At 48.9% G+C, this 182381-nt stretch carries 118 protein-coding genes and 1 pseudogene; 43 read left to right on the top strand and 76 right to left on the bottom strand.

The genetic code is table 11. The features are described from left to right. Positions 1-189 (top strand): annotated as a pseudogene (locus D568_RS19440) (galactose-1-phosphate uridylyltransferase); the annotation flags it as partial. Between the two features lies 1 nt (position 190). Next, positions 191-1339, top strand: coding sequence for a galactokinase (gene galK, locus D568_RS0105995; protein WP_020208679.1), 1149 nt, complete (start codon positions 191-193; stop codon positions 1337-1339). A 96-nt stretch (positions 1340-1435) separates the two neighbouring features. On the opposite strand, the gene D568_RS0106000 is transcribed toward galK, so the two are convergent. Both D568_RS0106000 and D568_RS0106005 read right to left on the bottom strand, forming a co-directional pair. Then, entirely contained in the window at positions 1436-2539 is a 1104-nt protein-coding gene (locus D568_RS0106000) for a glycoside hydrolase family 117 protein (RefSeq protein ID WP_020208680.1), read from the bottom strand. 15 nt (positions 2540-2554) lie between these two features. Continuing rightward, positions 2555-3475 (bottom strand): sugar kinase, encoded by a 921-nt coding sequence (locus D568_RS0106005; RefSeq protein ID WP_020208681.1) that lies wholly within the window; start codon positions 3473-3475, stop codon positions 2555-2557. A 333-nt stretch (positions 3476-3808) separates the two neighbouring features. Here D568_RS0106005 and D568_RS0106010 point away from each other — a divergent pair, with 333 nt between their 5' ends. Then, positions 3809-4852 carry an aldose epimerase family protein gene (locus D568_RS0106010; RefSeq protein WP_020208682.1) on the top strand — a complete coding sequence of 348 codons (1044 nt, stop codon included), beginning with the start codon at positions 3809-3811 and terminating at the stop codon, positions 4850-4852. 143 nt (positions 4853-4995) lie between these two features. Here the strand turns inward: D568_RS0106010 and D568_RS0106015 are convergent, their stop codons facing one another. From D568_RS0106015 to D568_RS0106065, 11 genes are all read right to left on the bottom strand, one after another. After that, a complete protein-coding gene (locus tag D568_RS0106015; protein ID WP_020208683.1) occupies positions 4996-6009 on the bottom strand; it encodes an SMP-30/gluconolactonase/LRE family protein in 1014 nt (337 codons plus the stop codon). Then, positions 6006-6722, bottom strand: coding sequence for a SapC family protein (locus tag D568_RS0106020; protein WP_020208684.1), 717 nt, complete (start codon positions 6720-6722; stop codon positions 6006-6008). Before D568_RS0106020 ends, D568_RS0106015 begins: the two co-directional genes overlap by 4 nt. 20 nt (positions 6723-6742) lie before the next feature. Then, positions 6743-8296, bottom strand: a complete 1554-nt coding sequence (locus D568_RS0106025; RefSeq protein ID WP_020208685.1) for a tryptophan halogenase family protein — start codon at positions 8294-8296, stop codon at positions 6743-6745. A 92-nt stretch (positions 8297-8388) separates the two neighbouring features. Next, positions 8389-11160, bottom strand: coding sequence for a TonB-dependent receptor (locus tag D568_RS0106030; RefSeq protein ID WP_026286887.1), 2772 nt, complete (start codon positions 11158-11160; stop codon positions 8389-8391). Between the two features lie 247 nt (positions 11161-11407). Continuing rightward, on the bottom strand, positions 11408-14209 hold the full coding sequence (locus tag D568_RS0106035; RefSeq protein WP_020208687.1) for a TonB-dependent receptor: 2802 nt from the start codon (positions 14207-14209) through the stop codon (positions 11408-11410). A gap of 155 nt (positions 14210-14364) precedes the next feature. Then, positions 14365-16650, bottom strand: coding sequence for a beta-galactosidase (locus D568_RS0106040; protein ID WP_020208688.1), 2286 nt, complete (start codon positions 16648-16650; stop codon positions 14365-14367). Next, entirely contained in the window at positions 16647-17303 is a 657-nt protein-coding gene (locus D568_RS0106045) for a bifunctional 4-hydroxy-2-oxoglutarate aldolase/2-dehydro-3-deoxy-phosphogluconate aldolase (protein WP_020208689.1), read from the bottom strand. Before D568_RS0106045 ends, D568_RS0106040 begins: the two co-directional genes overlap by 4 nt. 4 nt (positions 17304-17307) lie before the next feature. Further along, entirely contained in the window at positions 17308-18312 is a 1005-nt protein-coding gene (locus D568_RS0106050) for a sugar kinase (RefSeq protein WP_020208690.1), read from the bottom strand. Continuing rightward, positions 18309-19580 carry an MFS transporter gene (locus D568_RS0106055; RefSeq protein WP_020208691.1) on the bottom strand — a complete coding sequence of 424 codons (1272 nt, stop codon included), beginning with the start codon at positions 19578-19580 and terminating at the stop codon, positions 18309-18311. The genes D568_RS0106050 and D568_RS0106055 overlap by 4 nt, the downstream gene beginning before the upstream one ends. Before the next feature lie 13 nt (positions 19581-19593). After that, entirely contained in the window at positions 19594-20748 is a 1155-nt protein-coding gene (locus D568_RS0106060) for a mandelate racemase/muconate lactonizing enzyme family protein (RefSeq protein WP_020208692.1), read from the bottom strand. Position 20749: 1 nt separating this feature from the next. Next, the gene (locus tag D568_RS0106065) at positions 20750-21412 is read right to left on the bottom strand and encodes a GntR family transcriptional regulator (RefSeq protein WP_020208693.1); all 663 of its coding nucleotides are present in this window, start codon (positions 21410-21412) and stop codon (positions 20750-20752) included. Between the two features lie 414 nt (positions 21413-21826). Here D568_RS0106065 and D568_RS0106075 point away from each other — a divergent pair, with 414 nt between their 5' ends. Beyond that, complete coding sequence (locus D568_RS0106075) at positions 21827-22159, top strand: hypothetical protein (RefSeq protein ID WP_020208694.1); 333 nt, start codon at positions 21827-21829, stop codon at positions 22157-22159. Positions 22160-22304: 145 nt separating this feature from the next. On the opposite strand, the gene D568_RS22230 is transcribed toward D568_RS0106075, so the two are convergent. From D568_RS22230 to tpiA, 5 genes are all read right to left on the bottom strand, one after another. After that, on the bottom strand, positions 22305-22481 hold the full coding sequence (locus D568_RS22230; RefSeq protein WP_211211648.1) for a nucleotidyl transferase AbiEii/AbiGii toxin family protein: 177 nt from the start codon (positions 22479-22481) through the stop codon (positions 22305-22307). A gap of 585 nt (positions 22482-23066) precedes the next feature. After that, positions 23067-24671, bottom strand: coding sequence for a glycoside hydrolase family 43 protein (locus D568_RS0106085; protein ID WP_020208696.1), 1605 nt, complete (start codon positions 24669-24671; stop codon positions 23067-23069). Positions 24672-25154: 483 nt separating this feature from the next. Further along, on the bottom strand, positions 25155-26189 hold the full coding sequence (locus D568_RS0106090) for a class 1 fructose-bisphosphatase (RefSeq protein ID WP_020208697.1): 1035 nt from the start codon (positions 26187-26189) through the stop codon (positions 25155-25157). Next, on the bottom strand, positions 26182-27264 hold the full coding sequence (gene fbaA / locus D568_RS0106095; protein ID WP_020208698.1) for a class II fructose-bisphosphate aldolase: 1083 nt from the start codon (positions 27262-27264) through the stop codon (positions 26182-26184). Before fbaA ends, D568_RS0106090 begins: the two co-directional genes overlap by 8 nt. A 13-nt stretch (positions 27265-27277) precedes the next feature. After that, the gene (gene tpiA, locus D568_RS0106100) at positions 27278-28054 is read right to left on the bottom strand and encodes a triose-phosphate isomerase (protein ID WP_020208699.1); all 777 of its coding nucleotides are present in this window, start codon (positions 28052-28054) and stop codon (positions 27278-27280) included. 307 nt (positions 28055-28361) lie between these two features. Here tpiA and uxaC point away from each other — a divergent pair, with 307 nt between their 5' ends. Beyond that, the gene (uxaC, locus tag D568_RS0106105) at positions 28362-29780 is read left to right on the top strand and encodes a glucuronate isomerase (RefSeq protein WP_020208700.1); all 1419 of its coding nucleotides are present in this window, start codon (positions 28362-28364) and stop codon (positions 29778-29780) included. Then, positions 29777-31252 (top strand): mannitol dehydrogenase family protein, encoded by a 1476-nt coding sequence (locus D568_RS19445; RefSeq protein ID WP_020208701.1) that lies wholly within the window; start codon positions 29777-29779, stop codon positions 31250-31252. The genes uxaC and D568_RS19445 overlap by 4 nt, the downstream gene beginning before the upstream one ends. 22 nt (positions 31253-31274) lie before the next feature. On the opposite strand, the gene D568_RS0106115 is transcribed toward D568_RS19445, so the two are convergent. Continuing rightward, positions 31275-31970 (bottom strand): FadR/GntR family transcriptional regulator, encoded by a 696-nt coding sequence (locus tag D568_RS0106115; RefSeq protein ID WP_020208702.1) that lies wholly within the window; start codon positions 31968-31970, stop codon positions 31275-31277. Between the two features lie 236 nt (positions 31971-32206). Between D568_RS0106115 and D568_RS0106120 the strand changes: the two genes are divergently transcribed. The 4 genes from D568_RS0106120 to D568_RS0106135 all read left to right on the top strand — a co-directional run bounded on the left by D568_RS0106120 (position 32207) and on the right by D568_RS0106135 (position 35876). Beyond that, on the top strand, positions 32207-33103 hold the full coding sequence (locus D568_RS0106120) for a sugar kinase (protein WP_083915315.1): 897 nt from the start codon (positions 32207-32209) through the stop codon (positions 33101-33103). Continuing rightward, positions 33060-34091, top strand: coding sequence for a TRAP transporter substrate-binding protein (locus tag D568_RS0106125; RefSeq protein ID WP_245551609.1), 1032 nt, complete (start codon positions 33060-33062; stop codon positions 34089-34091). Before D568_RS0106120 ends, D568_RS0106125 begins: the two co-directional genes overlap by 44 nt. 62 nt (positions 34092-34153) lie before the next feature. Continuing rightward, a complete protein-coding gene (locus D568_RS19450) occupies positions 34154-34570 on the top strand; it encodes a TRAP transporter small permease (RefSeq protein WP_245551618.1) in 417 nt (138 codons plus the stop codon). Between the two features lie 10 nt (positions 34571-34580). Next, positions 34581-35876, top strand: coding sequence for a TRAP transporter large permease (locus tag D568_RS0106135; protein ID WP_020208706.1), 1296 nt, complete (start codon positions 34581-34583; stop codon positions 35874-35876). A gap of 260 nt (positions 35877-36136) precedes the next feature. Here D568_RS0106135 and D568_RS0106140 read toward each other — a convergent pair whose 3' ends face one another. The 4 genes from D568_RS0106140 to D568_RS0106155 form a co-directional block, all read right to left on the bottom strand. Beyond that, on the bottom strand, positions 36137-36946 hold the full coding sequence (locus D568_RS0106140) for a polysaccharide lyase (protein WP_020208707.1): 810 nt from the start codon (positions 36944-36946) through the stop codon (positions 36137-36139). Between the two features lie 296 nt (positions 36947-37242). Continuing rightward, a complete protein-coding gene (locus D568_RS0106145) occupies positions 37243-40239 on the bottom strand; it encodes a TonB-dependent receptor (RefSeq protein ID WP_020208708.1) in 2997 nt (998 codons plus the stop codon). Between the two features lie 208 nt (positions 40240-40447). Continuing rightward, on the bottom strand, positions 40448-41278 hold the full coding sequence (gene kduI, locus D568_RS0106150; RefSeq protein ID WP_020208709.1) for a 5-dehydro-4-deoxy-D-glucuronate isomerase: 831 nt from the start codon (positions 41276-41278) through the stop codon (positions 40448-40450). 11 nt (positions 41279-41289) lie between these two features. After that, entirely contained in the window at positions 41290-42498 is a 1209-nt protein-coding gene (locus tag D568_RS0106155; protein WP_020208710.1) for a DUF4861 family protein, read from the bottom strand. Positions 42499-42661: 163 nt separating this feature from the next. Here D568_RS0106155 and D568_RS0106160 point away from each other — a divergent pair, with 163 nt between their 5' ends. From D568_RS0106160 to uxuA, 4 genes are all read left to right on the top strand, one after another. Next, the gene (locus tag D568_RS0106160; protein WP_020208711.1) at positions 42662-43912 is read left to right on the top strand and encodes a glycoside hydrolase family 88/105 protein; all 1251 of its coding nucleotides are present in this window, start codon (positions 42662-42664) and stop codon (positions 43910-43912) included. A gap of 9 nt (positions 43913-43921) precedes the next feature. Then, on the top strand, positions 43922-44698 hold the full coding sequence (gene kduD / locus D568_RS0106165) for a 2-dehydro-3-deoxy-D-gluconate 5-dehydrogenase KduD (protein ID WP_020208712.1): 777 nt from the start codon (positions 43922-43924) through the stop codon (positions 44696-44698). Between the two features lie 45 nt (positions 44699-44743). Then, entirely contained in the window at positions 44744-47158 is a 2415-nt protein-coding gene (locus tag D568_RS0106170) for a glycoside hydrolase family 2 protein (protein ID WP_040516406.1), read from the top strand. A gap of 146 nt (positions 47159-47304) precedes the next feature. Further along, positions 47305-48486 carry a mannonate dehydratase gene (gene uxuA / locus D568_RS0106175; RefSeq protein ID WP_020208714.1) on the top strand — a complete coding sequence of 394 codons (1182 nt, stop codon included), beginning with the start codon at positions 47305-47307 and terminating at the stop codon, positions 48484-48486. Positions 48487-48546: 60 nt separating this feature from the next. On the opposite strand, the gene D568_RS0106180 is transcribed toward uxuA, so the two are convergent. Next, positions 48547-49812: a lactonase family protein gene (locus D568_RS0106180; RefSeq protein ID WP_157497714.1), complete on the bottom strand. Its 1266-nt coding sequence runs from the start codon at positions 49810-49812 to the stop codon at positions 48547-48549. Between the two features lie 589 nt (positions 49813-50401). Here D568_RS0106180 and D568_RS0106195 point away from each other — a divergent pair. Then, positions 50402-53314, top strand: a complete 2913-nt coding sequence (locus D568_RS0106195; protein WP_157497716.1) for a TonB-dependent receptor — start codon at positions 50402-50404, stop codon at positions 53312-53314. A gap of 498 nt (positions 53315-53812) precedes the next feature. Here D568_RS0106195 and D568_RS19455 read toward each other — a convergent pair whose 3' ends face one another. After that, positions 53813-55219: a hypothetical protein gene (locus D568_RS19455; RefSeq protein ID WP_157497718.1), complete on the bottom strand. Its 1407-nt coding sequence runs from the start codon at positions 55217-55219 to the stop codon at positions 53813-53815. Positions 55220-55430: 211 nt separating this feature from the next. Here D568_RS19455 and D568_RS0106210 point away from each other — a divergent pair, with 211 nt between their 5' ends. Beyond that, on the top strand, positions 55431-56258 hold the full coding sequence (locus D568_RS0106210; protein ID WP_157497720.1) for a polysaccharide deacetylase family protein: 828 nt from the start codon (positions 55431-55433) through the stop codon (positions 56256-56258). A gap of 71 nt (positions 56259-56329) precedes the next feature. Here D568_RS0106210 and D568_RS0106215 read toward each other — a convergent pair whose 3' ends face one another. Continuing rightward, positions 56330-57499, bottom strand: coding sequence for a helix-turn-helix domain-containing protein (locus D568_RS0106215; RefSeq protein WP_245551610.1), 1170 nt, complete (start codon positions 57497-57499; stop codon positions 56330-56332). Between the two features lie 489 nt (positions 57500-57988). Between D568_RS0106215 and D568_RS0106220 the strand changes: the two genes are divergently transcribed. The 3 genes from D568_RS0106220 to D568_RS0106230 all read left to right on the top strand — a co-directional run bounded on the left by D568_RS0106220 (position 57989) and on the right by D568_RS0106230 (position 65785). After that, positions 57989-60394, top strand: coding sequence for a TonB-dependent receptor (locus D568_RS0106220; protein WP_020208723.1), 2406 nt, complete (start codon positions 57989-57991; stop codon positions 60392-60394). An 84-nt stretch (positions 60395-60478) separates the two neighbouring features. Next, positions 60479-63052: a carbohydrate-binding protein gene (locus tag D568_RS0106225; RefSeq protein ID WP_020208724.1), complete on the top strand. Its 2574-nt coding sequence runs from the start codon at positions 60479-60481 to the stop codon at positions 63050-63052. A 180-nt stretch (positions 63053-63232) separates the two neighbouring features. Next, complete coding sequence (locus D568_RS0106230; protein WP_051084020.1) at positions 63233-65785, top strand: carbohydrate-binding protein; 2553 nt, start codon at positions 63233-63235, stop codon at positions 65783-65785. A 558-nt stretch (positions 65786-66343) separates the two neighbouring features. Here D568_RS0106230 and bglX read toward each other — a convergent pair. Then, positions 66344-68599, bottom strand: coding sequence for a beta-glucosidase BglX (bglX, locus tag D568_RS0106235; RefSeq protein WP_020208726.1), 2256 nt, complete (start codon positions 68597-68599; stop codon positions 66344-66346). A 303-nt stretch (positions 68600-68902) separates the two neighbouring features. Between bglX and D568_RS19460 the strand changes: the two genes are divergently transcribed. Then, positions 68903-70612: a CRTAC1 family protein gene (locus tag D568_RS19460; protein ID WP_083915316.1), complete on the top strand. Its 1710-nt coding sequence runs from the start codon at positions 68903-68905 to the stop codon at positions 70610-70612. 54 nt (positions 70613-70666) lie between these two features. After that, positions 70667-72604, top strand: a complete 1938-nt coding sequence (locus D568_RS19465) for a vanadium-dependent haloperoxidase (RefSeq protein WP_020208728.1) — start codon at positions 70667-70669, stop codon at positions 72602-72604. A gap of 112 nt (positions 72605-72716) precedes the next feature. Here the strand turns inward: D568_RS19465 and D568_RS0106250 are convergent, their stop codons facing one another. Both D568_RS0106250 and D568_RS0106255 read right to left on the bottom strand, forming a co-directional pair. Next, positions 72717-74204, bottom strand: coding sequence for a right-handed parallel beta-helix repeat-containing protein (locus tag D568_RS0106250; protein ID WP_020208729.1), 1488 nt, complete (start codon positions 74202-74204; stop codon positions 72717-72719). A 949-nt stretch (positions 74205-75153) separates the two neighbouring features. Further along, positions 75154-76074, bottom strand: a complete 921-nt coding sequence (locus tag D568_RS0106255) for a DNA replication terminus site-binding protein (protein ID WP_020208730.1) — start codon at positions 76072-76074, stop codon at positions 75154-75156. 381 nt (positions 76075-76455) lie between these two features. Here D568_RS0106255 and D568_RS0106260 point away from each other — a divergent pair, with 381 nt between their 5' ends. Together D568_RS0106260 and D568_RS19470 are read left to right on the top strand one after the other, a co-directional pair. Next, complete coding sequence (locus tag D568_RS0106260; protein ID WP_169334788.1) at positions 76456-77712, top strand: type II toxin-antitoxin system HipA family toxin; 1257 nt, start codon at positions 76456-76458, stop codon at positions 77710-77712. Continuing rightward, the gene (locus D568_RS19470; protein ID WP_157497724.1) at positions 77699-78046 is read left to right on the top strand and encodes a helix-turn-helix transcriptional regulator; all 348 of its coding nucleotides are present in this window, start codon (positions 77699-77701) and stop codon (positions 78044-78046) included. The genes D568_RS0106260 and D568_RS19470 overlap by 14 nt, the downstream gene beginning before the upstream one ends. 67 nt (positions 78047-78113) lie before the next feature. On the opposite strand, the gene D568_RS0106270 is transcribed toward D568_RS19470, so the two are convergent. Next, positions 78114-78449, bottom strand: coding sequence for a hypothetical protein (locus D568_RS0106270; protein WP_020208733.1), 336 nt, complete (start codon positions 78447-78449; stop codon positions 78114-78116). A 324-nt stretch (positions 78450-78773) separates the two neighbouring features. On the opposite strand from D568_RS0106270, the gene D568_RS22145 reads away from it, so the two are divergent. Beyond that, the gene (locus D568_RS22145; RefSeq protein WP_020208735.1) at positions 78774-79955 is read left to right on the top strand and encodes a helix-turn-helix domain-containing protein; all 1182 of its coding nucleotides are present in this window, start codon (positions 78774-78776) and stop codon (positions 79953-79955) included. Between the two features lie 407 nt (positions 79956-80362). Here the strand turns inward: D568_RS22145 and D568_RS21380 are convergent, their stop codons facing one another. Then, the gene (locus D568_RS21380) at positions 80363-80668 is read right to left on the bottom strand and encodes a transposase (RefSeq protein WP_083915317.1); all 306 of its coding nucleotides are present in this window, start codon (positions 80666-80668) and stop codon (positions 80363-80365) included. 197 nt (positions 80669-80865) lie between these two features. On the opposite strand from D568_RS21380, the gene D568_RS19475 reads away from it, so the two are divergent. Beyond that, a complete protein-coding gene (locus tag D568_RS19475; RefSeq protein ID WP_020208738.1) occupies positions 80866-81222 on the top strand; it encodes a type II secretion system protein GspG in 357 nt (118 codons plus the stop codon). 248 nt (positions 81223-81470) lie between these two features. Here the strand turns inward: D568_RS19475 and D568_RS0106300 are convergent, their stop codons facing one another. Then, a complete protein-coding gene (locus D568_RS0106300) occupies positions 81471-82643 on the bottom strand; it encodes a tyrosine-type recombinase/integrase (protein WP_020208739.1) in 1173 nt (390 codons plus the stop codon). Positions 82644-82899: 256 nt separating this feature from the next. Between D568_RS0106300 and D568_RS0106305 the strand changes: the two genes are divergently transcribed. Then, positions 82900-84663 (top strand): carbohydrate-binding protein, encoded by a 1764-nt coding sequence (locus D568_RS0106305; protein WP_020208740.1) that lies wholly within the window; start codon positions 82900-82902, stop codon positions 84661-84663. A 92-nt stretch (positions 84664-84755) separates the two neighbouring features. Here D568_RS0106305 and D568_RS0106310 read toward each other — a convergent pair whose 3' ends face one another. Next, positions 84756-86948, bottom strand: a complete 2193-nt coding sequence (locus tag D568_RS0106310) for an FdhF/YdeP family oxidoreductase (protein ID WP_020208741.1) — start codon at positions 86946-86948, stop codon at positions 84756-84758. Positions 86949-87117: 169 nt separating this feature from the next. On the opposite strand from D568_RS0106310, the gene D568_RS0106315 reads away from it, so the two are divergent. Beyond that, complete coding sequence (locus tag D568_RS0106315; RefSeq protein WP_020208742.1) at positions 87118-89436, top strand: beta-galactosidase; 2319 nt, start codon at positions 87118-87120, stop codon at positions 89434-89436. Between the two features lie 82 nt (positions 89437-89518). Here D568_RS0106315 and D568_RS0106320 read toward each other — a convergent pair whose 3' ends face one another. Genes D568_RS0106320 through D568_RS0106335 form a run of 4 tightly spaced genes read right to left on the bottom strand, consistent with a single transcriptional unit; the run spans position 89519 to position 96733 of the window. Further along, positions 89519-91897: a PVC-type heme-binding CxxCH protein gene (locus D568_RS0106320; protein ID WP_020208743.1), complete on the bottom strand. Its 2379-nt coding sequence runs from the start codon at positions 91895-91897 to the stop codon at positions 89519-89521. 1 nt (position 91898) lies between these two features. Continuing rightward, positions 91899-92597: a 3-keto-disaccharide hydrolase gene (locus D568_RS0106325; protein WP_020208744.1), complete on the bottom strand. Its 699-nt coding sequence runs from the start codon at positions 92595-92597 to the stop codon at positions 91899-91901. A gap of 20 nt (positions 92598-92617) precedes the next feature. Next, entirely contained in the window at positions 92618-93274 is a 657-nt protein-coding gene (locus D568_RS21010) for a putative glycoside hydrolase (protein ID WP_020208745.1), read from the bottom strand. Between the two features lie 18 nt (positions 93275-93292). Then, on the bottom strand, positions 93293-96733 hold the full coding sequence (locus D568_RS0106335) for a HEAT repeat domain-containing protein (RefSeq protein ID WP_020208746.1): 3441 nt from the start codon (positions 96731-96733) through the stop codon (positions 93293-93295). Between the two features lie 346 nt (positions 96734-97079). Between D568_RS0106335 and D568_RS0106340 the strand changes: the two genes are divergently transcribed. The 6 genes from D568_RS0106340 to D568_RS0106365 all read left to right on the top strand — a co-directional run bounded on the left by D568_RS0106340 (position 97080) and on the right by D568_RS0106365 (position 109120). Then, positions 97080-100763 (top strand): TonB-dependent receptor domain-containing protein, encoded by a 3684-nt coding sequence (locus D568_RS0106340; RefSeq protein WP_020208747.1) that lies wholly within the window; start codon positions 97080-97082, stop codon positions 100761-100763. Between the two features lie 72 nt (positions 100764-100835). Beyond that, positions 100836-102824 (top strand): hypothetical protein, encoded by a 1989-nt coding sequence (locus D568_RS0106345; RefSeq protein ID WP_020208748.1) that lies wholly within the window; start codon positions 100836-100838, stop codon positions 102822-102824. 127 nt (positions 102825-102951) lie between these two features. Then, on the top strand, positions 102952-104484 hold the full coding sequence (locus D568_RS0106350; RefSeq protein ID WP_020208749.1) for a tryptophan halogenase family protein: 1533 nt from the start codon (positions 102952-102954) through the stop codon (positions 104482-104484). 32 nt (positions 104485-104516) lie between these two features. After that, positions 104517-105902, top strand: coding sequence for a sulfatase (locus D568_RS0106355; protein WP_020208750.1), 1386 nt, complete (start codon positions 104517-104519; stop codon positions 105900-105902). A 263-nt stretch (positions 105903-106165) separates the two neighbouring features. Beyond that, positions 106166-107605 (top strand): carbohydrate-binding protein, encoded by a 1440-nt coding sequence (locus D568_RS21015; protein WP_020208751.1) that lies wholly within the window; start codon positions 106166-106168, stop codon positions 107603-107605. A 189-nt stretch (positions 107606-107794) separates the two neighbouring features. Then, positions 107795-109120: an RICIN domain-containing protein gene (locus D568_RS0106365; RefSeq protein WP_020208752.1), complete on the top strand. Its 1326-nt coding sequence runs from the start codon at positions 107795-107797 to the stop codon at positions 109118-109120. Between the two features lie 189 nt (positions 109121-109309). On the opposite strand, the gene D568_RS0106370 is transcribed toward D568_RS0106365, so the two are convergent. Next, positions 109310-110293, bottom strand: a complete 984-nt coding sequence (locus tag D568_RS0106370) for a YeiH family protein (protein ID WP_020208753.1) — start codon at positions 110291-110293, stop codon at positions 109310-109312. 86 nt (positions 110294-110379) lie between these two features. Between D568_RS0106370 and D568_RS0106375 the strand changes: the two genes are divergently transcribed. Then, positions 110380-111273, top strand: a complete 894-nt coding sequence (locus tag D568_RS0106375; protein ID WP_020208754.1) for a LysR family transcriptional regulator — start codon at positions 110380-110382, stop codon at positions 111271-111273. Here the strand turns inward: D568_RS0106375 and D568_RS0106380 are convergent. From D568_RS0106380 to D568_RS0106450, 15 genes are all read right to left on the bottom strand, one after another. Continuing rightward, positions 111270-113558 (bottom strand): agarase, encoded by a 2289-nt coding sequence (locus D568_RS0106380; protein WP_040516421.1) that lies wholly within the window; start codon positions 113556-113558, stop codon positions 111270-111272. The genes D568_RS0106375 and D568_RS0106380 overlap by 4 nt on opposite strands. A 42-nt stretch (positions 113559-113600) precedes the next feature. Next, the gene (locus D568_RS0106385) at positions 113601-115169 is read right to left on the bottom strand and encodes a LamG-like jellyroll fold domain-containing protein (protein WP_051084022.1); all 1569 of its coding nucleotides are present in this window, start codon (positions 115167-115169) and stop codon (positions 113601-113603) included. Continuing rightward, positions 115144-115713 (bottom strand): RNA polymerase sigma factor, encoded by a 570-nt coding sequence (locus D568_RS21020; protein WP_020208757.1) that lies wholly within the window; start codon positions 115711-115713, stop codon positions 115144-115146. Before D568_RS21020 ends, D568_RS0106385 begins: the two co-directional genes overlap by 26 nt. Beyond that, a complete protein-coding gene (locus D568_RS0106395) occupies positions 115713-118022 on the bottom strand; it encodes an FAD-dependent oxidoreductase (RefSeq protein WP_020208758.1) in 2310 nt (769 codons plus the stop codon). Before D568_RS0106395 ends, D568_RS21020 begins: the two co-directional genes overlap by 1 nt. Beyond that, positions 118019-119251 carry a glycoside hydrolase family 117 protein gene (locus D568_RS0106400; protein WP_020208759.1) on the bottom strand — a complete coding sequence of 411 codons (1233 nt, stop codon included), beginning with the start codon at positions 119249-119251 and terminating at the stop codon, positions 118019-118021. Before D568_RS0106400 ends, D568_RS0106395 begins: the two co-directional genes overlap by 4 nt. Continuing rightward, positions 119251-120930 carry a sodium:solute symporter family protein gene (locus tag D568_RS0106405; protein WP_020208760.1) on the bottom strand — a complete coding sequence of 560 codons (1680 nt, stop codon included), beginning with the start codon at positions 120928-120930 and terminating at the stop codon, positions 119251-119253. The genes D568_RS0106400 and D568_RS0106405 overlap by 1 nt, the downstream gene beginning before the upstream one ends. 62 nt (positions 120931-120992) lie before the next feature. Further along, on the bottom strand, positions 120993-122201 hold the full coding sequence (locus D568_RS0106410; protein WP_020208761.1) for a glycoside hydrolase family 16 protein: 1209 nt from the start codon (positions 122199-122201) through the stop codon (positions 120993-120995). Between the two features lie 266 nt (positions 122202-122467). Next, on the bottom strand, positions 122468-123955 hold the full coding sequence (locus D568_RS0106415; protein ID WP_020208762.1) for a sulfatase family protein: 1488 nt from the start codon (positions 123953-123955) through the stop codon (positions 122468-122470). 174 nt (positions 123956-124129) lie between these two features. Further along, a complete protein-coding gene (locus D568_RS0106420; RefSeq protein ID WP_020208763.1) occupies positions 124130-124501 on the bottom strand; it encodes a cupin domain-containing protein in 372 nt (123 codons plus the stop codon). Positions 124502-124560: 59 nt separating this feature from the next. After that, entirely contained in the window at positions 124561-126927 is a 2367-nt protein-coding gene (locus tag D568_RS0106425; RefSeq protein ID WP_020208764.1) for a glycoside hydrolase family 2 protein, read from the bottom strand. Between the two features lie 11 nt (positions 126928-126938). Then, complete coding sequence (locus D568_RS0106430; protein ID WP_020208765.1) at positions 126939-128390, bottom strand: aldehyde dehydrogenase family protein; 1452 nt, start codon at positions 128388-128390, stop codon at positions 126939-126941. Positions 128391-128420: 30 nt separating this feature from the next. After that, positions 128421-129191, bottom strand: coding sequence for an enoyl-CoA hydratase/isomerase family protein (locus D568_RS0106435; protein WP_020208766.1), 771 nt, complete (start codon positions 129189-129191; stop codon positions 128421-128423). A 10-nt stretch (positions 129192-129201) separates the two neighbouring features. Further along, on the bottom strand, positions 129202-130338 hold the full coding sequence (locus tag D568_RS0106440; RefSeq protein WP_020208767.1) for a CaiB/BaiF CoA transferase family protein: 1137 nt from the start codon (positions 130336-130338) through the stop codon (positions 129202-129204). Then, entirely contained in the window at positions 130335-131477 is a 1143-nt protein-coding gene (locus tag D568_RS0106445; protein ID WP_020208768.1) for a CaiB/BaiF CoA transferase family protein, read from the bottom strand. Before D568_RS0106445 ends, D568_RS0106440 begins: the two co-directional genes overlap by 4 nt. Next, positions 131474-132634 (bottom strand): ABC transporter substrate-binding protein, encoded by a 1161-nt coding sequence (locus D568_RS0106450; RefSeq protein WP_020208769.1) that lies wholly within the window; start codon positions 132632-132634, stop codon positions 131474-131476. The genes D568_RS0106445 and D568_RS0106450 overlap by 4 nt, the downstream gene beginning before the upstream one ends. A 179-nt stretch (positions 132635-132813) precedes the next feature. Between D568_RS0106450 and D568_RS0106455 the strand changes: the two genes are divergently transcribed. The 4 genes from D568_RS0106455 (at position 132814) to D568_RS0106470 (ending at position 137884) form a co-directional block, all read left to right on the top strand. Next, entirely contained in the window at positions 132814-133593 is a 780-nt protein-coding gene (locus D568_RS0106455) for an IclR family transcriptional regulator (RefSeq protein WP_020208770.1), read from the top strand. A 47-nt stretch (positions 133594-133640) separates the two neighbouring features. Continuing rightward, the gene (locus D568_RS0106460; protein WP_020208771.1) at positions 133641-134795 is read left to right on the top strand and encodes a DUF6786 family protein; all 1155 of its coding nucleotides are present in this window, start codon (positions 133641-133643) and stop codon (positions 134793-134795) included. Further along, the gene (locus D568_RS0106465) at positions 134792-135478 is read left to right on the top strand and encodes an SDR family oxidoreductase (RefSeq protein ID WP_020208772.1); all 687 of its coding nucleotides are present in this window, start codon (positions 134792-134794) and stop codon (positions 135476-135478) included. The genes D568_RS0106460 and D568_RS0106465 overlap by 4 nt, the downstream gene beginning before the upstream one ends. Before the next feature lie 198 nt (positions 135479-135676). Then, the gene (locus D568_RS0106470) at positions 135677-137884 is read left to right on the top strand and encodes a beta-galactosidase (RefSeq protein WP_020208773.1); all 2208 of its coding nucleotides are present in this window, start codon (positions 135677-135679) and stop codon (positions 137882-137884) included. 200 nt (positions 137885-138084) lie between these two features. Here the strand turns inward: D568_RS0106470 and D568_RS21025 are convergent, their stop codons facing one another. Further along, complete coding sequence (locus tag D568_RS21025; protein WP_083915318.1) at positions 138085-139833, bottom strand: sensor histidine kinase; 1749 nt, start codon at positions 139831-139833, stop codon at positions 138085-138087. Continuing rightward, entirely contained in the window at positions 139781-140425 is a 645-nt protein-coding gene (locus tag D568_RS0106480; RefSeq protein WP_020208775.1) for a response regulator, read from the bottom strand. The genes D568_RS21025 and D568_RS0106480 overlap by 53 nt, the downstream gene beginning before the upstream one ends. A 501-nt stretch (positions 140426-140926) precedes the next feature. Between D568_RS0106480 and D568_RS19500 the strand changes: the two genes are divergently transcribed. Next, positions 140927-142516, top strand: a complete 1590-nt coding sequence (locus D568_RS19500) for a sulfatase family protein (protein ID WP_020208776.1) — start codon at positions 140927-140929, stop codon at positions 142514-142516. Positions 142517-142693: 177 nt separating this feature from the next. After that, entirely contained in the window at positions 142694-144343 is a 1650-nt protein-coding gene (locus D568_RS0106490) for a sulfatase family protein (protein ID WP_157497726.1), read from the top strand. Between the two features lie 77 nt (positions 144344-144420). Here D568_RS0106490 and D568_RS0106495 read toward each other — a convergent pair whose 3' ends face one another. The 13 genes from D568_RS0106495 to D568_RS0106555 form a co-directional block, all read right to left on the bottom strand. Then, positions 144421-145920, bottom strand: coding sequence for a tryptophan halogenase family protein (locus D568_RS0106495; RefSeq protein WP_020208778.1), 1500 nt, complete (start codon positions 145918-145920; stop codon positions 144421-144423). A 126-nt stretch (positions 145921-146046) separates the two neighbouring features. Beyond that, entirely contained in the window at positions 146047-148887 is a 2841-nt protein-coding gene (locus D568_RS0106500; RefSeq protein WP_020208779.1) for a TonB-dependent receptor, read from the bottom strand. A gap of 342 nt (positions 148888-149229) precedes the next feature. Then, entirely contained in the window at positions 149230-150639 is a 1410-nt protein-coding gene (locus tag D568_RS0106505) for a sulfatase-like hydrolase/transferase (protein WP_020208780.1), read from the bottom strand. A 79-nt stretch (positions 150640-150718) separates the two neighbouring features. Then, positions 150719-152701 (bottom strand): glycoside hydrolase family 127 protein, encoded by a 1983-nt coding sequence (locus D568_RS0106510; RefSeq protein WP_020208781.1) that lies wholly within the window; start codon positions 152699-152701, stop codon positions 150719-150721. Between the two features lie 20 nt (positions 152702-152721). Continuing rightward, entirely contained in the window at positions 152722-154275 is a 1554-nt protein-coding gene (locus D568_RS0106515; protein ID WP_020208782.1) for a sugar porter family MFS transporter, read from the bottom strand. A 135-nt stretch (positions 154276-154410) separates the two neighbouring features. Next, positions 154411-155151 carry a FadR/GntR family transcriptional regulator gene (locus tag D568_RS0106520; protein ID WP_020208783.1) on the bottom strand — a complete coding sequence of 247 codons (741 nt, stop codon included), beginning with the start codon at positions 155149-155151 and terminating at the stop codon, positions 154411-154413. A 139-nt stretch (positions 155152-155290) separates the two neighbouring features. Then, positions 155291-157543: a xanthine dehydrogenase family protein molybdopterin-binding subunit gene (locus tag D568_RS0106525; RefSeq protein WP_020208784.1), complete on the bottom strand. Its 2253-nt coding sequence runs from the start codon at positions 157541-157543 to the stop codon at positions 155291-155293. Positions 157544-157554: 11 nt separating this feature from the next. Further along, entirely contained in the window at positions 157555-158019 is a 465-nt protein-coding gene (locus D568_RS0106530) for a (2Fe-2S)-binding protein (protein WP_020208785.1), read from the bottom strand. Beyond that, complete coding sequence (locus D568_RS0106535) at positions 158016-158249, bottom strand: hypothetical protein (protein ID WP_020208786.1); 234 nt, start codon at positions 158247-158249, stop codon at positions 158016-158018. The genes D568_RS0106530 and D568_RS0106535 overlap by 4 nt, the downstream gene beginning before the upstream one ends. Positions 158250-158672: 423 nt before the next feature. Further along, positions 158673-159272 (bottom strand): nucleotidyltransferase family protein, encoded by a 600-nt coding sequence (locus D568_RS0106540; RefSeq protein ID WP_020208787.1) that lies wholly within the window; start codon positions 159270-159272, stop codon positions 158673-158675. Continuing rightward, positions 159262-160290, bottom strand: a complete 1029-nt coding sequence (locus tag D568_RS0106545) for an XdhC family protein (protein WP_020208788.1) — start codon at positions 160288-160290, stop codon at positions 159262-159264. Before D568_RS0106545 ends, D568_RS0106540 begins: the two co-directional genes overlap by 11 nt. Continuing rightward, the gene (locus D568_RS0106550; protein WP_020208789.1) at positions 160266-162719 is read right to left on the bottom strand and encodes an alpha-amylase family protein; all 2454 of its coding nucleotides are present in this window, start codon (positions 162717-162719) and stop codon (positions 160266-160268) included. Before D568_RS0106550 ends, D568_RS0106545 begins: the two co-directional genes overlap by 25 nt. A 129-nt stretch (positions 162720-162848) precedes the next feature. After that, positions 162849-163706 (bottom strand): helix-turn-helix transcriptional regulator, encoded by an 858-nt coding sequence (locus D568_RS0106555; protein ID WP_020208790.1) that lies wholly within the window; start codon positions 163704-163706, stop codon positions 162849-162851. Between the two features lie 139 nt (positions 163707-163845). Between D568_RS0106555 and D568_RS0106560 the strand changes: the two genes are divergently transcribed. The 3 genes from D568_RS0106560 (at position 163846) to D568_RS0106570 (ending at position 166611) form a co-directional block, all read left to right on the top strand. Further along, positions 163846-164961, top strand: coding sequence for a Zn-dependent alcohol dehydrogenase (locus D568_RS0106560; RefSeq protein ID WP_020208791.1), 1116 nt, complete (start codon positions 163846-163848; stop codon positions 164959-164961). Between the two features lie 10 nt (positions 164962-164971). Next, positions 164972-165778: an alpha/beta hydrolase gene (locus tag D568_RS0106565; protein ID WP_020208792.1), complete on the top strand. Its 807-nt coding sequence runs from the start codon at positions 164972-164974 to the stop codon at positions 165776-165778. 227 nt (positions 165779-166005) lie between these two features. Continuing rightward, positions 166006-166611: a GntR family transcriptional regulator gene (locus D568_RS0106570; protein ID WP_020208793.1), complete on the top strand. Its 606-nt coding sequence runs from the start codon at positions 166006-166008 to the stop codon at positions 166609-166611. 116 nt (positions 166612-166727) lie between these two features. Here D568_RS0106570 and D568_RS0106575 read toward each other — a convergent pair whose 3' ends face one another. From D568_RS0106575 to D568_RS0106610, 8 genes are all read right to left on the bottom strand, one after another. Further along, positions 166728-170783 carry a carbohydrate-binding protein gene (locus D568_RS0106575; RefSeq protein WP_245551611.1) on the bottom strand — a complete coding sequence of 1352 codons (4056 nt, stop codon included), beginning with the start codon at positions 170781-170783 and terminating at the stop codon, positions 166728-166730. Positions 170784-171162: 379 nt separating this feature from the next. Next, positions 171163-173502 carry an alkaline phosphatase D family protein gene (locus D568_RS0106580; protein ID WP_020208795.1) on the bottom strand — a complete coding sequence of 780 codons (2340 nt, stop codon included), beginning with the start codon at positions 173500-173502 and terminating at the stop codon, positions 171163-171165. Further along, complete coding sequence (locus tag D568_RS0106585; protein WP_020208796.1) at positions 173503-175851, bottom strand: beta-galactosidase; 2349 nt, start codon at positions 175849-175851, stop codon at positions 173503-173505. Positions 175852-175950: 99 nt separating this feature from the next. Continuing rightward, positions 175951-177393: an aldehyde dehydrogenase gene (gene aldA / locus D568_RS0106590; protein WP_020208797.1), complete on the bottom strand. Its 1443-nt coding sequence runs from the start codon at positions 177391-177393 to the stop codon at positions 175951-175953. Between the two features lie 5 nt (positions 177394-177398). Then, entirely contained in the window at positions 177399-178163 is a 765-nt protein-coding gene (kduD, locus tag D568_RS0106595; protein ID WP_020208798.1) for a 2-dehydro-3-deoxy-D-gluconate 5-dehydrogenase KduD, read from the bottom strand. Then, positions 178163-179185, bottom strand: coding sequence for a zinc-dependent alcohol dehydrogenase (locus tag D568_RS0106600; protein ID WP_020208799.1), 1023 nt, complete (start codon positions 179183-179185; stop codon positions 178163-178165). Before D568_RS0106600 ends, kduD (D568_RS0106595) begins: the two co-directional genes overlap by 1 nt. 8 nt (positions 179186-179193) lie before the next feature. After that, positions 179194-180342, bottom strand: coding sequence for a mandelate racemase/muconate lactonizing enzyme family protein (locus tag D568_RS0106605; protein WP_157497728.1), 1149 nt, complete (start codon positions 180340-180342; stop codon positions 179194-179196). 42 nt (positions 180343-180384) lie between these two features. Further along, entirely contained in the window at positions 180385-181977 is a 1593-nt protein-coding gene (locus D568_RS0106610; protein ID WP_020208801.1) for a sugar porter family MFS transporter, read from the bottom strand. Positions 181978-182381 lie beyond the last annotated feature (404 nt).

Consider the following 182381-nt stretch of genomic DNA (forward strand, 5'->3'; position numbering starts at 1 on the left):
AATGGCGAGCCAAATGACCACTGGCAACTGCACGCGAGCTTCTTTCCGCCCTTGCTGCGCAGTGCCAGCGTCAAGAAATTTATGGTGGGGTACGAAATGCTGGCCGAAGCCCAGCGCGATATCACCCCAGAGCAGGCCGCCGAACGTTTGCGCGCCTGCAGCACTAAGCACTATTTAGAGAACGACTGACATGCAACAGCAGATCACTGACCGTTTTGTATCGGTTTTCAGCAAAAATGCCACCGGCTTGTACTTCGCCCCAGGGCGGGTCAATGTGATTGGCGAACACACCGACTACAACGACGGCTTTGTGTTTCCCTGTGCGCTGGAGTTTGGCACCTACGTGGCCACCTCGGTGCGCGATGACAATGTCATACGGGTTTGCGCGGGCAACTTTGGCGACGAGTACAACCAGTGGACGCTCAACGCTGATGTAACCACTGACGAAGCCTGCCTGTGGTCCAACTATCTGCGCGGTGTGTGCGCCATATTGCTGGCTCAGGGCCACACATTAAAAGGCCTGGATGTCTACATCGAAGGCAATGTGCCCCGCGGTGCGGGCCTTAGCTCGTCGGCGTCTTTATCGGTTGCCTTTGCCAAGGCCTTAAGCGACATCAACGACCTGGGTTTGACCGTCAGCGACCTTGCCCGCATTGCGCAATCGGCTGAAAACGATTTTGCCGGTTGTAGCTGCGGCATTATGGATCAACTGGCCTCAGCCGGCGGGAAAGAAGGACACGCGCTGCTGCTCGATTGTCGCGATCTGTCGTTTGATTTGGTGTCTATCCCCGACGAGCTGGATATTTTGATTATCGACTCGCGGGTTGAGCGCAATTTGGTGGGCAGTGAGTACAACGACCGCCGAGCCGATTGCGAGCGTGCCGCACAGGCGTTGGGTGTGAGTATCCTGCGTGATGCCACGCTGGATATGTTAGAGCAAAAGCGCGAGCAGCTGGACGAGCTGGCCTACCGTCGTGCCCGTCACGTATTGACCGAAAACGATCGTACCCAGCGCTGCGCCATTGCTCTAAGAACCGGCGATCTATCCGCGGTGTATCAAACCATGCGTGATTCGCATATCTCTATGCGCGACGACTTTGAGATTACCGTCCCCGAGATCGATTTTATCGTAGAGACGGTTGATGCTCAGTTGGATAACGATGGCGGTGTACGTATGACCGGTGGCGGCTTTGGTGGCTGTGTGGTGGCCTTGGTGCCCAACGATAAAGCACAGGCGATTGAGGCAGACGTTAAAGCAAAATACGCCCAGAAGTTTGCCAAAGAGCCCAACGTGTATCACTGCAAAGCAAAAGACGGTGCGCGGGTACTCTACTCGTAATTAATCCTGCGCCGCCAAGGCGGTGCAGCTGGTTGCGTCATAAGCCAAGCAAAAAAGCCAGCAAAAATGCTGGCTTTTTTGTGTGATTAGCCCGGCTTATACGCCCGAGCCACCGGTTTGCTGGAAGGTGCCAGACTCCAGAACTTGGCGGCGGGCTTTGTACTGACAAATGTAATTCCAGTTCCAGCTGGCATCGTACTTGTGGCACAGGCCCCACTCGATACCAGCCATAGCGTCGTCGGATTTTTCATAGCCGGGCTTACGATACATGCCCATGGCCTCAGGGGCACCTTTAATATGAGACATAATGTCAAAGTTGACGCCGTCGTCGGCCCACTGGCAGGTATTTTTTTCGGGGCCGTCGGTGGTAAGGATGCAAGCCATGCCGTCGTTGTAGTGCCATACCGCCACCTCGTGACCGCTGTTGGTCACTGGGTTTAACGGCGACTTGGTGTAGGGTCCTAGAATGTTGTCGGCAATGGCAACCCCGTGTTTAATTTCGCGGCCGCCAAAGTTCATGCCTTCGCCCATGATCTCGCCTTTGTAGTACAGGTAGAACTGGCCTTTAAAAAACATCAGGCAAGGGTCGTGTACTTTGTGGCTGTCAAAATCGCCGCGCTCTTTCACGTGAAAGCGGTTGTCTTCGTCGCCATCCCACACGCCGTTGTCGGCAGGGCTTAAAATGGGGGCGTCAGACTTGCTCCAAGGGCCGTAAGGTGAGTCGCTGTGAGCGATGGCAATGTGTTCTTTGCTACGGTTTAGGTAAGGGGCTTGCACAACCTGATAGACGAGATAAAAACGGCCTTCGTGTTCGAGAACCTCCGGCGTGAAACAGGCGCGATCATCGTAGCGACCCTTTTCTCCGGGGACAACAGCAGGTCCTTCTTCCTTCCAGTCGTAGCCGTCTTTAGATGTGGCGTGCCAGACCTCTGTTTTGTCCCATGGGAAGACTTTATCTTCTGGGTTGTCACTGCCAAAGCCCACGGTTTCGCCTTCGCCTTTGGTGTAATAGACGTGAAACGTGCCATCAACTTGGATTACTGCGCTGGGATCGCGGCGAATAACGCCTTCTTGATAGGCAAAATCACCGCCTAGTGGTGAAATATCGAATTCAAAGACCCAATTGGCATCGGTATTATCATACCCGCGTTCGATAGCGCGTAAGCTAGCTTTACTTAACGTAGTTTGAGAATCACTCATAGAAAATCCTGCTGATTAACCATAGATGGCTTTGGGAATACGAAATTTGTTTTTAGGGATTATAGCGCCTTGATGCAAAAGCACTTGAGAAGATACCTCACAAGCGTATGCGATCGCTTGTTCAGCGCTATCGCCCTGTAATCGACGCGCGAGAAACCCTGCAGCGAATGAGTCGCCAGCGGCCGTTGCGTCAATCACCTGTTTTACGGGGACAACCTTAAACTGACCCTGTCCCTCTTTGCTGGCATAATGAATATTTCGGCTGCCGTCTTTTACGACAATATCTGTGCAGCCTAAGCCCTTAAGCCAGGTGATAGCTTGCTCTGGTTGTGAGTAACCGTATAGCGTGTGTAAATCATCCATTCCGGGCAATGCGATGTCACTGAGAGCGAAGATTTTCCGATAACATTTTTTAGCGACTTCGGGGCAGTTCCATAATTTGGGGCGGTGGTTGGGATCAAAGACAACCACAGTACCATATTGTTTCCAAGTAGAAATTTGTGTAATCAACAACTCACGATCCGTTTCATCTAAAATCGCAAGACTGATACCGCTTAGATAAAATACGTCGGGCCTGGGTAGTTGTTTGGGTGGACTGAGCTTTAAGCAATGCTTAGCGGCTGAGTCATCACGCCAATACAGAAATTCGCGCTCGCCGGATTCATCATTGCGAATGACATAGAGCCCTAGCATTTTGTCTGGATGGCGAGCTATCAACTGTGTGTTGACGTTCTCATTATGGAGTGCTTTGGTAAGTTGAGTGCTGAAAGGATCTCTGCCAACAGCGGTGTACATGTTGATGGTCAACTTTGAAGCTAAGCGAGACAGGTAAGTGGCCACACTGTAAACATCCCCCGCATAACTTTGTTGAAACTGGGAGGCTGAGGAGCTCGACAGCTCCAACATGCATTCGCCAAACACGGTGATTTCCATCATATCTGTACCATTTAAAACCAATCGTCTTATTGTATACAATTAACTGTTGACATGCGAGTTGAAGTTTTGCAAACTGAAGCTGTAGTTACTTGTCGGCGTGAAGAAACATTATGGGCACCTGGTTTCTTTGCGTTCTAAACTACCGATTAGTCGTGGAGTTATGGGCTCTCCTCACTGAAGCGACTAATTGAAGCAGATGCTTGTTTACGTGAGCACATTTCGTTGAGGCCACAGTTTGCTCAGAAGCTGTGGCCTTTTTTTATTCCTATGGAATAAGGCTGGAACTCCTCAGTAAGACAATGTTAAATAAGCACCGATAACAAGAGGTGCAAAATGGAAAAAAGTTTTTACGGTAAATTACCTTGCGGTGCTAAGGTGCATGAGTACACGTTGAGTAATGCCAACGGCATGAAAGTTAGCATTATTGATTACGGAGCTATCATCACTGGAATTTATGCGCCCAAGGACAATGCAAAGACTGTTAATTTGGTGCTTGGCTACGATAGCCTGGAAGGTTATCTCAAAGGCAGTTCCTACCTGGGGGCTGTGGTGGGCCGAGTGGCCAATCGGATTGCTTCAGGGGGTTTTTCAATTCAGGGTAACCGCTACCAATTAGAGGTGAATAACGGCCCCAATCATTTGCACGGTGGTTTGTGTGGCTTTGATAAAAAACTCTGGCAAGCACAATATTCCAGCTCGCAATCTCAACAACTACGTTTAGCTTTGGTCAGCGAAGAAGGGGATCAAGGGTATCCGGGTCATTTGGCGGTCGAGGTGGTTTATACTTTTAATGATAATAATGAGCTTCGGATAGACTACCGTGGCGAATGCACTAAAGCGGCGACGCCGGTCAATTTAACTCAGCACAGTTATTTTAACCTGGGCGGCGCAGGTACTATTGGTCGCCACGAGTTACAAGTATTTGCACAGCGCTATACGCCCATTAACGGCAATGGCATTCCGTTGGGGTATCTGGCGGATGTAGCGGGGCGGCCCCTGGATTTTCGCCAAGCGCGAAAGCTGAATGAAGTGCTTAACCTCGGCGACTCGGAAGTTCAAGAGGCTGGAGGCGTCGATCACAATTTTGTCATCGACCAAGATACGTCCAATAAACTGGCCCCGGTAGCGATATTGACGGACCCCGACACTGGTCGACGGATGAGGGTATTCTCCACTCAGCCGGGGGTTCAGGTTTATACGGGAAATTTTTTACACCAGGACGCGGCCGCGTCGTTACAAGCTTTTCCCCGTTATGGAGCGGTTTGTCTGGAGTGCCAGGGTTTTCCCGATGCGGTCAATCACCCGGACTTTCCATCGGTGGTGGTACAACCCGGGCAGACCTATCGTGAGACAACCCTGTATCGCTTTGAGGTATAAGCTGGGTGTCGTCGATAACTAACCTCGGCGGTAAATAAGAACCAGTGCAGTGTCTTGTGGGCGCTACTTGCAAGTGTGCATTTTAACTCGACAATTAAATTTGCCAGTTTGATCGCCACCTGAAAGCAGCACTCGAAATCAAGCTAAGGTTTTAACTTCAAACGTAAAAGCGCATCGTGGGCGGTGATGTACAGATGCTGCTCGCGGCCATCAAGAGCGCAGTTGGCGGTCAGCCTTCCGGTGTGAATTATCGCTAGAAGTTCAGCCTGCTCGGTGAACACCCAAACGCCCCCTGGACCTGTGGCAAAAATGGTGCCGTCACGAGCGACGGCCATGCCATCGGGAACACCTGGGCCGAGATTACGCACTTGACGTGCATCAAAAAATACTCGCTTATTATCCAGCCCGCCACTGCTGTTAATGTCGTAGGCTAGCCATACGGGTTCGTCTTTGTCTGACACTGCGACGATCAAAGTCTGCTCGTCGTTAACTAGGGCGATGCCATTGGGCGCTGCTACCGCATTGTCCAGCAATGTCAGTGTGCCATCACTTTCCAAGGCAAAAATACCGTTAAACTCCAGTTCGCGTCGCGGATCACTATTACCTTCGGCCAGCCCATAAGGAGGGTCAGTGAAGTACAATCGGCCTTTGCTGTCCAGTACCGCATCATTAGGGCTGTTTAGGCGCTTGCCCTGATAGCGCTGCGCCAGTGGTTTAAAATGCGCGGCGGGTGCTTGCAAAGGCGCTTGCATGACGGCCACGCGGCGGTCACCCTGTTGCAAGGCAATAAGTTCTCCTGAGTGTGAGAGCAGCAGGCCGTTAGAGCCTCCTTTGTCGTCTGAAGGGGTGAGACCGGTAGCCCCTGAAGGTTGAAGGTATAACTCAGTACCCTTACCCGGTGTATACTTTTCAATCAAGTTGTTCGGTATGTCGGAGAACAGCAAATAGCCATCGTCTATCCAAAGTGGCCCCTCTGTCCAAGCATAGCCCGTGGCGAGCACTTCGATTTTGGCGTTCGGATTAATTCGCTTCAGGGCGCTCGGGTCGTAGATAGTGATATCGGCGTATTTTTCAATTGTGGCGGGAGCCACATGCTCAGGCGTGCTGGTGCATGCGGTGAACAGGCATGCGAATGCGACATAAAACAAAATCTTCATTGCGAGGGCTCCTGCGCGTTTTTCCAATCCACTAATTTGCGAATATGCCCCAGCGATGCCAGTAGATAGTGGCAGGCGTTTAAATAGCCTCGCTCGTGCACTGTTTGCAGGTTTTTTCCCTGTAGTGCGCTGAGTTTTTCTGCACTGACACTATACAGGCCCTGATAAGTTTGCTTTTGACCGCTGGCGAAGGCGATATCGAGCTTTATTGGTTCCAGCAGCGCAAGCTCGGTTAGTGTTTGAACAAAAGCCTGGGAGGCTTGTATACCGCCCATAAGTGCTCCCAGTAGCTGCTGAGTATTTTGCAAATATTGGCTGTTCGTGCCATCAGTGTTAAACAGCGGTTCGCCTTGTTCTTTGTTTACTCGTGCGCTGTCCAAATCTATGAGCAGGTTGCCGCGGCCTTGCTGGTTTTGTGCAGTAACCGAAACAAATGGTTGTCGGCGAATGTGCAGTGGTATGTAAGACGCGCGCCACTGATCTTGTTGTAGATATAGGTTTTCGTTATTTTCAAAGCCAAGCAGGGCGTAGAGGCCAAAGTGACCGGTTTGTTCATCCTTCATTAAAGCGCAGGGGTAGTCTAGCACCAGAGACTGAAGCTCGGTTGCGACTATCGGAGTCAGGTGAACATTTTCTCCGTACTCTTTGCCGTGGTGGGTGATTATACGCAGTTCGCTGTGTTGATCTTTGTCTAAAGGAACTAGATTCGTCACGAAAGTCTCCTGATGTGTTGTTATACCGTTGCCAGACCATGGCGGTAAATTTTATTAATTAGCTCGCGATTGCCCGGGAGAACAGATGCGAGTTTTTGTGTCATCTCAATATTTTTGGCAAAGGCTTGTTTGGCCAGTTGTTTTTGTTGCGCCGACAGGCCAGCGGGGTGGGCTTGGGTGTGAAACCCCATGCCGTAGAGTACGTACTGATAGCTGGCCGCCGGGAAGACCTCTGTGGCATGGTCAAAATCGTTATCCCAGGGTGGGTGATAGCGCCATAGCTCAATCAGTTCGTGTAGGCTATCGGGAATGCTAACAGGGTCACGATTATCAATCCAGAAGTCATTGTCGTCGCGCACTGTGAGCATATAGTGCAGCTTGAGAAAGTCGATAATGCGCTCCCAGCGATAGTGAAATGTCCGGTTAAATCGCCTCGCGACGGTATCCATAACGGCTCGATTAGCCGGTAGTTGGCTGGCAATAAAGTCCGCAGAAATTTCCACGAGTACTAACGCCGACGCCTCGAGTGGTTCGAGAAATCCGGCAGACAAACCCACAGCGACACAGTTCTTGTGCCAGAATTTTTCGCGGTGGCCGGGCGTAATCGGTATTTCCCGTACGCTTAAATTATCCAGCTTGTGGCCTGTCTGTGCGGCGTACTCGGCGAGCTCACGATAAGCGCTGTCGCGGTCGGTATAACGGCTGGCAAAAACATGCCCAACACCACGTCTCGACGCTAAACCAATGTCCCAAATCCAGCCAGCGCTCTGTGCGGTGGAAATGGTGTGCGAGGCAATTTCGGTATCGGGCTGCTGATAAGGGAGATGAACTGCCAAAGCTGTATCGGCAAATAAAATGTCGCTGCAGGATTTAAATGGTATTTGATAGTGCTCCCCCAACAATTTTGACTTGAAGCCTGTGCAGTCAATGAATAAATCCGCCGCTAGTTCAGCGCCAGACTCTGTTAGCAAAGCACTTATGTCGCCATTGTTAGCAGTTTTAATGCCCACGACTTCATCGAGTATGTGCTGCACACCGAGAGTCTCGGTACAGTGTCGTGTTAAAAAGTTGGAGAAAGCTCCGGCATCCAGGTGGTAGGCGTAATTGGCTAGCCCTTGATACTCGGGGGTAGTAATCATTTTAGGGGCCAGAGAGCGTTCGCATAGTGCATCTTGCGGGCACACGGCCTGTGAAAAACTGGTACCTCTGGGTTGTACTTGCCAATGAGGTGCGAGATTAATATGGTTAAACCCCTGCGGCAAAATCAGTGGATGATAGTAAGCATCTTCTGTTTTGCCTGTATGCCAGCGCGCGAATTTGGCACCTTGTTTAAAGGATACGTGGCATTCGCGGATAAAATCGGTTTCGCGCACGCCCATTTTCTTTAGTGTATTGCGCATAGTTGGCCAGGTTCCCTCACCGACGCCGACGATGGGGATATTGGGTGATTCAATTAAGGTGACTTTCACCGGCTTTTCTTGGGTAGCGTTCAGGCGCGCGGCGATGACTCCGGCGCTAAGCCAACCGGCTGTCCCACCACCGACAATGACAATAGATTGAATAGGCTGCTGCATAATTACGGATGTTGTTATTGTGATTTAATCATAAAGCAAAAGGCCGGTACTGGGTACCGGCCTTTTGTTCTTCCAGGGTAACCCAGCTTTCCTTAGAACTTGGCGCGCACGCCCAGCGTATAGCGTGAACCATACTGCTCTGCGCTTAACAGCTGTTCTGCGTATCGACCGTGTTGGCGAATAGTTTCATCCGTGATATTCAAACCTTCAACAAATACTGACACATAATCATTAATGTCATAACTTGCGTTTAGATCCCACTGGCCGTATGCCTCGGTAAAGGTCGGTTCATTGAAGTTTTGTGGCTGTCCAGTGCTTAACAAGAAATCATCACGCCAGTTGTAAGCCAAGCGAATTTGGAATCCGTCTTTTTCATAGAAGCCGATTAAGTTGGCTGAATCGCTCAAACCAGTTAGAGCTAAGGTTTGCTCGAATGAGGTGATATCGTACTCAACGTCTCCGTCCACGAAGGTTGCGTTAGCAATAGCACCAAATCCGCTTTCACCAAACATATGCTGCAGATTAAGCTCCCAGCCATCAACTTCGGTATTTTCAAGATTACCCGGTGTACCTACATCCCAAGTCACTACAGGGTCACCTGGCTGCGACAAGCAGGCGCTGTTTGGCGTGGCAGAACCATCGGGACACCCTGGACGAGCGTTCACGCTTGGATCTCGTAATGGTTCACCATTAACGTCGAGAATTTCTCGTTGTTCGACGGTCGAGCCGATAAAATTATCTACGAATTTCTTAAAGTAGCCTACCGAAGCATAGCTCCCTTCTGCGTAATACCATTCAACCGATAGGTCGAGGTTTTCAGACTCATAAGGCAGAAGACCAGGGTTGCCTTGAGTGGCATTGAATGGACCATTCGGACGTGCAACGCTGATCTGTGTCGCAGGGAACATTGCCGATATATCTGGACGAGACAAGGTTTTGCTATAGCTTCCACGAACAACCCAATCGTCGGTTAGATCAACCTTGATATCTAAATTAGGTAAGAAGCGAGTGTATTCACCTTCCAGTGTCTGGTCCGAAGGATTGTTATCATAAATCACCTGCAGTTCTTCAGTATTGCGGTAATTCAGAGAAACAATTCCGTTCTGTACTGAGGTACCTTCGGTTTCAGTATCTTCATACCTCACGCCGGCGTTAATGGTTATTGGAAGATCGTTGAACTCTGTTTCAAAGTCGAAAGCAAGATATGCCGCGAAAGTTTCTTCATTAACGCGATTGACAGTAGGAGGATTGACAAAGAATGCACCCTGTTCGTCGATGATGTCAATGAAATCAGCCGCGCTGTAATTGGCAAGATAAGGAAACAGGCCACTGGTATCTCCGAGATCACTGCCAAAATCACCGAGTTCGTCAAAGGTTAAATCCAGCCCTGAGATGTCTGCATCAACAAAGCCGAAAGTAAACGTGCGATAGGCATCTACATTATATTCGGTATTCTCAACACCAAAATGAATTGTGCGTAATGCACCATCGTTTGCGTTATCCCATTCACCAGCTACTTTGTACTGCTTTATGTTATTCTCAATTTCATTGCCACGTTTCTGAAACAGGTCTGTTACGATATTGCTTGGGTCATAAGCTCCATTACCTGTCTCTGCCACCAGATCTGAGTCATCATAGATAATAGTAGGCAGGTCAGTTCCGTTGAGGTCTGCACCAATGTCCACCAAGCCTACGCCATCAATACGCGGATTTTTCAAGTTGGCGATGGTTTCAGATTGTTCACCATCGGGCTGAGAGTGAGAGGTAGAGTCATGGGCGTCGAAGGTTAACCGTAAAGTATCGGTAACATCCCACTCTACATTCAGGCCAACGGATTCATTCTCGGTCAGGAAATGATAATCCCATGCCCAGAAGTTCAGCTCATCGTTAGGGTTGCGAATCTGTACTGCGGTACCGTTTTCGTCGGTAACACTTTCAGGGTTATCAAACCAGTAGCTGGTACGGTTCATGTCGATATTTTCTTCATAGTTCGACATGACATAGTCAAGTGTTGCTGTGATGCTATCCGTTGGCGCGAATTGGAGAACAACCTGACCGTTTTCACGAGTGCGATAGTGGTTGGCAACATCGACATCAAAAGTGTAGGGTGCCCAGAAATTGCCGGTTGTATCCGCAGATCCTAGCCCGCGTACCCATGCTTGGGTGCCAACACGCTGGCTTTGACTATCTCGCTCAGAGTAAGAGCCTGACACCAAGAGGCCGAACATGTCATCCAGAAATGTTGTGCTCACCATGGCGGAGACTTCGGGAGTAACGTCATCGCCTTCTTCGTTGCTCAAATCCATCATACCCTTAATGCTGCCGGCAGCTGTAAAGCCATCGTAATCAAATGGGCGTGCGGTCTTGATGTTGATTGTTGCACCGATACCGCCAGAGCTGATATCTGCACGGCCAGATTTATATACTTCCACGCCAGCAACACTTTCTGCGGCAATCTCTTTGAAGTTAAAGCTGCGATTTACACCTTCAGAGTCGAGGGTGTTGGAGTTTGGCATTTGTCGGCCATTCATGGTGACCAAGTTGAACGAGGGGCCGAAGCCACGCACAGTAACCTGATTACCTTCATTGTTAGATCGGTCGATAGAAACACCGGTCACCCGTTGTAGAGATTCTGCCAGGTTAGTGTCGGGGAATTTACCAATATCTTCTGCCGAAATTGCCTCTACAACACCACTGGCCTCACGTTTGATGTCCATGGCGTCTGTTAGAGATCCGCGAATACCAGTAACAACGACTTCCTCAAGCATTTGTAAGTCGTTGTTCTGCGCAGTTGCATTGAAACTAGATACAGCCAGTATCGCAGCCGATAGGGCGCTTAGATTCGATCGTATGTGTTTAGCCATTTATAGCTCTCCCTTGTCAGGTGATTATTGTATTGGTGTTGCAATGCACGTCAGTTTTCACTGTCGTGTTTACGCTCATCCCGTGCTAAAGAGCGTTTTCGCCAGAATATGCGGATTCACAGCTTTGGTTATGATCTAGCCATATAAACAGTATGTCAACATAATATTGTATACAATCGATAGTTTTTATGTCTTTCTCGTGGAGGGGCAGGGCAGTGGTTACTGCCCTGCGGGTGGGGGGTTAATGCTAGAACTTGGTGCGCACACCAAGGGTGTAGCGTGAGCCGTACTGCTCGGCGTCGACTAGCTGCTCGCTGTAGCGGCCATGGCGCCTAACGGTCGCTTCACCGACGTTAAGTCCTTCGACAAATACCGAGATGAAGTCATTGATGTCATAACTGGCGTTGATGTCAATTTGACCGTACTCTTCGGTGAAGGTGGGCTCGGTGCCGCTTTGGTGTTGGCCTGTGCTGAGCAGAAACTCATCGCGCCAGTTGTATGCGACACGCAGCTGCAGGCCGTTTTTCTCGTAAAAGCCGATCAGGTTGGCCGAGTCACTCAGGCCGGGCAGTACGATGCTCTGACTGTATGAGTTGACGTCGTACTCTGCATCACTGTCCACCATAGTGGCATTGGCAATCACACCAAAACCGCTGTCGCCAAACATATGCTGCAGGTTTAACTCGATGCCGTTTACCGTGGTGCTATCGGCGTTGGTGGGAGTGATAGCGGCCCAACTAATCACGGGGTCTTGTGGCTGGGACAGGCAGGCCGTGTTGGTGGTGTCGGGGCAGCCAGGGCGTGGATTGATGCTGGGGTCGCGCAGCGGCTCGCCATTTACATCGTTAATCTCAGTCGGTATTTGGTAAGCGGTAAGAAAGTTATCCACTTTTTTGTCAAAGTAGCCGGCCGATACATAGCTACCCGGTGCGTAGTACCACTCCAGCGATAAGTCGATGTTCTGCGCTTCGTAGGGCGACAGCTGAGTGTTGCCCTCAGTGGCGTAGTAAGGGCCGCCGGGGCGTGCACTGGTAATATTGACTGATGGAAACAGGCCGGAGAGATCCGCTCGGGCCAGTGCTTCACTGTAGGATACCCGCGCTACCCAGTCGGAAGATAAATCGATTTTTACATCCAGGTTGGGCAGGGTGTGGGAGTAACTGTGCTCTTGGTTGTAGGTGGTGGTGACATCGCTGTATACGGGGGTTAGAGAGCCCGTATTGGTGTACTGCATAGCGTTGATGCCAGTTTGGGTGGCGCTGCCGGTTACGGTGGTGTCTTCATAGCGTAGGCCGGCATTGATGGTCACAGGCAAGCGCATTAAGAAGGTATCGATATTTAACGCGACATAAGCGGCAAAGGTATCTTCTTCTATATGGCTATGCTGGGCGGGCGATTGCACCAGTTGGTCTTGCTCAGCGATAAGTGCTAATAGCTCATTGGCACTGTAATCGACCAGCTCGGGAAAGAGGTTTTCAGGCCCGTCGAGCTGATCACCAAAATCGCCGAGAGGGTAGAAGTTTACCGCAAGGTCGCTGATATCCACTTGTAGGCCGTTGTTAACGTCGGCCGTGTGATAGGAGTTGACGTCGTAAACAGTGTTTTCCACGCCCACTTCGATACTGCGCACGCCGTTATCAGTATCGGTACTCCAAATTCCGGCTAACTGGAATTGCCCGATATTATTGTCGACTTCGTAGCCGCGCTGTTGGTAAAGACCGGCGGATACATTGCTTTTATCAAACGCTCCGGCGCCGGTTTGGCTAATCAGGGCCGAGTCATCGTAGATAAGGGTGGGCAACGCGGTACCGTTTAGGTCGGCGCCAATGTCCACCAGGCCAACGGGGGGCACGGCGTACCAATCGATGGGCGTGTTCAGGCTGGTCAGCGTTTCGGCGGGTTGGCCGTCTGGCTGCGAGTGTGACGTCGAGTCGTGCGCATCAAATATAAGCGTTAGTGAATCGCTCACGTCCCATTCGACGTTTAAGCCCAGAGACTCGTTTTCTGTACGAAAGTGGTAATCCCAGGCCCAGAAGTTCAGTTGGTCGTCAGGGTTGCGAATGACGGTGGCAGTGCCGTCGCTGTCGGTAACGCTTTGTGGGCTATCAAACCAAAAGCTGGTGCGATTCATATCGATGTCTTCTTCATAGTTAGACATCACATAATCCAACGACGCTGTGAGAGAATCGCTCGGGGCAAACTGTAAAACGACCTGACCGTTTTCTCGGGTGCGGTAATGATTGGCTACTTCTACCTCAAAGGTATTGGGTGCCCAGTAGTAGCGCGCGGGGTTTTGCTCGATGTTAATCGCACTGGTATCGGCAGAACCTAAGCCCTGAATCCAGCCCTGACTGCCTACCCTTTGACTTTGGCTGTCGCGTTCAGAGTAAGAGCCCGACACTAGCAGGCCGAACATGCCGTCAAGGAAGGTGGTGCTGATCATGCCCGAGGCTTCTGGGGTGATGTCATCGCCTTCTTCGTTGCTGGTGTCCATCATGCCCTTTACGCTGGCCGCGGCGGTAAAACCGTCGTAATCAAATGGACGAGCGGTTTGGATGTCGATGGTGGCACCGATACCGCCAGAGGGCAGTTCGGCACGGCTAGACTTGTAAACCTCGACACCCGACACACTCTCGGCGGCGATTTCTTTAAAGTTAAAGCTGCGGTTTACACCTTCTGAGTTAAGTGCCGCCGAGGTGGGCATTTGCCGGCCATTAAGGGTCACTAGGTTAAACGTGGGGCCAAAACCGCGCACGGTAATTTCATTGCCCTCGTTGTTTGAACGGTCGATGGATACGCCGGTTAAGCGCTGCATGGACTCAGCTAAGTTGGTGTCCGGAAACTTGCCAATATCTTCGGCCGAAATCGCCTCGACAACACCGTTGGCGTCGCGTTTGATGTCCATCGAGTCCGTTAGCGCGCTGCGGATACCCACAACAACGACCTCATCTAATAGGGCCATGTCATCTTGTGCCCAACCGGTGCTTGCTGTCAGTGACATAAGCGCGGCTGACAGTGCCGTTAATTTAAAGCGTACAGGTGTAGCCATCTACAGCTCTCCTCTTAAGTGCTGATAGGGGGTTCTTAGTAATAAATAGGGTTTACTAGAAGTGTATTTTTGTTATAGAGGGGGATTTAGCCACCCGGCATTATTGTATACAATTAACAGTATATTGTAATCATTCGGGGTGGCTAAAGAGCGGACTATTTAAAACGACGGTTGTAGAGGGTTTTATTAACGCGCTGGGCTGCTTTTATCAGCGGGCTATAAGGTACATCTGCCACAGACACAAACCCGACGTTATAATTTTCGCCGTCGTAAGCGCGGCCGGTAATGGGGGAGTCCAAATACTGGAACCAGTGTGTACCCACCAGATAGGGGTTTTCCACGGCGCTGGTGACATAATCGATGTACATCTGACCGCGATCGGCCTGAGATTCCGAGTGGATCAAGCCCGGATTAAACACGCCCGAATCGGTGGCGCCATTGTGAAACTCGCCGATAATCGAGGGTTTATCCAGCTCGGCTAAAAAGCCAAAGAAGGGTTCGTTAATGCCTTCTTTGTAATAGTTGTAGCTCACTACATCGGCGTACTTGGCGGCCGCGCGGCGTATCTCCGGAGTCATGCCCCAGTCGGCGAAGCGCGCGCCCATATACAGATAATCCGGCATATATTGCGTAAGAGTATCGTGCACCACTTCAAAGTACTTCTCGGCGTACAGCTGCAACAGCTCGGCAAAGTCGGCTAATTGCGCCTCTGTGTAGCCTTCGGTGGCAACACCTTGACTTAGGTTGTGCCAGCTGGCCAGATCTGTTCCCCAAGCTTGGTTTAGTGCTGTAATAGACCCGTAACGTTGCTCTAACCACCGGCTAAAGGCCGCCTTAGTGGGGCTGTCCGCGTCACGGCGGGTGAGAGTGTTGAGCACAATGCCGTATTGAGATTCTACCGAGCCCATGGCACCCCAGCTCTTTTCATTGTCGATAAACACACCGACGCACCAAGGGTTGTTGTTTACCTCTTGGGCCACGCGTTTAATGGTAGCCTCGGCCCGCTCGGCAAACAGAGGGTCAAAGGGGTCGGGCAGCGGGCTCCAATAATCATTACCGCTGGAGACGGTTTTAAAGTCACCGATAATCCAGCCGTTGGCAAAGTAGGGGATGCGGTCCATCTGGTAAAACGCCGGATCAATCCAGTTACCAAACGAGGTAAAGCCCCAATGCAGCATACGGTCAACGGTAACCTCACGCCAGGTGGCCATGTAATCGGGTGCAACGTCGGTTTTGTATTTGCGCTCTAGGTTAGCGCGGTAAAAGCTGTAGGTTTCGCCGCGCTCTACCGGGCCTGTGTGTACCGAGCGGCGATACCCGTAGTGTGCCCCCAGTGGCTCATCGTAATCGGGCAGCCAGGTAAACATATCGGCGCGTAGCGGTGAAACAATGTGCCGGGTAGGTAGCGCTTTATCGCTCACGCGGTTTAGGCCTATGGAATCTTCTGGGGTTAAGTCATTGCTGCTACGTTCATCTACCAGGTCGTGATCAAAATCGTAGCCGGTTATGGTGCTGGTGTTAGACATACGCACATTGGCAATACCGTTGGAATAAAACAGGTAGCCGTCGGGGTCAACCAGGCTCCATTTGCCCTTATATTTGGTGGTTCGAAAGTGACCTGTAGCTTCAAGTTTGGGGCCCTTTAGCCAGCCGCCAAAGCGCGAGCGATCCGCTGGCGCGCCGCGGGCTAATTGCTCGGCTTCGGTTTTGGCCTGGCGGCGCATTTGTTCGGTGGACTCTACTTTGTACGGTGTATCAACCTTGTCGTTCTGTCCGAACTCATCCAGCAAGCCTGTCAAGTAGTGTGAGTCTAGAGTGTTAGGCGCGACTAATCGGACATTGTCGATATTGATGAGCTTATTTTGTAGCAGGCCGCGTACGGTAAACGACACACTGGTAATGTTGCTTACATCCAGCACTTTATCGCTGTGTCGCCAAATCATGGGCTCGGCGCTGGTCACCCATTGTTTGGGATTAGCACGTAAACCTGTGTCGGTCGTCAAGTCTTCGCCGCGCAGTTCCATATAATAAGTATTGCGCGATTGAGCAGGGACCACAAAACTTCGATTGTGCTGTTTGCCAGATTGGTCCTTGACCTTGGCGTATAGGTGAATTGAGTCCTCGGCGGGGTTTTCAATATCCATGGCGAACGCGAACTGCGAATAGTTATTCCACTGCCACGGTTGCTCGGGGTTAAAAGTAAAACTGGCTTCATGGTGTTCTTGCGCGTTGAAGCGAACGTGCAGTTGCTTTCCGTCGGGGCCGGGAACCAGTTCAAGATCGGTGTTTTCAGATCTTAGTGTTTTAGGCAGCGTAGGCTGTTCGAAATCATAAAGCCGGTAAAGGGTTGTGAGCGATTGAGAGGGGTTGTTGGCGTGCTGACTTGAACAACCCATCAGTACCGAAATGCCTATGCCTGTGGCGAGTGCTTTTATCTTCATTGTGTCACCTCAAAAGTCGGATAATCTTTTAGATCATTGATAATAGCGGCGGCCCTTTGGGTTAACGCTTCTACTTCAGCAGGGGTGTTTACTGGCGCTGCCAGCGCGCCTCCTACACCGACGCCACAGGCGCCTGCATTCATCCACTGACGTATGTTATCGGGGGTGACTCCACCAACGGGGAAAAACGGAGTGTTTAAAAATGGGCCACGAGCCAAGGATGCTAGATACTCAGGACCCAGTTCACCTGAGGGGAAAAGTTTAATAATGTCCGCTTTGGCGTTGCTAGCAAGCACAATATCGGTGGGTGTCATAGCTCCCATAATGACAGGAACTTCTCGTTCGTGAGATATAACCGCTATTTGTGGACAGGTGTGTGGAGTTACTAAAAATTGTGCTCCCGCATTTATTGCTTCAAGAGCGAGCTTTACAGAGGTTATCGTTCCTGCGCCTACAGTTAGTTCAGGATATTTGAGTCGAATCTCTGTTATTTTTCTTGTGTAATCTGGTGTATTACTCGTTATCTCAATAGCCTTTACGCCCCCCTCTACTAATGCTTTGACGATAGCATCGGCATCGTCTACCTGTTTTAGACGAATAATAATCACTAATTTTTCATGTAAAAGTTGTTGCAAAATTACTTTACGATTCATGTTTTTATCTCACGATATAACCGCCGGTTTGACCGTTGGCAATTTTTTGGATGTCTTCTCGGCTACTCCAGTGAGAATCGCCGTAAGTGGTGTGCGCTAAGGCAAATGCGGAATTGGCAAAATGAATAATGTCCTGCAAAGGTTTTTTCTTAATCAGCCCATCCAGACAAGCACTAGCAAAAGCATCTCCTGTACCCAGTCGATCTAAGATGTCGACTTTTATGGAACGACTACGAAAGGTGTTGTTACGATCGGCAATAAAACCACTGAGCGTGTTTTGGTTGGCGCTGTGTGACTGACGGCAAGTGGTGGCTGCAATCAATCCATAAGTGTCCGACAAATCACGTGCCGCTTGCGCCGCCGCATCTTCTGGAGTAAGGGTGTTGTAAGATTGATTAAATACATCAGCCATTACTCCTGCGTTACCAAAAGCAATATCGGCGGTATTCAGCAATTCACTAAAAATACCACTTGCCTGATCACTGTCTAACCATAAACTGCGCCGAAAATTCATATCAAAGCTTACTGTTAATCCCAGCTTTTTAGCCGATTTTGCTGCGCTAATGGTGAGATCAATACAGGATTTTGAGAGAGCCGGGGTAATACCGCTAAGGTGAAGATGGCTACAATCCTGAAGCAAAAAGGGCCAGTTAAAATCGTCGCAATTCGCTTCGCTGATGGCCGAGTGAGAGCGGTCATACACCACTTTAGAAGGACGTAGCGAGTGACCCAGCTCAATAAAATAAGTTCCTAAGCGATTGCCGCCTCTGATGATCCGAGAACAGTCGATGCCGTAACTTTGCAAGCTGGCGATGGCGGCATCGCCAATAGTATTACGGGGGAATTTAGAGAGAAAGCGAACTGAGTTACCCAGTGCACTTAAGCCGGTGGCGACATTACTTTCAGCGCCGGCGAACTCCATTTTTAAGTGGTGGGTATGGCGTAGCGTTTCACCGGGCAAGTTAGGGGAAAGACGCAACATCACTTCACCAAAACACGCTACAGTCACGATTTATTATCTCCTTTGGGCACTTCGATAGTTTCAACCTTTCCGACCAGGAATAAATATGAGAACAACCCGGTAATGGCCAGCGCGCCGATAAGAACTAATGCCGGACGGAAGTCGCCTCCCTCGGTTAAGTAACCAATGGCAATAGGTACTGTGACGGCGGATAAGCCGCCAATAAAGTTAAAACAACCACCCACTAGGCCCACCATATTTTTTGGCGCGAGCAGTGAGACGAACACCCAGTTAATGGAGGCCAGGCCGTTGCCAAAAAACGTAATTGATAAACAGACCGTGACCCAAAAGGTGCTACTGACATAGTTCGCAGCGATCACTGTGCTGGATAATAATAGGCCGAGAATAATAGGGGTTTTGCGAGCTACCTCGTTGGAGACGCCACGGCGTACTAAAAAATCTGAGAAAAACCCCGATAGCAACACACCACAAAAGGCCGCTAAAAAAGGCACCGAAGCTAAAAATCCACTGTTTAAACTGGTGAGGCCACGTTCCTCCTCAAGGTAGGTGGGAAACCAGGTCAGAAAGAAAATCAAGGTTCCACCGAGGCAAAACTGACCGATGTAAACGCCCCACAACTTGCGGCTGGAAAACGCAATGCCGAGATTGCGCCAGCTCACTTGCGCCTGCTTTACTTCGGGTGTTTTTATGTCGCTTTCATCGGTTTTATTGTCATCCGGGTCGCGATACAACCAATACCAAATGCCAGCCCAGGCAATACCAATTAACCCCGAGATGATAAACAGACCGCGCCAGGTAAAATATTCCTGAATAATCGCCAGGACCGGCATTAAAAAAGCCAGCCCAATAAATTGACCTGAGGTATAAATTGCGATGGCGCTGGCGCGCTCTTCAGCGGGAAACCACTGAGTTACAATTTTGTTGTTGGCCGGGTACGAGGGCGCTTCGAACACGCCGATCGCCATGCGACAGCCCACCATGGCTGCCAGCGAGCTAACCAAGCCCTGTACTAAAGTTGCGAGTGACCACGCCACAAGAATAAAAGGGTAGAGAATGCGCACCTTTACAATATCCACCACCATGCCGCCGGGAATTTGCATGATGGAGTAGGTCCAGGCAAACGCCGAGAACAGAATGCCTATTTGCACTCGGGATAACTCCAAGTCATCACCAATGGCGCTGGCGGCTACTGAGATGTTGGTGCGATCCATATAGTTGATCACCACGCTGATAAAAATCAGCGATAAAACGGACGCCTTGGCTCGCAGACGTGTCGGAGTAACAGATTTGCTCATTATTGTTCTCGCTTTACCAGTTGGTGTAGCTGTTATCGGGTTTAATCAAGCGTGGAGGCTCCCAGTACTTAAAGGATTTACCTTGCAGAGCGGCTTCGTTGACATCGATGCCAAGCCCGGGGGCGTCAGGTATACGAAAGTGGTTGTTCACTACCTCGGGGCGGTTGACAAAATAGCGGTCATAATCGCTTAAATCACCGTCGTATGGCGCCAGCTCAAGCCACGCTAGATTGCTGATGGCGGCGCAGTAGTGAATAGAAGCCGCTGTACAAAGTGGGCTTAAGGGGTTGTGCGGCATCATGTCGATGTAGGCGGTTTCGCACTGCGCGGCAATTTTTAATGCCTCGGTAAAGCCGCCGGCGTTGCAAATATCTACCCGGCCAAAATTGGTTAAGGCATTATTAACGTAGGGAGCAAAATCCCACTTGCTGGTAAACTCCTCGCCGATGGCGAAGGGGATATCGATCATTTCTCGCAGGCTTCGGTAAGCTTGGGGGCTTTCGGCGCGGATAGGTTCTTCTAAAAAGTCCAGTGTTCCTGTTGGCATTTTCCCGCAGAATGAAACGGTTTCGGCCACACTTAAACGGTGGTGGTAATCGATACCGAATATGACTTCACTACCTAGCGCTTCACGTGCCTTGCAAAGCCAGTGAGCGCTTTTAGCAGTAGAGGCACGGGGATCAAATAATGTCGGTTTCTCTGGGGTGCCATGTTCTCCAGTGGTAGCTCGAATAACGTCCCAACCTTCATCTTTAAGGCGTAAAACGTCGTCTACAAAACCTTCATCGAAAGCGACAGTACTGGTAGCAAAAAGTGGAATACGATCGCGCTGCTTGCCGCCTAATAGCTGATAGACAGGCACGCCTAATGCTTTTCCTTTGATATCGTGCAATGCAATATCAATGGCGGCAATGGCCGCGGCGAGTACCCGACCGCCTTCAAAGTATGCCCCGCGGTACATCTGCTGCCACAGGGCGCTGATGTGTAGTGGGTTTTGTCCTATTAGAAACTGCTCAAAATGCTTTACCGCGCCCATTACCGCTTGCTCACGGCTCGAAAGACCTGCCTCGCCCCATCCGTAAACGCCTTGGTCGGTCTCTACTTTCACCAAGCAAACATTGCGAAACCCGACCCAGAAACTGTAGCTTTTTAGTTTTGTAATCTTCATATCAATGCCTAAACAAGCGCGACCAGTATTCGCCACTGGTTTGAATATGTTCTGCAAGCTGCTGCTTGATTCTCACACCATCCCCGTTTCTTAAAGAGTCCAGCATTTGCTGGTGTTCTTGTATAGTGGTGTTCAGTTTTACCTTGCTGATGGGCAACTTCGCGTGTAACGCCTGAAGCATGATCTTTTTGCGCCGCCATAGGTCGACAGCCATGGAGTTATAATGGTGGCGATACATCTCCCAGTGAAAGAGCGTATCTAATTTTCGAAATCGAGCCGGCTCATCTGGCGAGAGCTCTTGCATGTCATTTATTGTCTGTTGCAGCACCGCCAGGTTTTCGAGGTTGTGGTGCTCGATGAACCAATCCAACAGGTAGGGCTCGAGTACCGCAAGAATTTCAAACACGTTGCGCATGGTCTCGAACTCAAAACGAGCAACACGGGCACCACTGTTGCGCTGAAAGGTTACGAAGCCTTCCCCTTCTAGTTGTTTTAAAGCCTCACGCACGGGGTTCACACTAGTGCCATAGCGTGTGGCTAAAGCAGTAGTGACCAGCCGATCCCCGCTGACGAACTCCCCAAAGGCGATGTCGCTCAGAAGCTGTGCGTAAACACTGTCCTCTGGGTCTATCAAGTAGGTAAGCGCTTGTTTTGCGTTTATCATTTGCACACCTTTATTGTCGATTGTATTCAATATAGTATAGGATTGTGTGCAATATCAAGAGGTGGATATGAGTGAGCGACAGAACGCCCGAGGCCGGGCCGTCATAATCACTCCCAAAGTGCCGAGAGCAGTGTTATGTCATTTATAAAAAAACTGATAACAGCCTTAGTTTTGCCATGGAAAACCAAAACTTGGGAGGAAATAGACGATGTTTGTCTGCGCCTACAAGGAAAATTAAGCGACGAGCGCAGCGAAAATGCCGAACAGCAAGCGCTTAAGCGGGGTAGGTCTAAGGAGCGGTAACAAACCACGCACGATATAAAGGCTTTTCATCCAGTACGGAATATTTAACTGTTGCATTAATCGATATGCTATGGAATTCTACGCAATAGAATTCTATTTCGTGGAATAAGTATGAAGCCTTTTAAGTTGCGATCAAACCAAGAGCGTGTATGGGTAAAAGAGTGGTTCCGTAAACTCATCATCAACGGGGAATCTGATTATGGCTTGGATGCAGTATCCTTCGCCCAGTCGGATGAGGATATTCAGCGCCTTATTGAGACGTTGCTTCCCGAGCAGCGCAAGAAACTTCAAAAAGCGCTCTCTGCACGAAGAGCTCGTCAGACTGAACCTAACTACATGGTACATATTAAGGTAAGCCGTGAGGCTCGAGACGGATTAAAGGCACACGCTGAACGCAAAGGCATCACGATGTCTGAACTTCTTGAACAAACCTTTAGCCTATAGTGCTGACTACACTGGAGGCGCTGGTTGAAATGGAGGTATTCGCTGTTTTTCTGTGAATAGAGCAGCTGGTTTTCATTGGAATGTCCAGTTTTTTATAACAAAAAAAGGCGAGTGGCAAATTAGCTGGAAGCTGAAGACGGTGGATCTACATGTAAAACCGAAACTGTACACAGTTATTAGTACAGTCTCCACTGTTGTAGAAACAGCGAAAATCCAGGTCTTCGGAAAGTCGTTGGATTAGATTATGACCTTTTGACAGGCTGGTCCCGTCTGAAAATATTGTTGTAATACTTCCGTCGTGGTATTCACTTATGGCTCTCAGAACCCGAACCGAATACCAGTCTTTTTCTACGAAGGCGGATCAATACCCAGCTCGGCAGCCACATCTTCAATAATTGACCGGTCAAGAGACATATTGCTACTTAATAGACTTTCCGTATACGCCATTCTGCGCGATACCCGCCCCTTCACCGCCACGACCCTACCGGTGGGACTCCAGTAATGCCGGGATATCCCGTAAATTACCTAAAATTATTTCCAGTTTGCGTAATTACACGTAGTGAAGATAATCGCGGATAATTAGTAACTTCTTTGTTGAGTCAAAAGCGAAGAGCGCATAACTTTGCGTTGTCTTAGGTGACGGGATCCGAAGGATCGTCGGTTAGAGGGCATCTAAACAGCAGGAAACCTCACTCAAGTTATGTCAATTTCGGCTATAGAAAGCGCATTTTGTATCAGTTTACATGTCACTTACTAGGGGCTGGTGGGGTACGTATCCGTCATTTATGTATCAGTTCCCATATCAGTTTACTTAAAGGGTGCTATGACCACGCCCTCAACCGCCAGCTCGCTAACCGGAACAATGTTTATAGTGATCGATGTTGTAAAATTGGTATGAGTTAAAATTCTATTGGTTAGAGTTATATTCATTATAACTAAAGGATTGGAAGTCAGCGTTTATAAATTGACCCGACAAATCATGGCATGCCATACCTACAAAAGCCCCGGTAAAATGCTCTGCTCCAACCTCGTCGGCTAGACCGCTGTAATCAATGTATCCGCCAAGTGAATTCCAGTTGCCAGACTCAGTGGCCCAAAATCCTCTCCATTGATCCCATTCCACTTGTATTTTCAGGCGTATCTGGCCCTTCGGCAAAGGTATCCTTTGGCCTAGGGGGTAGAGCATTTTTCCTTCCATTGTTGCCATGACAATCTCAATGACACGTCCCAAAGACTCGTCATGAGTAAGGCATAAATAGATGAACTTCTGTGTGTTATAAAAGCTCATCAGACCAGCCATTTGCTGGAAGCTTTTAGGGTTAAAGTCAAGAGTTGTTTCTGCTGTAAAGCAGAAAGCTTGTTGGCGTCTTGCGATAAGACTTTGTTCGTAGAGACTTGTAGGAGGTTCTTGGCCTTTTAGCCTTAGATATCCTGGCCGTGCACTATACGATAGTATTGGTTCCAGTAGAGGAAACCGTGGACTCTGGTAGTGAATTGTCAGCTTATCGGTAGAAAAGTCAAAGTGTTCCTTTTGGAATTCCAATGTCGAATCAAAGCCAAGACTATTATGAGTCTCTAAGAGTGGATTTTTCTGGCCGTGAGATAACCTAGGCCATCCACTATCAGAAAAGCTAACCTTTTGGATAGCGGTCTCGCGGCCAAGTACGCTTCGGCCTCGATTAGGTAAGGGGCGCGATGCCAGATGAACGAAGTAATGGTCTCCATTGGGTAGGGTAACTAAATCTCCATGTCCTGCTCGTTGAAGTTCGTTTGTGTGATGACCTGCACTGGTTAGAAAATGCATTTGAGGGTCTATTTCGTAAGGTCCTAATAAGTTTTTACTTCGCGCGAAGAGCGATGCGTGGTGGGAAAAAGTTCCACCCTCTGCTGTGAGAAGATAATAATAGCCGTTGATTCTGTATAAGTGAGATCCCTCAACCAAGCCAAGCTCAGAACCTTCAAAAATATTATGAATCGGGCCGACCAAGCCTTCTTTTTTAGAGTCAAACTCTTGAGCTATTATGCCTGAGAAAAATTTTGCAGCTCGGTGATGGTTAATGCTAGGTTCTGGACGATGGTCCCAGAGAACATTCAAAAGCCATTTTCGACCGTCGTTATCATGAAAAAGAGATGGGTCAAAGCCGCTGCTATTTAAAAATATGGGGTCTGACCAGGGGCCCATGATGTCGCGGCTAGTGATCAAGTAGTTTTTTCTGCTTTGATAATCGGTCTGATAGTCTCGTACATCGGTGTACACTAAATAAAATACCCCGTCTGAATAAGATAGACAGGGTGCCCAAATACCACAAGAATTGGGGTGGCCTCTCATGTCCAACCAATCGGTTTGGTTTAACGGATGGGTAATCAACGTCCAGTTAGCTAGATCACGGGAATGATGTATTTGTACGCCCGGAAACCACTCAAATGTAGACGTTGCAATGTAATAGTCATTTCCAACACGGCAAATAGATGGGTCAGGATTAAATCCCTTGAGTATTGGGTTGATAATCATTTTAGTCATCCTTTTAATCAGTTCGCGTGTCTTTCGAAATTTTTAAATATGGAAATGTGATCGCAATATCACTAATTATTCATGTCGAGAATAGCATACAAGAAAGGATGTAAATATTCGCAAGGGAGGAGTGAAGAGGTATGATTATTAAAGCTCTCGTTAAGAAGGGTAAGCTAGTGTATTCCCCCCAACTGATGGGGTAAATATAAGGGTTTACGTTCTCGATAGTTTCAAATATAAAAGTGTTTCAGGGGGGGCTGGATATTGTTAAGCGCAATATTCTAATCTAAGAGAGTTGCTTAGCGCGGTTATTGCTTGAAAAACGTAGGTTAGGGATAGCAGGGTAAGAAATAAGACGGTGATGAGCAGTGTCTAAATTCGCAATTTACGAAACTAGAATTTGGGGAAAAGGAAAAGCTTACTCTAAGACACCTCTAATCGACTATGATCGCATAGAGCAAGCTTTTATTGACCTAGTTTATGTCAGTCATGACATAAACTAGCCTGTAAGAATTCAGAGAGTCGTTCGGTGCTTTCGTCCTGTATGTAGTTTAGGCAGGTATACACTTCTTTGGTAGATCCTGCTATGACAGGGGTCCTTTGATGCAGCCGGCTAGGTGTCACACTTAGAATGGAGTTTGATTCATTAAAAGCGCTTGCGCCGCAGTTATAAAGTATCAATGCTATGGGGTTAGCCTCATAAATTAACCTGAGTTTTCCTGATTGCATACCCTTTCTTTTATCCGAAGGGTAAAGAAAAATTCCACCACGAGATACTACTCGATGAATGTCGGCCACCATGGCGCCGCTCCATCGCATATTGTAGTTTTTCTGCCTCGGGCCACATTTTCCATCTAATAGGTGGTCTATATAGTTGCCAAATTCTTTGTTCCAGCTTCTAGCATTGGCCATGTTGATCGCAAATTCAGACGTTTCGTATGGAACGCGCACGTCTTCTTCGGTAAGAACAAAGACCTCTTTTTCTACATCTAGTGTAAAAATATACGTACCCTTTCCGAATGTGATGACCAGCTGAGTAGCGGGGCCGTATATCACATAGCCGGCGCATAGCTGATTGGATCCGGGCTGGAGAAAAGACTCCTCTGGACTAGATGAAGAAAGGGCAGGAAGAACTGAGAATATTGTCCCTACAGAGCCGTTAATATCAATGTTGGTCGAACCATCGAGTGGATCAAAGGCAACCGAAAACGCCCCACTTTCGTTGACGTTTATTGCATTATTCTCTTCTTCGGAAGCGAAATGCTTAACAGACTGATTATGGCGTAGCTGATCCCGAAGAACCTGGTTGCACAGAAGGTCCAGAGTTTTTTGTGTCTCGCCAGAGCTGTTAGATTTGTCTGAACTTCCTGTTAATCCCTCTATTGGCGATTGGGATAGAATTTTGGCAATATCGGTACAGGCTGACAATACGTCATTGACGACACCTCCTAATCCCGGGTCGATCGACTTCCTTAGGAGGAATTGCGAGAAGGTCTTGTTCCGGTTTGAATTATTCATAGCGGTTAACACACTTCAGATCAGAGAAAGAGGTTTTGAGCCGTTCGACCATTGATACCTCTGCTTTTCTTAGCCATACACGTGGGTCATAATGTTTCTTATTGGGCTTGTCCTGGCCGTCCGGGTTGCCGATTTGGGACTGCAGGTATTCAGATTTATCGGCGTAATAGTCCAATACACCTTTCCAGCTGGCCCATTGTGTATCAGTGTCTATGTTCATTTTCACTACGCCATAACTGATAGCATTGTGAATATCCTCGATGGATGAACCTGAACCGCCATGGAACACAAAGCGCAGGGGGTGGTCGCTGTTTCCTGAAAAATGAGCCCTTAGGTAATCTCGGGAATTCTTAAGAATGTCCGGGCGCAGCTGTACATTACCTGGCTTATACACTCCATGAACATTCCCAAACGCAGCGGCAATATTAAAGTTCGAACCAATCTTTGATAGCTCAGTGAACGCTTGCGCGACTTCTTCGGGCTGAGTGTATAGTTGGCTGCTATCGATATCGCTATTATCAACCCCATCTTCTTCACCGCCCGTGCACCCAAGCTCGATTTCAATACCCATTCCCAGGTTATTAAGCTTTTTGTAGTATTGCGCAGAAATCCCAATGTTGTCCGATAATGGTTCTTCTGATAGGTCGAGCATATGTGAACTAAAAAGTGTCCGACCGGCCTTTGATAAGTGGTTCTCATTGGCGTGCAAAAGACCGTCGATCCACGGTAGTAGTTTTTTTGCAGCGTGATCGGTATGAAGAATAACCGGTACGCCATAGGACTTAGCGGCAACGTCTATATAATGAGCGGCCGCGATAGAGCCTTGGATAGAGTTTTCTATGGGGTCATCACTTAATCCTTTACCAATGAAAAAGGCGGCTCCGCCGTTTGATAGCTGAATTACCACCGGTGAGCGAACCCGCTTGGCGCATTCCAAGACGGCGTTAACAGAATTTGTCCCTACAACATTAACGGCCGGAAGAGCGTAGCCATTTTCAAGGGCATGATTATAGATGATTTCGGCGTCGCTTCCGCTCACCACACCGGGAGATATATTATTTAATGAGGTTGTCATGTTGTCTCCACTGTTACTTAAGTTCGCATTGCGTGCATATTTGCAGAAAATGTTCTGGATCTAGGCTGGCGCCACCCACAAGCAAGCCGTCTATATCGGGCTTTTCTAGTAATTCGCACGCATTCTTACGGCTTACGCTGCCGCCATATAAAATCCGGGTTTTTTGCGAAAAGGCCGCACCGTACTTCTCTTTCAAGCAATGCCGAATAAATTGATGTACTTCTTGTGCTAGCTCGGGATCAGCAGATTTTCCACTGCCAATGGCCCAAACAGGTTCGTAGGCAATACAAACATCGCCCTCGTAGTCCTGAATCTCCTTTAAGCCTTCGTCGATCTGACGGAAAAGAATGTCTTTGGTGATGCCCGCTTCTTTTTCCTCTGCGTTTTCCCCTATACACAAGACGGGCAGTAAGCCGTGGGTAAGTGCATTTTTAACCTTGATATTGCAGCTGATATTGTTTTCGCGAAACATTTGTCTTCGTTCACTGTGGCCTATTAAGCACAGGCTGCAGCCAACTTTCTTGAGCATTTCCGCAGAGGTTTCACCGGTATAGGCACCCGATTCAAATTTACTGACATTCTGGCTACCAATCTGTACTTCAGAATGATGAAGCAGACTAAGCATGTCGCGTATGTATATATAGGGCGGACAAACCGCAATGTCCGTATCAAATTCCTTGCCTACCAGGGTGGCAATAGAAGTACACATTAGGTCAATGCCGCCATTGAGCTTCCAGTTAGCGATAATCAATGAGCGTCGGCCCGCAGACGGGTTGGTGGTTGCATTCACTTAATAAACCTATTCGTTGAATTTATGGAGGCTGTGGAGAAGCCTATTTACAGCTTGGAAAGGATGATAGTTGAACTAAATTGGTATGACAACCCTACCAATAATGTGGTTGATAAGACTATATCATCGAAGTAGGCAGAAAAAGAGCGCTTTAAATGATCGAAAATCTGGTGCGATTGTCGAGCTGCAGTGAGCGGAGATAAGTGTTCTTGAAACCTAATCTCGAAATCGATATATTGGCAAAGTGGCATTACCAAAGGCAGGCGCCCGAAGGTATCGCTTTAAGCTTATATATCTGGAGTCACCCGTGAATATACCCCTACAACTTGATGAAAACCGTTTGTTTCCCTCAGATTCCCGAGAGCGAACAATCGCCCGTGAGCTTTATGACAGCGTAAAAAACTTGCCTATCATCAGCCCTCACGGTCACACGGATCCATCCTGGTTTGCCGACAACGAGTGTTTTCCCAACCCTACCGAGTTGTTGATTAAGCCAGACCACTATGTATTTCGGATGCTCTACAGCCAGGGCGTTGAACTTTCAGATTTAGGCTTAAAAAACCGCGCAAACCCCGCAGCATCGCAGGTAGACCCCCGCGATGCGTGGCGCTTGTTTGCCGAGCACTATTATCTGTTCCGTGCCACACCCAGCCGAACCTGGCTCGACTATGTGTTTAAAAACGTCTTCTCATTGGATACCGTGCTGTCACCCGATACGGCAGATCACTACTATGACACCATCGAGAAGGCCTTAAAGCAGGATGATTTCCGCCCGCGACAATTGTTTGAGCGCTTTAATATCGAAGTCTTGGCAACCACCGAGTCACCCTTAGACGATTTGGCACACCATCGCAAGATTATGGAGTCGGATTGGCAGGGTCGGGTAATTACGGCCTTTAGACCGGATAATGTGGTGGATCCGGAGCACGACGGGTTTAACGAGAATGTCGACGCTTTGGGCAAGCTGACCTCGGAAGATGTCAGTAGTTTTACAGGGTACCTGAACGCACTGCGGCAAAGGCGCGAGTTTTTTAAACAGCATGGTGCGACCTCTTCAGATCACGGTCACCCCACGCCGGCCACGGCGGATTTATCTGAGGCGGAAGCAGCTAAGCTGTACCAAACTGTCCGCGCTGGGGGCTGCAGTCGTGACGAGGCAGAGCTTTTCCGGGCGCAAATGCTCACCGAAATGGCAAAAATGAGCATCGACGATGGCCTGGTGATGCAAATTCACCCAGGCAGTTATCGCAATCACAATCAAAGCTTGTTCGAGAATTTTGGTCGGGACAAAGGGGCCGATATTCCACTTAGGGCCGAATTTGTCGAGAACCTCCGGCCGCTTCTCAGTCGTTTGGGCAATAGTAAAAAACTGGAAATCATCTTGTTCACGTTGGATGAAACGAATTATTCACGTGAGGTTGCGCCTTTAGTCGGACATTATCCAAGCCTTAAGGCGGGGCCTGCCTGGTGGTTTCACGATAGTCCCGAGGGTATGAAGCGATTCCGTGAGCAGATGACCGAAACTGCTGGCTTTTACAACACGGTTGGCTTTAACGACGACACCCGGGCGTTTTTATCTATCCCGGCACGACACGATGTAGCGCGGCGTTGCGACTGTGCGTATCTGGCCGGTTTGGTCAATACCGGGCGTTTAAGCCTAAGCGATGCCCAAGAGGTGGCTGTTGATTTAACCTACAACCTCGCGAAAAAGGCCTACCATTTATGATTTCTCAACCGCGATTAAATAAGGCGAATCTCTCGCAGGCAAAAGCCGCTCTCGGCCAGCCAGCTTCAATGGGCAATCGCTCTGATAACAAAATTGTACATATCGGCATTGGGGCGTTTAGCCGGGCCCATCAGGCTCTTTATACGCAAATTGCTAACGATAAAACCCAAGACTACTGGTCTATCGTGGGCGTAAGTCTGCGCAGCCCGGGGGTAAGAGATACCCTCAAGCCGCAAGATTATTTGTACACCATTAAAGAGCGCTCGCTAAACGAAAATAATTTGCGCTGTATTAGTTGTCTGGAAGATATATTGGTGGGCAGTGAAAATGCCCAGGCAGTCATTGATCAGATCGCTGACGAGGCGACCAAAATAGTGACTGTCACTGTGACCGAAAAAGGCTATTGTCAGGCGAGCCAGCGTTTGGATACAGATAACAAAGCTGTGGCAGCGGATATTGAGTCAGGCTCTTGCACTAGCTTGCCGGCCTATTTGGCCCGTGCACTGCTTGCTCGCAAAAATGCCGGGTTAGCGGGTATCACTATTGTGAGCTGCGACAACCTGCCCAACAATGGTGAGATTCTGCAAAATGTTGTTAAGGATTTTGCCGATACCCTGCAAGCCGAGCTGCGCAACTGGATTGACGACAATGTACGTTTTTGTTCCACCATGGTGGATCGTATTGTTCCCGCTGCAACCGAGCAGGTAGTGCAGGAAATATCCGATGATATTGGTTTGCATGATTCGGGGGCATTGTTGTGTGAACCCTATAAACAGTGGGTAATAGAGGATAATTTTCTGTCCTCTCGGCCTGCTTGGGAAGAGGCCGGTGCGCTCTTGGTGGAAGATGTGGCCGCCTACGAAAAGCTAAAATTACGGATGCTCAACGGCTGTCACTCGGCACTGGCGTATATCGGTTCACTATTGGGGGATGAGTTTATCCACCAAACCATAACGCGCCCCGAGGTGGAAGCTTTTATTGTGCGTTTAATGGTTTCCGAGCAAAGCCAATCGCTTCAGGTGCCACCTGGAATTGATATTGATCAGTACAGCAGCGCTGTTATCGAACGGTTTAAAAATAAATACGTTCCTTATCGCAATGCCCAAGTGGCGACTGACGGATCGTTAAAATTGCCACAGCGTTTGTTATTTTCTGCGTATGACCTTCGGCAGAAGAGCATAGCACCACAGTGTATTGCCTTGGCGGTGGCGGCTTGGCTGCAGTATTTAGTGGGTTATACCGCCGGTGGTTCTTATGTGGTGAGTGACCCTAATCTGGATATGTTAGAAGGAATTATTGCGGCTAACTCAAACGATTCTGCACAGTTGGTAAGTGCGATGATGTCGCAAAGCGGTGTCTTCCCAGAGTCATTACAACAAGACGATGTGTTTGAGTCTATGGTGCTTGAGTGTTACGAGAGTTTGCAGTCTCAGGGGATAACCGATGTATTGGTTAATATCACCGCCCACTGAGGAGCGGTGATAAACGAAGAGGTTAGCTTGGGCGGCCGAAGTAAGTGGCCGCCGCTTCAGAGGCATTGTCGATGTGGAGACGCATGGCGTTGCGAGCTTTCTCCGGGTTGCGCTGCTCCAATGCTTCTATGATGCGTTTGTGATCATCAATAGAGGGGTGGACCCCTTCTTTGCGCAAACGCTCCAGGAACGCCGTGCTTAGCTCGGATTCATTGCGCAGCTTCCATAGCCAGTCAACGACGGCTGAAATAGCACTGTTTTGGCTGGCGTCTGCGATGATTTTATGAAAGGTCCAGTCGGCTTTTTCAGACGCGTCTTCATGTTTCTCTTCTTCGGCCATATCTTGCAGAGCCGCTTTAAGTTTAGCGATATCTTCGTCGGTGATACGCGCGGCGGCGAGTGCGCAAGCCTCGGCTTCGAGAATATAGCGAATCTCCAGGATTTCAAACGGGCCGACCCCTTTATCCCCGTTATCGAGTCTAGGTTTTGTGTCAGATACGTATATTCCGGATCCGGTACGAATTTCGATAATACCGGACAGTTCCATGGCAATCATGGCTTCGCGAATCGTTGGGCGACTGACGCCTAGTCTTTCTGCAAGATCACGCTCGGCAGGAAACTTATCACCGGGTTTTAAGGTGCCATCCTTAACTAAGCTAGAAAGTTGTTCCGCGACCTTAATGTATAAGCGCTCTGCTTTAATTGTTCGAAATTCCACTGTATTTAACCTGCTGATTCATTGGGCTTGTAACGGATATAAGGTGAGCCAGCTCTGCAAGATGGCTATCAAAGGGTCAAGCCGCTAGCGACCCTATATCTTAACCTAAGTTAACGAGAAGATTAACCGGTTTCGAGGCTTGTTTAACCTTGTTTTTATCGGAAGTTACGAGTATCGTAAAATGGTAAGGTGGTATTACCAATAAATCGATAACCAACCCCAGTGTGAATAATTGGATGAAGAATAAAATAGCGGCATTCGGCGAATGCATGTTGGAACTGACAAAAACTGTAAATCAGAGTTATCACTTGGGGTATGGCGGCGATACGCTTAACAGTGCTGTATACATGGCTCGTGCTGGCGCCGATGTAACCTACTACACGGCCTTGGGGGACGATGCTTACAGTGACTACTTGCTAGATGCTTGGCGCTCAGAGGGAGTTAACACAAACTTGGTGCTGCGCTGTGAAGGAAAAGTCCCCGGCCTGTACATCATTAATACGGATGATGAGGGTGAGCGTAGTTTCGAGTACTGGCGTGATAATGCTCCCGTGAGATCAATAATAAAGGATCACCCAGATACTCTGGCCAGCCTTTTTGAATTCGATTATTTATATCTAAGTGGAATTACTCTTTCTTTGTTTGACGACTCGGATCGGGCTTTACTTGCAGATTTTGTCAAACGGTTCCGCGAGCGTGGCGGCGTGGTTGCATTTGATACTAATTATAGAGCTAAGGGATGGTGCTCAAACTCTAAAGCCAAAACGGTTATCTCCTCGTTTCTTAAGTTAGTCGACATAGCGTTGCCAAGTTTGGATGACGAGAAAGAGTTGTATGGACATCAAACGCTTGAAGACTGCCTAGATCATTACCGGAAATTGGGTGTGAAAGAAGTCATTATCAAGGACGGTAAGAATGGCTGCTTTGCGCTAATAGACGGCGAACTATCGCATTACCCATTGACCAAGGTGGTTTCCCCTGTTGATACGACCTCGGCGGGAGATTCGTTTAATGGTGCATACCTTGCAGCAAAGGCTGATAACTGCACTATCGCGCAAGCGATAACCTTGGGTCAGGAATGTGCCGCTCATGTTATTCAGCACCCAGGTGCGATTGTTGCGCGAAAAATTTAATAATAATGAGATTAATATAATGATAAGACTCGTAATTCTATCTCTATTTTCATTAATCCTATCGTCCTGTGGCATAAGCCAGGATGTAAAGGTTTTGAAACTTGCGCATGGGTTGGATGCGAAGCACCCCGTGCACCTGTCTATGGTTCATTTTGCCGAACGCTTAGAAGACTATTCTGACGGGGAAATGAGAGTCAGGATATACCCATCTGGGCAGCTTGGTAGTGAACGGGAGCTAATTGAGCTGATTCAGATTGGTAGTATTGATTTGACCAAGGTTTCTGCTAGCTCGCTAGAGCCATTTATTCCAAAAATGAAGATATTCAGCACGCCTTATCTGTTTCACAGTAGCGATCATTTATGGTCCGTGTTGAATGGAAGTATCGGGGAAGAGTTACTGAAGGCCGGTGAGCCTTACCGTATTCGAGGCTTAGGTTACTATGATGCCGGTAGCCGGAGTTTTTACACCACAAAGCGCGCTGTCAGTTCTCCTGAACATCTCCAAGGCATGAAAATCCGGGTTATGAACAGCCCCTCCGCCGTCGCCATGGTAAAAGCGATGGGCGGCGCTCCTACGCCTATATCCTGGGGCGAGTTGTACACATCCTTGCAGCAAGGCGTGGTCGATGGTGCCGAGAACAACCTCCCCAGTTTCTATCTGTCCAAGCATTATGAGGTGGCTAAATACCTGATTCTAGATGAGCATACCTCGATTCCCGATGTTGTCATCACGGGAACTAAAACGTGGGATCTGTTGAATGATCAGCAGCGACAATGGGTCGATAAAGCCATGGACGACTCGGTGGCTTTTGAACGTAACTTGTGGGAAAAAGTTAGTCAGGAATCTTTAGCTGAAGTTAAGAAGTCAGGGGTCACGGTTGTCGAAGCGGATAAAAGTCAATTTCTGGAGAGTGTAAAGCCAATTCACGAACAGATAAAAAGCTCTGATCTAGGTGAGCTGTACAACAAGATTAGAGAGGTTCACTAATGACACTAACTAAAATATGTAATCGTATTGATTACGTGTTAGAGGTTTTTACGAGCATTTTAATGGTCGGCTTGGTGCTGGATGTTACTTGGCAAGTAATTACCAGGTTCTTTACTAGTAACCCGAGCTCCTTTACCGAAGAGTTAGCACGGTTCTTTCTAATATGGATTGCCTTCCTGGGGGCGGCTCACGCTTATCGCAAAGGCGCTCACTTAGGGCTCGATTACTTTGTAAATAAATTTTCGGATACCGTTAAGAAAGGAATCGTGAGTCTGGTTCTTATATTTGTAACCGTTTTTAGTATATGTATTCTTTTCGTGGGGGGTAGCTGTTTAGCGTATCTTGCCTGGGATTTAGAGCAGACTTCTGCGTCCCTGGGGCTATCCATTAGTCTTGTTTATCTTGTGATACCTATAAGCGGCTTACTGTTCGTGTTATTTACTGCCGAGTTCTATAAAAACTATTCGAATAATATTTAATGGAAGTGCTATGGATATTTCAGTTGTAATTCTTGTTGCCAGCTTTATCGCCCTTCTGCTTCTAAATGTTCCTATCGGTGTATCTATTGCATTATCCGGTTTTTTTGCTTTGCTCTTTAGTCTCGATTTTGTATCGACAACCACCACCATGGCGCAGCGCATGTCGGCGGGTGTTGATAGCTTTGCGCTCTTGGCTATCCCTTTTTTCATTCTCTCGGGTTTTTTGATGGGGCAAGGCGGAATTGCGCATCGGTTGATTGAGTTTGCCAAGATACTAGTGATGCGTTTGCCCGGCGGGTTGGCATTTGTAAACATTCTTTCTTGTACCCTGTTCGGAGCAATTTCGGGTTCAGCTGTCGCTGCAACGTCTGCGATAGGCGGCTTTGTGATTCCGGAGATGGAGAAAGATCGTTATAGCCGAGAGTTTTCCACTGCGGTGACGGTAACGGCCTCCACTACTGGCATGTTGATACCGCCCAGTAACATATTGATTGTCTATTCACTGGCCAGTGGCGGTGTATCTATAGCAGCCTTGTTTTTGGCAGGTTACCTTCCCGGAATTCTTGTAGCCCTCTGTTTGATGGTCGCGAGTGGTATTTACGCCAAAATAAAGGGTTTTGGCGTGCCTTCACAGAAGCAGCCTGGGCAAGTGATGAAAAAGACGCTGGATGCATTACCAAGCCTATTTCTGGTGTTTTTGGTTATTGGGGGGATAGTTTCTGGTTACTTTACGCCCACAGAGGCCGGGGCTATTGCGGTTCTCTACTCTTTCGTGCTTTCAACGTTTATTTATAAAGAAGTGAAGTTTGAAGAGCTGACGCAGGTATTAAATAAATCTGTATGCACTACAGCCATTGTGATGTTGCTTATTGCAGCCTCTTCCGCTATGTCGTGGGTGTTGTCTTACGAGAATATTCCGCAATCGATAAGCGATTATTTTTTAAGCTTTAGCAATAACCCGATTATCGTATTGTTAATGATTAATATACTGCTGCTTATGGTGGGTACTTTCTTGGATATGACGCCAGCCGTGCTAATATTTACACCTATTTTTCTGCCCATTGTAGAAGCGTTAGGGATATCGCCGATTCATTTTGGGATTATAATGATTCTTAACCTATCAATAGGCCTGTGCACACCGCCGGTTGGTAGTGTTCTGTTTGTGGGGTGTAGTATTGGTAAGACATCCCTAGCACGGGTAATCCCGCCACTGCTTCCCCTCTATGCCGCTATGTTTGTGGCACTGTTGATCATTATTTGCGTTCCAAGTTTATCCACCTGGTTGCCTTCTATATTGATTGATTAGCCGTAATTACATACTGATAGGAGCTTGCGGTTCGGTTAGGCTGAGGTGACCAAGCTCCTTTATGATTGATAATATTCAGAATGTATTATTGATTGGTTTTTGCAGAGAAGCATCGTTTTATTATGGTGCGCGGTACTGTTCAGGTGGTTTCGTAGGCTGCCAAATATCTACTTTGAATTAGTTAACTTAATAGATGGCTTACGATTGTAGAGTGCCAGCCAAGATAGGAGTCGATGGCCGATCATCTATGTTTATGTGTTTTAAATACGATTAGACACAGTTATGTCATCAAAAAGAATATACTCGCTGTTCATATGGTTGCCATGTGGTGAGTTACTTGTAGAAGTTATTTCTGAAGAAAAATCTATATATTTTATTCGATGGCTGCTATTGGCTACATCTCTTACGCCTGAGTTAAGCGTATCGCTACATGCTAGCACTCCATCTAGCCATCCCTGGAGTACTCCAGTTTGATGTCCGGGCGTATTTAATACTTGGCGTATTCTGATTTCATGCCGCTTCCCAGGAATAAATCTCTTTTGAAATCCATTGAAATCCCACTTTATGAAATTAGGCAACAAAGAAACCTTCTTGTTATTCCTGTAGCCTCTGATCATAAAAGAGATCTTTCCATTTTCTGACCAGCTTACGTTAGTGAAAAATGTAGTGCCTTTATTGAGAGAAGAACCGGATATTCCTGGTAGAGATCCGTGACTATTGAAATCAAAACCTTCAGGAAATTTTATCCAATATGTCAAATATATCTCATCCTTTATAGTTGACGGTAATTGGATTAGCCATTGTGGAGCGCGTGTGCTTGTAATTTTCTCAGGCCGTGATAGCAAGAACTTTAATGCATTACCTGATGGTTCCCGATCGATAATTTCTATTGTTCTGTCGGGTTTTGTTGAGTTATTTGCGGGTATCCAATTACCAATCGTTGATTTCTCAGTAAGATACCCTCTGCTAGTCTCTTCAAATCCTTCTGTGTACAGATTTTCGGAGAAGCTCTTTTCAGAAAATAAGAAGACAAGGGTGGTTGCTACTAGGAAGGTGACACGATATATCATTATTCCTCCATCATATTGTTAGCGGATAACTAGATTGATTAAAAAAAGCCGGTGCGAACACCGGCGACAAGAGAGAGCCACAGAATCAATGGCTGGAGAATGATTGGTTAGAAACTATATTTTGTAGAGATAACAAATAGTACTTTCCGTGAGTATTTATAGTCAGACTATACTAAGTGTTATCTTTACATAAGCAGTCTGTTGGGCTCTGAGCAGTCTTAACTTTAGCCTAAGCTTATGTTCAACGAGCAGCCATACAACAGACTCATATTTTTCTACATTTATAACAAGTTAAATTAGAATCGGTAACTAGCACCAAATGTAATTCTGCGATCAGGGTAGCCTGAGAAACACACGGGACCAGATTCAGATACACAAGTTTGAGTGATTTCTTCTTCAGTTAGGTTAACAGCTTCAACCCCTAAACTTAACTGCTCGGTAACGGCATAACTGATGCTAGCATTTAGCTGGCCTCTGTCATGGGTATAAACAGGAAAGCTAAAGGTGCTACTACCACTGGTGTTGGCGCCGCCGCCAAAGTCTTGCGTGCGGAAGGCTTCCCGCCAGGTGTAGCGCATTCTTGCGGAAAGACCGTACTTCTCATAGTAAGCGGTAATATTGTAAGCATTTTCTGAGAAGTCCAATAGACCACGTGGAAGGGTAACCTCACCCAGTACGGCCAGGCCGCGACCGGATGTCGTATCTTCACCTGTATCACCGCTAAACTCTTGTACAGTGTAGTTAGCTAAAATACCGAACCCAGAAGCCCAACCTAATGAATCTTCAAAATCTCCAAGATCATACTGGAACTGAAGTTCAATACCTTTCTGTTTGGTGGTTCCTTCAACGTTTTCAGGTCTTGTAAAGTCAACACATAAACCCTGAGAGTTTGGGTCGCCAAAGGTGTTGGGTATCACTTCTGGGTTCCAGATGCCGCCATCTTCACAGGGCCGTGTAGCATCGCGCTCTAGACCACCGGTGGTGGTATCACTAGGGTATAGCGCTGCCCCTTCATAGTATGAGCCAAACAGGTTGGTGCGCTCTTTATGGAAGTAACCGATGCTGAGCAACCCAGATGGGGCAAAATACCATTCGGCGGCAATATCAAACGAGTCGACTTCTTCAGGCTCGACCCCCGGATTACCTAAGCTTACAGCACTGTTCTCAGCTTGGGTAAAAGAGTAACCGATTCTGATGTCATCGAAGCTAGGGCGTCTGATATCAGAGCCGTAACCGAAGCGAATCAGCAAGTCATCAGTCAGTTGAGCTTTTAGGTTTAAGCGAGGCAACAGGAAGTCATAATTGCTGCTATTAGTGGTTAATTCGCGTTCAGAACCAGCTATTGATGGCGTATAGCCTGTTGAATCAATGTCAGTCTCTAAATACCGAAGGCCCACGTTACCCGACACAATGCCAAACTCAAAGTTCGCTTGAGCATAAAGCGCTGAAGTTTCTTCTTCGATATTGTAGTAAGGGTCTAAATCCTCTTGTAGGTTGAGAGAGGTGGCACCTGTACCCTCAGGGTAGAGTTCTCTGTTTGCTGCAAAAGCTGCTTCAAGAGCAGCAATAGTGCCGTCTGGATCAGAGAAAGAACGGTCTGGATCCACTAACAGAAAATTTTTGACAAACAAGTCGCGACCGTCTGCATCGCCGTAGTTGTCAGGACCCTCTACAAGCAAGTCTTCAAATAGTGTACCTCTTGGAGCGTCTACTAGCTTGCTGAAGTTACCTATCTTGTCCTTAATGGATACATGTTCCCCGGTAGTATTATTATAGCGGTAACCGAAATCTACAGAGGTTAAGCCAAATCTTTCTACATCATAAGTGAAATCTAGGCGGAATTGGTCGTCAGTATTGTCTTGGGTATTACGGCTTACATCTAAGGCTCGCAGTACCACATTATTTGGATCAGTGAGCTGCTCGGGAGTGGGCGCATATTCATTTTCAAAGTCAATGCCAAATGCTAGTGATCCACCGGTCAAATCATAAATATAGGGTACGCAGTTATCGGCGCCGGTATTGGCAGTAATGGCATCAGGATCCGTTCCGCCTTGTAATGGGCAGTTGGGGTTGATGAAGTTCAGGGTTGTATTGAGCTTCGGTGTAGTGGTGTCCGAGTTTGACCGAGCTAGCTCGAAACTCGCTTTTAGTCTATCACCTTGCCATTCACCGGCAAGCCTAAACAGCTCAGTATCGGTAATACGTGAATTTGTTTCGCTGGTGAAGCGCATGTTTGGATCATCATCATCGTACGCAAGGTCCGGAGAAAGGCGGCCTGTTAACGCTGCGTCAACCACGCCGTTATTGCCCACATCTCCAACGCCAAAGTCGACCGTTTCGAAGCTGTCTGGGTAACTAATGGCCCTTAGGTTGCTCACACCAGAGGCTTCAATTTTGTACGCATCGCGGCTTCTTTCTTGATTGTTGATGACGGCATCAAAAGAGAACTTCAGCGCATCGCTAGGTGCCCACTCGAACGTAGATGCGAGGTTAACAGTTTCGTAGTCATCGTTTTCCTGCTCTTGCACCATGAACTGAATGCCAAGAAATTCTGACGGGCTGTTACCTTCAAAGTTATTCAGGTTGTCGCGATCGACGCGTGGACGGAATGACAGAGCCTCTTGCTCTGTGTAGCTACCGCTGATAACGAAACCAAAGTCGCCGGCACTGGTTTCCCAGTTGTCGCCGTAAGCGCCCGCAAATCTAGGCTTAATACCTTCTGTGCTCAGGCTGCTGTCTTCTCCTTGAACTCTGACAAAGCCTAAAGTTTCGCTTAAGTTTAATGGGCGAATGGTTTTTAGGTTAACAGTACCACCTACAGAGCCTTCAATTGTTTTGGCATCTGGCGATTTGGTTACTTCAACTTCGGCAATAATCGCTGGATTAATATCTTCAAAGTTAATGCCGCTACGACCACTGCCTGAGCCCACGGTAGAGACACCATTGATCTCGACACGGTTGGCATTGGTGCCGCGAATTTGCACGCCGGTACCGACACCCGCTGTACGGGTAATTTGAACACCTGTGATGTTCTCCATTACTTCCGCCAAGTTTTGATCGGGCAACTTACCGATATCGTCAGCGATGATCACTTCAACTAACTTTGTTGATTCACGTTTCGCGTCGATGGCGCTTGCGAGTGATGCACGGATGCCAGTTACCACCACTTCTTCTAGTTTCGCGGAGTCTGATTGTTCTTGAGCCATCGCACTGGAGGCGGCGAGGGCGATCGAGGCGCCGAGCACGGATTTTTTGAATAGTCCTAAGTGAGGCTGATACGTTTGCTTTTTCATAGTGAGTCCTTCGTTTATTTATTATGTGAAGCACGTTTGCCCGCCAATCCTTCTGTTTTGTAGAGCATCTAGCCGTTCGGATGCTGTGCCCACGGCTATGGCGAGTATTAGGAAGGTAAAACAATGAAGTCATGGAGTCAAGTGGTAAGGCCGGTCTTTGGGTTGTCGCCAAAGGCGCGATCCATAACGCCGACCTTACCGGGAACGACTAAGAAATCTCGCTGATGGGAATATGATCCATGTCGTCAAAAGTTTGGTTTTCGCCGCCCATTGCCCATATAAAGGTGTAGTTGCTGGTACCAGCACCACTGTGGATGGACCAAGCTGGCGAAATTACGGCGGTACCCGCTGCCAGTACTAGGCTGCGGGTTTCACTGGGTTCGCCCATAAAGTGAAAAACGCGGTTGTCGTCGTTGTACTCAAAGTACATGTAGATTTCACTGCGCCGGCGATGGGTATGTGGCGGTTTGGTATTCCAAACACTGCCTTCTTCCAGCTCAGTAAAGCCCATGACAAGCTGACAACTATCGACAATACCTGGGCGTATGGACTGGTTGATGGTGCGCTCATTGGACTCTGCCGCGCTACCCAGCTCAATATGTTTGGCGTTGGGCTTGCTTACGTGGGTGGTTTTAGTGGTGCGATGAGCCGGGTAGCTGACCAAGTAGTATTGGGCCGGTTGCTTGGGATCATTGCTGGTAAATTGAATATCTCGGCTCTCGCGGGCAATGTACAGAGAGTCTTTGTAGGTCATGGCAAAGCGCTCGCCGTCCACCTCAATCACGCCGTCGCCGCCTATATTGATAACGCCAATTTCGCGGCGCTCACAAAAATAATCCGAGCCCAGCTCTTTGGATTGAGGTAGTTCCAGGGGTTTTTGTTGCGGCACGACGCTGCCTACGATCGCGCGATCCACGTCGGTATAAGTGAGCACGGTTTCGCCAGGGGTGAATAAATCATCCACGACAAATGCTTGCTTAAGCTCGGTATTGGTCATGCGTTTGTAGCTGTTAATGTCCGCAGTGTAGCGTAATTTCATGGTTCACCTTTTTAAGGGTTGGTGGGTTGTAGGCGAATAGGGTTGTTCAGCTTGGAGATTTCGTTCTCAAGCTGTGCTTTGAATTGTTCGACTGATTTTGGACCCTTAGGGTGTGCCGACCAGAATGCGCCGAAATAATAGTGAACACCCTCGGCGTGATTGTTAAGAACCACAAGTTGGTTGTTCTCATCTTTTTGCAGGGAGTTAAACTGGCTCATGGGGAAGAAGATGGCCATGCCCAGGTTGTCATCATTCAGGCTTTGTTTGCCGTAGCTTGCTAGATACCCCCATTCACTATCCTTGGGCGTGTAGGTAAGTACTTGCACATCATGGTCAACAATGCCGGTGGCGAGTTGTGGTAATTCGTCGACTTGGGCGTCTACGCGGGTCAGGTAGGACTTGGCGCGTATGCTGTACCGGGCCGTTAGATTCAGTGTTTTCGAATCGGGGCGCCAGCCTGTATGAGTCACCGTCGCGCTCGATTCAAGTGGGCCGTTTGTTATAGCTACCGATATGTCGGTTACCTGCTCCGGTTTAATCAAGCGGTTATCGAGCCAGGCCCCTACAGCCCCCAGCCCTAGAGAGGGGCCTACTTTTAATATGTCCATACCCCAATCGGCCATGCTGTGATAGTCGCCGCCGTCGAGACCGGTCTCAGCCAGAGAAAGCCCGTTTTGAGTCTTGCCAAAAATATCGATGGCGCCGCGGTGATCAAAGTAATAGCGATAAGCGACTTGCTCAGATTCCCAGCCAAAACCTTCGTATTTAAACAGCTTGTTGCCGATAGTGTGGGTGGGCGGGAGTTGCATGAAGGTGGCATTGTGGTAGTTGCCACCGCTGTAATTACCCTCTTTATCTGTCTCGCCACCGACTCGTACCGCCAATTCGGCATACGTTTGCGGTGGATAGTCCACTTGCAGCGAGCCATCGTTTAAATGGTGCACGGCAATCGTTTGTTCACTATTCGGCGCTAGAGTTACCTGGGTTAAAAGTTCGCTTCCCGCTGTTTGGCTGGGGGCTTCTCTGCCATTCACTGTGACTACCTGGTCTTTACCGTGAGCGAAGCCATTTAATTGGATGCTGACCACTTCTTCGCGCGGTTGCGACAAGGGGTTAGTGACCGAATAATATGAGACGGTTTCGGTGGCTGGCGTAGCGAGGCAGGGCGCGCCAGAAAGGGCTATTCCCGCCGCGATGGAGGCTATAGTGGGTCGTAGCATTCGCGTGGTCTCCGGTAATTTTTTGTTAAAACTTGGACTTTAATTGCCAGGAAATATACTATAACATCATTGGTATTACCACATTACCAGTTGGCAATCTTTAAAGCATGCGGCTGATTAGTAGCTGGTTCTGCTTACTTACAATAATGATTTGGAGATTCTTATGTTCCTAAAACCCTTGTCTGCGTTATTCGCAGGAGTTATCGCCTGCGGCTGCGCTACCGCTGAGATAGATCAAAGCCAGGGGCTGGATTGGCCTGAGTTAGTGAAATATGAAAAACCGGGCACCGCGGAAATGTCTCTTAGCGCCGAGTTCACTCGGGACTCTGTAAGTCAAGTGGCCAATCAGGTAGCCGACTGGCAATTGGATCAATACGACATCCGCTCTAACAAGATGCGCCCTGAAGGTCGGGCCAGCGGCTTGCCGCAAGGGTGGATGTACGCGCCCTTGCACTCAGGCTTGCTGGATTGGGGGCGGGTATCGGATCAGCCCGCTTATGAGCAGGCGGTGCGCAACATCGCCGCCGTGAATCTTTGGCGTTTAGGACCGCGTCGCTATCACGCCGATGATCACGCCATCGGGCAGGTGTACCTGGATTTATACGAAACCTACCAAGAGCCTGTGATGAAAGAGAATGTCCAGGCGGTATTTGACTGGGTACTGGAAAATCAAAGCGATCGCAGTCTGGAATTTGAGCACCCTGAAAAGGAGGTCATTTATGGTGCTAACCGCAAATATGTCGACCCCTGGTGCACGGTGCGCTGGTGCTGGGCCGATGCGATTTTTATGGCACCGCCGGTGTGGGCTCAGTTAGCGGAAGTTACGGGTAATAAGGATTACCTGGAGTTTATGAACCGGGAGTTTTGGGTCACAACTGATTATCTTTACAGCGATGAAGATCACCTTTTCTTGCGCGACAGTCGTTATTTCACCCGTAAGGCTGAAAACGGCAAGCCAATTTACTGGGGACGTGGCAACGGTTGGGTATTGGCAGGCATAGCTCGTACGTTACCCCATATTCCGCAGGACTTTGAAGATCGCGAAAAATACGTAGAGCTGTTTAAAGATGTGAGTGCTGCTTTGCTGCGGGCTCAAAAAGCGGACGGCAGCTGGCCAGCTTCTTTACTTGAAGAGAGTGAAACACAAAACGCCGAATCCAGCGCTACCGGACTTATCGTGTTTTCTCTGGCGTGGGGTATTAATAATGGCGTGCTCCCCGCAGACGAGTATCTCCCGGCGGTTGAAAAAGGCTGGAAATCGCTCGTTAGCACCGTCCAGCCCAACGGCAAACTTGGTTTTGTACAACAGGTGGGGTATGCGCCCGAAAGTGCCACAGCTGAAGATACTCAGCTATACGGAACAGGGGCTTTGCTTCTGGCCGCCGCCGAAGTCTACCAGTTGCTTGAGAAATAAGAGGATAGTATGACGGATTCAATCATTTCACAGCTATTTTCCGTAGAAGGAAAAGTTGCGCTTGTTAGCGGCGCAAGCCGCGGTTTGGGCCAAGCAATGGCGCTGGCGCTGGCGCAGGCCGGCGCCAAGGTTGTAGCTTTGGGCTCGCGCCCCGAAAGTTTGCAAAAAACCTGCGATCTGTTCAAAGAGCACAAATTGGAAATTCGCGCGCTGGGTTGCGACCAGCGTTCGGCGGACTCGATCCGCTCGACCGTGGCGCAGGTGCTGGAAGAGTTTGGTCGCATTGATGTTCTCATTAATAACGCGGGGACTATTCATCGTGCGCCGGCACACGAATTTTCCGATGAAGATTGGGACGACGTCATTGAAACTAACCTCAACGGTGTGTTTCGTATGTGTCGCGAAGTGGGTCGTTCCATGCTTAAAAACGGGTCGGGAAAAATCATTAATATCGCCTCATTATTGAGCTTCTCCGGCGGCATTACCGTACCTGCGTACGCGGCAAGTAAAGGAGGGGTGGCGCAGTTGACCAAAGCTCTGGCGAACGAATGGGCCAAAGATAATATTCAGGTGAATGCCATTGCTCCCGGTTATTTCGAAACCGACAATACCGAGAATCTACGCAAAGACTCGGAGCGCTCGGCCAGTATCAGTGCGCGCATTCCCACAGCGCGTTGGGGGATGCCCGATGATTTAGCAGGCACCGCCATCTACCTGAGCAGTAAGGCATCTGATTATGTGAATGGTCACGTGCTTTTGGTCGACGGCGGTTGGATGGCGCGCTAAGCGTCATTCTTGCTTTCACATATTAACTGACATTGTATGTTTACTATGAAAAAGATAAAGCTATTCTCCTTGGTGGCGATGGTTCTTAGTCTGATCCTGGCGGGCCAAATAGCACATGCTAAAATCTCTAAAGAGCTGTTTAACAGTGATTGGCAGTACTCCGAAGCCGGTATCGACAAACCGAGCGAGAGCGCCGATCACTGGCAAGCCATTACCTTGCCTCACACCTGGAACGCCAAAGATACCGTCGATCAGGTCCCCGGTTATCGTCGCGGCGTGAGCTGGTATAAAAAATCGTTTAAAGCGGATAAAGCCGATCGCCACTTTTTGCATTTTGAAGGCTCTAACATGGAAACGGATGTTTATCTCAATGGTAAACATGTAGGTTCCCATGTTGGTGGTTATATTGGTTTTGATGTTGAATTAACCGATGCAATTAAAACCCGCGGCAAGAATGAGCTTCTGGTTCGTGTTTCCAACGCTTATAACCCGCATCTTATTCCATCGCAAAAGTCGGACTTCTTTATTCACGGCGGCATTACGCGTGATGTGTGGTTAGTCAGCAAAAACGACGCGTTAATCGATCGATTTGAAGCGCGCGCCGACGATGTGAAAGACCAAGACTACAGCACTGACCTGACGGTGTTCCTTGATAGCAATAAAAAGGTTAAGGCCCGCTTAAAAGCAAGCCTTGTTGGGCCGAGTGGCGATGTGATTGCAACCACCGAACGGGATGTGGAGGTTGATAAAGGTCAGTCAGAAGAGACCCTAACGCTGAGCAACGTTGACGATGTAAAACTATGGTCTCCTAAAGAGCCTAACCTTTACACGATTAAGGTTGAGCTCGTGGAGCGCAAGCGTGACCGTTCGTTGGATGTGGCCGAGTCTTCATTTGGTTATCGATGGTTCGAGCAGGTTCCAGGAGAAGGTTTCTTTGTGAACGGCGAGCGGATTCTGCTTCGAGGGACACACAGGCACGAAGAAATTGCCGGTGTTGGCGCGGCTATGAGTAATGAGCAGCACCGCAATGATATGCAACTGATCAAGGATATGGGAGCAAACCTGGTCCGTTTGGGACACTATCCGCAAGATCCAGAAGTGTACAAGGCCGCCAATGAAATCGGGCTGATTGTCTGGGACGAGCTACCCTGGTGTCGCGGTGGTAAAGGTGGCGAACAGTGGGAGAAAAATACCGAGCAATTACTGCACGAGCAGCTGGCGCAGAACTTTAATCACGCCAGTATTGCCTTTTGGTCACTCGGCAACGAAATTTACTGGGAAGAAGATTTCCCCGGTGGTGGTCGTGATGAGATCTTGGTCCCTTATCTAAAAAAGCTAAACGATATTGTTAAAGCGAAGGATAGCTCACGCCTAACCAGTATTCGTAAATATTACCCGGGCTCAGATATCGTTGACTCTTTCTCGCCTTCTATTTGGGCAGGCTGGTATGGCGGTGCCTATGGTCAATACGAAGAAGCTTTGGTAGAGGCGCAAAAAAAGTACCCCAATATGATTCATATGGAGTACGGCGGTTCCAGCCACGTAGGCCGCCATACCGAGAATCCGATCGATTCGAAGGGGATACGAGGTGCTCAGGTATCCGTTGAGGAAGCCGTAAATCAAACAGTTGTGAAGAGCGTTGCCAAGTCTTCGGACTGGAATGAGAACTATATGGTCGATCTTTTCGACTGGCATCTGATGGTGAGCGAATCATTGCCGGGGTTAACGGGAACCGCACAATGGGCGATTCGGGACTTTGGTACCCCGCTGCGCCCAGAGAACCCAATTCCGTATGTGAATCAAAAGGGCCTGTTCGATCGCGCAGGTAAACCCAAAGACTCTTACTACGTCTATGCCAGCTATTGGGCGCCAGAGCCTCTGTGCTATATCGAGTCTCATACATGGATACATCGCTATGGTCCACAAGAAGGTCGTGAAGTAAGTGTTTTCTGTAACACCGAAACCGCCGAGTTGTTCCTAAACGGTGAATCTCTGGGTGAGAAGGTGCGCCAGCAAGGGCAATTCCCAGCCTCTGGGTTGGTTTGGCAGGTGCCTTTTAGCGAAGGTGAGAATCAATTGCGCGTGATTGGTCGCAATGGCGACGAGAAAGCTGCCAGCGACGAAACTCAGGTGACCTATTACATTGGTGAGCCAGGTAAATTTGAGCGATTGAATGTCACTCAACGTACGCTTGATAACGGCAATGTTTTAGTTGAAGTGGCTGCCGAAGATCAAGAAGGCCGTCGTCTGACGACCTATTCAGATCGAATTTATTTCTCGGCACTGGGGTTTAACGACGCATTGGTCGATGGGTTTGGTACCCCCGGACGTAGCAGTGTTATCGAAGCCGCTAACGGCTATGCCGCCATTGAGGTATCCCCGCAAGACGATCACCCAATTGTAGTGCAGGTTAAAACGCAAAACGTGAAAGGGGTCTATGTTGAGGTTGCGGCGCGCTGAGGCGCCCGCAGCCCTCGACATTAAGCTGTAAAAATAATAGGCGACTATATTTAGTTATCGCAAAACCCCCCTATAAGTGGTAAACTGGTAATACCAGTTAGGGCGATCTATAAGTCGCCGCCGCGAATTAAGTTAGGAATGTAAAAATGCAAGAGTCTTGGAGATGGTTTGGGCCAAGTGATTCCATATCGCTAGCAAAGATTAAGCAAGCCGGGGCAACACACATTGTTACCTCTATGCATGAAATACCCACAGGTGAGGTTTGGCCTGAGGAAGAGGTTAAAGCGCGCAATGAGCTAATTCAGGCAGCGGGTTTGGAGTGGAATGTGGTAGAAAGCATTCCACTGCACAATGACATTAAAACTCGCAGCGGCAATTACCAGCAATTGATAGAAAACTACAAAGAATCTATTAAAAGTGTCGGTAAGGCTGGTATTCCTGCGGTGTGCTATAACTTCATGCCGGTAGTGGATTGGACTCGAACGAATCTCAGTTATCGTTTACCTAACAGTAGCCAAGCTCTGCGATTTGAGATTACCGATTTTGCAGCCTACGACGTTTATATACTTAAACGCGAAAATGCAGAGTCCGATTACACTCAAGCGGTTCTTGAGAAAGCTAAAGCCCGATTCGAGGCTATGAGCGAGCAAGAGCAGCTTTTGTTAGAGAAAAATATTATTGCTGGCTTGCCTGGAGGAGAGGGGTCTTACACGCGAGAGTCAATCAAGCTTGCTATTGAGCAATTCATAGCCCTGGGCACCGAAGGTTTACGTCATAACCTTATGGAGTTTCTGAGGGAAGTGGTACCCGTTGCAGAGCAAGCTGGCGTGAAGTTGTGTATTCATCCCGATGATCCGCCGTTCTCATTATTCGGTTTGCCGCGAGTGGTCTCTACCGCAGACGACGCCCGAAAAATATTGACTACTGTCAATAGTCCAGCGAATGGTCTTACTTTGTGTGCAGGGTCTTATGGCGCTCGCTGCGATAATGACTTAGTGGCTATGGCAGAAGAGTTTGGTTCGCGAATCTATTTCGTTCACCTGCGTAACGTAAAACGTGAAGAAGATGGTTCTTTCTTTGAGTCGGATCACTTGGATGGCGATAACGATATGGTGGGGCTTATCAATGCCTTGCTTAAAGAAGAGCGCCGCCGTAAACAGAATGGCGAAAGCATGATTTCTATTCCAATGCGGCCCGATCACGGTCACTTAATGGCCGATGAAGAAAAAGCCGAAGGTGTTAAACCAGGTTACTCCTACAATGGCCGAATGCGTGGCCTGGCCGAACTGCGCGGTGTTATTCACGCTGTAAGTCAATTGAATCCCTAAACCTCCTTGTCTGTATTGACATGCCGGCGGCTACGCCGCCGGCCTTTTTTGAAAGTTTCTCTAGAGTAGTTGTCGGTCGTCAAATAAAATACATATAGGTTCCGGTAAGTTTATTGTTTTATTTGTTTGGTACTGTAACAACCCCAGGTCCTGATCAATCGAAAATACCGATACCGTGTTGGAATGTTGCCCTGCGGCAAGCAACCATTTTCCCGATAGGTCAATATTAATGTTACGCGGGTAGGCGCCACGTACGTGTTCTGTTTCTAGCAGCTCTGGTGTGGCGCCCTCCTTGATAGTGAAAACGCTTACCGAGTCGTGTCCTCGATTCCCCGAGTAAACAAATTTGCCATTGGGGTGAACTAAAATTTCAGAGGCAGAATTAAACGCCTCTTGCAGTTTTTTTTGCTTTGATAATGTAGGCGTTACGGACACTAGCTCAGCTTTTCCTTTAGTAGCATCATATTTAAACGTTGAAATACTTAACTCAAGTTCATTCAAAAGATAAATATAGTCGCCATCGATTGAAAAGCGCATATGTCTTGGCCCGCCCCCCTCTACAGTTATAGCTCTAGAGTGGTAAGTTAGAACCTGCTTACCTTCTGATACTTTATATATTAAGACAGCATCAAGACCCAAATCGGGTACAAGCGCATATTTTCCATCGGGAGAAAAACCAACCCAGTGCGGATGTGGGCTGTCTTGTCGATCTTCATATACTTGACTTCCGCCCTCGTGTTCTATTAGTTGAGTGCGAGAGGCGAGGGCGCCATTATTCTGCAATAGAAATATAGCCACAGAACCACCACCATATTGTACAGTTGCGACAAATTTTCCCGATGGGTGTACGGCAATGTGAGTACCCGATCCGTCACCAATCTCAACACTGTTAATAAAAGTTAAAGACCCATCGATGTTTTTTTTATAAGCTGCGACAACTGGAGTTTCGTCGATCTTAGCGACGGCGTAAATAATATCCAAGGTGGGGTGTTTAGCTAGGAAGCCTGGGGCATTGATATCAGCTACCCGCTTGGCGGTTGAAAGTGTTCCATTTGATTCATCAAATATAGCGTGATAGATGCCATCGCCATATTCATTGCCTGTACCAAAATAAACGTCTTGGTCTGCTAGCGCAGCGTGATTCAAAAATAGAGAAACCAAAAACGAGCCGAATGACATTTTTTTTAGCGGTTTGTTGTTCATTCTTGAAAGAAGGTGAAGCATATTTCGTCCTAAAAAAATGGTTGTTATGACACGCTTGTGTACAAACCAGAAAATTGATGTAAGTGACTGAAGAGCCTCGTAGAAACAAGATGCCATAATCATAGTTGATGTTCTATATTATCCGAACGAGAAAAATACGCCCCTGAATGCGATACACAATAGGCTCGGATAAATTCATAAAGTCTATGTCGCACTTAAGCAGGGCGAGTTTGACAGAGGTTCTATTGGCGTAGCTGAAGCTCAGCGCTATCGCCACGACAAAGCGGCAACAACAAATGCTTCGAAATCTGGAATTCGAAGAACCTGAGGGTAAAAAGACTAAGTTTTCCATTACCGATTTTGTGGTCTGCGTAAGAAAGTTTGGCCAGTTCTTTATTTAATTTTTCAATTGTTACTGTTTCTTCTAATAGAGAGTGTCCATGATAAGGCCAGCCCTGGTGCACCAGTGCCTCATGTAAGTTGCTGATATTATAAAGTTTATTATGGATTTATATCTATTCCTTAAATAATGCCCTCTTGATTTTTTTAAAACCTTCAAATTGTAATCGGTCAAACTGGTAATGCCACTTTACCATAAGGCTGGCTTGGTTCATACTCTATATGCGCTAAAGCAAGTTTTAACTTCTGCTGGGTGCCCAGGTGCTTTCAGCAGCGAATCACTAAATATAATGTATAAGATGTAGGAGAAAGTATGAGCTCCCCGAGACAGCCACAGATGGCAAAAAAATCAGTGCGTTATACCCGCAAGATCCTAGCAACTGCAATTGCAGCGAGTGTGTTTCCATCAGCTATCGCCTTTGCGCAAAATGACGATGATTCGATGTTGCTAGAGGAAGTTATTGTTACCGGCTCGTTGCGCGATACTATGCGTAATTCGATTGAGATTAAGCGCGATGCCGAAACAATCGTCGATGTGATTTCCGCCTCGGACATGGGTGCCCTTCCAGACTTATCTGTTGCCGAAACGCTTGAGCGTATTGTGGGTGTGACCGGTGACCGCTTTAAAGGCAATGCTAGTGAAATATCCGTTCGTGGTCTTGGCCCCTTCCTTGGTTACTCCACCTATAACGGCCGAGAGGTTTCCTCCGGTAGTGGTAACCGTTCAATAGCCTTTTCACAATTTCCCTCTGAGCTCGTAAACGGTGCGGTAGTTTATAAATCGCAGTCAGCCGATTTAGTCGAAGGTGGTGTAGCGGGTCTGATCGATCTGGAGAGTATACGCCCGCTGGATTATGGCAAGCGCCGTTTTCAGGCTGAGATTAAAGGCAACTACAACGACTATGACGCCAAGTTGAATGGTGATGATGGCTTGGGGTATCGCGGATCGATCTCCTATACGGATATCTTTGAGACAGGCATAGGCGATATTGGCTTTGCTATTGGTTACGCGGGTCACGACTCTTCTACTCCAGAAGAAAGCTTCAATGCGAGTTCTACCCTGCGCAACTGTAACTCAGATTACATCAATGATGGTCAGTCTGGTGGCTGGAACGCGTGTAGCTGGAGCGATGACAACGCCGCGGCTAACGGCGGCGCGGCAGCCGATGGCGATTATTATTTTGTTCCCAATCTTTTCTACTTCCGTCAGATGGAATCTGAAGAAACCCGTGATGCGGTGATGACGACCGTACAGTGGGAGCCCAATGAAGATTGGAGTATCACGGCTGATGCGCAATGGTCTAATCGTTTCTATTATGAAGACCGCCATGATTTATACTTTGATGATGGTCGCAACAATATCGGTCAGTGGGAAACAAACGACGAACATGCCTTGATTTCTTATACCGGCCATACCCGGATTGGCACTTATGGTGAGTATCGCGAGCGTGACGAAGACTATATGGGCGGCGGCCTGAACTTTGCCTGGAGTGCCACCGATCGCTTAGTTTTAACAGCTGATATTTCTTACTCTGATACCACACGCTATCAAGAAACCTGGCAGGCTCGATTCCGCTCCGATAGGCTTTGGTACGACTATGAAAACCAGGGCAGCGATAACTTCCCCTCAATATCGCTTTATGAAGATCTTGATGATCCGACCGGATCAAGTGTCGACTACAGCCTGTTGAATGACTACAGCTTGTATGACGCTAATCAACGAGCACGCTATGGTGAGCTTGAGGTTAACGACACTATCAGCGCCCTTGCCGTGGATGCAGTCTATGATCTGGAAGGTAGTTTCTTTACCTCATTAGAAGCCGGTGCGCGCTTCTCGAGCCACGAACATCATAACTATGCAGAGGATCGCGCCCAGTATACCGATACGAACTTTGCGGATGTATCCACCATTGAACAGAATTGCGCCACTGATTACCCACAACACGGCTATGGAGAAGACGCCAATTCCAGTTTTAGCGAATGGGCAACCTTCGATACCATGTGTGCTTTTGACAGCATGTGGGGTACTGAGGACTGGGCATTATCACCTCAAGACCCAAGCGCGGCTGATATTAACTTGACTGAAGATATTAGCGCTATTTTCGCGAAGGTTAACTTTGCCACCGAGCTTGGTAATGTCGATGTCACCGGTAATATTGGTGTTCGAGTTGTTGAAACTAGTATCGAGTCAATCGGTTATCGACAAGATTATAGTGTTGTCGAGAACAATGCGGGCACCCCCGATAACCCAGAAGATGATAGCTTTTATTTAGAGCCAGTTCCCGATACTTTGAGTGAAGAAAATTTTGATAATAGCTATGTAAATGTACTGCCAAGCGTCAATGTTAACTTTGGTTTAACTGAAGACGTGCAGCTTCGCGCAGCCATTTACTCGGCTATTTCGCGCCCTGATATGTGGTGGATGGGTGCCGGTCGCGATCTGGATCTAGGTGATGGCGAAGAAGAGTTCTCAAGTGTTGAAGACGCTATTGCCGCTGGTACTGCCACAGCTCAAGGCAACCCAAATATGGAAGCAACCGAATCGGTGAATTACGATTTGTCGGTTTCTTGGTTCCCTCGTGAAGATACTATGTTATCGGCTGCTCTGTATTACAAGGAGTTCGAAGCTGGCCTACAAGTAGCGGATCCCTCTAGTGTTCAAGAAGCATTTAATATCGATGGTGAAGACTACACAATGGATGTTGATGGCTTAATTGAGAACACCTCAGAATCGTCCAGCATTAGTGGGGTTGAGCTTAGTTTGCAGCATGGCTTTACCCATTTGCCTGAACCACTAGATGGGCTGGGTATTATGGGTGGCATCAATATAGCCGATACAGATTTTGAGTATCAGGAGAATGGCTCTGAGATAACGGACGATGTGGTTGTTGACCCTGCTAATCTTCCCGGTTTCTCTAAGAAAAGCTATAACGCCGAGATCTATTGGGAGAATTATGGGTTCACCACGCGCTTGTCATACAAGTATCGATCAGATTATTTGAAGCCTTTTGGTAGTGACTTTGGCCAAACTAACCGGTTTGTGGACGATACTAGCTCTGTAGATTTATCGTTGGCCTATAACCTTACTAAGAATCTTCAGGTGAAAATGCAAGCGCTTAACTTAACTAACGAACCCTATGTAGAGTATCGCGTAGCGCAAGACGCCTTTACCCGAATCGAGTATAGTGGTACCAAGTACTTTTTGGGGGTAAGGTATAAAATGTAGTGATTAATGCCACGCACAGGCGTTAAGTGTCACGCCTTATAAGTGCTTGATTATCGTTGCGAAGAACCAGGTGGTCTCGGCCATCTGGTTTTTTATTTCACGTTGCGTGGGCTTCCATTTCGAAGTAAGTAGGATTACTTATCCTATGATACTTTAAATATCTTTAGTTTTTATATAGAGAAAAAATTTCTATATTCTCGCTAGTTAAGGAGTTCAGTGGGGATATGAATTCTGAGTCAGACTTATGCCTATTAACGTAGATCGTTAGGCGCGATAAAGAGTAGGGCGATGAGTGATCTGATGGTTTTCAGAATTATTATTAGTTCGGATAAAATGCGGTATTGCTAAGTTAAGCAATAGGTGATTGGGGTTTTCTCTAATTATGATGTTAGGTTGCTAAAACTAGTGATCTAGTCAAATAGTCATACTTATGCAGCTTAGCGATGAAATAGGTTCCCCACGCTAATCTGCATAAGTTTGTCCTTTCTGAAATCTTCTTTAAGGGCAGGTATTGGTATCCTCCGCGATACAAAAATCGTTGAACAGTATGGTTTCATCCCGCAAGTCGTCAACCTGATTAAGGCTGCGATAAAGACCCCATTTGGGACGATTTATACTCGCGTCTTCTCGCCACATATCAATATCATTATTGCTCCAATCCAGCAGAATCTCATCGTCGTCTAGCCGCCTCAGGGTTACTTCCAGACTTCCGCTGTCAGCGTTGTGAGTGCGCACAAAAGCTTCTATCCACTCCCCGGTAAAGTTAGATAGATTAGCGCTAGCGACTTCGCTGGCCCCGGCAGTAGAAGTGGGAGCGTGTAAAATCTGCAATTTGTCGGGGCTTCCTGCGCGCGGGGTAAAAGTGACTAGGGGCATACTATCATCGCCACCGGCGGCTTTAATCTGGAAAATATGGGTAAATGATGATGACGCTTGAAAGCGCTTATCGAGCTTAAATTTCCAGCGATAGGTGTGTATTTCACCTTCGGTGGCTACTCGGTCATCGGGTGATGCGGAATAGGTTTTAACCTCTATGCGTTGGCGGTCGGAAATGGAATTTATACAGCGGTCGCCGTCTGTGTCGCGCAATAAGTGGAAAGCGAATACGTAACTTTGCAGAGTATCGTCTTTTATCTCGGTAATACGACGGCCAAAGCTGTCGGTCGAAGGATCGCAAACTGGGCTTTCCACTGCGGTACCTCCGAATACTTGATTAAACAGTTCGTAGGTGTCGCCAAGACCGTCAGCCGAAACCTCAACACGGTGATTGACCTGGGTGTTTAAAACGTCTTGTAAATGGTTGCTTGCGTGTTCGGGTGATACTAACTCTATGCTGCCAGTGCCAGAAGCATTGCTGAGGAGGTTGATTACTGCTGACGACTGCGCAAAGGCTTCTGCGTCGAGGGAGAAGTCAATAGGAGTGCCGGCTTCGTGAGCCATGTCTGAAATAGAAATACCATTAGTCGGGTCCCGGTCTAGGTCAAGCGATAGCAGTAACCGTACAATGTTGGTGACCACGTTGTTCTGTGGGACATCGCTTCCGGCTAACGTTAATGGAGTAACGGTAGGTTGGGCAGGAATGGGAGGAAACTTCATATCCCCCACAGAAAAAATCACCTGCTCCCCACTCAAATATTGGTATTGACCGTGAGCGTCTGTGTAGCCACTCATTGTATCGGTTTGATAACGAAGATTAGCCACAGAACTGTCGATGAAATAACCCAGCCGTATTCGCGAACTAGCTAGGCCATTTGATGAAGGGCTGGAGCTATAACTGCTTGAGCTTTCGCTAGAAATGCTGTTCGTCGCGTTACTCGAGATGGTAGAGGAAGAACTCGAACCGCCCCCACAGCCGACCATTGAGCCGCCGATAACTAAAAGAATCGATAGGTGGGCAAGTTTCATAGATCAGCCTCATTGTTATGTGATTTTTCGCTTGCTCGGCAATAATCTTGTAATATCATACATGGCTGGCAAAAATGTCAAGTGGTAAGGCCTGATTATGGGGTGGACAATGTTTAAGGTCGACGGAGGCGTAGTCTTGGGTGGTGTAATACAGACAATTCACCCTTCATAGCCTTACATGACGAGTTTGATATTACTGGATGAGATGCGCATGACTGGAAAACGATTGATAAGTTGGCTCTTTTTGGGGTCTCAATTACTTATCTCTGCGGAGACGATATTCGCTGCGCCACCCAAAAGTTTTGAGGTTTCGGATGTTGCGGCTAGTTCATCTTGTGAGGGTAAGTATATTATTTTGAAGATGGATGATTTGCGTGTGAAAGAAAATAACAATCTTTCACAAAGCTGGCTCGCTTACATCAGTAAGGTCAAAGAACTAAATATCAAATCTAGCATGGGGCTTATCGTAGAAGAGGTAACAAAAGGCGCTGCCCCGTTTAATACAGAACTAATGTCGCTTCATAAAGATGAGCGATTTGAGGTGTGGCATCACGGTTGGGATCATAAGCGAAGAAATTTGCTTCCCAAAAAGGATAACCTGGGGGAGTTTGCCGGTACGCCCTACGAGTACCAGTACGACCACCTGCAAAAGGGCATTGTGTACGCCCGAGACGTACTGGGTATAGAGTTTTTGACAGTGGGGACTCCTTATAATAAGTCCGATGAGACCTTTGTGAAAGTTTTGCACCAACATCCATCGCTCAAGGTATGGCTGTATTGCCAAGATGAGAGCTTCTCCGGGCTATGCCTGAAGCGAGGCCCGAGCAATCATCTGGAAGACCCCATAGGTCGGGTCTCATATACTAGTTTTTTAACCGCCTATGCGAGCAGCATCCATCCCTATTTGGTGTTACAGGGACATCCGGATATGTGGGATAAAGAAAGCTTTGCACAGTTCGAAAAAGTTATCGGCTATTTAAAACGCCATAAGGCTTGCTTTGTGTTGCCGTCAGAATATTATCGCATACGGAAAGGATGAAACCCTTTACTCGCTGCGATAAAGCTAATGAGTCTCTCGAACTTTCGGCGGATAAGTGTTTCAACGCCTGTTTATAAGATGCTTTTATCAGCTTCCGGCGGGTTGTTTGAAGAAGAGTTTTTACTGCGATACTGGCTCGGAGTGCAGCCTTCCTTGCGTTTGAAAAAGGTGTTAAATACCGACTTACTATTAAAGCCGACTTCGTAATATATTTCTGTAATGGTTTTGTTGGCGCAGGCTGGGTCCCGTAATTGCTGCTTTGCGTCTTCAATGCGGTAACTGTTAATAAATTCGTAGAAGTTGGCGCGAAAATCTTCTTTTATGATTTGAGACAAGCGCTTAGTCGGAAGCTTTAAGGTGGTCGCCAATTGATCAATCGTGATGTCCGGTTGAGTGTAAACTTTCGTTCGAACCATGCTTGCTTTGATATCTTCAATATATGCTTTATTTTCGACTGGAAGACTTTCGGGATTTGGTGGCGGGTGCGAAGATTCGTTGATCGCCGCTACAGAAGTAAAGAGCGTGAACTTCAACCCTATCAGCAGATTAAGCATAAAAAAGGTTAAGTAGTAGCCGGATAAACCCACGATATTGAGCAGATCTAGGTCGAAATTATCTGTGGCATAGCCGTATAGCTTGAGTGTTAGTAAGACCGCGTCCCAGGAAAAAAGCCCCAAAAAGCTCACTAGCATAACTTTTAGCCAGGCGAGATCGCGCTTATTCAGATTGGCAAACACGTTTTTAAGCTGTTCTCCGTAAGTGAAAACCAGCTTGAGGCACAGCAGTGCGTAAATAACGCGAAGGAAACGTCCGGCAGCATCAAAGTACAAATAGGGCGCTGAGTACGCAATATGCTGTGTTTCAACCAGCATCTCACGGCGCTCGTAACTTTGCAGGTAAAACGATATCAGCATGTGAAAGAAATAAAGTGCGACCGGCAGGGCGTGAAGCAGGTGTACGCGCCGCAGCTTAAAGTCTTTGTACAGTAACGATCTGACAAAAAGGTACAGAAGAGGCCCGTCTAAAAAATAGGCGTAACTGCCCAAAAAGAATAGGTTGGGTGATATGTCCAACAGCCATATTCTGAATTGTTTGCCCCAAAAAGTAAGTTCATGTATGGGGATAAAAATATGGCAGATTAAAAAACCGACAAAAAATGCAGTGCTAAGAACTCTCTTTTGATTGGTGACGCTTAGCAGGAGAGCAAACAGTAAACACTCGAATGCCGTTAAAATTAACACTAAGTCGTGAAAGTTGAAAAGCACTGTATCCATGGGCCATTGATTTCTGATTATTATGCCCACGAAGCGTTAACCCCTAAGGGGCTGGCATCGGCAGGGGGCTAGATTAAGCGTCAAGAATAATAAATTAACGTCAGGCTGCGCTATTGTTTTGGAATTGGAAAGACTCAGACTTTAACCTACCAAAACCAGTCATGGCAAGGGGTTCAGGTTAATCCGAACTCGGTGTAAACCCATACTAATACCCTCCGGACCAGTAAGTTCTCTATCCGAACTCATTATTTACATTACCCGAACGACGTCTTGTCGGATTGGATTTAATTTAATGTCTAACCGGTCATTCGTATCGAGTCGCTCACCGTTAATTACGGTAATGGCTGGTCGAGAAACAAGCGCTTCTTGGTCGCTCTGGTGTTGGTAGCAACCAGCAGTTGAGCCAAAGGGAAGCCAAATAAGAATAATCACCAGAATCGAGAGGAATAAAAAGCTATGTATTTTAAGAATCCTTTAGCCTTGGCTGTTGGCATGATTGCCGCGGCAGGTCATGCCGCTCAAAGTTATGCCCAAGATGACGCGGCGCAGTCAGCTCAAATGGGGATGCTGGAAGAGGTGGTAGTAACCGCTGAGCGTCGCCCTGCCGATTTGCAAAGTACGCCTATTGCCGTCACCGCGTTAACGCAGAAAGCTCTGGTTGAGAATGACATACTAGATGTCACTGATATGAACGGTTTTGTCCCTAACCTGATGGTTACCGGCCAAGAAGAGCAGTCGGATATCAAGATTTTCATCCGTGGCGTCGGTACCAATAACCCCACTGAAACTGGTGACCAAGGCGTGGGTGTGTATGTGGATGGTGTATATGCCGCACGCGCTCAGGGCGCTTTGGCCCTTATGTACGATCTGGAGAACGTCCAGGTACTGCGGGGCCCGCAAGGGACCTTGTTTGGTCGCAACAACACAGGTGGCGCTTTGTTGCTGCAGACTGTGAAGCCTGGGCAGGAGTTTGAAGGGAATTTTCAGACAACTTACGGCAGCTTCAATCGTCAACAGGTTTCGGGCGCTGTCACCTTACCAGTGCTGGACAATTTGTCCTTCCGAGTGGCCGGTTATTCCGACCAAGATGACGGCTGGGTCAATGCCATCAGTGAAGATCCGCGCGGCACCGAGCATAACTTTTCGGGCCTGTCGACGGGGCGTACTGCCAATGTGGGATTGAACCTGAACAATACCGATGTGCGCTCGGCGCGTATTACCGGCTTGTGGGATGCCACGGATAGTCTGTCCTGGACCCTCTCTTACGAGACTTTTACCGATAATGGCAATAACGGCATCCTATTGAACCCGGTGCTGGTCGAGCAGGACAACTTTGACTCGTTCATTGACTCCCCCGTGTCATTAGAGCTGCAAAGCGATGTCTGGCGCTCTACGGTGAACTTTGATATCAGTGACAACCTAAACCTTCAATATATTGCCGGTTTTAGCGACCTACACCGCGAACAGGTTGTGGACCAGGATGGGGGTATTACTTCGCGCTTCCAGGAGGGACGCACCGAATACCAAGATTCCACCGCCGCAAGCCACGAAATCAAGTTGCAAAATACCGCTGGTGAGGTCCTCGACTGGGTAGTGGGTGCCTATTACTTTGAAGAAGAGACGGCCATTCGCTTTGACTTCGATGGTCAGGGCAGTTGGTTACAAGGGGGTAACACCTTTATCCAGCCCGCGCGCGGTACCGAATCGGCTGCCGCCTATGCTCAGGCGACCTGGCATCTTACCGATCGATTGTCACTGACCGGCGGTCTTCGCTATACCGACGATCTAAAGTATGACCGGGGCGGTCGCAATATTCAGGATTGCGAGAACGAATTTATTCGTCCCACGCTGGGCGGCGAGAATCTTTCTGTTTTTGAGGACTTTCTCAACAACGTTACAGGGGAAGAGGGTGCCGACGGTTTGGACGATTACACGGGGCGTGAGCGCACCCGTGGGCAGTGTGCCGCCACCTTGCGTAACGATGTTGAGAGTGAGGATGATCAGCTGACGTACTTGGCCCGGGCCAGTTACGAGTGGCAGGACTCCATGGTGTACGCCAGCGTGAGTACTGGTTATCGAGCCGGCGTGATTCAGGATGGGGGGCAATCGACCAACCCTGAGAACAGCACCAGCTATGAGGTGGGTTACAAATACCAGACTGGCACTTTCCGTTTGAACACCGCCGCTTTCTTTATGGAGTATGACGATCTGATTCGCTCTGGCTTCGATGAAGACCTGAACCAGATTGTTAACTCAAACGTGGCCGGCGCTGAGATCTCAGGGGTTGAAGCGGAACTGACCTGGATGATAGGCAGCGGTGGTCAATTGGATATCGGCGGTGGTTATCTGAATGCCGAGTACACCGATTATGTGGTCGATGGTGCAGGTTTCGGCACTAACTTGACTCCTATTATTGGTCCTGATGGTGAGCCTACCGGTTTCTATGATTTGGCAGGCAATAAGTTACCTCAGTCCCCCGAGTTCAACCTCAATACGACGCTGCGCTGGGACTTTGAAACCGGCATCGGTTTGATTACCCCGCGCATTAATGTGCGTTATGTGGACGATGTGTTCTTCCGCGATCAGAACGAAAATGGTGCACCGATCAATAACATTATTGATGATGAAGAACAAACTGGCTTTTACTGGGGTAACCCGGCGGGACAGGATGCCTACACCAAAGTGAATTTCGGGGTAACGCTTGATCCAGGCGAGCAGTGGTCGGTGGATTTCTTTGTCAATAACGCCACTGACGAGATGACCAAATCCAGCGCCTCTGTGGATAACAACACTGCTGCCGGTTTCCCCGGACGCTATGCGCCGCCGCGCACCTATGGCGTAAGAGTGAATGCAAACTTTTAATTAATAACATCGCCGCTGTTGCCACGCCGTATGCGTGGCAACAGATCAAACGATAAAGATGTGAATGATAGAAGGTATAAGATAATGAAAACTTCAATCTATGGCGCAACTAAAGAACGAAACTTCTATGCCAGCCCAATGGCCTTGAGCACGGTTGTGCTAACCGCTGTGCTGGGGCTGAGTGCCTGTGGTGGCAGTAGCTCGGGGCCGGTAACGGTAACACCTGTCCCTCCTGCAGTGGAATCGCCTGAAGCGGGCAGCGAGAATTACACTGCACTGAAAGCCGATGGCACAATGTGGGTGAATGAGTCGGAGCAAAAAGTCTCTTTGCGCGGTATCAATATTGGTAACTGGCTCAGCATGGAGCTTTGGATGTTCGACAATGGGGATGACCCCTTGGGTGAGAACATTCCGGATCAGTGCTCGCTAGAGGACAAATTAACCGAGCGGTTCGGCGAGGCGGAGAAAGATCGTTTAATCAAGCTTCATCGCGACAGCTGGTTTACCGAAGCGGATTGGGATGTCATTGCTGAGGCCGGGTTCAACGTTGTGCGCATTCCGTTTCCCTACAGCTTAATCGAGAATGACGATGCTCCAATGACGTTGAAAGACGATGCCTGGGAGTATTTGGATTGGGCGATTGCTGAAGCTAAAAAACGCGAAATCTATGTAGTGCTGGATCTGCATGGCGCGGTAGGTGGCCAGGGCGTCGAGCAGCATACAGGCTGTGAGGGGCAAAACGAACTGTGGAGTAACGAATCTTACCAAGAGCGTACCAAGTGGTTATGGGGTGAGATTGCCAAGCGCTACAAGGGTGAGTCGGCCGTGGCCGGTTACGGCTTGTTAAATGAGCCCTGGGGGACAGACTCGGCAACCTTGCGTGATTTTCTTGTTGAGCTGTATAACGAAGTGCGCGTCCACGATGAAGAGCATGTTGTCATTCTGGCGGCTCATAACGCCGACGGTATTTCCGCCTACGGTGACCCGCTGGATTACGGCATGGAAAACGTCGCTTTTGAGCCACACTTTTACCCGGGCCTGTTTGGTTGGGGTGAGATAGGTTACAACGTACACCGCGACTGGTTAACCTGTGGCGAAAACGGCGACTCCGGTGTGTGCGACTGGGCAAACCGGGCCCGCAAAGTCTATACCCCTATGTTGGTGGGTGAAATGCAGCCCTGGAACGGCTTGGGCGAAATGGGCGGTGAAATTACCCGCGCCACCTTTGATACCTATAACGATTTGAATTGGGCCGGCACGGCCTGGTCCTATAAAGTCGCGACCGCGGCCGGTGGTTTGGGCAATGGTACCTGGGGCTATGTAACCAACAACGGCGATCAGTTGATTACCAAGGCGCAAACTTGGGGCTGCGCCGGATGGGAGTCCACCTTTGCTAACGCATGTGATGTACCCGCCAGCAGCACAACGCCATACGAAGGCGAAGGAACGAAAACCATGTATCTAGTCATTAAAACCGGTGGTTTTAATGGTGTGGATGTGGTTTACGACAGTGTTCAACTCAGTAGAGACTCAGACGGCACCAATATTGTTGTTAATGGTGAATTTGGTTCTGGCTCCGAATCTAGCTGGACGGAAGTTTCCCTGTGGGGTGATCCGCGCGATTACGATTTTGGATACGCACCCGGTGAATTTGCCGGCAGCGATACTGGTGAAGCCCTGCGGGTGACCTCCCCGGCGGGCAGTCATGCACTCATTTATCAGGCCGTTGAAGTGGAAGGTGGCGAGTCCTACACCTTGTCTGGAAAATTCACCGATCTGGGCAGCAGCGATACCTGGGCCGAGATTTATCTGGTGCCCGATATGCCTCAAGAGTGGGTGGATGTGACCGGGCGTGCTATCCCCAGTGTTGACGTCAACTCATCGTCTATTGAGGAAATCGAAGATTATTTCAGCTTCTTTGCGATTGATGAAATGGACTATGTGGTGAATCACTGGGTCAGAGAGTCGATGACCTCGGACCAGCCGGCGACAATTTTCACTAATATTCCAGGTAAAGCCAGCAATCTCACACTGGATGTCAGCGACACCAATGTTGCGCTTAGCTGGGATAGTGCCGATGGCGAAGTCGTAGGGTACAAGGTGTATCGCTCTTTGGCGCCTCGCTCCGGGTTCGAAGAAATCGCGTCGGTTGAAGCAAACCGCTACAACGACGATACCGTAAGCGCCGACACCACTTATTACTACTATGTAGCCGCTTACAATGATACGGATGAAGGCTACGCCAGTGACATTATGGCCAGTGGGGAAACCTTCTACACCGTACCGACCAAAATTGAAGCTGAAAGTTATTCGGCCGCGCACCCCGGAGTGCAAACGGAAACTGCGGGTGATGAAGGTGGCGGCTTTAATATCGGTAGCTTCGAGAGTGGCTATTGGGTGGATTACGACATCAACGTCACCGCCGCAGGTCCCTACGTAATGGACTTCCGCTTGGCAAGCCAGGTGGGTGATGTTCAGTACGAAGTACTTGTGGGCGATCAGGTGTTAACCACGGTGACTGTTCCTAACACTGGGGGGTGGCAGTCGTACCAGACCTTGAGCTTCGATGTAGACTTGCCCGAAGGTCGTTCAACCCTGCGTTTACGCTCAATTGACAACCAGTGGAACTTGAACTGGTTTGAAATAAAAAATCCCTAACGAGTAAACCACGTCGCCGCTAGGGCGGCGTGGTGATCTCCGTGTCATAAGTATTGGTCTGAGAAGCAAAATTGACAGGTTAAGCGCAGTAAAAACTGCACAATAGCGGATCAATGATGTTTTCAGTATCCATGGCTTACTTTCGCTTCGGTATATAAATAATGAAAAATGAGGCTAGATATGAAATCTAAAACGAATATTCGTCAAGTTGTACCTAACCTTCGAATCAAAGCTAGGAAGTGGACTTTTCTGGCCGCTTTGCTAAGTGGACTCTTTATGGGCGCCGAAAGTCATGCCCAATATGTTTCCACCGAAGGGACAAAGATTGTTGATGAGGATGGTAATGATCTTTATCTAAGTGGTATCAACCTGGGTAATTGGTTGTTGTGGGAAGGCTATCTGATGATGGGTGATTTCAACTATCGAACCCATTCACAGTTCTTGAACTCTCTTTCACAGGCCTTCGGTGGTATGGATAAGGCCGAAGAGTTTGAACATCAATGGCGCTTGAATTATGTTGACGACAAAGCAATTGCGGATCTCAAAGCACTCGGCTTCAATTCTGTTCGTGTGCCCTTCCACTATAATATGTTTTGGGAAAACGGTAGCTTAAGCAACAAGGGCTTCCAATACTTTGATCAGATCATAGAGGCTTGTCGGAATCACGACATGTATGTATTGCTCGATATGCATGCAGCGCCGGGGTATCAAAACCCTGGAGACCATGCCGATAACGTGGACTCCAATGCTAGTCAGCCTCGCGCTACTGTGAAATTCTGGGATGGGAATAATGTGGCTGTTGCCAGCGCTGTATGGCGCCACATTGCCGATCGCTACAAAAATGAACCGGTAATATGGGGATATGATTTAATTAACGAACCGGTGCCCCAGCCCGGGCGTGAATTTGAATTGCTGGGTTCGCTAATTACCATGCGTGATGCCATTCGCGAGGTGGACAATAACCATATTATTGTGGCCGAAGGCTCCTGGTGGGGATCTGATCTGACCAAGATTGATTGGAGTGATCCACAGGTCCAGGCCGAAACTGGCGTTAGTGAGCAGTGGGATCAAAAACTGGTTTATCAAATTCATCACTATGGGCCGGTCTCAACGACCCGCGGACGTGAAGATATTACCAATAATTTGAATATCCCGCTTATTATTGGTGAGTACGGTGAAACTGATCCGGGCAATCTGGCCGCGATCACTGACTGGGCAAAACAGGAGCTTTCGGGCTACTTTCCCTGGTCTTTTAAAAAGATGTCCCACGACAAAACCCTGTGGACGATACCTCCAAATAACGCTTACAACCAAGTTAAAGCCTTCATCAACAATGGCGGAACTCCTCCGACGCACCTTTACGATGAGATGATTGACTTTGCTCAGAATAATGTTCGCAATGGCCATTCCAGTCATACCTGGCATCAGGGGTTTTATGATGCGATTGCGCCCTCTGAGCAAATGGTCCAGCCGGATTGTTCCGAGGCCGAACAGAACTCTATCCCCGCAAGAGTCGAAGCCGAGTCGTTTTGCGATAGCTCGGGACTTAGAACCGAAACCACAGGAGACGTCGATGGCGGACAAAATGTGGGTTTTATCAGCCCCGGTGACTGGGGCGAATACAACATTATTGTGCCGAGTGACGGTACCTACACACTGAAACTACGCGTTGCGGGCGAAGCTACCTCCGGTCAAATAGAGGTTAAAGTCGGCGGTGCACCAATCGCCACTGTCAGCACGCCGGTAACGGGAGGTTGGCAAACCTACCAGACAGTAGCACGCGAAGTTTCACTGGATGCGGGCTCTCATCGCCTGAGGCTGGATTTTATTACCGGAGGCTTTAACTTAAATTGGGTTTCCTTTGAGTCTGGCGCCTCGATGCCCGACCCTGTGGACCCTTGCGAGAACGCTGTGCAGGGCTTGCCCGCTAAAGTAGAAGCAGAAAACTATTGCGATATGCTCGGTGTTCTAACAGAAACCACAAGTGATACTGGTGGCGGTACTAACATTGGCTGGATTGACGCAGGTGATTGGGCAGAATATCGGCTTAGTGTGGCCGAGCGTACCGACTTCCTTGTTACCGCCAGGGTGGCCAGTCAGAATGGTGGCGGTCGTATGAATATCGAGGTAAATGGTAACAACATCGGCGGCTACGACATTCCGGCCACGGGAGGTTGGCAGAATTGGCAGTCGTTATCGGTGCCGGTGACCTTGGATGCGGGCACTCACGAAGTAAAGTTTAACTTCGTAAACGGTGGTTTCAATCTCAACTGGGTGGATTTTTCCGAGCAGGTCTCCGCACCACCAACAGAAGGTCTTCAGGCCGGCACCTATATCATTACCAATGAGTCTAGCGGCAAAGTCTTGGATGTAGCCGGCGTATCTTCCAGCGATGGGGCGAATGTTCAGCAATGGGATTATTCCGGTGGCCTAAACCAGCAGTGGATGGCGGAACCGGTGGGCGATGGTAGCTACGAATTAATCAGCATCAATAGCGGTTCGTGTCTGGATGCCGATGCGGGCAGCGACAATGTTCATCAATGGACTTGTCAGAACATCAGTAATCAGCGTTGGTTTATTGATGAGCAGCCGGGTGGTTACTTTACCATTTTGACGATGTCGGGAGATGCTCTTGAGGTGGCAGAAGACAGTGCAAACAACGGCGCCGATATTCGTACGGCGAGTGCTACACAGTCAAAACGTCAACAGTGGCGTATTGAACTAGTGAACTAAATTGACAATGCTCTCCTCGGGATAGGGCTAAGTTTTACTATCCCGCTACGTAGTGTCAGGCTTGGGCTTTTGTCTTTTAGGCAATTAGCCCTTTTTTTAAGCCTTTCGCAGCCCTTTCATAAATAGCATGCATTGGTTTTTCAGTAGTCCTCTAGGAAACCGTGACTACCCATTGTGGTTTACAAAGGAAAAGTTTCCAGATGGTATAGATTCCATATTACGCGCAAATACCCTGATCGTTTTCTTGAAGTGATCCTGGGTACTAGGCGCGGATGAGCTTGTCGAAGAGGAGATTGAAGCTGAGGTGAATCAGGACCGCGTCGGTCGATTGAATGCTTACCTGATAGAATAATATTTGCAGTGATCTCGAATAACCAGGTAATTATGATATTCGTCTTGAGCAATCCTAATCGTCGTCCTGCAACCTCGGCGGGATTTTCGAACTATTTTGGTTTTACAGGTTTCGTGCTCGCCGCCGACGAATTTTGAGTCGCTATTACCCCGACAATCACAATTGCCGGGGTAATAATTACCAAAAAATGGTCTCTCTACCGCCGGTTATTCGTATACGGTAAAACGGCCTTTTAATCCCGAGGCGGCATCTTTAGCAATCCATAGTTCGAAATCACCGGGTTCTGTGACTTTCTCCATGTTCTGATTATGGAATGCGAGAGCCTCGGTAGGCAGCTCAAAATGAATGGCCTGTGATTCCCCTGGTGCCAGAGTTACACGCTGAAAGCCCTTCAGCTCCCGAATGGGGCGAGTTCTGGTTCCCACCAAATCCCGGATATAAAGCTGCACAACCTCTGTCGTCTGTACCTTACCCGTGTTTTTGACCGTGGCGCTTGCCCGAATCGTCTCGCCCAGAGCGACGCGAGAACTAGGAATAACAAGGTTGGAGTAATCGACATCGCTATAGGTCAGACCAAAACCAAATGGAAATTCCGGTTCGTGGCCGTAATCGAGATGATTAGAGGAGTTGCCAGGTGCATGTTGAAATACCCCCTGTTCAATGTCGCCAATGAGTGTGTAATTGTCCTCGGTTGCCGGGCGCCCGGTGGCCATACGATTGTAATAGATGGGGATTTGCCCTTCACCTTTAGGCCAGGTAATGGGCAGACGGCCCACCGGCGAATAATCACCGTAGAGGACATCGACTAAAGCCGGCCCCGCCATGGTGCCGGGATGCCAAGCCATCATAATCGCATCAGACTGATCGAGTACCGGGCCCAGCTCGATGGGCCGGCCAGCCATAATTACCGTCACCAGCGGCTTGCCTGTTTCGCTTAAGGCTTTTACCAGCTCCTGCTGCGCGCCAGGTAATGCTATATCAGCGCGGCTGTGACCCTCGCCGGATAAAATAGACTCTTCGCCACCTACATATACGATTACGTCGGCTTGTTGTGCGGCTTCTACGGCTTTATTAAAGTTCTGGGTCGATGTGTCGCGGCTATATTCCAGCCCTTTAACAAAGGTAAAGGACTCATTTCCGCCCAGATACTGCTCTAGAGCGGGCACCAGAGACACGGAGTCTTTTTTGTCGCCATTGTAAATCCAGGTGCCCAGCTGTTCGTGGGGCACATTCGCCAGAGGTCCAACAAGAGCGATCTTGGCCTCTTTGTTCAGCGGCAACACAGAATTGTCGTTTTTGAGCAACACAAAGCTTTCACGCGCCGCTTCGCGGGCGGCTTGTCTGTGTTCATCGCTTAAAATGACAGTATCGCGATTGCCTCTAGGGTAAGGGTTATCCCAGAGCCCGAGTCGCATTTTGATTCGGAGCATATGACGCACTGCCTGGTCCAACTTGGCCTCTGTGAATTTTCCCTCCTCGATTAATTCGGGCAAAAACTTCTGATAAGTATCGGTATACATTTCAAAGTCGATACCCGCGTTGGCGCTCAACTCGGCAGCATGTTTGGCGTCTCGGGCAAAGCCATGGGGCAGCATTTCCATAACGGCATTCCAGTCACTGACTACGAAGCCGTCAAAGCCCCACTCATCCCGTAGTATCGTTTTCAGCGCATGCTTATTAGCGGTGGCGGGGATATCGTTCAAGGTATTGTAAGAGCTCATAATAGTCATAAGGCCCGCGTCAACGGCCGCTTTAAAGGGCGGCAAGAAAATGTCGCGCAGTCTCGCCTCTGGTATATAGGCGGCGTTGTAATCGCGACCGGCCTCAGCTGCTCCATAGCCAATAAAGTGTTTGGCCGAGGCTGCCATAGCGTCTGGGCGCGTGGGGTCATCTGTTTGAAAGCCCATGGTCATGGCGACCCCGAGTACAGAAGCCAGATACGGGTCTTCACCCAGAGTCTCCGCTATCCGCCCCCAGCGAGGGTCATGGGATATGTCAATCATCGGGGCAAAAGTCCAGCGAATACCGTCTGTTGTGGCTTCCTTGGCGGCGATGCGTGCACCCTTTTTAACCAGCTCCGGGTTCCAGCTGGCTGCCTGGCCCAAAGGGATAGGGAAGATGGTTTCGTAGCCGTGTATGACATCTTGGCCAAAAATCAATGGTATGCCTTGTGGGCTTTCTTCCACGGCGATTTTTTGCAGTTCGGCAAAAGCATTATCGTCGACAGAAGAAAAACTGACGTTCAAAAAGCCGCCGACTTCACCCCGGCGAATTTGTGCTTTGAGTTCAGGTAGCTGTTCTGCGCTATAGGTGCCAAAGTCGCGGAGTGCGAGTTGTCCCACCTTTTGGTCTATGGTCATAGTCTCGAGCAAGACATCAATACGGTTCTCGATGGCATCGGCGTTGGCGAATGAGGCGCCGATACACATGATCGGCAAAGCGAGATTCATTAGCTTTTTCATAGGTGACTCCGTTATCTCGTCACTTCGTTATTTGTGAGCAGCGTATCGCTGAGTGAATGGCCCATAAAACAGGCCTGCCGGGACTATAGGGCGGGTAGGCTGCTGTGTCGTACGGGGAAAGCACTTTTCGGGTCGAACGCCCCTATATCCGCAAAGTTCGGCCTGCTGGCATTTATTCGAACCCGTTCTGGCTAATCAGCAGGAAATACGAACGCTTTTTTAGGGTTAGCAGGCTAGCCTGAACAGGCAGGGTAGCTATATGGGATAGGGTTATTCCCACAATAATAATATGAGGCGAGTTTTATGATCTTGCGACGACTTTATCTGTGTGGTTTGACCTGTTGCTTGGCAGCTTGTGGTGGAGGGACAAGTAATGGGGCATCACCGGTCTCTCCCGGCGGACCCTCGGATGTTCCCGATCCGGCGCCTACCAAACTTTTTGTGGATCGCACTGACGAAACCGGTATTGAATTTCTGGCAGGCTACAAAACCTCCAAAGGCGTCAGCGATATTATGAAGTACTGTGGCGGTGTAGCCTCCGGTGATATAGATGGCGATGGTCTGGTGGATTTGTTCTTTATTAAGGGCGATATCGATCGGCCCGGCCTCTACTTAAATGAAGGTAACAACCGTTATCGTGAGGTGGCGGCTGAATGGGGCGTCGATATTCAGGACCACAAAGGTTGTGGCCCGGCTTTCGCTGACGTTAATGGTGATGGTCGGTTGGACTTGTTTGTGGGGGGCATCGACGGTGACCGGAGTTATCTACTCGTACAGCAGAAAAATAACCTAGGGCAGTGGCGTTTTATTGATAAAACCCAGGAGTACGGCTTGGCGGAGCTGGTTTCTCCCAATACGATTTCGGCTTCATTTGGCGATTACGATGGCGACGGCTGGCTGGATCTCTTTTTAGGCCACTGGGGAACCCCGGAGTCGGTGCCCAAGGAACATTTGTGGCGCAACTTGAGTGGCGAGCGCTTTGAGAATGTTACCGCTGAGGCTGGGTTGGCACAGCATATGATCCAGCAGCCTAATAATACGGCGGTACTAGGAGCGGGGGTGGATTACAGCTTTTCAGGTGCTTTTAGCGATATCAATAACGACCGCTGCCCGGACTTGCTGGTAATTGGCGACTTTACCACCTCTCAGGTGTTTTTAAACCGCTGCGATGGTGTGTTTGAAAAGTACCTTTCTGATGTGATTGATGTGGACAATGGTATGGGGGGCGCCACTGGCGATCTGGACAACGATGGTGACCTGGATTGGTTTGTCAGCGGTATTGCCACAGCCGCAGGGCAGGGCAATCGCCTGTACCAGAATAACCATCAATCGGCCCAAAGCTATGCCCAGATGTTTACGGATGTAAGCAAAGACAAAAACATTGTCGATGGAGGCTGGGGGTGGGGCGCGTGCTTTGCTGACTTCGACAATAACGGTTGGCTGGATATCTTTCATGTTAATGGTTGGCAGGCGGGGTTGTTCGGCTCCAGCTATGCAGACGATCGTTCGCGGCTCTATATGGCGCAGACGGATGCTGAATCTGCGTTCCCCCACTATCTCGAAAAATCCCTTGCCTTGGGAATTACTGATCGTACGCAAGGGCGTGGCGTGGTGTGCTTCGATTCGGACAATGACGGCGATGTGGATATTGTGACCGCCAACGGTATTTTCGATGAGGGCTTGATACCATTTAAATTTTATCAAAACACTCACGCCGATGCGGGGGCAAGTAGCAGTCGCCATTTGCGTATTCAATTGCGCGGTGCCTATCCAAACACCGCCGCCATAGGCAGCAAAATTCTTGTGGTGTCTTCACGAATGACGCAAATGCGGGAGGTTACGGCCAACAGTAACTTTGTCTCAAACAATCCCGCTATCCAATATGTGGGATTACCACAGGGCGATTCTGCCGAAACGATAGAAGTCCGATGGCGAGATGGGCGTATCAGCGTGTTGCACGGCCCCTTTTCCGGTATGCACATCACCATTGACCACCCAGACCGTAAGTTTTGAGGTTAACCATGCAAATAAAAAAAAAACATTCTATTAATAGCGGCCCTTGGGGCTTTGGTAACCGCTTGTGGCGGCAGTGGCGAGACAAGCGAAACCGTTGATGCGCCCCCGCCGCCACCCGCTACTCGTGAACCCCTTAGCGATGAAAAATCACCCTCGCTAGCTCGGCGCTGGAACGAGGTTTTGTTGGAGGCTATCCGCAATGATTACGCGCGTCCGACTTCTCATGCGCGTAACCTTTTTCATTTGTCTGCGGTGATGTATGACGCCTGGACGGTATATTCAGATACGGAGAGCTCCTACTTGCTGGGGAAAACATTGAATGGTTTTTCCTGTCCATTCGATCGCGATGGCTTCACGGTTTATAGCGAGAAGGCTCGTGAAACGACCATAAGCTACGCGGCCTATCGTTTGATTACGCATCGATTTTCGCAGTCGCCGAGTGTTGCCTATACGCTATTGCAATCCAACAGATTGATGGAGACATTGGGGCTTAATCCTGAACTGGCCACACCCAGTGCACAAAGCGGTGCCGCGGAGCTGGGCAATTACATCGCAGATTGCTACATTCGTTACGGCTTGCAGGACGGCTCCAATGAGGAAAACGGCTATCAAAGCCGTTACTATCAGCCGGTTAATCCGCCCATCGCGCCCGCCGAGCCAGGCAATCCGGATGTGAATGACAGGGGGCGGTGGCAAGCGATTGAGCTGGAAACCTCTATTGATCAGTCTGGCAATCAGGTGTCTTCAGTCCCTAAGTTTATTGGGGCAGAGTGGGGCAATGTCTTGCCGTTTGCGCTGACTGAGTCGGATCGGCAGAGCCATCAGCGCGGTGGCCACACATACACCGTCTATCTCGACCCGGGCGAGCCTCCCTATCCCAATAGTCACTACCGGGAGATCTATCAACGCACCTTCGCCTTGGTGGCTATCTGGGGTGCGCACCTGGACCCGGCAAAGACGCCCGTTATTGATATTTCGCCCGGCGCCCTGGGTAACCTGGATATAGACGAATTTCCCCGCGATTTTAGCGAATACGATCAGTTCTACTCGTTGTTTGCCGGTGGTGACCCTGGCAAAGGCCACGCTGTAAACCCTATTACCGGGCAATCTTATCCAAAGCAGGAAGTGCCTCTGGGCGATTATGCGCGAGTATTGGCAGAATTTTGGGCAGATGGCCCGGAATCGGAAACACCACCAGGGCATTGGTTTGTCATTCTCAACCATGTGACTGACCACCCCGATTTTGAGCGTCGTCTCTGGGGCGCTGAATCTGTCGGGCCACTAGAGTGGGATATCAAAGCTTACTTTAGCCTCGGGGCGGCGATGCACGACTCGGCGGTGGCGGCCTGGAGTAACAAGGGCTGGTATGATTTTACCCGGCCCGTTTCAGCCATACGGGCCATGGCGGATCTGGGACAATCCAGTGATCCTGCTGCGGCGTCTTATCACCCCGAGGGGCTGCCACTCTACCCAGGTTTTATCGAGCTGGTTAGGGAGGGGGATCCGCTTGCGCAAAACCAGCCAGAGAACATTGGTAAAATTAAGCTCTATAGCTGGCGTGGCCCAGACTATATTGAATCGCCGCAAACCGATATTGCGGGGGTTGGGTGGATTTTGGCGGAAAACTGGTGGCCTTACCAGCGGCCAACATTTGTCACCCCGCCCTTTGCCGGCTATGTGTCGGGTCACTCTACCTTTTCCCGTGCGGCGGCGGAGGTCTTAACCGCGATAACCGGAAGTGAGTACTTCCCGGGTGGTATGGGCGAGTTTGAAGCACCGAAGAACGAATTTCTTGTCTTTGAGCGCGGGCCCAGCACCGACGTTACCTTGCAGTGGGCAACATACCGGGACGCGTCCGATCAATGCAGCTTGTCAAGAATCTGGGGTGGTATTCACCCGCCGGTGGATGATCTGCGAGGACGTTTTATGGGCGAGAAAGTCGCGCAAAAAGCCATAAACTTGGTGCAAGCAATGTTTGCTGGCGATTGAATGCGGATTCGGTGGGGCCAGAGCCGTGAATCAGGGGCGGTAGGAGCATAAAGGCCTGGCAGGCCTTTATGCTCGTTGAGGTTATACGGATTTCGAAGATGTATTCACCGGATTAATAGACTCTAACCTTGAGAAACTGACATCCATTGTTGGGTGTTATAAATAGGGTATTACCGGAGAAACTATCGGACGAAGCGTAGTTTCCAGTAACCTCAAGTTGTCCCGAGCCCGATTGGTCTTGAATGTTGCCACGGAAATTGCATTGACTGTTTGCGTCGCTATCCCATACCTGCAGAGTCCTGTTTTGCAGGTTTTCAGGGAAGGTAACACAGCTGGCAACGCCCAGCTCAATTTCGGTTCTTGTGTCCATTGCCATTTGCTCACAATTGTTCGCGCTACTCGAATTGCTACTGGAGCTACTGGAATTGTTTGAGCTGCTGCTAGAGCTGCTCAAGCTGGAAGACGATGCCTGGGAGCTGGATGAACTACTGCTTGAGCTTGTGGGGCTGCCGCCACATGAGCCATTTAATTCGTCGAAGCAGGGGTAAGGACCGTTGTTTGGCTGCTCAATTGATTGGTCTAGAGAGTAATCGATATTTCTGGTTTGATAATCTTTCCACACCAAAGTTGTCCCGCCATCCAAACGAGTATTGTTCGAAATGTGCATGGTAGGCTCTTGCGCTCGGAAGGTACCAGCCGAATAAGGCAGGTTAAACTCGTTATCGTAGATGTTTGAACGTTTGTGCTCACGATAGCTGTACACAGCATGAGTAATATTATCGTCGCCTTTGTAGTCCATAACGTTATTGCGCACCAGAGCCTCATTACCTTTTAGGTCGATAAAGCTATCTGCTTGGGGGGAGGCCGATGTGCCTACGATACCCCGGGCATCTACATGGTTGTACTCAATGACTGTCCCGGTAGTGCCCGCTTTAACATCAAAAGCCTCGGCAGTAACCCAGGGACCGATAGTGCAGCCGCCGATGGTGTTGTAATCGCTATTGTCGGGTGGGGATTCTTGATGACCGTTATTAGTGCCGACATACACCCCTTCACCGGTGCCTTCTTTACCCTCGCGCTTGCCTGTGTCGTGAATATAGCAATTGGTCAGCTTGTTGTAAGAGCTGCTATCGCGAAAGTGCACGGCTTCCTGGCCTACGTTATAAACTTCTACATTATCGATTAAGTTGTGATTCGCCCCTTCGAGCATGATCCCTTTTTGTGCCCCGGTAAATTTCAGGTCTTTAACTTCCCAGTAATCCCCTTCGAGCAAAAGAACATACCCCGTATCAACGTTATCTCCTTTCAGAACCTGTTTGCTGGAGGTTGAAGCACTTCGTAAAACAATCGGGGAATTGGCAGTCCCGCTTTTGTCACTGAAAAAATGAGCTCGGCCTTCACCGCTTGTACTTCTGTTGCCCGTATATGAGCCCGCGTGAACCACAATTTCATCGCCAGGGCTTGCGCTTTTTAGCGCATTTTGGAGCTCTACTGAGTTATAAACTGGAAGGGTGGCTGCAAAGCTGGTTGTACTAACTAATGCGGTAGCAGCGATGAGAAGTTGTAACGAAGTCATATTTTTATGGTGTTGATTCTTCATTAGTGCCTCCATGGAGGGTAATTGGTAAGTGTTTTTTATGTTATTTGATTAAAAGTGCGCCATAAGTTGGTGCGAATTCAAATATAGTAAGGTGGCCTACTGGTAAGACCAAAGCAAGGCTAGTACGCCAACGGATGCGTGTCAATTTGTTCTGATGGTTTTGTATAGTGGTTCACTAATGAATGGTCTACTCACCCACCCGGCCAATAATTATTGGCTGTGGTATGGGATATTTATTTAATTTTTTTCAATGAGTGACGACGTCGTGTAAATCGATTAGTTGCCACTTTCAGCGTGTTTTATCGAACACTTAGATTAGGCATTTTCGGTAAAGCGTGCTATTTGCTCGTTTTTTGTGACTTAATCGAGTTTTCATTTGGGCGTGAGCGGCTGAGCGTTGCAAAGCCTCGTGGGACTTGTCCCTGCAGCTCTCGGATAAGTAGAGGTAATTGTGGGTGATTTGCGGGTGGAAAAGGAGTCGTGTCAACCATGGATGTGTATCTTTGATACTGAAGGGCATCCACTGGTTGATGGCGGACTGGAATACTGGGGGCAAAACCTGCTTTAACGAGTCGGGTAAGCGTTGTTTTAAAGATTTTTGGGCTCACTCTTCCGACCAGTAAAAGCCGCGTTTAAAGCGTCTATTGACTGGGTGTTTGAACGCTGGCAGCGGGGACCTGCTATACATATTTACCATTATGCCAATTACGAGATTGCCGCCTACCGCAAGTTAATGAGCCGGTATGGTGTGTAGTCGCTCGGCCTTGATCTGACATTTATCCGATTTTCATCCAGTGCCTGTCAGTCTAGGTCTGAGTTACTGCAAGTAATGGGGGTACACCATTGTGGGGCAGAGCCTGCGCCCTAAAAATCCAGGGTTTTCGCACAAAGCCGCTTGGTTTCCAGGGCGAAAGATAAGTAGATCAGGACGATTTGTTTATCCATCCGGTTAATAGTAACGTCTCTCTATCTGAGATCCGTTAAAAGTGCCCAATATTTCTGTTTCCACACGGTCAGATCGTTTTTTTCGTCGCACACGCGCATCAAAGTCTTTAATAGGCGTACTGGTAAGTGGTTGATTTTGCAAGATAATAATAGGCATTACGGCAGTAACTGTTTGCGTGGTGTTACGCATCAGGTTGGCCACAGGTTGTACCCGCACATCCCGCCTAAGTCTTAATTGTTCCGGTGGTACGGGGCCAATACTTTCTATGAGTTGCTTTAGCGGGAGTCCCGCTATCTCGTCACGGTTTAAAGCCTCCGCTTCAATTCGCTCTATCAGTTGTTGTTTGCCCTTCAAGTCCAGTTTGCTCAGAAGCTGCTTTCTTTCCCAACTGAACCCCAGGTTGCGAATATCTTCGCTCATAAAACACTTAATTGTTCGGTATAGATGGACTGTCATTATGCTGCTGCGAACCTCGCGAAGCGCTTTGAAGCGAGCTTGCCGGGAGGGTAGGGCGGTTATTTTTTGCCGTAGAGAGACTTTGTGCTGGTTAATGTTATCTACGCAATTGAGAAGCTTCTGAAGCTGATCGTTAGGGGTGTTGTGCGGTTGGATCCAAATCACTCCCACACGTCTTCTGGCGATTTTTTGGGATAGACCTTTCTTGATATAGAGGTCCTGGAAGCTTCGGATGGCCTCTTCAATGGCGTCGTGGGCATGAACTGTTTCACCCGTAATCCTACTTACTGGGCTATCTTCCTGGCCTTTTATAGCATCGGGAAGCTTTGTCACAAAAGCACAGCTTGATTCGATGCTTCTGAGCACTTGGGCCAACTGTGTAAGTCCCTCGTCAAGTTTACGAAAATGATCAGATATATCGCTTTGCGAGGATGACGGAGCAATAAGTTCAAACGGTTTGTCTTTCAATTTATGACTCCTAGAAGCATTTACTCTCGATAATACATCCATTAGACCAACATGCAACATTGTTTTTAGATGGCAATATCAGTTCTGTTTAACTTTTTAAATGAGATTCGGTAAATGGTTAAACAGAGTGTAGGGTTTTATGTTATTGCCACCTTTTGCATGTTGGTCTAAAGTTTGGGTTCCAGCGAATAATTCTGCTCGTTGAGAGGATCGTAGCTTCTTAGGTCACCATTAGTTGCCTTGGGGGTGGCGATATAACTTACGGTGTTTAGGCGTCCCAAGCTCACTCTATTAATATAAATAAAGACTAATATATTGTCCTTTAAATCAATAAAATAGCTGGTATAATGTTCTGTAAATTCGATGGCGCCTGAGCTTTATATGCAGAGAAAACCCTACTCGCGGTGTTACGTATTCGCCGTAGACCCTCTTGGCAAAACAAGCCTTGCTGGGGAGTTAGAAATGATGCGCGCCGGGGGCAGTTTTAAATATAGTGCCTCGTGGCTGGCACGCGTTGATCGCTACGCGCTTGACCCAGAAAACTTGCCTTTAGTGCCTGAGAAACAGTATTGCGATAACACGAATGGAGTGTTTCCGGTCTTTTCCGATGCGGGACCCGATGACTGGGGTAACCGGGTTATGTTGCAGCGGCATGAAAGCCAACCGCGCAATGAGATAGAACGGTTACTACGTACCAGCGGTACTGGTGTGGGTGCATTGCGCTTCTCTTTGTCTCGCACCCGCCCCAAACCTCCGCCCCCAGCACAAGATATTGCCCTGCTGGAAAGGCTCGCGGTTGCGGCTGAGTCAATTGAAAAGGCCGATGAGCTAAGTCCAGATGAATTTAAACTGATTGAGCATGGCTCTTCCATGGGCGGCGCCAGGCCCAAAGCAGTCGTAGCCGATGGTGAGAAAGAGTACATCGTAAAATTCTCTAAGCAAGGCGACCTGCTACAGGATTTACCTCGGGTGGAATTCGCCACGATGACTTTACTGGCCAAAGCGGGTCTAAACGTCCCCGAGGTTAGAATCCAGAAAATCGGTGCCGACCGCACTGCGTATCTTATTCGCCGATTCGATGTCGACGCTGGTAAAGTAGTGCGTCATTACTTATCCGCCCACGCTCTTTTCAACAAAGAGCGTCACAAAAAGTACGCCGATGGTCATAACGACGATCGGGGCTATATCGCCCTCAGCCGAAAAATCCGTAGTCATTGTCAAAACCCCACCCAAGATTGCGGCGAACTGTTTGATCGCATTGTTGCCAATGTTTTGCTGGGCAATTCCGATGACCACCCCCGCAATCACGGTTTTGTCTACGATCTAGATCATGGCCATTGGAGCCTGGCGCCACTTTTCGATGTTGTGCCCATACTTTCTTCAATCGCGAAACCTCAAGCTATGACCATTGGAACCGACGGATACGAGCCCTCGGTAGCCAACATACTAAGCTGTGCTCAGGCTTTCGGGCTTACTCAGCAGGACGCGCTTAAACGAATAGCTGGGTTTATTGAGATTATGGCCACCTGGGAGGAACACTACCAATCTTGCGGCGTTCCTGCCGCTGATATCCGCCAGCTCCATAGGCTAATTGGTACGAGGGTTAAAGAAGCCCGAGAAGCGCTTGAACAAATTTGATAGTGAGCTGGATTGCAGTAAAGGTACAAATACCATGGCCGAAAAAAAATACTTAGCCTCACTCAGCGAAGAGGCCCGAAACTCTCTAGAGATACTCGGAGAGAACATTGCAATCGCCCGTAAAGCCCGCGGTTGGAGTCAAAAAGAAGCTGCGGAGCGATTTCAGATGAGTAAAACAACTTTGGTCGCCGTAGAGAAAGGCGACCCTAAATCAAGCATAGGCTCTTACCTTGCTGCACTCGATATCATGAACCTACTTGATGGTTTAGACAGTATTGCCGCTTCCCATCGCGACCCTATAACGCGAGCGGCAAAGATCAGCCCAAGACGATAAGTATCGGACAGTACTTGTAGAGTGTGTCCGTTCCATTCCTATTAACTCCATTCCTAGAGCGTTTTCACTAAAAGCTCATCCTGGATACGGCGTTAATGGCTTCCCAAGCCTTTTCTATCTCCTTGATATCTCCGCTTAGAAGTAAGTCAATGGGGCGTGCGCCACAAAAAGGTTGGTTGTAATTTTTCATCGTCATAAACCCATCGACATTCTTAGGGTTCTCGAAAAGGCGTTTTAGCGTATCGTCTATCGCGATGATATATTCGCACTTCATATAATGAAGTTGTGTTTCATGAGTCGCCTCATAACTCGACAGTCCCAGAATCAAATTCTTCTCTGAAGGTCCAATCCCCCAACGGTTCAAAACTTTTTCTGCGTCCATTATTATTTTATCTCTTATCATTCAATCTCGCCTATTTATGATCAGGTATGAATTAAACTTTTGACAAAGTAGCTCTCTGGACCTGTTATTCCAGAGAAGGCTACTTTTAGTGGGGGTGGTAATTATATGGCGTCGGTTTCCTAAGAGGATTATTAATCCTGATTCAGAATCAATCCACCGGACGACCATTATAGTATGGTCGTCGTGATAAAATATAATCGCAAGAGTTTTTTCATGAAATTTAAAAAAACGGTGTCAGATCAAAAATTCTTGACTAAACCTTTGACAAATCAGCGCCTCTTTTTCAATATCGAAAGTGGACGTGATGACTAACGAGGTAGGCTCATGGATTTGGGGCTTTTTCGAATAGGGGTGGCTCTCAAGCAGTACCGAAAAGAGAAAAGCTTAACGCTTTCGGATCTCGCTGAGAAGACCGGGTTGGAGTGTAGCACTTTATCCGCAATCGAAAATGGGCGCTTTGATGGTGATATCGGTGACCTGTTGACTTATATCCACGTTGCTAGTCTTGAGATCACATGTGTCCGCCGAGATCAATCCTTCCCTCAGCTTCATGTTCAGGATAGTTTCAGAGCAGAGAAGTACCTAAATAATCCTCCCCTTCTGGCGCCTAAAATTCTTACTTCTCCTTGCGCCGATAAGCACTTTATCCACAAAGTTGATACCCAGACCATCAAGCAGTACTTGGTCTACATAGAATGCGGCCTTGTGGGAACCATAGAATTCACTACCAAAGGCTTAGTGGTCACCAATCTCTGCCCTCGAGTATCGAGCGAGTATTCCGAAGGCCGCACTTTACTGAGCGATAATGATGTAAGAAACCAGTTTCGTTTCCCTTTTTTTGGTTCGCTGGACTTGGAGCGTGACTGCCTGCGTATTGGCTTCGAACTGGACGAGGATGACGTTTTAGCCACTGCGGCCATAACTTTGGAGCCCCTTAATGAGAAACTTCAAGTCCTGGCTAGCGAACAAGTGGACCTAAAACCTATCTACATACCGTCTTCATTTTCGAAGCAAGAGAGCAGCTCAATAGTTAATGATGTAAAGCCAAGACTTTTGGTACTCGATGTAGATAATACTTTGCTGAGTACGCATGCCTACGATGCCAACGGTAATCGCACCAGCCGAACCAGCACAGAGCTAGGCGTAAACGCTCAGGCGGCCAGTTACAACACTGGAGATCAGTTACAAACTCAGAGCAATACGATTTTCGATAGCATCGGAATATCAGTAGCAACTGAACTTGCCTGGAGAATAAAAGAGACATATACAGCTGCCAGTTGCAAATTAAAATGCCAAGCGAAATGCGTTCTCTTGTTTATAGGTGCAAAAGCAACTGGTGATGTAATTAACAATATAGCAGAAAAGACTGTTAATTCCTTCAAGCTGGAAGCTAAATCGTTAGCGAGGAAATGGTTGCTTAGAGCAATGCCGGGTGTGGGATGGGTAAGCACAGCTTATGCAGCTGGAGAATCAATAAATTGCCAAATAATATGCTGGGAAATTTAATTTTGAGAAATTATATTTGGGCTTTTCTAATTTTTATTTTGTTGGTAATTTCCACTATGGCGAAGGATTTATTGATATGGAATGAAGGTAATAGCTTTATTGAGGCCTTTTCCCATAAAAAAGTTATTCATTATATTGTATATCTTTGGGTATATTCCATTTGTGCGATAGCTTTGTTCGGCGGTCGTTATATATACCATCAACTTCGGGGTGAAAAGTGCCGTCCTATTCGAAAAATAACTGCTCCCTATATATTTATTTTGCTCTTTGGTGTAGCGTTTTTTATCACTGATGCTGTGGTAAATCGTTTTTATGGTTGAGTCGACTGGATCGCTCGGCTTTTAAGCGGGTAGTTGGTTTGGTACTTACTCGTTTAATATTTCGGAATTCTTGGGGCAAATACCGTTTTAAATGGCAAGCCCTTTCGCACCTTTGTTGTCGTCAAATGGCATTCCGCTCTTTAAGACTCCATAGCTCAAATGAATAAGCTTGCACATGGCGGCACCGATTATCACCATTTTTGACTTTCCTGTTTCTGTAAGCCAGACGTACAGTTCAATTATTGAAGGGTTACATTTAATTGCTACCATCGCAGGGAAAAACAGCGATTTCCGAAGTGATGCAGGGCCGACTTTTGACATGCAACCGTATCGGTTAATGGAGCTTACAGACTGAATTTCCCGGGGTGCTACACCGCAGAATGATGCGAGCATTTGGAATAGGCAGAGGTGGGAGTTCGGAAGCTCTATTAAAATGGATGTGCCTACGAATATTCGGGGTAATCCGAGTGAGAATAGAGCCGATATAACTGAAATGTATCGTAGTTATAAGTCAGAGATTTGTGAGTGTGATGGATAGAGTTAAAGTTCTAAGAGGGTCGCTTTTAGGTTTAGGATGAATCCTGATTTCTATGATTTTGTTTACTGCAACCTATGATTCTAGAGAGTATAGTCATATCAAAGAGGAAACTAAAGTAAGGCTTTATGACCTGGGAAAGGCGCTAGCTCTTTATAGTAGAGATTATGGTCGGTACCCAAGTTCGGAGCAAGGGAGCGGAGAGTTAGTTGGTTACGAGAAAAGGTATGTCAGGTATCTGATTGATTCCGACGCGTGGGGAAATAGATTTATTTATTTGGAGCCTCCAAAGGCTGATATGCCTTTTAATTTATATTCAAAAGGTAAAAATCAAACTGATGAACGTGGAGGCGGAGACGATATTAGTTATTGGAAAGTAAAACCTGAACTTGACGAGGCTTTCAGAGAGTAGAAATAGTAGAATTACAGGATTGGTAGGGTGAGCCTACACTAGTTTACTAGATAGCTCACAGTAAAATAAAGCAGGACAAAAAGAGGTGTTTATGAGCAAGTAGATTTACCCAGAAGAGATTGAAATAAAGCAACCAAACTGAACACTGTGTAATCTCCCCAGTAATCCACAGCGGTTATTAATAGAAAATTCTAATAAAAATAAGATTAAGTCTCCCCGTCAAGTAGACAATCCATAATTAGAATATTTTATCTATCTGAGTCCCACGGAATCTGAGGCACAGGCTCTCTCGGTTGGTCCCACGCCAGCTTTTTAGTAAGTTCCGCCATTCCACCGCGTTTCGCCTGAATACGCTTGGCGTATTGAGTCAGCATCGCCATGGATTTCCAGCGTCCGGACAGCATAATCTTTGCCGAATCCACATTCCCTTCGACCATCTCCTGCGCCGCGCCCACGCGGTTTGAGTGCCCGGAGAACACCGAAGGCTCCAACCCTAACCGACCGGCCGTACGTTTAAAACAGCGCGACACACCGCGCTCCGACAGGCGATTGCCCATTTTGCCGCTGGAATAAATGCCTCGAAAAATTGCCCCAGAACTCTGCCCACTGCGACGCTGCCAACCCAGGAGCAAATCCGTGGTGTTGCGAGAGAGGTACAGATACGAGCCATCACCGTCCTGATCGGTTTTGTGCCAATCGAGTTCCAGTAAGCTGGAGCCATCCGAATCGATGCGCAGGTCCTCCCAATCAAAGCGCACCAGCTCAGACTGACGGCATAAAGTTTCAAAGCCGACGAAGAGTAGGGCGATGTCTTGGCAATCGCGCGCAATAGCGGGGTCGAACAACGAGAGTGCTTGTTCCAGGTGAGCCACCCGCAGGCCTTCGGCCTGGCGCCGTTTATTTTTCACCATTTTGCGAATACGGCCGAGTCGATTTCTCACTTTAAACGAGGCGCGCGGATCATCCATCTCCATGGCATTAGCCCACGCGACAAGACTGGACACTCGACGATCAATGGCCGAGCGCTTACGACCCTCAGCCATCATATGCGAAAGGTAGGCATCCACGGCATAATCCTCGAACGGCAGCGGCGGATAACCCATCCGCACACAGTACTCGACGTACTGACACAGATCGCTGTAGCGGGCGATTTCCGTGTTATTGGGAACCGTGTCCAGCATGTCCATTGAGCGCCGATCAAAACGTTCAAACAGCTCCCACGACAATACTGGCTGCAAGCTCTTCAGCAAACGATCTCGGTAGCTCGCAATTTTTAATTGATGGGGCGTTTTTCGCGGAATAATCGCTTGGGCGTCCAGCGTACCATTGACCCGGTGGTCAGAGCGCTGCTTCACGTTCTTTTTACCCGCGGCGACCCGAGCGGCGTTTTTGTCGCGGCGCTCCGAAGGAAATTCGCTCATTCAACGGCTTCTCACATGTGGTTAATTATTGACCGCATAGTGCCATTTTTACTTATATGTGTCAAATAAGTACAATTATAGGACATATATAAAGTAAAGTAGAAAAATTATTTTTTCGACACATCTTTAATGCTTACTCGAACAGTCGTAAAAATGACCAAAATCACATTTTCATGATGTTTTGTATACAATATATAGTATACATATTAGGATGCATCCTCCGCTCCAAGATCATAATAACGTTAGAGAGGCACAGATGAATAAACTCACCTGCACATTCGCAGCACTGCTTACCAGTGCATCTACGTTTGCCGCCGATTGGGATGGCTTACCGGTTCCCGCCGATGCCGGCAGCGGCAACACTTGGCAACTACAAAGTAACGTATCGGACGACTTTAATTATTCCGCTCCCGCCAATGGAAAAAGCGCAGCGTTTTACGACCGCTGGTCCGAAGGCTTTATTAACGCCTGGCAAGGCCCTGGGTTAACTGACTACCACAATCCCAACTCCAGGGTGGAAAACGGCAAGCTAGTCATCCAAGCCACCCGCAAACCCGGCACCAACCAGGTGTACACGGGCGCTGTGCACACCCATGACAGTATTCAGTATCCGGTTTATATCGAAACCAGCAGTAAAATTATGGATCAGGTGCTGGCCAATGCCGTGTGGATGCTTAGCAGCGACTCCACCGAAGAGATCGACATTGTTGAGGCTTACGGTAGCAGCCGCCCTGATCAAACCTGGTTTGCCGAGCGCATGCACTTGGCTCATCACGTTTTTATTCGCGATCCGTTTCAGGATTATCAGCCCAAAGACATGGGCGCCTGGTACGCCGATGGTCGACTGTGGCGCGATCAGTACAGCCGCGTAGGGGTTTACTGGCGCGACCCGTGGCACCTGGAGTACTACATTGATGGCGAGCTTGTGCGCACGGTATCCGGTGTGGATATGATTGATCCTTACGGTTACACCAACGGCACTGGTTTAAGTAAGCCCATGCAAATTATTGTTGATGCGGAAGATCAGGACTGGCGCTCTGACAATGGTATTGTTGCCACCAATGCTGAACTGGCCGATAGCAGCAAAAACCAGTTTTATGTTGATTGGATTCGCGTTTACAAACCGGTACCAGACGCCAATGGTGGAAATAATGGCGGCGGTAACGACATTACCAGCAGTGTCGACTTTGATAACTTTTTTGCCACTGGCAAAGTAGGCAACGCTGTTGCCGGTGATAGTTTTACTGGTTTTAACCCATCGGGTAACGGCAACATCAACTACAACACCGTAGGCGATTGGGCCGAGTACAGCATCAATCTACCCGAGGCCGGTGAGTATCGTCTGGAGCTGGACACTGCTTCCACTGTGAGCTCAGGCCTCGGCGCCGACATCAGTATCGATGGTGTGTTTGTCGGTAGAGTTGCTATCTCGCAAACCGGCGGTTGGGAGAGCTACCAAACGTTTAGCCTTGCCAACACGATCAACATCGGTGCCGGCACTCACACTCTGCGTGTACAAAGCGCAGGCAGCTCGCAGTGGCAATGGAACGGCGACACGATTCGCATGGTTAAAGTGGGCGAAAGCTCAAGCGGCAACCAAACAACCACGCCTACACCCACCGAAGCGATCAGCCTGGAAGCCGAAAGCTTTAACAACACTGGCGGACCCTACGGCGGCTTCCAAACCTATACTCAAAATGGTATTTCAGCCACCAACTACAACCAGCGTGGCGATTACGCGGAGTACAGTCTGTCGGTACCGACCGCGGGCAACTATAACGTAAGTGCTTTTGCCGCCACCCCCGAGACCGGTTCAGCCATGACGCTAACGCTAAACGGCAACGCCCTGGTCAGCTTAGACGTACCCACAACCGGCGGCTGGAACACCTTTACCGAGGTGAGCTCGAGCGGCGCTGTTGCCTTGCCCGCAGGTACTCATACTCTACGAGTAGCCAGCTCCGGTAACACTGCCAACACCTGGGAGTGGAACGCCGACCGTTTTATATTTACACCGCAATAAACATTGTTAACCCGGTGCGACTTTACCAGTCGCACCCTCACCCCTCCGTCTTAGCTCGCCGCAAACGCTTAAAAAATCTTTTTATGTCGCGGTTACCGAACCGGGACAATAGCCACGGGTACTGATTTAAACGCGGGTGTTTTACTGCGCGGGTCGTGATCCGTACCTATCAGTACATTGGCCTCGGGGTAGTAAGCCATGACACTGCCGGCGGGTAAATCAAACGGCACCACTTCCACATTTTGCATTTCACCCTGAGGCGACTTTAGCGTAACCCGGCTGCCTTTTTGCAATTGCAAACGCTGGCAATCCAGCTCGGACATCAATACACACCAGCGATGGCTGGTACCGCGATAGCTGTCGGACTCTTCGTAAATAATCGAGTTAAACTGCCCTTCACTGCGAATACTGGCCAATAAAAACGGATAATCGTCATTAGTAGCTTGAGCCAAAGTGTGCGTTTTAAAATGCCCGCGCTGGCTTTGAGTGTTAAACACCGGCTTGTGCACCAAGCGGTTACCCACCACAAACTCTTGTTTGCTTGCGCCGATATCGGCCAGGGGCTCCATGCCTGGAATGGTAGCGGCAATGGCTTTGCGCACTTTGTCGTGTTGCTCAAAAGCCGCAAAATCCAAGGGGGAATCGGGCAATAACCGTGCGCCCAGCTGTGCCAGTATACTCACCTCAGAGCGCACGTTATCCAGCCGGGTAATGCCGCCATCGCTTAAGCGCACATAGTTAAACATGGATTCTTGCGTAGTGCTGTCTGGCTCTTCATCCCGGGCGCACACCGGCAAAATTAACGCTTCGCTGTTTTCCATACCGTTAAAATGGCCGCGATTTAAGGTGGTGGTTAGGTAAAGTTTAAAACCCACAGCATCCAGCGCGCGGCGGGCAAATTCGGTATCGGGCGTGGCGGCAAATAAATTGCCCCCCATCATCAGGGCGTTGCTCATTTTCCTGGCTTCGGCCGCGCGTAAACAGGCCAGGGTATCCATACCCTTTTGTTTTGGCAGGCTAACGCCCATATGCGTTTCTATAGCGTGCAGCACATCGTCGGCCAGCACCGGCTTAACGCCAATGGTGCCAATACCCTGCACGTTACTGTGCCCACGCAATGGCAACAGCCCAGCGCCTGGCTTGCCCACCATGCCGCGCAGCATGGCAAGGTTCGCAATGGCCTCGACATTATCGGCACCATTTAGATGGTGAGTAATGCCCATACCCCAGGCAAAAATAACATTGTCAGCACTAGCGTAATCGTCCACCAACTCGCCCACGGCTTGTTCGGTTAAACCACATTGCGCGAGCAGCTCGGTTAAATCTAATGCCGCCAGGTAATCGCGGTAGGCGACAAAATCCTGAGTATGGTTTTGCACAAACTCGGCATTGTGCGCGTTTTGCTCCACTAGCATTTTCGCCATGGCCGTTAACAGCGCCAAATCGGAGCCAATTTTAGGCTGTAAAAAACGTGAGGCAATCCAAGTGCCACCCACGAGCATAGATTTAGGGCTTTTGGGCACGGCAAATTTCACCAAACCCGGCTCTTTGGCGGGGTTAATGACCATGACTTTGCCGCCGCGATCGCGCACCCCTTTTAGCTGGTGCACAAAACGCGGGTGATTAGAGGCGGGGTTGGCGCCAATCACAAACACCATGTCGGCTAGTGCCAAATCCTCGAGAGCCACGGTGGCCGTGCCTGTGCCCAAGGTGCTTTGCAGCCCCACCCCGGTGGCCTGATGGCAGTAGTAAGAACAGTTAGTAACGTTATTACTGCCATACAAGCGTGCCATTAACTGCAGTAAAAACCCCGCCTCGTTCGACGAGCGCCCCGAGGCGTAAAAAAAGCTCTGCTCGGCCGGCGCCGCACTAAAGCGCCCGGCCGCTAACGTCAGCGCTTCGTCCCAGCTTAATGGCTGGTATTTAGCACTGCCCGCCGGTTTATAAATTGGGGTGTTAAGCCGCCCCATGGTTTCCAGCTCACGGTCGGTAAGCTCGTTAAACTCGTCGAGCGTGTGATCGAACAGTTCGGCGGGAATAGGCGGCTGAATATCGGTGGATTGCGCCTGAATACTTTTGTTACATACCGAGGGGAACTCGTCTTTCTCATTCACCATTCCGCCGCGCTGACCGCCCATCCCCAGGCCGCAAGCTTTGCAGGCGTTGTGGCTTTTTAACGCTTTGGCGGAATCCAGCAAACCGATGCGTTTAATGGTTTGCAGAGTATATAAAACCTTTTTGGGCCCACCACCGACGATGGTTACCGGGGTTGAAGATGCTTTCACCGAAATCTCCCATAAACAGCCCGAGGATAACTCATCGACAGACTGTTAAGTCTTGTTAATTTGTGTTTGACTATCGCACACCGCACTTTGTAGACAATTTACATTGTGTCAATTTTATCTAATATAAACACCAGCAACTATCAATTTACCGCTCATAAAGGAAATAAAAATGACCTTAAAGCCTTTAGCGTTGGCCGTTGCCATAAGCGCAGCGCTCGGCAGCGCCTGTACTAGCCACAACGCCAACACTGACGACTCCACCCAGCGCACGAGCGGGCAGCTTGCGCCGCAGGAACTTCCGACCATCCTGGTGGACATTACCCGCGCTCAACAGCAAGGGTGGCTCACCGCAAATCAAGCGCAGCTGAAGCCAACGTCGGGTACAACACTGAATATACGTTTTCCCGCCTCGGTGCACACTCCAGCATTTAATATAGAGCCGAACACCCCATGGGATTTATCAAACCTCGATAATTACAACCTGGCCTTTGAGGTACAAAACCTCTCACCGGTATCAACCCACTTTTACGTCGAGCTGTTCGACGCCAACGGCAGCAGCCAGTCGCGCGAGCTGAGCATCCCCAAAGGTTATCAAGGCAAAGTGTTTTTCCCGCTGGCGGGCGAGAAAGCCGCCACCGATAAAGGCATGTGGGCCAACCCTATGCCCTGGCCCACCGACGAGATGAAAATGGTGTGGCGTTCTTGGCACCAAACCTTGGACATGAGCCAGATCACTAAAATCTCAGTTTACGCCATTGGCGTGTTGCAGGATCGTACGCTTGAGATCGGGGATATTGTGCTGCGCCCCAACCCGGATGCAGGCGCTGATTGGACTACCCACCTGGTAGATCGCTTCGGTCAGGCGGCCAAAAAGAACTCGCCCCTTAAAGTCGAGTCCGAGACTGAACTTAAAGCCATCGCCGAGCGCGAACTCAAACAGCTAGCCGAGCAACCGGGCCCCAAAGATCGCTCGCGTTTTGGCGGCTACAAAGATGGCCCCAAGCTTGAAGCGACCGGCTACTTTCGCACCGAAAAAGTCGATGGCAAGTGGTGGATGGTAGATCCGGAAGGCTATTTGTTTTTCTCGCATGGTCCGGCCAACGTGCGCATGTCTAACCTCACCACCCTAACCGGGGTAGACTTTAAAGACCCTTCGGTACGCGTGGTACACGCCGATGAGGTGACCCCGGAAGATTCCATGGGTATTGTGAAAGTGTCGGACGAAGTGCGCGAAAGCCGCTATGTGATTAACGAGACTCGCCACGATATGTTTGAATGGCTACCCGCTTACGACGACCCTCTGGCCGATCACTACAGTTACCGCCGCTCGACCCATAAAGGGCCGGTGCCCCACGGTGAAACTTACAGCTTTTACCGTGCCAACCTGGAGCGTCGCTATGGCGAAACCGCGCCCGAATCCTACGTGAAAAAATGGGAAGAGGTAACCCTAGATCGTATGAACAGCTGGGGCTTTACCTCGTTTGGCAACTGGGTGGACCCGGCGTTTTACCCCAACCAACAAGTACCCTACTTTGCCAACGGCTGGATTATTGGCGACTATCAAACGCTGTCGGGCCACACCAACCACTGGGGCCTGATGCCCGACTTTTTTGACCCGGTATTTGCCGAGCGCGCCCGTGCCACCATTGAAGTTATTGCCCAAGATGTACAGGCATCGCCCTGGTGTGTGGGTATTTTTATCGATAACGAAAAAAGCTGGGGAGAGCGTGAAGGCAGCGTTGCAGAGCGCTACGGGGTGATTCTCGACGCCCTGAGCAAAGACGCCGCTCAAAGCCCCGCCAAACAAGCCTTTACCGAACGCTTAAAAGCACAATACTCCAGCATTAAAGCGTTAAACCGTGCCTGGAATACCGACTTTAGCAACTGGAACGAGTTTGCGCAAAACGCCAGCACCGAGGAACACTCTGAGGCGCAAGTGGCCGACTTATCAATGCTGCTAGAGGCGCTGGGCGAGCAGTACTTTGAGGTGGTACACGGCACCCTTAAAGAGTACCTTCCCAATCACCTGTACATGGGCGCGCGTATGGCCAACTGGGGTATGCCCGATGAGATCATTAAAGCCTCGGTGAAATACACCGACGTACTCAGCTTTAATATTTACGAAGAAGGCATGCAAACTCACCAGTGGAGCTTCTTAGAAAAGATTGATCTGCCCGTAGTTATCGGCGAATTTCATATAGGCGCGACCACGGATTCAGACAACTACCACCCGGGTATTGTTAGCGCCGCCAGCCAAAAAGACCGTGCGCGAATGTATAAAGCTTATATGGAGAGCGTACTCGAGAAAGATTACATGGTAGGAGCGCACTGGTTTCAGTATGTGGATGAGCCTGTTACCGGCCGCGCTTTTGACGGTGAAAACGCCAATATTGGTTTTGTCACGGTAACCGACATCCCCTACCCCGAGATGATCAAAGCCGCCAAGGAAATTAACTACAACCTCTACCCCAAACGCTACGGTCAGTAACCGCTTGGGCTCACTTTACCCCGCCCACGGGCGGGGTCTTTTTAATCGTGTTGCCGTGTAAGCGTATTTCCTTTTAACCGTATTATGGCGCGTTAAAATCTGCTGCTTTGTAGGGCGTAGCTCGCCCTTCGGTTTTAGCGCGTACCTTAGCAACCTCAGCTTCGGTATAGGCACTGCCAGAATCCAACGTATTGCCCCAACTGTTGCGAATGTAAGTAGCAATAGCGGCCAAGCCCTTATCACTAATATCCGCCCGAGCGGCAAAGCCCGGCATCACCGCTTGGGTATTCCAGTAGTGCACATCCACCCAAATTGGGCCGCTTAAGCCGTGTAACAAGACTTTAGCCAAGGTCTCTTTATTGCTTACCCACTGGCTGTTCCAAAAGGTTGGCCCCAGCCCCGGCACCCCATTACCGTGCTCACCATGGCAACCGGCGCAGGCGGTGCGACCATTGTACAGTTTTTTGCCCTGGTCATAGAGCGCTTTACCCGCCGCGGAGAGTTGCTCGCGGTTGGTAGCATCCTGACGTTTTCTGCCCAGATTATTGAGTGCATACATTACCTCTGCATCTGGGTAGTCGCCATCAAGGCTGGCTATAAAAGCGTCGGCATCGTCGCCCAAGCCACTGATAACCGCCTTGCGGGTGTAGGGTTTCTCAAGATAGGTGTCTAACACCTGCTTTGACACATCGGTACCACCTTTAATGGCCGATACCGATATAGCCGCCTGCAATGCGCGCGGATAACCCGACTGCGCGAGATTGAGCAACAGCGTGTGATATGTTTTGTGATCTTTTTGGGGCAAGGATTCCCCGACCGCAGCGGCCGCCATGGCCACATGGTCGTTTTCACTATTTATAAAAGCTTTAACCGTGGCAAGATCGATTTCGTCCAAACCGTATAGGGTCCAAAGACTATTCACAATGCCCACAGGATCTTGTAATTGTTCAAGCTGTTTGCGAATCAATGTCGCACTGGACCTAGCATTGCGCTCTACCAATAACCGACGCGCGGTATCTCGCTGCCAGGCGTTAGGGTGTGCCAGTAAGGCAACTAAATCGCCGTTGTTAGCCGCCGCTAGGTTGGGCACTTTAGCCGCGTCATTGGCCTGCCAGCGCAAACGGTAAATACGCCCTATGGTGTTATTGTTTTTGTCCAGTTCGCGGTCATCAATTTGCGCCGCAAGATAACTGGTTAAAAACTCTTTGTGCTGCAAGATGCCGTGGTACATATCCAGTATGTACACCGTGCCGTCGGGCGCATTGTACAAATTAACGGGCCGAAAACGCTCATCCGTCGAGGTAAACAACTCTTGCTCGGGGTAAACGGGCTTGCCCGTAAGCTCCCCTTTCCCTTCGTTAATAAAACGTGCACTGATTAAATTGGCGGCGGGCTCCGGGGTTAACCCCATACCGTAAAACTTTTGCGGGAAATTACTGCCACGGTACACCAGGCTGCCACTGGCGGCGGTGAAGCCTACAAGCTTGCCGCGGTCAGGCCCCTCGGCCACCAGCATGCCCTCCATATAACCGCGGTTAATGCCGGGGTTCATACGGCCCGGATAAACGTAAATATCACCAATAGAATGGGCCGGCATTTCGGGCCAATAACCCGGGTTTTTTCGCAGCGAACCCGGTCGTAGATACTCACCATGAATAGGCGAACTATTGCCGTTGTGATACAGACGCCCATAATCATCCATGCTTAAGCCCCACTGGCCGCGATAATCCGTTTCGGCGCGCACCAACTTCCAGTACTGATTGCGATAAATCTCTTCGCCACCTTCTGGCAGCTCAGCCCTAAGCGGCAGTGTCTGATATTTTTTGTTGCTTTTTGCGTTGTAATACCAATTGTCGATACCGTAGAGCATGGTATTGGGTTTGTGCTCAACATTGCCGCCCTCAGCGTACGTCGGGTCCACCACCTCACGAATACCCGGGGTTAGAACACCGTCTTTTTCCAGCACCTCGGTAAAGTACAGGGATGTATGGTCCGCGTAAAAAATACCTCCTTCCACCAGTGAAATCGTGCGCGGCAAAATAATATCGCTAAGGAAAATACGACGCTTATCGACAACACCATCGCCATCGGTGTCTTCGAGCACAGCGATATTACCCTCGGGCTTCATCTCCCCGTTACCGCGTACATCGGGCATATAGGTGGTCATCTCGGCCACCCACATCCGGCCTTTGGCATCAAAACTCATGGCAACCGGGTTAAACACATTGGGCTCTGAAGCCACGGGCTCCACCACAAACCCCGGCTGTAGGTTAAAGCTTTTTAGCGCCTTCTCTACGCTCAGTACCGGCGCTTCGGGAATTTCGTGTTTAGGGATAACATCGCGCATTTCATGACCGTCGCGATCCCCTTTAAAGCCTGTATCCGACTCTTCGGCCACGACCGTCATTGCGCCCAGTAAAACCACGCTTAAGGCGGGCACAATACGTCTTAGCAGTTTCATGCTAGTGCTCTTCGATGGAAATATTGCGGAATTTAACGGTATAGGCGGTATCGCCAGTTTGCGCAAAGCCCTGACTGCCGTGATGCTGAATGCCGATAAAGCCTTCGCTTAGGTGTGTATCCTTAACGTGGGTGGTTAACACGTCGTTCACCCAGATTTTTATGTCGGGCCCACGGGCGCTAATTTTGTAATGGTTCCATTGACCTGCTTTAAACGCGGCGGCTTTCTCTTCTGTCCACTCGGGCGAATAGTTTTCTTTTAGGTGCTCGCCTGGCGCCGAGCGCTCTGGGTGCGCGGGAAACAACCACTGCCGCGGGGTCGCCTGCTCGTATAAACCGCCGCTCCAGCGGCGATCGGAAGGATCTACCTCGGCCTGGTAACCGTAGGCAAACTGACTATCAATATCGGCTGAATACTCGGTTTGCGCGCGAAAAATAATACCCGAGTTAATAAACTCACCCTCCACCTCGGGAACCAACACCTCAAGTTCCAGAGTAAAGTCCCGGTAGCGCTTTTTGGTAAGCAAAAACCAATTATCGCTTGAGAGAAGATGTATCTCGCTACCCAGCCAGTGGGCCTCGCCAAACGACGATACATTCATCCACAGGTTTTGATCATGAGTAATATCGACCGGTTCGGCCGATACAGAAAGGCTTTCCATCGCACTCAGCAGTACGGCCGAAAGCAGCGATTTGCACATCGTTTATCCTTATTATTTTGTTAGTTGCAGGTCACCTTCTCGGGCGGAAAAGCCGCCAGTCGAGCGCCAGATATTTCCAGTTCTAAGTTCCCGTCAGTATGCAACAACATCATAGAGGTGAGCTTGGTGAAGTCAATATCCCCCCCTTTAAAGCATTGTAAAGGCAGAGGTAGGCTCACCCACTCTTTTTTTGGCAACTTGCGCAATACGCTTTTTAGTGGAATAGAGGCCCGGGTCTCCCAATCCCAGTTGCTCTCAAGCGACATAGTCACATGATCATTGGGCCGTTCGAGCACCTTAAGGTCGACCACCAGGGCCGCCTGGTCTTTAACCTCGGCCAAGTCGATGGAACCAGAGGTGTTAATTAAGGTAACGGTGGACACCGCTTCGTTCTGACCACCCCAGTCGGTCAGCACTTTCTTTTTGTTCCAGGTAAAACGCACAGCATCACCGTTTTTATCGCGTTTAGCGGGCTCTGCTACTAAACTATTTTTTACCGTGGCACCGGCTTTGTTCTCCAATAACACCTGTCCAAACTGCAGGCTTAGCTCCCAGGGTTTGACAGCCTCACCCTGATCAATATAAAAAATATTATGATTCAGCGGTTCTTCGGCATTGGCGTTTAACGCTAAACAGGCTATCGCGACGATAGTCATCATGTGTTTTATTGTTTTCATGTTTCACCTCAATATCAATTAATGTCCGACAGTATTTTTTTGTCCTTTTTGGTTTGCTAAAAACTCAACGATATCCCTGACATTCTCTTTCTCGAGCATTAGCCCCATTGGCGGCATGCCGGAGCCTGAGAAGCTCTGCGAAACAATGGCCTCGCGGGGGATGACCTTTTCATCATCGGCGTCGGTCACTACCGTGATACTGGCATCACTCTCGGCGATAAAACGTCCCTCTATCACCTTTCCACTGGTGAGCGTTACGCTGGTGCGACCAAACCCCGGGGCTACCCGCGCGCCCGGGGCCACCATCGCCTCGATTAACTGACGGCGTGTTAGGCGGCTACCAATATCGGTAAGCTCGGGCCCCACTGGTGAACCAAAATCGCCCATCACATGACAACGAATACACTGGGCCGTGGTGTTGTAAAAGAAAAACAGTTTGCCCATATGGGCATCCCCGCCCTTTAGTGTCTCGATATACTGGGCGGTCATATCACCGGCGGGTTTAGTTTGCTGATACGCCTGCAACAATGTTTGCACCTTGGCGCTTTGTTTAGTGCCTGCCGCCTGCACCAACTCCAGCTGTACCTCGGGGGCAATACGATCGTCCAACAACGCTTGCAGTTGCCGTGCAATTAAAGCATCAGCTTCGGGAGCATTAATTTTTGCCAGCGAGGTGTAAGTTTCTTGCTGCTCGCCAAAGCCGCCTTTTTGCAACAACAGCTGGTACATTTGCACTTTGTCGGCGACGGCAATATCCAGCTCGGGTATCAAACCCAGCGCGGCGCGGCGTACACTCTCGGCGCTGTCTTCTAGCGCTAAAAACACCGCCGCTTTGAGGTCGCTAAAATCCAACCGGTGCAAGTTCTCCAGCGCCGCGCGGCGCACCCCGGCCGCGCTGTCTTCTTGCACCAAAGCGGCCAAGGTAGCCCCTGCCTCACGGATACCCAAACGGCCCACGGCATTGGCGGCCGCCTCGCGCAACTCTGGCTCGGGAGCCTTAAGCAAACTGGCGTATTGAGGCTCAAGCGCCGCCACCGCGATAGTGGCCTCGGCAGGTCGCTCACCCCGGTAAATACCACTCACCCGGTCGTAAACAGACGGCTTTTGCCACACGCTTAAGGCATTGAGCGCCTCGGCGCGTACCACCGCCGAATATTGTTTGTTCGATGCAAAGGCCACCAACCGCTGCGCACTTTGCGCATCGGCTATAAACGCGTTGGCGTTAATCGCACGGCGCAGTAAAGGCTCGTTGCTAAAGTGTGGAGCGGGCAACAACTGAGCCAGCGCCGGTAGCGCTTCTTCGACAAACGTAGCGTCGTTAATAGCTCGGGCAGCGTTGGTTACTACATACTGGTTATCGTCCTGTAAAAATTTAGCAAGCTGCGGGCTCGCCAGCCGGTTTAACGCAATAACCGCGGCCACACGTACCGCTACCGAGGGGTGCTCGGCTAACTCACCCAAGGCTTGCTCTTGCCCTAAACGCGCCAAGGCAATGGCACCTGCCTGGCGCAGGTAGACATCACTGTCGTTGTTGTCCTGCAGCATCGCCACAATCGCCGCGAAGGATGAGGTCGCACCAATGCGCCCCAGCGCCTGGGCGGCAAACATCCGCACTCGCGCGTTAGGGTGGGTCAGATTATGACGCAACGCGGATTCTGCGTTTGGATAAGGCGTATCACCCAGCACCTTGGCGGCCTGCACCCGGATCTCGTCATCGGTGTCTTGCAGCAAGGGCACTAACGGTTCGGCAAGCTGTGGGTCGTGCCGCGCCAACTGGCCCAACCCCCAAATGGCGTGAATACGCCCCAGTTGCGACTCATCCGTCAAGGCCGCCATCAGGCTTTGCTGGTCACCGCGCTCCGCTAACTCAAACTGCGCTTTACTGCGCACGCGCTGATCGGGGTGGGATAAATAGGCCGTTAACTGTGTAGCGGTCAGCTCGTTAAACGATTGTTGCAATAGCTGCTGGGTTTGCGCTCGCAATGAGTGCGGTGTATCGGCATCCAGTTTCCAGATACGACCGGTATTATTAACTTTCCAGCCATCGACCCAGTCGGCCGCATAGAGCGCACCGTCCGGGCCTACATCCAGGCCTGTCGCCTGGATGCCGCGCAAAAAGGTTTTATCTTCGCCGAGCTTAAAGCCGGCGCCGTCGGGCTCTAAGGTAAAAGCGTTAATACCCGAGTTGCCGGGCGAGCCGGTAAACTGAACCAGAAAAAAGTAATCTTGCCACGTCTCATTTAGCGCTGTGCCTGGGTTATAAACCATGCCGGTAGGGCCGCCGTAGAACGGTTTAATCGGCGGTAATATCAGTGCCGACTGTTCGGCAAATCGGCTTTTGTGGTAGCCCTCATCGGTCCAGACTTTGTAGCTGTTATTGGTGGGGTCAGTGTATTTGCCAAATTGCCAGTGGGTGCGCCAGCCGGTATCCGACCCATCTATCAAATACACCAACCGCTCAAACTCACCGGCATGATCGCCGTCGTTATCAGAGCTAATTAAATTTCCGTATTTGTCGAAGGTAAATTCATGGGTATTACGCAGGCCTGTGGCAAAAACCTCAAAGTTGCTGCCATCGGGCTCACTGCGCACAATCACTCCCTCGTGCAGGTGCTTGTGACGCTTGCCTTCCAAATCGGTAATGTCGGCACCGATGTCGCCTACGCCATAGTAGATACGCCCATCAGGGCCTTTAGTGACCCCAGACATATTATGACCACTAAAGCCGATGTGTACGCCAAAACCCTCGGCCAGGGACATTTTCTGATCCAGATAGCCATCGCCGGTGCTGTCACTAGCGCGCCAGGCGTTGGGGGCGACGGTTAAATAGACCGAGTCGGTGGAGTTATCGTAGTAAACGCCCCCCAGCACATCACTCACCAGCGATGAAAAGTCCTCTAACACGGTTTGAGCCCGATCGGCGTACCCGTCTCCATCGGTGTCAGATACTTTTAACACTTCTTCTTTGATGACCGCCAAGTCGCGCCAATCATGCTTCCCATCGCTATTGCGATCGGGGACATCGTCCGGCCCCAAATTGTTGGACTCAGCAAAGAATTGTTTTAAAAATTCAGCGCGCTCGGCCACCGAAGTAAACGACAATGTATCGGCGTGCCACTGGGGCCAGCCACGAATATCAAATTCAGAATTATTGCTGCGGTTAGTTACTGCTACCCATGCATTACCCTGCCAGTCCATGCTCAGGGCGACAGGATCACCTAATAACTCATTATCAGCCCAAAGGTCTATGCTCAGTGAATGCTCGAGCTCTACTGGTGTTTGCCGACTCACGTCTAAAGCCGATCTATGCACATCCTCACGGCTTAACTGAACCACCTTGTCCAAGCGTTGACCGTCGCCAAGTGTTATCGGTGAAAGTTGCAAGCCGCAACATAAGATTAAACAGCGAATCGGTACAAGATGGTCTACTAAGCCCCCAAGGGTATTTTTTTTTATCATTATCAATTCTCCACATAGTTATACTTTTACGTATAGCTATTAACAGCCAAAATTTAATTATTAAAGCTTATGATTCTTGAGCGCAAAGTCGGTTGAAGAGAGTGACATAATAACCCTCACCCCGAATCCGAACTTTGGTCGATTTGCGTCCGCCATTTCTAATACTTTATCCCACACCCATTTTGTATACAATCTTCTATTGACAATGATTGTATTATCTTCGATTATCTACATTGGGACACAAAGAATGCGGGCTAATACCGATAAACCGCGCCCTACTTGCTAATCTTCGTCATAGTTTTGGCGGTTAAAGCATAAAAATAATGAACAATCAGAGAGGTCAGAGATGTCTAACATCACCCAACGCTTCAAATTGACCGCGCTTTCGGCTGCCATACTGGCCAGCCACGGGATAGGCGCCTACGCTCAAACAGATTCAGACCCTGCTGCCGATGAACTGGTACTTGAAGAAGTCGTGGTTCGTGGTATCCGCGGCGCGCTGCAAAAGTCCATCGACAATAAACGCGATGCTCAGCAGATAATGGATACCATTAACTCTGAGGATATGGGTAAAAACACCGACCAAAACATTGCCGATGCTCTGGGTCGCGTTACCGGTGTTTCCGTGGTAAGCCGAGATGGTGAAGGCTCGACCATTACCGTCCGTGGTGCTGGTGCGAACCAAAACAACATTACTCTGAACGGCCAACAACTGACCTCCACTGACTTTAGCCAGGCGGTCGATCTAAGCGCTTATTCATCGGATATTCTTTCTAAACTGGAGGTGATTAAAACACCTAGCGCAGACCAAGACGAAGGCTCGCTGGGGGCGACCGTGAACCTGGTCACCGTGCGTCCGCTTGACAAAGCCGATGACGAGTTCACCGCGACGATTCAGGGGCGCTACAACGACTTTAGTGAAAAAGATAACTACAAACTGCAATTGGCGGGCTCTAAAAAGTTTCTTGATGACACTTTTGGTGTTGCCTTAACCGCTTATACAGAAACCAACGATTATCGAAAAGATCAGTATCGAACAGGAAAATGGGAAGAACAAGATATAAATATTGCACGTGACCAAGATGGCAATATCATCTCTGGAATCCGTGCGCTTACTCCAAGCGGCATAAACTATGAGCTCTTTGATAATTCCAGTGAACGCTACGGTGGTACCGTAGGCTTACAATGGGCTCCCACCCACCGTACCGAGCTTAGCTTTGACGCGACCTATGCCAACCAAACAACCGAACAAAACTATGACGGTTTTTCGCTGCGCATGGGTACTGACCCAAACTTGATCGAAAATCAAAATTGGAGCCAAAACTACCCCGATCAGGTCGCTAGTTTTACCGACCCTCAAGAAGATTGGTGGACCGTAGATACCAATACTCTTACCTTAGTCGAACAAGTTAACCGCTATAGCATTGGCGACATAACCCGCTCCGAAGGTGGCAATGAGCAAGAAAATGCTAGCGCCACCCTTCGCTTTGAACAAGAAATTACCGACAAGTTTCGCATGTCGGCCATGGCCGGTTACTCCAGCAGTACATCTGAGAGCCTACCAAGCCGCTACACCAACATGCAAAACTGGAAACAAGTACCTTCCAACATTCTGTTTGAAGCAGGTCAAGAAATTGAACCAGTAGGCTATCAATGTCATGGCGATGTTTGCACCCCAGTATTTGGTAGCAGCTACGTCGACCTGGGTGACAACCTTTTAGACTTCACCGACCCAGAAACTGGCTTACCTTTGCCAGGCTCTGACGATAATACCGCTTACACCGGCTTCAACCCAAATGACTTAAACAGTTTCCATTTAGGCAGTATTTCAGAAGCCGACGTAACCGTAGAAGACACCATCAGCAATGTGCAACTGGACTTCGATTACGATTTAGATTTTGCTGGTATTACCACCATCGAGTTTGGAGGCAAAATAAGCCAGCGTGAAAAACTCGTCGATCAACAAAACTACACCTACAACTCTAACACCACATCGGAAATAATTTTTGATTCGGCTGGCAACCCGGTATCAATTCCAGGCGGTGCTTTGTCGGACATCCGTGCGATCGATTTTCAACGAAGTGACTCTTTGGCGTACGATGACTTTCTAAGCACCCTGGGCTTACCAAGTTTAAACTGGGCGCCCATCGACGTTGAAGCGGCCTATAACACCGTGGTGGGCGATCCTGAACTATCGCGCAACGTAGACCCAAGTAACACGCGCGAAACCACACTGGATACCTCAGCCCTCTACCTGAAGTTCAATTTTTCGTATTTCGATGATCGTCTAACAGGTGATATCGGGGTGCGTTACGTCGAGACCGAAGTTGAAGCCGTTGGTGCTTCGGGTGCGGTATATCACGACTTCCCGGACAACGCTGATGAATCAGAGTTCTCTTCTTTAACTTTGATGCAACTTCGCGATACTTCATTACCCGAGTGTCCCACACCTTCTAACTGGACTAACGATCCTGCTGAACGTTTTAATCAAATTCCCGCCTACGAAAACAAATTCTCTCGTATCGACGGCACTGGATGGGATACTTCAGCAGGACCAGACCCAAGCACCTGGACACCTATGCCGATGTTTGACCCCAATGGCGACGGCGTGCAAGATCCTTGTCACGATCCAGTGTACGCGCAATGGGCCATCGACTCACAAGAGCCTGGGTTTAACCAGGACGAATATCCGTACCGCCCCACCTGGAACAACTTATGGCGTTATGCAGACGTAAGCACCAGCCGCAACAACGGTTGGGACTCCTCGCTAACAACTCCCAACATCGAATGGGACGGCACTATCGATAATGGCAGTATCGATCAGTACACTGTGCTTAATCAGCAAGATAAATCCATTGGCTCCTTTGCCACCGAAAATAGCCACAGTTACGAAAACGTTCTACCAAGCCTGAACTTGAACTATCTCTTTAGCGAAGACCTGATCGGCCGTATGGCGCTGTCAAAAACCATGACACGCCCCGCCATCGATGAACTGCGCCCCGGCTTCCGCATTAACGAGCTTTGGGCGACCTACTGGGGCACTCTGCCATCAAACCCCGGTACGGTTAATATGTACAACACCAAGTTAGATCCGATGGAATCCAACAATTTGGATCTGTCGCTCGAATGGTATTTCAACGACACTTCCATGATCAGCGCAGCTCTGTTCTATAAAGACATGAGCAACTTTACGGATACAGAGTCGGCGCAAACCTACATCACTGACGTGCGTGATGTAGAGGGCACGTTTAGTGCTGATGACCTTATCATGCTGGCGGACTCATCTCAGCCAAACAGCGGCTTAGAGGGCTGTATGCCGATTCGCTTTACCACACAATCTGGTTTTGGCGGCCCGCTAGCTTACTCAGACAACTATGAAGAACTTTGTAACCAGTTCAACATTAACAAGTTGGTTAATGGTAAAGGTGCCGAGATTCGCGGGCTGGAGCTGGGTTATACGCAAACCTACGACTTTTTGCCCGGCTACCTCTTAAGCGGTTTAGGGATACAGGCAAACTACACCTATCAAGACAGTGAATACGATGCTGATTTCTCCAGTATCGACCCTGATCGTCTGCTGCCAACCTATCCAGTTGCCGAGACTCCCGAGCACACCTACAACTTAACCGCGTTCTGGGAGCAAGATGGTCACCAGGTTCGCGTAAGCTATCGCGGCTCGTCCGACTCGCTGGTCGGTAACGACTGGAGCACCGGCCAGCGTGGCCGCACTTGGTTCCAGGGCTCTTTGTGGAATGAAGGTCGCGATACAGTTGATCTATCGGCCACCTACGCCATTAACGACAATATGGACCTGACCTTCCAGGCCATTAACTTGACCGACGCCCTGTATCGCACCTACTACACGAACCGCGAACTGCAAGTTGAACAGCAAGTCGCCGAGGACGGCAGCATTAGCTACGTCGCAATGGAAGAAGGTAACCCCTTGGACGGCGACGCACCAACCGACCGTACCGTAAGCGCATACAAAGTGGGCACTACCTTCCGCTTAGGTCTGCGCATGGTCTTCTAACAATAACTAAGACACTAGAGAAAGGTGCAGGTACAGCCTGCACCGAAATCTTAAAAAAATACGGTGTAAACTATGAAACTCATGAATAAAAAAACATTACTCGTCAGTGCTATTCTCGCCTCGGTTACCGGTTGTGGCAGTGATGATTACAACCGCAATGCCGATAAAGGGCCAAACACCGCCCCTGTCGCTGGCAATGATATCGTTCTGAACTTTCACGAAAAAGACGCGTACTTCACTCAATATTTAACTGAAGGTTCATACGACCCAGATGCCGATATTCTGTATGTTAAAAACCTGACCGCTGATACCGAAGATTTAACAGGTTTTGAGGTAAACGAAGCCCGAATTGGTATTCGCCCAACCGATCTTGCGCTGGAACTCGATAACGGCGAGTCCAGAACAGTTACTTTCTCTTACGACATTACCGATGGAGAAGCGACCGTACAGCGTAAAATGACCGTAACAGTTAACGGTGAAGATTTTGCACCGGAGTTCGACGATCTGTTTGTGTTAATTGATGATAAAAACCCCACCACTGAAATCGACTTAGTGGAGGGCGTGAACGACCCAGACGACGAGCCTTTGTGGGTGTCGGATTTTGTCGCCTCTGGCGATTTAACTTCCGCGCTGTACACTCTAGACGCTGACAACGCAACGCTAACCTTGGACACACCGGCTATTCTGGCAGAGCTTGGCCCGGGAGAAGTCGCTGTCTTCCGAGACAATAACTACAACGTTCATGACCATAATCACAGCCTGCCCCGCACGGCGACTTTTGTAGTAGCTAAAACTACGGAACAAGCGGCGCCACCCGCGGTTTTAGGCCCGGTTATGACTTCCGTCAGCACCAACAGTGCGTTGAAGATGGTTGACCTTGCCAGCCCAGGTGCCGTGCTCGAGCCCAACGGCGATGCAATTGAAATCGACTGGAGCTCAATTGCACCGGTTGACGGCGGCCCGGCGCTGCACTTTAACCGCTCCGAGGGCACGATGTTAGCCATCGATGGTATCGATTTTGGTACGTTTGTGGAAACAGGTGAAACCAAAACCTTTACCTATTCTTACGATTTGAGCGATGGCGATCCGGATCATACCGTTACCAACACCGTGGAAATTTCAGTGACTGGCGAAGCCGTCAAACAAATACTGAACAATGGCAGCTTTGAAAGCGGCTTAGACGGATGGAACGCAACGGACGGCGTCAGCGCTGCGACCGCTTCAGCGCTTGGACTCAATGTGGATGGTAGCGCTTTTGCCTCTATGCTAGCCGGTGACGAGCTTAGCCCCGCCTTACCGGGCAATGCTCTGGAAGAAGGTGCCGGCTATATCATTGAGGCCCGTGGCGCCCACGGAAACTCTTGGGGTGCTTACCCTATGTGGGTTACCGGCGACGTTGGTGAAGAAACCGGCAAAGTGCTAAACCCGCAGGCTTGGTTTGCCCACGGAGCCAACCCGCGTACGTTTGCTACTCGTTTCGAGGGCGCGGCAAATACCAAGATCACGGTCACCGCACCTGCTGCAGTCGGCGCTGCGGAGTACGACGCTTTTATGCTGTACAAGTACTCAACTGATCCAGGCAACAATCTGATTAGCCAAGACAACGCTACGTTCGAGAACGGCGCTGGCGACTGGACCCTTCAGGAAGGCGGCAGTATCTCCACTGACGGTCCGATTTCAGGTAGTGCGAGCTTAAACACAGGTGAACTTCAAGACCGTTCAAGCACACTTCCACTCGCAGCAGGTACGATCAAAAATGGCAGCCGTTACCTGCTTACTTACGATTTGGTGGCGGATGGCCTTCCCGAGGCTGGCAATAAAAAAATACGTGCATCTATTATCGACCCGATAACCGGTGAAACGGTGCAAGGAGCTCCTTTTAAGGGCGTTTTCGAAGTCCGTGAAAACATGAACCACATGGCCATGATCTTCGATCCCGACCTATACAGCGGTGTGAACGATTGGGAATCGCGTGATCTTGAACTTCGGTTAGGAGTTAACGTTTGGAGTGGAGGAATGAACTTCCGTATCGATAATGTGCGTTTAATCGAACTACCCTAATTCTCCAGAGCAAGTCCTTAGCCCGCCTAGTGCGGGCTTTTTTATTTTCAGCTTTTCATCTTTGCAACTTGACATTATGGCTTACCTCGGCAATAGTTTATTGTATACAATAATAAAAAGGTGCCTAATGACTAAGGCCATCACCCAAATCGCTATTCTCGGCGGTGGTACCGCCGGATGGCTAACCGCGGGCATTATTGCCAGTGCGCACCAGCCTCGTTTACGCGACGACAGCTTGCGTATTACGCTCTACGAATCGGAGCAAATCCCCCCCATTGGTGTGGGTGAAGGCACTTGGCCTACCATGCGCCAAACGTTACAAACCTTAGGTATCAGCGAGTCGGTGTTTTTACGCAAATGCGATGCATCGTTTAAACAGGGCTCTAAATTTGTTAACTGGCGTTTTGACCAACACCCTCACAGTTACTACCACCCGTTCTCGGTTCCCGAGGGTTACCAGCACCAGCTTAATATGGCTGAACACTGGCTTTTCCAGCATCAAGATACCGCGAGCTTTTCGCGCTGTTACAGCCCACAAGAGGCTGTCTGCAAGGCGCACTTAGCCCCCAAAGCACTGCAGCACACCGAGCAACAATCGGTGCTCAACTACGGTTTTCATTTAGACGCTGGTAAATTTACTCAACTATTGCAAAAACACTGCACGCAAAAATTGCATGTTAAGCATCATTTTTGTGAAGTCACCGGTGCCACACTGGATAATGACGGTGCCATAGCGGCGTTACAAACCAACACCGGCGAACGTCTAAAAGCAGATTTATACATCGACTGCAGCGGAATGAAAGCCACCCTACTCGGGCAAGCGTTGGGTGTGCCCTTTAAACCGTTACACTCAGTGTTATTTTGCGATCGGGCACTGGCGACACGCCTACCCTACCCCGAACCCAATGCACCCATTGCCTCATGCACCTTAGCCACGGCGCAACAGGCCGGTTGGATTTGGGATATTGGCCTACAAAGCCGACGTGGTGTTGGTTATGTATATTCTAGCGATTACCAAAGCGACGAACAGGCTCTGCAAACTCTGGCGAGCTATACCAATCAGTCAGCCGCTCACATCGACGTAAAATCTATCGCGTTTACACCGGGCCACCGTGAAAAATTTTGGCACAAAAACTGTGTTGCAGTGGGGCTTGCGGCGGGCTTTGTCGAGCCGTTAGAGGCCTCCGCCCTGTTGCTCGTGGAGTTGTCGGCACAATTTATTGCCAACAAATTGCCGCAAACTAACACGCAACTTTCATCCCTAGAGCACATATTCAATGAGCGATTTCTATATCGCTGGTCGCGTTTAGTGGACTTTTTGAAACTGCACTATCTGCTTAGCGCTCGTACTAATGATGCTTTTTGGCGCGACAACCGAACCCTCTCCTCAATCCCAGATTCCCTCACCGACCTACTGAATCTGTGGCAACACACACCCCCTTGGCCACACGATTTTGATAGAACCGGTGAAATATTTCAGGCCTTAAGTTACCAATATGTCTTGTACGGAATGGGTTTTAATACCGAAATGCCGTTTTCTCCCGAGGCACACAAACAACAATTAGCCGATGCGCTGCTACGGCAAAATATCGAAGCCAGCCGCCTGTTAACCCAACAACTTCCCAGCAATCGGGAATACCTTAACCACCTGCACCACTAAGTGCAGGTCAAAGCCACCCAACGAGAAGTCGTATGCGTTTATTTTGTTTTTTCGTATTGTTTGTCCTCGCCCAAGCGGCTGTCGCCGCTCAAACTAAACCCAATATTCTATTTATTTTATCGGACGATGCTGGCTACGCCGATTTTGGCTATCAAGGCAGTAACGTCATGCGAACCCCCAATATCGATCAATTGGCGCAAGAGGGTATGGTGTTTGACCAGGCTTACGTAACCGCAGCTACTTGCGGCCCCTCTCGCGCTGGCATATTAACCGGTCGCTACCAGCAAAAGTTTGGTTTTGAGGAGAATAATGTCCCGGGCTATATGTCTGAAGGGGGCCTTATGGGCGATGAAATGGGTCTGCCGGTAGAAGAAAAAACACTGGGTAACTATTTGCAAGAACAGGGGTACACAACCGGAATAATCGGGAAATGGCATCAGGGAAACGCTGATCGTTACCACCCCACCAAACGTGGTTTTGACTATTTTTACGGCTTTCGCGGCGGCGCTCGCAGTTATTATGCGTTTTCCGAAAGCAATCCCAACCACCGGCCCGAAGATTATCTGGAACGAGGGTTTGGCAATTTCGCGGAATCTCCGCTGTATTTAACGGACGCTTTGGCAAACGATGCCATCGAGTTTATTAAACGCGAGCAAGGCTCGCCTTTCTTTCTATTTTTGTCGTTCAATGCCGTACATTCACCCATGGAGGCGCGCGAGGAAGATCTTGCTCAATTTCCCAACCTAAAGGATAAACGCCGTACTCTCGCCGCCATGAACCTTGCCATGGATCGCGCAATTGGTCGTGTACTTGCCACTCTGGAAAATGAAGGATTAAACGAGTCCACATTGGTCATTTACAGTAATGACAATGGCGGACCAAGTGACGATAATGCTTCAGATAATTCTCCGCTGGCCGGAACCAAAGCCAACCATTTGGAGGGCGGCATACGCGTTCCTTTTATCGCACGGTGGCCGGACAATATCAATGCAGGTAGCCGCTACTCGCACCCGATCAGTATGCTGGATTTACTACCCACCTTTTATACCGTAGCCGGTGGTGACAGCGAAACGCTTAATGAAATCGATGGCGTTAATTTAATACCTTATATTACGCATAAGAATAACGCGCGCCCTCATCAAACACTGTATTGGAAAAAAGAAAACCGAGCGGCTATTCGCGACGGCGATTGGAAGCTATTGCGTTTCCCCGATCGCCCCGCTGAACTTTACCGTCTGGATAAAGACATTAGTGAACAAAACAACCTAGCAGAGCATAATCCAAAAAAAGTACGAGAACTTTACAAAAAACTTTTTGCCTGGGAATTAACTTTGAAGCGACCACGCTGGCAACTTAAACGGCAATATGAAGGCGATGCTATTGAGCGCATGGATTCGTATCGACACCCACAACGTTAGGATTGTTAATCTCATAGGGGGTTACGAGCCACATCTTATTGAAAGACATCAACACTAAGGTGTGGTTATCCGCCATTGTGATCTAATAGTTGTCGATTTTTCCGCCTGATTGCATATTAGCACGACAACCTTTCATCAGATGTTTGCGATTGTGAACAATTAGACAGTTGATGTCATCCGTTAAATTTACTATTGCGCGGCCTACCCAAGGAAAGGCACTCGCAGTTTATATTTCAATATGTAAATTTCTAACGGAGCCACTTATGACTATTATCAATTTTCTGACCAGGGCCGTTGCAGTTACTGCACTAAGCAGTGGTTTCTGCGCCTCTGCACTCGCCGAAGATCAATGCAATTATACGGCTCAGTGTAAAACCACGTTTGGTGAACAAGCCACTGACTGTGCCAATAGCCGCTCACTTTTTAGCGTATGCATGTGCGGCAGCTCTCCCTGCAGCGAAACCCAGCCTACTGACCCTGATCCCGAAAATACCATCCCGGTACCCGGCTTTATTCAAGCGCAAGACTATCACCGCTACTCTGATACCACTGAACAAAACCTAGGCGGGGAATATCGAAATGATGGCGTAGACATTCAATCAACCGCTGATAACGGCGGTCAATATAATGTTGGATGGACAGCCGCCAACGAGTGGCTAGAGTTTGATATTAATGTACAACAAGCTGGTAATTACAGCGCCAAGGTGAGGGTCGCATCGCAGCCCGGGGGTGGTTTGTACACGCTTGAAATAGACGGCCAAGCCCGCGGCAATGCCGCCAACGTTGGCGCCACCGGAGGCTGGCAGAGCTGGCAAACCCAAAAGATTGCGCTGGGCAACTTAAGTGCCGGGGCACACACATTACGATTGCAAATTCAGGCGGGTAATTTCAACATTAACTGGATTGAATTGGCGCAAGACTCTGACACTACGCCGACACCCATGATCGGCCGCTTTGATCCTGCGCAGGATCTGCTGCTGGCTAACTTTGACAGCCGTCCAGACCCGGATGATATCCACACGGTAGCCGCGGTCGCCACCATTTTAAGCGACTCGCGCTTTAGCGCGGTTAACTACCACGCAGTAGCCGGTGCCTACGGTACACAGGGCGGCACTTTTATTGAGGCCGACCACCTGTTTAACATTGCTTTTGGTGCCAACCGCTGGTCCGATGCCCACAGCAATTACGCCGGCGCGCTAAACACCGTGTATCAAAAAGTGTCCGGTGTACTCAACAACGGCGGCGACATTTGGATTCAAGAGGCAGGGCAATCAGACTTCAGCGCCGACTTAGTGCGCCGAGTAAAACAAAATATGGGCGGCATTAACACCAACGCCCGTATTCATGTTATTCAGCACAGCGAATGGAACCAGGATAAAACCACTCCCGCCGACTTGACTTACGTGCGCAACAACACCGATTACCAAAAGATCAGCGATGGCAACTCTCAAAATAACGGCACGCCAGGTTTTAACAGTAAAGACACGAGTCAATGGAACAGAGTCTTGAACCATTCTCGCGTAGGAGCAATCTGGGCCGAAGCAAAGCGTGTTGCGGATTACAGTATTGAACATCACCCCGGCTGGAAGAACCCCTCTATTCAAGCTGGCGGCATGGATTTTTCCGATACAGTTGAAGATACATGGATTTTTGGCTTCAATAATTTAAAAAATCATGTGAGCTTCTTTGACGAATTTTTATAAAATTTTTTCTTTAAGCTTCCTGATACATCAGGAAGCTTTTTTCTGTTGAAGTTTTTCATAGTTTTTATCCAAGAGCATAAACCTCATACTTTTCCCTCTATTTATTATATTCTTGTAGCTATTTCCTTCCTACTATCAAACAGCGTTTTACGCATATTAAATAAATAATAACCAGATAGAGGCACAATTATGAGAGCACTACTGACGGCCGTTCTCGGCCTAAGCTGTACCCACGCCCTTGCCGCCGACTGGGATAACACCCCAGTACCCGCCAATGCCGGAAACGGTAAAGTATGGGAGCTTCAAACAATTTCCGATGACTTTAACTACACATCATCGCTCAACAATTACCATAACGAATTTACCAGTCGTTGGCATGAGGGCTTTATTAACCCATGGACTGGCCCTGGGCTTACCGAGTGGACCGACGGTCATGCCTACGTCACCGGTGGCAACTTAGGTATTGCCGCCACCCGCAAACCAGGCACCGATAAGGTGCGAGCGGGCTCTATCACTTCGCACGATACTTTTACCTACCCACTGTACGTAGAAACCCGAGCAAAGATCAGCAAGCTTGTGCTCGCTTCGGACGTTTGGTTATTAAGCGCCGACTCCACCCAAGAGATTGATATTCTTGAAGCCTACGGCAGTGATCGTCCTAGTGAGTCATGGTTCGCGGAACGAATCCATTTAAGTCACCACGTTTTTGTTCGCGACCCATTTCAAGATTATCAACCAACAGATGCAGGAAGCTGGTATACCGATGGACAAGGTACGGTGTGGAGCGATGACTTTCATCGGATAGGCGTACATTGGAAAGACCCGTGGAATCTCGATTACTACATTGATGGCCAATTAGTTCGAAGTGTATCCGGCCCCAACATTATCGACCCCAACGGCTTCACCAATGGCACTGGTTTAAGCAAACCTATGCATCTGATCATAAACACTGAAGATCAAGATTGGCGCTCAGATAACGGCATCTCTCCAACCGACACCGAGTTAGCCGACACCAATAAAAGTATCTATTGGGTTGACTGGATCCGTGTTTACAAGCCAGTCGATGGCGGCAATAACGGTGCTAATACCGATGTACCTGCAAGCGCCTCCAGCATCAAAGGGCGCCAAAGCGGCAAGTGCATTGACTTAGCCTCGGGCTCATCCGCCAATGGCGCCAACATCCAGCAATGGGCCTGTGGGAATAATAACGATAACCAGCAGTTCACGTTCGTCCCCGTAGACAGCGGCTGGTACGAGTTGCGCACCAAACACAATAAGTGTGTCGGTGTGGGTGGTAGCTCTAGCGCTAATGGTGCGGTAGTAATTCAGTGGGACTGCTTCAACGGCCAAAACCTGCACTTTAAACCTGTGGATCTAGGCAACGGTTATGTAGAGCTGCGCGCGCGTCATAGCAATAAGTGTTTGGACGTTGCCGATGCCTCTACTGCCAATGGCGCCGATATTCGTCAATGGCAATGCAACGGCAATACTAACCAGCAGTTTAGTTTTAATTAACTAAAATGATGTGATTAAAAAGTGGGGAACAATTCATTCCCTTACTAAACTATTGAGCGTCGCGGTGAGGTTTACTAACCACATCGCGACGACACAGAAACGAGCAAGAGACCCACAAATATTTTTCTACCGATATTATAAACACGTAAATTCTCACGCTTTATATCCAGATAATCACAGGTGCACTTGTTACCAAGCCAACACCCAAGGCACCAGAAAAAAACCGCCACCGAGTAACAGCACCCACAACACCCCCGCCAGCAAAAAAGGCTTACCGCCACCATTTACCAACAGCGCCCAACGCGTTTTTAACCCCAGCGCCACCATAGCCAAAGCAAGAGCCGCTTGTGAGAGATAGCCAAGCCCTAGCAATAGACTCTCGGGAATTGACAAGACACTGCGGGCGCAGGCCGCGGCGATAAAGCCCAGCACAAACCAGGGGATGGTCAGTGCGCGTTGCCCGCTTGGCGCATGGCCCTGCTGACGCTGCCAGTAAAGTCCCAACACAAACACCACAGGGGCCAGCAGCATAACCCGGGCGAGTTTGGCCACCAGTGCGCCCTGCAATGCCTGGGGGTCGATAGACTGACCAGCCGCCACTGCTTGGGCTACCTCATGCACCGTAGCGCCAATGTAGATGCCATAATCAACACTGTCCACCTCGATATATTGAAACAGCAGTGGGTAACTGAACATTGCCAGCGAGCCAAAAGTGACTACGGTGGCCACCGCCAGACTGATGTCTCGCTCGCGAGCTTTAACCACCGGCTCAACCGCCATAATGGCCGAGGCACCACAGACGGCACTGCCCACACTGGTTAGCAGCGCCAGAGGTGCTGACATTTTTAACCAACGCACACCCAAATAAACACCCACACACAACACGCTGACAACCACCATCAAATCCAGCGCCAATACCTGCCATCCGGCTTCTAGCAACTGTTGCAGGCTCAGACTAAAGCCCAATAAGACAACACCAAGGCGCAACAGCTTTTGCTGACAAAACCTCAACGTGGGTTGGCTTGTAGCTCGCTCGGCAATACGGGTGGTATTACCGAGTAGCATCCCCAGTAGAATCGCCACCGGCAACGCGCCCAACCCCACCGTTGCAAACGCCGGTAGCTGCGCAATCAGTAACGCCAGGCACGCCAATACAAATAAAATCAACCACATACATCACCTCCGATTGGCAGGCAGTGTACGCAACGGAATTATTTAAGTATATTGGATATTAATTAATTGATACTTCGATTTTACTTATGAATATAACCCTGCGACAAATGGCCATTTTTGAAGCCACGGCGCGACTCGCCAAGCTAAGTCTCGCCGCTGAGGAACAGGCCATTAGCCAAAGTGCCGCCAGCCAGGCGATTAAAGAAATGGAGGGCCAGCTCGAGTATCGGCTGTTTCAACGCCAAGGCCGCACGCTAACTCTTAGCCCAGAGGGTGAGGCATTACTGCCGCGCATACGGCAGATACTGGAGCTCAGTCGTGATATCACCCGGCGCGACAGCCAAGCGGTGGCGGGCCATATGACCTTAGCGGCCAGCGTCACCATTGCCAGCTATTTAGCGCCCAGCCTAATCGGCCGAATGCAAAGCACCTACCCCGAGGTGCAGGTAAAACTCAGCATCGAAAACAGCGAAAACGTGCTCGACAGTGTGGCCAAAGGCCGGGCGCTGCTGGGGATGATCGAAGGGCCAGCCACACACCCAGAGCTAACCATTACGCCCTGGAAAACCGACCAACTGGTGATATTTTGCCCGGCTACACACCCCTTGGCACAAAAGCCCAAGGTTACGTTTAATGCACTGTTGCGCGAGCGCTGGATTGTGCGCGAGACAGGCTCGGGCACGCGCTCAATTTTGGACGCCGAGTTACAGAGATTGGGCATAAACATTGATATTGCTCAGGCTCTTAACCGACAGGAGGCGATTAAACAATGCGTACTTGCGGGTTTAGGGCTTGGTTGTTTGTCACATTTATCCATTGCAAGAGAACTGGCCAGCGGGGAACTGGTTGCGCTTAATACGCCGCTTAATTTAAGTCGCCGTTTTAGCTGGGTGGCGGCGCCGGAGCGCGCCAACCACCCTTTGCATCAAGCGTTTATAACCTTGTGCCAGCAAACCGATGCGCTGGGCACAGCTTACTAGTCGTAACGACGTGTATAGAGCGATTGATTCACTGCGCGGGCGGCATCAACTAAAGGCTTGTAAGGGATGTCCGTAACACTGACAAAACCTACATTATAATTTTCACCATCGTAGGCACGGCCAGTTAAAGGCGAGTCGATATACTGAAACCAGTGCACGCCCACAAAGTAAGGGTTGTCGATCACGCTATTAACATACTCCTGGTATTTAACGCCGCGGTCGCGCTGAGATTCGGCATGGATTAAACCCGGGTTTAACAAGCCTGAATCCAGCGCGCCGTTGTGAAACTCGCCAATAATACTGGGTATATCCAGCTCGGCTAAAAAGTCCCAAAACACATCGCTTACGGCTTCGCGGTAATAGTTGTAGCTCATTACATCAACATAGGGCGCGGCGGCTTGTCGCACCTCGGGGGTCATGGCCCAATCGGCAAAGCGCGCCCCCAAATACAAATGATTGGGCATTAACTCGTCCATGGCCGCATCGACAATGCGGAAGTATTCGGCGGTATAAAGCTCGAGCATTGCGGCCATGTCAGTAATCGCCGCATCGGTATAGTGGTTAAGTTCAATGCCCTCTTCCAGGGTTTGCCAACTCGCCGCTTGAATGTTCCAGGCGTTGTTGATCGCCTCAATATCGCCATAATGCTGTTTAAGGTAAGCGACAAAAGCCGCTTTGGTAGGGCTGTCACTTGCCTTACGCGTCAACGTATTCAAAACAACGCCATACTGAGACTCGACCGATCCCATAATGCCCCAGCTTTTTTCGTTATCGATAAACACACCCACACACCAAGGACTGTTGGCGACCTCCTCGCTAATCTTTTGCACCGTGGCGTAGGCCCGCTCTGCGAATACCGGATCAAACGGGTCAGGCAATGCACCCCAGTAATCGTTACCGCTGGAGACGGTTTTAAAATCGCCAATAATCCAGCCGTTGGCAAAGTAAGGATAGTTTTTCATATCGTAAAACGCGGGGTCCACCCAGTTGCCAAACGAGGTGAAGCCCCAATTTTCCATGCGTTTAACAGTGGTATCGCGCCATTTCTGCATCAGCGTGGCAGTATCGTGGGTGCGGTATTTACGGGCCAGATTGGCACGATAAAAACTGTAGGTTTCACCGCGCTCCATTGCCCCCGAATGCACCTCACGCCGGTAGCCAAAGTGTTTCCCGAGCGGCTCTTGGTAATCGGGCAACCAGGTAAACATATCGGTGCGCAGTTCCGAGCTAACGTGACGGCTCGCTAAAGCCTGATCGGGAACCCGGTTTAACCCCAAAGAATCTTCCGGGGTAAAGTCATTACTGCTGCGTTCGGGGATAAGCTTGTGGTCAAAATCGTAACCCGTCATGGTCGAGGTATTGGCCATGCGCACATTGGCGATACCATTTGAGAAAAACAAATAACCCTCTGGGTCCACCAGACTCCATTTCCCTTGATACTTTTCCGTGCGATAAAAACCGGTGGCCTCTAACTTAGGCCCGTCGCGCCAGCCGTGATAACGCGAGCGGTCGGCCAGCAGACCGCTTTGTAGCTGTTGCTGTTCGGCGTCCGAGACGCGACGTAGCTGATCCACTGAATCAATTTTTTGCGCAAAGTCCATTTTGGCATTTTGGCCAAAGGAGTCTACCAGGCCTTTTAGGTAATCATCTTTAAATTCACGGGGCTCTACTACTGTTATGTTATCGACAATAAGTGTTTTATCGCGCAGTGCGCCGCGCACATCAAACCGAATGCCGGTAATCGCCGAGGTATCCAATTGTTTTTTCCCGCCGCGCCAAATCAGCGGCTGATAGGGATTATCCCAGCTCTCGGGGTTGGAACGAATACCCGTCTCAGTGGCAAGCTCGGGCACGTCGATATCAATAGCATAGCGCTGGCTCGATATCGCCGGCACCACAAAGCTGCGCATTTGAAAATCGCCACTTTTGTCACTGGTGCTCACGTACATACTCACCGATTCGTCCGTTGGGTTGGCGATATCCAGCGTTAACGCAAGTGTCTTAAAGTCGCTAAAATCCCAGGGTTTATCCGGCTGAATAGTGAAACCTGAAATATGATTGGTAGCGGAATACAAGTCAATTTGAACCGCGCCCCCGTCAAGCTCAGCGTAGCTTACCGATGCTGCCAAAGGTGATATTTGTTTGATATCAGCTTTCTCGGAAAAATCCATCAGCCCTTTTTGTTTGGGTGAATCTTCGCTGAGATGACTGCAGGCGGTGATTAGCAACGATGCTACAAATAGATTCGCCCAAGTAGTTACACTAGCTCTTCTTGTAAGTTTCATAATGTTATCGTGTAATACCTTTTGTAAATTTTTTATGACCATTCAATGCGTCAGGGAATTTGTACGCATCAGCTTATTAATGTCCTGCTGGGTTAAGGCAGTATCAAAAAGGTAAACCTCATCGACGCCGCCGCGAAAAAAACGATTGGTTTTATGGCTGTTGTTTGGGTCGTTAAAGGCGAGGTTGCGCCCCATCATCAAGGGTTTGGATTGCGGATGGTTTAGCTCGGTAGAAACGCGCGCGATAGATTTGCCATAACTGCGCTCTAGCTCACCATCGATATATATCAATACATGGGTCGACAAGTCGGCTCTATCGCCACCAAACAACACAATGGCCACGTGGTGCCATTGGTTGTCGCGCAAATCGGTGGTGCCGACGATTTCCGCCTCGTTGGTGCCAACCCGTATACGCCCCAGCGGCCCACTGACATTCAACGGGTTTATTGAAATTTGCCAGGCAGATAGCTTATCGGCCAAGCCCCAACTGAGAATGCCAAACCCCTGATGGGGGGCAAAGTCTTGGGGCACTTTCACCCAAAAAGCTACCGTGCGCGGTTTATTGCCCCCAATGCCCGGAAACTCGGTATCCAACCATTGATCGGCTCCGTTAAACCATACCGCCTCACCAAAGGCGCCTTCAATTAACGCAGGTGGTGCGTTGTCGCCTTGCAAGGTTTGCGCTTGAGCGATAAAGCATTGTTGTCCTATTCCTGGGCCGGCGCAGTTAAACGTCGCGCTTTGATCAAGGCCTGCATCATCAAAAGACCAGTGCAAATACTGTGGTTGCTGATAGCGCCGCCCCGGTAACGTGCGCATAAAACGATTGGGCTGACTTTGGATAACCGCCATTTGCTGATTTGCATCAAAGCTTCGGGCATCGTCTTGATAGAGGTTTTCATACTCTTGCGAGCCCGGCGTTTTTACTTTGACTTCGCCCTCAAGCACATGCACCTGAGAGGCACCTGTGTCGTCCACCGCCACACCAAATTCGGTACCTAAATCGATAATATTGGCACTCGGAGTGTCCACCGCAAAGCCGGTCGCCTCGGGCGGCACTTTGGCAACCAAGACGCCTTGCCTCAGTACTAGGCGATCAGCGTTTTCAAACATCAGCCGCGCCGGTGATTCCAACAGCAGTACCACGCCGTTAATCAGAGTTATTTCGGCGTAGCCTGCGTCCAGATAAAACTCGCCTGCCGAAATACTTTGGCCCGGCGTGTAATCCATCCCGGTACCCGCCAATTTGCTGATACTGCCCACACTGACGGATGTAGTTAAGGCATAAAAAACCGCTACCACACAGACTAACAAGCTAGCGCAAGCGGTTGCCCACCAACAGTAACGGCGGCGAGAAGCGCTCGCAGGCTCGGCCTGTACGCTTTGTAATACTGCCGCAGTAAAGGCATCGCCAGAGCTTGCCTGGTTGGCATAAGCCAGTAAGCGATGCATGTCCCGCTGCTGCGCGAGTTGTGTTTTAAACTCGGGATCGTTTTGCACCCGCTCAATAAGCGCTTGCCGGGCGTTTTTATCGCCGGCTAGGTAACGCTCAATCAGTTGAGAATCGGTCGGGCTTATCATGGTTTCAGTAGCCTCGGTTAATACAGTCACGCAGTTTTTTGCGGTAGCGGTTGAGTCGCATCGTGAGCGTTGAGTGCGCCACGCCCATAGCCTCGCGCAACTCCTGCAAGCTATAACCTTCGCGGTAATAAAGCCTGAGTGTTTTTTGCGCTGGGTGATCCAGTTTAAGCAGGCATTGCCGCAACAAACTTAACTCGGCCTCTTGCTCGTCCGGGTGCTGTTGCTGTTGTTCATCCAGAAGTTGCGCCAGTAAATCTGGCTCGGTGGGTGCCAACCTGGCCTGTTTGCGGTGGTGATTGCGCAAAAGGTTTTGCGCAATAGACAACACCCAACCACTAAACGCGGCGTCATCGTGCAAAGTGGCCAACTTTTGCCAAGCCAGTACAAAGCTTTCCTGGGCTAAATCATCCACATCGGCGCTGTAATCTGTGCGCTTAGCCAAATAACTGCGCACCCGGCTTTGCTGCTGGCTAACCAAATATTCAAACGCCTTGATGTCACCGCCACGGGCACGTGCCACCCAGCGGCAAAGCCGCTGGGCATCGTTGGCATTATGCTCCGTGGCAAGCTTCATTATTTGGCCTGTGATGACGGGGCGCTGTGAATATAGACTTCAAACAACCCCGCCGGCACCTCGGCTGAGGGGTGCTCAAGCTCCAGCGTTAAGGTGCGGGTAGTCACTGGCTGATCAAAACGCACAAGGTTAACGCTTTGATGATTATCCGAGCACTGATAAATCAACCGGCCTTGATCGTCCAACAACCGATACTGACGTACACAGAAAGGCATAATATTTTCTGGGTGCTCCATTAAAACCGTTTCTAATGCGTGGTCGTAATCGCAATCAAAAAACAGTCGCACGGCTTGAATACTTACCGGATCATGCCAGCGCCAATGCACCTGAGGTTTCACATCATCAGGCGAGGCGAACCAGGCATTGGTGCCCAGCCAAGGCCGGGTAAAGCCGTTGCTGAGATTCTCAGAGTGATATAACTCTAGCGGTTGGGCAAAGTGCAATGCCAGATTTTTACCGTCTGGGCGACGCTCGGGCGTCCAGATTTCAAATTCGTCGATACCGCTACCGGCGGGTGCCTCTTGCTTGCCAGTGTTAGAAACCGCTTTATGCTCTTTATGCATCACCGTGGCGATACCGCTTAAACGTTGCTCCGTGGTGGCCAATTGGACTTTGTCATTCGCCATAAAACAGATAAAACCATACTGCTGGGTCGAGGCAGCAGCGTTAAAATCGAGCGTGATCTCTTGCTCGCCCGTCGCTAATGACAAGGTTTGGCTTGCTAACGTGGTTTCCGGTGTATAGTTTTGCGCTTTTTCACTAACGCGCATTTGCACGGTTAGCTCGGTGGCGGTTTCGGCTTTAACCCGTAATCGCGCTACCGGAAATTCGCGCTCGCTCAATGGCAGCATTTGTGCCAGTGACTGACTAAGCGGCGTCCAGCCGGTCGCCGCCCCCAAAGTTAACCCCTCATAGGTGCTGCTGGCACTGACATCAGCACGACGACTTAGGCATTCCTCTTTATTAAGCGCTATTCCGGGCAGACCGTGACCGGTAAGATTCAAGCGTTGTTGCAATTGCGTCATGGTGGGCGACGCCAGCAACGCTTTAGGGTCACACTGGTTTCCCACACTCATGGCGGCAGCCTGTCCCATGGCCTGTCCACCGTGGGCACAGGTAATCATCACCCGAGTTGAACCAAAGGCAATATGGCTAGCGCTGATGATACGCCCGGCTAGTAAAAGGTTGTCGATATCGCGGCTTAAAAAGCTGCGATACGGAATTTGATAAATACCTTTAGCGTGGTACTGCGAGCAAGGCGGCTTATCGCTGTAAACTCCCTCGGCCGGGTGAAGATCAATAGCCCAGCCACCAAAGGATATAGCGTCGTCAAACTCGCGCTGTTCGACAATATCTTGCTGTCTCAACATATACTCGCCTTCAAAACGGCGGCTTTCGCGTTTACCGGGTATGGTACCCACCCACTCGAGGGTTAAGTTGTCGACATCGTCATAGCGGCCACTGTTTTTAATATAGTCCCAAATGCCGTAGACGATTTTCCAAAGCTCCCATTTAATGTCTTCTGTCTCATAAACGGTGTCTTTGATGCCGCCGTACTCCAGCCACCAAAATTTGCAGCCCGAGTCGCCGCTTTGAATATTTTTACTGCGCGGTAAAGCGCCTATTTCTTCGTGGCTATAGGCAAAGTCCGGCGCCTGATAGCGAACCGGATGATTCATCCGCTTGCTGTAAAAAAATAGTGAGTGTCCCAAAAGCTCGCGGTTGGCCTCGGAAGGGGCCATACCCTCACCAAATTCGTCGCGTGCTTCGGCGCCGATACGAAAACTCGCCCCGGCGTTAAACGCCAGCAGACCGTCGCCTGTGGCGTCGATAAACACCGGTGCCGTTAACCGGTAATGAACACTGTTCTGGCTGCAAAAACCATCGCAGGATTCAATACGCCGCGATCCACTTTTGTTGACCTGATACACCGCGGTATTGAGTAGCAAGGTAATGTTGCGCTCGGCCACGACTTTGTCCAGTAGTACGGCGTCAAAAATCAGCGGATTACCCATAGGGTTTCGGTAGGTATTTTCCAGCATGATTTCGTCGATCAACCCGCCCTCGCGTGAGTAACGATTATTGTTGCCCATATGGGAGGTTGCACCCAGCGCCCACAACCGCACCTCACTGGAGGCATTGCCGCCCAGCACGGGGCGATCTTGCACTAAAATCACGCGAGCACCAGCGCGCGCGGCACTGATGGCAGCGCACACTCCGGCCAAACCGCCCCCGGCAACGACTACATCGGCGCTCAAATCGGTGCGTTTATTGGCGCGCGCTTGCTCACTGAATTGCTCACGAATCATTGTTTATCTCTTGTGTGGTTAGCAAGCGCATGCTGTCTTGCTTGTTGAGCTCGTGCTTTTTTTATCTCTTCAGGTAAGCTTTGAGAAAAGCAAACATCCGGATGCCATTTAATTTCAGTATTGTTGGCAATATTCGAGCGCGGCATCTGGTTGCGTAAATCACAGTCAAACCGCCCTAGAAAACTGAATTTAGTGTCGGGTTTATCGTGATCGCAAAAATGCGATAAACCCCAGGTAAAACCCTGCCCTTCACCTTCGCTGTGGAAAACATCAGGTATATACGGGCCAGCGCCTACCGGCATAAGTGCGGTGACCGCTGCAATATCGAAATTGATACCGTCGGGTGAGTACTGAATGGTGTTGCTTTCGATACCATTGCGTATCGCAAAAGCGGCAACGCCTTTGCCAAAACGAAACACCGTGGTTTCATGACAGGAATTTAACACCGGATTAAAAGGGTGTTTCACAAAAGGACCCAAAGGGTCGTCGGCAATCGCCACTCCATTGCCAACCAAGTAGTCCGGCCGATCACCAAATGCGGCCTTGTAATAAATATAAATTTTGTTATCGATGACTATAGGATAAGGTCCGTGAATGGAAAATTGATCCCACTCACCCGGCGCACCATTGGGAATAATCGCGTCGCCACAAGGTGTCCAGGGGCCATCGGGCGAGTCGGCTACCGATACGCTTACCGGGCAGTGGTCTCCCTTTAAACCACTGGGCTCTTCAAACGCCTGATAGTACAAATAGTACCTGCCCTTCCAGACCAGAATATCGGGCGTACACACCGAGCGCCATCCCAACTTAGGTTTGTCGGGGCGACCTACCGCTAGGCCTTTCTCCTGCCAATGAAAACCGTCCTCTGAAGTGGCGTACCAAATATCACTTAAGTCCCAGTCCGTGGACGGGATGGTCTCGGTGCAAGCTTGTGCCCCGCGCGGTGCAGAGACAGTATCGCGCTTGGTGTACCAAATATAATATTTTCCGTTCTCGCAGATTATTTTGGATGGATCGCGCCGCGAGACACGGCCATCTTCTGCACCATAATCAAACCCGCTGATACGCGTATATTTAAAGCTGGTGAATAAGGGGTTGTCTTCCGGGCGCGGTGTTATATAGTTGCTGTACAACCGCTCCATCGCTTTACTTAAGGGTCGATCGGGCCGAGTTGCCGGAATATCCCAAGGGAAAGCCCCATACTCAGTATCTTGATGGGTATCGCTCATCACTTACTCCAACCATTTTTGTTTTGTCGCTGTCGAAAATACATGGCCGCGCCCAGCGCCATAATTAAGCCCGCTATGGCAGCCACTAAACTTGCGCTAGCCTCGGCTATCACCGATAGCACCAGCATAATTAGGCCAATGGTAAAGACACCGACGGCGATCACTCGCAAGCCGTGCCGATTGTCAGCCTGATACTGGGACGGAGACACACTGGCGGCGGCCTCATGTTTGGCCTGCTCCAGCACCTTGTACTTTCGGTATTGAAGCGCCTCAAGGCCGCGATGTCGAGCCATTAACTCGCCAATCGCAAGCAGCAACACCGGTAAACCAATACCCAACAGGGTTTCTTGTTCACGGTTAAGGCTAACGCCCCAAACTGCGGGAACCACAAATTTGAAAAAGGCATTGATCGCCAAGGTAAACAGCGAAACACGCAATAACATCGTCCCGGTCTGGTACTTTGAAAATAACGCCCACACCGGTGGCAGAAACAGCGCGCCACCGGTCATGGCGGCTACAGTAAATACAAAGGAAACGATACCTCCCATTTTGGGAATAAATAATGCCACCGCAATGGTCACTAAACCCAAGGCTACCGTGGCTAAGCGCCCTACCCTCACCAGCGACCGATCACTGGCGTCGGGTTTGAGATTTTTATAAATATCATTGGCAATAACTCCGGAGAACAAGTTAATAGCCGTGTTAACCGAGCTGGATGTTGCAAAGATCATTGCCCCGAGCATTAAGCCCAGCATGCCTACCGGAAGTATTTCTTTACTGATCAGAAGGTAAGCTCCCTCATCAGCCAAACCGGCCAAATCCGGGTTGAGAACCCGATACACCATAGGCGGTAACATCCAGACAATCGGGCTAATGAAATACAAGCCGCCAAACAACAACCCTACTTTTTTAGCATCAGCCGGTGTAGCCACCGAGGTATAGCGCTGCACGTAAGGCCAGTTGCCGGCAATAAAAAACAGGTTGTAGAGCCCAAAAACCACAATAAACGTCCAGGTATAATCACCACTAACTGGAGCGAATAACTCCGACGGAGCCTGGGCGAAAAAACCACTAACACCCCCGACCCGGTCAAGCGCCAGCGGCACCACAATGATCACCGCCGCGGTTAACACCACAAACTGCAAAATATCGGTGACAATCACCGCCCACAACCCGCCCACGGCGGTATAAGCCAGAATCATCAGCCCCAAAATGGCAATGCTCACCGCCAGGGGGATACCGGTACTCACCTCAACAATCTTAGCAACGGGATATAAAAACGCACCGGTAGAAAAACTGCCTATCAGTAACAAAATGTAGGTGTAGGTTTTTTGTACCCGCGCGCCCAAACGGTCGCGAATATACTCGGAGGCCGTTAGCGCTTTAGTACGATTCCAACGCGGTGCTATAAACAAACCCACCAGGATGCCAGCTATCGCCATGGTCCACTGAATCGTCATGGCAACAAAACCCTGGCTATAGGCAATAGAGCCCCAGGTCACAAAGGTGCCGGATGAGAAAAAACTCATAAACAGAGATAAACCACTCATCCACCAGGGCAAAGCGCCACCGGCGGCGTAAAAGCTGTTCATGCTTTTACCAGAGCGCGAAAAGCTCAGACCACAAGCCAATACCAGCAAAGTGAAGACCAAAATAACGACACTATCGATTACATTCATACACGCGGCTTTCTATTGTTATGATCAGCTAGGGGGTAATGGTCCGCTACCACATCGTTTTATTACTGCTTGGTGTAATAGCGAACCCAATCCACTTTCATACTGGTTCCGTCAATGGCGTCCGTGACAGGACCTGCGATATCGGCCTTTAAAATAGCCAGGCTAAATAAGATAGTGGTATCGCTAAAGCAAACGTCGTTACGCATCTGGTGATACAACTCGCCATCTAGGTAAAAGCGAAAGTAGTCTTCATCCCACTCAAGCCCGTAGGTATGCCATTGTGCGGAGTAGTCGGCTACATGGGCTGCATCGTATTGCGCGACCTGCACCCAATCATCACCATCGTAGTACTCAATGACATAGTCACTAATCAGGTTACGGTACTTGCCCTCTGAAGCGCCAAACTCTTGCAGCCAACCGTTGCTAAACTCTATGGCCGATACCTGCTGCGGTTTATCCCAATGCAACTCCAGCCATTTTTCACCGTGTTTTTGTGAGACCCAACGGGTATCCGCTTTGCCATCGATGGCGAACTTTTCTTTTGAGGGAAGCTTCGAGAATACGCCATTGGTGGTGATGTTCGCCGCCGTCGCCGCATTCTCGCCGCTGTCGTTCAGAACCCGAAATTCGGCGATATGAATTGAAGCAGGGTTATTCGATCGCAGGCGAATTTTCTGCGTAGAGACCGCTTCTTCAAGTGTTACATGATGCTCAGGATCACCATGCAGGGTATGGTGCAATTGGTTATCTGAGTGGGAGATACGCCCGTCTGGCAAGGTGTACTTATCCGTCCAATTGTGTACATTGGTGTTTATAATATTGGGGTAATGCCCTTCGTTGATATCAATTTCGCAGGCTTTTTCGCCTTCTGGCGTGCCTTGCTTGGGCCACAACCAAAATGAGTTGTTGGTGCCGTAAGCACCGGCGTATTTCATTTTGGCCTCATAGTATCCGTAACCAAATTCTTTTTTGCTCCATATATTGCCAGTGGTCCAATCCTGCCCACCTCGGGATTCTTTTCTCGCTTTTAGAAGTAAAACTCCATCTTCGATAACCGCGTTTTCTCGCCAACGACTGCTGAGCACCCATTCATTCTCCGTGGGACCATTTTGGCTGATCCAATTTTCCGTTAACTGGTCATCGGTGTAGTTGAAGTCATCCGACCAGCTCAGCTGATATTTCGATAGATCAATGCTATTTTTAATTTCGGATGCGTTTGATGCAACCGGAATACTCATCAGCACGAAAGTCAACATCATTTTTATATTCATTATGTTCCCCTAGCATTAGATTTTTGAATACCTGATATATCTTTAGGTGTTTTCAAGCCACCTATATGACACATTTATTTTTCTTTAATCTAAAAATCTATACTTGTATAAGTGGGGCAGCGAGGAATGATTTGATACGAGGAAGATATCTAAGGAAATATTGATATCATGAGTCCACGCGACCGCCGTCGCGTAACTATTTTCAACGATCCAAGCCCGCCTTGTCGATCGCTTGCAGACAAAGCGGGCATTGGCATTAACGCCTACTACTCGGCTTTATAAGTCTCTCGGTTTTTTGAGGCTTTTAATCGCTCCTCATAAAGCTCATCGTAAAACGCTTTTCGGCGCTGCTGGTAAGGGTATGCTTGCAATTGAATATTGTTGATATTTTGACTGTTCCATTGATTCCAAAGATCGGCAAGTTCCTTTTGCTGCTCGGGCATATTACCGTACAGATTATTCTGTTCCGTGGGGTCGTTTTTCATATCAAAAAAGCTTTTGCCTACACCTGGCAAAGGCTGATTCATGTATTTATAGTCTTCAGTTCGTACGGCCCACAAATGGTCTGCCTCTTCCATGCGCCAAAACAAAGCAGGGTGAGGGCTACCTTCCTTTTCACCGGTTAAGAAAGGAACCAAATTCACGCCTTCCAGTTTCCCATCGGTAGCATCGGCCCCGGCTAGCGCCACAGAAGTCGCGGCAATATCCAGCGCCGAGACTAAACCATCAAAAGATTCTCCGGCTGGCAGTTTACCCGCCCAATGCACCACAAAAGGTACGTGTACACCCCCTTCTAAAAGGCTTACCTTACCGCGCCGATATGGAGAATTATTTGCCCAATCCGCATTAGGCATCCAACTTTCAGGGTAAACACCACCATTGTCCGACAAAAAGAAGATTAGTGTATTCTCGTATTTACCCGAATCTTTCAGAGCGTCCAGAACCATACCAATACCGCTGTCCATAGAGTCGACCATTGCCGCGTAGACGCGACGTTCTGAATCTTCGATATGCTGATATTGATCGATTAACTCTTGCGGCGCTTGCAGCGGAGCATGAGGCGCGTTATATGACAGGTACAGCATAAACGGGTCGTCGGTCTCACGTACAAACCGTGCGGCATCGCGACTCATTTGAGTGGTTAAATACTCTGTGTGTTCGGCGCCTTTTTCATTTCGAACCAAAGGCAGGTAACCGCCTTCATTCACCATATAATCTGGCTGACCACTCTCGACAAACAGTGGAGCCATTACCGTTTCATCTTGTGGAAAATAGCTGTGCCCACCGGATAAAAATCCAAAAAAGTAGTCAAACCCGCGATTATTAGGATGGTGATTGGGGGCGGCTCCCAAATGCCATTTACCGATGATTCCCGTGGTATAACCCACTTCTTGTAAACGTTTGGCAAAGGTTTGCTCTGATTCGGGTATACCCGCATGAGGGTCAAATGGCGAATAGGCGATGTTGTTTTCCATACCAAAACGCGCTTGATAACGTCCGGTTAGTAACCCTGCCCGCGATGGCCCACAGTAATTATGGGTGACGTAGCCGTTAGTCAGAACGACGCCACCTGCCGCCAATTCGTCAATGGTTGGGGTACGGATTTCCTTAGAGCCGGTATAGCCTAAATCACCGTAGCCTAAATCGTCAGCGAGTATCACCAAGATATTGGGTTGTTCGGCGGCAACCACCGTTAGCGGTAGCAGCAACAATAGACAGGCATTGAATAACGAGGTATAGCGGTTGCGCAACATGGTAACTCCCGTAAGAGGTCGGCTGCACAACTGTCTGTGGCCAGTAACGTACCAACCAGAAGCGCAAGTGTGCAAAAACCATTCGTATTATTGTTTATTGTATGCAATATATCAAAAGTTATACACGATATAAAGCCAAACGGTGTGATTTATTTATCTGCACGAGGTGGCGGCTTATGCCGCCAATTTGGCCAGTACCACTTCAAAAGAATGGCCATCTGTTTGCCAGGCATGGGGGGTACTGGCATCGAAGGTGATAAAATCACCGGCGTAGCAATCAATCCCATCGGTAATATCATCAGGTTCACTACCGGCGATTAAGGTAGCGCAACCCTTTATCACATACGCCAGCCAAGCCTCATCTGACGTGTGCATAGCAAAGTAGTCCGCCTCGGGCTCGGCTCGTAGCACCAGTAGGCTGACACCACTATCGTTCATTGTTTGCAACGTCCAACCGACAACACCAATCTCTACGGTTTCGGGCTCACCCGAGCGAGTGAGGATACTGCAGTTTTGCACCTTAGACATTATTACGTGAAAAGACATCGGACACCTTTAGTTTTTATGAATGGGCGGCCTGCCACATAGGTGACAGGCCGATGGATTTATTCCATTTCCCACATTTCAGGCCAATAGCGATACACACTGTGGCCACATTTTTCTAACCGCTCGGTAGCTTCCGCCAAAAATTTAAGGCTTTGCGCCTTGGCCGCCGCCTGATCACCCACCAGCAAGGTGTAGTGGTTATCGGCGAGGGTTTCACCCGATGCATCACTAATAGATATCTCTACCTCAAAGGTGCCTTCGGCATAAGCAGGCAACTGCCAGGCGATATCCACATAGTGAGCGGCACTATCGGTGGCAACATTCACCGCCTGGCTACCAGCAACACCGGTTTCCTTACCCTGATAGAGCACCCGCCAGTTGAGTGTTACCTCGTCAAAGCTGTGCTGGTAATCGTTCACTACCCACAAGCCCGCATTAAACTCGCTACCTGCATTCCAGCGGCGCTTATCAAACTGCAAGCTAGGCAACAGCGGCTGATAAGTGCGTTTTAGCCATTCGAATGAACGCTTCTTCTCACCGTAGTAATCAATAATGCCCCACTTAATATCGGGCACATGAGTCATAAAGTGGCACAGGGCGACACCGCTCATTTTGGGTTTACGACGGCGGTAGGTTTCCAGCGCGAACTGAATGACCGTGCCCTGAGCAATTTGTGTCGCCTCGACAAATTCTTCCAGCGAATCCATTTTGTAGTCGTCAAAAACTTCAAAATTGAGGTTTTTGAGAATATCGATGTCCGCCCAGTGGTATGCCCAGCTGGGACCCATGGGCCATAGTTCATCGGAGGGGATAAACTTTTTCAGACTTTCAATATTAGGCGCCGAGGCCGCCGTTAGCTCCGGTATAATGGCGCAGTCAAGCGAAGGATAGTACTCCTCCATAAACTCGGCGCCGCCTTGGTAGTAATGTTCGTTCGCGTGTATGCTCTCGTGGGGTTTAAAGCCCATGTTCTGGGCAGAGGGGGAGCTTAACGGCGAGGCCAAACCATAGGGGATGTTGGTATGCTCAGCCACCGCGTCGCCAATGACCTCCATCAATTGCTTATTGCCACTCTCCTCGTGTGCACCGGAGAAGAACACTTCTTCGCCCCCCATCCAAAAGATATTGGAGGCGTGGTTGCGGCGTTGTTTAACCGTTTCAATACACTCGTGCAACACACCATCGACAAATTCTTTATCGCTTGGGTAAGCTTGTGTGGCCAGAGTAAAGTTCGTCCATACGGTAATACCCAGTTCATCGCACAGGCGATAAAAATCGGGAATTTCCGGTGGATGCCAGCCAAAAATACGCAAATTATTAATGTTGGCCTCGCGCACCATAGCTACGCGATCTTCGTACTTTTTAAGCGTGTTGCGACCATACAAAAACGACGGCTGACCGCCCCAGCAGGCCGAACGCAAAAAGTGCCGTTTGCCATTAATAAAAAAGGTCCAGGGGTACTCGTTGTCATCACGGGTGTAGCCTGGGTTAAAGTCCATGGTGACTTCCCGCAAACCGATTACCTCAGAGGTGGCATCCAGCTCTTGATCGTTTTGCTGCAACGCTACATCCAGCTGATACAAATTCTGTTCGCCCATATCCCAGGGCCACCAGAGCTTAGCGTCATCCACTTTAAGAGTTGTGCTTACACTGTTTTCGCCGGGGGATACGGTAACGCTTTGGCTAAAGTTCTGCGCCGCGCCGTCGCAGTTTTTACCCGCTAAAGTGCCCACAAGCTCAACGGTTTGGTCGGCATCAGTGTGGTTAATAATCTGCGCGCTCAGCTCTACTTGCGCTTGGTTGTCACCCTGAACAGTGACATCGGTACGCAGGTTATCGATACGCACTTGCTCGGTGGCCTCGATCCGTACCGGTCGCCAAATACCAAACGGCACCAGACCCGAGAAATAATCGCCCGAAAAGTTAACTTTTTTGCCGCCGCAGTTGCGGTAGTTTTTCGGCGGCGGATCCAGTTTAATCATCAGCATGTTGGAGCCGTCGCGCCAGTCGGCAAAACTAACGGCGTCGGTAATATCAAACTCAAACTCCGAGAACATGCCTTCGTGACGGCCTAAAAAGTGGCCGTTTAACCACACGCTGCAACTGTAATCCACACCTTCAAAAATCAGGCGAATTTTTTTGCCTTGCATGTCGTCAGGTACGGCAAAGCGACGGCTGTACCACCACTCATACTCGGCGACCCATTTGGCGCGGTGCATGTTGCGGCCAAAGTAAGGGTCGGCAATTTCGTTGGCGCGGTGCAAATCGGTATAGACATCGCCCGGCACATTGGCAAAGTTCCAGCTAAAGTGAGTACCCTGGTACTCAGCAGGCAATAAGTGCAGCCCTTCTATTTCGCCCTGGCCCGGGCGCATGCGCTCCATCTGCCAGCGAAAGCCGCTTAAATCCAGGTTAATGCGTGACATAATGACCTCAGTTAATCGTAGTTAAAATAAACGGCGCGTTTTTGCAGGTAGTTTTCGATACCGTAAACGCCGTCTTCACCGCCGGTGCCGCTGCGCTTATGGCCCGAATGGTAACCCTGGATGTAACCGACAATTTGACGATTCACAAACACGGTGCCTACTTCCATATGGTTAATAGCGTGCATAACGGTGGGGATGTCTTTACTGAAAATGTACGCCGAGAGCCCTTCTTCTCGGGAGTTACTGATCTGCAATGCCTCTTGGTAATCTTTGACGGAGATAATCGGCAGTACCGGGCCAAAAATTTCTTCAGCCGCCAATGGCATATCGGGGCTGACATTGCTCAGCACCGTAGGCTCAAACCAAAACCCTTTCTCAAAGGCCTTGCCCGCGGGGCGCTTTCCGCCGATTTCTACTTTCGCACCCATGGCGACACTGTCATTAACCATTGCTTCAACACGGTTAATACTCTCGCCTGTCACACTGGGGCCCATATTGACGTCTGTGGCCGGATCGCCGTAAGTGAGCTCTTTAACACGCTCGACCACGCGGCGGGTAAATTCTTCGGCAATACTCTCTTGCACCAGCACCAGTTCGGCACAGATACACACCTGTCCACAATTGGCGTAGCGCGAGATAACAGCGGCCTCGACGGCGCGATCTAAATCGGCATCTTCCAGAACTATAAAGGTGGCTTTGCCGCCCAGCTCCAACACTAAGCCAGATACATTATCGGCCGAAGATTTATAAATCGCCTGCCCGGCACGGGTACTGCCGGTGAGCGACACCAAACGGGTTATTGGGTTGGACACCAGATACGAGCTAACACCGATACCGGCCCCACTCACCAGGTTAATGACCCCGGGCGGAAATCCTACTTCATCCACCACTTTGCAAAACTCCGAGGCGGTAACCGGGGTGGCCTCATGGGCTTTAAGGACCATGGTATTGCCGGTTACCAGCGCCGGGCCGACTTTGCGCCCAATTAGTGCCAGGGGAAAGTTATAAGCGCACAGCCCGAGGGTGACGCCGTAGGGAACCTTTTGAATCCACAATTGTTCGTTCGGGTTGTCTGACGGAAATATATTGCCTTCGATACGTCGCGCTGCCTCGGCGGCATAGGTAATATAGTTGAGGGTATCGTCAAACTCGCCGTAGGCCTCGGGCAAGGTTTTGCCCTGCTCGATCACCAAAAGCTTGGCAAAATGATCGCGTTTTTCTTTAAGCGCATCCACCAACTTAAACAAATATTGCGCCCGTTGAATAGGCGGCAAGGCTTGCCAGGCGGGCTGCGCTTCGCGCGCACTTTGCAGGGCTTTTTCGGCATCGGCATCGGTGCAGTCGGGTACGGTGGCCCACGGCTGCTCGTTAGCGGGGTTGACTACCTCAAACTTTGCACCATTGCTGGCGTCTGTCCATTGGCCGTGAATATAACAGGGGTAATGTGTCAGCGTTGTTGCCATTATTATGTCCTCACATCGGTTAGGCGCCAATTAGCGGCCGGTGAATATTGCGTCGCGTTTCTCAATAAAAGCATTAAACCCTTCGGCGGCATCCTCGGTGTCGTACAAGGTATCGCACAGCTTTTTCTCGAGGGCCAGACCGTCTTCTAAGCTCATTTGCACGCCGCCGCGCACCGCGTGTTTGGTGGCCGCCAGCGCCAGCGCCGGGCCTTTGGCCACGCGCTGTGCGTACTCACGCGCTTGCGGTAGTAGCTCGTCGGCATCCATTAAGCGGCTCACCAAGCCAAACTCGAACGCTTCTTGAGTTGAGAAGCTATCGCCGGTGGCCAACAACTCTAATGCTTTGCTCATACCCACTAAGCGCGCCAAGCGCTGGCTGCCGCCATTGCCGGGAATAAGCCCCAGTTTGATTTCGGGCAGCCCCCACAGATAACCACCGTGAGCTGCAAAGCGTAAGTCGCAGGCCATTGCCAGCTCCAGCCCACCACCCAATACGTGACCACCAATACAGGCGATAAACAATTTATCGCTGGCCTCCATTTGCGCGGTGTTGGCGCGCGCCCGGGCCACTAACTGATGGTTTTGCTCGGTGGTGTTTTTCGCAAATGCTTTAATGTCGGCGCCGGCGCAAAAAAACTTATCGCTGGCACTGGTTAGCAGCACCACGCTCGCCTCTTGCTCAGCGTCAATCGCGTCCAGCTTTTGCGCCAAGGTTTGCATAAACTCCAACGTGTAAGCATTGGCCGGAGGGCGGTTAAAGGTTAGCTCTAACACACGGCCATTTTTATTAAGCTCAATCATGGTCTATCCGTTATGGTTTGGCGCCGGTAAATTCAGCCCGCAGGGCGCTATTGTGTTGCCCAAGTGTCGGGCCGCCCTCCGACTGGGTCAGTAACTGATCGTCAAGGCGAATAGGACAGCGAGTGGTTAAGTAGCGCCCACCGGGAGACTCCACCTCTTGCACCATGTCCAGCACAGTAAAACCTTCGTGGGCCACGAGCTGCTGCCAGTTAAACACCTCGGCGCACCAAATATCGGCGGGCTCTAAGATACTCAACCAGTGGGCGGTACTCTGGTTTTGTAAGTGCTCGGCTAGAATCGTCTTAATGGCGTCGCGTTCGGCATACCAGCGCCCGGCATCGGTAAACGCCAGCAGCGGTTGGCAATTTAATAACTCGCCTAGAAACGGTATCGAGCCCATGGCCAGCGCCAGGTAGCCGTCTTGGGTTTTATACAACCCATAGGGTGCACCGACTAACGCGTGAGCGGCATTCTCGCGGCCGCGATCGACCGGCTCACCATCGTGGTAATAAAGCGTAAGCGGTTCAAACTGAAAATCCAGTGCCGCCTCTAACATACTCACTTGCACCAGAGCGCCTTCGCCGGCGTAGAGCGCAGCTAATACGCCTTGAACCAATTGAGCACCGGCGAGGTTATCGACAATAGCGAGCCCCATGGGCACCGGGCCTGAGTTTTCATCGCCGCTTAACCCGGCCAACCCCGACAGTGCTTGCAGCAGTAAGTCCTGTCCTGGGCGATCGCGCCAAGGGCCGTCATGACCATAGCCGGTAATCTCGCCGTAAATTGCATTCGGGTTGATGGCTTTGATATCGGCCACACCCAGACCCAGGCGCTCCATTACACCTGGGCGAAAATTGTGTAACACGATATCGGCGTGGGGCAGTATGGCTTTTACCTGGGCAAAATCGCCCGAGTCTTTTAGGTCAAGCGCCAGGCTTTCTTTGGCGCGGTTAATACCTTGGTAAAAACCCGACTGGCCTGCAATATTTAAGTGCGAAGCGTAAATATTACGGCAAAGGTCGCCCTTTACTTTGTGCTCAACTTTTATCACCCGTGCGCCCAAATCGCTCAAGCGCAAGCTGGCCGAGGGGCCCGACAAAAACTGGGTAAAATCCAGTACGGTAATATCCTGCAGGGGTTTAATCACAATGCAAACTCCTGTTGTATCCGCTCATTATCGGCGCCCACTTTGGGCGCGGCTTTATCACTGTAAATGCGCTCGCCGTTGTAGCGAATGGGGCAACGCGTTGTTGTTAAGCTGGCACCATTGCGCTCTAAGGTCTGCTCCATGCCCAATAATTGATAAGCCTCGTGTTGCGTTAGCGCTTCATAATCAAGGACTTCGGAACACCAATAGCTACCCTGCTCTAACATTTGCAACCATTCACCGCTGGTGCGGTTCTTTAAGTGCTTCTGTAGTGCGGATTTTATGTTATCGCGCTCAAAAAATTGCGCGTCAACGCCGTAAAATTCCTCTAGCCCTTGCAGGTCAATAGCCTTGCATAGTGTTTCAAGACTCCCCATAGATATCGCAATGTGGCCATTAGCCGTAGCGTAGATACCATAGGGTGCACCTACATAAGGGTGAGCGTTTGCAATTTGGCTGCGCTCGGGTAATTCATTATCGGAGTTTAAATAAGCGGTTAAACCTTCAAACTGAAAATCCAAAATAGATTCCAGTAAACTGACATTGACTTTGGCCCCTACCCCAAAGCGCTTTTTGCGCACCAGCGCCGCCAGTAAGCCCTGGGCCAAATGAGTCCCACAGAGCATGTCGGCCACGGCGATACCAAATGGCGTGGGCGGCTGATCACCATTACCGGTAACCCAAGTTAGGCCCGACACGGATTGCGCCAGTAAATCCTGGCCGGGTTTGTCTTTCCAGGGGCCGGTATCACCATAGCCACTCACCTCGCCATAAATCAGCGCAGGGTTTACGGCTTTTACCGATTCATAGTCCAGCCCTAAACGCTGCATAATACCGGGGCGAAAGTTATGGGTAATCACGTCCGCCTGAGCGATCAGCTTTTTTACCGTGGCGACATCGGCTGGGTCTTTAAGATTGGCCGCAAAGCTCTCTTTATTGCGATTAATGGTATGAAACAACACACTGTCGCCATCGGCCCACAAATTTTTAGTGGCCAGCTGACGGCAAGCATCGCCCTTACCGGGGCGCTCGATTTTAATAACTCGCGCCCCAAGATCAGCCAAGCGCAGGCCCGCATAGGGGCCTGCCAAGTACTGGCTGAATTCAAGCACGGTTAAACCGGCTAAAGGTAAACTCATGGATTCTGGCTCTTTGACTGGACGTAAAGATCATTCAACTTCGTTAACAACTGCCTCTCGTCTCCACCGTTCATCAGGTACTCGCGAATCGGAGCGCCCGAGTTGTCCTGGAAGAACATATGACCGTGATAGCGCGGACGCAAGAAGGCGCGATCCAACGCCGGCAAGGTGTCTTTAAAATAATTGTCGGTGGTGCTATTGGGGTAGTCCGCAAGCCAGGCTTTGCGGTGACCGGGCTGACCGCCAAACTCCACAAACTGACCCGACTGCATGGTTTCATTGGCAACAAATTGAGCGTAGCGCGCAGCGATTTCTTTATTGGGCGAGCTGCCCGAAATAGCCAACCCTGTTCCCCCTAAAGTGGTGCGGCAGCGATCAGTACCGGGCAAGGTCACCATATCGCCAAACTTAAGCAAGCCTTTGGCATAGCCGGGCTTGGCATAATTAGAGTAGCCATAGGCGAAGGGACAGTAAGCGAAATTATCCGTACAAGTCATCGCCTCGTAGGTTTGAATGGGGTTCCAATCAAAGCAATTCCGGGGCAGTAATACCGATAGTTCGCGCAGCATTTGCAGCGCTTTCACACCCATTTCTTCGCTGACCACCTCATCTTCACGCACGCAAGGGTCTTCGCCCATCGTCGAGCACAGCATGTAAAAGTTCATTAAGGTGTCTTGCGGAATTGACGGCACTAAGACTTTACCGCGCTTGGCCAGCGCCAATAGCTCATCCCAAGTGTCCGGTACTTTTTCCCCTAACTCGGCGAGCAGATCCATACGGGCCGAGGCAACAGGTGTGGCGGCATCGATGGCCAGTGCCCACTGCTTACCGTCAAAGCTGTAGCTCTCATGAGAATGCCCCACACTGTTGGCCTTTTGATCGGCCATAAAATCAGCTGGCAGCCAATCATCCAGGGCCACAGTCACCCCGGTACGCGCGGCAAAGCCTGACCAGGGGTGATCAATCACCAATAAGTCGTAACGTTTAGCCAGCTGATCGATAGGTTCGTCGGCAAACGCCTGCAAAGAACGTTTATCCCAGCTGATCCGCACGCCCGGATTTAGCTCTTCAAAGCGCTGGGCGGTGGCCGTCATAGGCACAAAGCCACGCGTGTGATTCCAAGTAATACCTTTCAATTCCGTGATTGATGAACTCATAAAGACCCCAGAGGAACGTTTATATATAAATCTATAGTTCCACTATAAATCAACATTCTATTGTCGACAATAGACTTTATGCATTATATTGGCACATCATTACGATTAGATCTGCAAATATGCACGATAGAAATGGCCGACCAGACCTACAAAGTGCCAAGAGACTTCAATGGAGAACTATGAATACCGCTCAAATAGATAAGACTAAGAAGTATTCGGCACCCGCGTTAGATAAAGGTTTGGACATTATCGAGTATTTATCCTCGGAGTCTGCCGCCCGCTCTCAGGCTGAGATCGCAGCGGGGCTCGATCGCAGCCCCAACGAGATATACCGAATTTTGGTTAATTTACAGGCAAGAGGCTACCTAAACCGCGATGAGAACTCGGGCAAGTATCGCTTATCGCTTAAACTTTATTCCTTATCGCACACACACTCACCTATAGAGCAGCTAGTCAATGCAGCACGGCTTCCACTGCAAGAACTAGCCGAAAAAATCGGTCAGGCATGTCACCTAAGCGTCCCTTACAACGGGCAACTTATGGTCGTCTGTCAAGTCAAAAGCCCCGACCCAGTATCATTGTCTATCTCTGAAGGGACATTATTTCCGCTGTTTACTACCACATCAGGACGGGTTCTTTTAGCTAACTTCGAACATGAAGAACAAGAGCGACTTCTACGATCCGACAGCCGCTTCAACGGTTTAAGCCCCACTGAGCAGGAACAAGCTCAGCAACAGCTTGTTCAAATACGCGAAGAAGGTCATCACTGCGCCGCCAGTGAAATCACCAGCGGCGTTACCGATTGTGCAGCCTTTGTCGGCACGGCAGCCTCAGGGTTAATGGCCGCTGTCGCCGTGTCATCACTGACCACCACCCTGGGGCAACGCCACGATCAGAAAACCATTACCCAAGCGCTGATTAACACAGCTGAGCACATCAACCAGCGCATGGGCTTATAACGATGAACAAGTTCCGCTACCTAGCGGCACTTACGGGAGCTATCGTCATGTCTGCCAGCACGGCCTTTGGCCAAACCTTTGACAGCGACCTCAAGCTCATGGGCAAGCATTTCTCACCGTTGGTGTTAAAGCGCCAAGAGCAACGAATTGCGGTTATGGGAGAATTACAGGGTCGCGTTATGGTCACCAGCCTCTCGGGTGAGACGGGCCAAAGCATAGGCTGGATTAATCGCGATTATTTACGTGAAGGCAATCTAACACCCAATCGCCCTATGGGCGGCGCCGACCGTTTGAGCTTTGGGCCCGAAACCGGTAAATACTCACTGTTGTTTAAGCCAGGTGTTGAGCAAATCAGCGATAACATCAGCTATCCGCCGGCGATGACAATACAACCCTACCCATTGGTATCTCACAGCGATACCCAAGCGGTCTTTAAGCGCTCCTTTAGTTTAACCAACTACAGCAACACCAGGTTTGATATAGAGGTAACCCGCACAATCGAGTTGCCTGACAAGCAACACATCAACGATTTGTTTCAGGTCGAGCTACCCAACAAAGTGCAATGGGTGAGCTTTAACGTTCGCTCGGAGCTTACCAATAGCGCTGATACTGCCTGGCAAAAAGCCACGGGACTGCTTAGCTTATGGCATTTAACGGCACTGGAGCCCGGCGACAACAACACCGTGGTTATGCCCCTAAAAGGCCGGCTGGATGAAATGGTGGAGTACTTCTCACCCAACCTGCCCAGCCACAGTAAAATTATCGGCCAGCACGGGTTTTATAACGCCGACGGCAAATATATGAACAAAATTGGCATCCCGCCGCAAAACACCCGGCCAGTTATGGGCGCCTGGGATGCAGACCGGGAGCTGCTCACCTTAGTGCACTTTAGCTTTACCCCCAAGCAAGGTGTGTACGTTAACTCGGTATGGACGCCCGAGCCCGATCCATATGGAGGGGATGTTATCAATGTATTCAACGATGGCGTAGTGGACGGCTTTGGGCCCTTTGGCCCTTTTTATGAGCTGGAATCGTCATCCCACACTCGTGAGCTCGCCCCCGGCGAATCGCTGCACCACACGCAAACCACGGTACACTTGCAAGGCCCGCGGAAATCACTGGATACCATTGCCCGACAAGTACTTGGTGTTAGCCTGGACAACATCGAGCAAGTGTTTAATAAAACAGGAGCCACGCCATGAGCCATGTCATTATTACAGGCGCCAGCCGCGGCATTGGGCTCGGTTTAACGCGTCAATATTTGCACACGAACCATAACGTCATTGCCAGCCACCGACCGGGCTCGATAAGTGACGAGCTTGCCTGTTTAAATAACGAGTACTCAACACTAACGCTGGTACCGCTCGACCTTGCCTGCGATCACTCTATTAGCGAGTTTGCGGATACGCTTAATGGCAAAACCATTAGTCTTCTGATTAACAATGCTGGCACCACCAACCATGTGGAGTACGGAGGCTGGAGCCGGCGGGACTTTCTCAATAGCTACACCATCAATGCTGCTGGGCCTGCCTTGCTGATTCAGGCACTCAACGATCAACTCGCCACCGGCGCTAAAATAATACAACTAAGCTCGGGGCTGGCCTCGTTAGCAGAAAACATTAATCCCACCGGCCCGTTTGAAGAGTACGCCATGAGCAAAGCGGCGCTGAACATGCTCACCCGACGCTTGGCAGTAAAACTTTCTGAACGTGAGATTATAGTAGCCGCCATAAGCCCCGGTTGGGTACAGACCGACATGGGAGGAAATGAAGCTCCCACCAGTGTAGCTGAAGGGGCACAAGCAATTGCAAGCGGGATTGCTTTGCTAAAAGAAAAACACAACGGTGGCTTTTTCGATACTCAGTTAAATCCAATTTTATGGTAATAGAGTTACTCGCACCAACCCATGAGCGTCAACAGTTAATAATAATTACCCTTTAAGCCAAGCAAACCATCATGGTCATATTTCTAGCACTATAGGATAGCAGGGCGCTATTTATCAGAACGCATAAATACTATTGTCTCTCTAATAATAATGACAAAACTTCAAAATAAATGATTAACGTCAATAGCAGGTAAATCAATGAATATACATAACTCTTTGCAAATGATATTGGGCGGCATTGCCGGGCTGGCCCTGGCTACTTTTGTCTCAGCTGACACCAGCAAGAATAATCAAACCGTAGCCGATAGCGTTATGCTCTTCGATTTCGAAGGAGAGATAACTTCTAATACTTTGGAAACAAATGATGCCAAGGTTAATTTGATTGATCACAATGGGTCAAAAGTGCTGCAACTGAAAACTGGTATTCAAGCGGGTGCGCCAGGTGTCACAATCAAAAAAACCAGCGGCAGCTGGGATTTAAACCCTTATTATCATGTAAAAATGGATATCACTAACGCCGGAGAAGATCCGGCTCGAATAATCTTTAAAGTTGGCGATCCCGAAGACGGGATGCAAGCGTGGCAGATGGAAATTCGTTTTGACCTGGCACCAGGAGAAACTAAAACGGTTTCGGACGATATCGTCACAACACCATGGCGCTTCACTGAAGCGTTAGATTTATTAGCCATGCGTGCCGCGCCAGGAGAAGCCAAATCCGATCTAAGCGCAATAGATCAAGTTAAGGTTACTATTAATTATCCTGCTAACGAACACACTCTACTGATTGACAATATTCGGGCCACCAACCCTGTTCGCTGGGTTACCCCTGAAGGTTTCTTACCCTTTATAGACAGGTTTGGTCAATACAAGCATGCTCACTGGCCAGGAAAAACACTTTCAGTAGATGACCTTCGCCAACAAGCTCAGGACGAGCAACGAGAGCTTTCCGCACACCCCGGACCTAAGTATTTTAATAAGTATGGCGGATGGGAGACTGGCCCCCAACTGGAAGCAAGCGGCTATTTCAGAGTTCAGAAATACAAGGGAGCCTGGTGGTTTGTTGATCCGTCAGGAAAGCTGTTCTGGTCTCATGGTGTAGGGGTTGTCAATGCGGGCACTGCCATCACCGGCATTACTGACCGAGAATCGTATTTTGAGTGGCTACCAGAAAAAGATTCCCCATATGGAGCTTTTTACGGCACGGCTGGGAGAGCTTCGCACGGGTACTACAGCACCATTGCCGAGCGAGAAACCTATAACTTCACCGCCTCCAATCTTTATCAAAAATACGGAGACAACTGGAGAGATGAATTTGACCGAGTCACTCACGCAAGGCTTAGAAGCTGGGGTATGAACACCCTTGGCGTTGCCTCTGATAAACAACTGACCACAGATGGAGTTACCCCTTATACCGAAACCGTATGGGTAACAGGGACCAAAAAAATTGAAGCATCAAAGGGCTACTGGGGAAAATTCCACGATGTTTTTGATCCAAGTTTCAAAAAGCAACTTAAGCTCGCACTCTCTAATCGTGAACACACTGTTGACGACCCATGGCTATTAGGGTTCTTTATCGAGAATGAGTTATCGTGGGGAGCGGAAGGATCACTTGCAGTTGCGACCTTAGAAAGCCCAGCTGATCAACCTGCAAAAATAGAATTCGTTAAAGACTTAAAAAACAAGTACAGCAGTATTGATAAGCTAAATAAAGCATGGGGCACCCAGCACGCTTCGTGGGACGAATTATTAGAATCAAAAAAATCGCCCAACCAAACCAAAGCCTGGAACGATCTCAGCGCTTTTTACAGTAAAATTGTTGATACGTATTTCTCAACGGTTCGAGACGAGCTGAAAGCCGTAGCGCCGAACGCATTATATCTTGGCTGTCGTTTAGCATGGGCTAATAGCGACACAGTCATCCGTACTGCGGCTAAATATTCTGACGTTATCAGTATGAATAAATACCAGTATGACGTGAGTAATGTTGGCTTACCTGAGGGTGTAGACAAACCTATTTTAATCGGCGAGTTCCATTTTGGCGCTCTCGACAGAGGCGCCCTTCATCTTGGTGTCGTCGAAGCGCAGAGCCAATCCCATCGTGCAGAGCTGTACACACACTACCTTGATAGCGCGTTATTAAACCCGTTTATCGTCGGTACGCACTGGTTCCAATATGCGGAGCAACCACCAACGGGTCGAGGCGATGGAGAGAATTATAATGTAGGTATAGTAGATCTTGCAGACAAGCCGTTTCCAGAATTAGTTAACAGCATACAGGAAGTGGGGTATCGGTTTTATACCTTTCGAGACAAAGCAGCAGAAGCGGGTAAACTTGTGCAGCCCAAAAAATCGAATACTATCCAGCATATCCAAATAGACGAGGATGCTCACACCCGCTCCAACTAATTAATGAAAAGGTGAGGGATCCCAGCCCTCACCCCTCTATTTGCAAGAGTTTCTTACTAAGCCTCAATCAACAGTAAAACCAATTGGGGCTATCCCTTCTTTCGAGTACAAAATTCTCTATCATCAAAATAGCCAAGCCTGTACAGAATGGAATAAAATGTCATCCACAAACCAAGGGGTCCATTACCCTGCATAGAGAATTAGCAACATTGGTTTTTAAAATGAATTCTATTTAACGGAAAACTAACTTCTAGGTACATTCCTAAAGAAGGGTTATTATCTACTTCGACTGACCCATCAAAAGCAATAGCTCTTTCTTTGATTCCTTTAATACCGTAAGAACCTGATTTAACATTCCAGTCAGGCTGCAATCCAACCCCGTTATCTTTTATATTTAACCGAAGCAGGTGTTCATCTTCTGATAGTGTGATAGTGACAAATGTTGCACCTGAATGCTTAGCGACATTAGTCAATGCTTCTTGCGTAATTCTAAACAACGCAATACATGCCTCTTTCGAGAATTCATAATCATTTAAACAACTCTTAAATCCACATTCGATGTTAAGATGTGATTGAAATTCATGAGCAAGCCATTCGAGCGCAGCAATAAGACCAAAATCCTCTAATATACTGGGCCTTAAATCGGACATTATTCGACGTGAGGTTTCAGAAGCTTCTTTAACAAGGCCTTTAAGCTCTGACAATTGCATATGTAATTTTTCAGAATTCCGATCGAATTCTGTACCACCTAAAAGATGAGCTAAATGCCTGATTCCCATTGTTAATGCTGTTAACGTATGACCTAAATCATCGTGTATTTCTCGTGAAAGTTTCGCTTTTTCCTCTTCACGTACGTGCTCCATGTGACGTGCCAGATTTCGAATTTCAAATTTCGACATTTCAATTTCGTGAGTTCTTAGTATTACTTGATGCTGTAGCTTTCTATTCCAATATAAGATTAATAAAACAACCACTAAAATCATCGACAGAAAAATTGATCCATAAATTAATATTTCTCTTAGGTAAACTTTCCTCTCGGCCTCAACATTAACCCATTTATCAAAAATTAATCTTCGTTCACGCTTGCTTAAATCATCGAAAACTTTTTCGACTATAGGAATTAATGGGGCCGCACTTGTGTTAGCTGAAAATCGAATATCAAATTCGTATGGCGTTAAAGAAACTATTTTTAACGGGGTTAAATCCTGTCTTCTTTGAAAATACTCAACGGAGAAAACGTTATGCATAAATAAATCGGCTTTACCGGACTGAACAAGCTTCATTCCCCCAAGAGTCGAATCAGTAGATTTAAACGAAAGCAAGGGAAAATCCCGCTTTAAGATTTCACTCGCTCTTGAGGGGTTTTCCACCGCAAGAGATTCGTTGACAATCTCGCTTAAACCGCTAATAGATGAAGATTCCTGTCGTCCAAAAAGTACAATGGGCACTTTAATCATGGGCTTAGAATAATGAATGTCTTGTGCAGATGGCCCTAAATAGCTTGCAGTTTGAATCTCTCCAGAACGCATTTTTCTGATAAGCTCTTCATAATTTCTAACCTTAACCCGTTTAAATTCGACACCCAAATGATCAGATAATATTTGTACATATTCTGATGTTAGGCCTCGATGTTGTCCATTATCGTCCACATATTCGAAAGGAATATCATTGGCGGAAACACCATGTACGATAACAGGGTGATCAATAAGCCATTTTCTTTCTTCTTGGCTTAGCAGGTGGTCTATGATCCGTGACGGACTATTCTCCGAAGAATACGCAGGTATAGAATTAACGATAAAAAATATAAATACAGTGACGTGATAAAATATAATGTCGATATTTCTATTTTCTTTTATCGCATGAGTAAACATGGAATAATACTTTTTTATTTTCAATTTATTGATTATCCATAGGTAAATTTTTATTGGCGTATAAAATGATGTCTGCATTGGTCGAGAAATCCATTTTCTCAAGAATTCTCGCTCTGTGTGTTGTTACTGTTTTTGCACTCACATTCATCTTTTCTGCTATATCAGTAATTCTTGTTCCTGAAGCAATCTCTAGAAATACTTGATACTCCCGATTTGAAAGCTTTTCGTGTAGACTTTCTGGGTCAACATTTTCTCTCTTCAGTTGATTGGCCAACAACTTACTTACAGTATCGCTGATATACTTATGCCCCCCCAAAGCAAGCTTCACAGCTTGGACAATTTCTGATTCTTCTGCGTCTTTTGAAAGATAACCGGAAGCACCAGATTTAAGAAGGCGAACAGCATATTGTGATTCAGGGTAATTACTGAGGATGAGCACCGAAAGCTTCGGTTGCGCGTGCTTAATCTTATTCAGAACTTCCACACCGTTTGTTCCTGGCAATCTAATGTCAAGCAGTACCAAATGCCAATCGTCAGTGCGTAATAGCTCATAAGCTTGTTCGCTGTTGGAAGCCTCACCAAATGTTACCGGTCTGAATTTATCTTCCAATATTAACTTTATACCATTCCTTACGACAGCATGATCATCAATGAGTAAGATTTTTATCATTCTAGTTCCTACCTCTTTTTTCAAACCCAGAGCCAATCATACAACAGACCTAAAAATCGTGAAAAACCCAATTCGGAGTTATTATAAATATATATTTTAGGTTTTCAGTGACTCATAAATTCTTAATATTTAAGATAGCTTACAACAGGATCATAATAAAATCGGGTTTTCCCTACATCTTTCATACTTGTAGATTTCGTAAAATAACGCTCGAATTGAAGTCAGACGTCATGATATATCCACATACGATGAATAATCATAAAACACGGGAATGAACAGTCGTTTGTTTATTACCCGATAAAGAAACGTTTGGGCTAAGGCTGCCTTCAGATTTTTATAAGCACTTTAACCTGGCCTTTTGTTTAGATTCGCCATTTCTAAGTCGATACATGACGTCCTAGTTCTTGTTCGGCTAATCTAGTAGAGCTAGAACGCATTAAATTTGACGCTTTTTATTGGTGTTAATTAACGTAAATTACTTATCATAAGGAATAAAATAAGATGAAATTTGTAAAATTCCTGCTTTTGCTATTTCCGCTGTGCGCTGTGCTAGATTCTGCCGTAGGGCAAGAGCCCCTGGCCTCACAAGCAGAGTCAAGCTTGAAACAACCGCCACCAAATATCATTTTCGTACTGACTGATGACCAACGTTACGATGCAATGGGATTCTTAGATCCCACTCTGAACACCCCTAATATGGATCGAATAGCCGCTGAAGGGGTCCACTTCAAAAATGCCTTTGTGTCGACGGCGCTCTGTTCGCCAAGTCGAGCGTCAATTATGACGGGTCAATATATGCATGACCATGGAATCGTTGATAACAATGTTAAGTTTCAAGGTAATCCAACCTTCTTTCCCCAATTGTTGCAAACTGCTGGCTACAATACTGCTTTTATAGGCAAATGGCACATGGGCGCACATTCGGATGAGCCCCAACCTGGGTTCGATCATTGGATCAGCTTTCGTGGACAGGGGCATTATTTACCTGAGGGCCATGTTCTCAACATCGATGGTGAACACGTACCACAACCGGGCTATATCACCGATTCACTGAACCGGTATGCAGTAGATTGGATTTCTGAGCGTGAGGCAAGCAAGCCCTTCTTTCTTTATCTTAGTCACAAAGCGGTTCATGCGGATTTCATTCCTGCCGATCGACACAAAGACCAATACGCTGACGTTGAAATGGTCGCACCGCAGACCATGGCAGATACTCCCGAAAACTATGAAGGAAAACCCCGTTGGGTTAAGGACCAACGCAACTCCTGGCATGGGGTAGATTTTCCATACCATTCAGATCTCGACGTACTGGAATATCGTCGTCGTTACAATCAAACGCTATCAGCAGTCGATGACGGATTAGGAGATATAATCTCGGAGCTCGAGAAACGAAATATGCTTGATAACACAATTGTATTCCTTATGGGCGACAATGGTTTTATGTTCGGTGAGCATGGACTGATTGATAAGCGTAATGCTTACGAAGAATCAATGCGTGTACCTCTCATTGCTTTTGGTGGAGAGGTTGCCAAGGGGAAGACTGTTTCAGACGCCGTTGTTGGTATTGATATCGCACCAACTATTCTTTCTCTTGCTCAGGTTGAAGAGGAAATGCCCAAACAAGATGGCAGAAGCTTCATGCCGCAACTTCTTTCAGGTAGTAATGCAAAGACTTGGCGTGACGCGTTCCTCTATTCATATTACTGGGAGTACAATTACCCTCATACGCCCACAACGTTCGCGGTACGCACAGATCGGTTTAAGCTGATTCAATATCACGGGGTTTGGGATACTGAAGAACTCTATGATCTTCAAGCAGACCCTAAAGAAACCAAAAACCTGATTAATAATCCGAAATATGATGAGGTTAAAGTTGAGCTGCGGGCCAAGCTTTTCGACCTTTTGCAGCGAGATGATGGACAGCGACCGAATGTCGAATATTCAGAACGCTTCGGTCCCGGTGCGGTATTTCGCAATGCTGAAGGTTCCAGCGCTTCAGAGTTTCCCGATCACTGGATTCGCCATTCAACCGACAGCGACCTTAGACGCCACACACAGAATGAAGGTGGCAAAGGTCATGGTGGAAAATAATGTCCAATCGATGTGAAATCTCAAAACAACGATTGAATTAAAGTTACTTTTCTCTTAGACAATATATGTCAGCTAAAAGGAAAATATAATCGCGATGATGCATTCTCGTGCATCATCGCCGTTGCCAGAAACTTTGGAAGCTCAATACAAAAAACTTAACCATGAAAGAAGAATAAAATGAAGTTCAAAAAACTACTACCATTGATAATTCCACTGTTCGTATTAGGCTGTTCTGAGGACCAGGCGTCTTCTCCTCTAAAACCTACAACAAGCTTGCCCTCGGCTCCGCCAAACATAGTCTTTATTATCACCGACGATATGTACCCACACATGTTCAACGTCTTGCCTGAGGGGCAGGATGAAACAGGCAGTGGACGAAATGTTACCCCCAATATAGATCGAATCGCTCAGGAAGGCTCTTTTTTAAGCAACACCTTTGTGGCCTCACCCGTTTGTACACCGAGTCGTTACAATGTACTGACAGGAAATTACGCCAGTCGGGCTCAAAATAAACAATTTACGGACTTTACCGCCAGAAACGAAAACCAGACCGTTATTCAATGGAATTCTTTTATTACCCCCGGGGTTGAAAACACTGTGGGTAATCACCTTCAGAAGATGGGTTATCGCACTGGGTTTGTCGGAAAAAATCACGTTATTGAAAGTTTGGAACAAATCCATCAGGATAAATCTCCAGACCTTTATGCGGATCCAACCAGCCCTGCGATCAAGGCTGAGTTGGAATACCGACACGAAGCATTGCAAGACGACATTCGTCGTGCAGGCTTTGAATTTGCCGATAACCTTTATCATGATAATCCTAGATGGCTGGGCATCGATGCGCTGGCATCTCAAAACATGGACTGGATCACCGAGGGCGGTGTTCGGTTTTTAAGATCACGTGATGAACGCCCTTTCTTTCTATATTTCGCGACAACCATTCCCCACGGTCCCACAAATGCTGAAAACTCCTGGCTGGCTGACCCTCGTATAACACCAAAGGGTATTCTGGACGAGGCTCCTGATCTCATGCCGGGGCGCGATACACTAACCCCCCGTGCTAAAGCGGCTGGTAGAGCGGGTGAAAATCATGAAAACCTGATCTGGTTAGACGATGCGATAGGTGTATTGCTGGAAACGCTTGAAGCCACGGGTGAGATTGACAATACAATCCTTTTCTTTTTTAACGACCATGGCCAGAATCAAAAAGGAACACTTTATCAGGGTGGTATTCGCAGCCAGGCTTTTGTTTGGCAAAAAGATGGCTTTTCCTGCGGAAGTGTCTGCGATTTTTCTGTATCGAATACGGATTTTCTCGAAACGATACTGGAGATGGCGGGAGCACGAGACATCGAAGAGGTGAGCGACGGAAGCAGTTTCTATGGAGCGCTAAATGGCACCCCTCGTGAAGAGGCCCAATCGATGTACTTTGAGCTGGGCTATATGAGGGCAGTGATAAAAGGCGACTACAAGTACATCGCATTGCGATACCCAAACTATGCACATGAGTTGTCACTCAAAGAAAGGCAAGCAATGCTTGACGAATACAATTCATTCAGGCGCTCCTTTGGAGCGAAAGCGGTTAACGATGATGCGTCTTTACCATTCGGGTTGCTGGAGATGGTACCCGGCGGCGGCGGTGCTGAAAATGCCGTTTATCGATCAAAGCCCGGAATCTTCGAGCCGGATCAGTTGTATAACTTGAAAGAAGATCCTATGGAAGAAACGAATCTCGCTAACAAACCAGAGCATCAAAAAACTCTTACGGAGATGCGAGCGGAACTGCAAAATTATCTTGATCAACTACCGGGAACGTTCAATCTTTAACTTTTGGCAGGCACAGGGATGTGCCAAATGGCCCCTATACTTGTAAAAATTTTTAATATTTAGGCGTCATATACCTTCTATTTCAGCAGCTTGTCGATAAATTGAGCGTGCGTAGGGGCCATTTTCGCTGCATTTCTTAGTGCCATAACTCCCCTTTGCATAGAGTCTCTAACCCTCATATAGTCTGAAGAATCAACGTTGGGTAGGTATTGTCTGGGGCGTAAACCCATTCCCTCTAGTACAGCCCACCAACTTTCTTCAGAGAATAGATCCATCGGATTCTTAAAAATTTGACCATTAGCGGAAAAAACATCTAACTTCGTTCTCAAGCTATCGGGTATTTCCCTCTCTTTCCAAGACCTCCAGAAATCAGAATCATCCCTTTTAGTAAGGCAATAATGAGCGACGATAAAGTCTCGAATACAATCAAACTCAATATGCATCAATCGATTGTACTCATCAATAAGACTCTGTTCATAAGTAGAGCTGGGAAAGTTTTCCACAAGGTTTAGCATTGACTTCATCGCCAAATAAATACCGGTTGATTCCAGTGGCTCCAGAAAACCGCTGGATAACCCCACAGAAACACAATTCTTGTACCAAAAATGTTTACGCTTGCCTGTCTTAAATCTTAGCGTTCTGGGTTCGGTTATTACTTTACCTGTTATGTTTTTACATAAAGATTCCAAAGCCTTATTGTCATCACAGAACTTACTGGAATAAACGTATCCATTACCCAAACGGTTTCTCAGAGGAATATTCCAGCACCAACCATACTCCAACGCTTTTGCTTTGGTATAAGGCGAAAGAGGACCGTTATGATCTGTGTGAACGACTATTGCCTTATCGACAGGAAGATAACGCATCCAGTCGATGTACTCGACTTTCAAAGTCTTATCGATCAACAGCCCGGCATGCCCTGTACAATCAATATAGAGATCTGCAACCAGATTTTCCCCTGAATCAAGGATCAATCTATCAATCATCCCCTGCTCGTCTAAGGTTGCTCTGTTTACATCGGCCAGAACGTGTTTAACCCCTTTCTCTATACAGTATTTATTTAAGTATTGAGCCGTTTTTTCAGAATCAAGGTGTAAAGCATAAGCAGCTTCAGATAAAATACTTTTCGAGGATTTTGATGGGGCTAGAAAGTGACCATACTCAGCTAAAGCGACAGACGGTGAGAAGTCGGAAAACTCACTAGATTCACAGTTGAATTTTGACTTAAGCCAATGATGATAAAAAGAAACTCCATCAATTTTTGCTCCTATTGAGCCAAATGGGTGCCAATACTGATCACCTATTTTCAGCCAATCTATAAATTTTATGCCCAGTTTAAAAGTTGAATTTGTATAAGCGATAAAATCCTTTTTGGATATTTTTAAATAATCCAATAGGTCTAAAAATGAAGGAATAGTCGATTCCCCTACCCCGACGGTAGGAATATTGGGTGACTCTACCAGAGTAATGGTGCAAGGAAGATGTTCTGTCGATCTGGCCAATATCGCTGCGGACATCCACCCCGCCGTCCCACCCCCGACAATTATAATACTTTTGACGTTATTATATTCTGCCATTTATACCTCAAAATAAACTATTAAGAATATTGGCAACTTGTGCCAGTATTATTTCAACAGACAACAGCACTGGCACTTTATAAAAAAACGACCGGATTTCTCCGGTCGTATAATATTGCTATCGTATTAAAAGTTCATTCTCACACCTACTTTATAACGCGTTCCTGTATACTGCATTAACGAGAGCCTCTCTTTAACATCTACATATTCTAGCGTTCTCTCATCGGTAAGATTTATCGCCTCAGCCGTCAAAGTTAAATAGTCGTTTACATCATAAGAGAAGCTTGCATCTAGCTGTCCATACGCTTCGACGTGTTCTGGTAGGCCGCCAGATCTTTGTCCAGTTCTATACTGCAAGAAATCGTCACGCCAATTATAAGCAAGACGAGCCTGATAGCCGTTCATATCGTAAAACGCAATCACATTGTAGGTATCTTCAGCGAAGCCTTCTAAGCCAGCTCTTGGCTCAGCTACGCCTTCCAAATTCACCGCTAGCGCATTTTCATCCTTCGAATGAGCATAGGTATAATTTGCCTGAATCCCCAAACCACTGAAAAGTCCAGGAAGATAATCAAAATAATGCAGAGCTGCTAATTCGACACCGGTTATTTCGCCACCGTCCCGATTATCTTTTTGAGTGATTGTCTCAACAATTGTGCCAAATCCTGGCAAAGAGTAACTGCTATCGACATATTCACCCTCTACGTAGATATCGGGGGTGTCATCACGGTATGTCGTAGTAGAAATGAATGTCTCGATATCTTTGTGGAATACATTCATCGAGTATGTGCTTCCCGAAGAATGATAATATTCTAATGAAAAGTCTAACTGGTTGGCTTCGTAAGGGTTTAGGTAAGGGTTCCCTCCTGAAGTACTGAAATTGACAGCTTGAACATCAACATAGTTTTTGTTGACGCCAATATCCTCAATGGCCGGCCGGGCGATTGCTTTTGATGCCGAAAACCGCATCATAAGCTCTTCAGTCAGCTCGTAAGATAAATTAAGACTTGGGAGAATGTCATCGTAGTTATTGGACCGACTGATTTGACCGGGGTCTGTGTAGTAAACGTCCAATATCGCTTGGTTACTGGTATCGATTCTAGGTTCGATGGCTATACGCTCTTTACCGTAGCCTGTAGATTCTGTGTCGGTATCGATATAACGAAGGCCAACATTACCTCGCCATGGGTTTCCGAAAATCAGACCGGACATATTTACTTGAATGTATGATGCAATGCTCTCTTCTGAGGTCGTGCTCGAACGGGTCTCATTAAACACTTCATTTGGCCAGTCTGAAACGCCGGTCATGTCAGATATAGCCTGGTGATATTGACCCACATCGTTGATCACAATGAAATCGCGTGGAAAGTCCCCTTCTACATCGCCTAAATAATCACTGTTGTTATTAACCGAGAAAACGGAGTCGTCCATATCACGAAATTGACCACAGATCTCCATCCTTCCTTCACCGATGCCACAGTTATCCTCATGAAGTGTCTCATAGACATTTTTCACCTTTTCCCTATCAGACATCGAGGCGCCAAAACTAACAGAGTCAATACCAAAGGTATCTCCAAACTCTGTGTCAAAAGCGTATTCGCCATCAATTTTCAGCTCGGTAATCTCGTCTTCCAGTTCTTGATGTGAAATATGATTCCAGTGCGCCCGCACACTGGCGGGATCAGCATAATCAATAGTGGAATTGAGGTCTAAAACAGCTCCCCCGGTAGTGTCATAGGTAAAGTAATCATTCTCAGGATCAAGCCCCTGAGGAAACTGCTCGGGATCACGATTATTATTCACATAGTTCGGGACGAGCGTGTCTTGACGAGGATCCGCCTTCGCAGTTGAATAAGAAGCGTCAATGCTCAACTCAAGCCTGTCCCAGTTTTTTGTACTATTAAAGCCGACTGCCTGAGTCTCAGATTGCTCACCCCTCACTTGGAATAAACCATCATGTGGCTGAACACCATATTTGGTGGCCGCGACTGCCGTACCATGTTCGGAGGCCACTACGTCGGTCCAACCGGGAAACTGAAGGCCAACTTGCATACCTTGGCTAGTAGCAACGCGAGAAAAATCCGTATACAGATAATCCAGTGTGTTTTCCCAGCTATCATCCGGTCCCCACTGAATTCCGACATTGACACCTGTACGCTCTCTTTCTTCTTCATCCAGCGTAAATTCAAAGCGCCCCGGATACCAAAGCGTGTCAGGGGTTACGACCTCACCGTTCGTGTCAACTATATCGCCAAGGACCACATCTGAGTCACTGGCATTCAATGTTGCCCAGCGGCTAGTCGATGCTGCATCTATTCTGTTATCACCCTCTTGGCGGGAAAAACCAAATAAAACACCCAGGGTATCATCCGCAAAGGTGTTGCTGAAAACACCAGAGAATTCAGGGCTGGTTTCTTCGCTCAAATCATTGTATTTGGCATTGATTGAGCCCGCCATTTGCAATCCAGGTGTATCAAGAGGCCTAGCTGTTTTCACATCAATATAAGCACCTATACTGCCTTCCGGTGTTTTTGCCATAGGACTTTTCACAACATCAGCACCAGAAATCAACTCCGATGCGAGCACCTGAAAATCAAACTCTCGGCCATTCTCTGTAGTGGCCAATGTTCTACCGTTAAGCGTCACAAGGTTAAACGACGGACCAAACCCTCTTACCGTAACTTTGGAGCCTTCCCCATTAGTTCTAGAAATGCTCACACCCGATATACGCTGTAAGGATTCCGCAACGTTTTGATCGGGAAACTTTCCTATGTCTTCCGCTACGATACTATCCTGAATTACCGAACTTTCTCTTTTGAGGTCCGACGCCTCCTCTAAGCTTTTGCGAATACCTGTGACCACAACCTCCTCTAAAAGCGGCTCATCACCCTGGGCAAGAGTTTGATTAAAGGAACATGCGGATGTGACCGCAATAATTGCGCTGGCAAGTCTATTTCTTGAGTACATAGCATCTCCGAATATTTTCTAATTGTGTACTTCTTCAAAGAATTATATGAGTAGCTTCAACTTCACTATAGAAAGCCGAGCTCAGGTTTAGCTACTCACATAATGGGTTTTAAACAAAGCGGAAGTCCTATTTTGAGTTTTACACATCACCTACATTATCTTTATAAAGGTATGATGTTTTAGTGCATTCAGTTAAGAATGACAATATGCACTAAACGTACATATCTTTATCTATAGAGATGGTCGAAGTAATTACATTAAGCCAGCCGAGAATTCGGTGACTATGAGAAGCAAGATTTTGAACGTCTTGCTTCCGCAGATTATAGGTGTGCTGTTAGATACTCAACGATAGTCATCCATGCGCTGAATATCGTAGGCTTCGTATTTTTGTTGCAGTAACCACAGAGGACGCTCCAAGGTAAGCTCCCAGTGATACAAATCTTTGAACATTTCTTTCAACCGGTCTCGCTCTTGCAATGCTTGATCGTCATGCTCTGCAATATCCTCGGGCAGATAAAACAATTCTGCCGGACGGTCTCTATGACGAATAAGCTTCCAATCACCCTTTCGAATCGCCGCCCTTGCGTCTTTCTTCCAGTACATCATTTCATGCGGACGACCGTCTTTTTCAGAGGTGACGTAAGGGATCAAATTTTTACCATCCACATCGTCCAGATCCTCTGTATTACCACCAGCGGCCGCATAAAAAGTTGGCAGAAGATCAAGGGTAATAACGGGCTTTTCGTAGGTTGTACCAGCTTCCAATCTCTCCGGCCAACGCATAACGTACGGCACACGAACACCACCTTCCAAATGATTGGACTTGGTTCCTGATAACGGGTCGTTTACCGAGGCATTTTTATCACTGGGTCCACCGTTATCATTCGTAAATACCACCAAAGTATTGTCTTCGATATTCAGCGTTTCAAGCTCATCCAAAATTGCTCCAGAGGCTCGATCCATAGCCAACATCATTGCCGCATAGGTTTTACGCTTCCCCTCTAAATTTGGAAATTGTGCTAAGTCTTCCTTAGTAGCCTCCATAGGGGTATGAGGAGCATTAAATGAAACGAATGCAAAAAAAGGCTTGTCATCGGAGTTAGCCTGGCGAATAAATTCAATCACCTCATCGGCGATCTTGTCTGTCAGGTATTTTTCAGGCTCTTCATAATGACCGAACCCGCGCTCCATACGCTTATCAGCCAAGATCGGGCTGTTTGGATCAATTTCGCCCTCGGCATAAGCAAAATAACTACGATCTCCCCCTCGAAAGCCATAAAACTCATCAAATCCGCGCTTTAATGGATGATAACGGTCGGCAGCACCCAGGTGCCACTTGCCGAACATACCATTGCGGTATCCTCGCTTTTTCAAGTAATCGGCCATGGTTACCTGATCCACCGGCAGCCCCATGTCCTCCCCTTTGAGCGCAGAATTGGGACTCATAAAGCCGGGAACGTTAATTTCTTCGTAGCCGAAACGCTGTTGGTACTTACCAGTCATTAAGCCAGCACGAGATGGACCGCAGGTAGCATCGCTCACATAGCCTGCGGAAAAAATCACCCCTTCTGCGGCGAGTGCATCCAGATTCGGTGTGCGAATCTCCTTGCTACCATGAAATCCAAAGTCGCCATAACCAGCGTCATCGGTAAATAACAGAAGTATATTGGGCTTATCTTGCTGTTGAACGGCCGCATTAGCGAAAGAGCTAAACAAAGAAATGAATAATAGGACAGAAATTAGAATTTTCATGGTTATATCCAAGTTTTAAGCTGTTTGAAAAAAGGCCCTACCGGAAATCCGGAGGGCCAAAGCTCACATGCAACCCAACTCAACCTCTCAACAGAGGCACAAACACCGACATTTCTGCCGTGCCTCGGTTACTCCATGAAAAATAGGGCACAAATTGCGACTTATGATTTATAAATTTCGCTGATTTTAATTTTCGATACATACCGCCAGCATCGTCGGTTCTAAGTTTCAAGTTCGCCTCGATAACCGTGAGGCCACCTAAAAATTCAGGTTTATGCAGCGGCTTTAACTCTTGTTTCTCGTCAAGATATACATCCAGAATCTTAGTCCCTTCGGGTAAGTCTGGTGATTCAACCGCGTAAACCACAGGGCCACGGCGCAGAGCAACCTGGTTACGCACTTCCTCAATGCGTGGATGCCCCTCGATAAGATCGACATTCATCGGTAAAGTTAGATTAATCTCATCACCAGCCTTAAATGCACGGTTAATAACAAAAAACTCTCCCGTTTTAACATCAGAGCTAACGACCTCACCATTCAATTTCACTTCGGCCTCATCGCTCCACCCCGGAATTCTCAGCATCAAATCAAATTCTTCTGCTTTACATTCCTCAATGATAATACTGACAGAACCATCCCACGGGTATTCGGTTTTTTGCGTCAGTTTAATATCCGACCCGTCATTTAACTGGGTATGCAGTTTATTGCTACCGTACAGGTTTACCGCAACACCGTTTTCACTTAAACAGTAAGCCCATCCACTCACCTTAGCAATGGTGCGTACTAAGTTAGGGGGACAACAGAAGCACTCGATATAAGGCTCGCGATCCGCTGACTCTGTACAATCAGCGTGATCGCTGTATTCGCGCTGACCATGGTTAAAACGCAGAGGGTTTGCGTAGAAATAGTGCTTGCCATCATTACTGATTCCCACAAGCGCAGAGTTGTAAAGAACGGTCTCCATAATATCGCCGTACTTCGCCTCGCCCTTAATAGACATCATTCGCCAGTTAAACATGGCGTTGGAAATATTTGCACAGGTTTCGTTATAGGCCGTGGAGTTTGGCATCAGGTAATCATCCACGAAACCTTCATGAATCATGTTCTGATCATCATAGGCACCGTGATGAACCTGGCCGAGCGCACCGGTTAAATACATTTTATGATTAATGGCTGAATCCCAGATACGATCCAAAGCATCAATAATATCCTTATCGCCCGTCTCGGCATAAACATCGGCGGCACCTGACCACAAGTACATACCGGTAACGGCATGACCTACGGCTTCGACCTCTTCGCGCAGTGGCGTTTTCATCTGACACTGGTCACCGGTAAACCAATAGGGAACCGTTTCGTGCAAATCCATAGGCACTGAACCACGCATGGTGACGAAAATATCCGCAAGCTCTACATATTTTTTATTGCGAGTCGTGCGGTACAACTCTACGAGGGACATAATTTGTGAAGGGTTAAAACCAAAACGCGCCAAACGCTCTTCGCGCGGCTCAAACACGTCATATAGATAATCGGCCGCTTTTACCGCCAGATCAAACCAGTTGGTTTTTCCGGTAATACGATAATGAATTAAACCGCCCTGAATAAGATGCCCAAAATTATAAAGCTCATGATCGGTGACAACTCTCCAGCGACCACTGTTATTGATTTGTACATGCGTGTGCAGGTAGCCGTCATCTTCTTGAGCCTTAGCGATAACCTCGATAATCTCGTCAAGCTCTTTCAGAATGGACTCATCTTTATTGTGCGCATAAATATATATACACGCTTCCATCCACTTATAGAAGTCGCCATCGTGCCACAACATTCCCTTAGCTTCGCCTTCCATCAAACCCGCAGCGACTTTAAAGTTGTTATAAGCATGGCCCACCTCGCCTTTCAACAAGGTTCCCATATGAGGTGCCATAACCTCCTCACACAATTTAAATTTGTCTGCCCAAAAACCTTCTGTCCACTGACAGTCACCCATGTTTATGCTTCGCAGTTTAACGAAGGGGCTTTCGCTGTTGCCAACAATGGCCGCACTTTTTATATGATTTTTGCTCATAACTCTACTCTCAGTTCTGGTTAAGACGCTTTTACAAGGTCTTGCTCAATTTCTTCAATGGATTTTCCTTTCGTTTCCGGGAGGAAAATACCCATAACAACTAGCCCCGCCAGCGCGACAAAGGCGTAGTTCAGGAATGTACTCGCAGCCCCCATCACCTCAAGCTGCCAGGGAAATATTTGCTGTATTGAGAAACTTGCTAAGGTTTGCACCAATGCCGCAAAAGGCAAAGCGACACTGCGGACGTCATTGGAGAATATCTCAGAGAAAACGACCCACATAATAGGGCCAATACTCATATTGAATGCGGCCAAAAATGCGAATAATCCGAGCAGTACAAATGTCGCGTCAATATCAATACTGGCATTGATTACTGCGCCACTGATTAACGGGAGTTCGGATTTATCGAATCTCTCTGCCAGCACGGCTTTTAATTCCACGTCATTAGCGTAAGTGGTACCGATTAGAGATCCGAGAGACTCTACTTCAACGCCTTGCTCAGCGATTACAGTAAGGCTTTGCTCATCAATACTGTAGCTCGCGTTGTTAAAGCCATACCAAATGGAGCAGTGCGCCAACACTATTATGGTTAAGCCGACCAACGTCAGGTTTCTGCGACCAAACTTTTCCACACTGAAAATAGCAACCAAGGTAAAAATAACTGCGACGGCACCGAGAAGTATCGTTTGCATAAAGCTGCTTTCTACCGTAGCCCCTATCTGCTCAAACACGGTTGGAGCATAGAAAAGCACAGCATTCATACCGCTACCGCCTTGCACCACTGCATAAGCAACGGCAACCAGCAAAACAAAACGCATCGGCCCACTAAAAAGCTGGCGCAGCTGTTTTAGTACGGGTACATCACCTTCCTGATGAATACTGTGCTGTATCTCTAACATTGTGTTATCGACTTGCTCGGCAGGTAAGGTCATTAACAACACTTTGCGGGCATCGTCATCGCGACGCTTTTTCGCTAACCAACGGGGGCTTTCTGGGATGGTTACTAATAAAGCAATCCACACAACATTAACAATTAGCTCGGCTCCGAGCATAAAACGCCAAATGTTACTCTCGTTCAACCATTCAATCCCGGCCATAGACTTCACGAGAAAATAATTCACCACAAAGGCAACTAAGCTGCCGAGTGTAATCAAAAGTTGATTAATTGAAACAAAACGCCCGCGGGTTTTCGGTGGTGCCATCTCGCCGATATACATAGCCGATACCGTTAAAGAGGCAAATGCAACCCCACCAATAAAGCGCCCCGCAACCAACATGGGGTAATTCATCGCGAGCGACGAAATTAATGAAGACAATGTATAGGCAAATGCGATCCCAAGTAGAACCGATTTCCGACCAAAACGCTCCACCAACGAGCCAGTAAAAAACAGCGCCACAATTACGCCCAACAGGGCGCAACTAACTACCAAGCCTTGCTCTAAGGCATCCAATTGAAATTGCGCACTCACAAAACGTACAGCGCCGCTGATATTGGCGGCATCAAGACCGAAAACAAAGCCCCCGAACGCCGCAATAAGAGAAAATTTGGTAACTTTATTATCGTAGCTATGCATTGTTATAACCCAACGTACATTTTTGTATTATTCGCCCATATAAACATATGATGTTTATAGAGTCAATATGTTAACTTTTGCTTACAAAAAAGCCCTGACAATGCAGGGCTTCATTGATGATGCTGGCGTGAAAGTCTATTTAAAGCCACCCAGCTCTTTATCTAATCGCTCGCACGCATCACTCAACAGTTTTACGGTTAAACGTTCTGCCTTATCACCATCTTTCTTTGCAATTGCCTCAAAAACCTTCCGGTGATAGGGCACCGATGCCTTATTGCCCGCTACATCCTGATTGGTTAACCGCACGCTCACCAGAATGGCCGAATAAATCACACCTTCCATTGCCGAGACGAATTCGTTGTGAGCCGCTTTCAGTATAGCTCGGTGAAACTTGGCATCAGCAATTATAAACCCCTCAACGGACCCTACCTCTAGATCCATACGCACTATGGCTTCGCGAATGGCGTCTATATCTTCTTTACTACCCCGCTCGGCCGCCCAGCGAGCCGCTTTGGGCTCAAACGCCAAACGAACATCCATCAACTGCTTGAGAAAATCTGGTGTGGGCGAGCTGGTAAGGTGCCAAGCCAGTACGTCATCGTCCAGCATGACCCATTGGGTACGCGGCTTCACCTTGGTGCCTATGCCACGGCGAACATCCAACATGCCTTTACTGACCAAAATCTTAACGGCATCACGCACCACCACTCGACTCACCTGATAACGCTCTGCCAGGGCATTTTCGTCATCGATCAAGCTGCCGGGCTCAAAATGCCCCGCCACGATACGGCGCCCCAACTCCCGCGCCACCTGTACAGGCAGGCTCGGAGTCATGGAGGCCGCGCCTTTTAAATCGTAATAAACCAGCTCACTCACTTGTGTACATCCCCTTTATGGGCCCAATGTATTCAAACCGAAACATCCCATGTTAGCACTAACCGCAGATATAGACATAATTTATGTAAAGCCTGCTTGGGTGCAGGGCCCCATGAGTAAGAAAATCAGGCTACCTATCTTAAATTATTTCTTGCCGTCGTAACGGCAGCTCACGCCACCTTCTGCCCGTAGCCGCAAAAAACGCATTACAAACAGCTGGTGCCACAGGTGGCACGCCCGGCTCACCCACTCCCCCAGGGAAAGGATCGCCTATATCAATAAGCTCAGTCACGATCTCTGGTGTTTCGTCCATTCGCAACAGCCGATAACCATCAAAGTTATTTTGTTTCGCAGCACCCTTTTCATGAGTGATTTCGCCGTAATAAGCGAGACTTAAGCCAAAGATGGCCGCCCCTTCAAGCTGAGCTTTTACCCGGTCTGGATTCACTACCGTACCCGCATCCATCACCATCCAGATTTTTTTAATTCGTGCTCGCTCGCCGTTTTTCTCAGCCATGGCTACACAGGCTACATTGCTACAGAAGCTGCGGTGCACACTTATGCCAAGCCCCTGTCCCTTTGGCAGCTTTTGGCCCCAATCGGATAAGTCGGCGGCCCGACGTAAAGTACCTTTTATGCGCCCCACATCAAACGGATAGTCTTTGAGGTTTTCACCATAATTAAAGTATTCCGTACCCTGCTCGGTAAAGTCTATTTGACGATCAGGCCCCAACAGCTCCAACCAATAGTGGTAGGGGTCGCGCCCCAAGTGGTGAGCCAACTCATCCACATACGAGCCAATTGAAAAAGCATGACCAATATTCGCCACCGATCTCAACCAGCCGTACCGCACATGAGCCTTACCCGGACCACTGGTGCAGAGCACATTCTCCACTGCAAAGGGCATATCACGCATACCCATATTGGATTCAAATTGAATTCCGCTGAAATCCGGTTTAAAAATCGATTGAATACCTGGACCAGCCTCGCGGTGTCGCCAGGCGGTGATTTCCGTCCCACTCAAAGCGGTCGTTATTTCTTGGTATGTGGGAGCCTGATAGTAATCGAACAGCAAATCATCTTCGCGCGACCAGATAACTTTAACGGGTCGCTTTAGGGCTTTACTGAGATAGGCCGCTTCGACCACAAAATCCTGTTTACTTTTACGGCCAAATCCACCACCTAAAAAGGTGACATGTACTTTTACCTGAGCCTCATTAATACCAAATTGATCCGCTACCGCTTTTTGCGCCGCTTGCGGATTCTGGGTTGCTGCCCACACCTCTACAACATCGGCTCGCCAATCTGCGCTGGCTGAGGGCGGCTCCATCGGAGCATGCGCTAACGCAGGCACATAGTAACCACGGGTAAAGGTTGAATCCGAGTTTTCGATTAATTGCGACGCCTCACCCTTTTGCCGATGGGTTCGATGAGCTTTATCGACATCGAGTTTAAGACTTTTGGCGTACTCGGCAGAATCGAAATGATCGTTGTCTGAAGCAGACCACTGCACATTGAGCTTACTGCGCCCTTGCATTGCAGCCCAAGTGTTAGCGGCCACTACCGCAACGCCGCCCAGGGGTTGAAACCTGACGGGGTGTTTTAACGGCGGCATTTCAATAACATCGATAACACCCGGTATTTTCAGAGCTGCTTCACGATCATATTTAACCGGCTGAGCGCCGAGTACCGGTGGTCGCTCAATCACCGCCACAGCCATTTCGGGCAGAACCGTATCAATGCCATACACCGCACGCCCAGTTAGCATTGCAGTTGCATCTAGATTGCCCATATTGGCATTGCCAATAAAACGAAATTTGTTCGGAGTCTTCAACTCTAGCTGTTCTTTGCCTGGTACCTTTTGCGTCGCCGCCAGTTGCGCCAGTTCACCAAAGCTAATAGAGCGATCGCCGGCCCAAACCCTACCCTCCCGGGCACGGCAACTGGCCGGTTCAAACTTCCACAATTGTGCCGCCGCGTGTTCCAACATGTGGCGGGCGGTAGCACCCGCCTCGCGCAGTGCTGTGTAAAAACCTCGAATGGAATTGGAACCATCCGTGTTCTGGCTACCGTACTTTTTATCGCCCAGCGCCTGCACAACCTTTACCTGCGACCAGTCGGCATTTAACTCATCGGCCACCACCATCGCCAATGAGGTTCGGATTCCCTGCCCCATTTCACTGCGATGACAAATAATCCGTACCCGATTATCAACGTTTATTTCTAAATAGACGCTGGGGGTAAATACTTGCTCAGGTGACTCTTTATCGTCCTCGGCACCCAACACCCTGGGCACATACCCCACCGAGGGCAGACTGGCCCCCAGCAACAAGGATGTTTTTGCCACGCCCGCCAACCAACGCCTACGGCTAATGCATTTTACCTGTGACACGAGCGCCTCCTTTATTTAACTTCTACGGCCAAATCGGCGGCAAGCTTGATGGCGGTTTTAATTCGCGGATAGGTACCACAACGACAAATATTACCGCTCATGGCGTTATTAATGTCGTCATCACTAGGGGCCTGATTGTTTTGCAAAAGAGCCGCTGCCGACATCATTTGACCGCACTGACAGTACCCGCATTGGGCGACATTCAACTCTTGCCAAGCTCGCTGCACCGGATGGCTGGCATCATCACTTAAACCTTCTACGGTCGTAATGCTTTGACCTTCGATCGCTTGTACCGGTAGGGTGCAGGAACGTACAGCTTGCCCATTCAAATGCACAGTGCAAGCACCACACAGACCTTTTCCACACCCAAACTTGGTGCCTTTTAAATCAGCGATATCACGCAGAAACCACAATAGCGGCATTGAAGCATCGCCACTGTAGCTGTGCTCTTTGCCATTCACCTCAAACTTGATCATGGTTGAGCTAACTCCCGCACTTGCCTGGAAAATCCGGGTTCGGCCACTAAACGTTTACAGATAATGTCTTGCAGTACCTGCCAAGGACGCAGAATGCATAAGCAGTCACTCTCTGCCAAAGTAGGCCTTTGTAAACTTGCCAGAGGCACTTCCATGGGTTCTTGAAAGTGCAAATATTGCAGTAACTGATGATACAAAACCGAAAAATAACCAATATCCGAGCCTTGCATTAACCGACTCATCACACCAGCCGATTCGCAACATATTCCGCAACAAACGGGACGGTAGACCAACGACTTAATCGTTTGCTTATTCCACTGGACTTTAAGTGTTTGCGTGGAAAAGCATTGATTTTCTGATCGAAAAACAGAACCATTCTGAGGCATGAGCGCTTTAGCGCTGGAAAACGAGCTAAGCTGGTCTCGGTGTAATAATTGGCGCTGTCCCATTTAATTTATTTCCTCGTTGTTGTTTTTATTATGTAACCGTTGGGGTACTTAACCGTGTTCGCAACATTACTGACCAACGGAGCCTTTCCATTTTCTCGGCGATAAGGACAAAATTTTTACTTTGGCTTTTATTTTATTTATATATACATATGATGTTTAAATATACGAGCACAGCATCAACCTGTCAAATTAATAATGTCTTTGCTACGACAGAATATTAAACCTCGATATATCCTCTAGCCGGTCGATATCTAGACAAACATCTTTGGCTTCTACGGGCACATGCTTCACCCACCGGGCATTGCGCTGCAAGATTGTCGAACCCGTCTCAGCACCATTGAGCAAAGCTAATTCCGGCCAGAAACGTCGCCCAAATACCACGGGGTGGCCGGGCTGCCTTTCAAACATTGGGCGCACAATCTTATCTTTGCCCGCAACCTCCAGCACAGGCGCGCAAGATGCTTTTTGGATAAAAGGCATATCACCTAAAAACACTGCCGCACTATCGACATATTCAGTGGCCAATAAAGCTTTAAAGCCATCCGCCATACTCGCACCCAACCCTGACGCGGCACACTTGGTGCGAATGATCTTCGCGCTCTCACTTAATCCCAACTCCCTGGCATCATCTTCTTCACGTAACACCACCCACGAGCGCGGGCAAATTTGCGTCACGGCTTTATAGCTCTCGGCCAGCAAAGTTGCACCTGAAGGTGCCCTTAAAGCACGCTTATCCAAAGCACCAAAGCGACGAGAAAACCCCGCCGCCAATACCAGGCCTACAACAGAGAATTCAGAGCTCATCTCGCTCCCTTCCCTTCCTTACCCGCACGATATCAGCCATAACCGCAAGGGCAATCTCAGCAGGTGTTTTGCTGCCAAGTGCCAAACCAATGGGCATATGGATACGCCCTATTTGATCATGGGTTAAATGGGCAATGCGCTGCAAACGCTCGGCTCGAGCCTCGGATGTTTTTCTTGACCCCATAACACCAATATAAAAAGCATCGGTCTCTACGGCCTCAACTATCGCCAAATCGTCGATACGGGGATCGTGAGTCAGAGCCACTATCGCACTCGCGCGATGACACGCCCCAGGCGTCGCTATATATAGAGATGGGAGTTGTTGTTTAACGGTACAGCCGGCAAACGAAAACTGGTTTAACCGCTCTTCGCAGGGGTCGCAAACGACCACTTCAAACCCCAAGGTTTTGGCAAAACTGGCGCAGACTTCCGACACGCTGGAGGCACCGGCAATAACGAGCTTTGTGGCCGCTCCTATGCGAATAAAAACCCGTCTGTTCTGATACTCTACCCTTTTACCTAAACAGATGTCCTCTTCTAGCTCAACCTCACCGGAATCGAGGTTTACGGTACGTCGTATGATGGTTTGCCCAGCGAGAGCGCTGCGCAGCAAACGGAAATGCCGCCGTGCTCGAGAGGTGGAATCAAACCTCTCCAGCATCAGGCTTAAAGTGCCTCCGCAAGGTAGCCGAACAGCAGTTTCGGTAGCCGCGGAACCATACATCAGCTGGCTAACTTTTTGACTGAATTCTCCCGCGCGTATTCGCGCGAGAAAATCCTCCTCAACACACCCACCTGACAGAGAGCCGACGTATTCGCCATTACCACGAGCCACCAGCATGGATCCGGGCTCTCGTGGCGATGAACCGTAGGTAGACAGCACAGTTGCCAACCACAAGGGCTCTCCGACCTCCAGCCATTGGCATGCGGCATCCACAACCTGAACGTCCAGCTGCTGCATCTGCTTTGCGACAACCGCGTTATAACTGCTACTTACTGGCCAGCCCTCACCTGCCACAAGGCAACACCTTTAGGTGCTAATACAGGCTTGGAGGCCACCGGCTGCTGAGTGAGCATATCGACAACGCTCAGTTCACCGCCGCCCTCAAGGTTAAGGGTAAGGGTTGCGTCGTTTTTACCCAGGTTAATCGCGCTGACCAGATAGCCGCCACCTTGTTGAGCGATGGCTTGCCAGCGAACACCTTTATACTCGGTACCATTGTTTTCCCGAAGTGTAATTTTAGGCAGGGACTCTTTTACTGTCTCTAGCGCCAGCTCACGTATTTTCTCCAAACTTTCGTCGCCAGAAAGCTGAATTAATCGGTCTTTGGGCCCTGTCAGCGCAACAGAGTGCGGCTGACCATATTCATCTTTGCTTAAGCTTTCTGGGCTATCGACGATCACAGTGCCGCCGTTATCCAGGTATTGCTGTAAAGCCGCAAGCTCCGCACGGGTGACAAATTCGGTTTTGTACACCAACACCGTATCCCACAAATCATTATCTTGTTTCTGAATAATATTCTGCGTAGCAAAGCCTACAGGGAAGCCATCAAAAAACAGTTTTTCGTAAATACTAAACTGCTCTGACATATGGAAAGATTTATTAATCGCTGAAGTTTCAGAGTGGAACAGACGTAGGGGACGACGCTGCTCGCGCAACTGAATAATCTCCTCCGCGAAGCTATTCAAGTCGTACATAACCTGAGTAAAAGCATTCGCAACGTGTGGCTGCTGGTTAACTGAACCTGCGAACGAGCCAGCCAATGCCGGATCGAAAAAGTCGAGCTCGCCTTCTAGGCGATCCTCAAACGAACCATCTGGATCACGCGCCCAAAACCAGGCCATATTGGCATCCATACCCTGCAAAGTAGCCAGCCAGTAAATGGCGTTGACATAATCAATACTGGTGTCCAGGTCGCGCCACCAAGAGGCCGATAAAAAATGCGATTCAGAGTTAACGTGAATTTTTTCCGGCGACACCGACTCCATAAAGTCGTATGACATACTCATTTCTTCCCAGAACATGGAGTAGTGAGCTTCCCATTTTTCTGGCTTTTTGTGATTGAGCAGACGAGACTCACGGGCCTTGGCATCATCACCAATCATGGTGGTCAACTCGGTCAGCGCTTCTACATCAATGCCGTGGGAGCGGTTATTCTCGCTGTACATATTGGGCATGATTTTGATGTGCGTATCGGCCTCAGGATTTCCTTCTTTTAGCTGCCCTTGCAAAAAGGTAAACCAATCGATCGAGCGATCCATGTTAAAACGGCTCCAGTCGTACCAAACCGGCGTACCACGAGTTTCAGGGTCGATGGGTATACCAATGGATACCTCATCAAACGAGGCAAATTCTGTTTTCCAGTTAGTATTTAAGGGGGCAATATTGCCAGCATATTTCTCTTTCAGCCATTCACGGAAATGAGCCAGAGTGTAGGAAGAAATGTCGTTCATTTCCTGAAAGTTCTGACTCCAGTGGCCTGCCTCGGAATACCAGTGTGGCTCATTAGCCAGGATATACCCCAGCTGAGTCACCCTTTTCCCCTGCGTTAATTTACCGGTTTCTTTGGCAATAGTACCCCAGACTTCGCGCACCAAGGGGTTATCAATATCGTAGCCAGTGAACAGCGAACGACCTTTGCGAACCTCCGGCTCGCGCGCCTCTACCCACTCGGGAATACCCATATTCCAATAGATCAAAAACCCAACGTTGCTGTTGTCTATTTCCGTGACTTCACGCAAAAGTTCTTCGTCGAAGCTGCCATCCTCATTCAACAAAAAGGAGTTGATGGCGCGGTCATGGTCTACTGGATACAAATTCTCGCCACCGTGATAAATGGCACCGAGATGATCGTTGTAAACGGCCGTATCGGTGAGCGGACGCCCTACCGATTTCGAGAAATAATCGTACAGGAAAATGGGCTTACCATTGCTCAACAGCTTATTATCGGCAACGGTAATATTCTGCCAGTCGACCTTGGGAACCGGACGGCGCTTGATCTGCCCTGTTATGACTTGATCCAGCTCGACTAAGGCGTCATCGAGTATGTCAATGACCTTCTTGCGCTGAAAATCCGGAATCTCGTCAGCCAGTTTCTCGCTACGATCAGCATAGGGAGCGTACTGTGCAAAAGCGTAGGCGACGGCGTCGCGGTTCGCCTCATCCCAATCGGCAAATTTGAGGAACTCTTTGGCGAACCAGACTACGGTCTCTTCACGGGTGATGTCTATATTTTGTGATTTAGCGTCTTGCATCTTCGCTTGCAAGGTGCTGATTTTCTGTTCAGCTTCTTTTACGTAAGGGCTGTTTATAGAGCTAGAACTCATTTGCTCCAAGGTTGCCACATTAGTGGCGGGTGACACGGAGGCCGGTTCATCATTGGAGCAAGCGGCCAAGGCAAGGGGAAGCACGCCGGCCAAAGCCATTACTAGCAGTTTTTTTGACATTGATCTCTCCACTGAGATTATTAGCATTTTGAGCGGACCAAAACATAATTATATAAACATATGATGTTTTATGCAATCCGCATTGCTTTACGCTTCGCCCCCAAGCACAACCTTATTAAAGAGCGTTTATCAGGCCTTAACTACTATTTGATCGTGGTATTTTTTAGGCGTCACCCCGAACTGTTTTTTAAAAAGTGAGATAAAGTGTGACGGACTGGAAAATCCCAGCTCATAGGCAATATCGGTAATATTCTGCTCGCTTTGGGCTAGCAATCGGGCGGCACTGTAGAGTCTGTGGCGGATGCTGTACTCACTGTAACTGTATCTAAAAACGCTTTTGAACAATCGTGAGAAATACGACGGTGACAAATGGCAAAGTTCAGCCGCCTCGTTCAACGATAGTTCTACATAGCGCTTGTGACGAAATAAATTAATGACGGGAGTTAATCGTTCAAAGCCCGCAGCACGCTGTAGCGGCTGGGTGTGGGGGGATTGTACGGGTTCGGCCCCTTCCACCACACAACTTAACAATAAACCCAATAATAACTGAGACTTTTCACTGAATGGATCACGCTGATAAGCATCTAACAACCAAGCTGTAATTTGTGCAATCTGTGCTCGCGCTTGATCGGTAAGCCTAAGATGCATTCCGTAACGAAAAAAATCAGCGGCGCCCGCCAGGTGACTATCTTCGAGCACTGAAGGTAAAAATTGGACGATGTACCAACTTTTCGGTCTCTCTGTAAGCTCAAAATCATGAGTCTCTAGCGCGGGTGTAAACACCAAATCAAAGTCATGCAGCTGCGATTGCCCCTGGTTAAAGAAAAAACTGCCCTCAATTTCTTCAAAGACAATCAGCTCATGTACTTCGTGAAAGTGCATAAAACACGAATAAGGGTCGCCGTGGTTGTACACCACATGATGAATCTCAAAGTTTTGCCCTTGGCGAATACAGAACGGTTCGCAATATATGTTGCTCTTTTTCATTTATTCTTTACCAGCAGCCGAAGGTAAATGACTCACTTATTCAGACATCATATATCTGATATTTTTGGACTATATCTTATAGTAAACCCCTTGTCACAATGGTCAAATACCTCAAATTTCTGATAATTTGGGGAGAGCCATGCCACAGTCAAAAGCACTTGTTTCCAATGGCCGCGGCCAGTTTGAACTGCGCACTATTACCGTGGGCAAACCCGGTCCGCGTGAGGTACGCATCAAGCTAAAAGCCGCCGGGATTTGCCACACAGACTGGGACTCGGTACAAAACTGGGATAAAACCTTTGTCATGGGCCATGAAGGGGCTGGTGTAGTAGATGCCATAGGCTGCGAGGTTAAAAGCTTTCAAATCGGCGACCGAGTTCTTCTTAACTGGGCTATTCCCTGTGGCCATTGCTTCCAATGTCTTGAAGGCAACCCTCATATTTGTGAAAACCACTCACCTGTTTGCTCTAACACCTTATGTGGCCACGCCCACGGGGAAGCCAGCCAGCTTGATGGAAGCCCCATAGAGCGCTCTTTTCATTTAGGGACCATGGCTGAATACACCGTTGTGCGCGAAGAAGCGGTCACTAAACTCGACGATCATGTCCCTTTTGGTGTGGGGGCAATTCTCGCTTGCGGAGTGATGACCGGCTGGGGCTCAGCCGTCAACGCAGCCAAAGTGCAAGCCGGCTCAACCGCTTGTGTTATCGGTTGCGGTGGTGTCGGTTTGAATGTCATCCAAGGGGCGGCGCTATCGGGAGCGGCTAAAGTGATCGCTATTGATATCAGCGAAGCTCGGCTTGAACAAGCAAAGGAATTTGGCGCAACTCATACCATACTGGCGAAAACGAACGATAAGGACTTTGATCAAGTCGCTAAGGACGTCAGGATGTTAAACAATGATCGAGGAGCAGACTACGCTTTTGAATGCACGGCTGTTCCAGCCCTTGGCTCTGCACCTCTCAAACTGATTCGCAGTGCTGGCACCGCTGTACAGGCCAGCGGTATCGAACAACGCATCGATTTTGACTGCGAGCTGTTTGAGTGGGACAAGATTTACATCAACCCGTTATACGGTCAGTGCAACCCCAGCCGTGACTTCCCCAGACTTTACGACCTTTATGGTTCAGGGAAGATCAAACTGGATGAGCTGATTACTAAAACCTATACGTTAGAAACAGTCGCCGAAGGTTTTGCCGATATGCTCGCCGGCAAGCTTGCAAAAGGCGTGATCATCATCGACCCAGAACTGTAAGGAATAAACCGTGAGCATCCAGCAGATAGAAGCCTCTAACGCCGACGGTTACCTACCAGCCGGTCTTAAATACATTACTGTGCACTCTTCGGCCTTAAAAGGCCGCGGTAATATCAGTTGCTATAACACCGCCAGTAGACGTAAAGACTTACCAATTGTTGTCTTATTACACGGAGTCTACGGAAACCATTGGGTGTGGACGAACTTAGGTGGAGCTCACACCGTCTATGACTCGTTGCGACAAAACAATGCTATTGATGAGATGCTATTGGTCATGCCCGAAGACGGTAGCTACTACGCAGGAAGCGGTTATTTACCCTTGAAGGAAGGCCGCAATTTTGAAGCTTGGATCATGCAAGACGTATTGGAAGCGGTGATCAGAACCGTAGATTGCGTCAGCGAAAATTCCCCCGTTTTTCTATCAGGACTCTCCATGGGGGGGTATGGAGCCCTTCGCTTGGGTGCTAAATACGCCTCACAAGTGAAAGGAATATCAGCGCATTCCTCTATAACCAAACTGGAGGATTTCAAGCACTTTATCAAAGAAGACTTATCCATTTATCAGTGCGAAAACCCTCAGGAAACCAACCTGATGTATTGGATTAGCAAAAACCAGGCGGACTTCCCCCCCCTTAGGCTGGACTGCGGCACCGAGGATTTACTGTATTCCAGTAATATTGAGTTTATGCAGAAGTTGGACGAACAAAAGGTAAAATACCTAAGCGAAACGCCTGCAGGTGGTCACGAATGGAGTTATTGGAATCGACAAGTAGCTGCCACTTTTCGCTTTTTCCATCACCTTCAGCAAAAGTCGTAAACCTATTGGCGGGTTAGCTAGACCCGCCATGTTAAGGATATCATTTCTCCTCCCCCCCCCTCTTTTAAGCTTACGCTTGCTGCATTAACCATTTTCAATGACAATATGACACTTAAGGCCCAGACCAACTGGTATTACCAAAACAGTGTAAACAATTGACAATCTACAACTAAACGCCTACTCTTACACTGTCAATTGAATTTTATGTATTAGAGAAACCAACAATTATGTTCGGCAATAAAATTATCTCCGTTAAAGATCAAATCGCCGATCAGCTACGGTCTGACATCATCTCTGGCAGCTTAGAACCAAACGAACGCTTAAGCGAGCAATCGCTGTCTGAACGCTTCGGTGTCTCGCGTGGTCCTATCCGAGAAGTATTGTTGCAACTAACCAAAGAAGGTTTATTGGTCTCTAAAAGCAACTGCGGTGTGTCAGTCAACAGCACCCTCAACTCTAATATGCAGGAGTTGATGATTGATATCCGTCGAAAAATTGAAATTCATGCCCTCTCCAATATCAAAAATACGCTCACGGAAGAAGATTTTGATTACCTCGATGGAATTCTGGAGCGTATTCAAGAAGCCTTCTCAAAAGAAGACTTTACCGAAGTGACTAAAGCCGATATAGACTTTCACCGTTTTTTAGTATTCAAGGGCGGCGGCCAAGAGTTAGTTAATCTTTGGTACCCGATTGTGTTGCGCATGCGCATGAATTATAAGCGCCTTTCGTCTCCTAAAGATTGCGTAGCAGAGCACAAGGCAATCGCGGATGCGCTAAAAGCCAAAAGCTTAGCCAAAGCGAAGAAATGTCTTTTAGCTAATATAAAATAAAAAGCGGCCAATCGGCCGCTTTTTTGTCTCTCGTATTTCCTAAAACTTCCCCTCTTCTCAAACCAGCAAAAAAAGCACGGAGCATTGCTCCGTGCACAAGATCAGGCCAATTACGCTTATCGACCTGGACTGGTGGTAAAATCCCAAACAACAAGGTTAGCTACCGTTAATTCACCGTTATGACGGAAGTCTACTTTGATGTCATTGTTACTTTGCAGCACTTCGACCGGCACCGGGATCTCTAGTGTGGCGAAGTAACGATCAGCTTGGTAATCAGCCGGTCCGCGCCAGTCAATCGGCGTATCCACCTCTACCCCATTGATGGTCAGTGTATTAATGGTGAGGTTGCCGTTTGGCACATCGTCTTCGCTCATGTACATAGCAACGGTCAGGCGCAGCATAGCCTCGGCCGGGCCAGAAGGCACCTGCACATTGTTAATCGATACCGGAATGTCACCACCAGCAATTGACACACGATGCGGCTCACTACCACCGCTGACACTGTTGCCAAAGTACTTCTTCTCTTGCACTTGCTCGTTAACCGCTACATTGTTATTCATGGTGTAGCGCAAGACGATGGTGCCGTCTGGTGCGAGCGTTACCGTGCTTGGAGCCTCGTCCATAAAGCGACGATCCAGCTGAGTTTTGTGATTGGCATCAAAGTGCATATCACGCATTTCAACCTTGGACACATTACCAAGCGACAGCCCGTGTAAGTTAAGATTTACGGTAGTGGACTCGTCTTCCAGGTTGTTCAGAATAACGAAGACTTCATCACCATCTACGTAAGATTCGATTTGTACATCCGCATCGGATGATCGGGTATCCACACGGGTGCCATCAACGTCGTCCCACAGCTCGTAAAAACGAATGTAGTCCGACCAGGTCCAATCGCCTTGGTTGAGGTTCTCTTCGATCAACATAGCGTAGTGATAACGTACGTTGCAATCAGGCACCTCTTTGTAACCACAAACGCCCAAGGTGGTGTAACCATCTTGCGCACCAACATAGCCCCATAACGGCTTGGCTGGCGTAAAGGGCATAGATTTAATAACGTAATCTGGGCGCTCCAAAAACTGCATTAACATGCCATTAAAGGATTTCAGCACTTCAGATTCGTATCGCGGTTTGTGCGGCAGGTTATCCCAGCCCCCTTGCACAGCGCCGTATTCGGATAACACGATAGGCTTGCGGTTGTTCATGCCGTTTTCGTGCACGTCATACCACTCCATCATATCCAGCATGCCCTGCACATGGCCGCCACGACGCAAAGTACCTTTGCCGCCTTCGTTAACCGAGGGCCAGTCGTAAATGTGTACAGCGTAAAAGTCCATGTTGTCGCCGGCGGCGTCCATAAAGCCTTTCCACATCACGTCCCACTGATACCAATCCAGCGCGCGTGTATCATCCACGGTAGTCGCCATACGGCTTTGGAAAAACGCTTCCGACTCAGCCTCTACTGCCGGGTCATCCGCTACGATCCACTGATCGTAAGAATCATCGGCATAGCGTGAGATACCATCGCGACGATAGAAATCGTGCTGCCCCCAGGTCATGCCCCCTATCAGCGGCGCCTCGCTACCCAAGCGCGAGCGAATTTCTTGCGCCACCAGATTGTGATATTCCCAAATTTGCTCCTGGTTGGTCACCATAAATGCACCGGTTTTCATTTTCATATCCGGCTCGTTAATCACCTCCCAGTAGGTTGGCGTAGGCTCACCCACGTTGCCATTGCCGCTATTGGCAAAATAGCTTTCCAGGTATTTACCCACCCACTCGGCAGATGTCTCGATATTCATCGGCTGCCAACCAGCCCATGTCTTACCATTGTCGTACCAGCTCAAGGTGGGGTATACAGGATGTGGGTTTGTACCAGCGATCATCTGTGTTTTGGATTCTGGAAAACGCGAATAGAACGGATTGTCTTCATAGGCTTGACGTAGCTCCGCGCCGCGACCTTCCATCCACTCCAAGTCGGCCATGTTGGGGCGGTTGGGATCTTCCTGGGTATCCTGAAACTTCCAGGTAGCCGAGCCGTTGTCACGCCCCATATATACATCGAGTTCGTTCAAAAGGTAATTCAGCTTATCGGCATGACCTTCCCAATCCTGCTCAAATACGGTGCTATGAACCGTCATATGACGGTCGCGGCCAAAATCCGAAACACCATTTACAATATGCTCAATATTAGCATTCACGTGAACGTCTACCGACTCCACCGTGCTCACTTGCGAGGATGAACAACCCTGCCCGTTGGCAAACTCACTGCCTGGGGTAGCAGGACAAACATCAACACTGTTAACCACACCGTCGCCATCGCTATCGCGGCCCGAGGCAAGACAGCCATCGGGGCCTACATTCATGCGGAAGGTGTTGGGGCACTGGTCGTCCCAGTTAAAAACACCATCAAAATCATCGTCATCGCCGCCGCTGGTAGCACAACCGACGGAGTTTACAAAAGCGTCTATTGCACTATTGGGGCATTGATCTTCTGCATCATTAATACCGTCAACATCGGTATCCAGCTGCGAGGGAGAACACCCTTCGCCGTTAGCCGTTTCACCACTCGGTGTACTGGGGCAAGTATCATTGATATCGGCAACACCGTCGCTGTCACCATCCAAGCTATTATCGACCGGTCCCAAATATTTAAAGACAATATTGTCGATATTAAACTGAAAATCTTGGCTACCGGCGCCGGTAATACGAATTTTGCTAATACCGGGGTATATATTAAAACGCGTGCTGGAGGTTAAGTCATAAAAGGTATCCCAGCCCCCCTGACTAACGACATCAGTGGTATTTTTAAGTACCAAATTCCCTTGGTGATCGGTCAGCATTAGGCCCACCGCAGTGCCACTGGCATTGCCGGTGCCCACACGGTAAACCGCTTCGTACAAACCGCCCTGAGCGTTATCAATATCAAACTCGAGGTAGTCACCGGTGTTAAAATAGTTAACCGCATGGCCGCCGTTAACGCTGTAAATTTCTACCTCGCCCCCCACCGAGTTAAAACTTTCAGCCTCAAGGGAAAAATCACCCGATACGGTAACGACGCCACCAGGCACTTGCGAGCTCGAGCTTCCAGAGCTAACCGATGAACTGGAGCTACTGGCGCTACTCACAGAGCTGGAGCTGCTTACAGAACTGCTCGAGCTACTTACAGAACTGCTGGAGCTGCTGACCGACGAGCTAGAGCTGCTAGAGCTAGCACCACTGTCACTGACAAAAGCCAAATCGAATTTATCAATGTTCCACTGCCAATCATTGCTGCCCGAGGCCAGCAAACGCACCTCAACTACACCGGCAGGTAACTGAACGGTATGCCCCGCAACCTGTGCCTGGAAGTTGTCCCAACCGTTAGCGGTGACACTTTCAGCGCCCTGGGAAACCCAATTACCGTTTTGCTTAACCTGAAACTCAACCTGTGCACCCGAGGTAATAGCGGTACCAATAAAGTAGGTCAAGTCATAAATACCAGCACGCGACACTGAGATTTGATACTCGATCGCATCGCCGCGGTTAATATAATTTAACGCGGTGCTGCCATTCACCGAATAGGTACTAACCGGTGTTGCCTGGCCGTCGGCAAAGGTGCCACTTACCGCGTGATAGTCTTCCGCCTCCTGGCTGATGTCCGAGGGAGCTTCAGGCTCAGTTTCAGATTGGGTTAAGGTCAGCGAAAACTCATCCAGGTTCCACTGCCAATCGTTGGCGCCGCTGCCGGTTAATCGAATGCTGACATTGCCGGCCGGCAGTGTGACTTCGTGAGTACCGTCCAATGGCTGAAAGTTATCCCAGCCACCGGTGGGTACCGTGGTTGTGCCCTGGCTTTGCCAGGTGTTGCCGCTTTTAACCGACAACTCCACCTCGGCGCCGCTGGGCACTGCGGTACCAATTAAATACTGCACGGTGTAAATACCGGCATTGGCAATATTCACTTCGTACTCGACATAATCGCCACGGTTAACGTAGTTAATAGCCTGTACCCCATTAACCGTGTAAGTACTTACGGCTTGAGGCTGACCATCGGCATAACTACCACCAAGGGCGGTAAAGTTTTCGGCTTGAATCTGCACCGTTTGCGCAAGCGCATGCGACGCCATTGCGCCAGCCACCACAGACGAAACTGCGCAGGCCAGTGCTAATCGGGAAAAACGTTTGACTCTCACAGAAATAACCTCCAATTGTTTTATTATCTAGGTGTGCCGACAAACCTGCCCAGTCCAATGGCGGTATTTGTAAGCGGAGCGGCTGCACGGAAATGGCAGCCTAGGGAGAGGACATCTGGCACAAGCGCGCTCCTACGCGTCCTGCGCTCTATCGCCCGTGTTTGAAAATTTCACTGACAGTAAGAAATGTACTGCTTCTGTTTATTTTGTATACAATCTACTGTCAACGATAATTTATGTAAAGCTTGGTGGCTAAAAAACAGCCAAAAAAGCCAAGCAGCTCACAATTTAAGGGCACATGGAAGAGTAAAGCGACAAACGGCGGACACAAAAAAGGGGCCGAAGCCCCTTTCACAAACATTAGCAGGCTGTCGAACCCTTAATACTTGTATCGGTACGGCCAGCCGGAAAATTGTGGATCGCGTGACGGGTCCGCATCCCAGGGCCAGCATTCAAATGTAACTTCGCCTTTGCCGGGCCTAAATCGCACCAAGCCATATCCTTCACTTTTTAATTGCCGGTCTGCCAAAAATTTGCCCCAGGTAGTGTTATCGTCCTGAAAGTCAGCGTGGCTAATTTTAGGATTGGCAACCGCCAGAACTCGCATTTTATTGCCAAAGGTATCGACAAAATTACCGGTATTCGGATCATTATTGCGCTGATTGTCGAGCGCTTTAGCCGGCTCAAACCAACGCTGCCAAAAAGCTGCCGAGGCAGGCCCGGAAAAGAACAACACCCCGTCGTCAAACGAGTCGAGACACTGCTCGGCCAGCATGCCCAAGTGCTGATCGCCCGATAGCACTACCGCCTGCGCTTTTTTCGCCAAAGCGATAGCGCGCCGGCGGCCGTCGGGTGGATAACCATTGGCGTCATAATCCAGCAATGGCTCGCCTTTCTCGTCCGTTTGCGGTGAGCCCCACATAGATGCGGTAATAATCGCCTTGGGCATACCTGGGCGCGAGTTAGCCCAGTTCTCTAAAAACTGTTCCTGACGTGCACCCAAAAGCACACCCCTGGTGGTTTCGGGGTCGGGATCGTAATCGGGCGCGGTTTTAAATTTGCGATCTTCGACAAACGCAAAGTTCACCCCTCCGTAGACAAACGAGCCATAGTACACAGGGATACAACCGTTAATGGGGGTAGGGTCATAGGCGTCAGGGTTATGGCTGCACTGCACCCGATACACCATTCGCACTAAATCTAAATCCCATTTAAAGCCACCGTCTTCTTCTTTGGGGCCACCGGATACACCGGCCTGCCCCCACAGGTTACCCTGCAGCACATCGTGATCGTCCACCAACACGATAGAGGGGCGACTACGGGCCATATCGCGAAACGTCCATAGCCACAAATACCAACGGTATAAGGTATCTAACTTTGCTTGGGGCGTATCACGGCCGTAGCGCGTCGGGTAGGTCTCGTAGTACTGATCGCCAACAAACAAGCATAGATCGGGGTCGTGCGTCGCACTATTGCTAACCAGCTCATTGTGAGGAAAGAAAATATTGTCCGGGGTGTAGCGGCCCAATTCGCGCTCTTCGGGAATCAGCTTTTTATAATGACCTTCATCAAGTGATTTGGCCGTCGGAATAATACAAGAGTACAACCCCACTTTTAGTTCGTCGGGGCTGGCTTTATCTTGTCTAAACTGCCCGGTAAACGCTGGGTACTGTGTAGCATCCGGGATGACAATCCGATAGTCCACGGCCTGCGAAGCATCCCAATCATCGGCCCGAAAACGCGCCACAAATCCATCTTCAATCGCCGCAACAGCCCGTGTTTGCCACTCGCCCGAGGCACTTTTAAGTTGCAGCTGGGCGTTGGGGTGCGCATCAGTATTGAGCGGAAAAAACTGCGCGGTTAATTTCATAACGCGCTGGTTTAGGCTATACAAACAACCCAACACCGGGCCTTCAGCACGACTAGGCTCGGCGAGAATTTTATCTCCGGCAGTGGCAATGTCTTTAAACCACCAGCCCGTACCCGGCTGTTTGGCCGGTGTCGATGACACCAGCATAATCCCGCCCATTAACTCGTCAGGTGCCACGTCAGTGCGCACGGCAAAACCTATTTCGCGTTCGGTCTTTGCATCCAACGCAATCAGACGTATATCAAAACGGTCGTCAGCAACTGGGTCAATATGACAGTCAAGCACCACAGCCCGATCCCCTAGCTCACCAATCGGTGACGCCCCGGGGCGGGTCAGCGACTCAAACACCAGAGTGTTCTTAGCCTCGGAAAAATCCTGAAATCCCAGCTCGCCCTGGCTGTTAAGCGTGGCCATAAAGCCGCCGCCTACACCAGAAAAGCGCTGCGCCAAGGCACTGGCACGGTAATCCAGCTGACCGGCACCCACGCCCAGCAACAGGCCACAAAAGCCCGCTTTACCCGGGTGTAAGGCACCTACCGTTACGCGAATACGAGCCGGTTTGTGGGCGTCGGTTAGCTCGCGGGTTAACAGCGATACCGTGCGAACCTCGTAACTCTCATCGCTTTGCACACACTCGATGCGGCCGTTATTCGCCTGCCAGTCCTGCAAGCGGTTAGCCCAAAAGTCGCGACCAAGCCACGTTTGATGATTATTTTCGATGGTTAAGAAATCAGTGGGCATAGCCACCGCTGAGGGTCGTTCGGCAGCGGCGAGAGCAGCAAGGCTAGGTGCGATGCTCGCACCTAGCCCGGCTGACGCCGTCAACTTGATAAATTGTCGGCGTTGCATTTATTCGTCTCCGTAGCGTTCGTCGTAAAGATCGCGGCCAAGCTCTTTCGCTGCCTCTACCATTTCTGGATAGGGAGTATCTGTCACGTCGACGAAACCGACATTGTAGTTCTCACCGTCGTGGGCCCGGCCCGTAAGCGGTGAATCCATATACTGAAACCAATGCGCCCCGACAAAGTATGGATTCTCGATGACGGTATCCATGTAACGCAAGTACATTTGCGCCCGGTCATCCTGATCTTCGGCGTGAATCAAGCCCGGGTGATACAAGCCGCGATCCATTGCGCCCATGTGGAACTCACCAATAATGCTGGGCTTGTCGATCTCGGCCAAAAATTCCCATTTCTTTTTGTTCAGTCCTTCTTTGTAAACATTGTAGCTAACCACATCCGCGTACTTAGCTGCAGCGCGTACCACCTCAATGGGCATACCCCAATCGGGCAGACGTGAACCGAGATAAAGGTGGTTGGGCAAATGCTCTTGCACCGCATCGTGTACCACGCGGTAATACTGAGTAGCGTAATGCTCCAGCATATCGCCGTAATCCACACGTTGGGCTTCGGTAATCTCGCCAGGCGTAAAGCCATTGTCAAACTCTGCCCAGTCGGCAAGCTGTAGATTCCACGCTTGGTTAAAAGCCTCAATGCTTTCATATTTTGCTTTCATCAGCTGGCTAAACTGCGCTTTGGTGGGCACGCTTGATGCGTCGCGGCCCAAGGTGTTAATGACAATGCCATAGCGCAGCTGGTCCGATTCCGGGCGGCCAAAGCTCATTTCATTGTCGATAAACACACCCACACACCAAGGAGTATTTTGCACCTCGGCGGCCACTTGCTTAGCAGTTACGTTAGCACGCTCGGCAAACTTAGGGTCGAACACATCGGGCAGCGGGCCCCAGAAGTCGTTCCCACTAGAGACCTTTTTAAAATCACCAATGATCCAACCATTGGCAAAAAATGGAATCTGTTCGTTACTGTAAAAGCGCGGATCGGTCCAGTTACCTAAAGAAGTAAAGCCCCAGTTGAGCATACGCTTTAGAGTTACATCTTCCCACTTATCTAAAAAGCTATTGGGTGTATCTTCGCCGTATTTGCGCTCGAGGTTGGCCTGATAAAAGCTAAAGGTTTCACCGTGCTCAAGTGGACCGGAGTGAGCCGCACGACGGTAGCTGTAATGGTTTGCGAGCTCGTCGTCCATTTCGGGCAGCCAAGTAAACATATCGGCACGAGTTTTGGAGGCCACAAAACGGGTTTTCTTGGCTTCATCGCTGACTTTAAGCATACCGATGGAGTCTTCTGGAGTCAGATCATTTTCATCTCGCTGATCGATCTTATCTTGATCATAATCATAACCGGTCATGGTCGTAGAGTTAGAAAGGCGAATAATATCTAAGCCGGTGGCAAAGTAGAGGTAGCCCTCTGGGTCTACCAACGCCCATTTACCATCAACCTTTTCGGTGCGAAAGTAACCGGTAGCTTCAAGCTTTGGACCGTTCTTCCAGCCGCTAAATTTAGAACGATCGGCCATGGCTTGGCCGTCTAATTCGGCCAACTCGGCGTCGCGCACTTGATGCAGTTCTTCCAGGCTATCAATTTTATCAGCGTAGTCGTACTTGGCGTTTTGGCCAAACTCGTCGACGATACCCACCAAAAACTCTTCGTCCATTTCAGGGTTAGGCGTTAGCCGAACATTGTCGATACTAATAGTTTTGTTGCTAACCGCGCCCTGCACACTTAACGAGATCTCGGTAATCTGGGACACATCCAAACTCTTAACGCCCCACATCCAGATAAAGTGGGTATCTTCACCGCTCCAGGTAGGCGGATTTGAGCGCAAACCAGAAGAGAAATTAAGCTCAGTGGCATCGTCGTCACCAGCCGCTTCAATATCGTGGCCGGCTAACTTCGCGTAATAGGTTTTAAAGCCACCTCGGGGCACTACCACACTACGGGTTGCCACATTACCTTTCCCATCTTTTATATTTAAATATACTTGGGTGGATTGATCGCCATCATTCGCCATATCCATGCTCAAGCTGAAGCTTTCAAACTCACTCCAATCCCAAGGCTGATCGGGTTTGAAAGTAAACCCCGCATAGCCGTTTTTCTCCGACTTAAAATCAACTTTGAGAGCATGGCCGCCGTTATTATCGACTCGCGTTGCTTCTATGGCAGCGGGCTGAAAACTGCCATCCAGCGGATTTTCAAAGTCGTATAACGTAGGCAAAGAGTTTGATTCGGAATTTACATTCTCAGCTTTACTGCTCTCGTCGCTAGAGCTGTTACAAGCCGAGAGTGCTGAAATGGCGATAAGCAAAAGTGACGGTTTGAATGCGTTTAACAGGTTCATATTCCACTCTTATAATTTTGTTTCTCTATAAAAAAGCCAAAGAACCGTGCAGTCCTTTGGCTTAACTTTTGATCTAACTACAGAAGCATCGGTAAGTATCTACTCTTGCAAATACACAGTTTTCTTTTCCAAGTATTGCTCGAGACCGTATTTACCGTCTTCACCACCGGCGCCGCTGAGCTTCCAACCGTTATGAAACCCCTGGTGCTGCTCGCCGATACCCCGGTTTACATATACTTCTCCACTTTCCACCTCATCAATGTACTGATGGATATAGCGCATATTCTCGGTAAACAGGTACGTAGAGAGACCGTACTCACTGTCGTTAGAATAACTGATGGCTTCGTCGATAGATTTAATCTTAACAATAGGCAAAATCGGACCAAAGGTCTCTTCGTGCACTAATATGTTGTCCTGTGCAACATCACCTAACACAGTGGGCTGATACCAATGACCATTAGGATACTCGGGAACAACTGCCACACCGCCACCAGTCAGTAGCTTCGCACCCTGCTCGATCCCCTTTTTAACCAGAGCATCGATATTTTCAATTTCCCGGGCGTTAACCTTTGGACCCATAGTGGTTTCCGGATCCATCGGATTACCCACCTTGATACCTTCTACCAGTGGTAGCAATTTAGCGACAAATTCGTCATACACAGATTCGTGTACATACAAACGTTCGGCACAGGTACAAACTTGACCGCAATTTGCAAAACGTGTGGTAAAGGCCGCGTCGACAGCAGAATCAAGATTGGCATCTTCCATAACTATGAAAGGCGCTTTACCGCCCAACTCGAGCATCACCGGAGTTAAATGATCAGCACTAGTACGATAGATTGTCTGCCCCGCAGGCGTACTCCCTGTCATAGTAATAAGACGAGTAATGGGGCTTTCGCACAAACGCTGTCCGACCACTCGCCCTACGCCATTAACGATATTTAAAATACCGGCAGGAAGACCTACTTCATTGGCAATTTCCCCCAACGCTAATGTTGCCAGTGGTGTCTCCTGAGTGGGTTTAACCACAATCGCGTTACCGGTAACCAACGCCGGACCAATTTTACGACCGGCCAGCGCCAATGGAAAATTCCAAGCGGTAATAGCAACTACAACACCACGTGGTACTTTATGGATATAAATTTTTTCGCCAGGATTATCGGAAGGCAGGATATCGCCCTCGATAGTTAAGGCGTTATCACAGGCGTATTCGATAAAAGTAGCCGTGGCTTCAACTTCGGCTTCGGCGACCGCCAACAATTTACCCTGCTCAGTAACCAACAACTCTGCTAGCTGAGGTTTTTTATTACGAATCGCCTGAGCGAAGTTGCGCATTAAACCGGCACGCTCTCGCGCGGTGCGCTTAGCCCACAGTTTTTGCGCGGCGCTAGCGCTCTCTAACGCTGTTTGAGCGTCTTCGGTGGTGCCTGCCGGAATAGTCCCCACCAGCTCACCCGTGGTGGGGTTAAGCACGTCAAGGGTTTCGTCAGAGCTGGACGGCACATACTGGCCGCCCACAAAGTTAAGATTATTTTTAATCATAACGTTTACCGCCCCATCCAGCCGCCGTCTACAAGTACGACGCTGCCGTTCATGTAATCAGACGCTTTCGAGGCCAAGAATACCGTGGGGCCTTTAAAGTCGTCCGGGGTTCCCCAACGACCTTGCGGAATACGCTCCAAAATAGCTTTGGAACGATCTTTATCGTCACGCAGCGCCTGGGTGTTGTCGGTAGCAATATAACCGGGAGCAATAGCGTTTACGTTTACGCCTTTAGGTGCCCACTCATTTGCTAAGGCTTTAGCTAACTGGCCGATAGCGCCTTTACTCGCAGCATAACCCGGCACCGTGATACCACCCTGGAAGGTCAGCAGTGAGGCGGTAAAGATAATTTTACCACTACCGCGCTCTGCCATGGTTTTGCCGATTTCACGGCTCAGAATAAACTGTGAATTCAGGTTAACTTCAATCACCTCATCCCAGATATCGTCGCCGTGCTCGGCAGCGGGCGCACGCTTAATGGTACCGGCGTTATTAACCAAAATATCAATTTGGGGGTGATCGGCTTTCACCTGCTCAATAAAACTTTTCAGGTTGTCACGGTTAGAAAAATCGCACTGGTAAGCCGAGAACTTACGGCCTACTTTCTCTACTTCTTTGGCAACCTCGGAGCCTTGTAATTCCAGCGAGGCAGATACGCCGATCACATCGGCGCCCGCTTCGGCCAAAGCAACGGCCATAGCGCGACCAATACCGCGCTTACAGCCCGTAACCAGAGCGACTTTACCGCTTAAATCAAAATAGTCGTTCATTATTCCGCTCCACAATCAATCAGTGTTTTCATGCCCGCTGGGTTTAAATCGATACCGGCAAAGGCATCGCCAATTTTATCCAGAGGCGAGACCGCACTGATAAAGTTGTCGATAGTGATTTTTCCGCTAGAGATTAGGTCAATGGCCTGGTCAAAATCTTTTGCTTCATAAACACGAGCGCCAACGAGTTCCAGCTCTTTCCAGAAAAACTGGAACAAGTTAACCTGAGGCTTCTCAGAGTGAATGGCAACCATGCAGATGCGGCCGCGAACTGCAGCGATTTCGGTCATGGTGTCAACCGCAGGCTGCACGCCAGTTACCTCAAAAACCACATCGGCGCCTTTGCCGTTGGTCCACTCTTTAACCACCTCACCAATATCTTGTTTGGTTGGGTCAACGGTTTCAAAACCTAGCTTTTCAGAGAAGGCTAAGCGATCGGCGTTAACCTCTGACACCATAACCTCGGCGCCAATACCTTTGGCTACCGCGGCAATTAACTGGCCAATAGGGCCACCGCCCAACACCACTGCTTTTTCACCTGCTTTAAGGCCGGCGCGGGATACATCGTGACAGGCCACGGATAAAGGCTCGACGAGCGCGCCTTGCTTTAAGCTAACGTTTTCGGGCAGCTTATGCAGCGTGCGAGATTTAACCGTCCAGTAACTTTGGAAGGCACCTGTGGTATCTACACCCATAAAGTTTAGGTTATGGCATACATGAGAGTGCCCTGCCTCACATGCAGGACATTCACCGCAGTAATCCAACGGGCGAACCACTACTTTATCGCCTGGTTTATAATCCGTTACGCCTTCCCCGACCTCAGCAACAGTACCGGACATTTCATGGCCAATGGTCTGAGGAATAGAAACACGCTTATCCATAACGCCGTGATAGATATGCATGTCAGTACCGCAAATACCGGCGAAACCAACTTTGATACAAACTTCACCGGCATTGGGTGCTACTTTCGAGCCTTCGATAACATCGAAAGTTTTGTTGCCTGTGTATCGTGCCGCTTGCATACGAAACCTCAATTTGCAGAATGAATTAAATATGGATTAAGTAACGAGTCATCAAAAACAACACCGGTACCTGGAACGTCAGGCGCAACAGCCAAGCCGTTTTCGTCGATAACTAAAGGATATTTGGTGTACTCGTCAATCGGAAAAGAGTGAACCTCAAGCTGACCAGCATTGGGTTGGGAGGCCATTAAGGAAACGTGCAGCTCATGCATACCATGGCTGCAAACTGGCAAGTTATACGCTTGAGCCAATGTGGCTACCGCCAGCCAACCTGTAATGCCACCAATATTCGATGCGTCAGGCTGAACAAAACCCAGCTTGGCTTGGTTAATGGCATAGGTAAATTCGTGAACCGTGTGTAAATTTTCACCCATAGCCAATGCAATAGAGGTAGCGTCAGCAATGCGCGCATAACCCTGGTAATCATCCGGAATCGTAGGTTCTTCAAACCAGGTGATATCCTGATCAGCAATCGCATTGGAAAATCTGATCGCACCTTCGACAGTCATCGAATAATTCGCATCGACCATAAAAGATATATCGGGTCCGATCAGGTCGCGAACCGCGCGTACACGTTCTACATCTTCGCGATAATCATCTTTACCCACTTTGATTTTTACAGATTTGAATCCGCGATCAAGATACGACTGAATATTGGCCAATAATTTTTCTTGGGTAAAGTTAAGATCAATACCACCGGCGTAGCAACGGGTTTTATTGCTCAGGCCTCCGGCAACTTTCCACAATGGCTGACCCAATCGCTTACAACGGATATCCCACAAGGCGATATCGACCGCAGACTGAGCAAAGCTCACCAAACCGCCCCTGCCAACATAATGTAAATGCCACTGAATTTTTTCCCAGATGGCTTGTATCTTTGCCGAATCAAGGCCTTTTAACATTGGTGCCAACTCATCGGCCAACAGAGAGTAGATAGCACGACCGCCTGTGCCACCTGTATAGGTGTAACCGACGCCTTCTGTGCCATCCTCGCAGATCACTCGACATAGCACTAACTCAAAGTGTGTATGTGTGCCGTGCTTTGCATCCGCGAGTACTTCTTTTAATGGCACCCGATAATACTCGACCTTCACTTCGGCGATGGATTGCGCCGCTTCAGACGAGCGTTGTTTGGCAGCCGTAGCTTTATTTGTCATTTCTTCACCCAAAACTTCTTTCATTCGCTAAGAGTAAATCCCCTATTGTTTATTGTCAACAATTTGCTCTTTACTGGAAGCTAACATTGTCTCGATTTCTTCAATCGTTTTACCTTTGGTTTCAGGCATCAACCAAGCCAGCAAGACCAGCGCCAACACCGCACTTACGCCATAGGACAGAAACACACCTGACGAACCCATAACCTCAAGCTGAATAGGAAAGAGTTGCTGCACCATTGCACTGACAATACTGGCCACCAGGGCCATAGCCGGAATTGCAATACTGCGTACGTGAATGGGAAATAATTCAGAAAAGAGCACCCACATGACTGGACCAATCGAGAATTGAAATGCCGCTATAAAGGCCAATACACCTAATAAGATGACCGTTGAATTCATAGTCGCAGCATATTGGAAAAGCACCGCTTCATTATCCCGTGCGAGCTTAGGCCCTAAATGCTCAGCCAAAGCCGCTTTAAAACTCAAGTCACTGTCAAAGGTCACACCTAGTAGCCCCTGTAACCCAGACACATCTAAATATTCAGCCAAGCTCGCCAAGGCTTCGGCAGATAATGTATAAGTCGCGTTACTGAAAGCCCAGGCGCAAGATAGCAAACTGACACCCGCCACCACCAAACCGACAATGATCAGAATTCGACGCCCCAGTCTGTCAATCAGTGCCAATGCTAATGCCGTGGCCACAACACTGATCAAGCCAATGTAAACACCGTTAAACAGCGCCGCATTGGTACCCAGCCCCACTTGCTCAAAAATAATGGGGGCGTAAAACATAACCGCATTAATACCAACAGTCTGCTGAAAGAACGCAATGACAACGGCGATGATCAATGCTTTACGTATAGCGGGGGAAAACAAATCCTGGAGCTGATGCCATACCGTGCGATCCTGATGACCATGATGTGAACTATCGCAAATAGCCTGCAGCTCTTCCTCACACTGCTCAGGCGGCAATAGCTTTGCCAACACCTGTTTCGCCTCTTCATTGCGTCCGCGCAACACCAACCAACGGGGGCTCTCCGGAATACTGAACAACAACAGCACCCACAACAATGCCGGCACTATTTCCACACCCAACATCCAGCGCCAGGTTTCGCTATCTATTTTCAGGCTACTGACCCAACCGGTCTCTTGTTCCGATAACCAGTGCACACCAAAAACGGATAGATAGGCAGCGGACAATCCAACAACAATGGCCATTTGGTTCATTGCCACCAACTTGCCGCGTGCCTTTGGCGGAGCAATTTCACCAATATACATAGAGGCAAGAGAGAGCGAGGTAAACGCTAACCCTCCCAGAAAACGTGCCGCCACCAATGTTTCGTAGGTTGGCGCAATGGCGGAGGTAACGGCTGATATCACATATAAAGAAGCAATAATTTGCAGTGTTTTTTTCCGCCCCAGCTTATCGGCAAAATAACCCGCCATAAGCAACGCAAACAGCACTCCGTAACCCGGAGACCCCACAACGAGCCCAACTTGAAACGCCGAAAGATCAAAGACCTCTGTTACATCACGTACAACGCCAGAAATTAATGCGGCGTCCAGGCCAAAGATGAATCCGCCGAAAGCCACAATAGCGGCGTAACGAACAGCAGCAAACTGATAGGAGGTCATAGAAATTACCAAAGCCTAATTATTATCAATGATGTGTCAGCGCTAGGCACCGCTGACACATATTGCTTACTTTCGCCAACTGGCGATTGTATACAATATACTATACACTTTAGTGAATCGTAAAGTAATCGTTTTCATGTCAACGACTTAGCGAAGCAAAAAACAATAAAGATCTCGTTCAACACCCCCCTCGGGGCCTAAACCAAAGCTAACAATAAACTCATGGCGTTCAGCGCCGTATTTTCAGAGGTACTAATGACTATTCAAATCCATAAAAAGGTCTATCTGACAGCTGCTTTAGCCGGCAGTCTGGCGTTATCCGCCTGCGGTGGAGGTTCATCCGATTCAAATGACACGGGTAGCAGCTCCAGCTCCAGCTCCAGCTCCAGCTCCAGCTCCAGCTC

This window comes from Gilvimarinus chinensis DSM 19667 (genome assembly GCF_000377745.1).
Lineage (GTDB): Bacteria > Pseudomonadota > Gammaproteobacteria > Pseudomonadales > Cellvibrionaceae > Gilvimarinus > Gilvimarinus chinensis.

Bases quoted from the DNA above. Each gene is read 5' to 3' on its own strand.
- galK (WP_020208679.1), top strand. From the start codon at position 191: ATGCAACAGCAGATCACTGACCGTTTTGTATCGGTTTTCAGCAAAAAT.
- D568_RS0106000 (WP_020208680.1), bottom strand. From the start codon at position 2,539: ATGAGTGATTCTCAAACTACGTTAAGTAAAGCTAGCTTACGCGCTATC.
- D568_RS0106005 (WP_020208681.1), bottom strand. From the start codon at position 3,475: ATGATGGAAATCACCGTGTTTGGCGAATGCATGTTGGAGCTGTCGAGC.
- D568_RS0106010 (WP_020208682.1), top strand. From the start codon at position 3,809: ATGGAAAAAAGTTTTTACGGTAAATTACCTTGCGGTGCTAAGGTGCAT.
- D568_RS0106015 (WP_020208683.1), bottom strand. From the start codon at position 6,009: ATGAAGATTTTGTTTTATGTCGCATTCGCATGCCTGTTCACCGCATGC.
- D568_RS0106025 (WP_020208685.1), bottom strand. From the start codon at position 8,296: ATGCAGCAGCCTATTCAATCTATTGTCATTGTCGGTGGTGGGACAGCC.
- D568_RS0106030 (WP_026286887.1), bottom strand. From the start codon at position 11,160: ATGGCTAAACACATACGATCGAATCTAAGCGCCCTATCGGCTGCGATA.
- D568_RS0106035 (WP_020208687.1), bottom strand. From the start codon at position 14,209: ATGGCTACACCTGTACGCTTTAAATTAACGGCACTGTCAGCCGCGCTT.
- D568_RS0106040 (WP_020208688.1), bottom strand. From the start codon at position 16,650: ATGAAGATAAAAGCACTCGCCACAGGCATAGGCATTTCGGTACTGATG.
- D568_RS0106045 (WP_020208689.1), bottom strand. From the start codon at position 17,303: ATGAATCGTAAAGTAATTTTGCAACAACTTTTACATGAAAAATTAGTG.
- D568_RS0106055 (WP_020208691.1), bottom strand. From the start codon at position 19,580: ATGAGCAAATCTGTTACTCCGACACGTCTGCGAGCCAAGGCGTCCGTT.
- D568_RS0106060 (WP_020208692.1), bottom strand. From the start codon at position 20,748: ATGAAGATTACAAAACTAAAAAGCTACAGTTTCTGGGTCGGGTTTCGC.
- D568_RS0106065 (WP_020208693.1), bottom strand. From the start codon at position 21,412: ATGATAAACGCAAAACAAGCGCTTACCTACTTGATAGACCCAGAGGAC.
- D568_RS0106075 (WP_020208694.1), top strand. From the start codon at position 21,827: ATGAAGCCTTTTAAGTTGCGATCAAACCAAGAGCGTGTATGGGTAAAA.
- D568_RS0106085 (WP_020208696.1), bottom strand. From the start codon at position 24,671: ATGATTATCAACCCAATACTCAAGGGATTTAATCCTGACCCATCTATT.
- D568_RS0106090 (WP_020208697.1), bottom strand. From the start codon at position 26,189: ATGAATAATTCAAACCGGAACAAGACCTTCTCGCAATTCCTCCTAAGG.
- fbaA (WP_020208698.1), bottom strand. From the start codon at position 27,264: ATGACAACCTCATTAAATAATATATCTCCCGGTGTGGTGAGCGGAAGC.
- D568_RS19445 (WP_020208701.1), top strand. From the start codon at position 29,777: ATGATTTCTCAACCGCGATTAAATAAGGCGAATCTCTCGCAGGCAAAA.
- D568_RS0106120 (WP_083915315.1), top strand. From the start codon at position 32,207: ATGAAGAATAAAATAGCGGCATTCGGCGAATGCATGTTGGAACTGACA.
- D568_RS0106125 (WP_245551609.1), top strand. From the start codon at position 33,060: ATGTTATTCAGCACCCAGGTGCGATTGTTGCGCGAAAAATTTAATAAT.
- D568_RS19450 (WP_245551618.1), top strand. From the start codon at position 34,154: ATGGTCGGCTTGGTGCTGGATGTTACTTGGCAAGTAATTACCAGGTTC.
- D568_RS0106135 (WP_020208706.1), top strand. From the start codon at position 34,581: ATGGATATTTCAGTTGTAATTCTTGTTGCCAGCTTTATCGCCCTTCTG.
- D568_RS0106140 (WP_020208707.1), bottom strand. From the start codon at position 36,946: ATGATATATCGTGTCACCTTCCTAGTAGCAACCACCCTTGTCTTCTTA.
- D568_RS0106145 (WP_020208708.1), bottom strand. From the start codon at position 40,239: ATGAAAAAGCAAACGTATCAGCCTCACTTAGGACTATTCAAAAAATCC.
- kduI (WP_020208709.1), bottom strand. From the start codon at position 41,278: ATGAAATTACGCTACACTGCGGACATTAACAGCTACAAACGCATGACC.
- D568_RS0106155 (WP_020208710.1), bottom strand. From the start codon at position 42,498: ATGCTACGACCCACTATAGCCTCCATCGCGGCGGGAATAGCCCTTTCT.
- D568_RS0106160 (WP_020208711.1), top strand. From the start codon at position 42,662: ATGTTCCTAAAACCCTTGTCTGCGTTATTCGCAGGAGTTATCGCCTGC.
- kduD (WP_020208712.1), top strand. From the start codon at position 43,922: ATGACGGATTCAATCATTTCACAGCTATTTTCCGTAGAAGGAAAAGTT.
- D568_RS0106170 (WP_040516406.1), top strand. From the start codon at position 44,744: ATGAAAAAGATAAAGCTATTCTCCTTGGTGGCGATGGTTCTTAGTCTG.
- uxuA (WP_020208714.1), top strand. From the start codon at position 47,305: ATGCAAGAGTCTTGGAGATGGTTTGGGCCAAGTGATTCCATATCGCTA.
- D568_RS0106180 (WP_157497714.1), bottom strand. From the start codon at position 49,812: ATGATTATGGCATCTTGTTTCTACGAGGCTCTTCAGTCACTTACATCA.
- D568_RS0106195 (WP_157497716.1), top strand. From the start codon at position 50,402: ATGAGCTCCCCGAGACAGCCACAGATGGCAAAAAAATCAGTGCGTTAT.
- D568_RS19455 (WP_157497718.1), bottom strand. From the start codon at position 55,219: ATGAAACTTGCCCACCTATCGATTCTTTTAGTTATCGGCGGCTCAATG.
- D568_RS0106210 (WP_157497720.1), top strand. From the start codon at position 55,431: ATGACTGGAAAACGATTGATAAGTTGGCTCTTTTTGGGGTCTCAATTA.
- D568_RS0106220 (WP_020208723.1), top strand. From the start codon at position 57,989: ATGTATTTTAAGAATCCTTTAGCCTTGGCTGTTGGCATGATTGCCGCG.
- D568_RS0106225 (WP_020208724.1), top strand. From the start codon at position 60,479: ATGAAAACTTCAATCTATGGCGCAACTAAAGAACGAAACTTCTATGCC.
- D568_RS0106230 (WP_051084020.1), top strand. From the start codon at position 63,233: ATGAAATCTAAAACGAATATTCGTCAAGTTGTACCTAACCTTCGAATC.
- bglX (WP_020208726.1), bottom strand. From the start codon at position 68,599: ATGAAAAAGCTAATGAATCTCGCTTTGCCGATCATGTGTATCGGCGCC.
- D568_RS19460 (WP_083915316.1), top strand. From the start codon at position 68,903: ATGATCTTGCGACGACTTTATCTGTGTGGTTTGACCTGTTGCTTGGCA.
- D568_RS0106250 (WP_020208729.1), bottom strand. From the start codon at position 74,204: ATGAAGAATCAACACCATAAAAATATGACTTCGTTACAACTTCTCATC.
- D568_RS0106260 (WP_169334788.1), top strand. From the start codon at position 76,456: ATGCAGAGAAAACCCTACTCGCGGTGTTACGTATTCGCCGTAGACCCT.
- D568_RS0106270 (WP_020208733.1), bottom strand. From the start codon at position 78,449: ATGATAAGAGATAAAATAATAATGGACGCAGAAAAAGTTTTGAACCGT.
- D568_RS22145 (WP_020208735.1), top strand. From the start codon at position 78,774: ATGGATTTGGGGCTTTTTCGAATAGGGGTGGCTCTCAAGCAGTACCGA.
- D568_RS21380 (WP_083915317.1), bottom strand. From the start codon at position 80,668: ATGCTCGCATCATTCTGCGGTGTAGCACCCCGGGAAATTCAGTCTGTA.
- D568_RS19475 (WP_020208738.1), top strand. From the start codon at position 80,866: ATGATTTTGTTTACTGCAACCTATGATTCTAGAGAGTATAGTCATATC.
- D568_RS0106300 (WP_020208739.1), bottom strand. From the start codon at position 82,643: ATGAGCGAATTTCCTTCGGAGCGCCGCGACAAAAACGCCGCTCGGGTC.
- D568_RS0106305 (WP_020208740.1), top strand. From the start codon at position 82,900: ATGAATAAACTCACCTGCACATTCGCAGCACTGCTTACCAGTGCATCT.
- D568_RS0106315 (WP_020208742.1), top strand. From the start codon at position 87,118: ATGACCTTAAAGCCTTTAGCGTTGGCCGTTGCCATAAGCGCAGCGCTC.
- D568_RS0106320 (WP_020208743.1), bottom strand. From the start codon at position 91,897: ATGAAACTGCTAAGACGTATTGTGCCCGCCTTAAGCGTGGTTTTACTG.
- D568_RS0106325 (WP_020208744.1), bottom strand. From the start codon at position 92,597: ATGTGCAAATCGCTGCTTTCGGCCGTACTGCTGAGTGCGATGGAAAGC.
- D568_RS21010 (WP_020208745.1), bottom strand. From the start codon at position 93,274: ATGAAAACAATAAAACACATGATGACTATCGTCGCGATAGCCTGTTTA.
- D568_RS0106335 (WP_020208746.1), bottom strand. From the start codon at position 96,733: ATGATAAAAAAAAATACCCTTGGGGGCTTAGTAGACCATCTTGTACCG.
- D568_RS0106340 (WP_020208747.1), top strand. From the start codon at position 97,080: ATGTCTAACATCACCCAACGCTTCAAATTGACCGCGCTTTCGGCTGCC.
- D568_RS0106345 (WP_020208748.1), top strand. From the start codon at position 100,836: ATGAAACTCATGAATAAAAAAACATTACTCGTCAGTGCTATTCTCGCC.
- D568_RS0106350 (WP_020208749.1), top strand. From the start codon at position 102,952: ATGACTAAGGCCATCACCCAAATCGCTATTCTCGGCGGTGGTACCGCC.
- D568_RS0106355 (WP_020208750.1), top strand. From the start codon at position 104,517: ATGCGTTTATTTTGTTTTTTCGTATTGTTTGTCCTCGCCCAAGCGGCT.
- D568_RS21015 (WP_020208751.1), top strand. From the start codon at position 106,166: ATGACTATTATCAATTTTCTGACCAGGGCCGTTGCAGTTACTGCACTA.
- D568_RS0106365 (WP_020208752.1), top strand. From the start codon at position 107,795: ATGAGAGCACTACTGACGGCCGTTCTCGGCCTAAGCTGTACCCACGCC.
- D568_RS0106370 (WP_020208753.1), bottom strand. From the start codon at position 110,293: ATGTGGTTGATTTTATTTGTATTGGCGTGCCTGGCGTTACTGATTGCG.
- D568_RS0106375 (WP_020208754.1), top strand. From the start codon at position 110,380: ATGAATATAACCCTGCGACAAATGGCCATTTTTGAAGCCACGGCGCGA.
- D568_RS0106380 (WP_040516421.1), bottom strand. From the start codon at position 113,558: ATGAAACTTACAAGAAGAGCTAGTGTAACTACTTGGGCGAATCTATTT.
- D568_RS21020 (WP_020208757.1), bottom strand. From the start codon at position 115,713: ATGAAGCTTGCCACGGAGCATAATGCCAACGATGCCCAGCGGCTTTGC.
- D568_RS0106395 (WP_020208758.1), bottom strand. From the start codon at position 118,022: ATGATTCGTGAGCAATTCAGTGAGCAAGCGCGCGCCAATAAACGCACC.
- D568_RS0106400 (WP_020208759.1), bottom strand. From the start codon at position 119,251: ATGAGCGATACCCATCAAGATACTGAGTATGGGGCTTTCCCTTGGGAT.
- D568_RS0106405 (WP_020208760.1), bottom strand. From the start codon at position 120,930: ATGAATGTAATCGATAGTGTCGTTATTTTGGTCTTCACTTTGCTGGTA.
- D568_RS0106410 (WP_020208761.1), bottom strand. From the start codon at position 122,201: ATGAATATAAAAATGATGTTGACTTTCGTGCTGATGAGTATTCCGGTT.
- D568_RS0106415 (WP_020208762.1), bottom strand. From the start codon at position 123,955: ATGTTGCGCAACCGCTATACCTCGTTATTCAATGCCTGTCTATTGTTG.
- D568_RS0106420 (WP_020208763.1), bottom strand. From the start codon at position 124,501: ATGTCTTTTCACGTAATAATGTCTAAGGTGCAAAACTGCAGTATCCTC.
- D568_RS0106425 (WP_020208764.1), bottom strand. From the start codon at position 126,927: ATGTCACGCATTAACCTGGATTTAAGCGGCTTTCGCTGGCAGATGGAG.
- D568_RS0106430 (WP_020208765.1), bottom strand. From the start codon at position 128,390: ATGGCAACAACGCTGACACATTACCCCTGTTATATTCACGGCCAATGG.
- D568_RS0106435 (WP_020208766.1), bottom strand. From the start codon at position 129,191: ATGATTGAGCTTAATAAAAATGGCCGTGTGTTAGAGCTAACCTTTAAC.
- D568_RS0106445 (WP_020208768.1), bottom strand. From the start codon at position 131,477: ATGAGTTTACCTTTAGCCGGTTTAACCGTGCTTGAATTCAGCCAGTAC.
- D568_RS0106450 (WP_020208769.1), bottom strand. From the start codon at position 132,634: ATGAGTTCATCAATCACGGAATTGAAAGGTATTACTTGGAATCACACG.
- D568_RS0106455 (WP_020208770.1), top strand. From the start codon at position 132,814: ATGAATACCGCTCAAATAGATAAGACTAAGAAGTATTCGGCACCCGCG.
- D568_RS0106460 (WP_020208771.1), top strand. From the start codon at position 133,641: ATGTCTGCCAGCACGGCCTTTGGCCAAACCTTTGACAGCGACCTCAAG.
- D568_RS0106465 (WP_020208772.1), top strand. From the start codon at position 134,792: ATGAGCCATGTCATTATTACAGGCGCCAGCCGCGGCATTGGGCTCGGT.
- D568_RS0106470 (WP_020208773.1), top strand. From the start codon at position 135,677: ATGAATATACATAACTCTTTGCAAATGATATTGGGCGGCATTGCCGGG.
- D568_RS21025 (WP_083915318.1), bottom strand. From the start codon at position 139,833: ATGCAGACATCATTTTATACGCCAATAAAAATTTACCTATGGATAATC.
- D568_RS0106480 (WP_020208775.1), bottom strand. From the start codon at position 140,425: ATGATAAAAATCTTACTCATTGATGATCATGCTGTCGTAAGGAATGGT.
- D568_RS19500 (WP_020208776.1), top strand. From the start codon at position 140,927: ATGAAATTTGTAAAATTCCTGCTTTTGCTATTTCCGCTGTGCGCTGTG.
- D568_RS0106490 (WP_157497726.1), top strand. From the start codon at position 142,694: ATGAAGTTCAAAAAACTACTACCATTGATAATTCCACTGTTCGTATTA.
- D568_RS0106495 (WP_020208778.1), bottom strand. From the start codon at position 145,920: ATGGCAGAATATAATAACGTCAAAAGTATTATAATTGTCGGGGGTGGG.
- D568_RS0106500 (WP_020208779.1), bottom strand. From the start codon at position 148,887: ATGTACTCAAGAAATAGACTTGCCAGCGCAATTATTGCGGTCACATCC.
- D568_RS0106505 (WP_020208780.1), bottom strand. From the start codon at position 150,639: ATGAAAATTCTAATTTCTGTCCTATTATTCATTTCTTTGTTTAGCTCT.
- D568_RS0106510 (WP_020208781.1), bottom strand. From the start codon at position 152,701: ATGAGCAAAAATCATATAAAAAGTGCGGCCATTGTTGGCAACAGCGAA.
- D568_RS0106515 (WP_020208782.1), bottom strand. From the start codon at position 154,275: ATGCATAGCTACGATAATAAAGTTACCAAATTTTCTCTTATTGCGGCG.
- D568_RS0106530 (WP_020208785.1), bottom strand. From the start codon at position 158,019: ATGATCAAGTTTGAGGTGAATGGCAAAGAGCACAGCTACAGTGGCGAT.
- D568_RS0106535 (WP_020208786.1), bottom strand. From the start codon at position 158,249: ATGCAAGGCTCGGATATTGGTTATTTTTCGGTTTTGTATCATCAGTTA.
- D568_RS0106540 (WP_020208787.1), bottom strand. From the start codon at position 159,272: ATGAGCTCTGAATTCTCTGTTGTAGGCCTGGTATTGGCGGCGGGGTTT.
- D568_RS0106550 (WP_020208789.1), bottom strand. From the start codon at position 162,719: ATGTCAAAAAAACTGCTAGTAATGGCTTTGGCCGGCGTGCTTCCCCTT.
- D568_RS0106555 (WP_020208790.1), bottom strand. From the start codon at position 163,706: ATGAAAAAGAGCAACATATATTGCGAACCGTTCTGTATTCGCCAAGGG.
- D568_RS0106560 (WP_020208791.1), top strand. From the start codon at position 163,846: ATGCCACAGTCAAAAGCACTTGTTTCCAATGGCCGCGGCCAGTTTGAA.
- D568_RS0106570 (WP_020208793.1), top strand. From the start codon at position 166,006: ATGTTCGGCAATAAAATTATCTCCGTTAAAGATCAAATCGCCGATCAG.
- D568_RS0106580 (WP_020208795.1), bottom strand. From the start codon at position 173,502: ATGCAACGCCGACAATTTATCAAGTTGACGGCGTCAGCCGGGCTAGGT.
- D568_RS0106585 (WP_020208796.1), bottom strand. From the start codon at position 175,851: ATGAACCTGTTAAACGCATTCAAACCGTCACTTTTGCTTATCGCCATT.
- aldA (WP_020208797.1), bottom strand. From the start codon at position 177,393: ATGATTAAAAATAATCTTAACTTTGTGGGCGGCCAGTATGTGCCGTCC.
- kduD (WP_020208798.1), bottom strand. From the start codon at position 178,163: ATGAACGACTATTTTGATTTAAGCGGTAAAGTCGCTCTGGTTACGGGC.
- D568_RS0106600 (WP_020208799.1), bottom strand. From the start codon at position 179,185: ATGCAAGCGGCACGATACACAGGCAACAAAACTTTCGATGTTATCGAA.
- D568_RS0106605 (WP_157497728.1), bottom strand. From the start codon at position 180,342: ATGACAAATAAAGCTACGGCTGCCAAACAACGCTCGTCTGAAGCGGCG.
- D568_RS0106610 (WP_020208801.1), bottom strand. From the start codon at position 181,977: ATGACCTCCTATCAGTTTGCTGCTGTTCGTTACGCCGCTATTGTGGCT.